A 230,686-nucleotide genomic window follows, 5' to 3' on the forward strand; every position below is an offset into this window, starting at 1 on the left:
TTGAGGAAGAAATGCGGTAATCCTCCCTCGGTATCAGCCGCCCGTTTTCATCAAGGGTGGGCTTCATGGTAAACTCGTCATGCTCAAATGTGAGATAGGCTTCCGCTGCGCCATAGTCGGCATTTTTAGAGCTGATATGTTTGAATGTTGCCAACAGCGTCACCCACTTTCTGCAAGACTTCAAACTTTAGGGCAGCAAGGTCGGAAACCGCTGCCCGTACCTCCCCGACAAGCTGCGGGTAGGGGCTGTGCCACTCGTTCAGCGTTCGGGCTATCTGGTTTAAGTTGCCGCCGATCCTGCCGTATTCGGCGGTCAGCTTCCCGACAGCGGCAAGCAGCTCGTCGTTGACGGGGGAAACGGTTATGATGGGGCGTATGGCTGCCCCGGTTATGGCTTGCCGAATAAACTCGGCTTGGCTCATGTTGTAAGCAGAAAGCCTTTCCGCAAACTCGGCGTATTCTTCCTCGGTCATGCGTGTCTTGACTACCCGGCTGCGGTGCGGTGTGTTGTATCGTTTCATGGTCGGCAGACCTCCTTTCTGTGTATGGTGTCCTCTCACTAATAGGAGAAAAACAGGGTGTGAAGCGGAACTGTTTTTGAAAAAATCCCCTCATAAGTCAGTACAAAAATCAGCAAAAAGTTGCCGTTGCTTTATGCTGTTTTTTTGTTTCCCCGCAGGGGATAGCAGGGTTTGGGGAAGGCACTCCCCAACAAGATTCCCGCAGGGGCAAAATGAGTGAAAAGCGAATTTTGGCACCTCGGTAGAATCTTGCTCTAAAAAACTGCCGCTTTCCTCGGCGGCTCTGGTTTGCGGATATACTGGCTTGCTCCACCAATATAGCGATTGCGGCGGCGTGTTCTGCCCGCTGTTCACCACTACAACGGTGAAAAAGGTGCGTTTTGGCAAATGCAGCGGAAATTTTTTTGATTTCCCCGTCCTGCTCCCTACAACAATCCGGCGGTGTGGTTTGCCAAAGATTTTTGAAAATAGGCGCAAAAAAAGCAGCAAACCTTTTTCAAGATTTACTGCTTATATGCCGCTGTGATGGGCGGCGGTATTAAATTGTCAGCCGTTTTTCAAATGGAATTTATCTGCAATCGCTTTCTTTTCGCTTTCCAATCCCTTTTCTGTAATCTTCCATAATCCTAACGCAATGATCTGCTATCTTTTGCATTCCGAGTTCTTCAAAAAAAGCAATTTGTATTTTCATCAGTTCTTCGCAAACAGCCAACTTCTGCTCATCCATATTGCTAATAGCAAGCCATGGGAACGCTTTATATTTCTTAGTGTCACCAATGAGAAAATTGTACCCTATCAACTCATTTTCACGGAAAACGAAATAGAATTGTGGACCTGAACCCGGAACTGACTTTTCCATAATTTGTTGCATGGTTTTCACACCGCCGTATGCAGGAAAAAAACCTATTCGCTCAAGAGCATTTAATATGTCAAGCCTTTTATCTGTGGGTATGTCTCTATAATTGATAATCTGTTCCATTTGCTCCACCCCCATTAAAGTTTAATTTGTCAGGCTCTAATTATACAACTTTTCTGCTTAGCGGTCAAAGCGGAACTTCAACAGGCTTTCTATCAGCCGCCCGACGATATGTTCCTGCATATCTGTGTTGATCTGTCCGTCCATTTTCGCACAAGAGCGGATATATCCGGCATAATGGGATAGGACGGCGGCAACAGCTTCCGGGTCGCCCTCGCTTGCCTTAACGATTGTTTCATAGGGAAGTAGCTGGTTCATAGGACAAGCCCTCCAACTCTGCCCGTAGCCGCCGTAAAATCATCTGAATACGCCGCCCGGTTGTGTTGCCAGCCCGTCCATATCTCCGTCCAATCTCCCTATGCGTCAATCGTTGGAAGTAGTACAAGAAAATGATTTCCTGTTCCATCTGTGATAGTGCGGACAGGGCTGCGGCAAGCTCTGGACTTTCCAAAAGCACCATCTGACCACAGACGAAAAGCGGATAGCTGGTCATGCCGGATTGCTCCGCAAAGTATTTATCTGTGGTACTGAATGGATAGTGTTTTTCTTCTATCAGATATTCAAGCGAGATTTCCCGCTTGCGGCGGCTCCGTATGCTCCGGGCTGCGTCTATGGCAGCGTGGCGAATAACAGTCTTGCAAAAGGCATCGTGTGTATGCCGGATATGTTCTTGATACTTTTCGTGTTCGGTCATGGAAAATCCCCCTTTCTGAATAATGGCAGAGGGCGGCAGCATCTTGTGCTGTCGCCCTCTTGATTACCGAACAGCAAAGACGGGCGGGGCTGTCAACGGCGGCGCATTTGCGCCGTTCATCTTGACCGTTGACAGGCTCGGCTGGGTTTGCTATCTGCTCACGGCAATTCACTCTCATTGATAGGAATTGCTTCAAGGTCCGTATTCAAATTGTTCCAATAAGAGCCAATATCCGCACTTGTGAAATACTTAAAACCGCCTGCTTCTGACTTCAATTCGCCGTTTTTAACTCCATAGCAGGCGTAAATCAAATCGTAGCTTGTTCCATCTGAGAGGTTAAATCTAAAGCTGGTCACATCTGCTCCGGCAGTTTCCTCAGTTGTTTTGTCTTTTAAGGATAAGTCCTTGAACTTATCATACAGGGTCTTTATATCATTTTCAGCAACAACTACTTTCTTTTCTGCTGATGCAGGCACTCCGTCATAGTGGTACATTTCAACGCTTTCGACATCTTCAACCTCAAATGGGAAGTCGATTTTGACAGGCTCATAAGCAATGTTTATAGGTAACAGAAAGAGAGCTGTAAAAATTGCAATGGTACAAAGAGCGATGGAAACGAGAACAGCAATCGTTATCTTTTTCCTGCCCCTCTGCTTTTCTTTTGCCTCATGGCGCATAATAACGCTTTCGCTTTCTTCGTGAAGAACATCTTCGCTCGTGTGAGAAAGCAATTTCTGATAAATTGCGTTACAATCAGCACAGGCGTTCAAATGCTCTTTTACCATCTCTGCGCTTGCTTCGCTGCAAGCACCGTCAACATACAGCGGAAGAATATCTCGAACAATATCGCATTGTTTACTCATGCTTTTCATCCATCCTTTCTTGAATTTTTAGCTTTGCACGATGATAAGTAACTCTCGCCCATGATTCTGTTTTTCCAAAAATTGCAGCGATTTGTGAAAAAGATAGTTCCCCGAATACGCGAAGCTGAAAGACTTCTTTGTATGGTTCTTCCAAACGGTGAAGAACGAGGTGTATGCGGAACGCCATGTCAGAATCTGCAACTGAGTTCTCAACATTTTCATTTGATGGCAAGTCATTGATTTCACTCACATCAGCTACTCGCTGACGGCTTCGCATTTCATCATGGTAAAGATTTTTTGCTATGGAGCAGAGCCATGTCAATTCATCTGACTTACCTTTGAATTGTGATGTTGTAGAAACAGCCTTATAGAATGTGTTCTGCGTGATTTCCTCTGCTATCTCACGATTTTTGGCAAGAGAAATAGTATACGAGTATACCTGTAAATAGTAGGCTTTATAGAGCTTTTCATAGTCCATACTTGTCATCACCTCCTTCAGCTTCATAGGTTAGACGGAGAAATCGGAATTTCGTTACAAAGAAGTTTGAAATTTTTATACCTTTACGCTACTCTTGCTTTCTGCGGACTGTTGGTAGACGCACATTAACGGCAAGCAAAGAGATTGCTGTGTCAGCTTGATATGTTCAAATGCTAATTAAGTATAGCATACAGCTATGAATTTTTCTATTGCGTTCCCCTGACTTCGGAATAGTGGCAGGGCTGGCTATCCATGTCTTGTGCTTCTCTACCGTACATGAGCATTGGCTCCGGGATTGTCGTTGCCGTAACCCTCCATTAAGTTAATGGCACCCCAAATGCCAAGACCTGCGCCAAGCGCGATAACCAAAGTCTGCAATACACCAACTGCGCTGTTAAAGAAATCCATATAAACCTCGCTTTCTGCCGTTGTGCGGCTCAAAAAATGTTGTTGAAAATGAAAATGCCGCCGTTATTCCTCGGCGGCTGCGTCCTCGTCGGACAAATCTATTTCGTATATGTCAAAGGCTTCATCGGGCTTTACGATTGCCGGACGGGTAGACATATACCGTTCAACGTCAAAAGCGTTTTTCTTGTCGAAGTCGGAAAGGTATTTGTAGTTCGGGTGTTTCGTTATATCGTATTTGTCGCTTAAAAAGGGACGTACACCGCGTAGCTGCAAAATACATTTCCCACCGTCCATAACTGCTATTTCGTCCTGTGTCATCAACTCCTTTCCTAATTTTTGATAAGTAAGTCCATGAGAAACCTGCGTGCCGCGATTTTCGGAAGTGTTGAAACTGTCGATTGTTTCCCGTCCCAAGTTATCCGAAATATCCTTTGCATTTTTCCCACGTCCTCCCAAAAACAAGGTGCTGTCGGCATTATCAAGTATGATTTCTGCCGCGTCCTTGTAAATGGCTTTTAGCTGGCTCTGCGATTGCAGAATGATAGAAGCGGACATTTCCCGGCTGCGAATGGTCGCAATTAGTTTATCAAAGCGGGGTATCTGCCCGATGTTGGCAAACTCGTCAAGCAAAAAGCGGACGTGAACAGGCAATTTGCCGTTATATTCGTCGTCCGCTTTATCACAAAGTAAATTGAAAAGTTGCGATTGCAAAATAGCGATAACAAAATTAAAGGTGTCGTCGGTATCGCTCATTATGAGGAAAAGCGCGGTTTTCCTGTCGCCCAATGTATCAAGTTCCAATTCATCATAGGACATGAGTTCCCGGAGTTCCTCTATATCAAAAGGGGCAAGACGCGCACCGCAAGAAATAAGGATTGACTTTGCCGTTTTGCCCGCCGCCAATTTGTATTTTTTATATTGCTTCACCGCGAAATGGTCGGGGCTGCGTTCTTCCAAATCGGCAAAGAGCAGATCAACGGGGCTTTGGTATTCCTCGTCGTCCTCGCGTGCTTCGCTTGCGTTGATAAGTTCCAACAGGGTAATAAAGTTCATTTCCTCGGCGGGGGCTTCATACCAAATGTAGCCGATCAACGCGCAATATAGTAACCTCTCGGCTTTCACCCAAAAATCTTCCGCGCTCTTTTCTCCCTCGCCTTTGGTATTCACGATAAGGGTATTGACAACCTTTAACACGTCCTTTTCGCTGCGGATATAGACAAAGGGGTTATAGTGCATACTTTTCCGAAAGTTTATCGTGTTCAGTACCTTAATGCGGTAGCCTGCCCGTTGCAGCAGCTTTCCGCACTCGATTAGGACGGTGCCTTTCGGGTCGGTCAAGACGTAGGAAGAATGAAGCTGCATTAAATTAGGCTTTACAAAAAACCTTGTTTTTCCGCTGCCGCTGCCGCCGATCACCACGACGTTTTTATTTCTCGCGTATTTCGGTGATTTAGGGCGGCTGTTCATGGTAAGCCGTTCGGTCTGCGTCAAAATGATGTTGTTCTGAAAATCTGGGTCGATGTAGGGCTTTATATCTTCGGCGTTGCCCCAACGTGCGCTGCCGTATTCTGCGCCCTTGCGGTATTTCTTCGCGTTTTTCCCTTTGACATAGACAATCAGACGGATAACCACCGCGCCGACAATGCCAATAAGCAAATCCAACGGGTGAACGCTCGGCAAGGCATTTGAAAACGCTTCGGAAAATCCCTGTGTGATATTGAGTATCTTTTCGGAAATATCCGCGCCGGGGGCAAGCCGCACCGCCTGTCCCACCTTATCAAAGAGATAGACAAAGAACACATACGGGATATTCGGGATTATCAGCTTTTTGTAGTTTATCTGCTTCATATCTCGCGCCCCCTGTCTATTTTCTTTACCTTGTCGCGGGCGGCGTTAAGCTGCTTCGCCTTGTCCTTTGCTGCGGCAAGGGCTTTGCGGATAGAGGGCTTTTTATCCCTGTTCAGCTTCTTTGCGGAAAACTCTTGAAACGCTGCGGTCATAACGTCCGCGTCCCTGCCTTTGAAAAACACAAGGTAACGGGTCTGTTCGCCCTTAACCTTTTTCAGCGAAAAATCTATGTTGTATTTCTTCGCGGTACTCTCAAAGGCTTTGATATTGCTGTCGGTGATCTCGATGTTGGAAACCCCCGCATTTTGCTTCATAAGCTGCCGCATGGTCTGTTTCCCATGCGGTGCTTTGCTTTTCTGCTCCAAAAACTTCTTGATTGCTTTCTGTAACGCCTGTTCGGTAAGCCTTGCCGCGCCTTTTCCCACGTTGACGGATAGGGCAATCGTTTTTTGGGTTACTTCCTCCTGCAAGGTATCAACTCCTTTCCCGGTAAACTGCGGCTATGCTCATTTGCTGCCGTAAAAGTCGTGATTGACAAGGGCGGTATAGTAGCTGTCAATGGTACTCGGCGCGTTGAACAGCACCGCTTTTAGATACTGCTTGATGTTGCGCACTTTGGTTGTGTTCTCCCTCATGCAATCCAAAACAAACTCAATATGGCTGCTGTTCAGCTTCATAAACTTTGATTTCACCAGTTCGGCGGGGTAGTCGTCCCCGGCAATACGGATTGTCTTTCGCGCTGTGCAGACGGTTTCCAGCATGATTTCTACAATCTCGTCCAAACGGTCTTTATCCATTTTGGGGTCTTGAATGAGAATGTCATAGTCGATGTTTTCTTTGATGATTTCCCGATAAATCTCTATTGCACTGTTTGTTTTCGCTTCCGTTCTTTTCCTTTCCGGCGGCGTAGCCGCTTCGTCCTGCTCATAAGGCAAGGGATTTAGGGAATGGAAAGGAATGGAATGGGTACTTGATAGATCAGTAATTGATTGTTCTTTACTTGATATATCTTTATTTAATTGCGTTGGATTTTCCAACGTAGGTTTTTCCTGCGTAGGTTTTTCCAACGTTGGATTATCCAATGTTGGATTTTCCAATGTAGGTAAATCCAATATAGGCGGCTGTCCGCCGCTGGTAGCTGCTTCCGGCTCTCGCGGCTGCGGCTGCTCGTATATGACGTAATCTGCGCCCCGCAAGCGTCCCTTTTCGTCGCGCTCCCGGCTGCGCACGATATATCCGGCTTTTTCGAGTTCCTTTACCGCTTCGCGGATTGCGTCGATCTTCTCCCGGTTGATATGGGATAAGCCCGCAAGGGTATAATCCCAATCTTCGGGCAAAGACAGCATTTGCGAAAGCAAGCCTTTTGCCTTTAAGGTGAGTTCCTTATTGCGCAAGTGGTGGTTGCTCATAACGGTATAGCCCGTATTTCTCTCAACTCGGAAAACTGCCATTTTTTATCACTTCCTTTCTCGGTCTGCGTGGAATAATAGAAAGCCGTTTTCGGCGGTTTTGGTATTGCAGTATGCCTTTGCCGTTTTTGCGTCTGAAAAGCCTTGTATTATAAGGGCTTTTTCGCGCCTAACGTTCCACGTTACCGCCTGTTTTCGGGCATAAAAAAACCGCAACTCTTTTCAAGCTGCGGCGACATATCCTACTCACTTAAAAACGCCATATCAAGGCTTGTCCAACCTTGCTACGGCGTTTTAGGTGTAATTATAGGGGTTGTTTAATTGTCTGTAATGTGCTGAAAGCCGCATGGTTACGGCATTTTCCTTGTTGTGCATATATTGACGGGGCAGTAGCGCCAGTAGGGCCAATAAGGCCAGTAGCGCCAGTAGCACCAGTGGGTCCGGTAGGGCCAATAAGGCCAGTAGCGCCAGTGGATCCGGTAGCACCAATAGGACCGGTAAGACCGGTAGCTCCAGTAGGTCCGGTAGCACCAGTAGGACCGGTAAGACCGGTAGGCCCAGTAACTCCAGTCGGTCCAGGATCCCCGGTAAGTCCAGTTGGGCCAGTAGATCCAGTAGACCCAGTAGGACCAGTAGCTCCAGTAGGACCAACAAGGCCGGTAGCGCCGGTAGGTCCTGTAGGTCCTGTAGATCCGGGATCACCAGTAAGTCCTGTTGGGCCAGTAGGACCAGTAGCGCCAGCGGGCCCAGTAGGCCCAGGATCACCAGTAAGTCCTGTAGGTCCAGTGGGTCCTAAAGCGCCAGTGGCCCCAGTGGCGCCAGTAGGACCGGGATTACCGGTAAGCCCTGTTGGGCCAGTAGCCCCAGTAGGCCCAGTAGGCCCAGTAGGCCCAGTAGCCCCGGCAAGTCCTGTAGGTCCAGTGGGTCCCGCAGCCCCGGTCGCCCCAGTAACTCCAGTAGCCCCAGGATCACCAGTAAGTCCGGTAGGGCCAGTCGCTCCAGTAGGGCCAGTCGCTCCAGTAGGGCCAGTCGCTCCAGTAGCACCAGTCGCTCCAGTAGCACCAGTGACCCCAGTAGGCCCAGTAGCTCCAGTAAGTCCAGTAATTCCAGTGGAACCGGTAGGCCCCGTAGCTCCTGTCAGCCCCGTGGCTCCGGTCGCCCCAGTAACTCCGGTAGGCCCGGTCGCCCCAGTAACTCCCTGAGGGCCTGTCACCCCAGTGGGCCCAATTGGTCCAGCAGGTCCAGTATCCCCCATACCCCCCGTAGGCCCTGTCGGACCAGCAGCCCCGGTAGCTCCGGTCGGTCCAGTAGCCCCAGTCGGTCCGACCCGGCAAGGGCATGGCTCCGGAGCGGGGCCGTGGCAGCAGCCGGGACAGCGGCATTGACATTGTTTATTATATGAATTCATGATCATTATCCTTTCAAATAAAATACAGTTACACTATCATTATATACACAGGAGGGGATTGTTGTTTTTATATGTTACAAAACAATAAGAATATCCGGTGAAATTTGTAATAAAAGCTTAATAGTATGAATGTTGACATTTCAGGCCTTCACGACTTACACTTATGTAAGAGAAAATGGGGGGCGAGGTGAGCCGGTACAAATGAATCGGGATAATGAAAGATACGAAGATCTTGAGATGCGGAGACGTTCCAGGATAAGAAGACAAAAAAGAATGAAACGGCAGCGCCGGAGAGCGAGGATTTTATTTGGCCTCTTTTCCGCATTTTTGGCTCTTTTGACCGGAGCCGTTCTGGGAGCGCTGAGTCTGTATATGGAAGGCCGGATAGAACGCAGAGCTATCGATTTGAGCGCCCTTGTCGCTCCTGACTGGATTACGCAGGATTTCTTCGAAGTGAATCCGTATTCCAGGCCGGGAACAAAGATGAACCGGGTTAATGAGATCATCATTCATTACGTGGCGAATCCGGGAACGACTGCAAAGCAGAACTGGAATTATTTCAATAATTTAAAAGATCAGAAGGGAGATAAGGCGACCTCGGCCAGCAGCCATTTTATCATAGGGCTTGACGGGGAGATTCTTCAGGGAATTCCACTGGATGAAATCGCCTATTCCACATCGAAGGAAAAGAATCTGGACTCGGTTTCGATTGAGAACTGCCATCCCGGCGAGGATGGAAAGTTTACCGATGATACATATGCTTCCCTGGTGAAGCTGACTTCCTGGCTTTGCTGGGAACTGGATCTGACAGAAAAAGATGTGATCCGCCATTACGATGCCACCGGAAAAGACTGCCCGCGTTATTATGTGGCCCACGAAGACGAGTGGAACGCATTTTTAAAAGATGTAAAGGCGGCGTTAAAGGAACTGAATAAGAATGGCAGGCCCGACAGCCAAAAGACCGGAACTGATAATTCCGAAAGTGAAAATTTAAAAAGTGATAATTCGGATAACAGCAAGAAAAGTACCGGCCAGAATGAAAACGCCGGTAATCTGGAAACAATGAAAGCGGAGTAAGGGAGATGCAGTTTAAGCAAATCACAGTGCTTTCGGCAGCAGAAGATTTTAGATAACAAATCATTATAAAAGGAGTGGACCCATTTTTATGCGTTCCACTCCTTTTTCCTGCTTAAAAATAACGGTGTCTCTCATTTACAGCAGCGCCGGAAATGTAATAAATACCGTTGTGCCGATATACGGCCGGCTCGTGTAGCGAAGGCCGTACTGCGTTCCGTAAGAAAGCTGGATTCTTTCATGAATATTCCATACACCATAGCCGGAATTCTTTTCCCCGCGGGTAAGGAGTGTCCCCAGCTTCTCCTCTGGAATTCCGATCCCGTCGTCTTCAATAGAAATGGTAATCACGCCGTCTTCCAGCCCAGCCCTGATGGTAATTTCTCCAGATTCCGAACTTTTTTCGCGGATTCCATGAAGGATTGCATTTTCAACCAGCGGCTGGAGAATAATTTTGATAATCTTATAGTCGTATAGCTCTTCCGGCACATCGATGGTCAGCTTAAAATGATCTTCAAACCGCATATTCTGAACGTTGACGTAGGCCGCCACGTGGTCCAGCTCATTTTTCAGGGAGACGATGGTCTCCCCATGTCCAAGGCTCAGCATGTAGAAACGTCCCAGTTCTTTTGCTGCCTCCGCCACATCGGGCGCCTCATTATCGATTCCCAGCCAGTAGATCATGTCCAGCGTGTTGTAGAGAAAATGGGGATTAATCTGTGACTGGAGAACCTGAAATTCCAGATCCTTGATTTCATAACCCAGCTTATACTGTTCCTTCAGGAGACCGGAGATCTGCCGGACCATGTCATTGAAGCTGTCGGTCAGAACACCGATTTCATCCGTACCGTTGCAGAGCGGTTCGATCTCAAAGTTAGAGCTGACGGCCCTGGAGATGTACTCCTTCAACACGTAGATGCGGGAACTTAACTGCTTCGAGGTCCGGTACAGGACCGGAATCAGGAGAACGATCAACAGGATGACCAGGATGATGGTCTGCTGCTGATAACGTCTCGTCGCTCTTAAGATATCGGAGGAAGGAGTCAGAATAGCCAGAGTCCAGTCACAGCCGCTGATCGGCTGGATTCCAATAAAGTGATTTTTGCCATTAAATTTAATCTGCTGCAGCTCCGAATCCGTGTCCGAAGCGGCCTGCAAATGTAGCGCTTCGACATCCGCCGGCGTAAAAAAGTCCTCCTTTCCGTGATACATAATTGTCTCACCATATGAATTGTAGAGGAGGACAGAGGTACCCAGCGTAGTAGCCGCCTGGGCAATTACGTCTTTAAACGCAGAATTATTGATCGTGGCGGTCAGGGTTCCCAAATACTGATTTAAATTTTTGGAATCGGGGATTTTCTTCACGTAGGTAATGGCCCCGAGCTTATCGGAGGAGCTGAAAAACGAAGCGGGAAGCCACAGGGAACTGATATTTTCTTTTTCGGAGGAGCGTTCATACCAGCGCTCTTTTTCTTCCTCCGTGAGCTGGCCGAATTCCTTGCTGTTTTCGAAGGAAATGGAGCCGTCGAGCGCAAAGAGGCGGATGTTATGGATATCTTTAGACGTATTGGCATTGTACATGATGCTCTTTGCCGTCGTGCTTAATATAATCCAGTTGTTCTGACTCTCTCTGTTAAATTCATCGCTGGAGGCAATCAGGGTCTGGATTGTCTCATCTGCACTGATCACATTGATGATGTTCTTGATGGAGGTTACCTTATAGCCGAGAAATTCCGTGGTCTGGAGCAGCATGTTCTTAGCCGTATACAGTGCCTGCTTCGTCTCCGATTTTGATGAATAGTAGGAGCTGGCCGAGGAGAAGATCACAAGAATCAGGCAAATAATCAGGAAATAGGAGAAAAACAGCTTCTTCATATAATTCATAGAAGAAAAACAGCGTTTGATGTTATGAATCACCTTCATGGATTTTCTCCCTTCTCGGAAATTTTGCCGTAGTCCTGCGGTACTGTGTCGGTGTGACACCGTACTGCCTCTTAAAGACAGTACTTAAGTAATTGGCGTCCAAAAGACCTATCCTTTCCGCGATTTCATAAAGCTTTAAGTCCGTATCACTTAAAAGGCGGCATGCTTTTTCCGCACGGATATTCAGAAGAAAGTCATTGATGGTTACCCCGGTCTGTTTTTTGAACAGCGTACTTAAGTAATTCTGCGATAAATTTACGTGATCCGCGATGACCTTGATAGACAAGTCGGGATTGGAGTAATTCCACAGAATGTAATGTACCGCATTTTTAATTTTAATATCGTAGATGTCGCCGCCTAAAAGCTGGATGGTATTGACCTCATAATAGATAAGCTCCCTGTATTCCGCCAGCGAAAGCGTCTCAAACGCATCCCAGGACACCACCCTTTCATCCCAGCTTTTTTCTATGGTCATCATGTAAATCTTGTAGAGTTCACCGCGAATATAGGGAATGTCCGTATACTTTTCCCGGGCAAGAGTGTCAAACAGTGTTTCCGCACCGGATAAGGTCAGTTCCTTCAGACGAAAGATATTTTTGGGAACCTCTTTTAAAGGCAGCGGTTCCGCAAAAGTAATCGTCCCATAATTCTCATAGTAAAAGCTTTCATATTCGGTCATCCGTGATACCGCAGCATAGAGTTCGGGAATCTCCGTCAGGGAGAGACAGGGCCAGCTGATTCCGATCGCTGTCTCCGGAAGCTGGGATTTTGATGCGGAAGCCTGAAGGTCTCCCAGGATGCGCGTCATAACAGAGGAGGGGAGATTCCTGTAAATGAGTACGGCCTCTCTCGAAGAACGAAGGCTTAATAGGTAATCGTCCGGAGCAAGACCGTGCGCCTGCTCGAGTTCTCGGGCGACCGAAGAGAGAAAGGCTCTGGCTCCGGCATCACCGGCCAGCTTTTTGACGGGCCGGATACAGGACAGAGAGTAATTCCCTATTTTAGTCCACTCAAAATAGAGCGGGATAAAGTCCTGGCTGAATCTCTGCCAGTCCAGGCCGGGGGAAACGAGGGCGGAGACGATCTCCTCATGGATAATCGGAAGGGCCTTCTGAAATCCGTCGTGAATCAATTCCTCTTTCTGCTCGGATTCCAGCTGCATGACCGCTTTTGATACCGCTTTCCGTATCTCAACCACGTCGATCGGTTTTTCTATGTAATTAACCACCTTCAGCTCGATTGCTGACATCAGATACTCCTTGTCCGCATAACCGCTCAGGAAAATGATCTTGCATCTGGGAAATTTCTTGCGGATAATGGTCGCCAGCTCAATTCCCGTCATATGAGGCATCCGGATATCGGACAGCAGGATATCAGGCTTGATATCATCCACGGCAAGCAGCGCCTCCATCCCGCCTGCGACGGCGGTTACGGGATCGACACCGATTCCGTTCCAGTCGATATGGCGGCACAGCCCCTCCCGTGTCCGTTTTTCATCTTCGACAATTAATAAATGAAACACAGATTTTCCCCCTTTTTTGCGTCTTTCGCACAGAATACAGAAATAAATCGTAGGATTTTAAAGAATATAGTAATATTAGCATATGTTCAGAAAATTGTAAATCCAATATAATAGGGGTACAAATCACGATAGAAAGGACATGAGTTATGAAAAGGAGAAGAATTGCGGCATTGGCTTTAAGCTTTATGATGGTGGGAACTATGCTTGCAGGTTGTGGGACAGGAAGTGAGGCTCCTGCCGGAGGAGAAACCACGGCACAGGCCCAGGCGGGGGAGAAGAAGGAGACGACAGAGGGCGCGGCTTCGGGGGAAAAGACGACTCTCTCCATGATGGTATTTCCTTCTACGGAAAATTACGAGACGATCAATGAGAAATTTCTGGAACAGAATCCCGATCTGGCAGAAAAGGTGGATTTTGAGGTTCAGCTGGGAGGAAGCGGAGACGGCGATGTGGCGGACAAGCTGAGACTGGCTTTAACCTCCGGTGAAAATGTTCCCGATATTGTCCGTCTCAATTACACGCAGCTCCCGGAATTTGCCAAGGCCGGCGTGCTCTATCCGCTGGGGGACTACATTGCGGAATATGAGGACAAGATCATTGACGCAGCGAAAAGTATTATGAAGTACGACGGCACGTATTATGCACTGCCGAGGGAGGTAAAGCCAAAGGTATGGTTTTACCGTGCAGACATCTTCGAGGAATGTGGCATTGACGTGCGTCAGGTAAAGACAATCGACGAATTTATCGCAGCGGGTGAGACGATCCGGGAAAAATATCCCAACGCCTGCATGGAAAATTACAATGTACCGACCACAAGCTATGATTTTATGATGATGTTAAGCGGCACGGGAGCAGGCTTCTGTGATGAAAACGGCAATTATAATCTGGCTTCCAACGAGGACGTAAAGCTGACCTTTGAACGGATGAAGAAGCTGAACGATTCCGGCGTCATGTCCAGCGCGGCTGAATGGTCGGCGGACTGGACTCCTGCCTTTGACAACGGTGAAATTGTATCTCAGCTCATCGGAGGCTGGTTTAAGACCGATTTTAAGAATTTCAACCTTGAGAGCCAGAAGGGAAAATGGGCTATGGCACCGTGGCCGGAAGAGATCAGAGAAGGTTCTGATGCCGGCGGAGCAATCTGGGTAATTCCGGCGGCGGCCAGGAATAAGGAGCTGGCGGCAGAAGTGATGACAAAGATGTGCTTTGACGAAGATGCGGCCAAGATTATTTTCGATGTAACCGGCGTACTTCCTGCATTAAAATCCGCGGCTGACGATGCGTATTATAATGGCGGCAACGAGTATTATGCGTGCAGCTTAGGCGAGGTGAACAGCGAAGCCATGGAATATTTAAAGATATTCCCGTATAATCCGGCTTCCTCCCAGGAGCAGAAGATTATTCTCCAGTATCTTGACGAGTATTTACAGGATAATATGACACTTGATGAAGCGCTGAAGGCCGCGCAGGATGACATGATCAATCAGATCGGCAATCCGTTTGAATAAATAGCGGGAGCATTTATCAGGTACATGTGTATGAAGAGAGGCGATGATGCATTTCGTCGCCTTTCTTGTTGGAAAAATGCCAGTGATACGAAACTATCCGCCTGGCTCGTCACTTGCGAAAACAAAGGAGGCATCGACAATTTGAACCGGTATAAATTAAAAAAATCTGCCGTCCCCTATCTGTTTCTGCTGCCGTTTATGGTAATTTACCTGCTGTTTTTTCTCTGGCCCGCTCTGTATTCTCTGGGCTTAAGCTTTTTCAAATACAGCGGTTACGGTGCGGCAAAGTGGGTGGGACTGCAGAACTATAAAAATCTTTTTAACTATGATACGATGTGGAAATGTCTGGGGAATACAGTCTTTTACTTTATTTTCAGCTTCATTCCAACCATGGCCTTCTCATTTTTACTGGCTCTGGCTGTCAAGTCAAAGTTTGTGGGACGGATGCGTTCCGTCTATAAACCACTTATTTTTCTTCCGCAGATCTGTGCGGTGGTTGCCAGCTCCCTCTGCTTTAAGATTATTTTTGGAGAGAGAGTTGGTGTCATCAATCAGATCCTCGGAAAGACGATTCCATTTTTGACCGATCCGGCCTGGATGCGCTGGACTGTGGTCACTCTGCTGTCCTGGAGGGGAATCGGCTGGTATTTTATCATCTATCTGTCCGGCCTGACGACCATTGGCGAGGACATCACGGAAGCCGCATCCATCGACGGAGCCAGCGGCCTGCAGAATTTATGGCACATTATTCTTCCGATGATGAAGCCGACCTTTATGGTGGCGTTTATCACCAATGCCATCGGTTCCTTTAAAATCTATACGGAGCCGAACCTTCTGCTGGCGCAGAACTACGATCCTTCCATGAAGGTAGCGCCCTATATTAACTTAATTATCAACAGCATGTCCGGCGGCCAGTTCGGAATGGCAGCGGCGGCCGGATGGATTCTGGTAGCTGTGATTCTGGTGCTGACGCTGATTCAGCTTAAAGTTTTGGGAGGTGACGAGGAATGACGAAAAGACAGGGGAAAATAATCCTGCTGAACGCGATTGTCATGATGGCCTGCTTCGCAGCCGTATTTCCGGTATTTATCATGATTTCCGGCTCCTTAAAGACAGCCCAGGAGCTGTATGGCAATTCGGCCGGATTTCCGGTTCATCCGACACTGGCGAATTTTAAGCGCCTGCTGAACTTCAATTCCGGCCTGATTCTGCGGACCTTTGGAAACTCCATCTTCGTGGCGGCCAGCTACACGGCGCTTTCCTGCCTTCTGGCTTCCATGGCAGGCTATGCCTTTGCCAAATTTAAATTCCGCGGAAGAAATGTTCTGTTTCTCATGCTTCTCATCACAATGATGATTCCGGCAGAGCTGAACATCACGCCGCTGTACCTGATCTTTTCCAAGATGAAATGGCTGAATACTTACCGGGTTCAGATCATTCCGGGGGCGGCCAATGTATTTGCCATGTTCCTGATGCGCCAGTATATGATGTCGATTCCCGATTCCCTGATTGAGGCCGCCAGGATCGACGGGGCCGGAGAGTGGAAAATCTTCTCGAAGATCGTCCTTCCAATTTCCTCCCCCTCCATTGGAGCGCTGGCGATTCTGCAGTTTTTAAGCAAATGGAATGAGCTTCTCTACCCTAAGATCATGCTGACGAAACAGAAGCTGATGCCGATCATGGTTATTCTCCCGACGTTGAACGAGACGGATTCCGCCCGTTCGGTGCCGTGGGAGCTGGTGCTTTCCGGCTGTACGCTGGTCACAATCCCTTTAATTATCGTATTCCTCATGTTCCAGGATAAATTCTTATCGAGTGTGACACTTGGGGCAGTAAAGGGATAAGGCAGCCCATATTTTATATTAAATGAAATGTCCGCAGGATTCGGACGGAAATGGAGACAAAGAATGAATAAGGTTGACAGAATAAGAGAGAAGATAGCCGCAGGAAAGCTGGTAAAGGGATTTTTCCTAAATATGGCCGACCCCATGGTGAGCGAGATGGCCGGATATATTGGATATGACTATGTTTGGATAGACGCGGAGCACGGGCCTCTGGACAGACAGGAGATATTTCATCACATCGTAGCGGCGCAGGGAGCAGGCTGTGCGGCATTTGTCAGGGTGCCGGGAGTCGATGTGAAGGCGATGAAAGCGATCCTCGATATGGGACCGGACGGAATTATATTCCCGTTTACCAATAACGCGGAGGTGGCGAAGGAGGCAGTCCGTTCCTGTTCCTACCCGGATCATGGCGGCGTGCGGGGCCAGGGACCGATCAGAGCGATCCGCTACGGTCTGATTGACGAAGATGAGTATATTCAGACGGCTTACGAGCGGGTATATAAGGTTATGCAGATCGAGACTCTGGAGGGATACGAGAACCTGGATGAAATCATGGAAGTAAATGGAATCGATTCTCTCTTCATCGGTGCGGCGGACCTGGGACGATCGATCAAAGGCCAGACCGGCGAGAAGAAGTATGAGCTTCCAGAGGTATACGATGACATCTGCCGGCGTGTCAGAGCCAAAGGCTTAACGCTGGGGGCAGCTATCGGAGCGACGAAGGAAGAAGCCGCGAAAGCCATGGGAAAAGGAATTCAGTGGGTGGTATTCGGACAGGATGCCAGGGTGCTGGCCGATGGTTTGAAGCGCAATTTTGATGAACTGGCGGAATTCTAGACCAGGGCCTGTTTGAAAGTGATTTTCAAATACGCCCTGGAGGTTCAGGAATGGAGGGAAAATATGAATTACATTGCGAAAACGGAACGATATGAGACAATGAAATACAACCGATGCGGGAAGAGCGGCCTGTTTCTTCCGGCCATGTCCCTTGGCTTGTGGCATAATTTTGGAAATACATCGGATTTTACCAACTGCCGGGAAATGCTGCTGGAATCATTTGACCGGGGCATTACACATTTTGATCTGGCCAATAATTACGGGCCGGAGGCCGGAAGCGCGGAGGAGACATTCGGGCGCGTGATCCATCAGGAATTAAAGGCTTACCGGGATGAGATGATTATCTCGACGAAGGCCGGATACTACATGTGGCCCGGACCATACGGGGAGTGGGGGTCCAAGAAGAACCTGGTGGCTTCTCTGGATCAGAGCCTGAAGCGCATGAACTTAGATTATGTGGATATTTATTACCACCACAGGCCGGACCCGGATACGCCGATGGAAGAGACGATGGATGCGCTGGCCGGGATCGTAAAGAGCGGAAAGGCGCTTTATGTGGGAATCTCCAACTATAACGCGGAACAGACGGCGGAGGCGGTGAGAATTCTGGAAGGCATGGGTATCCACTGTCTGATTCATCAGATGCAGCTGTCGATGATTCACCGTGAAAATGAGGCGGTTCTTGATGTGCTCAATGAAAATGGCGTCGGAGCAATCGCCTTTTCACCGCTTGCCCAGGGAATTCTGACTGGCAAATACATCGATGGCATTCCAGACGGTTCCAGAGCCGCCGGCGCCAGCGTGTTTCTGAATGCCAACCATGTGACCGGTTCTGTCCCGGTGATCACGAAACATTTAAAAGAGATATCCGACAGCCGCGGTCAGAGCCTGGCTCAGATGGCGCTGGCATGGGTTCTTCAGAAAAAGGGAATGACTTCGGTTGTAATCGGAGCCAGCCGTGCGGAACAGATCGTGGAGAATTTAAAGGCGATGGAGAAGCTGACGTTTTGCGGGGAAGAGTTGAGACGGATTGATGAAATTCTGTATGAGAGAGTTTAGGGAAGAGAGCGGATTCTATGGGAATCCGTTTTTTTTCGTTGACAGCAGGTAAAGAAAAGACTATAATATGTATATGCACGGTGTATATACATACATCTAAAGCACATCACACTAAACAAGGAGGAAAAGACATGCTATACCAAAGCGATTACATGGAAGAAAAAGCAATTCTCCAGACGGCTGCCCGAATGTGTGCGGCTGCGAGAACGGCGCCCAAAGCCCATGGCAGGGACACCCTGCATACGCTGGTGCTGACTGGAGAGGAGAAAGAGAATCTGGCGAAGAAGATGGAAGAAGTCGGCAGACGTGAGATGGGAGACGGAATGAACACATGGTATGGCCGCGACGCCGGCAATGTCCGCGCAGCCCAGGCCGTTGTTTTAATCGGAACAGACAGAAAGCAGCGCGGCGTCCCTCACTGTGGTTACTGCGGGTTTGGAGACTGCGGCGGCTGTAAAGATTCCGGCGGAAACTGTGCTTATACCTATGTCGATCTCGGTATAGCAGTCTCATCGGCGGTTTCGGCCGCCGCATCGGATAAGACGGACTGCCGCATCATGTACTCCGTGGGAAAGACAGCCGCCGAGATGGAGTACGGACACGACGCGGTGTGGCTGGGAATTCCGATATCCATTTCCGGGAAAAATATTTTCTTTGACCGCGGAGTTGTTCACGCGTAAAATAAAAGACAGAAGGAGAGATTGCTTATGTCTAAATTGTATAACAGTACCTGCTACTGTACAAATCTGAGAAGAAGTGCCAACGCGATGTCCGAGTTCTATGATTCGGCCCTAAAAGAGGCGGAGCTGACCATCTCGCAGTACTATCTTCTGGTCAATTTATCGAGACTCGGAAAGGCCAACATCACGCACTGGTCCGAGCAGGTGGGGCTGGATCGGAGTACGATGGTCAGGAATATCAAACCGCTCCAGTCCCGCGGTCTGATCGAAGGGACAGAAGGCCATGGAAAGACCTTCGCCCTGTCGGAGAAAGGCCGGCACGCCCTGGATACAGCGACGGTCATCTGGCAGCAGATGCAGGAAAAGATGGAACAATTCCTGGGAAAAGAGGACGCCGATGCCATCCTGCGGATCGGCAGCAGGCTGCAGGATCTGAAGGATTAAATGATTCTAAAAGTTTTGTTTTTTCACCATATTCCTTGCCATTCCGGCCGCCAGGAATTCGGCGATCGGGAAGCATACCCAGATACCGACCGGCCCCCAGATACGTGACAGGATAAATCCCAAAGGTATAATGATGACAATTTGCCGTATCAATGAGATGAGCAGGGATTTCTTCCCGCATCCCAACGCTTCAAACAGTCCGGCGTAGACGACGCTGACCGTCGATACAATAAATCCGAGGCTGATGATACGCAGAGCCGTGCTTCCCGGGCCAATGAGTGCCGGATCATCAATAAAGACAGCGAAGATCTGCTGGGGGAAGACAAGGGCTGCCAGAGTTCCGGCTGTCATAATGGCGACAACCAGCAGCATACTGCATCGGATAATTTTATGAAGCCTTTCCTTTTCCCCGGCTCCGTAATTATAGCCCGCGATAGGCCTGAGCGCCTGCACGATGCCGGAAGCAGGCGTGTATAAGAACGTCTGCAGCTTTAAGTAAATACCGAGGATAGCCACATAAATATCAGAAAATCCCGCAAGCATGAAATTTAAGATTCCCGACATGAGGGAAGGCGCGGCCAGCATTAAGGAAGACGGTATTCCAACGCTGTATATCTGTAAAATGGTACTCTTATCAAAAGAAAAGTATTTCGGGCTGATCTTAATTCCGATATCCTTTCTGCCGTAGATGATCAGATAAACAAGCAGAGAACAGAACTGCCCGGTCACGGTTGCCACCGCGGCGCCCGTGACGCCCATTGCAGGAAGGCCGAACAGCCCGAAAATCAGGATCGGATCGAGAATAATATTGGTGATGCATCCCACCAGCAGTGAAATCATGGTCAGGAACATGGCTCCCACAGACTGGAAGATCTTCTCAAAGCAAATATGAATCAGGCTTCCCGCAGAGAAACACAGGACGATATAAGAGTAGCGGCAGGCCCATGCAAGCGTCTGCGGATCGGAGGTGAATATGGAAAGGAATGGCTTCGTCACCAGTAAACCGAAGATAATGATCAGGATACAGTGAATAAAGGTAAGCCCCATTCCGATGGAGGCGGCTTTATTGGCTTCCTCCGGCTTCTGTTCCCCCAGTTTTCTGGCGATGACGGAGTTAATTCCCACGCCGACGCCGACGGAAAGAGACAGGACAATATTCTGGAGCGGGTATACGAGAGAGACCGCGGTCAGGGCCTCCGTTCCCAGCCGGGCCACGAAAATACTGTCTACAATGTTGTAAAGTGACTGGATTAGCATGGACAGCACCATAGGCGCCGCCATGGAAAGTAAAAGCGGAAATACCGGCTTTGTCTTCATAAAATCCTGTTTGTTCTGCATAAAATAACCTCCCTGAATCATCAATGACTGAAAACTGCTGAAAAATGGCAACAAAAAAACCATATGGTGGGCTGTTTAGTTCCAGAAACAGTAAACCATATGGTTCATTAAAATGGGGACGACAATCTATGCTCTGAGTCCATAAGTCCATAATCCAAACTCAACATAGCCTTGACATCTTATTCAATTTTATCTTCTTAAGGCATAATAACACATGAAAAATCAGGTGTCAATCGTTTTTTCACGATTTATTCGGCGTCTTCCCCGTAGAGCTCCGTCTCAATGATTCGAACTGCATCGGCAATACAGTCATTGCAGGAGCGGAGTACGCTGCCGGTATCCACGCCCTTTAATTCGCGGCAGATAACACTTCCGTTCTGATCCTTGAACTCATTTAAGCACTGTCTGGCGGCTTTGTAGGAGACCGCCTTGGAATCCGGATGATCGAGATGGACCGTACTGTTTTTCATACCGGCCAGAACGGCTGCGGCACCGATAGCCCCGCAGGTTCCATCCATGCTGCCCATACCCAGCCCCATACCTTCTGTTATACGGAACATGGTTTCCTCATCAAATCCCAGCTCGTCACAGAATGTACATGCAACAGACTGAGAGCAGTTATAACCGCGGTCATGTCTGCCCAGCGCTTCCTGTACTTTTTTTTCTATTTTATCTGACATAATAGTTCCTCCTGTAATCAGCAATAATTAAACTGTAACCAATATGATAACACTTACGAAAGAAAATGTCAATTCCTTTGAAATACATGATTCATCATCGGACGAACCAGGCCATAAACCAGGAGAGCCACCGGGGCATCTGCGGATTATGGGAGAGAAGGAAGTCCTGTACCATTGATATACTCCTGTTTTCGTGGCCAAGCAGCATCTGGTAGAGTCCTTTTGCTTCCTCCGTTCCGACTGCGGTCCTTGCAGAAACGGAAATCCCCACAGCAGCGTGTATCCCCATGGCAGCACAGCCGATGGCATAGATACCGATTGAGGAAAATCCCAATGCGAGTCCCCCAACAGCCACTATTCCGACAGAGAGCAGTCCTATGGCAGCGCCGCCCAGAGAAATAATACCGAAGCTCGCGGCGCCGAAACTCACGACTCCGACAGCCAGATCACCGGCAGCAAAGATCCCCTTTGCCACACAGGCGTTGTTGTATGGAAAAACACCAACATGAAAAAGCTTGCCAAAATGGATATGTACCAGCGGAATGCCGAAGATCGAAACACGGCTTTTATATTCGAACCCGGCGGGGGCATTGACGCTTTTCGATATCTGTTGAATAGTATCCTTCATTTCCAGAATATTTTTACGTATTTCTTCCTCGGAAGCCACGTTTTCCATCTTCAGAACAGGCTCCTGACTGTATGTCGGTTTTACAAAAGCAATATCCTGTCCTGATTCACGGACAAGTTCCCTTTCATCACGCACCAGATCATCTACTGGTACAGAAAACAAATTAGAAATCTGTATGATTTTCCCTAATTCCGGCATGGCCTGTCCTGATTCCCATTTACTGACAGACTGTCTTGAAATCCCAAGCAGATCAGCAAGCTGTTCCTGGGAATACCTCTTCATTTTTCTCAGAGACAGTAGTTTATCACAAAATCTCATATATTCGTCCTCCTGATTCCATCGTTTCTGGTCTGACTATATCAGTTTTTTTTCTTTTTTCAAGAACCTGAGAATTTGCAGATTGTCAACTCCTGGTTGCATGCCTGAAAAGCCGGGCAAATATCATATGGAATAAGAGGCCGCCTACGCAGATGGAAAGGAGATAAATGATGTTTCCAGGCAGAACCCCCAGCTTTTGTGAAATGGTGTAAAATACAGCCTGATTATTGGGATAGTAGGGGGAGATGTAGAACATATCCGCCTGACCGAGAGGTTTGGCCGTCACATTAATCAGTGTAGCGATTCCACAGCAGATCAGAAACAGCGGCAGTGTGCTGACGTAACCGGTAAAACTGGAATCGGATTCATGGGAAAATCCGATCAAAAGACCGATAAAGATCAGCAGGATATGCCACAGCAATCCGTGCAGCGTCAAAAACCAGTAAGGATGAAGCAGGCCGGAAGGCTCCGCCAGAGCCATAATACCTCCCAAAAGGTTAAAATCCTGCATAAAGGTCAGGATAATCAGCTGCAGCCTCCTGTTTTTTACGAGAGGCAGGAGCAGGCAGAAATACATGGGAAGGCTGCACAGCTGAAACGGGAAATACCACCAGTCGTATTGCTCCTGATTTACCACGTAATACAGGAACAGCTGCTTGTAAATCTCGCTTGCGGCCAGGATTACGCCGCAGAAAAACAGCAGCCGTATAAAAAATTTCCTCTCTGTTTTTCTGGAAAGAAAGTAAGCCGCCAGCACAGCCGCCAGGAAGCCCGCGGCCATAATACAGATATGAAAAGCAGAATACGGCCTGGGCGGAACCATGGGCCATGCTGTTTTTATAATAAATTCTTTCATTGTGATTACCTCAGTTGAATGCTCATCCAGTCTTTTTTGTGTCTTTCTAAAGTGTAATTCCAGTGGTGGGATAAGTCAATGGGAATCTTGCGGGAAGGATACACTGAACGGCTGGAGCGGCAGTTATCTGTTTTATGGCAAAAAATAACGCCCTGCTTTCTTGCAGAACGCTATTTTGCATTAACTTTCGGATTCCTGTCCATGAACCGAACTATGAAACAATTCTTCTAATATCAGATCCCTGTTTTTCAATGGAATCGATTCTTTCGTCAACAGGTTCCTGTAGAATTTTTCGACGTATTCTGTGGTTTCGCTGATTCCCATGCTGTAATTTGCGTAATTTGCACGGACCAGAGCATTTCGGAAGTAAAGGCTGTATTCTTTAAACAAGGTGTTATCAATTTGAAACCCCATGCTGTTTAAATAACATTCCATAAAAACTGCCGTTGACCTCGTATTTCCTTCCATAAATGGATGCGCCTGCCAGATCGAAGAAGTAAAGCGGGAAATCCGCTTAATTACCTGGTCCATATTCAGACCAGCGTAGCTCCGGCTTTTTTCTGTCTCAAAATCATACTCCAGCGTATCGATAAGTGCAGTATAGTTCGTGTACTTTACAGTTTCCCCGTTTAATACGGGTTCCTTTTTATAGATGTTCACATGTCGGAATTGTCCGGCATGATCGTAAAGATCTTTAAAAAGCTCCCGATGAATCGTCTTCAAAGAGTTTATTTGTACAGGGAATCCGGGACTGTCCAGAATCTGTGCGATTCTGGCTGATACGATATCCGCTTCTTTATTCCTCTGCATGATGTCTTCAGGCGATTCATTTTCATAGCGTTCATAGAGAAGCTCTTCTATATCTTCATAAGTAAGTTCCCCTTTGATATTCGATTCTGCAAGTTCAAATAAGTACCTGGTTGGAGTCAGGCCGTCTACCTTTTGCAGCCCTGTCGCAGCTTCCCAATAACTTCGTTTCTGCACAGTATCCTTTGTCTCTTTATAAACCTCATAATCCCGATTCGGCACGCTGTCCTCCTCCTTCCTGATTTCTTTTTTATAGAGAAATTATAGCATGCGGCTTAATCTTTCACAAGGGGATGTGCGGCGGCTGTGTTTGACAGTCGAATTCAACTTATGCTAAACTATCAATAACTTTCAGAATAATTAAAAGGAGACAGATACTATGACGAAACCCTGGCGCCGGAGAAAGCCGGTCCTTATACGGAACGGGTGATTGGAGAGCTGTCGGGCGAGTATTATCGAATTATGGCTGGTGAGGAGATGAAGGCTGAAGACCAGCCGGGAAATCTTAAAAGATATTACAGGAGAAGATTTTAATCCCCGGTACTATACTTAATAGCTGAAAGAAAAATACAGCCACCTGTATGATTTATAAAAAATCGTCCCGGATTGCTGTTATAAAGGGATAAGTCATTGAGAATCAAGATAAAATAAGACTTGAATAATTTCAAAAATGCTATATAATGTATAACTGATACTTATTTCTATATTTATGCAAAAAAAGTGCATATAATGAGGAGGATTCATTATGAAAAAGAACGTGTTAGTACTTGCGGCGGCCGTATGCATGGCAGCAGCACTTACCGCCTGCGGAAGCTCAAAATCCGCTACAGAGACAACAACTGCAGGAGCAGCAGATACCACAACGGCAGCGGCCGAGAAGACAGAAAGCACCGGCGGCAAGATCGTTATGGTAACGAATGCCGAGTTCCCGCCATATGAGTACCATGAGAATGACACCATTGTTGGTATCGATGCCGACATTGCAAGAGCAGTTGCTGAGCAGATGGGAATGGAACTGGAGATCCAGGATATGGCATTCGATTCTCTGATTCCGGCGATCCAGTCCGGAAAGGCTGATTTTGCGGCAGCTGGTATGACTGTAAACGAAGACCGTTTAAAGAATGTGGACTTTACTGATACCTACGCACAGGCTGCACAGGTAATCATTGTTACGAAAGACAGCCCGATCGCTTCTCCGGATGATTTAACAGGCAAGAAGATCGGCGTTCAGACCGGTACGACCGGCGATATCTACGCGGACGACGTCGAGAACGCGGAAGTGCAGAGATTTAACAAGGGCATGGAAGCCGTTATGGCGTTAAACCAGGGCAAGATCGACGCGGTTATCATCGACCGTGAGCCTGCGAAGGTGTTCGTGAAAGAGAACGAAGGCTTAAAGATCTTAGACGAAGCATTTACAGAGGAAGAGTATGCAATCGCTGTAAAGAAGGGCAACACCGAACTGCTTGATAAGATGAATGCCGCGATCAAGGAATTAAAGGAATCCGGCGAGTTACAGAAGATCGTAGATAAGTATATTACCGCAGAATAATATAAAGGAAGAGTGCCATGTGGGAAAAATTAGTCGCTGACTTTTATCAGAATTTTATAGAGGACAACCGCTGGAAATACATTACGGATGGGCTGCAGAATACCCTGAAAATTACATTTTTTGCCGTTCTCATCGGAATCGTGCTGGGATTTCTGGTTGCAATTATCCGTTCTACTTACGAGAACACTCACAGGCTGAAGATACTGAATGCAGTCTGCAGCGTATATCTGACGGTAATCCGCGGAACGCCGGTGGTTGTTCAGCTGATGATCGTATACTTTGTTGTCTTTGTCACGGTTAATCCGGGTATGGTTCCGACGGCGATTTTGGCCTTCGGTATCAACTCCGGCGCCTACGTGGCCGAAATCTTCCGAAGCGGCATCAGCTCCATCGAGAGAGGCCAGTTTGAGGCAGGGCGAAGCTTAGGCTTCAACTACGCGCAGACCATGTGGTATATCATCATGCCGCAGGCGTTTAAAAACGTGGTTCCGACGCTGGCCAACGAGTTTATCGTGCTGCTGAAGGAGACTTCCGTAGCCGGTTACATCGGTCTGCAGGATCTGACCAAGGGCGGCGATATCATTAAGAGCCGTACGTATTCCGCGTTCATGCCGCTGATCGCGGTGGCTCTGATTTATCTTTGCATGGTTATGATCTTTTCTTACCTTGTAAAATTACTGGAGAGGAGGCTGCGCAGAAGTGAGCACTAGAGAAAAACGTATAGAAGAGCCTCTGATTCAGGTACAGAACTTAGGCAAGAAATTCGGAAGCATGGAGGTCTTAAAGGACATCACGGTTGACATCTACAAAGGTGACGTCGTGTGTGTAATCGGACCCTCCGGATCTGGAAAGAGTACCTTTCTCCGCTGTTTAAACAGACTGGAGGAGCCGACATCGGGCCATATCCTGTTTGAGGGAACCGATATTACCGATAAGAAGACGGATATCGACCGCCACCGCCAGAAGATGGGGATGGTGTTCCAGCAGTTCAACCTGTTTCCGCACATGACGATCTTAAAGAATCTGACCCTGGCGCCGGTTAAGCTTCAGGGACGGAGCGAGGAGGAGGCAAAGAACCAGGCCATGGCGCTCCTCGACAAGGTCGGCTTAGCGGACCGGTGCAATGCATATCCGAACCAGTTATCCGGCGGACAGAAGCAGCGAATTGCCATTGTCCGCGCCCTGTGTATGAACCCGGACGTTATGCTCTTTGACGAACCGACGTCTGCGCTCGATCCTGAGATGGTAGGCGAGGTGTTAAACGTTATGAGGGATTTGGCGAACGAGAAGATGACCATGGTGGTGGTTACCCATGAGATGGGCTTCGCCAGAGAAGTTGCCACCCGCGTCATGTTCATGGACGGCGGATATTTTCTGGAGGAGAATGAACCGAAGGAATTCTTCGAGCATCCGGAGAATGAGAGGCTTAAGGGCTTTTTAGGCAAGGTTCTGTAGTGTACAGGAATGTAGGAATCTGTTAAAATATAATATAGAAAAGACGTTGTTTCCGATCGGCTTCACCGGTCTGGAAACAACGTCTTTTTTAATACTGAAAGCGGGACTCCGAATTAATCAGTTCCTGCAGCGCATCTTCCTGTTCAATCGCGATTCCCGACGGCGTCTTCGTCACAAATCCCTGCTGTTTCAGCTTCGCCATGATCCGCGACACGGTTACGGAGTGGCAGCCCAGATACTTGGCCATCTCAGCGTATGTAAAAAAGCGGGGGACGACCCGCGTCCCGCCTCTGAGCTGCGATACTTCAAAAAGCAGATGACACAGCCGGACCACGACCGATTCCTCCTGCATTAAGTGGAAATGGATCAGGGCGTCATTATAATTGTCCGCCAGCGTCTCCATGAGAAACGCGTTAAACTCCCGGTTGCTTAAGATCAGCTCCTGAAAGGTGCAGTAGGGGATCTGGTACAGGGTGCAGGTGGTTTTGGTAACCACCGAAAATTCCGGCGCGCTGGCATTGAGCCGTTCGGCGCTGACGACAAACTGGTTAAAGCCGATGAGGCGGTACGGGCGGAAGTATAGGTATACTTTTTCCTCTCCCTGCTTCGTGATGCTGTTGAGTGCACAGATGCCTTCTTCCAATAGATACACGTAGTTTGATATATACTTGTCATACTTTTTATTGAGAACAATGTCTTTCGGCATTGTGATACGCGTTCCGCTGTCTGTGATGATTTTTAAGAGCGACTCCTTCATGTTTTCTCCGTTCCTTGCGATAGTAATAAAAGATCGGATTTAGTATATCATAATTTTGTCAAAATAACCAGATTTATAACCTGTGTTATTTTTCTATGAGCAGATATATGATAAAATTAGATCAACAATGCAGGGGAGTAAATGAGCCGGAAAAGTAAAAAAGATATGCTTTCGGGTCTTATTGTGCCCTTATTGTTATATTTTTCACAATATGGTAGAAAAGGGGTTTCAAGACATGGCGAATCAAAATGAGCGTAAGAGAGAAAAAATGTTTTTAATTCATTCTCTGATCGGTGTAGGAATTATGGTATTTTTCCGTTTCCTCCCGCTGAATCTCCCGGAAGTTACTTCGGTTGGTATGGAAGTATTGGGAATCTTTATCGGAACACTTTATCTTTGGACATTCGTAGATCCGCTTTGGGGGAGCCTGATGTCCATCGCTATGGTTGGCTTATCCAATTATATGCCGATGGCGGGCCTGCTTAAGGAAGCATTCGGAGCACCGGTTGTGGCTCAGGTATTTTTCCTGCTGATCATGGCAGGCGGTCTTGTATATTATAAGATCACACTTTACATAGGCCGTTTCTTTTTAACGAGAAAATTCACGAATGGCAAGCCCTGGCTGCTTACCTTCGTCATCTGTCTGGGCTGCTACTTCCTCGGTGGTTTTATCAGCCCGTTTACTGCGATCTTCTTATTCTGGCCTGTCCTCTACGATGTATTTGAGGAAGTTGGCTATAAGAAGGGCGATGCGCTGCCTCGTGTCATGCTGACCCTGGTGGTTGTCGCAGCTCTGATCGGTTTCCCGATGGCACCGTTCGCCCAGAATGGTCTGGCGCTGCTCACAAACTTTACCAACATTACGGCAAACCTTCCGGGAGGTCCGGTTGTTGTCAATAATGCGGCTTACATGGCCGTGGCCATTATACTTGGTCTCATTATGATCGTGGCTAATATTCTGTTTGCAAAGTTTGTTATTCGCCCGGATGTGACAAAGTTAAAGAATTACGATGTCGATATGCTGAATAAGAATCCGCTTCCGCCTATGGAACCGAGACAGAAGGTCATCGGCATAAGCTTTGTGATTCTGATTCTGGGTATGCTTCTTCCGAGCCTTTTCCCAACTTTACCGGGAATGGCATTTCTTTCCTCCAACAGCCTCGGTCTGGCTCTTCTGATGGTAGCCATTCTGGGAGCAATCCGTATCAAGGGAAAGAGCGTTTTAGAGATTCCGCAGGTTATGGCCACCAACTTTAACTGGGGCGCATACTTTATCATCGTTGCCGCGATCCTGCTGGGCAGCGTGCTGACCAGTGACAATACCGGTGTTTCCGCTTTCTTAAGCGTCGTACTTTCCCCGATTTTCCAGGGAATGTCACCGATGGTCTTCACCGTTCTTTTAATGGCGATGGCGGTTCTTTTAACCAACCTCTGCAACAGCCTGGTAATCGGTATGATTCTGCAGCCGGTTATCGTTACATATTGTACACAGACCGGAGCCAACCCGGCACCGATCGTTACGCTGTTAATTATCTTTGTACTGTTATCGGCGGCTATTACACCGGCAGCTTCCCCGTTTGCGGCGATCCTGCACAGCAACAAGGAATGGGTTCCGACCAAGTACGTTTACCAGTATACGATTCCATTCGTCATTCTGGAACTGATTATCGTTCTTGTGATCGGTGTCCCGTTAGCAAATCTGTTAATGTAAGTTTAGAAAGGAGTTATGTATCATGGCACAGTATGATGTAATTATTGTTGGCGCGGGTCCTGCCGGTATGACGGCGGCAATCTACGCGGCGAGAGCGGATATGAATGTTCTGCTTCTCGACAAGCTGGCCCCGGGCGGACAGATTATCAATACAAATGAAATTCAGAACTATCCGGGGGTCGGAACGATCAACGGAGCAGAGCTTGCGTATCAGATGTTTGAGCATACACAGCAGTTTGACAATATCGCGTTCGACTACGGCACGGTAAAGAGCATCACGGACGAAGGAAAAGTAAAGAGAGTCCTCTGTGAGGAGGATGACAAGGAATTCACGGCGAAGGCCATTATCCTTGCTACCGGAACGAGACCGAGATGCCTCGATATCCCGGGAGAAGATAAGTTCCGCGGCAACGGAATCAGCTGGTGCGCTATCTGTGACGGAGCCCAGTACCGCGACCGTGACGTTGTGGTAATCGGCGGAGGCAATTCCGCGGTGGAGGAATCCATATTCCTTGCCGGCATCGTAAAATCACTGACGATTGTAACCATGTTTGATTTGACGGCTGATCCGATGGCCTGCGACAAGCTTCGCGCCATGGACCACGTAACCGTTTATCCATACCAGGATATCCTGGAATTTACCGGAGACACGAAGCTGACCGGCGTTCATTTCAAGTCCACGAAGACCGGCGAGGAGAACACGGTTTCCTGTGACGGCGTATTCGAATATATCGGACTCACACCAACCACAGAATTTTTAAAGGATTTAGGCGTGTTAAACCAGTTCGGCTATGTGGAAGTAGACGAGAAGATGCACACAAAGGCAGCCGGTATCTACGGAGCCGGAGACTGTGTGACCAAGAACCTGCGCCAGGTAATCACTGCCTGTGCGGATGGCGCGATCGCAGCTCAGGAAGCTTCCCACTACGTTCAGAATTTAGAAGATTAAACAACGATTCATGCCCGCCTGTTTTCCTGTGACGAACGATAACGGAATTTTATTGTAAGATAAAAATTTAGAATTTTACTTTATTGTTATTTTGCAATAGAATAGAGTTAGTATGTTTAGAATGGGAAAACAGTGTGGAGTTCATACAAAAGGAAAGGAAGAAAGATTATGTTAAAGGAAGTAAACAGCGAAGAATTTAAGGAACTGGCCGGAAAAGGCCTGGTACTGGCGGACTTTTTTTCAACCACCTGTGGACCCTGTAAGATGTTGGGATTTGTATTGAAAGATGTAGAGAAGGAATTCGGCGACGACTTAACCATTTTAAAGGTTGATTTCGACCAGAACAAAGATTTGACAGCAGAATATGGCGTGACAGGATACCCAACCCTGGTTCTTTTAAAGGAAGGCGAGGAAGTAGGACGTCTTCAGGGCTTACAGCAGAAACCGGTTATCATCAAGCTGGTAGAGGAACACAAATAAGAACCTAACGAATAAGAACAGATACGGGGAGGTATCATCATGTCAGTAAAATATTCATTTGAAGATCATATTGTAAACAGACAGTACGAAGCAGAGCAGGAGATGTTAAAGGAATTCGAAGCAGGCAATTACACAATTGCCAATCCGCTCGTAAAATATAACGCTTATCTTGTCAATCCGTTATCCGCGGTTGTATGTTTCCATACAGAAAAGGAAACAGCCATCACCGTTACCGTGCTTGGCAAGACACCACAGGGCAATATCAGCCACACATTCCCGAAGGCAAAGAAGCACGTGCTTCCGATCGTAGGTCTGTATTCTGATTATCAGAACAGAGTTGAGATCAGAGCTTACCGCGGCGAGTCCAACATCATCACCATCGATGTACCGGATGTGTTTGACGGCAAGGAAGTAATCTATTCCATGGATACGACTCCTGAGTATTTACAGGACAACATCATCTTAGTATCTCCGGCAGGCGAGGATCTGGCAGTTGGATTCGACTACGCAGGCGATGCAAGATGGCATATGACGATTCCATGTGTATTCGATGTAAAGAGACTGAAAAACGGCAACTTAATCATGGGTTCCCACCGGGTAATCCAGATGCCTTACTATATGTCCGGTTTATACGAGATCAGCCCATGCGGAAAGATCTACAAGGAATTCCGTCTTCCGGGCGGCTACCATCACGATGAGTTCGAGATGGAGGACGGCAATCTCTTAAGCCTGACAGACGATTTAACCAGCGAGACAGTAGAAGATATGTGCGTTCTGATCGACCGCAATACAGGCGAGATCTTAAAGACCTGGGACTACAAGAAGTTCCTCGATCCAAAGAAGGTAAGCAAGTCCGGCAGCTGGTCTGACCATGACTGGTTCCACAACAACGCCGTATGGTACGACAAGAATACCAATTCCTTAACCTTCTCAGGACGTCATATCGATTCCATGGTAAACATCGATTATGAGACCGGAGAACTGAACTGGATCATCGGCGATCCGGAAGGATGGCCGGAAGAGATGCAGAAGTACTTCTTCAAGCCAGTCGGCAATAACTTCGGATGGCAGTATGAGCAGCATGCCTGCGTCATCACACCTGACGGCGATGTTATGTGCTTTGACAACCATCACTACGGTTCCAAGAACCCGGAGAAATATCTGGCAGCTAAGGATAACTATTCCAGAGGCGTTCGTTACAAAATCAACACCGATGACATGACCATCGAGCAGGTATGGCAGTACGGCAAGGACAGAGGAGCAGAATTCTTCTCCCCATACATCTGTAACGTAGAGTACTACAACGAAGGACACTACATGGTTCATTCCGGCGGTATCGCATACGACACAGAAGGCAATCCTTCCGAGGCGCTGGGCGCATTTGCAAAGGATCAGGGCGGCCGTCTGGAGAGTATCACGGTTGAGATCTGTGACAACAAGAAGATGCTTGATTTACACGTACCGGGCAACTATTACCGCGGCGAGAAGCTGAAATTATACAGCGACGGCATCAACTTAGAGCTTGGCAAGGGCCAGATTTTAGGCGAGATGGGCGTTACGAAGGAATTCGATACCGAGATCCCGTTAGATCCGTCAGGCGAGATGCTTCCGGAGAGCTGCAACGCGAGAATCGAAGACGAGATCGACCGTTTCACATTCTTCTCCCGTTTCGAGAAAGGCCAGCTGGTTATGCTTCTGTTAGAGCAGGGCGAAGAGGTTCACCGCTACTTCATCTCCACAACGGCGGTTCCGTTCCTGGCGATGTGCTGCGGTACATTCCTCGATTCCGACGACAGAAATACGAGAACCAACATCAATAAGACAGGATTAAAAGGTACCTATGATCTTCGCGTTATTATCGATGACAAGAAGTATGAGACAGGCGTTACGATCAGCTGTTAATCATCAGGATCTGACACTGTTACAGGATGCAAGAAGACACATATAGACTGCAGGAGGGGGCCGCGATTTAAAGACGTCCCCCCTTCGCAGGTTTTCAGGAGGGTTTATGGGAGTTTTATACAAAGAAGTAAAACATATCATTGACCAGCAGTATGAGGCGGAATCAAAATTTCTGGAGGAGTACGGAAAGGAATGCCATACCATCGCCAATCCTTTCGTTGTGCTCAATCCATATCTGATTGCGCCTCTTACCGCGCTTGTCATGTTTGAGAGTGAAAAACCGGCTTTCGCCAAGGTTACGGTGAAAGGGAAAGAGGCGGCGGGAGATTATATGTACCGCCCGAAATCAGACGCAAGAAAGATGGTTCTTCCGATATACGGCCTTTATGAGGACTATGAGAATACCGTAGTCATCGAGCTGAGCACAGGGGAGACCGCGACTCTTAAGATCGTGACAGAGAAGGCTTCCGAACAGTTAAAGAAGCCAACCTCCATCGAAACCACGCCGGAGTACATGGAAGACAACGTCATGATGGTAAGTCCGACTTCACCGGCTTATACGGCGGCTTACGACTATGCGGGGGACGCGCGCTGGTATAACACGCTGAATCTGGCCTTTGATTTAAAGCGTGTCCGCAACGGACGCCTTTTTGTGGGAACCGACCGTCTGGTGGCTCCGCCTTACCATACCACCGGCATCTACGAGATGGGAATGATCGGAAAGATCTATAAGGAATTCCGTATTCCGGGCGGCTATCACCATGATGAGTGGGAGATGGAAAATGGAGATATTTTGATCTTGACCCAGTATCTGGCCCGTGGTACCGTAGAAGATGCATGTGTCATGGTAGACAGAAATACCGGCGAGATCTTAAAGGAATGGGATCATCAGGACGTGCTTCCTGTTTACCCGGTCGGCGGCTCCGGAAGCCAGGATGCACACGACTGGTTCCATAACAATGCGGTATGGTACGACAAGAAGACGAATTCTCTCACCTTCTCCGGACGCCATCAGGATATCATCATCAACCGTGATTTTGAGACCGGGAAGCTGAACTGGATCATCGGTGATCCGACCGGCTGGCCGGAAGACATGCAGAAGTATTTCTTCAAACCGGTCGGCGGGGATTTCGACTGGCAGTATGAGCAGCACGCCTGCATGGTGCTTCCAAACGGCGATATCATGTGCTTCGACAACGGCCACTGGCGCTCCAAGGAGAAGGAACACTACGTGGACGCGAAGGATAACTTCTCCCGCGGTGTGATCTATCACATCGACACGGACAACATGACGATCGAGCAGGTATGGCAGTACGGAAAAGAGAGAGGCGCCGAGTTCTTCTCCTGCTACATATGCAACTGTGAGTACTATGAGAGAGGCCATTATCTCGTTCATTCCGGCGGTATCGGCAAGCTGAACGGAGAATGGATGAACATGCCTGGCGCAGGTATGACGGCGGCCATCGACGATGGATCGGCTGAACTCAGTTCCATCACCGTAGAGGTGAAGGACGATGTCGTTCTGTATGAGATGCATCTGCCGGCCAACTACTACCGTGCGGAGAAGCTCCACTTATACGACGAGGGCGATGCAGTGTCCTTCGGACGCGGGGAGATTCTTGGAAGTATCGGTATGACTGAGGAATTCCTGACAGAAGTACCTGCAGAAGACGGCGGCATGGTTCCGGATTCCTATAAGACGAAGATCGCAAAGGAAGCGGACCGCCTTGTATTTAAGGCAAGCTTTGAAAAGGGCACGCTGGTCATGCTGAATTTAGAGGGCGAAAACGGAAGCCCGACACGTCACTACTTTGTTCCAACCACAAAGCGCCCGTTCCTGGCCATGTGCGTAGGCACATTCCTGGAACACGATGAGAGAGCCGTGGAATTCCCTGTCAGCGGTGAGGGAATAGAAGGAACATATAAAGTTACCGTTACCATCGATGAAAAGAAATATGATACAGGAGTTACAGTAAACTTCTAAACAATTTCTTTATCATACCAACGAGACTGAAGGAGTCAAAAAAAGGAGGATACACTCAATGGGTTACAAAGTAAGCTTTGAAGAAGCGAACAAGATCTTTGCAGCGCTCCAGGATGAATACGAAATCTGGGCACCGAAAAGATTTGTAGGAAAAGGAAGATATTCCGACACCGATATGATCAAGTATGACAAGATTAACACTGTAGAAGAGATCGAGTACATGGATAAGTCCGATTTCCCTGCAAAAGAAGTGTTAAGCCCGATCACAGAATCCCTGTTCTATTTCACAGAGGACGAGTACATTGAGAGCAAGGCCGCAGGCAAGAAGCTTTTAATCTTCATGAGACCGTGTGATATTCATGCACAGCATCATCAGGAGAAGATCTACTTAAGCAACGGCGGCTTCGAGGACATGTACTATAAGCGCATGAACGAGAAAGTGAAAATCGTCATGATGGAATGTACCACAGGCTGGGATACCTGCTTCTGCGTAAGCATGGGTACCAACAAGTCCGAGGATTATTCCATGGCAGTCCGCTTCGGCGAAGGCGAGTTAAGCCTGGATGTGAAGGATGACGCGTTCGCTCCTTACTTTGAAGGTAAGAACGAGACAGGATTTAAGCCGGAATACGTAGAGAAGAATCAGCTGACCGTTGATGTTCCGGAGATTCCGAACAAGGAAGTATTAACCAAGTTAAAGAACCACCCGATGTGGAATGAATACAATAAGCGCTGTATCTCCTGTGGTGCCTGTACCGTAGCCTGCAGCACCTGTACCTGCTTCACCACCACAGACATCATCTACAATGAAAATGCCAACGTTGGCGAGAGAAAGAGAACAACCGCTTCCTGTCAGGTTAAGGGCTTCTCCGATATGGCCGGCGGCATGAGCTTCCGCAACACAGCCGGAGACAGAATGCGCTTTAAAGTGCTTCACAAATTCCATGATTACAAGGAACGTTTCCAGGATTACCATATGTGCGTAGGCTGCGGCAGATGTATCGACCGATGTCCAGAATACATTTCCATCGCTGCTACTGTAAAGAAGATGGCGAATGCGATCGATGAAATCGTTGCAGAAGAGAATAAATAGGGAGAGGTGGACGAAGAGATGAATAACATAGTAAAACCTGTTGCATGCAAGATTCTTGAAGTTAAGAGAGAAAGCTTACATGAATATACATTTAAAGTTGCAACCGATATTAAACCGGAGCACGGACAGTTCTTACAGCTCTCCATTCCGAAGGTAGGAGAGGCTCCTATCTCCGTCAGCTCTTTCGGCGACGGCTGGATGGATTTCACGATCCGTTCCGTTGGTAAAGTAACCGATGAGATTTTCGAGAAGCAGGCCGGCGATACCTTATTCCTTCGCGGCGCTTACGGAAAAGGCTGGCCGGTAGAGAAATTCCAGGGCAAGCATGTGGTAGTTATCACAGGCGGTACTGGTCTGGCTCCTGTAAAGAGCATGTTAAACATGTTCTATGACAATCCTGATTACGTAAAGAGCGTAACCTTAATCAGCGGATTCAAGAACGAGGAAGGCATCATCTTCAAGAACGACCTTGATAAGTGGCACGACAGATTTACCACATTCTATACACTGGACAGAGATCAGAAGGAAGGCTGGAACACAGGTTTCGTAACCGAGTTCGTTTCCAAGGTTCCATTTTCCGAGTTTGACGGCGATTACGAAGTAGTAATCGTAGGACCGCCGCCAATGATGAAGTTCACAGGCCTGGAAGCTGTTAAATGCGGCGTTCCGGAAGAGAAGATCTGGGTATCCTTCGAGCGTAAGATGTCCTGTGCTGTCGGCAAATGCGGCCACTGCCGTATCGATGAGGTTTATGTTTGCTTAGACGGCCCGGTATTCAACTATACACAGGCCAAATATCTGGTTGACTAAGGAAAGGAGCGAATAGAGAATGAATCACGATATTGATATTAAAAAAGTACGTATCAACTGTTTCAGACAGTCAAAAGTAGCGGGAGAGTTCATGCTTCAGCTCCGTGTTCCGGGCGCTTTAATCGAAGCGAAACACTTAACCATGGTTCAGGAAATCTGTGAGAAATGGGGCAACGGCACCTTCCACATGGGTACAAGACAGACCTTAAACATTCCTGGAATTAAATTTGAGAATATCGAAGAAGTAAACAAATACATCAAGAAATACATCTCCGATGTTGATATCGAGATGTGTAACGTGGAGATGGAATCCGATGACTACGGCTACCCGACAATCGGCGCCCGTAACATCATGTCCTGTATCGGCAACGCACACTGTATCAAAGGCAACATCAACACCTATGAGCTGGCCCGCAAGATCGAGAAACTGATCTTCCCGTCCCACTACCACATCAAAGTAGCTGTCGCAGGATGTCCAAATGACTGTGTTAAGGCAAACTTTAACGATTTCGGTGTTATGGGTGTCAACAAGCAGGTTTATGATATCGACCGCTGTATCGGATGCGGCTCCTGTGTGGAGGCGTGTGAGCACCATGCAACAGGCGTATTAAGCCTGAATGCCAACGGAAAGATTGACAAGGACGCATGCTGCTGCGTAGGCTGCGGCGAATGTTCCCTGATCTGCCCGACAGGCGCATGGACCAGAGGCACCAAGAAGCTTTACCGCGTAACCTTAGGCGGCCGTACCGGCAAGCAGAATCCGCGTGCAGGCAAGCTGTTCTTAAACTGGGTAACCGAGGATGTTGTTTTAGGCATGTTCGGAAACTGGCAGAAGTTCTCCGCATGGGCGTTAGACTACAAGCCGGAGTACTTACATGGCGGTCACTTAATCGACCGTGTCGGATACAAAGAGTTCGTAAAACATATCTTCGAGGGTGTTGAATTCAATCCGGAAGCAAAGATGGCAGACGATATTTACTGGGCTGAGAACGAGCAGAGAGGCAATATGCACGTTATGCCGATCTCCCAGCACAAGCATGCCGGCCCGGCTGAAACAGCAAACTATACATTTACACAGAAATAAATAATGGAAAGGGAGGGCGCGCCATCTACATCAGACCACCGCGCCCTCCCTGTTTCATTGAAACACCGGGGTACGCAGAGCTGCTGCACATGATGCACGCTGCAAAGATACCCGGCGCGATTTGTTACGATAAAAAAGCAGGAAAATTGAGCGTACTGTGCCTCCTCAGAGACATCCCCATGGACTTCTCCCAGGCACGCACCCCGAAAATTGGTATAAAATTCCCCCTCACATCCCTTAACCAAAAAGTGAGTCCAATTTTCCCTCAATCATTCCCGCTTTTTTTATGGTTATATTTTCCCGTTTCAATATATCTGTTACAAAACCCCTGTTTTATACATCTGTTCTAAATGAGAATTTTATGATAAAATAGACAGGTCTTAAAACACAGAAAGAAGAGGAAAACAATGGCATATTTCCCATTTTTTATGGATATAGAAGGGCAGCGATGCTTAATCGTCGGAGGCGGAATCGTTGCCTGCCGGAAAGTAGAGGTTCTTTTGGACTACGGACCGGAGATCGTCGTCGTGTCCCCTGAGATGACGGACCGTATGGTACGGTACGGCGAAACTGCGGACGATAAGGTAACGCTTCTTTGCCGGGAGTATCAGGAGGAAGACTTAGACGGCGTGGATTTTGTGGTCGCGGCCACGGCGGATGAAGAACTGAACCGGCGGATTTCCCTGGTCTGCAGAGAGCGGCGGATTCCGGTGAATGTGGTGGATGTCAGGGAAGAATGCAGCTTCATTTTCCCGGCTCTGATCAAGGACGAGGATATTACCGTGGGAATCTCCACCGGAGGAAGCAGCCCTACCATCGCACAGTATTTAAAGGCAAAGTTCCGTGCAGCGATTCCGGAGGGCTTCGGGAGACTGGCTGCAGAGCTGGGGACGTACCGGGAGCTGGTGAAGGAGCGGGTGCCCATCCTTTCTGTCAGAACCGCGGTCTTTAAAGAGATGGTTGAGGAAGGAATCCGTCAGGGCGGAACATTTACCAGGGAACAGGCGGAGCAGTTGATTGACAGAAAGTTAGAGGAATTGGAGAAAGACCATGAATAAGATGATTCGTATCGGGACGAGAAAGAGCGCTCTGGCGATGGTACAGACAGAACTGGTGGCGGAAGCGCTGAAACGCGTTCAGCCGGGACTTTTGGTCGAGACAGTGACGAAAGTGACGGAAGGGGACCGCATCTTAAATAAGCCCCTGCTGGAGTTTGGCGGAAAGGGCGTCTTTGTGACGGAATTCGAGCAGGCTCTGTTAAAGGGCGAGATTGACTTTGCGGTACACAGCGCCAAGGATCTTCCCATGGATTTGGAGGACGGACTGGGGATCGTGGCCGTGCCCCCGAGAGAGGACCCGAGAGACGTGCTGATGACGCCTGCAGGAACCGACTTAAGCGCGAAAAAGGAGATTGTTATCGGTACCTCCAGCTTACGGCGGAGGCTCCAGATCGAGGCGCTGGGAAAGACGCTGTGGCCCGGTTCAGCTGTGCGGTGTGAGGATATCCGGGGAAATATCCAGACGAGGATCAGAAAGATGGATGAAGGCCTCTATGACGCGATTATTCTGGCCGCTGCGGGCCTGAAACGCATGAAGATGGTAAATCCTCCGCCTGACGGCCTGGAGGAGTATTTTGAGACAAATGGGACGTATGATTTTCATTACTTTGACTGTGAGACGTTTATTCCGGCCGGAGGACAGGGAATTCTGGCCGTGGAGGGGCGGATCGAGGACAGGACCTGCGAGCTGGCAGTGCGCATTCAGGACGAGGAGGCGAAGACGTGCCTCATACTGGAGCGGAAGATCTTAAAGCTGCTGGATGCGGGCTGTCACGAACCGATCGGCGTGTACTCCAGAATCAGGGACGAACAGATCGAAGTATTTGGAATCAACAGACGGGACGGAGAAACGAAGCGTGTGTATCTGACAGGCGGAACCGGGGAGCTGGATCTTCTTGCGGAACGCGCGGCGAAAGGACTGAGATAGAGATGAAGGAAACGGGTAAAGTATTTCTGGTCGGAGCAGGCCCTGGAGATCCGGGACTGATTACGGAAAAAGGGTTAAAGAGGCTGCGGGAATGTGATGTGGTGGTCTACGACCATCTGGCATCTGAGCGCTTTTTAGACGAGGTTCCGGAGGAGAGCCAAAGGATATATGTGGGAAAAAAAGCGGGCTGCCACTACATGAAGCAGGAGGAGATCAACCAGCTCTTGGTGGATCTGGCAAAGGAGGGAAAGAATGTGGTCCGGTTAAAGGGCGGCGATCCCTTCGTCTTTGGACGCGGCGGGGAAGAGGTGATGGCTGTTTCCCGGGAAGGCATTCCTTTTGAGGTGGTATCCGGAGTCACATCGGCGGTGGCCGCGCTGGCATCGGCGGGGATTCCGGTGACGCACCGGGCCGTCAGCAGAAGCTTTCATATCATGACCGGCCATACCATGACGGAGGCGGGGAAGCTGCCTCTCGATTTCTCGGAGTTTGCAAAGCTTTCAGGTACCCTGATCTTTCTCATGGGGCTGACTCATCTTCCGCTGATCGTAAAAGGGCTTCTGGAGAACGGAAAGCCGGGAAGCACGCCAGCGGCGGTCATCGAAAAGGGCACGCTGCCAGGACAGCGCGTCGTGCGCGGAACGCTTGACACCATGGAACAGCGGGTGACGGAGGAAGGGATTGGAACTCCGGCCATCATCGTTGTGGGGGAAGTGACTGCGCTGGACTTCGCTTCCACGTACCACGAGCCTCTGGAAGGCGTCAGAGTGGCGGTGACCGGAACGGATCTGCTGGCAGCCAAGCTGAGAAAGAGTCTGGAGGAGGCGGGAGCCTATACGGAGTGTGTCCTCAGCATGGAACTGGAATCCCACCGGTCCGGTGAGGCGATGAAGACCGCCTATGAGAGACTGGCGGATTACGGATGGATCGTATTTACCAGTGCCAATGCGGTGCGTGAGTTCTTTCTCGGCCTTCTGGAGAGCGGAGGGGATAACCGCAGGCTCGGCCATGTGAAGTTTGCTGCCGTGGGTAAGGGAACGGCAAAGGAACTGCTCCGGTACGGATTTACAACGGATTACACGCCGGAGGAATACTGCGCGGCCGCTCTTGCCGAGGGTCTTAAGAGCGTTGTGAAGGAGGGGGAACGCCTCCTGATCCCGAGGTCCTTCAAAGGCTCGCCGGAACTGGTTGAGATTCTGGACAGCGCCGGAATCGTGTATAATGATATCGTCCTTTACGACGTGGCAGAGCGGAGAAAGGGAGCGAAGGAAATGGCGGAATCCCTCAAAAAAGCGGATTACTTAACGTTTGCCAGCGGTTCCGGAGTGGACGCCTTCTTTGAAAATGCAGGGGAAGACGTGACCGCGCTTCTGGACGGGATTCGTGTGGTGTGTATCGGCGATATTACGGCCAGAAAGCTGGAGGAGCACGGAAGAAAGGCAGATGTGACAGCTGCCAGATTCACGGTGGAAGGCATGACGGAGGCTATCTCCCGGGACTGGAACCGGGGAAGCGAAAACTGATTCTCACGCCTTCTGGAGTAACGATGGAAAAAGGAACCTGTCTATAGTGCGCAAATTCACAGAAAAATTCTGAAAAGATATAAAATAAAAACAATAAAATCTTAAAAAAACATAAAGTAGATAAACATTTCCGATTTGATCTTGATATATGTGAATTTTAGGTATATTTTATTACTATAGGAATGTGAGTGTTCGTGGCGAGCCACTCCACCAGATTCGTGAGGGACCTCATCAGGTGGAGATGACATGCATCGCACGTAAGCGGTCAAAGGACGCCCGCCAGGTGCTCATAGCGAGGAGGCAGGATCATGGATTATTTGGTTGTTTATACAAGCAATACAGGCAATACAGAAAAAGTAGCGATGAAAATATTCGATTCATTACCGGGCCGTTCGAAGGATATCCAGAGGCTGGAGGAGCTGCGTGACGAGGAGGCGGATACCTACTTCGTGGGCTTCTGGAATGACAGAGGCACCTGCGGGAGCCGTGTGATGGAATTCCTTTCCGGTCTGCACGGCAAGAAGGTGGCTCTCTTCGGGACCTGCGGGATGGGCGGAAGCAGTGAGTATTTTAAACAGGTGGAGAACCGGGTGTCCGTCTTTGTGCCGGAGGATAATGAGTATCTGGGCTGTTTCCTATGCGGCGGCAAGATGATGCCGCAGGTACTGGACCGTTACAAACAGATGCAGGCCATCAACGATTCCCCCCAGATCCGGACGATGATAGCCGCGTACGAGGAGGGAATGCTTCATCCCGATGAACAGGATTTTCGGGATGCGGAAGCATTTGTGGAAGAGGCTCTTAATAAGTAACTGGCGGATAAAGGAGAAAAAGCATGGGTATCAAAAATGAGGATGACAATAAAAGCCCAAAAAAACCATTTATATACTACTATTTAATCGTCATGATCGTCATGATTCTGTTCAACGCGCTGATGGTGCCGTGGATACAGTCCAGAACCGTGATCGAGGTGCCGTACAGTACGTTCCTTGAGAAGGTGGACGCCGGGCAGGTGACGGATGTCGCCAGAACGGACTCGGAAATTCAGTTTATTGCGAACACGGGCGAGAAGGACAGGAACGGAAAAGAGATATACGCGACGTATAAGACAGGCCCGTGGCCGGATGAACAGCTGACCGAACGGCTTCTGGCTCATAAAGAAATCAATTTCCAGAAGACAATTGTGGAGCCGGTGAATCCGCTGCTGTCATTTTTCTTAACCTGGATTCTTCCGATTCTGATTTTCGTATTCCTTGGGAATATGATGGCGAAGCAGATGCAGAAGCGCATGGGCGGCGGCAATGCCATGACCTTTGGAAAATCCAATGCCAAGATTTACGCGGAGTCGGAGACCGGCAAGACCTTTGCCGATGTGGCGGGCCAGGAAGAGGCGAAGGATGCCCTGAAGGAAATCGTGGATTTCCTCCATAACCCGCAGAAGTACGCGGATATCGGCGCCAGCCTTCCGAAGGGCGCGCTGCTGGTTGGCCCTCCTGGTACCGGCAAGACACTTCTCGCCAGAGCCGTGGCGGGTGAGGCACACGTGCCGTTCTTCTCCATCTCCGGTTCGGAATTCGTAGAGATGTTTGTCGGCATGGGCGCTTCCAAGGTAAGGGATCTGTTTAAGCAGGCTAATGAGAAGGCCCCCTGTATCGTCTTCATCGATGAGATCGACACCATCGGTAAGAAACGTGACGGCGGCGGCTTCAGCGGCAACGATGAGCGGGAGCAGACGTTGAATCAGCTTCTGGCCGAGATGGACGGATTCGACGGAAAGAAGGGAGTCGTTATCTTAGCGGCCACCAACCGTCCCGACTCACTGGATAAGGCGCTGCTTCGTCCGGGCCGTTTTGACCGGAGAATTCCGGTGGAACTTCCTGACCTTGGCGGACGCGAGGCGATCCTGAAGGTACACGGAAAGAATGTGAAGCTGTCCGATGATGTGAATTTCCATGATGTGGCGCTGGCAACAGCGGGCGCCAGCGGCGCAGAGCTTGCCAATATCGTCAACGAGGCGGCCTTACGGGCGGTCCGCATGGGAAGAAAGCTCGTATCTCAGGAAGATTTAGAGGAGAGCGTGGAGGTGGTCATCGCCGGATACCAGAAGAAGGATTCCGGTGTCAGCGTCAACGAGCGGAAGATCATCGCCTACCACGAGGTGGGACACGCACTGGTTGCGGCATGCCAGAGCAATTCCGCGCCGGTACACAAGATTACGATTATCCCGAGAACATCGGGTGCGCTGGGCTACACCATGCAGGTGGATGAGGAGCAGCGGTATCTGCTCACAAAGGATGAGGCGCTTAATAAGATCGCCACCTTCACCGGCGGCCGTGCGGCGGAAGAGCTGATCTTCCGTTCCGTGACCAGCGGAGCTTCCAATGATATCGAGCAGGCAACAAGGATCGCACGGGCCATGGTGACCCGGTACGGCATGAGTGAGACGTTTGATATGGTGGCCTTAGAGACGGTGACGAACCAGTATCTGGGCGGTGATACGTCGCTGGCCTGTGCACCGGACACGGCGAAGCTGATCGATGAGGAAGTGATAAAGATTGTCAGAGAGCAGCACCAGAAGGCCCTTCAGATCTTAAAAGAGAACGAAGGAAAGCTGCATGAGATAGCAGAGTATTTACTGGATAAGGAAACGATTACCGGCGAAGAATTTATGGATATCTTCCATAAAACAAGCGAAAATTCCGTTGAAATCTAACCCCTGATTCATACGGTGGACTGACATCCTTAGTACAGCATTGCATAAATAACTGAGTAACAGTGCCTGATATCTGCGTCAGGTGTGCGTCTGCGAAGCGACGGCGTAGCGGACCCTACGACTAGCTTCGCAGGCGTGCTCCTGGCGTAGATAGCGGGTGCTGTTACTTAGGAATTTATGCAATGCTGTACTAAAGTTTCGGGAACCAGGAAGCCGCGGTATTTCATGACGGACTGGTCTTTCAGGATCGACATGCGGCGGCGCCACTCCCGTGGTGTCTGCCCCATGGTGTCGTGAAACTGCCGGTTGAAGCTGGACACGGAATGATAGCCCACCTCCTCTGAGATGGAGAGGACAGAGGCCTCCGTCGTGCGAAGCAGGGAGGCGGCCTGGCGGATCCGGGTGTCTGTCAGATACTTAAGCGGACTGGTCTCCATGACAGATGAGAAGATTCTTCTGAAATGAGCCGGGCTTAAGCTGCAGAGTTCAGCCAGATACTCCATAGAAAAATCGTCCATGTAGTGACTGCGGATATATTCCAGTGCAGGAGCGATGACCAGCGCATTTTCAGGCGGCTGGTCATCTTTTTTTTCTGCCGATGCAGCAATCTGCCGGTATGCCCTGGCAAGATCGGTCAGAAGCGTAAGGAAGAGACCGCGCACTGAGATCTCATAATAGTCTTCTTTTCGTTCAAGCTCTCTCATAATCTTCGCTGCCAGAGCGTGGATCTCCGGGTAATCCCGTTCGTTTAAAATCAGGCTGGTCCGGTGCTCCAGAATCGTTAAAAGGTTGAAAATGCGAAGATCCGATCCCGAAAACAATGGCGTTAAGAGCCCCGTGAGATCGACAAACAGGTACGACCATTTGCTTGCCGTACCAGGGGAACTGTAAGTGGTGTGGGGAACATCGCAGGAGATCACGGTCAGATCACCGGCCCCAAACGGCCGTTTCGTGTCCTCGAAGATCATGGTGCCGCTGTCCGATTCACAGAGCCCAATCTCCAGGCAGTTGTGGATATGAAGCCGGGGAGAGGCCACGTCGGAGATCCGCCATTCCTCCCCGGATAAGAGGAGAACCGGAAAACGGGAGGACAGGTTGTAATCACGGAATTCAATGTATGGTCTTTTGTGTCTGGGCATGGGCGCTTCCTCCTTTTTTCTATGATCCCATTATATCCGTAAATGATTGAAAATGCAAAGTTTTTGCCGCACTCTAACTGGAATGAGTGCGGCTGTTTTTATATAATTAAGAAAGACATCTATAAAGTGAACCATCGCAGGCAGAGAATACTGCACTGAGGATAATTTGGAAGGAGAAGATTTATCATGGAGAAGACAAAGGGAAGTTTTACACTGCCGGGGGAAGCCGGCTATGAGGAGCTGACGCTCAGGCTGGCGGAACGCTGGGGCGCCGATGTGATCAGAGACAGTGACGGCACGGAGCTGTCGGCGGAGATCACGGGCGCGGGATATGGAATCTATTCCACCATCTGCCTCATACGCGATCACAATGAGTGGGCGGAGGCCCATCCGGACCAGCTTCAGCAGACGTTTCTCGTGACAGAGCCAAAGACGGCGTTTGGCGGGGAACTGACGTTTGACCTGATGGAGGATTTTTTTACCGAACAGTTTACTATAAACGGCAGTCCGGAAGCGCTCGCTTACTGGCAGGTCTTTGACCGCACGGAGGAGACCGAGGTATCCCGCGCCAGCTGGCATTATGATAGAAACAGCGGATCGGTGGTACTTGAGGGAGCGCATCCATTTCATGACTATACGGTGAATTTCCTGGCATACCGGATCTGGGAAGAAATCTCGATGTACAACCATGTGACAAATAACTGGGAGAAAGAGCATCTGATGCCGGTAGATCCAATCCACGAGGAGACCAGAGAATATCTCTATGGCTGGATGAAGAATTGGTGCGATACCCATCCGGTGACGACGGTAGTCCGGTTTACCTCCCTGTTTTATAATTTTGTGTGGATGTGGGGCAGCAGCGAAAAGAAGAGAAATTTATTTACAGACTGGGGCTCCTATGATTTTACGGTCAGCCCCGCGATGCTGAAGGCGTTTGAGGCGGAATACGGCTATGGCCTGACGGCGGAGGATTTCATCAACCAGGGAAAATTTCATGTCACCCATATGCCGCCTACCAGGCACCAGCTGGATTATATGGCCTTTGTAAACCGTTTCGTTGTGGACTTCGGGAAACGTCTGGTGGAACTGGTGCACAGCTACGGAAAGAAGGCGTATGTGTTCTACGACGACAGCTGGGTGGGAGTGGAGCCGTATAACGACCATTTTAAGGAATTTGGCTTTGACGGCCTGATCAAATGCGTCTTTTCCGGCTATGAGGTCCGGCTCTGCGCCGGGGCAGAGGTGGAGACGCATGAACTGAGGCTTCATCCTTACTTATTCCCGGTTGGGCTGGGAGGAGCCCCCACGTTCTGCGAGGGAGGAGACCCGGTCCGCGATGCGAAAGAGTACTGGATCCACGTGCGCCGCGCACTGCTCAGGGAAAAGATTGACCGGATCGGTCTTGGCGGATATCTGCATCTGGTGGAAGACTTCCCCGACTTTTGCAGCTATATGGAGACGATCGCGGATGATTTCCGGCGGATTAAGTCCTTCCATGAAGAGGGCGCTGTGTATACACTGCCGATTCGGGCTGCGGTGCTCCATTCCTGGGGAAAGCTTCGTTCCTGGACACTGTCCGGTCATTTTCACGAAACGTATATGCACGACCTGATCCATATCAACGAGGCTCTCTCAGGGCTTCCGGTTTCGGTGGAATTCATAAATTTTGAAGATGTAAAGGCAGGATGCCTGAAAGGCGTCGATGTCCTGATCAATGCCGGGGCGGCCGGAAGTGCCTGGAGCGGCGGGATGGCCTGGAATGACAGTGGTGTCACGGAAGCGGTCTCACGCTGGGTCTATGAGGGCGGCGTGCTTATCGGAGTAGGCGAACCGTCGGCAGCACCCGGGGCATCCGCGTATTTCCGTCTGGCTTCTGTGTTGGGAGTGGACGAGGATACGGGGGCAAAGGTGTGTCATGGACGCTGGGAGTATGAACTGGCGGAGAAACCCGGTCTGATACCGGCGGGAGCTTCCGTGCGCGGCAGAAAAGGCATCTGCCTTACAGGCCCCGACACGGAGGTGATTGGGGAAAAGGATGGCCTGCCCGCCATCACGTCTCACCGTTTTGGCGGCGGCACCGCGTTCTATCTCAGCAGCTTCCAGGTGACGCCGGAAAATACCAGGATGCTCTTAAACCTGATGGTAAGCGGAATGGGTATGGATTTAAACCAGAAATATCTGACGGACAGCCCCGATACGGAATGCGCCTGGTATCCGGCCTCCGGTAAGCTGGTGGCGATTAATAACAGCGGCGAGGAACGGGAAACCGTGATTCGGATGGAAGCCGGCCGGCAGACAGTGAGACTGGAACCGTACGGCATGGCAGTGCTGGATGGGGCCGTGAACGGTAACCGACCGGAATAAAGGCTGGTATAAAAATGAATTTTCCATTGAAAATCGCCTGAGAGTAGTAGTATAATCTATCCTTGTATGGAAAAGTGAGGAAAGAGGTAGAACAATGGTAAAGGATTTAACGGTAGGGAAACCATCGTCAGTGCTCTGGCGTTTCTCCATCCCCATGTTTGTCAGCGTAATTTTTCAACAGATGTATAATATCGCGGACAGCGTGGTGGCTGGTAAATTTGCAGGTGAGGCGGCTCTGGCAGCCGTTGGGGCGTCTTATCCCATCACCATGATCTTTATGGCGGTGGCGGTAGGCAGCAACATCGGCTGTGCGGTCGTCATTTCCCAGCTCTTCGGGGCAAAACGGTGGAAGGAGATGAAGACGGCCATCTACACGACGCTGATAGCCTGTATCGCGCTGAGTCTCGGCCTGATGGCTCTGGGCTTTCTCTTCTGCCGCCCGGTGATGAACCTGATTCAGACGCCGGCCGATATCTTCTCGGACGGAGCGCTGTATTTACGAATTTATATCGGCGGATTTCTGTTTCTGTATCTCTATAATGTGTGTACAGGCATCTTTACATCTCTGGGAGATTCCAGGACGCCGCTCTATTTCCTGATTGGTTCCTCTCTGGGAAATATTCTGCTGGATATGATCTTCGTCATCGTCTTTCACTGGGGTGTGGCGGGCGTGGCGTGGGCGACCTTTATCGCCCAGGGAGCGGCCTGTGTGCTGGCGCTTCTGACTGTACATAAAAGAATTGCGGAGGTAAAGACGGAGGGCAGCTTTCCGCTGTTCTCCTGGAATATGCTGAAAAAGATCAGTGTGGTTGCGGTCCCCAGCATTCTCCAGCAAAGCTTCATCTCGGTAGGCAACATGTTTATTCAGGGACTGGTCAACAGCTTTGGTTCCTCGGTGATTGCCGGCTACAGCGCGGCGGTGAAGCTCAATACCTTCACGATTACCTCATTTACGACGCTGGCAAACGGACTCTCCAGCTTTACGGCACAGAACATCGGCGCAGGGCAGGAGGAACGGGTAAAGAGCGGATTCAAGGCCGGATGGTTCATGGCATTCTGCGTCGCTGTGCCATTTACAATCCTGTTCTTTTTCTTCGGCGGTCCGGCGGTGACCATCTTTATGGAGCAGACAGGCGGAGAGGCTATGAATACTGGCGTTACATTTTTAAAGATCGTCTCTCCGTTTTATGTGGTGGTTGCCACGAAACTGATGGCGGACGGCGTGCTGCGGGGATCCGGCGCCATGGGCTGTTTCATGATCGCTACATTTGCTGATCTGATTCTCCGCGTGCTGATCTCCTTCGTGCTTGCCGGACCGTTTGGTGCGGACGGGATCTGGATGTCGTGGCCCATTGGCTGGACGATCGCTACGGCGCTGTCACTCAGCTTTTATTTGAGAGGGAAATGGAAATTCAGCAGAGATTTGTGATCAGCCGCATCGCTGCAGGAGAGCAGTACTTGGTTTTGCATTGACTGGATTCTGCTATACCGGTTTAATAAGATGATGCTCATATAACGTTTCAAAGGTATTTACTGCGCCTCCGTGCTCGACGATCTTCCCGTCTATGACCTTGTCGATATCAACACCGGTGAAGGAGAGTCTCTTGTGTGTCGGCTTTATTCCAATCCATTCGCCTTCGTGGGTCCCTTCCATGATGAATTCTGAAATCACATAGTCCCCATCCGCGTATTGCTTGATGATTTTCATCGTATAGTCGGGATAGGTCTTTTTTACATCAATAAGATGCTGCTTCATGCCGTCGACACCCACGTGAATGATGGTTTCTCCGGCTTTTACAACACAGCTTTCAGATACGTACTGCGAAACCTGATCAAGCAGGTTTTCTGAGACTACGGTCTCGTAGAAATAGGTTACAATATCTTTATTCTCCATTCTCACACCTCCGGAATGATTCTGGTTGGATCTGCTGTAATTATTTTAGAAGCATTATAACAGGCGGCAGACAATCCGTCTATAGCTGTCTGTAATTAAATTTGGTGAAATTTTAGGAAAGGAACAGCGCGATCAATGTATTTTTTCAGCATTGAAAAAGGAAGAAGAGAAGAAATAATCAGAAAATTAAGGAAGATATCTGGAATAAACGGCGAATGACGTGTATAAAAATAGAAACAATTGAAATAATTACATACAATATGAAAATTAACAAATAACATATAAAAAATAAAGAAAAAGTATTGACAAATCAAAACGCATCCGCTATAATAAAGCCAAGATAAGAGATAAGAAAACAAAAACTCCTAAAGAAAAAGGAGAAGAAACAAACTCTTAAGTATCAAAAATATAGAAGAAGGAGGTACAGTCCACCAGAAGCAGTAATTTAGCTTAATTTATAATAAAAATTATAAATTAGGCAAAAGGAAAAACCGATCTGCCGATGCTAAAAAACCAATCTTATAAGATAAAAGCAAAAGAGGAACATCAAAGAGCTGATATCAAAAAAATAAGATAAAATCTATGGAATGTTTAAAGAACTATGATTGTTTCAAGAAGTAGAACAAAAGAATAATCATCTTTGTTATATGACGAGAAAGTATAATGAGGAATGAAAGAAAATTTTGAAATACGAAAAGATGAACAGATAGTAAGAATGAAAAGTAAGAGAATAAACGAAAAACATAGATGAGGAAGAAGAGCAACGGAGAGAGGGAAAATTTCATATAGATCATGTTAGAGAAAGTACCAGGTACAAAAAAACATGAGAGAAAAGAGGTATCAAGTCCAATGGATGAGATAGTGTAGAAACGGGTATCGGATGAATGTCAAATCAATCGGTACCCGTTTCTATCTGTCTTTTTGTGTAAAAGAAAATGAATAAAGATCCTTATAATGATTTATTCTGCCATTGCACCATCTGCTCCCAGATGGTAAACGACGTTTTTCCATGTCACGGAGGTGTTTGCCGCCATTTCGCCGTTGCGGTTTAAATAGTACCACCGGTCCTTGTAAAAAATCCATTCATCGGCGGCCATGCTGCCGTCGGGCTTCAGATAGTACCAGAGGTTCTGATCCAGAATCCAGCCGGTCTGCATGTAGCCGGATTCGTTGAAACGGTACCAGCAGCCCTTGATCCATTTCCACTGAGACGACGGCCAGGTGCCGTTGTATTGTTTGAACCACCAGCCGTTTATATCCAGAATCCATGTACCGTCGGATACATGAGAAGTAGAAGTATTCCGGTCATTTGATGGTTTGGAATCAGGAGCAGGATCCGGTTGCGGATCTGGATCTGGTTCCGGTTCAGGAGCCGTCTCTTTGTACAGCGCAAATCCATAGATGGCATCACGGTTTATTTCAAAAGTAATCGTGCCGTCATGGTTTGCGGTATAGGTGACCTCCTCCGGAGCGGCCTCAGCCCGTGCTTTTGCGGCTGGAACGAATCGGTACAGTTTCAGGGTCCCTTTCTGACCGGATTCTATGGCGGGGGCTTTTGCGGTGACGCGCACCGGATGGTCATTCAGACTTAAGTTTTTGCCTTTTAAAAGGAGTTCCGGTCTGAATAAGGTCAGGAGCACCGCGGTCCCGGACAGTGATTCCTGGAAACTTCCGATGGAATCGGATTCGTCGGTCAGGAGGAAGGCGGTACGCACATCCATTGTGCCGTTTGCGGCCTTTACCGTTATACCGTCAGCCGTTGTGTGAATCTCTTCCTTCTGGAAGCCTGCCAGGAGTTCCCTGATTTTTGCCTGATCGGATTCGCTTAAGACGGATTTTTCTTCTTCGGTCAGATTCTCGTATTTTTTCAGAAGTTCTTCGACCGCGTCGGCATTTTCATAAGTCACTTCGTCAATACCAGTGATTGGAGCCATAATTTCAGCGGCAGAATCCATCAGCGCCAGCTTTTCTTTTGCAGCTTCGATGACTGCGGTGATGAGCAGAGTCTGTTCCTCGTTAAAGTGTGCGGTGTCGAGAGCCTGTACTTCCTTTAATATCATTTCTACATTTGACTTTTCTGCCCTAGTGGCATTTTCAATCTCATTTTGCCAGCGGGCCAGTTTCTCGTCCAGACTTTCCAGAACGATGGTATACGTTTTTCCAAAATCTTTTGTGCCTTCTACGGTGATAATGGTTTTACCGTTTTGCAGGGCTGCGGTCACGCCTTCTTCTGCCTCAACCGCTTCATAGAGACTGTTCAGGACGATGATGGTATCTTTGCCGTTCTGGGTCGGATTGGAGATTCCGGCGGTGATGAGGCCATTTTCTTCTGCGAGAGTAACAGAGGCGGGCGTCTTCGCGGAAACCGGAAGGTCTTCCGGGTCACAGGCGGTCCAGAAATTATAGCCGCTGACTCCGTATTTCGTATTCTTGACAGCCTGTACCTCCGGGGTGTTGGCGAGAATTATTACTTCCGGATTTTCGGAAAACTCCGCCATATCGTCCGGAGTTCTGCCGGGCAGAAGGACGTAGCTGTACGTATCGTTCTGCGGATCGGTTCCGTGGTCCACGGCAAAACTGATGTAGCTTCTGATGATTTCTTTATCATTTGCACTCCCTGCGGCTACGGCTGTGTTGATATCCCTCCAGTTCCCGGTTCTGGTTTCTTTTAAAACGGTTACTTCAGTTTCTTCCGGGAAATAGTATCCGATATTCTGCGATTCGCCGTTATTTCCTTCCAGAAGCGCCCAGTTCATGGAGGCAGATGCAGGCTCGCCTGTCGTCAGATCCGCTTCCAGGCCGTCTATCCATACGGTATTTTCTGCATTTTCCATGGCTTTGCGGTTGTCCACGATCGTTTCTGTGGACTTCCCTTCACTGGAGCTGATTCCGGTGCCCAGTGCGGCGACTGCGTCAGGGAAGGTGAACCAGGATTTCTTTGCTTTCAGGGAAGAGATGGCGCCGCTCTTTGTTTCCCCTTCAAAATCCATGCCTACGGTTCCGTACTGGCTTAAGACGGAAGAACCGCCTACCCAGTCTTTGGAGCTGACGTGGGGATTCCAGGTGCCGTCAGTCGGTATAAAGCCCTCGGTATGGTCGGTGGTGATGCCGGCCAGCCGGTGGGGGTCTACCGTAGGCCAGTAAACATCTGCATATTGGGACTGATCCCCGTTGTATAAATAGAGGGCGCCGTCGCTCATATGCCAGCCTTTCCGGTTCTCGTTGTTGCCGTATTCGAAATTGCCGGTTCGCCTGGAGTACATACTGATTCCCAGATCGAAATTTTCTCCGTGGTAGACGGCTTTATCCATAACACCAAAATTTTTGTGGTAGACTTCATGGTCTTCGTCTAAAGAACTGTCTGCCAGCAGGTTTTTCATCGCGGTCATATCGGCCACGGTCATACCTAAAAAGAAGTCTTCATTATATTCGAGCCCTGCCTGGATTTCCGTTTTTGCAAAAGCGCGGAAGGCTTCCCTTTCATCCGCCGGAGCCATATCTGCCAGATGGGAGACAGGCTTTAGCAGTCCGCGGCCGACGGTCTGGTCATTGGTCGATGGCCTTGCAATGCCTCGCCCGGTGGTCATATCCATCATGGCGCCGTCTGCATAGAGAGGGCGGATTCCTGTCCAGATCCACTGGAAGATGCTGGTCAGCTTATCGTCTGCCACTTCCCATGGGCTGCCGTCGACGATAAAAAGAAGTTTCTCAATTCCGCCTAACAGCGTGGAGCCGTAGCCTCCGGTGTAAGCCAGATTGCCGTGATCGATATAGGAACCGTCTTCATAATAGCCGTTGCCGTCGGATACAAAACCGATGGATTTATCCAGAGCCTCTTTTGCCATGTTGAGCGGCCTGGAGGTCTCGCCGATCGAGGAACGGAGTGCAGATACGAGGGAGGCGTCGATTAAATTGGCCGCAGTATTTTTGATCTCGCTGCCGCTGGTGGTATGATACCGTTTATTGGGATCTTCGTTAAAGTTCTCCAGTGTCCGGGCTTCCCGTTCTATTAATTCCGGGGGCAGATCGTCGTACATCAGGATCACGGTATTGCATAAGCTCTGCGGCATTCCGATAAACCAGTGCCACCAGTTCCCGTACAGATCTTTTTTTACATTCATTGTATCGTTGTACATGTTCGCGTATACCCACTCAAGAGCACCGATGATGTCTTCCTTCAGTTCCTCCTTTTGGTATAAACTGCTTCCTTTGGCACTGTAGGCTGTGGCCATCTGCTCTATCCTGGAAAAACCGGTTCCGAGACCTTCTGTTACATTGGCAGTGGTGTCCTGTTTTTGATACGTGAAATCAATATCATCCCATAATATGCGTCTGTCGCTGCCGCCTTTTTTCATGGTTTCCCAGTATTTGGCCGCAGTCTCTGTCAGGTCTTCCATCATGGCCGCGTAGACTTCATCGGATGGATCTTCGATGTTGTTGCCGGTCAGACGGTTTTTCCAGTTTTCACGGATTGTCTGATAGTATGGGCGCAGATTGCCATCTTCTACGGATATTCTGCATACGGCCTCATGATAATCATCGGTTTTAGCGGTGATCTCTGCAGCGCCCATGGAATAGGCGGTAACGATACCGTTTTCATCGACATCTGCAATCTCTGGATTTTTGGAATACCATTCGATTTGACTCTCGTATCCGTCGCTGCAGGCTGCTTTTAATTCAAGCGTATCTCCGGTGAACATACTGGCTTCTGTTTTGTTTAAACGCAGAGAGTAGGTTGGTAAAATCTGAACGTCATCCAGACATACTTCTCCAGCCATTTGATCCGCATAAAATTCGATTTGAATGCCTGTCGCGCTGGCAGGAGGATTTTGAGATAGAAAACCGTACTGGGTCCAGCCGTCGGTGGTGCCTGTGATTCTTTCAGTCTCAATGTATTCTCCGGATCCGCCTGGCAGCAGCCATGTTAATCTGGCGTAAAAACCGGTGCCCAGCACATTCTCGGTTTTTACATAAAAGGTACAGAGATAGGTTGATTTAGTGTCAGCAATGCCTTTTATGGGATAGCTGATACCGAGCCGGGAAGATTTCGTTTCCGAGCGAATACGTAAATAGTTGCTGCCTTCCGGGGCCTCAGCTGGGTCTTCTGCAATTTCAAATGACATTTTTTCTGACCCGGTTGGCTTTGGCCACATGCCCCAGCCGGTTGGCATTATTTCGTTTACCCATACTTTTTGATACTCTGCATTTGTTGTTTTTGATGTGGTCTCAAAGCTGCCGTTGGGATGAATGTTTGTGGCTTCCCTGTGCAGCGCATTGCTGAGCGTGGCCTTCTCCGATGCCTCCGGCTTATGCGGATTCGAAGGTGTTGCGTTTGACGGCGTTGATTTTCCCGAGCCGCGTCCCGTGTCTGCGTCCGACGGACTTGCAGCTCTGCCGGAATATCTGGTGGATGCGGCGGATACCATTTTCCCGTACTGCAGCGACGCCATAGCCGGTGCAGTGGGCTGTACAGCCATAACTGCCGCCAAAACTACCGCGGCGGCTCTGGCCGTATGCCGGTTGACTTTTGTGTTCTTTCTCATAAACAGCCTCCCTTTGATCGTGTAATTTGATTTCCTCTGGTCCGGTATTTGGCGGAATTGGAGGAGTGATATCTTTGCTTAATCAGTATAAGGGAAAATGTACCAGGGGGATATATTTGGAATTTTGCTTTTATAGTCAATATTTATCCTTTGTGTTTGATTTGTATCGTGAATTTGTGAGGTATTACAAAAAAATATGGCTGGTGAATGGTTTTGACGGTTTTGAAACCACAGGTTCAGAGGCAATTTGACAAGAAATACATTCTGGCTTAAACTGATAAACATAGAATGAACATACCTTTGGCAAAGAAGCTGTCACAGGCACCGTTTTAACAGGAGGATACCAGATGATTAATATTTCTGCTATGAAAGAAGAAAATCTTTCCGATGCGGTTGCATTATGGATATGTCAATTTAACAGACATTGTTACTGTAATGTGTTTCCCAATTTTATTGACGGTGGTCAGGGAACGGTTAAATCTTATATCAAGGAACAAATTGATAAGGGTAACGCGATAATAGCAACAAAGAATAATACGATTGTTGGTTTTATTGCCTGGCTGTATTTCGATTTTCATGGTGAGAGAACTGCGTTTCTGCCTGTTGCCGGTCATGCCGCTTTATTGAGCGATGAACTAAATATCTACAGAGAAATGTATTGCTATGCTTCTCAAAAATGGGTATCTGACAATAGATTTAATCATTTATGGATGACTTATTTCGATGATGATAATCTTAAAAACAGTCTGTATGACTTGGGCTTCGGTTCCTATGTCATAGATGCATGCCAGTTGACGAGCGCAACTGGACATGTGATAAACCAGGATTATAAGATAGTGTTTGCATCAGCTGCGGATGCTGAGGCCTTAACTGAGGTTGCCAACTCTTCCAATGAATATTACATCAATAGTCCTATATTTTTACAAAGAAATAAATATACAAAAGATGAGATAATGCAATTGATTGATAAAAATTATGTTTTACTGGCTTGGGATAAAGATAAGATTGCAGGTGTGCTGAGTTTTTCAATAAATCAGAGTTACAACTTTGAACGTTTAACTACCGTTGACAGCGCGCGCATAGAAGGCATAGGTGCCTATATACTGCCCGATTATCGTGGAAAGGGCATGGGAACGGCGTTGTTGGACAAAGCATTCGCTTTTTGCAAAGAGAAAGGAAAAACATATATGCATGTAAGCTATGAGTCTGCTAATCCCAATGCCATACAATTCTGGCCGAAATACTTTAAACCGGCAATTCGCTCTGTGAGAAGGACAATAAACAAGGATGCCAACACCAACAGATGAGCACTTGCCATTCCGTGCTTTCTTATGGCATTAACACATACCTTTTTGATGCGAAATGCCGATACAAATACAAGCAAAACAATCCCTGCAAACAGAACAATCCCTGCAAGCAGGGCCTGCCTGCTTACTGCTTTAGCCAAATAAAAAACAAAGGGTAAAATCATTGCTTTTTACTCTTTGTTTTTTATTTTCTATATTCGTTACTCTATCTTTCACATTTCGCCGGTCTGCGATTTCCTCCAACTCTCCATAGAGAAACAATAATTTCACACAATATTCTGCAGCATCCGCCACAACGTGGTTCTGCTGATTCCCAGCCGTTTGGCGGCCTGGCTCTGGTTGCCTTTTTCTTCGGAGAGAACGTGGCGCACGATATCCAGATTTATTTCTTCCAGGGTCCGGTTTAAATCGAGAGGAATGCCGTCGCCGGAGAGGATGGTGGGCTGTTCTCTGAGCAGAAGTCTGGAAACGGAGGCAGCTCTGATATAGGACGTATCTGTTATGGCAAACAGCTCCGTCATGATTCGTTTGAACTGATTATAATTGCCGGGCCAGCCGTATTCTTTCAAAAGGGAGACGGCTTCCGGTTCCAGACCGACGATTTCCCGGGCCAGCTGCATATTTAAATTACTGATATATAAGTTGGCAAGATCCGGGATCTCGTCCTTGTTAGCCCGGAGCGGCCGGAGGGTGAAGGACAGGCAGTTAAAGTGATTCATGAGAAGCTGGGAATTCTGATTCAGCTCCTCACCTTCCCGTGTGGTACAGGAAAAGATCATGTGGTTCTGCCGGTGCAGATTCAGATCCCGAATAATGGAAAACAGCTCTTTAAACTGCTGGTCAGACAGAAACTCCAGCTCGCGGATATAGATGGTGGTATCCGTATCGCTGAATGGAGAGTTGGTGTGCCCGGTGAGAAACTGCCAGCTCTTATCCGTAATACGGGAACAGTCGATAATCGCCATTGGCTTATTTTGAAATTTGCTCTGGGAATAGATAAAGGCAGCCATCTCTTCTTTCCCCGTACCGTCTTCCCCGAGAATCATGACGGGAGCACCGGTCTGATTCATCTGGTCCAGAGAAGGCGTATAGGTTCCGGACGGGTTGGTGAGGCCGTAGAAGCTGGAATAAAACTGTTCCAGAGCCTGGCTCCTGTCGATATAGCGAACTCCATTTTTGATGAGAGACAGAGGGACTTTCCGGGTGTTGACGTAATAGACAACGTAAGTCTGCTTGTAAATCAGTTTTCTGACTCCCTTGATGGCAACCAGCAGATCGCCTTCATCTCTGTAAAATTTCTTGCTGTTCTCGGAAAGAATCTCCGACACATAGTTTTTCATGGCGGTCATCACGGCCGGTGAAAAATTATGTTCTTTTGAGGTATAGATCAGCTCCTCCTTTTCACTGTAGACAAACACATAATACGGATAATCCTCCAGAAGCGTCCGGAAAAATTCAGCCTTGGAAATCAGGGCCTGGTACGTACCGGCTGTCTTGACGGCCTGATCGAATGCCGCCTCGATACTTTCCGAACCGGAAGTAAAGAGGATCGAGCGCATCCCCAGTCTCTGGGCATGGGAATTCGTCACAACATCACATAAAACCATACGGTATCCGGCTGTGGTCAGGCGGGTGAGTGTATCCTGGACTTCTTCCGGATTATGGATGGTGTAGATGTCAATGGTATACTGCAATAAATCACATAGAAAACGGGCATTTTTGGTGATTCCGGGGAAGCCGACGATTGCATAGCGGTCGTTGTTGTTTTCCGCCAGTTTGATGGCGCGGAGGATATCGTATACAGAAAGCTGAATCTCCACTACGGGAATTGGGGAAATGGAAGAAATCATTTCGGCGGTGCCGCCTCGGGATAAGATAACATCGTAATCCTGAAAGGTGTGCCTGGAAGCAATCTCGGCCCCGGCCTCCAGATCGCCGACGTACACAGTCAGATCAATATCATCCCGCTGTCCGGCCAGACGCATCATCAGCGCTTTCATACCCTCATACGGTGCGATTCCCAGTATCTTTGTTTTTTTATCCATTAAAAACTCCTGCCTTTCCCCAAAATGAAGCGTTTTTCTTTGAAGTGTTTCTATTTAAAACAAATATAGCATAGTAAATGATAAAAAACAATACATAACCACAATGTTTCAAAATAAAACGATATTTCTTGAAAAAATAGCGGCAGAATTCTTGAATATTCCGGATTTAATTGGTATTATTAAACAAACAGAGGGAAAGAAAGAAACTGTAAAATATGAAATGTTCAAAAATGAAACAATAATAGGTGGGTAGACAAAATGATAAAACTTCTTGTAATTGCAGACGATTTTACAGGAGCCCTTGATACCGGAGTGCAGTTTGCCGGGAAAGGAATGACGACGAAAGTCCTGAATTATTTTCCTGAGGACGAGGAGACACTGAAACGGCTACAGGCGGAAGTGCTGGTGATCGATGCACAGACAAGACATCTGGAGGGCCAGGAAGCGTACCGGAAGGTTTTCGATGTGGTAAAGAGGGCGGGAGATGCGGGAGTTCCTTATATTTATAAGAAAACGGATTCCGGACTCAGAGGAAACATCGGAAAAGAGCTGGAAGCAGCACTCCTGGCCAGCGGAGAACAGTATCTTACGTTTATCCCGGCGCTGCCGGCCATGGATCGGATTACAGTCGGCGGAGTCCATTATGTGGAAGGGGTTCCTATTCACGAGAGCGTATTCGGACGCGATCCTTTTGAACCGGTGGTATCGCCCAGCGTGGAAGCGTTGTTTTGCGGTGTATCAGTAAAAACCGTATTGTATCAGGAAAGCGAACACTACGAGAGAGGCAGGGGTAAGGAGATTGGAATCTTTGACGCGTCGAGTGAAGCGCAGATAAAAAAGATTACAGAGGATTTGATGAAACAGAAGTGTCTGGGCGTCATGGCTGGCTGCGCTGGTTTTGCATCGGTGCTGGGAGATTTCCTGAAATTGGAAATACGTAAGGTGGAAATTCCTGTTATAACAGATAGGATGATCATTATCTGCGGAAGCATAAATGAAATTACAAAGAGGCAGATTGAGTATGCGGAACAGAACGGAATGAAGCGGATTACCATGACGCCGGACCAGCAGTTTACTCCAGGATACTTAAGCTCTGAGGAAGGAAAGAGATGGCTGTACGGTCTGAAGCGGGATTGTGAAGCAGGAATCACCTGTGTGATCGAAACGGGGATTTCCGACACGAAAAAGGTGACGGAATACCGGAGGGAGAACCACATTCCGCTGGAGGAAGCGCGGGTGACCATCTCGAAGACACTGGGAGAGATCTTGAAGCAGCTTCTGGAAATGGGGCTGGACGCCACCTTCATGATTATTGGCGGAGACACGCTGGCAGGATTTATCACCGAGATGCGCTGCGGCGAGATCACCATTTACCAGGAGCTGGAGCAGGGAACGGTCCTGTCCTCAATACGGACGGAAGGAAAAGAGCAGTGGATCATCTCGAAGTCGGGTGGCTTTGGGGATCGGAAGCTTTTAATGGAAGTGGAACAGCTGGTGAAACTTAGTGCTGCGTTGCGCAATGAATCGTGATACAGCACAAGTTTTTAGGGGGGAGGAAGAAAATGCCGGATCAATATTCAATTACAATGCCGGGAGCTGTCTACAGCGGCCGGGGAGCGCTCCGTAAGATCAGAGAAATTACGGAAGGAAGATTTAAGAAAGCAGCCCTGTTTACAGATCAGGGAGTGGAACAGGCCGGTCTGTTAAAGATTCCGCTGGAAATTTTAAATGAGGCCGGGGTAGAGACGGTGGTGATCACAGATCTGCCCGCCGAACCGAATTGTGACGAGGCGGAGCAGGTAATGGAACGCTTTCGCCGGACTGGCGCCGATTTAATCGTGGCCGCAGGCGGAGGAAGCGTCATGGATGTGGCAAAACTGGCTTCCATTACGGCTGACGGTTCTCTGACAGTCAGACAGCTGCTGGAAGATCCGGGGCTTGGAAGAAAGTGTGTTCCAACGCTCATGATTCCAACGACAGCGGGAACCGGTTCTGAGGCTACGATGAACAGCATTGTGGCGGTGCCGGAAAAGCAGTTGAAGGTCGGTATCGTGAACCCGGAGATGATCCCGGATTACGTGATTCTGGATGGCAGCCTTTTAAAGAATCTTCCCAGGAAGATCGCGGCAGCTACGGGAGTCGACGCAATGGCGCACGCGGTGGAATGCTTTACTTCGAATAAAGCGAACCCTTTCAGCAACCTGTTTGCGAAGGCGGCTGCAAAACTGATTTTTGATAATATCGAGGCGGCGTGTGATGATCCGGAGGCGGAAGAAGCGAAGACAAATATGTTAATTGCCGCATTTTACGCGGGCGCTGCGATTTCCTCCTCAGGGACCACCGCGGTACATGCCCTGTCCTATCCACTGGGAGGAAAGTATCATATCCCCCACGGTGTTTCCAATGCCATGCTGCTGCTCCCGGTTATGCGGTTTAACAAACCGGCTTGTCTGAAGGAATTGGCAGAACTGTATGATACGGTTGTTGGAAAAGAGCTGCAGATAACAGACGAGGAAAAGGCGGACAGGCTCCTGGAACGCATGGAGGAGATTATCCGGCGGCTGGAAATACCGTCCTCTCTGTCGGCATTCGGGATTGGGACGGATGCGTTGGAAGAGCTGGTGAATGCCGGAATGGATGTAAAACGGCTGCTGAATAATAATAAGAGAGAGATAACACACGAGGATGCCCGCAGACTGTATTTAGAAGTAATGCATGGATAGAATGGGGCGCGGCAGACTTGATACGAGAGAGGGGAAATTTGATGACTGTCCTGAAAGGTATTATTCCTCCCATCATCACTCCGATGAATGAGGATGAATCCATCAATGAACCGGAACTGAGACGGCAGGTGAACCGCCTGATCGAGGCGGGGGTACACGGACTGTTTCCGTTCGGAACAAACGGAGAAGGCTACATATTGACTGAAAAGGAAAAAGAGCGGATTCTGTCCGTTGTAATAGAGGAAACGGACGGACGGGTTCCTGTCTATGCGGGAAGCGGATGCATCGGAACGAAGGATACCATCCGGATGTGCCGGATGGCGGAGTCGCTGGGGGCGGATGTCCTGTCTGTGATCACGCCGTGGTTTGCCAAAGCGTCCGATGAAGAGCTGTATGAACATTACTGCGCGGTGGCAAAGGCTGTAAAAATCCCGGTGGTCCTCTATAACATTCCGGCAAGAACGGGCAACAGCCTTTCTCCGGCGCTGGTAGAGCGGCTGTCCGAGGTCGACAGCATTGCAGGAGCCAAGGATTCCAGCGGCAGCTTTGACAATATGCTCCAGTATCTGGAGCGAACGAGGGGGAAGGACTTCACGGTGCTTTCCGGCAACGATTCCCTGATATACTGGAACCTGCTTGCAGGAGGCGGCGGAGGCATCGCAGGCTGTGCCAATGTCTATCCGGGGACGATGACGGCAATCTATGAGCGGTTCATGCAGGGAGATTTAGAGGGAGCGAGAGAGGCTCAGGACTCCATTCGTTCCTTCCGGGATTGCTTCAAATACGGAAATCCCAATACAATTGTAAAAACCGCGGTTGCAATGCTGGGGTATCCCGTCGGTAAATGCCGCGCACCGTTTGACCGAATCTCCCCGGAGGGACTGGAGGCCATAAGACGTGTAATCGATGAAAACCGGGAAGCTGGGATGGAGTAGAAAGGAACGAAACTATGAGACCATTAATTGGCATAACACTCGGTGATCCGGCTGGAATCGGTCCGGAGATAACAGTGAAAGCACTGGCGGATCACCCGGTCAGTGAAAAATGCCGCCCTTTGGTGATTGGAGATGTCCGTGTCTTGAAGAATGCGGCACAGATAGTCGGCAGACGGTCGATCCGGATCAATGGAATTGAAAATCCGTCTGAAGGAGAGTACCGTCCCGGCTGTATCGATGTCATAGACATGAAGAACGTGGATCCGGAGACGCTGGCCATCGGCAAGGTGTCCGCCGTAGCGGGGGAAGCTGCCTTTCAGTATGTAAAAAAGGCTATCGGGCTGGCTATGGCCGGGGAGGTGGATGCGACAGTAACAAATGCCCTGAATAAGGAAGCGCTTAATCTGGCGGGACGTCACTATTCCGGACATACGGAAATCTATGCGGAGTTCACCGGAACCGAAAAATATACGATGATGCTTGCACATAAGAATCTGCGGGTGGTACATGTGTCCACCCATGTAGCCTTGAGAGAGGCGTGTGACCGCGTGAAAAAAGACCGGATTATAGAGGTGATCCGGATTGCGGAACAGGCGTGTAAGGACATGGGAATCGGGAATCCGCGCATTGGGGTCGCGGGCCTCAATCCCCACTGCGGTGAGAATGGACTGTTTGGAAGGGAAGAAATCGAAGAGATTATTCCGGCTGTTGAGGAAGCGAGAGCGGAAGGCATCAATACAGAGGGCCCGATACCGGCCGACACCATATTTTCAAAAGCCCGGGGGGGCTGGTACGATGTGGTAGTTGCCATGTATCACGATCAGGGCCACATTCCACTCAAGGTCGTCGGATTTGTATACAATCAGGAAGAACAGAAATGGGACGCGGTGGAAGGGGTGAATATCACTCTGGGACTTCCGATTATAAGGACCAGCGTGGACCATGGAACGGCCTTTGATCAGGCCGGGACCGGAACTGCAAATGAACTTAGCCTGCTGAATGCGATCGATTATGCAGTGAGATTTGCGGAAGGCAGGATAAAAAAATAATAAAAGAATAGTGGAGGAGGAAATTAATTATGAAGGTGAAACGAATTATTTCTACAGTATTATGTACAGGAATGCTTCTCGGCTCTCTGACCGGATGTGGTTCAAAGACAGAACAGCCCGCGAACAGCACGGGAGGAAACAGCGGCACGGAGAGTACGACAGCGCAGGAGTCAGGGGATAAGGCGGAAAGTGGTTCGGCAAGTTTCAGTTATAATATGCCAAACCGGTATAAGGTGTGGCTGGAAGATTTGAATTACTGGAAAGATATGCAGGAATTGTCGGGTGTGAAGGTGGAACTGGTTGACAGCGGTGAAAGTGATGACAGCTATTATCAGAGTATTGACTTGGCAGTAGGGTCTGGAACGCTGGGCGATGCAGCTATTGTACGACAGTCCCAGGCTGCTGTCTATGGAGCACAGGGGGCGTTTATGGATTTGAGGCCCTTGATCGATGAAAAAGCTCCTAATATCAAGGCGTATATTGAAGCTAATCCGGATTATGCGGCGATGGTGACTTCAGAGGGCGGGGCCATATATGGACTTGCAGTAGAGAATCCGCTGTATACGAATCTGACATTCTACAGAAGCGACCACTTTGAGAAAGCCGGCATTACGGAGCTGCCTGCGACTATCGATGAATTTACAGAAGTTTTAAGAACCTTAAAGAGTCAATATGGTTCAGGAACCGGATACTATCCATGGGTTGGAAGAGAAGGCTATCTCCATTTTGCAGAATGCTTTGAGTGCAACGATACGATCGATGAGAGCGGAAAGGTCCATGGTGTCTATAATGGCGGTAATGGTTACGATATCTATGCCGACGGATTTAAAGACCTGGTAGCATGGTATCATACGCTTTATAGTGAAAAACTGATCGATCCTGAATGGGTAGCGGGAACCGGTACGGAAGAAGAGTGGCAGACTAAATTCCTTACTGGTAAGGGCAGTGTCTCCGATGATTTCTTCTCAAGACCTACCTGGTTTATCAGTAATGGCGGGCCGGATAATGACCCTGATTATAATATTGAAGTGATGGATTTATTCAAAACCAACTCGGGAGACACAGCGCATCGTTTTCAGAACTATGTAAATCTGGATCGTTACCTTGTTATCTCAGAAGCTTCTAAAAATGCAGATTCGGTTATGCAGTTTTTGGACTGGCTGTTTTCTGAAGATGGGCAGCAGGTCATGCATTATGGTATAGATGGAATTAACACGGAAAAGCAGGCAGATGGAAGCTATAAATGGATTGCAGATTTCGCAGTGGAAGCTATCAGACCGGTTGGTGAACCGAATATCGGAGTATATCAGGATCGTTTGACATTCCCATACCCGGTAGACAATAAGTCCTATTATGAATCACTGGACAGCAGAGTACAGGCTTACTGTACCGACTATTTTGATCAATACGCCTCCTATTCCAAACAGCTGATTTATACAGAAGCACAGCAGGAAGAGAGAAGCAATTTAATGGCGAAGTACAATACGGAATTTACAGCCGGCGTACTGAGCTTTGTAAAAGGCGATACGGAACTGAATGATGAAAACTGGAAGGTATTTCTGGATAAGATGGAGACAGCCGGATTCTCACAGATTAATCGTATTGACCAGGAAGCATGCGATAGCATGCAGTAGAGAAAACTGAGCGGATCGCCGCCTGGATAACAACGGGCGGCGAAAAGCTTCATATCAGCGGAGGGATAGATTATGAACAAAGGAAAGAGCGGAACGTCAGCCCCTCATATAGCCATTCGACAGGAAATAAAAAACTGCGGCATGCTGTGGGCAATCCTGATACCGGGACTGCTGGTTCTCGTGCTGTTTAAGATAGCGCCCTTATTTGGCCTTGTCATAGCATTTGAAAAATACAGCACATTTAAAGGTGTGTTTGAAAGCGAGTGGGTAGGATTTGCTAATTTCAAACAGATTTTAAGCGATCCTTATACCTGGAAGGTGGTAAAAAATACTATTTTGCTGGCTTTCTGGACTCTGGTGGTTTCCTTTCCCATTCCTATTATATTTGCCCTGCTGTTAAACGAAATGAAGGGGCATCGTCTGAAGAAGATGGTACAGTCAATCAGTTTTTTTCCATATTTTATTTCGGTAGCTGTGGCGGTCAGCATACTGACCAGCTTTACCTCTCCGTCTGATGGGATTCTGAATCTTCTGCTGAATAAATTCGGCATTGATTCCATTCATTTTATGGCAGAATCAGGCTGGTTTCGTCCCTTGTATGTATTCTTACACGTATGGCAGAACTTTGGATATGCTGCGATTGTCTATATCTCGGCCATGACAAGTATTGATCCGGGGCTCTATGAGGCGGCTTCCATTGATGGAGCAGGCCGTTTTAATAGGATCCTGCATATTACCATGCCGGCTCTGATTCCCATTATTGTTACAATGTTCATCGTAAATCTGGGTTCTATTCTATCTGTGGATATCAATAAAGTACTTTTGATGCAGAATCCGAGTACATATGAGACTTCCGATGTACTGCAGACCTACGTTTACCGTATGGCTTTTGGAAGCACAGGTTTTCCCCAGTACAGTCTGGGAACAGCGCTCAGCCTGATTCAGTCTCTGATTGCATTTGCACTTGTCATGACGACAAACTGGATTTCCAATAAGGTGGCCGATACAGGCGCGTTTTAAGGAGGCATGTATGAAGAAAAAGAGAATAACCTTATTTGACTGTATCAATTATATCATCATGGCTGCCGTACTGGTGGTGTGCGTGTATCCTTTTCTGTATGAGCTGGCAGTATCCTTATCCGACGGAAAAGCAGTGGCGGCGGGCAAGGTTACCATTGTTCCCAATGGTTTTAACTTCCATTCCTTTAAATATGTTTTGACGGCTTCCAGACTTGGCGTTTTAAGCGGTCTGATTAATTCCGTTCTGTATTCTGCGATTGGTACTCTGGTAGCAGTAGTCGTCACGTTCATGACAGCCTATGTTCTGACAAGAAAGAAATTTCGTGCCAGAAAGGTGATTATGATGATGTTTATGGTTACGTATGTGTTTGAAGCAGGACTGATTCCTACCTATATCATCCTAAATGGACTTGGTTTTGTCAATAATCCGCTGGTCATGATCATTCCGGCAGCTATCAGCACTTATTTGCTGATTATTATGAGAACATTCTTAAGCCAGGTGCCCTCCTCTTTGGAGGAAGCAGCACTGATGGATGGCGCGAATGACTGGCAGATTATGATGCGGATCTACTTTCCGATATCCAAACCGGCTATTGCAACGATCGCACTGTTTTATCTGGTACAGAAGTGGAATGATTTCCTGACACCTCTTATCTATTTGAAGAAGGAAATTTTAAGACCTTTGCAGCTGGTGCTCTATAATTTTACTGTTACGACAAACGGACTCGGATCTCCGCTGGAAAATGTGTATGTAGACGGCATTATGCTTTCCTATAGGACTCTTACCGCGGCGATTGTTATTATTACAATTGTCCCCATATTATGCGCCTATCCGTTCGCACAGAAATATTTTACGAGCGGCCTTATGGTCGGTTCGGTGAAGGAGTGACAGAGCATGAAATACCAGTACGAAAATCTGCGGTATGAAGGCAGGGCGCTTCGGACGAGGAGCGGCAAGCTGCTTCTTGGGCCGGCAGGCCGCAGGCTGTTTGTGGATTATTTAGATCGAGTGCCGGGCTTTTCAGGAAGAATTGACTTTATTCATAAGGTTAATTTAACGGAAGCGTTTCATATGGAAACCGTTCCGGAAATTTGTTTTGACGGCGCGGAGTCTGTCTGGTATCCGTCCCATCTTCATATGGCATATGAGACGGATTTGATTCGCTTTCAAGAAGAAAAGTTTGTAACGGAAGACGACATGGCTGTTTCATGCCAGACCTGGGAAAACAGGGGGAATGAAAACCTCACACTCTGTCTGGCTGTTAATCCGGAACAGTGTGAAGCCGTATATGGAGAGGTGAAAATTTCGGAAGAGGACGGTTCCGGATACGTGGCGGAGGAAATCGAGATAACGACTCCGGTGACACCTCATGGTTACCGGGTATTCTGTCTCGTAAGAGCAGCGGGGATCACTCCGGGCCGGCCGCTCATTCTGACTCCGGGTGAACGTGTGTCATTTACTGTCTGTGCTGCCTTTGGAAATGCGGAAACGGAAAGGCCGGAGGATGTCAGAAAACGATTGATGTGTTATTTCGCCGGAAACAAACAATTGACAGGAAATATATATCTGGAACGTCAGATAGAGGAATACAGCCATTTTTACGATACGGTTCCTGAATTTGAATGCAGCGATGCAGTGCTGAATAAAACATGGGAGTATCGCTGGTATATCCTGAAGAATTCCTGGGCGGAGCCAAACTATGAAAATATTCATCACGGTGTTATGTATGAAGGCCGGTCTCATAAGATGGGAAAGACACCATTCCGGTGTGAAGGCTGGGAATTTACCAGGCTGATTCCGCTTTCCACACCCCTTCATATCATGGACTTAAGATGGAAGAACGATACTGCAATGGTCATGGAAATGATTCAGAGTCTTTTAGACAGTCAGGAAGAAAACGGGGAAGATGATCTCTTCCGGGTGCTGGCAGTAGATGAAATCGGTCCGGCATACAGTAATTTTGCTGCATGGGCTATTTATCAGTTTTATCTTCTTCATGGGGAGACGAGGCCAGATGGTAGGCTGACGGATAGTCTGGAACGCTATATTGAAGCACACGACAGACTCTATGGGGCAGAAGAGGATGGTCTTCAGATAGAGAGAATTCATCAGAGGACCGGAAAAGAGTATCAGCCTAGCTATTGGTATTTCTCTGGTTATCCGGCGGATTATAAGAATCCGGATACATATACGTGGCTGAAACGGGTGGACAGAAGTGTCTATCACTACCTGAATATTAAAGGACTGGCTGGCTTATACCGCTTGCGCGGTGAAGAAGCAAAGGCAAATTTACTGGAAGAAAAGGCGGAGAAGCTGTGTTGTGAAATTAATAAAAAGATGTGGGATGAAGAGACATCATTTTATTATGATCTCCATTATCTGACCGATGAAAAGGCACTGGTTAAGAATATTGTTGGATTCTATCCACTGTGGGCAGGGATGGAGGGCGCTGGAAAAGAAGGTATCTTTACATCGCTGTACCGGAAAGACGAATTTGGACAGGAGGCAGGACTGCCTTCGGTATCCGCGGACTGTCCGGCATATGCTCCTGCCGGGGGCTGGATGGGGCAGTATATCAAGGGACGTGACGGCTGTGTCTGGTGTGGTCCCAGCTGGCCTTATACCACGGGAATTATTCTTGATATGCTGGGAAAACAAAGCAAAAAAAGAAACCATCTTCTGGACAGGCTGTTTAAAGACCAGCTTCACTTATATGCATTACAGCATTTCCGCGATCAGGACATCAGAAGACCATGTCTTGTGGAACATTATAATCCGGAGACAGGAGAGCCTCTCAGTGATGAGATCGATTATAACCATTCTTTTTTTATTCAGCTTATTATGGAACATGTTCTGGGAATTGGCGTATCGGAGCATGAAATTACGATCGATCCGGTAGATATTGGTCTTACTTACTTTAAAGGAGGACCTGTTTCTGTCCGTGGTCATGAATTGATTGTAGAGTATAGGAAAAATGAGTATTTCCGTGTGGAATTCGATTCCCGCAGTGTGGCAGAGAAAGAGAAGCTGGAACGGGTTTTAATTCCTTTATAGTGTGATACAGCAGAGAAAGGGAAATTACTATGAGAGAGTATTTGCGTTTAAATACACTTACGGAAGATGGTTATTTATATTGGAATCCGGCGAGAGAAATGGCAGAAGCGCTGATCTCCAATGAGCCATACAGAAGCTGTCATGCCGCTGATTTACTGGAACTGAATAATGGGGATCTGCTTTGCTGCTGGTTTGCCGGAAGCAGGGAAGGAAATGCAGATATAAGTATCGTAATGTCACGATTGAGTGCGGGAGAAAACAAATGGACAGATCCGGTTAAGGTGACGGATGATGTTGTGAAATCAGAGCAGAATCCATCTCTGTTCCTTACGCCTTCTGGGGAAATCTGGCTGGTTTATACGGCACAGGACGCAAAAAGAACGGAAATGAAAAGTAACTTCAATCTTCAGTACACTGCTGAAATTCGATGTAAAATATCAAAGGATGGCGGGTACTCATGGGGAAAAGAAGAAGTATTGTTTTCCAGAAAGGGTTCCTTCTGCCGGCAAAAAATACAGATCTTGTCGGATGGCAGGTGGATTTTTGGAAACTGGCTGTGTTTTGACGATGATACGCGCAATGGAAGCGATGTGACGGTTATGCAGATTTCCGATGATCAGGGAAAATCCTGGAGAGAGATTCCGGTAGCAGGAAGCAGAGGACGTGTTCATGCCAATATCGTGGAATTGTCACCAGGGCATTTAGCTGCATTTTTCCGAAGCCGGTCAGCTGATTTTATCTACCGTTCTGTTTCGAATGATCATGGTGAAAGCTGGACGGAACCGGTAAGAACATCGCTTCCCAACAATAATTCCAGTATATCGGTGATCCGGCTTAAGAATGGACATCTGGCCGCTGCGTTTAATCCGGTGCATTTTAACAACGATCCTGAAAAGACTGTCTGGCCGGCGGTTCGGTGTCCGGTGGCATTTGCCGTATCAGAGGATGGGGGTGAGACATGGCCGTATGAGCGGATTGCAGAACCGGGAGAAGGATTCATTGGTGCTCAAAATGAGATATATAACCGCAGATATGAATATCCGGTGATTATGCAGGGCAGAGACGAAATGATTCATGCAGCGTGGAGCTGGGGGGACAGAGCTTGTATAAAATACGTATGCGTGGACGAAAAATGGATTTTGTGTCGCTAAAATAAAGCGTGGAAATACCGACTCCAAACGGTATTCCCACGCTTTTCCCACTATAAATTACTCTTCGTAGACATCATCGGCACATTCACCCGCATCGCATTCTCATTATAAAAGGTCTTATAATCGGACGGCGACATGCTGCAGAATCGGTGGAAGACGCGGTTGAACTGGGAAAAGCTGGAGAAGCCGATCTTTTCCGCGATGTCAGTGATCTTTAAGCTGGTGTTTAGCAGCAGGTACTGGGCGTTTTTGACGCGGGTCTGCTGGATGTACTGCACGACGGTGAAGCCGGTCACCAGCTTGAACTGGTGGGACAGGTAGAAGGAGCTGATAAAGAATTTGTCGGCCAGGTACGCCAGTGAGAGATCCTCGTTATAGTGCGTCTGTATGTAGTTGGTGATGGTATATATTTTCTCTTTGATGCTTCTCTCGGAATTGTATTCATAGAGATTTTCGTTCCGCATCTGGTAGAGCGTGAACAAAAATTCTGTGAATTTGTTGTTAATCATCATATTTCTGATGGCGGGATCTTCTACGGTGTGGCTTAGTTCCGTAAGCTGGTTGATGAGCTGGAACAGCGTTTTCTGGCGCTCTAAGTCAAAACGGAAAATCGGGACCGGATCATTGAAGATAGACAGAATTCTGTCATATCCTTCCGGGTGGAGCAGCAGATGCTTGGGAACCATGAAATTGATGATGATGCGGTCGCTGGGAGGACCCGGTAAGTACTCCGTCTGATGCAGGATGGCCGGAGCCAGCAGGACGATATCATTGTTTATGATGGAGTAAGGTTTTCCTGCGATAAAATGATACGCCTTCGGACTTAAGAGAATCATGATCTCGTAAAACATGTGCATATGCGGGAAAGACATGTTCACAGAGTAGGAACGCGCATCGTAATCAAAATAGTAGCAGATGGAATTTTCCACCGGGGTTTTCAGTTCATTGATGATGATTGAAAACCCCTTTTCGTAGTTTAAGACGGAATCAGGGTATGGTTTCATCATAAAGTTTCTCCTTTACTTTAGTGCTGCATTTTAATCGCGCAATTCAAAACTAACTCTATTTTACTATAAATCGGGAAAAAAAGCAAAATACGTAATATAAAAATGATAAAAAGAGCAAGAAGGGAATAGATATTGCCCTGTATTTTCTATATACTCTACTATGAAATAGAGAATAAGACAGATCGAAAAGCGGGAGGATATGGATAAATAAATGAAGACGTGGAAAAAAGCAGTTCCATTTTTGTGTTTTGCGGTTCTGATGTTCGGGCTGGGTTCCAGCGATTCGCTCAGAGGCATATTTGCCCCTGTGTTTCAGAACCGGTATGCGCTCAGCGATACCCAGCTGTCCCTGATTGTTACCATCAGCTATGTGGGAAACCTGTTGTTTCTGAGTCTGGGCGGAAAGCTTCTGGATACGTTCGGGCGGAAAACGGTGGTACTGTCGGTGACGGCAATCTGGGTGCTGTCCATGCTGTTAAACGTGGTGTCCGACAGCTATATCTGCATTCTGATCTCCATGTTTTTTGCGCTGGGAGCATCGACACTGTTAAATACCACAGTAAATATTTTAACGCCGGTGGTTTTCAGCGGATATGCGGGTCTGATGGTAAATATTTTCTTCTTTATCCAGGGAATAGGAACCAGCGGCAGCCAGTTTGTGCTGGGACGGTATGGGCTCAGCTATCCCGGGTTTAAGGGCGTGAGCTTCCTTCTGCTTCTGATCGGAGCGGCCGCAGGCTTCCTTCTTATTTTAATACCGTTGGGTGGAGAGAAGCAGCCGGAACACCTGCAGTCCAAAGGTAAAACGGAAGCCCCCGTCACGCAGGCAAATCCCAAACCGGCAGTATTCATTCTCCTGTGCACCATGATAGGCTTTTACTTCATCGGAGAGCACGGAATCATGAACTGGCTCTTTTCGTACTGTATTCAGGCGTTCCAGCTTCCAAGCGGCAAAGCCTCGGTTTACCTATCCCTGTTCTGGGGCGGCATGACGGCTGGGCGGCTGATCTTTGCGCCTGTGGTCCAAAGACAAGGAACGGTGAAAAGTATCCGGATCTTTGGAACGGTGGGAACACTGCTGTTCTGTGCGGGCATTTTGATCGGGGAAAATGGAATTCTGCTTCTAAGCATATCCGGTCTGGCAATTTCCGTGCTCTACCCGACCATGGTGCTGCTGATTCAGCAGATCTATCCGGCCGAGGTAGTGGCGACCAGAACAGGCGCGATTATCAGCGTGGCGACGGTTGCGGATATTGTGTTCAACCTGTTCTTCGGGGTGATCACGGGGGCGATCGGATACCGGTTAAGCTTTATGATACTGCCGGCCTGTATGGTTGGATTTAATATCTGTTACATGGCACTGCAAAAATATATTTGGAGGAATGTGGAATGAAACGTTATATAAAACACCTGATGAAGGGCGCTGAGATCAGAACCGATAACTTTTTAAGAAGCCAGGATAAGAATCCGGAGAGCATCCAGTATGGTGGGATGCACGGTGATGTGGCGGAGGCGAAGACGACCATCTACCATATGGCCACGGCGCTGTCTGTCTATTTTAAGGAGGACAGCAGATTTTACCAAAACGAAGCACTGTTTGACGCGATCAATCTGGCCTGCGGCTTTGTCCGGAGAATGCAGCGGGAAAATGGATCGTTCGATTATCCTACCTGCAACTTCCAGTCCGCCGCCGATACTTCCTTCTGCTTTAAGAGGCTGATCCTGGGGTACCGTCTGTTAGACAAATACGGAACCGGCGGAGATAAGACAGAGGTCCTGAAGAGAAAATATCTGGTTATCATGCAGGAGGCGTTAAAGGCAATCCGTGACGGCGGATTCCACACGCCGAATCACAGATGGGGCATAACCGCGGCGCTTTTGCAGGGAGCTAACTTATTCGCAGAGGACGAGGCGTTCGCAGACAGCCTGAGAAAACGGGCGGCCCAGTATCTGGCCGAGGGAGTCGATGAGGATGAGGACGGCGAGTATGCCGAGCGTTCCACCGGTAATTACAATGCCGTTGTCAATAACGCCATGTTTGCCATTGGACAGGAGACCGGCGAGGAGCTTTATTACGACTACGCAAGAAAAAATCTGAAGATGATGCTTCTCTATATCGACCCGGACGATACCATTTTCACACAGAACTCGTCCCGTCAGGATAAGGGAAGGGCCGAATATGCGGACAAGTACTTTTACCAGTACTTATACGCGGCGTGCCTGGGGGACGACGGAGTCTTCGATGGTGCGGCGCATAAGATCGTGAAGGATAATATGGAACGCGGGGATATCGCGCCGGACTGCTTCCCGGTGATTATGACACACGATGAGATGATGAAGCATGAATTTACGGAATACGGATTTGCGGAATCCTACCGGAAATACTTCAGACACTCGGGCGTTCTCCGGGTGAAAAAAGAGGAGTATACCTACACGGTTCTGAATGGAAAGAGTTCCTTCCTGTTTTTCAAGACGGGAAGTACGGCTGTTTGTGTGAAGATTGGCGAGAGCTGCTGCGAGAAGCGGAATTTCGTCCCGAAGACGATGGAAGTGAACGAGCAGGGCTGCGTGCTGAGCGAGACGTTTGACTCCTGGTACTATCTTCCCTTTGACGAGCCTCAGAACACCTCCGACTGGTGGGAGACGGACCAGACGAAGAGGAAGAAGCTGCTTCCGGAAAGGCTGAACACGAGGCTGGAGATCCGGGAGCTTCCCGAGGGGCTGGAACTTCATTTAAAGGCAGATGGCTTAAAGGGGCTTCCTCTCCGGTTGGAGATCTGCATACCCGCGGGGACAACGGTTGAAAATGAACATTTTTATATGAAGGCAGAGGCCGGAAGCGGCATGATTCTGCGGGATGGCTGTTTACAGGTGAAGGACAGCGACAGAGAGCTTGTCATGGGACCGGGATTTGGAAGCCATGAGTTTAAAGGACATTATTCCGGGGAAGAGGTCAACGATTCCGGATTTACGGTGTACTGCAATGAGTATACACCACTGGAGAAAGTATTTAAAATTTGTGTAAAACATTCATAATAGCCGTTTTGAGCAAGATATGCAATACTTTTACTCTATTTCTAACAATAATTGCATAGCTTGCCAGAATGATTGGCTATATAATATAGATAGTTTAAGGAGACAGCGAGATGATGATGAAAAATAATCTGGAAGAAAAGAAAGACATGCTTTTGGAGGAAATTACAGAAAAACTGGAATGTCTCATCAATGGATTTGAAAAAGTTCTTTACGATGATGATGATATTTTCCTTCAGAACATGAAAACCGATAACCTGGCAGGAGATGACGTACAGAAATACCGTTTCTGGGAATGGACTCAGGGAGTCGGGCTGTTCGGGCTCTGGAAGCAGTTCGAGGAAAACCGGGACGAAAAGGCGCTTGCCATGCTGAAACGGTATTACGATGAGCGGATTGCCGACGGCCTTCCATCCTGCAACATCAACACCACGGCACCCATGCTGACACTTACATATCTGTATGAATACACAAAGAATGAGACTTACGGGGAGACTTGCAGGGAATGGCTTAAAAAGGTTTTGACCGAGCTTCCGAGAACGAAGGAAGGCGGATTCCAGCATCTCACCTCCGATACGCTGAATGAACAGGAGCTTTGGGACGACACTCTGTTTATGACCATTCTCTTTATTGCCAGAATGGGGAAACTGATGAATGACAGGGCGTGCATCGAGGAGGCCCAGTATCAGTTTGAACTCCACAAAAAGTATCTGGAGGACCGGAAGACAGGGCTGTGGTTCCATGGATGGACCTTCAACGGCAGGCATAATTTCGCCGGAGGGCTCTGGGGAAGAGGCAACAGCTGGGTTACAATCGCGATTCCGGAGCTGATCGGGATCCTGGGAGACGACTGCGAGCCGGTGATCAGGAGGCTTCTGACCGAGACTCTCTTAAACCAGGTGGAAGCCTTAAAGACCTACCAGGCGGATAACGGAATGTGGCATACGCTGATCGACGACAGTGATTCCTATCTGGAGACCAGCGCAACGACCGGCTTTGCATACGGTATGCTGAAGGCGGCCCACATGGGACTGATCGATGAATCCTTTGCAGAATGCGGAATGAAGCCGCTGGGAGCTGTGATGGATTACATCAGCGAGGACGGCGTGGTAGGACAGGTATCCTACGGAACCCCGATGGGAAGGGAAGAGAAGCAGTTTTACAAGGACATTGAGATCCGTCCGATGCCTTACGGGCAGGCGATGGCGATTCTGTATCTGATTGAAGCGAGAAAAGAGCTGACAAGGGAGGTAAAATAATGGCAAATACGAACACGGCGGGGGCTGTGCCTGCCAGAAGAAAGAAGAGGGACACGCGCCAGCTTTGGGCATTTGGTTTCTGTCTGCCCAATATCCTGTTCTTTCTGGTATTCTTCGTAGCGCCTGCGATAGTAGGTGTCTGGTACTCATTAACCAATTACAATGGGTTTAAGCAGATGGATTTCGTCGGGCTGAGCAATTACATCAAGCTGTTTCGGGATCCGGAATTCTATAAGACCCTGTGGCAGACGATCCTTTATTCCATCGTTTCCGTGCCTCTGGGCTACGCGGTGGCGCTGGGACTGGGACTTTTACTCTCCTCAGAGAAAATCAAAGGCATCACGATCTTAAGAATCCTGATTTACTGGCCGATCCTGCTTTCGACCATCATGGTCGGCCTTACCTGGAGATGGATCTTCGGCGAGAGCTTCGGCCTCATCAACTACCTGCTTCAGTGTATCGGGCTGGACGGAATCAAATGGGCGACAAATCCGACGGCTGCCTTCATTACCACGATCATTGCGGGCATCTGGTCCGGATGCGGAACGAATATGCTGATCTTCATCGGGGCGCTCAAACAGGTTCCGGGAGAGCTGCTGGAAGCGGCAAATTTAGACGGGGCAAACAAATGGCAGTCATTCAAGCATATTATTCTGCCCCATTTAAAACCGGTTTCCTTCATGGTCATCATTCTCTCCGTGATCTCCTCTTTCAAGGTGTTCGCCATGGTGCAGACCCTTACGAACGGAGGTCCGGGTACGGCCACGACATACATGATCCAGTATATCTATACAACCGGCTTTACCAAGAACAAGGTCGGATACGCGAGTGCCGTTTCCATGGTGCTGTTTGTAATCCTGCTGATCCTTTCTTTCGTACAGACGAAGGTCAGCGACAAGAGCAATGATTAGGGAGGTGGAGAAAAGTGAAAACTGCAAATAAAGTTTTAAAATATGTGTTCGCATTTGGTTTCGCCATTCTCTGGATTTTCCCGGTCATATGGCTGATTATCAGTTCCTTTAAGGATGGATCGGAATTATTTAATTATCCACTGACCATACTGCCGGAGCATTTTACACTGGAGAATTACACGACTGCGCTTCAGCAGTTTGATTTAATCCGATACACCAGCAATACCGCATTTATCACAGTGGTTGCCACGGTTATCACCGTTTTAATGAGCTGTATGTGCGGCTACGCGCTGGCAAAATATAAGTACAAATGGCTGAATGTCCTGTTTATGTGTCTGCTTGCGACGACCATGCTGCCGACCGAGGTCATTATGAGCCCAAGCTTTACCGTATTGAATACCCTTGGCCTTTACAACAGCCTCTGGGGCTGCATCATACCGACCGTAGGAACCATGACCGGCGTATTCTTAATGAGGCAGTTCTTTATCACGGTACCGACAGAGCTCATGGAATCGGCGCGGATCGATGGCGCTAATGAAGGATCCATCTTTGTGAGAATCATGCTCCCGATTTGTAAACCGCAGATAGCGATTCTGGCGATCTTCAGTTTCCAGTGGAGATGGAACGACTATATCTGGCCGCTGCTCGCACTCAGTGATCCGAAGAAATATACGCTTCAGCTTGCACTCAGGACGCTGTCCGGTGCGGAGGCGGTCAACTGGACGGTTCTGCTCTCTACAGCGGTTCTCTCCATGATTCCGATTCTGATCGTATTTATCGTCTTCAATAAACAGATTATGAACGCCAACATGTCGTCCGGTGTAAAGGGATAACCGGGAAACGGCGGCAGAAATTAAGGAACAATGTGAAAAACAACAAATTTTATAATGAAAATCAGGAGGAAATGATTCATGAAAAAAAGATTACTGACAGGCGCAGTGTGTTTATCACTGGCAGGAATGACAATGCTGACAGCGTGCTCCGGTAAGGAGTCCGCAAAGAAAGGAAACGTGGAACTGGAGATTCTGCTTGCCGACGATACGCTGGAAGGCGGTGCGATGAAGGCTGTCGTAGAAAAGTTCAACGAGGAGCACAAGGACCAGGGCGTAACCGCATTTGTCAATGAGATTGCATACGCCGATATGGAGACGCAGATCAAGAACCGTGCAAAGGCAGGCAATCTGCCGGCGATCTGCAAGATGTCAAACTTCGATACGTATATCGATTACGTACTTCCGCTGGACGACACCTCCCTCGATCCGGACAACTTTAACCGAAGCGGCGTCAGGAACGGCAAGCTTTACGGTACAGATGTAAATGATACGGCAGTAGGTATGGTCATCAATAAGACAGCCTTTGATGCGGCGGGAGTTTCCTATCCGACCACATCAGAGGAACGCTGGACATGGGACGAGTTTTCCGCGGCAGTAAAAGAGGTAGCGGAAAAGAATGAGAAGATCACGACTCCTTTCGTGATTGACCACTCTCAGCAGCGTTCCGGAACCGTGCTCTATCAGTTCGGCATGAAGTATTTCGATCCGGACGACTCGACAAAGGTCACCTTCAGAAGTGAAGATACGAAAAAGGGTGTGGAATTCTTCCTCGATATGTTTAAGGAGGGCGGCATTTCCAAGGCATCCATCGGTACCGGTGCAGAGAATGCACAGGACGTATTTAAGACAGGTACGGTAGCGGCCCATATGGCTGGCAACTGGGTTATCTCAGATTATACACAGAATATTAAGGATTTCGAGTGGACACCTGTTCTCATGCCGTATGAGAAGGAAAAGGCAACCTGTCTGGGCGGCAACTGGCTGTATGCATTCGATGGCTCAGGCATGGAGGACCAGGCGAAGAAGTTTCTGGAATGGTTCTATCAGCCTGAGAATTACTCCCTCTACTGCCAGACCGGCAACTATCTGCCGGGAACGAAGGACGTAGAAGTAGACTATGAGATCGAAGGAATCAACATTTTCAACATGGAAATCGCAGAGTCGATCAATCAGCCTCAGTATGACCAGTCCATCACAGAGCAGGAGCACAGCGGTGAAAATACGGGAAACGCACTGCGCGATGCACTCGACCGGGCGATCGCAGGCGAGCTTGACGCGGACGGCGTCATGGATTACGTAGTGACTCAGTTCCTGGAGAACCTTTCAGGAGTTCACGAGTAAGCGAAAGTTCAATGCAATTTGAATACTTATCATCAGGCACATGGGATATGAAAGCTTCTTTCATATCCCAGTACTGCATTCAGGGAGAAAAATCATGGAATTAACGTATCAGATCGGATATGACGAGACAATCAGCAGATGGAATGTGACAGCCATGGGGAAGGAACCATTCAATTCCCCGAAGAAATCCTTTGAGGCCGAGGTGAACATGGAGGAATCCTATGTTCAGGTGGTGTATCCGGTCAGAGAGGCATTTTTAAAGGAAGAAAGGATCCAAAAGGCGGCCCGGTATGACGGCCCGTACGAGAATCTTTATTTCCCGTTTGAGAATAACAGAATTGACTTATCCACGTTTCTCCACACGCCCCATTACATATACGTCCATGCGAAGGCGGGCGTGCGCGCGGCGGAGGAGGGAAGCTATCCGTTCGATCTCTATACCTGCGGCGGAGTCAGAGTGTGGGTGAACGGCGGGGAACAGGCCTGCTATACGCCTTACACCAGAAATATCGCGGGCCACACCCGGGTGAACCTTTTCCTGAAAAAAGGCCTTAATGAAATCAAGGTTTACGCGGATGAATTGGCGGAACGGGATGTCTTCTTCTATTTTGAACTGCGGTATAAGGGCGTTACACCGGTGGAAGGCAGTGTGGAAGTGACCGAACAGCCGGAGGAGATAAAAAAGGCGGAGGAAATCTTAAAGAGCTGCTATTTTCAGCAGGACATGTATACAGAGGGAGAGGTTCGGCTCTGCTATGACCGGACGCTTTTGGACGGCGACACCAGGGTATACTTAACTTCAAGTCCCTGCGGAACCGGAATGCAGCTTTCCGATATAGAACATTCGGAAATGACGCTGAAAAAGGATGAGGATTACCTGGTATTTGCTGAGACAGAGGAAAGCAGCATCCGGCTTTCAAGAATCTCCGTCTGCTTAACGGTGGGGAACTACGTGGTACCGAGAAATTTATTCGTCGGGATCATTCCGAAAAGCCGGATCGTGCTGGAACCGGCGGCGGCGATCGGGGAGAGGAAGCAGCAGGCCCTGGAATTCCTGGTGAAGAACGGCGAGATCGGTTTCCAGTCCGTAATCACCTCCCTGGAGCTGTTAAAGGGCTGGAATGACAATGCGGAGAAGGGCTTTGATCTGGCCTGCAAAAAAGTCGAGCGCCACGACGACTGCGCGGACTTCAGCCTCGCGCCATTTACCCTCTTGATGACCCGCTACCGGAATCTTCTGACGCCGGAAAAGGCGGAGCGGATCAAAGCGATGGTGCTGAATTTCCGGTACTGGATCGACGAACCGGGAAATGACGTGATGTGGTATTTCAGCGAAAATCACGCATTCCTGTTCCACGTTTCCCAGTATCTCTGGGGCTGTATTTTCGGGAAAGAGACATTTACCGTCAGCGGCAGAACGGGAGCGGAGCAGTCTGAAATCGGGAAGAAACGGGTGCTTGCATGGTTCGACAACTTTTTTGCCTACGGTTACGCGGAGTGGAATTCGGCAACCTATATTCCCATCGATCTAATCGGATTTTTCAGCCTGTATTTGAACGCTCCCGATGAGGACATCCGGCAGAAGGCTAAAAGGGCGCTGGATTTCACCATGCAGGTCATCGGATTTAACTCCTTTGAGGGTGTGATGAATACTACCTACGGAAGAATTTACGAGGAGACCATCAAGACGCGGCTCCAGGTCGAACCGAATTTTGTGAGCTGGGTGTCTACGGGGAGAGGCTACTGCACCTATTACGGCAATGCCACCTGTTTATACGCCATCAGCGATTACGAACCGGAGGACTACGAAATGGAATGCCGTCCCCAGCCAGGACAGGGGGTGGCCATGGAAAACGACCAGGGAATCGCAGGGGTGAAGATCAACATTTACCGGACCGGAGAGTACTTAACGGCGGGAGTCAGACGGTTTAAGCCATTCCGTCACGGCCATCAGCAGCATCTGATGAATGTAGTATTCGGAAAGGAACGTCCGGCGATCTTCTATGTCAATCATCCGGGTGAGCGGGTCTTCAGCGGGGAAAACCGTCCCAGCTACTGGGCGGGCAATGGAACCATGCCGTGGATCGAGCGGTACCGGAATTTAACGGTCATGGTGTTTGCCATCGATCCGAACGAACTCGTACATTACATCCATGCCTACACGCCGGTCTATGAGTATGAAGCGTATGCCTGCGACGGCAGCTGGTTCTTTGCAAAATCCGGTGACGGATATCTGGGAAGCTGGTTTTCCAACGGGTACGAGATGACGGCCTATGGAGCCAACACGGAGAAAGAACTGGTATCACGGGGATTAAACCATGCCGTGATTGTAAAATGCGGGTCGAAGGAGGAGTTTGGCAGTTTCGAGGCATTTCAGAAGAGCTTAAAAGAGATGGAAATCGAATGGAACGGGGATCGCAGCGCTGCGTTTACAGACAGCCAGTATGGGGAAATCCGGGTGAGAGACGCGGAAGAATTCCTGGTTGACGGCACGGCAGTATCGGTGGAACCGGCAAAGGGATTCCGGTTCCTGCGGACGAAACTGTAGTGGGGGGATGCGGCTGCGGTGCGGAAAGCCTTTCGGCTCCTCCATACTCACGCATCACTGACTGAATCGAGTCCTTCCAGGTTAAAAGGCGGCGTATATTCTTCTTTTGCGCTGCTTTTTTCCTGCATAAAACCATGGACAAGTCCCAGCTCAATGGCGGTATCGACTACCTTGTAGTACTCATACGATGTAATGCGGCGGTTGATCTCCGGAAAACTGCCGCTTTTATAAAATGGGGTGTACTGGCTCATCAGGCTCACATCGAATTTCCCTTCCGGAAGATGTTCCTTCATCCAGTGCAGCAGCAACATGGAATCGTCCTTCGCCCCGGGCAGCACCATGTGGCGTATGATGACTCCCTTTTTCATTAGTGTGCATGCGGGGGCATCGGGGGTTTCCGGATCCTGAAAGGAAGTGAATTCGGGCGTCCCGGTCTGCCGGATCATCTGCAGAATGGCGGCCGATGCCTTTTCAAAGTAGTCAGGCGCCTTGCTGTAGCGGGCGGACAGCCGGGAACTGTAGTATTTCAAATCGGGCAGCCAGATGTCCACGTAGCCCTTAAGGGCTTTTACCACCTCTGTCCGTTCATAGCCGCCGCAGTTATAGACCACGGGGATGGAAAGCCTGGGCTTTACGAGATCCAGGGCGGAGATGACGGAGGGGAGATACTGGGTGGCGGTGACGAGATTGATATTGTGAGCGCCTTCATCCTGAAGGCGAAGAAAGATATCGCCAAGCTGCCGGACCGTGATCTCCTTTCCCAGTCCCTCCTGACTGATGGGGTAATTCTGGCAGAAGCAGCAGCGAAGGGTACAACCGGTGAAAAATACTGTGCCGCTTCCGTGGATTCCGCTGATCCACGGCTCCTCCCACTGGTGAAGGGCCGCCCGGGCCGCCATGACGGTATCGCCGCAGCCGCAGAAGCCCTTCGCTCCAGCGGTGCGGCGGTCGGCCATACAGCTCCTGGGACAGAGCGTGCAGGAATCATATTGGGAAATCAAATCCATCGTGAACCTCCTGTATTTGACAAAATCACTTTTCTACATTAATATAGTAAACAATATACATAAAAAAAGCAAGTGAACAGGTGATAACACATGGAAAATCAAGAGAGAATAAGAGCATTGAAGTACGCATTTCCCAGGACGGTGCCGGTGATGGCGGGATATCTTGTGCTGGGAACCGCCTATGGAATTTTAATGAACATCAACGGTTTCGGTATCTGGTGGGCCCTCGCCATCAGCGTGTTTGTCTACGCGGGGAGCCTGCAGTATCTGGGAATTACATTTCTGACGGCGATGGTGAATCCCATTTACGCATTTTTAATGTCCCTGATGCTGAATGCCAGACATCTCTTTTATGGCCTTTCCATGCTGGACAAGTACCGTGACGCGGGGAAATTAAAGCCGTATCTGATCTTTGCACTGACGGATGAGACATTTTCCATCGTATGCCATGAGGAGCCGCCGAAGAGCATTCCGAGATACTGGGTCTGCTTCTGGATCTCCATCCTGGACCAGTGCTACTGGGTGGCGGGAACCGTCATCGGTGTGCTGCTGGGGAGTCTGATTACATTTGATACGACAGGACTGGATTTTGCGCTGACTGCGCTGTTTGTCGTTATATTTACAGACCAGTGGAAGTCGGGCAACGGCCATAAGGCCGCATTGACCGGTGTGGCGGCATCGGCGCTCTGCGTACTGATCTTTGGCCAGAGCGCATTTATCATACCGGCCATGATTCTGATTCTGGCTGCGATCACATGGGATTATAAGAAGAACGGAAAGGAGATGGAGGCATGAGCGGACATACTGTACAGGGAATCGTGATTATCGCTGTGATGGCGGCGGCCACACTGTTCACAAGATTCCTTCCCTTTATTCTGTTTCCGGCAGGAAAGAAGACTCCTAAATATATCAGTTTTCTGGGAACAACACTTCCCTATGCTACAATCGGGCTTTTGGTGGTATACTGTTTAAAAGACGTTAATTTTATTTCCTGGCCGCATGCGCTGCCGGAGATAATATCGGTCGCGGCGATCGTGCTTCTCCATGTCTGGAAGGGCAATTCACTTCTGAGCATCGGAGCGGGAACCGTGATCTACATGGTGCTTATACAGGGAGTGTTCGGATGAACAAAAAATCAAAGGTTGTGAAAACGTACGGGGCCGTTCATAAGAGGCGGCTTCCGGTTATACTGGCGGTCGCGGCGATCCTGGTGGCGGCAGGTATCATCATAGGCATGAATATCTATGATGAGTACCACACGTACCGCAGCAGCGAGGCGACGGAATTTGAGATGACGGCAGAGGAGAAAAACGGACTTCTGCTGACCTCAGAGACGAAGACGCTGCTGGGAAAGGTCTACGCGGGCTTTACAGTCTGGGATGCGGAAAGCGGCGAGCCCATCTACCAGTGTCCCGATCTGTATCTGGTCAGGGATCTGGCTTCCATCAGCTGGGGGGCGGAGGAGGAATCTGTCGTTCTGACACAAAAGGATGGAAGCAGCGTGATCTATGTCCGGGCTGGAGACAGGTGGGAGAAAGAGAGCCGGTAGCCAATGGAAAAAGTGAGCCGGCAGCCGGGCTTCCCGGCGACCGCTCAATAACCCTCCGGAAGGGACTTCTGCTCCCTGAATTCCTTCGGCGATAGGCCGAATTCCTTTTTAAACGCACGGTAAAAACTGGTATAATCTGAAAAACCGTACTGATGGTACAGCTCACCAAATGGAATCCCTGACAGGATTCCATTTTTGCTTGCCTGAAGACGCTTCTTCAAGATGTACTGATGCAGAGAGATTCCCATGTTGTCCTTGAACACGTGGGAAATATGGTATTTGCTTGCATAGAAAAATGACGCCAGGTGGTCAAGGGACAGATCCTCATCTAAATGGTTGTTGATATAATCGCAGACATTTAAATAGAGCACATTTTCATAGACAGCGGGAACCTGGTGTAAGGAGTCGTAGGTAATCCGGTTTAAATGGAGCAGGAAGGAACAGACCATTAAATGGGCGGAGGTCTCACGAAACGGTTTGTTCCCCCTCATCTCCTCAATCATGTCCAGAAGTCGTCCCTGGAGATCCTGAAAGATGATAAAGTCTGTCCGGAAATGGTACTGCTTTTTTTCCTCCACCTGACGGAAGCTGTAGGCAAAATCCTCAGATCTGGCCACCAGCGCCTCGTAATAGGGGCGGCTGATCCAGAGCACGAATCTTCGGTAGTCCTGTCCGGTGGAATGGAAGATGGGATGGTGCCTCGTCTCCGGCGGGATCATTAAATAGTCGCCGTACTGCAGCTCGTACCGGTTCCCGTCCACCTCATAGGTCACGTCTCCGTTCAGGAAAAAATAGATCTCATAATAGGGATGGGTATGATCCACCACATGATCGAGATCGATGTCATTGTAAAAAAATACCTCAAATTCCCCGGAATTCATGTATTGTCTGGTATTAAAACCGGTAGATAATTCTTTTTTCATGTGAAAACCTCCAAAGACAGTGTGTGTAGCATCCTGTTCCTTAGCTATAGTATAGTAGAGAACCGCAACTTTTGCAATGTGAACGGCAACTAAATCCATGGTATTCAAAACAGAATTTGTTATACTAAGGACATGAGGCAGCGAGATGACGGGCTGCAGACAAATTTCTAATATTCAAGGAGGTTTATCATGAAATTATCATTCAGATGGTACGGAGACGATGACAAGGTAACGCTGGAGCAGATTCGCCAGATCCCGGGCATGCATTCCATCGTAACGGCCGTATATGACGTTCCGGTCGGCGAGGTATGGAGTAATGAAAGCATTGCAAAGCTTAAAAAAGAAACCGAGGATGCAGGCCTTGCGTTTGAGGTGATCGAGAGCATTCCGGTTCATGAGGACATCAAGCTGGGCAAATCGACGAGAGACCAGTACATTGCGAACTACTGTGAAAATATCCGCCGCGTTGCCAGGGCGGGAATCAAATGCATCTGTTATAATTTCATGCCTGTCTTTGACTGGACAAGAACCCAGCTGGACCATGTGCTGGAGGACGGTTCTACATCACTGGTCTATTATCAGGATCAGGTAGACAAGGTAAACCCACTTGAGAGCGACAGCGATTTAACACTTCCCGGATGGGATTCCAGCTACACAAGAGACGAATTAAAAAAAGTGGTATCCCAGTACAATGCCATGTCGGAGGACGACTTATGGAACAACTTAAAATACTTCCTGGAAGCCATCATTCCGGTAGCTGCGGAGTGTGACGTAAATATGGCGATCCACGAGGATGATCCCTGCTGGAGCATCTTTGGACTTCCGAGAATCATCACCTGCGAAGAGAACTTGGACCGTTTCTTAAAGCTGGTTGACGATAAGCACAACGGCATCACCCTCTGTACCGGTTCCCTGGGCTGCTCCAATAAGAACGACGTGGTAAAGATGGCGGCTAAATATGCGGCCATGGGAAGAATCCATTTCGTTCATGCGAGAAATGTGGCAGTTCTGGATAACAATCAGGGCTTCGAGGAGAGAGCGCATTTATCCAGCTGCGGTTCCCTTGATATGTTTGCCATTTTAAAGGCGCTTTATGACAATGGATTTGACGGCTATATGCGTCCGGATCACGGCCGCATGATCTGGGGCGAGACAGGGCGCGCAGGATACGGCCTCTACGACAGAGCGCTGGGCGCCACCTATTTAAACGGACTCTGGGAAGCCATCGACAAAATGAGCCGGTAGGATTGAGACAAAAATCAAAGATTTGTAAATCAACGATTATTAAAATAGAAAGAGGGAAATGACTTATGGGATTATCATTTGGAACGGATTTAACAGGAAAAGTTGCAGTTGTTACAGGCGCAGGCGGAGTTTTATGCGGTATGTTTGCAAAGACGCTGGCTGAGGCAGGCGCAAAGGTTGCAGTTCTCGATTTGAACGAAGAGGCGGCCGGCAGGGTTGCAGAGGACATCGTGGCAGCTGGCCATACCGCAAAGGCATACAAGGCAAACGTTCTGGAGCGTGAGAGCCTGGAAGAGGTTCACGCAAAGGTGCTGGCTGAGTTAGGTCCGTGTGACGTTCTGGTAAACGGCGCAGGCGGCAACAATCCGAAGGCGCAGACCACGAAGGAATACTTTGAGATGGGCGACATCGAGGCGGATACCATATCCTTCTTCGACTTAGACCCGAAGGGCGTGGAGTTCGTATTCAACTTAAACTTCCTGGGAACCCTGCTTCCGACACAGATCTTCGCAAAAGACATGATCGGCAGAGAAGGCTGCAACATCTTAAACGTTTCCTCCATGAACGCCTTCACCCCACTGACGAAGATTCCGGCCTACAGCGGCGCGAAGGCAGCTGTGAGTAACTTTACACAGTGGCTGGCTGTTCATTTCTCCAAGGCCGGCATCCGTGTAAATGCCATGGCGCCTGGCTTCTTTGTGACAAAGCAGAATGAAAAGCTTCTGTTCAACGAGGACGGAACAGCTACTGCGAGAACTGCTAAGATTCTGGCAGCGACTCCAATGGGACGTTTCGGCGAGGCAGAAGAATTAAACGGAACACTTCTGTTCCTGTTAAACAATGAGGCAGCCGGCTTCATCACAGGCGTGGTCATTCCGGTAGACGGCGGTTTCTCTGCTTATTCAGGCGTATAGGAGATCCCTTTCAAACAGAATATAAGAATCAAAACCCCCGAAAAGGTGCACAACGCCTTCCGGGGGTTTTCGTTATTTCGGATATTTATGACAGAACCTATTTGTCTTCTGCGATATTCTTCGCGCGCGTGATGTAAGGGTATAAGTCCTCGTAGGCTTCCTGCTCCGCCTCGGTTTCAGGTAGGGCGGGGATGAGGCCGGTGCAGTCCATGGTGGAACACGCCTGGATATCAACATCAAAATCATCGGGCTGGCTGATTGCATTTTTATCGTCTTCCATTAGTATCTCCTTTCGCAAAGCTGTACTGTTATTAGTTTGGGGAGTTTTGTCGGATTTATGCGCAACTTGCAGAATATCTTGTTTTGTACGTCACAGTCAGAAGAAAAATACGTTATATACTATGAGATCTCAAAATTATATGATATCAGGAAATTACGGAGGTAGCGTGCATGAGGATAGCAGTGTACGCAGGCAATACGTCACAGCTGGATAATGCGAGAGAATACTTTGAAAAATGGAAAAAAAGAGGGGTTCTGTTTAAAGAAGATTATTTCTTATCCACGGAGGAGCTATGCAGGGCCGTGGAGGAAAAGAATTATAGTGCCATCATTGTCTATGTGGATTCTGACTGGGCAGCAAAGGAATCTGTATTTAATCAGTTGAAGCAGAAGGAGCAGGACAGCATAATTATTTATATTTGCGGACGAAAGGATCAGTGGAAGAAATTGTCCCGTGCTAAATATACGGCAGTATTTAATGGACAGCCCATAGTCTACAACATGGAGGATATCTGTTTTCTGGAATCCTACGACAGAAAGACCAGCGTAGTGCTCGGAAAGAAAAAGATACGGGTCAAGGCCAGGCTCGATGTGGAGGAACAGAGACTTTCCAATTACCACTTCGCACGCATTAATCAGTACACTCTGATTAATATGCTGCATATACGCAGTATGGAGGGGGATGAGATCCGTATGGCTAACGGCGAGAAGCTGTATATCAGCAGCAGCCGCAGAAAGCTGTTTATGGAAAAGTACATGCAGTTTGCTCAGGAAAATTTTAGCGTCGTATGACAGATCAGGTATGACAGATGAGATACGACATATAAGAAAACCGGAATAATTCGGAGAAGCCACTGTGAAAAAAGGCTGCTTCTTCCAAATTATTCCGGCTTTTTTATTCCAATCAGATAATCCTCATGGTAAGACCGTAAGTTTTGCTTTTCCCTGTTTCCAGCTTCTGTACATGATTCTTATGTACGAATTCATCATCTTCCGTTGCGTAAATACCGGAACCGTTCCATGGCTCCACGCACAGGAATGGGGCTTCTGCCGGGTAAGGGGTCCAGAATGCGACTGTTTCAAAGCCAGGGAATCCCACCTCAATACCGTGTCCCGTATTCTTATTGATAATGGATACTTTCCTTGAGTTTAAATCGTCAAAGTATACAGCATCATCCTTGAACAGCTCCCTTGTGAGCGGCAGCCTGCGGCTGTGATCGAGACGGGGAACTCTGTGGGATGGGTCAAACTGTAAATGTTCCAGATCGTAAACCATGCTGGATGCGGTCTCGTCCTCTTCGAATTCCAGTTCGTAATCGGTGAAGGAAGCGCCTTCCTCCATCGGACAGTTAAATCCGGGATGAGCGCCGAGGCAGTAGTAGATGGTTCTGTCATCGGTGTTGGCTACGCAGTATTCCATGGAAAGCATGCCGTTCTCAATGACATAAGTTAAGGAGAGGCGGAAGGAGTATGGATAAATGGCTTTCGTCTCTTCCGTATCGTGAATCTCAAAGGTAACCATGGTATCGGACTGTCTGGTGACCTGGAAATCGACATCGCGGCAGAAGCCGTGTTTTTCGATGCAGCAGGTCTCCCCCTCGATGATGGTCTTGTTGTTCCGGCAGTTTCCTACGATGGGAAACAACAGCGGAGAGCAGCGGTTCCAGAATTTCGGGTCTCTCTGCCAGATGTATTCTTTTCCGGTGCTGTCCTTATAGGAGATTAACTGAGCGCCGATGCTGTCGATGACAGCGGATCCGTTGGAATCAAAGATCGTTACGAGCATAAAATTTACCTCTTTTCTTCTATATTAATTATTTTGATTTTGCCAGGCTTCTGGAAGGATGGTACTGACCGCAGCTTTCGCGGCTGGCCAGGTAGTACGGCAGATTCATGCGGATCGGAAGGCGGTGGCCGCCCTCGATGCGGTCAATCAGGATTTTCGCCGTCATCTGTCCCATCTCCTCCACCGGCATGTGAATGGTGGTCAGCATGGGGGAGAGATACTGGGCCGTATCGATATCATCGATGCTGATGATGGAGACATCCTCCGGAATCCGGCATCCCGTTTCCTGAATGGCTCTCATGGCTCCGATGGCCGTCACATCATTGCTGCAGAAGAGGGCGGATACATCGACACCCCGGTCAATCAGCTGTCTGGCGCCGCGGTAGCCGCCCTCCGATGACAGAGGGACATCTGCTACGTATTCCTTCTTCAAGGGAATGCCGCCTGTGTTCAGCGCGGTACAGTATCCGGTGTAACGGTCCTCATCCCTGGTCTCACCGATATATCCGATTCGCGTGTGGCCGAGGCTCATAAGGTGGTTCATAGCGGTCAGCGAGGCCTGGTAGCCGTCGCTGATAACCTGGTCGTACTTTGCATCCAGAATATTCAAACCGGTATAGGCGACGCAGTTGAAATACTTCTTTAAAAAGCTGAGCGTCTGTTTGTCGCACCGTCCCAGCACTACAACGCCGTCCACATGGTTGTCCGTAATGAGACGGAAGGTGTTGGGATGATGGATGTCAATGGCGGTAAAGGAGTACTTGAGCACATAATTATGCTTAAACGCCTCCTGTTCAATACTGCGTGCCAGCGTGGAGAAGAAAAGATCCGATTTGGAATCCTCCGTCCGGGCAAAGAGACAGGCAATCGAGCGGGAGAGCGGTTCGGGAGAATCGGTGCCTCCCATCTTCAAATCGCGGGCCGTGCTGTTGGGCGTATATCCCGTGCGCCTCACAATCTCCCAGATCCGGTCCTGCACCTCTTTGCTGGCCGCATTTGTGCTGTTTTTATTGATGACCCGGGAAACCGTGGAGATGGATACGCCGGCTTCTTTGGCGATTTCTTTCAGTGTCATAAACCAGCCCCCTTTACTTAAGTTTAACATCCTTATTATTCATGCCAGTTTATCATAAGTATACACGAAAAATGGTCAAAATGCCATAGGTGAATGGTCAAACGTTTGCGTGAAGTTTTATCTTTACGGTTACGCAAACGTTTGACTAAATAAGAGATGCTAATTTTATACAATGTGTTATAATATACACATAAAATAGAGATGTGTATTGGGGAAAATCACAAAGAAAGGGGATTTACAAATGTCTTTTGGGAATTCTGAAAACAAAAAGAAGAAGGACATCGTTGCCGCAATACCGAACTGGGGTTGGCTGCTGATATCATTTTTGGTTGCCATTGTGCTCTGGTTCTGGCTTTCGGTCAATCCGTCTACCGCAAGAAGTTTTCCATTTTTACCGGAGGTAGTCAAATCACTGAAAACTATGATTGAGAGAGGGGTTCTGTGGAACGACTTCTCCAGCAGTATGATTTCCGTCATTCTGGGATTCGTCCTTGGCTTTATCACAGCAGTGCCTATCGCGTTTATGATGGCATGGTACCGTCCGGTGCGCTACATAGTAGAACCGTGGATTCAGTTTATTCGTAATATTCCGCCTCTGGCTTACGTACCGCTTGTTGTTATCGCGGCAGGCGTCGGCAGAAAGCCACAGGTTATCGTTATCTGGCTTGCAACTTTCTTAATTATGTGCGTTACCATTTATCAGGGCGTCCGCAACGTGGATGAGACACTGATCAAGGCCGCCCGGGTTCTGGGAGCAAAAGACAGAGATATTTTTGTGAAGGTTATTTTCCCGGCAACCACCCCATTTATCATCACGGCAGTCCGTCTCGGCGTATCCGTTGCACTGACAACCTTAATCGCCGCAGAATCGACAGGTGCCGTAGCAGGACTCGGTATGAGAATCCGTTCTTTAAACAACAGCTTCGATGTTCCGCCGATGCTTCTCTACATCATTATCATCGGTATCATCGGAATTACGAGTGAAAAGATCATCAAATATCTGGAAAGGAAGTTCACGGGATGGCAGGAAACGAGAGAAATATAAAGGTTAAGATCGATCATGTGGAGAAGATCTATGAAGGCCGCAAGGGCCGTATGGTGGCGTTAAACGGCATTGACCTGGATATTATGGAGAATGAATTTATCTGCGTGGTCGGCCCTTCCGGATGCGGAAAGTCTACCCTGCTGAATATTATCGCAGGCCTTCTCCCGGCCACCTCCGGCGCCGTTTACGTAGACGGCAAGAAGGTGGAAGGCACAGGCACGGAACGAGGCGTGGTTTTCCAGCAGTATGCCTTATTCCCATGGCTGACCGTATTAAAGAATGTTATGTTTGGCCTTAAATTAAAAGGTATGAACGACGCACAGGCCAGGGAAATCGCCATGAAGTATATCAAGATGGTGGAGCTGGAGGAGTTCGTGGACGCATACCCGAAGGAACTGTCGGGCGGTATGAAGCAGAGGGTGGCGATCGCCAGAGCCTATGCGGTACAGCCGGAAGTGCTTCTCATGGATGAGCCCTTCGGAGCGCTGGATGCGCAGACGAGAACCCAGCTTCAGTCAGAGCTGACAAAGACGTGGCAGGAAGAGAAGAAGACCTGTTTCTTTATCACCCATGATGTGGAGGAGGCCGTCATTCTGGCCACCAAGGTCATTATCATGAGCGCGAGACCGGGCCGCATCAAAAAGATTGTGGACATCAATCTTCCGTATCCGCGTACGCAGGAGATGAAGATGGAGCTTCCATTCCTGGATTTAAAGACGTATATCTGGGGCGAGGTTTATCAGGAATATCTGGAAGTGCGTAAATAGGGAGTGTTTATTGAAATGCTTTATAAAAACCAATGTTTTATAAAAACCATTTAAGGAGGAAAACATTATGAAGAAGGCATTACCATTAATTATGGCGGCTCTGGTAGCTGCATCACTGGCAGGCTGCGGAAGCACCAAGACAGAGGCAACAACAGCGGCACCTGCGGAGACGACAACGGCCGCGGCGGCGGAGACGACAAAGGAAGAGGCGAAGGCTGAGGAGACAACAGAGGCTCCTACAGAAGCCAAGGCAGAGCCGATCACCATGAATGTGGCATATATGCCTAACTACGGAAGCTTATGGTCCGTGATGACGGCAAAAGAAAAAGGCTTTTTCGACGAGGAAGGCATCACCGTTAATCTCGTAGAATTCGCAGACGGTCCTACCATCATCGCAGCCATGGAGTCCGGCAGCATCGATGTCGGCTACATCGGACAGGGCGCTCATAAGCTTTGTGTCAACGGCCAGGCGAAGATCTTTGCTCTGTCCCATATCTCCAACGGCGACGCTTTAATCGGCGGCCCCGGATTCACAAAGGTTGAGGATTTAAAGGGAAAGAAAGTTGCTTATTCTTCCGGTACCTCCAGTGAAGACATTCTGGTCAACAGCCTGACAAAGGCCGGCATGACCATGGATGACATCACAGCCGTAGATATGGACGCATCCGGTATCGTAACCGCTATGATTTCCGGCGGTGTTGACGCATGTGCCACATGGTCACCAAACAGCTTGAAGATTTTAGAGGAAGTAAAAGATTCCACAAAGATCTGTGACAACTTAACCTTCTCTGATACGACAGTATCCCTTGCAAGCTGGATTGCAACACCAAAGTATGCAGACGCAAACCAGGATAAGATCCTGCGCTTCACAAGGGCTTTATTCAAAGCCATGGACTATGCTGCAGACGATCATTACGATGAAGTTGCCAAGTACGTTTCCACGCAGACAGCAACCGATTACGACAGCGTTTACGCACAGCGCGGCGACGCAGACTGGCTGACAGGAAAAGAAGTAGCGGAAGGCGCCAAAGACGGCACCGTTGAGAATTACTACAAGATTCAGCAGGATAACTTTATCAAGGCCGGCGCAGTAGAGAAAGAAGTTCCGGTAGCCGATTACGTTATGCTGGATAACATGATTGAAGCAGGCAAGTAAGAGTAAACAGTAACACACAGGTGAAGAGAGTGTCCCGGAGATTCTATTTCCAATTCAGAGACACTCTCTTTTCTAAGGCGGGATGGCGAAATGCATATCTGAACGCATTTTCAGTCCCTCCGACAGTAGACAGGAGGAAAATGATGAGTCACGCATATTACCAGTACAACAAAGAGCAGCTTTTAAAGGAACCCAGGCTCCCGCTGATCTGCATGCCGGATAACGCCACGGTTTTCCAGGCGATGGCAAAGGAGATGTTTGAAGAGATCGAGGCGAACAATCAGGCGGGAAAGAAGACTGTTTTTATCTGCCCGGTCGGCCCGGTTGGCCAGTACCCCTATTTCGTAGACATGGTCAATGAAAGGAATTTAAGTCTCAAGGATACCTGGTTTATCAACATGGACGAGTATCTGGACGACGATAAAAAATGGATTCCCGTGGATCACCCCTTAAGCTTCCATGGCTTCATGGAACGGACTGTCTATACGAAGATCAAGCCGGAACTCATCATGCCGGTAGAGCAGAGAGTATTCCCGGACCCTGAAAATGTAGGCTACATACCGGAACTGATCGAGAAGCTGGGCGGCGTCGATATTGCCTTCGGCGGCATCGGCATCAACGGCCATGTGGCATTTAACGAGGCAGATCCGTCTCTTTCACCGGAGGAATTTCTGGCACAGAAGACGCGGGTTCTCACCATCACACCGGAGACGCGAACGGCTAACGCCATCGGCGATTTCGGCGGAGCGCTGGAGGATATGCCGCATTACTGTGTGACGATTGGAATCTACGAGATCGCCCACGCGAGAAAGATCCGTCTGGGAGTGTTCCGCAACTGGCACAGAGCGGTAGTGCGCCGCACGGCCTACGGGGAACCGTCCACCGATTTCCCGGTGAGCTTATTGCAGAACCATCCGGATATTACGCTGACACTGACGGATTACGTGGCGGCGCTGACGGACTGAGAGATACAAAGACGGACTGAGAAAACAAAGTTATTGATACAGACTGGCGACAGAAAAGAAAGTGAGGATATAGACAATGCCATTGATTCCCTTAAGACCTCTGATGGAGGCAACGATAAAATACGGATTCGGCCAGGGGGCGTTTAATGTAAACGCGGTAGCCCAGGCAAAAGCAGCCATTGAAGTGCACGAGATGTTCCGTTCCCCGGCCATTTTACAGGGGGCAGACTTAGCGAACGGCTTTATGGGCGGCCGTACCGACTTTATGAATGCGACACTGGAAGACAAGAAGATCGGCGCAAAGAATATCGCGGACGCCGTAAAGAAATATGGGGCAGATTCAGATATTCCCATCGTCCTGCACCTGGATCACGGCCGTGATTTTGATTCCTGTGTGGCGGCGATCGAGGGCGGCTATACCTCTGTTATGATCGACGGTTCCTCCCTGCCATTTGACGAGAACGTGGATCTGACGAGAGAAGTGGTAAAATATGCACATGCGAGAGGCGTCAGCGTAGAGGGAGAGCTGGGCGTTCTGGCCGGCGTGGAAGATCATGTATTCTCCGCGTCCTCCACCTACACAAACCCATTAAAGGCAGTGGAATTCTTCCGTAAGACCGGCGTGGATGCACTTGCCATCTCTTACGGAACCATGCACGGCGCTTCCAAGGGAAAAGATGTAAAGCTGAGAAAAGAGATCGCCACGGCGATCAGAGAGTGCTTAAGCCATGAAGGCATCTTCGGCGCACTCGTATCTCATGGTTCCTCCACGGTGCCGAAATACATAGTAGATGAGATCAACGCTTTGGGCGGAGAACTGACGAATGCCTACGGTATTTCCATCGAGGAGCTGCAGGCAGCCATTCCGTGCGGCATCAATAAGATCAACGTGGATACGGATATCCGTCTGGCAGTCACAAGAAACATGAAGGAACTGTTTGTAAAATATCCGGAGCTTCGTACCAGCGCTTCGATCGGAGAAATCTATGAGCTGCTGGAGGCAAAGAAGAGCCAGTTTGACCCGCGTGTCTTCCTTCCGCCGATCATGGATACGGTTATGAAGGGAACAATTCCGGACGATGATGTGGCGGCGATTGTAAACTGCGTCGAGCGCGGCGTTAAGGAAGTAGTAGGAACGCTGATCGTACAGTTCGGTTCCTTCGGCAAGGCGCCGTTAGTGGAGCAGGTGACGCTGGAAGAGATGATTGAACGGTATAAGAAGAATTAAACAGAGTGTTATATGGCCCGGCAGAAGGTCCTGAGAGGGAGCGATGCCGGGCTTTTTCTGTGGGTTGCTTTTTCCATATAGATTGTTTATAGGAAAGGCCTTTTTTGCTATTTCATGAAAGATAAAAGAAAAGATTGGTATCCCCGATTGACAAAAGTCCATAAACAGTATAATATTTAATTAAATTAATTAAATAAATCAAACGATCAAAATAAACTAGGAGAAGGAGGCAGATTAAGTGGTTGATTTAAGGGGAAATCCGTTTTATCTGGATGAAGCAGGGGAGCGGTGGGTAAAGGAAACCGAGGCCGCCATGACGCCGCATGAAAAGGTATGCCAGCTTTTTGCAGACCCGCTCATGGGAAAAAGCAGGGAGGAGCTGATTCAGTTTCTGGAAGAGTATCCGCTTGCGGCCATTCCGTTCAGGGCCGCACTCTATGGCAACGAGGAGGCTCAGGATATCATGGCAGAGCTTCAGGAGCGTGCAAAAATTCCTTATCTCTACGCGGGAAACTGTGAGTCCGGTCCTAACGGCGCGTTGAAAGGGGGAACCCTGGTGGCTTCCGGGGCGCAGGTCCGGGCGACGAGAGACGCCCGTTATGCCTATGAGGTGGGACGGATTACAGGCAGTGAGACATCTGCAGTGGGGTATAACTGGACGTTTGGTCCGGTGGGGGACATCTATGGCAACTGGAGAAACAGTCTGATTAATACGAGGGCATACGGCAGTGACCCGCAGTTTGTCAGCGACTGCGTGGAGGCATATAATAAGGGGTGTATGGAATACGGCGTAGTGCCGTGCCTGAAGCATTTCCCGGGGGATGGCTGGGAAGAGAGGGACCAGCATCTGGCCATATCAAACAATGGCCTGACTTGTGAAGAGTGGGATGAGACGTATGGGAAAATCTATCAGACGGCGATTGATCATGGTGTGTTAAGCATCATGGCGGCCCATTTTACGCTTCCCGCCTATCAGAAGAAGCTGAATCCGCAGCTGGAGGAACGGGATATGCAGCCAGCCTGCCTTTCCAGAGAGCTAATCGGGGGGCTTCTGCGCGGCCGGCTTGGGTTTCATGGTCTTGTGGTAACAGACCAGACGAAGATGATGGGATATTACGGAATGAGCCGTTTCGATGCAATACCTCTGTCGATTGCCTGCGGCTGCGATATGATATTGGGAATCAATGATATAGAAGAGGACGTGGAGGCGATGAAAGCGGGCCTTAAGTCGGGAATCGTGACAGAGGAGCGGCTTATGGAGGCAATTTACCGGATCCTGGCCTGCAAAGCGGCGATCGGGCTTCACAGAAGGAAGGAGAGCGGCAGTTTTCATCCGGGGAAAGAGGCACTGGCGCGAATCGGATGCAGAGAGCATCTGGAGACGGCGAGAGAGGCATCGCAGAAGGCTGTCACACTGGTCAAGAATACGAAGGGACAGCTTCCTCTGTCTCCGGAGGTCTATAAAAAGATCGGGGTGTTTGTCCTGTCCGGCAATGTGGGAAGTCTGAATTCTTCCTACGGCCAGGGAGTCCAGTCGGGAGGAAGCGATCAGATTACGGAGCGGATTCTGGCGGTGTTAAAGAAATACGGCTATGAGCCGGAGCTCATGGTATCTTCCGTCAATAAAGGGAAAATAGCGGATTTTAAGGCCAGGTATGACGCGGTGATGATCTTTGCGGATATTACCAGCTTCGCACAGACTAATTCAGTTAGGCTGCTTTGGCCGCATCCCATGTCGAGCTGTTATCCCTGGTACATACATGACGTTCCCACTGTATTTACATCCTTTAATTATACGAACCATCTCGTCGATGTGGCGAGAGTACCGGCCTTCATAAACGCATACAATGATACGCCGGAAACAGTGGATGAGACGGTAAAGCGCATTGCGGGGCTGGCTCCGTTCGAGGGGAAATACGACGAGGATGTCTGGTGCGGCATGTGGGACACACATTTTTAGACTGCCCGTCAGGGGAAAGGGGGTCATGAATTGGAATTAATTATTGAAAACTCGTATCAAAATCATGAGGTATTTCAGTTTGCGGAAAAGGAACTGAAGGATTATTGGAAAAAGATGCAGGAGAAGAGCGATGCGCTTCAAGTGCCGGGAAGCTATCGGCTGAGGCTGGAACTGGCAGCAGGAGGGGGAAGCTGTCATGAAACGGAACAATCCGCGATGGCTCCGGATGGATATGTAATTGATACCGGAGAACAGGGCGGCGTGATCGCCGGAAATAATCCGTGCAGTGTGCTGATCGGTGTATACGCCTGGCTCCAGTCCGCCGGCTGCCATTTCCTGCGGCCGGGGAGGAAGTATGAGATCATCGAGCCGCTATCCGGGCTGGCAGCACTTTCGATGACCGAGAAAAAGACGGCTTCCCTGCGCCATCGGGGAGTCTGTATCGAGGGTGCCGATTCGCTGGAAAACATCCTGGACTTCATTGACTGGCTGCCCAAAATGGGATACAACTCATTTTTCCTCCAGTTTAAGCTTCCCTATACCTTTATGGCCAGGTGGTACCATCATGAAAACAATCCGCTGCTTCCGGAGGAGGAATTTGATACGGATCGGGCGGAAGCGTATACGGAGACCGAACGCAGGGAGATGAAACGGAGGGGACTGAAGCTTCATCAGGTGGGGCACGGATGGACCGGTGACGTAATCGGATTTCCGGCAGTGGAGTGGAAGCCAGCATCTCGGAAGCCAACCGGAGAAGAGACCGGCATGATGGCACAGCTGAATGGAACACGGGAGCTGTTTCATGGAATTCCAATGAATACAAATCTTTGCTATTCCGATGAAACGGTAATGAAGGCATTTACCGATCAGATTGTCCGGTATGCGGTTCAGAATCCGGATATCGATTATCTACACGTATGGCTGGCCGATGAATACAACAACGTCTGCGAGTGTGATTCCTGTAAGAAGGAGCTTCCTTCCGACCAGTACGTCAGAATATTAAATCTGGCCGACCAAAAGCTTACGGAGGCAGGGAGCACCATGCGAATCGTTTTTCTGCTGTATCAGGAGCTTTTATGGCCGCCCCAAAAGGAGCGCTTTCAGAACCCGGACCGTTTTGTGCTGATGTTTGCGCCGATCAGCCGTACTTTTGAGGAGTCATACCAAATCCGTCCGGAGTATGGAGCCGTTATGCCATACCGGAGAAATGAGATCCGGCTTCCGGTGGATTTGAACGAGAATATGGCTTTTCTGCGTGCGTGGCAGGAGATATTTCACGGGGACAGCTTTGTCTATGATTATCCGCTGGGCAGGGCTCATTACGGAGATTTCGGCTACGTCAGACTGGCGGAAGTCATCGGCCATGATATAGAGCGGCTGGGGGATATGGGGCTGAACGGATATATCAGCTGCCAGGAGCTTCGGGCCGCGCTTCCGAATGCACTGCCGAACTACGTTATGGGAAAGAAGCTGTTTGATCCGTCCCTTTCAGAGGAGCGGCTGGAAGAAACGTATTTCTCGGCGGCATATGGGAGTGAGGGCGAACGGGTACGGGAGTACTTAAAGGCGGTGTCTGCCTTATGCAGCTGTGATTATTTCAATGGAAAGGGGCCGCGGGAGAACCGTGTTGTGGCAGACCGCATGGCTTCGCTTGAAAAAATGGCGCATGAGTTTCTGCCGTTTATCCGGGAACACGTGAAAAGCTGCAGAGACGAGAACCGGAGCTATTGGATTCATCTGGAATATCACTCCGAATACATCAGGCGTCTGGGGAAGGCGTTGTTTTATCTGGCAGCAGGAGAGCGGGAAGAGGCGGGAAAATACTGGTCGGAGTTTTGCACCTTTCTGCAGCAGCATGAAATAGAGTTCCAGGAGTGTGTGGATGTATACCGTGTGATCGAGGTAGGACAGCACTATACAGGATTTTAGCAGTGAAATTTAATTTGGAAAGGGCCGAAATTGCTTATGAAACAGGACTTCATAAGCAGTTTTGGCCCTTTCTTTGTGAGAAATAGATAAAAAATAAAAAATATATTGACAAGTAATAGGCACAATGATATTATTTAATTAAATTAAAAAACTAATTCAAACCGTAAGAAATTTTATCTGTGAGGTGGATTATGAAAGCAAAGACGGAGAATATGGGAGTGGAAGCTGTCACAAAACGGAATAAACGCCGGGAGAAGCTGATCTTAAACGGCTGGTGCTGGCTGTTTATGTCAATGTCACTTATTTTTTATATCCTGTTTCAGGGGTATCCCATCATCTGCAGTATCCAGTACTCGTTTCTGGACTGGTCGGGTCTGACGAGCCATGCGGCTTTTATCGGACTTCAGAATTACGTGGAACTGATTCATGACGAGCTGTTCTGGAATGCCTTTTTCAACAGCTTCAAATATACAATCATGATCGTTCCCTTAGAGCTGGCGGTATCGCTGTTCCTGGCATATATGCTGAACAACGAGGCGCTGAAGGGGAGAACTGTTTACCGGACCATGTACTTTATACCGGTTGTCACCACCGCGTCGGTCGTCGGTATCATCATGATCTTCCTGCTGGGTGTCCAGGGGCCGATTAACCATTTACTGGTCACGCTTCATCTGATCAAGGCGCCGATCAATTTCCTGGGAAATGCAAAATACGCCATGCCGACACTGGTTCTCATCTCTCTCTGGAAAGACTGCGGAACTTACATGATCTACTGGCTGGCAGGACTTCAGGGCGTTTCCAAGGACGTGTACGAGGCGGCCACCGTGGACGGAGCTACCCGGTTCCAGACATTTATCCATATCGTCCTTCCGCTTATCGCACCGGTCGGCGGAATCATCGCAATCCTGTGCGCGATCAATTCCCTGAAGGTATTTGATATCGTCAAGACGATGACCGAAGGCGGTCCCTTCTATGCGACCGATGTCATTGCCACTTACGTTTATCGTTCAGCGTTCTCCAGTGAGATCGGAATGCCGAGACTGGGATATGCCAGTGCGGCGGCAATTCTGTTTGGAATCGCGGTGATTGTGATCGGTGTCGTGTTAAATATCATCAAGGCGCGTTTGAACAGCAGGCGCGTATAGATGTCAGGAAATCAGGAGGTAAAGATGAACAGAGATAAGGCAAAGAGACAGGTGAAGACCCTGCTGAATCATGGGCTGCTGCTGATAATCGGTCTGGCATGGATCTATCCGTTTTTGTGGATGATATCCGCTTCCTTCAAGGACCAGAACGAATTCTTCAAAAATAAACTGGGACTGATTCCCCAGAATCCCACCTTTGACAATGTCACCAGAATCTGGGAGAAGGCACATTTCGATACATACTTCATTAACACGGTAATTGTAACATTTTTCGCGGTATTCCTCGTGCTGATCATGACGATGCTCGCGGGATATGCGATGGGAAGATATAACTTCGTGGGTAAGAAAGTGGTGATGATGGTTTTCATGAGCAGCATTGCGATACCGTTAGTCAGTACGATCATACCGACCTACGAGGTGATCAAGAGCATGAAGCTGGTCGGTACGAAACTGGGGCTGATCCTGGCTCAGGCCGGCGGCGCTCACGTGATTTTCCTTCTTCTGTTCTCCAGCTTTTTCGAGCAGATCCCCGGAGAGCTGGAAGAGGCGGCAAAGGTGGACGGCTGTAATTTCTTTCGGACTTTCTTTAATATCATGATGCCGCTGACGAAGCCGATTGCAACGACCGTAGTCATCATGGAGACCATCTGGGCATGGAACGCATTTATGCTTCCACTGGTACTGACGCTTAATAACCCGTCTTCCCGTACACTGGCTGTCGGACTGTACGCGTTTAAAGGTGAAAATACCGTTGACTGGACCGGCATTGCGGCCGGCGGCGTGATCGCGGTTATTCCGATTATTCTGTTGTTTATCTGTCTGCAGAAATACTTCGTGGAAGGCATCGCGGGAGCGGTTAAGAGTTAATGAGTGCTCATTATAAGGAGGGATAAGATGAGACTTGGTTTTATGACGAACATCCTTGTGAAAAAAGGGATGGTGCATCTGGACGAAATTGCGGAATGGGCGGCGGCCCAGGGCTTTGAAGACCTGGAAGTGGGACCTACCGTTCCGATGGAGAGAGAGCTGTTTGAGCAGGTTTTGGAGAAGGGGAAGGTGGCGATAACATCTCTTACCTACTGCAGGAATTTTCTCAGCACAGACAGCGGGGAAGCAGAAGCGCATATTGCGGAACTGAAAAAGAGGATTGCATTTGCAGGCGATCTTGGAATAGAAAAGATAGTGACTTCCACGGGCATTAATAAGACCCTGGAGGAGGGAATCTATGACAAGGCGGATTCGATCCGCAGGACACCGGCCCGAAGCCTGGATCAGTTTGTGGAGACCTTTGCTCCCATTGTGGAATACGCAGAGAAGAAAAATGTAAAGCTGGCCTTTGAGAACTGCCCTCTGATGGGAAATATCGCCATATCTCCGGTGATGTGGAGAGAGATCTTGAAGCGGCTGGACAGCAAAATGGTGGGGCTGGCCTATGATCCCTCCCATCTGGTATGGCAGTTTATCGATCCGTATGCTCCGGTGGCGGAGTTCGGGGACCGGATATTCCATGTCCATGCCAAGGATACGGAGATAAAAGAAGAGCGGTTGAAGGAGTGCGGGATTCTGACAGATTTCAGCTGGTGGAGCTACCGGATTCCGGGCCATGGACTTCTGGACTGGAGAAAGCTGACCGGAGAACTGGAAAAAGCGGGGTATCAGGGAACGGTCAGCATCGAACACGAGGATCCGGATTATGAGGATTCGCTGGAACTGGTGGAGAATGGTCTGATACTTGGAAAAGAATATTTAAAGGCATTTATTGGAAAGCGCTGAGAGGAGAAAAACAATGGTAAGAGTAGGAATTGTAGGAGTTGGAAATACGATCGGAATCGCAGGCAACCACATTGACGGGTATTTGAGAGTGCCGGAGGCGAAGATTACGGCCGTTTACGATATTATCAGGGAGAGGGCCGCCGGTTACATAGAGAAATTCGGACTGGAGGGGGCAAAGGCCTGCGAAAGCTATGAGGAACTTCTGGATCTGGTGGATGCAGTCAGCATCTGTACCCCCAATGCCTCACATATTGAATTAACGGTTCAGGCATTGAAGGCGGGAAAACACGTCCTGTGTGAGAAGCCGTTTGGAGTCGATGCGCTGGAATGCCAGAAGGCATTAAATTATGCGGAAATGTCCGGCAGGGTCTGCATGATCGGGCTCTGCTACCGCGGAATTCCCGGGTATATGTATTTGAAGAAGCTGATCGATGACGGCTCCCTCGGAAAGATATTTTATATTCGCCAGTCTCTTGGCGGAAACAGAATCGCCAATCCACAGGTAAAGCTGGAATGGAGGATGCAGAAGGAGTTATCGGGACCGGGAGCCATGGCGGACTTTGGAAGCCATATGCTGGACATCGGCGATATGCTGATCCGCGACACGGCGGGACCGATCACCGAGGTACAATGCATGAGCGGTATTATGGTGGAGGAACGTGACCGGGTACATGGGAACGGCAGGGGCAGTGTGGATAACGACGATGTGGCGATGTTCTCTGCCAGGACGAGGGATGGCGTCCTGCTCTCCTACACGGCCAGCAGAATCGGCAGCAGACATACGGTGGAAGTATACGGCAGCGGCGGAAACGCGGTATTTGACGGCGCCGACCATTTCTCACTGCAGATCCAGAAGAAAGATCCGGAGGGCGGATATTTAGGCGCGCCGGAGTGCGTCAAGGTTCCGGAGGAGATGTATCTGATTAATGAAAATGTTCCGAGAACACCGTTTGCGATCAATTTCTATTTTGAGATAAAACAGTTTATTGATGCAATTGAAAAAGGAACGCCGGTGGATACAGACTTCCAGAGAGGCATTTATATTCAGAAGCTGATCGACGCGCTGCAGGAGTCTTCAGACTGTGGATGCAGTGTTCCCATAGATTTTGAGTAACAGTTCAGACGGCTGAATATCCGATGCTTCTTGACCGGTTTTTTCGGTCAAGAAGATGAGCCGTCTGAACTGTAACGATTTTGAATAGACCAGGAGGATTTTTAAAATGAAAATAGGCTGTCATGCCGTCCTGTTTACCGACAGGATTGCAAAGGAAACGGAAGAAGTATTAAAGGAATTTGAGAAGACCGGATGCCAGGGCGTGGAGATCGGCGCGCGTTTCTTCGGAGTCGAAAAGAGCAGTTATTTAAAGGAATTGCTGGATCAGTATCATTTGCAGCTGTCAGGACTTCATGTATCTGCACTGTGGACCGATTTGCTGGATGATCCGCAGAAGGTGGAGGATGCGGTTGGGAAGGCAGTGGAATTTCTGCAGATTATGCCGAATAAGAATATTATTTTTACGGGTGCGGCTCAAAAGGATCCGTCCCATCACCCGGAGGAGCCCGTAGATCCCAGATTGAGCGATACGGAGTCAGCTGAAAAAATGGCTGAAAAGCTGAATGAGATTGCAGGGAAGGCCGGAGAAAAGGGGGTATTTATTAATTACCATAATCATTGCTGGGAGTTTGACCATGACGGCCTGTTGTTTATGGCATTGATTCATAAAGCACCCCGGGTGCATTTTGCACTGGATACTGGCTGGGCGGCAGGAAGCGGCTGGGACCCGGCAGATTTGATCGAGAAGTATCCGGACCGGATCAGCTACGTACATTTACGCGATTTTAAAAAGGAAATAATGGAGAAATGCCATACGTTTGATCAGAAGCAGGAGAGTTACGTGGACTTAGGTACCGGTGATATGGATTATGATCATCTGATGTCTGTGATTAAAAAGAATTTCGGAGACAATGGCTGGGCGGTCATTGAATATGAAAAAGGAAAGGTAGACTTTGAACGGTATACGAAGGCAGTTTCGTATGTTCGGGAAATTCTTGGGTAGGTGATCGGTATGGTACATTTGGAATTCTATGACGGAAGCGGGCAGGCGTCTTGTGAAGAGCTGAACGAGTACATGAGACAGAAGAAAGAAATCCTGACCCGGGTACAAGCCGGAGAAGAGCAGTATCGTGACAGTATTGGATGGCTCAGCGTGGATGAGTGGGCCGGAGAAGAGCGGATTGCTGAGATCGAGACTTTCGCAAAAAGGGTCCGGGACGATGGGGATATCCTCGTGGTAATCGGAATCGGGGGTTCCAATCAGGCGGCCAGGGCAGTGACCTGTGCGCTGCCTAACCAGAGTAAGGTAAAGGTTCTGTACGCCGGAAACAATATATCTTCCGCGTATATGAAGCAGATTTTAGCGCAGTTGGACGGGAAATCCGTATATATAAATGTCATTGCCAAGAACTTTGAGACCATGGAACCGGGAATCGGTTTCCGGATTCTCAGGCAGTATCTGAGAAAACGCTATGGGGCAGACTACAACAGCAGGGTATTCGCAACCGGGACGAGAGGAAGTGAGCTGGAGGAGCTGTGCGTGGCTCACGGTTATACATTTCTAGACTTCCCGGAAGACATAGGGGGACGGTATTCCGCCCTGTGCAATGTCGGGCTGTTCCCGGCCGCGGCGGCGGGAATTGATATTCGTGCCATGGTATCCGGCGCCAGGGATATGGAGCAGAATTTAAAGACGGCAGTGGGGGCAGAAAACAGTGCCTTTCAGTATGCCGCAATCCGTAATGTTCTGTATCAAAAAGGTTTCCGCATGGAGATGCTGGCTTCCTTTGAACCGAGGTATCAGTATTTCAATGGCTGGTGGACCCAGCTGTTTGCGGAGAGCGAGGGGAAAGACGGAAAAGGGCTGTATCCGGTAGCTGTAAAATACTCGGAAGATCTGCATTCGATCGGCCAGTTTGTGCAGGAGGGGACTCCGGTACTGTTTGAGACATTTCTGGATATCGAAAATCCGGACGAGGAACTGATTCTTGAGGCAGACGATGTGGATGACGGCTTTGATTACTTAAACGGGGCGGATTTGCGGGAGGTCAACAGAGCCGCATTTTTAGCTACCTTTCAGGCGCACAGCGAGCGGCTTCCATGTGTCAGGCTGAAGATCAGCGAGTTGAACGAATACAGTTTTGGCCAGCTGTTTTACTTTTTTGAATTTGCATGCTACCTTTCCGGAAGCATGCTGGGGGTAAATCCATTTAACCAGCCGGGAGTGGAGAATTACAAGGGCTATATGTTTCAAGCGCTTGGAAAACATAAATAAAAGGAGGAAGTATTTTATGAAACTGAAGAAAATGGGGGCATTATCACTGGCACTGGCAATGACGGTAACAGCCATGACGGGCTGTGCGATGCCGAGTACTGGGGGAAGCGACACGACAGCAGCACCCACACAGGAGAAGACGGAAGCTTCGTCTAAGGACAGCAGTTCTGATACAACGGCGGCTGAATCGGATGAAAAGATTACCCTGCGGATTGTGGACTGGAGTGACAGTTCTCTGGTAAGGAGAGAAGAGTTTAACAAGAAGTATATGGAAGACCATCCCAATATCACGATTGAATATACAATGCTGACAATTGACCAGTTTAAAAATACGATCGTGACAATGATAAAATCAGGTGATGGGCCGGATTTGTTCCCGATACCGACTGGTATGACACTGAGCACAGCTTTAAAAGAAGAGTGGTATCAGCCAATGAATGATTACGTGACAGATGAGTTCCTGGAGACTCTGGATCCTTCCGTATTTGAGGAAGGTGTTACGATGAAAGGCGAAGACCTGTATACGATTACAGAAGGAATTCCGGTTGTAAACTGCTTATTCTTTTATAACCAGGATGTACTTGATCAAGCCGGAGTCACCAAGATTCCGGAGACATATTCTGAATTTGTAGAAGCGTGTAAACAAATTACAGAATCAGGGAATGGTGAAGTTTATGGTTTGATCGAAGGCGGAAAGCAGTTAAATCGTCTGGATACTCTGGCACGTTCCTTTGCGGCAGTAGGTGGCGGAAAGATTGCGCCAACCTCGAAAGTCCTGACTGTAGATGGCAAGGCCCCGTATGACAGTGCTGCGATGAACGAAGCAATGGCATTGATGGCACAGTTGGTTTCTGACGGCAGTGTGCATCCGGATACAGTCAATATCAGCGCGCCTGAGGCGAGAGAGATGTTCGCTCAGGGACAGGCCGGTTTCCTTTGCCAGGGAATGTGGTGTATTCCTCCGTGGTCCCAGAGTTATCCTGACTTAAACTATGGCGTTATGGCGGTTCCGGTTCCAGATGATGGCGCCAAAGGCTGCATCCAGCAGGTAGAAAGCAGTCCATGGATGGGAATTTATAAGCAGAGCAAACATCCGAAAGAGGCAGGAGAGTATTTGATGGCTTTATTCAGCGAAGATTACGGTTATCAGTCAGGCTGCGTATCAGACGGAAATTACGTTTCGATTGTACCGAGTGTAAACGAAAAGTATATGACGAATGAGGTTATGAAACAGTACTATGAAATTGCCAGCGAAACTGCAAAAGTTGTGCCTGTAGCTACGACAAGAGATGAGAAAGCATACGATTTCTATGCAGAAGTAAAAGATGTACAGCCAAGTCTGGGAGCTATTTTACAGGGAGTACTGTCCCAGAGTATTACTGATTACTCAAGTGAACTGACAAAGCTGGCTGAGGCATCGACTACAGAGTGGAAGCGCGCATCCGAAGCTGTCGGCCTCGATTACGCAACATTTGATTTCCCGAACTGGGATCCGCTTAAGGATTATACAGAGGCAGATTATGCAGCATTAAAATAATACGCCGGACAGAGGATACGTAAGGCTTTTGCGTATCCTCTGCTTGTAATATGTCCTGAAATTCACTATAATGAAAGGGATAGAATACGGAGTTGGAGGGAAAAAGATGACTGCACGCGGAACGAATCTGCCCAGAGTTAAGAAACAGAATGAGGCTCTGATCAAGGAGATAATCTATAAGTACGGCCCCATATCAAGGAGCAAGATCGCAGAGATGCTGTCGCTGACTCCGCCGACGATCACGACGAATGTATCGTCCCTGATCGAGAGGGGGCTGGTCTATGAGTTTGCGGCAGAGGATTCTGACGTGGAGGAGCGTTCCCTGGGACGTAAACCGATTAAGATCAATTTTATTCAGGACGCCAGATATGCTGTCGGAGTGGAGATGAATCCATACCAGACGGCGATCTGCATGCTGGATCTGCGCGGGAATGAAAAAATCAGCATGAAGTATCCGCCCATGAACGGAGTATACGTGGAAGAGATGGATATGCTCGCCCGCAATATTGACAAGCTGATTTCGGAAAGCGGTGTGGATCCGGAGAAGATACTCGGAGTAGGCATGGGCCTGCCGGGGTTCGTGGAATCCAAGGTGGGAATTTTAAGAGAAAGCTTTAAAACAGGCTGGAATAATAAAAACATAGCGAGAGATTTGTCACGGAGACTGGATATTCCGGTCCTGATTGAGAACAATGCGAGAGCGCGCGCCATAGGAGAGGAGATGTTTGGAAAGACTCTGAGGCCGGATTCCTTCGCATACTACCTGATTTCCTATGGAATCGCCTGTCCTCTGTTTGTGAAGAACCGGATGATTACCGGAGAAAATGCCAGCGCAGGAGAGGCGGGGCACATGGTAGTGGACATCAACGGCCCCAAATGTGAGACCTGCGGCCACAACGGCTGCCTGGAGGAGATGGCCAGCGAAAGAGCCATTCTTAAGAAGTGCAAAGCCGCAGTCAATGACGGCGTTGCCACAATGCTGACGGAACTCTGTCCGGACACAGAGGAACTGACCATGAAGGACGTGCTGATGGCGGAAGAGTGCAACGACGCATATGTGGTGAAGGTCATGGAGGAGGCAGTCATGTATCTGGGCGTAACACTGGCCAACATCATCAATCTCATCAGCCCGCCGTTAGTGATTGTGGACGGCTATATTATGAAGGTGAAAAGGAACCGGAGACAGTTGTTGGAGGAGACTAAGGAGCATATCTTTGGCCTGAACGATCAGGAGATTGAGATTGAGTTTATCGATTTCAATCCTCTCACCGGAGCCAGAGGCGGTGCGGCTCTGGCAATTAAACAATTCTTTATTAAGGAGTAAGAAGCAAGTGGAAAAGATAAAAGCTGGCATTATTGGATGCGGAAGGATTTCTTCTGTATACCAGGCCGCGTTTGAGAATATGAAGGATGAGGTGGAACTTGCCTTTGTGGTGGATAAGGAAGTATGCAGGGCCAGGAAGCTGGCTGCTGCATTTCCAGGCTGTGGCTATTCGGATAAGCTGGAAGATTTACTGAAGCAGCCGCTGTCCGTGGTTCACGTTCTGACACCGCATTATTTACATAAGGAGCATGCGGCCGCATGTCTCGATGCAGGATTTCACGTTCTGACAGAGAAGCCGGTAGCCCTTACGACGGAAGATGCCGACGCCATGATCCGGGCGGCAGACAGAAACGGAAGGCAGCTGGGCGTTATCTTCCAGAACCGCTATATCGAGGGAATTCAGGAAGTTAAAAAGCTGATTGAGCAGGGGAAATTCGGCCGAATTACCGGAGCATTTTCTACATTAAACTGGTGGCGTCCCCCTTCGTACTATGAGTGTGACTGGAAAGGAAGCTGGGAAAAGGAAGGCGGCGGTGTGGTCATTGACCAGGCCATTCACAGCCTGGATCTGGTCCGCTATCTGATGGGCTGTGAACCGGTAAAGGTGAAAGGACATATTGACCGCAGAATCCTGACCAATATTGAAGTGGAGGATGTGGCAGACGCGGCCATTACGTTTGAAAACGGAGCGGTCTATTCCTTTTTTGCATGTAATTATTATACAAGCAACAGCCCGATTCGGGTGGAAATCAGCGGGGAAAATGGAACCGCGCTCTTAACGCAGAATGAAGTACTGATTCAGCTAAAGGGTCAGGAGCCGAGAACCATATATCCATCTGTTGGACCGGATGTCAAGGGCGAGGCATACTGGGGAAATTATCACGAGATTCAGCTTCGGGATTTTTACCGCTGTTTAAGGGAAGGAAGACCGGTACCAACAGATCCGGAGGATGCGAAACGTACACTGGGGCTTGTTCTGGATATTTACCGTTCTTCCCGGGAGAACAGGGAGATTATAACGGAAAGACAGGCATCGGAAATAATGTGATTTTTATATTGGAATGGCATGACTGTAAAGGTTATGCCATTCTTTTTTGTCACAGTAAACATATATCTTGTGTTCTGTTGGTATTGAGGCTGCAGGAGTGTGACAGCAATGAGAAAACAAAGCAATCAAAAAGGCGGTGGTCTTGAAATAGTTAGTTTCAAAACCACCGTCTGGCTTTTGAGACGCATAATTACGTTAAGTCAGTTCCGCTCAAGTATTATTTTCTCAATGGGTCACGCTTTATAATACTTTCCAGGTATGGCGGCAAGCTGGACTGGGATTTGCTTTTTTGGCTTTGCTTCCAGAAGAAATGGCACGATGCCATCCTCTGGCAGACGGTTTCCGGGCAGGAGCGTCTGTTTTTCAAACTTGTAGGTCACACACCAGGCATCCGCGCCACTGCTCAGGGAAGCGCCCAGAGGGAAACAGAACTCACTTTGGGAGTCCCGAAGGATGCCGATAAACTCCTGGCAGTCGGCTGGAACGTGGGCACTTTCTTTCATGCTGCTGATTTTTTCAGCCGTGGCCGTCAGCCATTCCACATCATAAATATGAGTGCTGTCCAGGGCAAACACAAAAACGGCGGGTAGAAAGGTCTCTGTGCCGGGGAGCCAAAGGGCGGTATTGGCTTGTACCACCGCACCATAGATCATGGGAGCGCTGGCAAACTTCTCGCGCCATTTCTCTTTGCCAAAGAGAGGGGCTTTTCCAGCTACATCCTTGAAAAACTCACTTTCGGTGCTCCGTGGCGTGGCGCGATAGGAAATCAGTTGATTCAAATTGGTAGCGACAGCAGTTGCTTTGCGTTGTTCCATAAAAGCGGCCTCATCAGTTTCCTCCTGTGCGGCAATCTCCTCTTGTTTGCCGCGGACAGAGGACATATCATAGCCTTTTTTCTCCATCTCGGCAATCTCTTCCTCGGTCATAGCGGATTCCCAGCCACCAGCCTCTTTTAACGGGTCAAATCCAAACAGTCCCATACTTTAAACTCCTTTTTCTTTTTATATTTTAGCGGCGCTGAACCCGCGTCACCTTCGTCACAGCCCCTTTTTGAAAAACGCCTTAAACTCTTTGATTTCCTCTTGGGTTTGCCGTAGGGAAAGGGTGTACTTACTGCCCCTGTTTACACCCGGCTGGTAATCAAATGGAACCAGCGTGAACCCATATTGGGTATTGCTTACCGAACAATAGCCCATCATGCTGGCATTCGATATACCGCCGTTCTCCTTGGTAAATATGTAAGGCTCTCCCACAGCTGTGAGATCTGCGTCAATGGGCACCACCGCAATGGTGCGGGGAGCAGACTCCTTGCAGCCCACAATATAGCTGGAATGCATCGTTACCTTGACAAGCACGGCATCCGTGTAGTTTTCCGCTTTGCAATACAGAAGCTTGTATGCCGATCCATCCGCGACTGCTCCATCGAAAATTTCGCGCATCTTCTCCCGGTTTTTTCGGTTTTCCTCGTCGGTAGCCCCGGTAGCCGCCTTTTTTACAATATCCATAATTCCCATAATAGAACACTCCTTTAGAATTTAATTAGACATACCTTATTCCAATAAAATGAATGAGCCGTCCTTTTTAACCATTCAGATCCTTTCACGAACCACCAAGCTGCATCAAAAAAGGAAGAGCAGAAATGCGCCGCACAGGATAATAACGGCTCCGGAAATGCCGGTGATGACACGATAGCCCTTTTCTCCAAAATTGCGGTATACAAAGGCAAGAAAGCCCTGTGTATTGTCTCCCTGGGGATCGCAGATCCATTTCCAGCGAAAAATCGCCCCCAGCAGGAACAGCGCCCCGACCACAATTAGAAAGAGCTGCCAGTTGGCCTGGAGGAATGGCATGACCCGCTCCATCAGCTTTGTATATAAATCGCTCATTCTGTCGCTCCTCACTCGGCCGCCTTTTTATGCCGACGGTTTGAGCCGTATCAAAAAACATGGCATCCGAGTGCCTCTTTATTTTGTTTTGAAATGATTCAGGAAAAAGTCGGTGAAGGCCTTTACCTCTGCTTCTTGAGAAACATAGATGTACAGTTTTTCGTCCTCCAGCCAGTCGCAGACATTGATGCCGATGTAACCCTTCCGATCCGGATAAATGATAAATGCATCGGTCGGGTACTTATTCTGATAGGCTTTGAGAATTTCGCTCCGGCGGTAGAACACCGGTTCGCCGCCTCCGGATAGATCGGGAACGGTAGGCACCACAACGATGGTTTGGCTGGTTTCGTTCCAGCCCACAATGAGATTGCCGATTTTTGTTTTGCTGCCGTGAACCAGTCCGTAATTAAAACGTCCCACATCCTCTGTATAGCCGAAAATAATGTTATAGTCTTCTCCGTGTTCCACTAACTGGTTGAACAGGGAGCGCATCCTTTTGCGGTTAGCATCGCTTTTTTCCATATCAACTTCAGGCCCTTTGAATAATTTTCCAAACAATCCCATAATCATGTCCCTTTCACTTAATTACTTTTTGATTTAAATAGTATTTAAATCAAATTATACCTGAATATCTGAAAAATGGCAAGTCAATAAACAGGAAAACAGCGCACCGTATGAAACGATGCGCTGTTTTCCTGATTTATTGACTTGCTTTACACAAGAGAGGATAGATACCTGGAAAGGGCTGCCGCCTGGGCCTGGGCGGTCCGTTCCAATTCCTCCGGGAAGAAGAACGGGAGCGATCTGACCGCCGAATTATAAATCAATACCACGGTAAGCAGCAGGTTACCAAGCTCTTTCGGCGTACATTTTTCTTCTGGAATATGCCAGAGGGAAAGGAGCTGCTCATAAAACTGCACTTGCCCCTGCTGGTAAATATCAAAGTCTTCCGGGCTTAAATGCTTGTGTACCCACAGCTCTTCTTCTTGCGTCATCACAAAGAAATGGTGCTGGCGGCTGTGAACAGCCATTTGAATAAGGCGATTGATTTTTTCTTCTAATGATATATCCTGCCGCGCCGCGTCGTCTTTCGCCGCCTGGAGTAAAAGTGCCATTTCATAGTCGATAATATGGATCACCAGTTCCGCCAATGAAGTATAGTAGTTTCCATAAAAGAACGGTTTCGAGATGCCGACTGCCTGGAGTATGTCCTGCAGTCTGGTATTTTTCAGTCCCCGTTGGGACAGCATTTCCAATCCCACAGACAGCAAATCGCGCCCGACCTGTTCCCGTTCCTGTTCCGTATATGCTTTCTTTGACATGGCTTCCCCCTCATTTCCGCTGATATGCCAATAGTTTACCACAGTTATTATGGGAAGTCATGCGTTCTTTGCAGAAAGGCGAGGGAGCAGGGAGGCCAGCGGTTCCCACTACGTAAAACAGATCAAAGCGGCCACACGGCTGAGCAGGTTTTACCTCACAGGCACTTTTATATTTGAGCGATCCTGCAGCAGAAGAGAAACAAACTTAGTCTTTCATGAAAAAATGGGTTGGAGGCTGTCTGATAGGGCATAAAGGGCTGGTTTTATTGACGATTAAAGAAGACAGTTGGAGAACTTTTATATAAATAATGTATTGGTAATACAAAATAACGCTGAGGAGAATATACAATAATGCTGATAAAATAAAGATATTGCGATTTAAAAATGTATTAATAATACAAAACACTATTGACAAACACAAAATAGGATGCTAATATTTATTTAAATTAAAAAACTAATAACACTTAATGAAACAAACAAGTAATTACCGGCACAAAAGTGAAAAAATACTTGAAAGGTGATTGATACGATGCGGTTAGAATTCTATGACGCGGAGAGACGGTTTACGCTCTGCAGGCTGAAACAGTATATTAAACAGGAAGAAGATATTTTGACGAGGGCACAGGCTGGGGAAGAGAGATATTCAGGTAATCTGGGATGGCTTCATGTGGACGAATGGGCCGGAGAGGAGAAACTTCGGGAAATAGAGACCTGTGCAGGAAGAGTCAGAGAAGATGGTGAGATCCTGGTGGTGATTGGAATCGGCGGTTCCAATCAGGCGGCGAGAGCCGTGGTCGAGGCACTTTCCTGCGGCGGCCCTATGAAGATTTTATATGCAGGCAACAACGTATCGTCCCAGTATATGAAACAGCTTCTAAAGCAGCTGGAAGGCAAATCTGTCTATGTGAATGTCATAGCGAAAAACTTCGAGACGCTGGAACCGGGAATCGGTTTTCGGATTCTTCGCCAGTATCTGAAAGAGAGATACGGAACTGGATACGAAAGACGGGTCTTTGCTACTGGAACGAGGGGAAGCCGCCTGCATGAGCTTTGCAGAATTTACGGTTATACCTTTCTGGATTTTCCCGAGAACATCGGGGGACGGTATTCGGGCCTTTGCAATGTAGGTCTGTTCCCGGCGGCAGTGGCCGGAATGGATATCCGCGCCATGGCTGCCGGAGCCGGAGACATGGAACGGGAGCTGAGGAACACAAAGGGAGAGGAAAATACGGCATTTCAGTATGCAGCCATCCGCAGCCTCTTGTACCAGGAGGGTTTCCGTGTGGAGATGCTGGCTTCCTTTGAACCGAGGCTTCAGTACTTTTACGGCTGGTGGACGCAGCTGTTTGCGGAAAGCGAGGGGAAGCAGGGAAAAGGCCTTTATCCTACGGCAGTGAAATACTCGGAGGACTTACACTCCATCGGGCAGTTTGTGCAGGAGGGAACGCCGATTCTGTTTGAGACATTTCTGGACATTGAGGAACAGGGAGAAGCGGTGTCCGTGGAAGCGGATGAAGTGGAGGACGGTTTTGATTACTTGAACGGCTCCAGTCTGGCGGACATCAGCCGGGCGGCCTTTGAGGCGACCGTAAAGGCACACAGTGAGCGTCTGCCCTGTATCAGAATCAGAATCGACGAATTGAGTGAATACAGCTTTGGCCAATTATTTTATTTCTTTGAATTTGCGTGTTACCTTTCAGGAAAGCTGCTGGGGGTCAACCCTTTTGACCAGCCAGGTGTGGAGAACTACAAGGGCTATATGTTTGAAGCCCTTGGAAAATATAAATACAGGAGTGAAAGCAATGGAGAAAATTAGAGTAGGTATTGTTGGAACGGGCTATACGGTGGGGATTGCAGGCAATCATGCGAAAGGCTACTTACAGAATCCAGGCTGTGTCCTTACTGCTGTCTGCGACATTGTCCCGGGACGTGCCGCACAGTGGGCAAAGGAAAAAAATCTGGAGGTGGAAATCTGTTCTGACTACGATGAGCTGCTTGAGAAGGTAGATGCCGTAAGCATCTGTACTCCCAATTATGCTCACGGAGAGCTGGCTGTGCGGGCTATGGAAAAAGGAAAGCACCTGCTGTGTGAAAAGCCTTTAAGCATTGATTCCGAAAGCTCTGTCCGGGCGGTAAGCATTGCCAGATGCTGTTCCACGGTCGCCATGATCGGATTCAGCTATCGCGGGATACCGGCGGTCCGTTACATGCGCCAGGTTCTGCAGTCCGGTAAGATGGGAAAGATTTTTACATACCGTGAGACACTGGGCGGATGCAGGATTGCCAATCCCGGAGTGAAGCTGGAATGGCGTATGCAGAAGCAGCTATCCGGCACAGGGGCGCTGGCTGATTTCGGCTGCCATATGCTGGATCTGTGCGACTGGATGTTTGATGGGTCTCAGGGAGCGGTTTCCGAGGTGAATGGCTTCGTCTCCTGCTCCATTCCGGAGCGGGATGAGATATTTGACCCGGGACAGGGCCAGGTAAGCAACGACGATTCCGCCGCATTTAACCTCCGGTTTGAGGGTGGAACACTGGCTTCCTTTGTAGCGAGCAGGCTGGGTGTGGCGAGACATACCATTGAGATATACGGAGAAGGCGGCATGATGCTTTTCCGGGACGACAGGCCTGCGGAAGTGGAGGTCTGGTTTATGGAAAAGGACGGGGGATATGCAGGCAAGCCCGAGGTCATCTCCGTAGACGCAGATTTGGTGACAGATCCATGGTTTTTTGCCGAAATCAATGATTTTATCCATTGTATTCAGACCGGGGAACGGCCAGACCGCAATTTTGACCGGGCGCTCTATATTCAGGATCTGCTGGATAAGATATTACTGGCCTGTGAAACCGGAAAAACTATTCATATATAAGGAGGAAAGAGATTATGAGAATGAGCCTTTTAACAAACAGCCTGACCGGTGTCGGGATCAGGGATTTGAAGACCATTGCCGACTGGGCCTGGGAAAACGGAATCTGCGAGTTAGATGTGGGGCCGGCGATTCCTCTCGACAAGGAACAGTTCGACGCGGTTCTGGGGGAAGGAAAGGTATCGGTCGGGACCATGATTTACTGCCGTAATTTCCTCAGCAGGGACAAGGAGGAGGCGGAGTTTCACTGCAGCGCTCTTCGGGACCGGATCCGGTTTGCCGGTGAGATGGGAATCGAAAAGATTGTGTGCTCCACCGGTGTTACGGCGGAATCCTTTGGAGGTATGGGATTTGCTCCGGAGAAGAGTCTGCCAGCTGTGGTGGAACTGGCGAAGCAGTTTGTGGAACTGGCGGAGAAATATGGGGTTAAGCTCTGCTACGAGAACTGCCCCATGATGGGCAACATCGCCACCTCACCAGATCTGTGGAAAGCTGTTTTTGATGCGGTGGGCAGTGAACAGCTGGGGCTTTGCTACGATCCGTCTCATCTCGTCTGGCAGTTCATTGATCCATATAAAAACATCTATCAGTTTGCCGACAGGATTTTCCATGTCCATGCCAAGGACACCGTCGTGGATCGGGAGGCACTGGCACAAACCGGCGTTTTACAGAATGGGAAATGGTGGAGACACCGCCTGCCGGGGCTGGGAGAACTGGATTGGGGCCGGATTGTGGATGCTCTTTACGAGATCAGGTATGAGGGGGCCATCTGCATCGAGCACGAGGATCCGGTCTGGGAAGGCACGGAGGATAAGGTGAAACGGGGAATCTTAAAGACAAGAGATCATGTCAGTTCATTCTTTATGTAAAATATAGAAGGTAAATAAGGAGGTATTTCATATGAAAAACAAAAGTTTACTCGCCGCATGCATGGCCGCATTACTTGCAGCCTCATCCCTGACGGCCTGCGCCGGAGGAAAGACAGCATCCAGCGGAGATAATTCCGGAAAAACAGAGTCTACGAAGGCTTTAGCAGGAGAGACGACAACCGGAGCGGCAAAGGATACGGAGGGAGAGAGTCCGAAAGGGGAGAGTCCAAAGGGGGAAAAGACAGTTCTGACCGTGTGGCATACCTGGGGCGCCGGTCCGGGAACGGATGCGATGGAAAAGGTTGTCGATATGTACAACCAGACGAATGACAAGAATGTGGAGATTAATCTTCAGTTTGTAGCCAATAAGGCCAGCGGCAACACTCAGACCATGGATAAGCTGATGGCTTCCATAGCCGCAGGAAGCCCGCCGGAGATGGCGCTGCTGGATAATTTCCAGGTTGCGACCTGGGCCCAGCAGGATGCGCTTGTAAAGCTGGACGACTTAATGGCGGCTTCCGGCACCTCCTTTGACGGCATTTACGACTGGGCCAGGTCTGGTTCCCAGTACAAGGGCAGCACCTATTCGATTCCCTACAATGGAGATACCCGTGCGCTTTTCTATAACAAGGACTTATTTGCTGCTGCGGGATTGGATCCTGAGAATCCGCCTTCCACAATTGAGGAATTAAATGCAGCAGCGGAAAAGCTGACAATTATGGATGGCAATACCTATAAGCAGGTTGGTATCATTCCGTGGTTATTTGCGGGTAAACCGATTTATACCTGGGGCTGGAACTTTGGCGGGGACTTCTACGATGCCGACGCCAATGTGCTGACAATCGCAAAGGAGGAGAATATCGAAGCACTTCAGTGGGAAGTGGATATCGCTGACAAATTTGGCGGAAAGAGCTTTGTGGAATTTGCGGCGGGGCTCGGTACCGGAGCGCAGGATCCGTTTGTGACCGGACAGGTGGCCATGGCGGTCAAAGGAAACTTCGATATTGCCAACATGGCGCAGTATAACCCGGATTTGAACTATGGAATCTGCCCGATACCAAGTAAGGAAGAGGGAAAACATATGACATGGGCAGGCGGCTGGGCGTTCGTAATCCCACGCGGAGCAGGCAATCAGGAGCTTTCCATGGATTTTATGAAATACATACTGAGCGACGAAGCGCAGACCGTCATGGCGGAAGACAGCGCCAGCCTGTCTCCCTGTAAGAGTGTGTCGGAGAAGGTATTCGGCTCCAAAGATAATTATAAGGCATTTATGGACTACCTGTCTACTGCGAAAATTCGCCCGCCGGTACCTGTCGGACAGATGCTGTGGGATAACTTAAACCAGGTACTGGATTCGGCGCTGAATAAAAAGGATACGCCTGAGAACCTGATGAAAGCCCTGGATGTCTCCATCAATGAAGAACTGAAGAAACTTGAATGAGAAGAGGTGATTACCATTGAAGAGTGGCAGCAATGTACGGCATGTGCAGGGAAGGTTTGTTAAGAAAAGTGGTATTGAGGCCCATAAATCGAGGATGGGGTTATTGTTTACGGCACCGTGGATTCTTGGCCTGCTTCTGTTTTATGCTTACCCGCTTCTTTCCTCTATCTACTACAGCTTTACATCCTATAGTGTGTTAAACAGAGGAACCTTTGTCGGGCTGGCAAATTACAAAGAACTTGTGAAGGATAACCTGTTCTGGAAGAGTATCTGGAACACCCTGTATTTCACGGCACTCAGTGTTCCCGTCAATATTATTCTTGGAATTGTCATTGCGCTTTTGCTGAATTCCAGGATCCGGTTAATTGGTCTCTACCGCACCGTTTTCTTTATCCCTACGCTGGTGCCGGTCGTTGCTACCGCCACGGTGTGGCGCTGGCTGCTGGATTCCAATTATGGCATCATTAACAGTCTGCTTAATAAGATTGGAATTGCATCGATTCCCTGGCTGGCCAGCGAAACCTGGTCAAAGCCGGCACTCGTGCTGATCGCTTCCTGGGGAATCGGGCAGGCCATTATCATTAATCTGGCTGGCCTTCAGGATATATCCCCTGAGTATTACGAGGCGGCGCAGATCGATGGTGCGAACCTGTTTCAGCGGGTTCGCAACATCACCCTGCCGCTGCTGACACCTGTTATTTTCTACAATGTGGTCATGGGCGTTATAAACGCCCTGCAGACCTTTACACTGCCCTATACCCTTACGGGCGGCGAAGGCAATCCGGTTAATTCCCTTACCTTTTATGTCATGCATTTGTACAACAATGCATTTGGCTACATGCACATGGGGTATGCATCGGCGATGGCCTGGATACTGTTTCTGATCATTCTGGTTCTCACCATTGTGATCTTCGGTACTTCCAAAAAATGGGTGCATTATCAAGAATAGAAGTATCGATTCAGCCGTGCGGCAGTTTGTATGGAAAAGTGTGTTACAAGCTCGCTTGTATAAGCACTTTTTTGTACAAACTGACATAGGGCGGAACGCCCGGGCTTCTTGTTTTCGTGTTGTTCGAAAACAAGAAGATGCACGGCTGAATCGTTACGAATAGGAGGGATTTTATGATGAAACGGTTAAAAAAGCTTCCAATCCATCTGATTCTGATTGGGCTGGGGTTTTTCTTCCTGCTTCCTTTTATCTGGATGCTTTCCACTGCACTCAAATCGGATCAGCAGGTACTTGTGAATCCGCCGATCTGGATTCCGAATCCGGTCATGTGGGAGAATTTTGCCAGGGCAATAAACTATATTCCGTTTTTCCGCTATATGGGCAATACAGCCGTGATCGCGGTTTTAGATGTGCTGGGAACGGTGGTCGCCTGCCCCTTAGTGGCATATGGGCTGTCCCGGCTGGAGTGGAAGGGGCGTGAACTGCTGTTCTTTATCACCATAGCGGTTATGATGATTCCCCAGGAGGTCACGATGGTTCCGACCTTTATCCTGTTTAATAAAATTGGTCTGACCGGAACGTATGTGCCTCTGTTTATCCAGTCCTTCTTCGGAAGGCCATTCATGATCTTTTTACTGCGCCAGTTTTTTATGAATCTTCCCCATGATCTGGAAGATGCGGCGCGGGTGGACGGAGCCTCGGAATTCTATATTTACGCGAAAATTATGCTGCCCCTGGTCGTGCCGGGCGTGTTGACGGTAGCTCTGTTCCGGTTTATGAACTCCTGGAACGACTTTTTAGGACCGCTGCTTTACTTAAGCGATGAGAAGCGGTATACGCTCAGCATCGGGCTGCAGATGTTTACCACGCAGTATAAGACAGAGTGGTCGCTTCTTATGGCTACGGCGCTGATGATTACCCTGCCGGTTATTATCATTTACTTTATTGTCCAGAAGCGGTTTATCGAAGGAATTACTTTCTCCGGGATCAAAGGCTGAGACAGGGAGGAGGAGAAGATGACTGCACGTGGCACAAATCTGCCAAGAGTCAAGAAGCAGAACGAGGCTCTGATTAAAGAAATTATCTATAAATACGGCCCTATATCGCGAGGGAAGATTGCAGAGATGCTGTCGCTGACTCCGCCTACGATTACGACGAATGTGACATCCCTGATCGAGAGAGGGCTGGTGTATGAGTTCCCGGCGGACGCTTCCGATGTGGAAGAGCGTTCCCTGGGGCGCAGACCGGTAAAAATTGATTTTGTTCAAGATGCCAGATATGCCATCGGAGTGGAGTTAAATCCCTATCAGACGGCAATCTGTATGCTGGATCTCCATGGAAATGAGAAAATCAGCGTGAAATATCCTCCCATGAATGGGGAGTATGTGGAGGAAATGGACGCGCTTGCGCAGAGTATTGATAAGCTGATCGCCGGGAGCGGAGTGGATATGGAAAAGATTCTGGGCGTAGGTGTGGGCCTGCCGGGCTTTGTGGAAGCGAAGGCGGGTGTCCTGAGGGAAAGCTTCAAGACAAACTGGAATAATAAAAATATAGCCAGAGACTTGACGAGAAGGCTGGAGGTCCCGGTACTTATTGAAAATAACGCCAGAATAAGGGCGGCCGGAGAAGAGATGTTTGGAAAGACGCTGAGGCCGGATTCCTTTGCTTACTATCTGATTTCCTATGGTATTGCATGCCCGCTGCTGGTAAAGAACCGGATGATTACAGGGGAAAATGCCAGCACCGGCGAGGCCGGCCACATGGTAGTGGAAATCAACGGTCCGAAATGCGAGACCTGCGGCCACAACGGCTGTCTGGAGGAGATGGCCAGTGAACGGGCGATTCTCAAGCGGTGTAAAGCGGCCGTATCCGCAGGCGCCTCCACGATGCTGACAGAGCTGTGCCCCGACCCGGCGGAAATGACCATGAAGGACGTCATCATGGCAGAGGAATGCAATGATACACTGGTAGTGAAAATCATGGAGGAAGCTGTCATGTACCTTGGCGTGGCGCTGGCGAATATTATCAACCTGATCAGCCCGCCGCTGGTCATTGTGGACGGCTATATCATGAAGGTGAAGAGAAACCGAAGGAGGCTTCTGGAAGAGACGAAGAAACACATCTTTGGTCTGAATGACCAGGAGATCGAGATTGAATTTATCGATTTCAATCCCTTCACAGGTGCCAGGGGCGGGGCTGCTCTGGCAATCAAACAGTTCTTTATCAAGGAGTAAGTATTGAATAAAATAAGTGAGGATTCGTAATCAAGTGGAAAAGATAAAAGCAGGTATCATTGGATGTGGCAGGATTTCATCGATTTACAGGGCCGTGTTTGAGAATATGAAGGAAGAAGCAGAGCTCGTCTTTGCAGTGGATAAGGAATTAAGCAGAGCGGAGCAGCTGGCCGCAGCGTTTCCCGGTTGTGGTTATTCCGACAGGCTGGAGGATCTGCTGAGGCAGCCGCTGTCTGTGGTTCACGTCCTGACTCCCCATTTTTTACATAAGGAGCATGTAATTGCATGTCTGGAAGCAGGATTTCATGTGCTGACAGAGAAGCCGATCGCGCTGTCACTGGAAGATGCTGACTTGATGATCGCGGCAGCGAAGAAAAATAAAAGGCAGCTGGGCGTCATATTCCAGAACCGTTATATTGAAGGCGTTCAGGAAGTGAAGCGAATGATAGAGAATGGGGAATTTGGACGGATCACAGGTGCGTTCTCCACGCTGAACTGGTGGCGGCCGCCTTCTTATTATGAATGTGACTGGAAGGGAAGCTGGGAGAAGGAGGGCGGCGGTGTGGTCATCGACCAGGCCATCCACAGTCTGGACCTGGTTCGTTATCTGATGGGCTGCGAACCGGTAAAGGTGAAAGGTCATATTGACCGGAGAATCCTGACCAATATTGAGGTGGAGGACGTGGCAGACGCAGCCATTACGTTCGAAAACGGTGCGGTTTATTCGTTTTTTGCATGCAATTACTACACCAGCAACAGCCCCATCCGGGTAGAGATAAGCGGGGAACATGGAACGGCACTTTTAACAGAGAATGAAGTAGTCATTCGGTTGAAGGGCCGGGAGCCAAGAACCGTGTCTCCATCCGTCGGGCCGGAGGTAAAAGGAGAGGCGTACTGGGGAAATTATCACGAGGTTCAGATCCGGGATTTTTACCGCTGTCTAAGGGAAGGAACCCCGGTACAGACAGACCCTGAGGATGCGAAACGTACACTGGGGCTTGTTCTGGATATTTACCGTTCTTCGAAAGAAAATCGGGAGATTGAGAGAAAATACTCCGCAGAAGAGTAAAAATATAAAAGCATCCTTGAAATATTGATGGGAATATGATATATTGTAGATACAAAGAGGAACAACCGCCCACAAGGTGGGTTGACCTTATGAGAGTTTAGAAAATGCCACCTCGTCGCTCGGCCAAAGTTCAGGGGTGGTTTTTCTATGTAGGTCAGTGACAGATCAAATACATAAATGTCAGCAACGCTAGAATAAACATTCCAAAGGCCATCAGGTCTTTAAAATCGAATTTCACAGACATCACCTCCATTCTAAAGAATGAAGGCCAACGCCACCCTGTAACACGGTTTTTCCTTTTTGTAGTATAGCATATCTATAGAAAAACAACAATGATAAGTATAAAAAACAAAGATTAAAAGTATTTATAACTCATATCATAGATCCTCTGCTCACAAATAAATCCCATGATCCTCTTTTTTACATCATCATACAAACTCCATTTCTGCACGCAAACGTTTGAGTAAAAACTTCGCAAATCCCCTCTGAAATGTGTTAATATAAAGTCATTGAAGTACGCAAAAACATAAAAAGAAACAAAAAGAAGAAAGGTGGAAAAGCATGGCGGAAAATGTTTTGATTGTCCATGGAGGCGGGCCAACAGCGGTTATCAATTCTTCCCTTTACGGAGTAATAGAGGAAGCAAAGAAAATCGGAACAATTGATAAGGTTTATGCAGCGATCGGGGGAAGCGAAGGGATCTTGAAGGAGCGTTTTTTAGATCTTCTGGAATTCCCGGAGGAGAAACTGAAGCTGCTTCTGGAAACTCCGGCCACGGCGATCGGATCGTCCCGGTATGCGCTGGAGCAGGAAGATTACGAGGCCATGGTCGCCATTTTTAAGAAGTATGAGATTAAGTATGTGCTGTTAAATGGCGGAAATGGAACCATGGATACATGCGGACGTGTTTACGAGGTTTGTAAGAATGAGGATATCCGCGTCGTTGGAATTCCCAAAACCATTGACAATGATATTGCAATTACGGATCACACGCCGGGCTATGGAAGTGCAGCAAGATACATAGCGGCCACGACCGCCGAGGTAGGCGTAGACGTGAAATCCCTTCCGATTCACGTATGCATCATTGAGGCCATGGGACGGAATGCCGGCTGGATCACTGCGGCATCGGCACTGGCCAGGAAAAAGCCTGGGGATGCCCCGCATCTGATCTATTTGCCGGAACGGCCTTTTCATGAGGCGGAATTTTTAGAGGATGTAAAACGCATCCATGAAGAAAAGGGCGGAGTTGTAGTAGTCGTCAGCGAGGGCCTGAAAAATGAAGCGGGAGAGCCCATTGTTCCTCCGATCTTCAAGACGGAAAGAGCCACGTATTATGGAGATGTCAGCGCCTATTTAGCCGAACTGGTCATTAAGAAGCTGGGAATTAAGGCGAGAAGTGAAAAGCCGGGTATCTGCGGAAGGGCGTCGATTGCATGGCAGTCTCCCGTGGACCGGGAAGAAGCGGTTCTGGCAGGAAGCGAGGCGTTAAAGGCGGCAGTAGCGGGCCAGAGCGGCGTCATGGTCGGATTTATCCGTGATGAAGAGGCGGAGAAGGCTGACGGTGTATACCGTATGCACACAGAGATGATACCGATTAAGGAAGTCATGATGTACGAACGGACCATTCCGGAGTCCTGCATGAACGAACGAGGCAATGATGTGACAGAGGAATTTATCCGCTGGTGCAGACCTCTGATCGGACCGGAACTGAGAGACTTTATTGATTTTAGGGAATTATATGAGCAGCATGCTCAGTACTGATTAAAAGGAGGGGATTCGATGAAACACATTTTTTTGAATTTGAAACGATTTGATATTCCGAAGGAATACGGCGGAGTAAACAGCATTGCTCCCATTGGAGAGTGGGGAAGCTTTATTGTATCCAATACCCAGGAGCAGTTAAAAAAATATGACGGTGAGGACGTGGAATTTGCCATGTATTTTCCGGAGGCCCACTTGATTTCGGCCGCAGGCGCACTGTGTGAGAACAGCCCGGTTAAGGTTGGATGCCAGAGCGTATACCGCGACGATACGGCGGTTGGCGGCAATTTCGGAGCATTTACCACCAACAGGACGGCTAACGCGGCGAAAGCCATCGGCTGCACCACGACAATTATCGGCCACTGTGAAGAGAGAAAAGACAAGGCGGGAATCCTTGCGGAAGCCGGTGTGACGGATACAAAAGCGGTGAACCGCCTGCTGAATCAGGAGATAAAAAAGGCTGTTTCTTCCGGTCTGTCTGTGTTATACTGTATCGGAGAGACCTCTGAAGAGCAGGAGAGATGGAAAGAGGTATTAAAGGAGCAGATTGCTGTCGGTCTGGAAGGCGTGGATAAGAGCCTGGTGACTATTGCGTATGAACCGATCTGGGCCATTGGACCTGGAAAGATTCCGCCGGATAAGGACTATATCACCATGATCGGCACCTATATTAAGGAAATCACCGATGGATGCGATGTTGTGTACGGCGGTGGATTAAAGGTGGATAATGCAGAGATGCTGGCTTCCGTTCCGGTAATGGACGGCGGGCTGATCGCACTGACCAGATTCCAGGGAGAGATTGGATTTTACCCGGAAGAGTATCTGGAAATCATTAAAACCTACATGGGACATTAATTGAAATAAAAGCAGGAGGAAATTTATATGAAATTATCATTTGAATACGGCGCCGGCCTTATGGCGGCAGAACTTCCCGATACAACTGACATCTTTATTCCGGGTGAGACCGTGCCGGATCCGGCATGCATTCCGGAGGACCGTCTGGTAGAGGAGACTTTAAAGTCCATCAGGAACCCTATGGGTATGGAACCTCTCTCTGAACTGGCGCATAAGGGTTCCAAGGTTACCATTATTTTCCCGGACCGTGTAAAAGGCGGAGAGCAGCCAACGTCCCACCGCAAGATTTCCATTAAACTGATTCTGGACGAACTGTATGCGGCTGGTGTGGAGAAAAAAGATATTTTACTGATCTGTTCCAACGGCCTTCACCGGAAGAATACAGAGCAGGAGATTCATAATATTCTGGGCGACGAGCTGTTCCATGAGTTCTGGCATACCCATCAGATCATCAATCACGACAGCGAGGATTACGATCATCTGGTAGATTTGGGAACCACGGACAGAGGCGACCCTGTTCTGATGAATAAGTACGTTTACGACAGTGATGTCGCTATTCTGATCGGCCATACACAGGGCAATCCTTATGGCGGATATTCAGGCGGCTACAAGCACTGCGCGACAGGAATTACGCACTGGCGTTCCATCGCCTCCCACCATGTGCCGGAGGTTATGCACCGGAAGGACTTCACTCCGGTCAGCGGTACGTCACTGATGAGAACAAAGTTTGACGAGATCGGACAGCACATGGAGAAATGCATGGGCAAGAAGTTCTTCTGCTGTGACGCGGTTCTCGATACGAAATCCAGACAGATTGAGATCAACAGCGGATACGCAAAGGTAATGCAGCCTCACTCCTGGATCATGGCAGACAAGAGAACGTATGTGCCGTGGGCAGAGAAGAAGTACGATGTCATGGTATTTGGTATGCCTCAGTTCTTCCACTACGGAGAAGGCATGGGAACCAATCCGATCATGCTGCTTCAGGCTATTTCCGCCCAGGTCATCAGACATAAGAGAATTATGAGCGATAACTGTGTAATTATCTGCGCTTCTCTCTGCAACGGATATTTCCATGATGAACTGTGGCCGTATCTTAGAGAGATGTACGATATGTTCCAGCACGACTATATGAATACACTTCCGGATATGAACCGCTATGGCGAGTACTTTGCAACCAATGAGGAGTATATCAGAAAGTATCGTTACTGCAACGCGTTCCATCCATTCCACGGCTTCTCCATGATCAGCTGCGGCCACATTGCGGAGATGAACACTTCCGCAATCTACCTCTGCGGCGCTCAGGATCCGGGATATGCAAGAGGAATGGGACTTAAGACGAGAGCAACCATCGAAGAGGCGCTGGAGGATGCAAAGAAGAAATTTGTAGGACCGAATCCGAACATTCTTGCTCTTCCGCAGACATTTAAGCTGGGAGCCGTTCATCTGATGATGAAGGACGACGTATATGAGGGAAAGGGCGCGGAAGACTGTGCCTGTGCAGCTCATATGCACCACTAAAGGGTGTTTGATGATTTCTGGTTAAAACAATGACGGAACGGCCTTACAGCGGCAGAACCTTGTGGCTGACGGGCCGTTCTAAGCAATGCCCGGGGTATTGCTTTATACAGTTAACCCAGTGCTGACTGGCGTATTTACGCCGGAGGGTACTAGTTTATGGAGGGAGGTTTTTCAGTGAAAACATTGATTAAAAATGCATCTGCCTATCACAACCACCGTTTTGAGACGCTGGATCTTCTGCTGGAAGACGGCCGGATTGCCCGTATGGGCGGCTGTGGAGATGAGTCCTGTGACAAGGTGATTGATGCCGGCGGCAGCCGTGTGGTTCCCGGCTTCCTTGATATTCACACCCACGGAGCGGTCGGCGTGGATGTCAATGGGGCGGACGCGGAAGGCTTTGAGAAAATCTGCCGTTTCTTCGCTTCGCAGGGAACGACCAGCTGGCTCTGTTCTGTCCTTACGGATACGAAGGAGCAGACGATGCAGGCCATCGATATGTATAAAGAATGGAAGAAGACGGAGCATCATGGTGCGAATCTGATGGGAATCCATCTGGAGGGACCATTCTTATGTCCGGATTACAAAGGAGCCATGCCGGAGCACCTCTTAAAGAAGCCTGACATGGAGCTTTTAAAGGCTTACCAGGAAGAGGCGGAAGGGGAGGTCCGATATATTACGGTTTCGCCTGAGGTGGAAGGCATCGTAGATTTCATCCCCTACATCAAGAGCCTGGGTATCCAGGTTGCCATCGGCCATTCAGGCGCGGATTATGATACGGCGCGAAAAGCCATACAAAACGGTGCGTTAGGGGCAACTCATACCGGCAACGCCATGAAGCTGCTGCATCAGCATTTCCCGGCGATCTGGGGAGCTGTACTGGAAGATGACGATGTGTACTGTGAAATGATTTGTGACGGCAGACACCTTCATCCGGGCACGGTCCGTTTTATCATTAAGATTAAGGGGCTGGACCGTGTGGTTGCGATCACGGATTCCATCATGGCCGCCGGACTTCCGGATGGCAATTATAAGCTGGGAGTCAATGACGTGGTGGTAGTGGACGGCGATGCGAAGCTGGCTACCGACGGAACCCGCGCAGGCAGCACGCTGACAACCGGAAAGGCGCTTAAGAATCTTCTGGAATTTACGGGACGTTCTCTGACGGATATCATTCCGATGCTGACAGAGAATCCGGCCAGACTGATCGGCGTCTATGACCGGGTAGGCTCCATCGAGCCAGGCAAGGATGCGGATCTCGTATTTTTGGATGAGGAATGTAATGTTGTGCGTACCTTAGTTAAGGGGAAAGAGTGTTACTAAATATATAAAAATGAGTGAGAAAGAGACGGTTAGATAATGAGTGGATATCTTTATATTTTATTCTGGATTGTCAGCTTCGGGGCATCTATAGCAGGAGCGATCTGTGGAATTGGCGGAGGTGTTATCATAAAGCCTACGCTTGACGCATTTGGAGTCTTAAGCGTTTCAACCATCAGTTTCCTGTCAGGCTGCACGGTGCTGGCCATGACCTGCTATTCCGTAATCAAGGGAAAGATGAGCGGGGAATCATTGATTGACATGAAGACAGGGACACCTTTAGCGATTGGTGCCGCGATCGGGGGCGTAGTCGGAAAATCCATGTTCCAGGCGCTTTCCGACATGTTTGTGAATAAAGATATGGTGGGAGCAGTTCAGGCAGGATGTCTGCTCATTATCACACTGGGAACTCTGATTTATACGCTAAAAAAGGATAAGATAAAAACGCTCCATGTGACGAATGCGGCATTATGTATCGTCATAGGTATCGTGCTGGGAATTTTCTCCTCCTTCCTGGGAATCGGAGGAGGCCCGATCAATCTGGTTGTCCTGTTCTATTTCTTCTCCATGGAGACAAAAACAGCGGCCCAGAATTCCCTATACATCATTCTCTTCTCCCAAATCACCAGCCTGATAAATTCCCTGGTCACCAGAACCGTACCAGAGTTCACCATCTGGCTTTTAGTGCTCATGGTAATCGGCGGCATCCTGGGCGGAATGAGCGGCCGGATCATCAATAAAAAAATCGATTCCAAAGTGGTCGACAAGTTATTCATCATTTTAATGATTGTGATTATATTTATCAATATTTACAATATTTATCAATTTGCACGTTAGCAATGAGCAGTGCGAAAAAAGCCAAAGGAAAATTTGTGTTGTGCTCGCACATAAACAAATTTTCCTTTGGCTTTTTTCATAGGGCGAAGCCCGTGACCGAAGTGGAGCGGAGCGGAACTGAGGTGCACTGCGGCCCAGCGGGCAGCGGAACTGAGGTACCCAATGGCCCAGCGGGCAGCGGAACTGAGGTACCCAATGGCCCAGCGGGCAGCGGAACTGAGGTACCCAATGGCCCAGCGGGCAGCGGAACTGAGGTACCCAGCGGCCCAGCAACCAGCAAGGGAGATGCGATGGAACAGGTACTAATAGTAATTTTCTCCTCCTTCTGCGGAGGACTTGTGCAGGCAGTTACAGGATTTGGCGGTGCAGTAATTATCATGATTTTTCTTCCGCTTATACTAAATATGACGGCGGCCCCGGCACTCAGCGATGTCATAACCATGACACTGTCATTTTCCATGTTTTGGAGATACCGTAAGGCGGTGCATTATAAAAGCATCCTAATACCGGCCGCCGTTTATCTGGTTACCAGCACACTGGCGATCCATGGTTCCGCCTATGTGGACGCGGGAAAGCTGAAAGGATTTTTCGGTGTATTTCTGATTTTACTGTCGGTATACTTCTTTGCCTTTTCAGGCAAGCTTTCGGTGAAACCGACATTCTTTATGAAGTTTGGATGCGGCGCCCTGGCTGGCATCTGCGGCGGTTTATTTGGAATCAGCGGGCCGCCGGCCAGTCTGTTTTATCTGGCAGCGACGGATACAAAAGAAGAGTATTTAGGAACCCTGAATGCATTTTTTTCCTTCACGGTAATTTTCAACCTGATATCCAGGACCTGCAATGGTTTTCTGACTGTATCACTGATCCCTCTAATGGGGTTCGGGATTGCCGCCATCTTAACCGGATGTGTCCTTGGAAGCAGGATTGTCAAGAAGATCAATATTGATGTTATGAGAAAGTGTGTGTATGGGTTTATGGCATTTGCGGGAGTGGTGATTGTGGTGCAGGGCGGGCTTCGGTGATACATATTCAATATTGCGAACAGCATGAAAGGAGTGAATGCAAAGATGATATATCATACAAATTCCGCCGCATATGGGCGTGTACGTACGGCATCCGGCTTTTCGGAGGATAAAAAAGGAGTGCTGGATACCGTGATCAACTGTGGCTGGCATGATGTCAACGACCTGTATCGTATAAGCCGGCCGGAAGGTACCACTAACTTTCTGCTCCTCTTCACCCTGTCAGGCACAGGGGCTGGCCGTATTGGAGAAAATTTATATGAACTGACCCAGGATACAATGCTCATAATACCTCCGTTTGTTTTTTCCGAGTACTATACACAGGCACAAAAGCACTGGAGTTTTTACTGGATACATTTTGACGGTAAGAATGTTTCTTTGATTTTAAATGATTTAATTCAGCAATATGGCAATCTCCTTTCACTTCCGGTAGTAAAGGTTTCAAGATATCTTACAGAATTGATGGATGATAAAAAGTCCTTTCAGGATGAGGCGCTGGATGTAGCACAAACGGTTTCTCAACTGTTATTTGGCATATCTTATGCCGCTAAAGAGCATCAGATGAAAGGGCAGGCGCCTGATGTTGTGAATGAAATTATCAATACGATACGCAGCGCATATACGGAACCATTTTCTCTGTCAGTAATCAGCAAAAAATACTATTTGTCGGTAGAGCATATTATTCGGATATTCAAACAGGCCACTGGAGAAACACCTTACCATTACTACAGGAAGTACAAGCTTGTTCAAGCGGAGCAAATGCTGATCTATTCCGATACAGCCATAAAAGAAATTGCATTGACGCTGGGTTATACCCATACAGCCAGCTTTTGTTCCCAGTTCAAAAAAATGTTTGGCGTATCGCCATCAGAGTATCGCCGCAGCAATAAAGTTTATCAAAATTGATCAACACTTCATCAAAAATGACCACTGCTTTTCCGCCTGTTGATTAAAAAAAAGCGTCTGATATAATGACCTTAAGGAGCCAAAAAAGGTCGGAAGGCATAGAGCCGGGACCCTCAACAACACAGGAGGTTATATTATGAATGCACAGATCATCACAAAAGTTAAGGTAGTTGTCACAGTCAAAGAGCCAGGAACTCCTTGCTGGCCATGCATCAATTTTGATTATGAGAAGGAAACGGCGCGTATATTAAAAATCATGGAAGCAGCTGAGCCATTTATCAAATTTGATGTTTTTTATTACAAATCATTAGAGGAAGCAGCGGCTGTTTATGAGCAGGATCAGCAGAAGTATGATGGTATTCTTGTTTTGATGATGGCAAACTGGCAGGATATTGAATTATTTTATGCCCGAAAAGCCAAAGAAGGCGGTCTGCCTGTCGTTCTTGCAGATGTACCCTACTGCGGTTCAGGTTCCATGTTAAATCGCGTAAGCTTTGCGGTTCGAAGCGAGGGGCTGCCGGTTCCCATGATTGCATCAATGGATTACGAGGATATTGCCAAAGGTGTGAAGCTGTTTGAAGTTATTAAAAAAATGCAGAATACAAAAATTCTTGTTATCGCAGATAAGATCAAGGAGGCCGAACAGAGTGCAGCCTCCGAGGTATGGGGCTGTCAATTCGTGAACCGCACAGCAGAAGACTTAAATCGGTTCTTTGAGACAGTCGATGCGGCCGAAGCAGCTGATATAGTACAAAAATGGAAGACAGAAGCGGCGGACGTACTGGAGCCAAGTGACGCAGATATTCTGGAAAGTGCCAAATTGTATCTGGCCCTGCGTCAAATGCGGGACGAGCTGAATGCAGATGCACTTACGGTGGACTGCCTTACATTATCTTATGGTGACAAATATACCAATAATACTCATATGTATCCTTGTCTGTCCCATGCGGAAATGAGCAGACGAGGCGAGGTGGCTGTCTGTGAGGCGGATATCAATGCAACGCTGGCGTCTTTGGTTACATTGTATCTTACCAGCCGGCCAGGTTATGTATCCGATCCTGTTATTGATACATCGTCTGATCAAATTATATATGCACACTGCGTTGCCTGTGCAAAAATCTATGGAAAGGATGACCCGCGCACATGCAAATATTATATAAGGAGTCATGCGGAAGATCAGCGAGGTGCGTCGGTACAGGTCATTTTCCCAGCCAATGAAAAGCTGACCACCACGATGTTCCATTTTCCGGAACGTGAGGTGTGTATCCATTCCTCTACCTCTGTAGGTAATGTAGGAGGGGATGAGGGCTGCCGCTCTAAGCTGGCAGCTACGACTAAGGCTGAAAATTTACTGTATAACTGGATGCCGCTTTGGCACCGTGTGACAGTATTTGGTGAATACAGAAAACAGTTTATGAACTTATTTAAAATGAAACAGATAAATGTCATTGAGGAAGATAAGGAATTGATGGGTTAAGAGAAGTTATCAGATATGCTCCGGCCGGGCGGTTAAATTCAACAGTTCCCGGCTGGGGCATTTTTATTATAAATAATAAAAAAATAAAATACACCATAAAGCATATTGACAAAAGCAAAAGAATATGTTAAATATGTATTATACACACGAGTTTATAAAATGACTCATTGTGCACTATTTCTTCAGTCAAGAGGAGGTATGTATGAAGCAAAAACTGAATATTGGATTTGTAGTTACATATTCCGGGAGGTGGCCTAAGGAACTTCCGGAGAAACGAAACAGGGAATATGGAGACTGGCTGGAAGCGAATCTGAAGGAAGCTTCCGTAATACGTGCATCAGTCATGGGCTGCAGCCGGGAAACGGTAGAGCAGGTGACAAAGGAATTCAAGGAACAGGAAGTTGATGTAATTGTCATGGTTTACGGAGCGTTTACGGGGGATGATGTGGCTTCTTACCTGACGGAGATGCTGAAAGTACCGATCATTCTGTGGGCGCCCTACGAGGTACCATTTGAGAAGGATGACAGACTTTATTCCAATGCCCTCTGTTCTATGACCATGAACGCAGCAGCGGTGCGCAGGCTTGGGGCTGTCTGTCATACGGCGTACGGGAGTCTGGACGATGAGAGAGCAGCTTCAAAAGTGAAGAATCTCCTGAGGGCTTACCATACGATTAAGGCGATGAGGCATACTAATCTGGGTCTGCTTGGATATCGTCCAACCGCATTTTATAACTGCAGCTTCGATGAAAGCCTGATACGAAGAACGTTTGGTGTAAAGATTGAAGAGACGGATTTAAAGGTAGTATTTGACAAAATGGATGCTCTTCCTGCAGAGGCCTGGGAGGCCGATATGAAGAAGATGGAAGAGTCATACAGCACAGAGAAATTGCCGGAAGGACATCTGGAAAATCATTCAAAGCTTTACCTGGCACTGAAAGAGGTTATGAGAGACCAGCAGTATGATTTCGGAACGCTGAAGTGCTGGCCTGAGATGGGAAACTTACATACAACACCATGCGCGGTTCTGGGACGCCTGGCAGATGACGGAATCAATATCGGATGTGAAGGTGATGTCGATGCAGAACTGACTCAGATGGCAGAGTACTATCTGACGGGAGAACCAAGCTTTATAACGGATCTGATTAATATCAATGAGGAGAAGAATGTTATCACATTCTGGCACTGCGGCAACGCTGCCCCGTCCTTATGCAATCCGAAATATGAAATCGAGATGCGTAATCACCCGTTGGCGGGACAGGGAACCGCATTTTATGGAGCGCTGAAGCCGGGCAAGGTTACAGCGGCCAGATTCAGTAATATTGATGGCCAGTATAAGCTGTTTTTACTGAAAGGCGAAGCGGTTGACATGGACCGGTACACGAAGGGAATCATGGCAAACGTGAAGGTGGAACGGCCGGTCAGAGAAGTGATAGAACGAATTATCGATGAAGGAATTCCACATCATTACAGCCTTGTATGGGAAGATGTGGTAGAGGCCATGAAGCAAGTGTGCAGCCTGCTTAATATACCGGTAGTCGAGGTATAAAGATATTGGCGGACAGCAGAATACGTGAATACATGGTTGACAACTCCTGGTACAGTATTGTATAATGTTATATATACACACGAGTTTATATCGAGGAGAGTTGTGCAGATGAACCAAAACGGGGAACGCGTAACAAGGGCAGACGTAGCGAAAGAGGCTGGCGTCAGCGAAACCATCGTATCATATGTAGTGAATAATAACCGCTATGTAGCGAAAGATAAACGCACCAGAGTGGAAGAAGCGATTGCGAAGCTACATTATCGGCCGAACAACGTGGCAAGAGCGCTGAAGGGGAAAAGAAGTAACCAGCTGCTTTTCATCGCGGATCAGATTACGAATGAGTATTTCAGCCGTATTGTCAGCGAAATGGATAAATATGCATATGAAGCCGGATTCCTGATTTCACTCTGCGCGAACCGCAATACTCCGGAATTTGTGTCCCAGGTTATCAGCCGTCAGTATGACGGAATTATCATCAGTTCTACCAGTATTCCCATGGGATATGTCGAGCACTTCAGTAAGGCCGGGATTCCGGTTCTCTTATTTGAACACCGCAGACACGATAAATTACCTGAGAACGTAGCGACTCTGGCATCGGGACTGTATCCGGGAGCCAGAATGGGAGTTCGCCATCTGATAGAAACCGGAAAAAAGAATATCATCTATATCGACCGTATCAGCCGTCGGGGAAATGTAAGCGGACCAACTGATCTAAGGCTCAGCGGCTATCTCGACGAAATGCATGAGAACGGTCTTGAGGCAGGAAGCCATACAATTATTTCAGGCTGTCATAATGAAGAGGAATTGGCACAGGCGGTGACAGATAAGATTTCCAGCTGCCGTGTAGATGGAATTATTGGAAGAAATGATATGGTGGCTTGCATTGCCATGAAAGCTGCGATTAATGCAGGTCTCATGGTACCGGAGGAGATTGGAGTAGTCGGATTTGACAATTCCAGTTTAAGCCGGTTCTGCAGTCCGACACTGACAACACTTGAGATGCAGAGGGAAGAGATCAGTAAGGCTGCAATTGAAATGATGACAGGAATGATCGGAGGTGAACGGCCGGAAAACGCTCAGTTTGAAACGAAACTGATTGTACGGGACAGCACACGAACTGCGAATAATTTATAAAGACAGCAGTTCTGCTGCGAAGTGTACACACGTGTGTACAAGTATTGAGGGAAAAGTATTTGCAGCGGGGACGAGGGTTTTTATAATATTAGATAAAGAGCTAAAATGGAAAGAAAGAGAGGGTATTTACATGAAAAAAAGGTTAATGGCACTTACAATGGCGGCGGCAATGGTGTTTACAACTGCATGTTCAGGCGGAGGAACTGCAAGTCCGACGGAAGCGGCAAAGACAGAGGCGGCGAAGACGGAAGCAGCGAAAACAGAGGCTGCATCAACAGAAGAACAGACTACAGAAGCAGAGATTACCGAACCGGTTACAATCAAGTTTGCTAACTATGCGCTTCTGGAGCAGGGATATGAGGAGTTCTGGAATGGTGTGAAGACAGATTTCGAAGCCAAGAATCCAAATATCACGATCGAATGGGTAACAGCTCCTTACGGAGAGATTGTAAATCAGGTAATCAACATGGCCGGAGGCGGCGACCGCATCGATATGATATTTGGTGAGATCGGCTGGGTGCCAGGTCTTGCGGATGCAGGGCTGACCATACCGGTGGACGAAGTACTGCCGGCAGATTATCTGGCAGATTTCTATCCGGCGATCCTGGATTCGTTCAATATTGACGGAAAGCCTTACGGACTGCCGATGTATGTTTCTCCATACGTACTCTATTACAATACGGAACTGTTTGAGCAGGCAGGCCTGGATCCGAATTCACCGCCCGCTACCTATGATGAAATGCTTGAATATGCGGAAAAGCTTTCCCAGCTGAAGGATTCCAACGGAAATCCGGTTTATGCATTTGGTCAGACGACAGCTTCTGTACCGGTATCCGGTTCCTCGATCAATGGTATGATCTTTAACTTCGGCGGAACACTTCTTGCCGATGACGGAAGCCTCAGTATCGATAATCAGGGCTTTAAAGACAGCATCACTATGCTGAAGACGTTAGATGAAAAGGGATACAATCCTCAGAATGCCAAGTTAAAAGATTTGAGAAACTTATTTGCTTTAGGACAGCTGGCAATGTATTACGACCAGTCCTGGGGATTCAACGGAATTCAGTCTATCAATCCGGACGCAAAGAAATTCACCGCTTCTGCAAAGCCTTTGGCAGGCGGATCCGGAACAGGAGAAAGCATTCTTCAGGCTCACTGTCTGATGTATGTTGACAACGGTGACGCACAGAAGGCAGCCTGCAGCAAGCTTACCCAGTATCTGGTTACCTCTGAAGTATTAAATGATTATTTAGCAAATATTACTCCGGCGTATCCGGCTAAGAAATCAATGGAAGGCGCAACAGGCACAAATCCTGTCCTTGCAGGTGCAGCTGGTTCAGCTGAGAATGTAAAAGCGCAGGTTTTCGTACCTCAGATCAGTGATTTAAATCTGGAACTCTGTACGCTGGCACAGGCAGTTACAGTATCCGGCAAAGATGTGGACACTGCAATTGAAGACTTTAGAAAAGCAGCAGAGGCTATTCTTGGAAATTAGTAGAATGTAATTGGAGGGACTCGTATGAATCGTGGCAGAGGTCTTACCAGAACGACGAAAGATAAATTATTTTCGCTGCTCCTGGCACTTCCGGCGGTAGTCATGACCGTAGTATTTATCCTGGTACCGGTTGTGGATTCCATTATAAAGAGTTTTACGAAATATCAGATTAAAAATATTATCAGTGGAAAACCAGGAACATGGAATAATTTTGGAAATTATATCAAGTTATTTCAGAATGCAAAACTGCCGCAGGCGATTACGAATACATTTATTTTTGTAATTGTTGTAGTGCTGAGTGCCTTCATATTGGGGATGGCGCTGTCCCTCATTTTAAATGGAGGAGTAAAAGGCGCAAAAATTATTCAGGGTGTCATGATGACACCCTGGGTAATCCCCACAGTCATTTCAGCCCTGATCTGGATGTGGCTGTTTCAGCCCCAGTATGGCCTGATCAAATACCTGGCGTCACTGGTAACCGGCGGAGCTGTCAGTAATCTCGCAGTGTTGAATAACCCAAAGACGGCTTTAATGGGAATCAGTGTTGCGGCTCTCTGGAAACAGGTTCCGCTCATGACGCTTCTTCTTTTAGCAGGTCTTCAGAATGTGTCGGAAGAACTGCTGGAGGCAGCTACAGTCGATGGCGCAAACCGCGTACAAAAATTCTTTCATATCACCCTTCCCAGCATGAAGAGTGTAATCAGCATTGCGGTTTCCATGTCGATTATTGAGAATTTTAAACAGTTCCCATTGTTCTGGACGATGACTGGCGGAGGCCCGGATGGGGCTACAACAACCCTGGCGATCTTGAGCTACCGGGAGGCGTTCGTTAGTCAGGATCTGGGATCAGGCGCAGCCGTTACGACAGTATGGATGCTTTTGATGATCGGTGTTATCTTTATTTACAATAAAGTCTTAAACACAAAAGCAGATGAATAGGAGGGGAAAAAGATGAAGAAAAAGCAAACCGCGTTAAACTGTCTGCGGTATTTTATCCTGGTCCTGATTCTCATATTCCTGTTGTTTCCAATTTACTGGATGGTAGTGACCGCGTTAAAGACCAATATGGAGGCGTATCTATTCCCTCCGACCTTTGTACCTCAGAGTCCGACTATGGCTAGCTTTAAGAGCTTGCTGACCGTTAACAATCAGTTTTTTGTTTACTATAAGAACAATTTCATTGTATCCGGTTTTTCTGCATTGATTTCTACGTTCATTGCGCTGATCTCCGGATATGCACTTTCCAGATTTCATTTTAAATGGAACCGGTGGATCATGGCGGCATTAATGTCTTCCCAGATGTTTCCGGTTGTCAGCCGAATGATTTCACTCTATGGACTTCTCGGAAAGGCTCATTTGATTAATACGAGAGCGGGCCTTATTATGGCAGTAGTTGCAGCACAGATCCCATTCTGTGTTATGCTGATGGCCAGCTTCTACGATGGAGTGCCTCATGAGATTGAAGAGGCGGCAACGGTTGATGGTTCCAAACGTTTTCAGACATTATTCGGGGTGGTGATTCCACTTGTGAAACCTGGTATCGTTGCAGTTGGAATTTATTCATTTCTTATGACATGGGATGATTATCTCCATGCGGCAACCTTGATTCAAACAGATTCCTTAAGAACCCTGTCTGTAGGAATAGCTCTTCGCTATCTGGGAGAACTTTCCTATGACTGGTCTTTAGTCAATGCAATTTCAGTGGTAGGTGCACTGCCTATGATTCTGCTTTTTGTCTTCTTCCAAAAATACATGGTAAAGGGGCTTGTGGCAGGTGCTGTAAAGGGATAATAGAAAAAGGAGAAATCAGACTATGATAGTAACAAACAAAGAAAATCTAATCAGAGCATCAAAAGGAGGATATGCAATACCGGCCATCAACACACAGGGAGGCAATTTCGACATTATCTGGGCTGTCTGCCAGGCAGCAGAGGAACTGAAGTCCCCGATTATGCTTGCCCATTATGTTTCGACCGGGGCGTACTCCGGTAATGACTGGTTTGTAGAGGTGTGCAAGTGGTGCGGCAGCCGTGTATCGGTACCGGTTTCCATCCATCTCGATCACGGTGACAGCTTTGAACGCTGTATGGAGGCACTGAAGCTGGGATTTACGTCGGTCATGATAGACGGCTCGACGAAGTCCGTCGAGGAGAACGCTGCGATTACCAATGAAGTGATCAAAGTGGCCAAATGCTTCGAGGTTCCGGTTGAGGCGGAAATAGGAGAACTGCTTCGACTCGACAATTTGGGAACGGTAATGGAGAATAAGAACATTGTTGATCCGGAGGAGGTCAGACATTTCCTTGACTTATGCCAACCGGATTCGCTGGCAATCGGTATCGGAAATGCGCACGGATATTACAAAGGGGAGCCGGAAATTCATCTGGATGTTCTGGAGGCTGTCCGCAAGTTTACAGATATACCGCTTGTACTGCATGGCTGCACGGGAATGAAGGAGGATGTGATTCGGGAAGCAATTAAGCTTGGCGTTGCGAAGATCAATTTTGGAACAGAGATCAGATATAAATACGTAGAGCACTACGAGGATGGACTTAAGAATCTCGATCACCAGGGACATTCCTGGAAATTGTCCCAGTATGCAAATGAAAAATTGATGGAAGATGTAAAGAAAATTATACTTTTGGCGGGTTCTGACGGAAAGGCGTAATGGCAGTATGAAAAAACCTAATATCATATTTTACTTTACGGATCAGCAGAGATGGGATACCATTGGCTGTTATGGCCAAAAGCTGCCGATTACTCCCAATCTTGACCGTTTGGCGCAGGAGGGTGTCGTATTTGAGGAAGCATATACGGCACAGCCTGTGTGCGGTCCCTGCCGGGCTCTTTTTCAGTCGGGGAAGTACCCGACTGAATTGGAGTGTTGGCGTAATAATCAGGCTCTTCCTCCGGATGTGAAGACGGTAGCAGACTATCTTACGGAGGCCGGCTACCAGACCGCCTATGTTGGGAAATGGCATTTGGCGAGCGGAGGAAATCGGTTTGGAGAAGGAGAGGATGACTACAAAACAAAGCCTGTTCCGTTAGAAAGGCGCGGAGGCTACAGGGGATTCTGGAGGGCTTCCGATGTATTGGAGTTTACTTCCCACGGATACGGCGGTTATGTATACGATGAAAATAACAAGCGCCATGATTTTGATGGTTACCGTGTAGACTGTATCACAGACTATGCGCTTGAATTCTTAGACCAGTATGACAACAAGGAACCGTTCTTTATGACAATATCCCATATTGAACCCCATCATCAAAATGACAGGGAGCATTATGAGGGGCCGGAAGGTTCGAAACAGCGGTTTGCGGATTTTGAATTGCCGGAAGATTTAAAACTGCCTGGCAGCAATGCCGCGGAAGAGTATGCCGATTATCTCGGGTGCTGTAAAAGCCTTGATGACAATCTGGGCCGTCTGGTAGAAAAGTGCAGGGAACTGGGAATATACGAAAATACTATTTTTGTTTATGCATCTGACCATGGATCTCATTTCAAGACGAGAAACCGAGATTCCCATTTAAATGGATACGATGACTATAAGCGTTCCTGCCACTCGGCATGTCTGCACGTTCCTCTGATCATTGCAGGTCCCGGATGGCGCGGCGGAAAGCGGATAGAAGATTTGGTAAGCACGGCAAGTCTTCCGAAGACCTGGCTGGCTATGGCCGGAATTGATGTGGGGACGAGTATGACAGGTGAGAACCTGGCGGAGATCGCCGGTGGTACCGCAAAAACGCGCAGCAATGAAATCTTTGCGCAGATTAGCGAGAGCCGGGTCGGAAGATGCATACGGACGCCGGAATACCTGTACTCCGTATATGCGCCGGGAAAAGACGGAAAGACGTATCCGGGCAGCGATATTTACCAGGATGACTTCCTGTATGATTTGAAGGCGGATCCCTTTGAACTGAATAATCTGGCGGGAGATGCCCGATATGCGGTGGTCAGAGAGGATCTGGCGGCTCGTCTGAAGAAGGCAATGGTTCAGGCTGGAGAAATGGAACCGGTAATTTTGGAAGCCGGAGAAAAAATTAAAAGTTAGAACATCTAGGAAAGGACTATTTATTTAATATGGATAAGAGAAACAGTGAGATTACGTACAATGAGATCTATAAACAGCCGGAGTCATTCGAGGCAATCAACAACACGCTTGAGGACATCTATGGTGTTCTTGACAAGGCATTCGCAGAAGATTACGATGAGCTGATCTTTACCGGCTGCGGCACCAGCCTCTATCTGGCCCAGGCAGCGGCCCACGCGTTTTCAAGCTACAACGCGATACCGTCAAAAGCGGTGTGCTGTTCGGAGCTCTATTATTTCCCGGAGACCTTTGTGAAGAACCGGAAGGTGCTTGTTCTTCCGATTACGAGAAAGAGCTATACGACAGAAGTGCGCATGGCCATCGATAAAGTGAGAAGCTATCCAGGAGTAAAATCGCTGGCGATTACTTGTGATCAGGACAGCGCGCTCTACAATGACTTTATGATCCTTTCCCCGGATACGGCGGAGGACAGTGTAATTATGACCCGTTCTTTCACCAGCATGGTGTATTTGGCAGCTGTCATGGCAATGTATGCAGGCGGTAAGAAGGACGAGATCGCAGCCATGGCCGGTTACGGCGACAGCGCCCGGGACGCGTTAAAAAAGATGGATGATCTGGCAAAGAGTATCATCACAGAGCATGAGGAGCTGAATCTGTTTATCACGCTTGGCCAGGGCATCAACTACGGCGTCGCCAACGAGTGCATGAACAAGATGAAGGAGATGGGACTCTCCAATTCGGAGGCTTACTTCTCACTGGAATACCGCCACGGCCCGATGAGCCTGGTAGACGAGAACACCCTGATTATCTTTTTAAGCCATTCTGAAACCGTAAAAGAGGATGCGAAGCTCCTCGCGCAGATGAAGGAATACGGAGCAGTGACAGTGGCAATCGGAAACACAGCTTCCACAGATCTGAAAGACGCGGACTACTGCCTCGACCTGCCATATGGCTATAACGATACGCAGAATGCGGCAATTATTGGATTCATCGGTCAGTTTATAGGCTATTATATTGCAGAAAAGAAGGGGATTGATGCAGATACACCAAGGCATTTATCCCAGGCGATTGTGATATCCGCGTAGGCAATGAGCCATGCGAAAAACGGTATGCAGAAAATTGCGTTGTGCTCGCACATAAGCAATTTTTTGTGTGCCGTTTTTCATAGGGCGAAGCCCGCGACCGAATGACCGCAGGTCATGAGGTGCATGGCGGACTTAGCCCCCCAAAACCCCGCCTCCCTCCACCTCCAGTCCCTAAATTCCCCATCACTTACTATGACGATATTCATTTGGTGTCATCCCAGTACACTTCTTAAAGGTTCTGATAAAATACTTTTCATCATTATACCCAATCTGAATCGCAATATCTGTAATCTTAGCGCTGCTGGAGCGCAGCAGCTTCTTTGCATGCTCGATCCGTATTTCATTCAAACGGGTTACCATGCTCACACCGTAAGCCTCCTTAAATTTTCTGCACAGATAATCCTTATTCATGTGAAACAGCTCTGCGTATTCCGTCTGATCGAAGGGCTGGTTGTAGTTGATTTCCAGATAGCTGCCGATCTGTCGGAAAACATCGCCGGATCGACAGACGTCATGAAGATTCGCAGCCAGCTCTATCAAAATCTCCCTGCACCGGCTGGCTGCATGTTCTGCCTGAAAATGGTAAGCTTCGTCGAAGAGACTGCAGGGAGTCAGGGCTGAGGCGTTACCAGGTGTAAAACCGGGATAGCGTTCTGTAAAGTACCCGCACCAGTGGGAATACATAGTTTCAAAATCGGTACTGATTCTTTTTATGGCACCATAAGTGACCGGCGCAGAAAGAAGCATACCGGAGAGCCACTGCTGTACACTGGCTGTAATCGTCTTTTCCTCATTCAGCATGATGGATGACAGAAGCTGCGCCTCATTTCTGTCATCTGCAGGCGGTGTGGTGTGAAAGAATCCCGGCAGCACGGCGATGAGAGGAGTTCTGCCATTCTGATTGACTTCCATACTGTAGAAGGCTCTGCGGGCGGAATCGTAGGCTGACAGAATATCTTCCGGCCTGTTGCTGCCGGAACAGCATCCAAAGTGGAAGGGATAGCCGGACTGGCGCCGGAAATGAGAGACGGCCGTCTGAACGGAGTTAAGCCCCCGGTCTGTTCGTCCATAGAGGATCACTGCGGCATCATGGGGATTCCAATGGCGCAGAATTGCAGCGCCCAGCCCGCGGCTCTCCAAATCTGTTTTCATCATATCAAAAAATGCTGTGAAGCTGCGCTGAAAGGCGGCATCCTCCTCTGAAGGATAAAATGTTAAATCACTGTAAAAGATGAGGCAGGTATCGGCTTTGGAAAAACTGTCGCTTAAGGAGGACAGCTCCTGATAAGCCGCCTGGCTGGCCGCGGGAGAGAGCAGCTGGGAAAGAAGCGTGTGTCTTCGTTCGGAACTTAAGTAATTGATCTGATGAAGCAGCGACCGGGCGTCATCGTTTTTCCTGCGGTCCTCCTTCCAGGTATTGACTGCCTTTTCAACTGCCGCCAGCAGGGCGGTCCGTTCCAGGGGTTTCAGCAGATAATCAACGCAGCCTAAGACCAGCATGCTTCTGACGTATTCAAAATCACTGTAACCGGATATGGCAATGACTTTGGAGGAAATCTTCTGTTCGACGACGTAATTCATAAGATCGGTTCCGCGCTCGTCTCCGATCATAATATCAAAGAAAGCCAGCTGCGGCTGCTCACGGCTTAACAGTTCCCGGGCCTCCGCGGCTGTGGTGGCAGAGAGAACCTTATCAATGTCATATTCCTGCCAGGGAACCAGAGCCTTGATCGCATGGATCAGATGAGGCTCATCGTCCACAATCAGTACCTTCATAAATCATGCCTCCTCTATATGAGCTAAAAATAAATTGTGTCGGGTGCGGAGACCTGCGGCTGGCCGGGGAGCTTAAGCCGAACGGTGGTACCGCCATAGTCGTTAGCGAGGATCTCGATGGTGCAGTCTGCCCCAAAGTGAAAAAGCAGGCGCATAAAAACATTGTTGATGCCAATATGTTCTCTGGGAATTCCGTCCGCGTAATAACCGAGCGCCAGGGAACGGTAGTTGGAGGCAGTCTCAAGCTGGGCATATCGTTCCACAAACCAGTCCTTCTGCATAGAAAAGCTTTTTTGCATCTCCAGCGCCCGTTCTGCCGCAATCGGCTGCCCGTTGTCGCAAATAGAGAGAACGAAAAAATCCCCTTCTGTTTCTGCCGTAAACTCGATAAAGCCATCCGTTTTTTTCATGACGCCGCCATGGTAAATGCAGTTTTCAATCAGTGGCTGCAGTGTCATCTTCGGGAGAAGAAACAGCCTGGGATAGACGGGGCATATCTTAAATTCCGCAAAAGAGCAGAACCGCATTTTCTGCAGTGTAAAATAACGGTATACATAGTCAAGCTCTTCCCCCAGCGATGAGACTGTCTGGGAGATTTCCATGGCATAGCGCATCATCTGGCCCAATGCTGTGATATAGTCGTACTGGGCAAGATCGTTGTTAGCCAGAGCGTTATTGGCCAGGCACTGGAGCGTGTTATGGATAAAGTGTGGATTGATCTGAGCCTGCAGCATCTTAAGCTCTGTATCCTGCTGCAGTAATTCCATTTTGTACTGGCGGATGGTATAGTGCTGGATAGAGTCCATCATTTCCTGCATGGAATCAAACAGCATTTTTAACTCATCATTCTGGCGGTATCCCAAATAGTCCGAGAGCTGGAACTTCGAAAAGTCACCGGACTTCCCCTTCGCCTTTGTCAAATACCGGGTGGCCTTTTTGAGCGGTCCGGTAAGTCTGGTCAGCGTAAGTGAATTGAGCACAGTAGCAAGCAGCACGCCCAGCAGGAAGGTAGTGGTCAGAAAACGCAGCTGTAAATCGGTACTGCTGTAGATACTGGAATCCGGCGCAGCTTTCATCATATGCCAGTCCAAGTAGGAGGCAGGGAAACTGGATTTCAGATATAGAACGCCATCCTCTGTGAAAGAATGAAACGTATCGTGGCCGGGAGCCAGAAGTTTTTTTACTACGGGATCGGAAAGCAGGATATCCCCGGATTGCGGTGCTCCGGAAAGTATCATTTCTCCATCGGAATTAACGATACAGACAAATTCCCCTTCTTTATAGGCAAGACAGCAGTTATCGTAGATAAACGTAGCAGGCATGTCAATGGAAAGGACGCCGAGCAGCTGTTTCTCTGCTGAGATGCTGTAAATGGGGAGCCATATCGTAAAGACCTCCTCCGTATCGAGACTTCCGGATGAATAGTAGGTCCTGTGACCGTACGTCGACATGGGATGGACCGGTTCGATGGTAACGTCGGTATATTCAGAGAATGTGGGCCTTTCCGCTTCCGCCGCATTTAAGGATATCATGGATTTCTGCAGTGTGTTTGTGATAAGCAGAAAACTTTTATTTAAACGGAAGGAGAGGAGACGGATCTGCCTGGCGTTCGGGGCAACGGTATAAATGCCCTGCATATAGCTGAAGATCCGGCCCGGCTCCGTGAATTCCTGGGAGACAAAGTCCTGCGGGCTGCCTTTCAAAAGAATATTATGCAGGTCAGGATTGGAATAAACTGTTCTGGCAGAGGAGACGCAGGTGGAGATATAGTATTCAATATTTTTTATGGCTACGGACATATTGATCTCAGACTCCCGTCTGTACTGCTCCAGTGCCCGGGATCTCTCGTAGGAATAGAAATAAAAGGAGAAAATCAGCATGGGGGCGATTGTGCACAGGGCGAGCAGCGTAATAAACCGGGTATTGATGCTGATAAAATGTTTTTTCATACTCAGATCCTCTTTCGAAATGTTTAAACTTATTATAATGAATAGTCTGAATCATTGCAAGACGATGTCAAAATAGTGCACCAAAAGGTAAATATTGACAGTGCATGAAAATGTTAGCAGGAAGTATAATGCGATTAAAGAGACCGGAAAAAATAAAGAAAAGTTAGAGGTGAGCTTATGGAAGAAGCAAAAATACAGCCGGCAGCGGTCACCAGCAGAAAGCTGCCAAAAGAGTTCAAGTATTATTTTATCTTTATGGGGCCGGCAATCCTGCTGTTTTCATCGCTGTTCGTCATTCCGTTTTTTGGAGAAATCTATTACTCCTTTACCAACTGGAATGGAATTGATCAGACGTATGGGATGGTGGGGATCAACAATTACTTCCGGACATTTCAGGACAAGGGATATTGGAAATCAGTATGGTTTACCATCCGGTTCTCCGCTCTTTCGGTATTGTTTTCCAACCTGATTGCATTTTGCTGGGCCTATATTCTGTCGAAGCCCATCCCATTCAGAAATTTCTGGAGGGCTGTCATTTTCCTCCCGCGTATCATCGGAGGTGTGGTATTGGGATATTTATGGAGATTCATCTTTCAGAATGCATTTGTGCAGTTCGGACAGGCCACCGGGCTTTCCTGGTTTTCCCAAAACTGGTTTACGACTCCGGAGTCCTCCTTTACCGCTCTGGTCATCGTATTTACCTGGACGCTCTCCGGCTATCTGATGCTGATCTACAGTGCGGGCTTTGCCTCAATACCAGGAGATTTACAGGAGGCGGCGATCGTAGACGGGGCGTCACCGCTGCAGGTGCTTAAAAATGTGATCATTCCCATGATTATGCCTTCCATTACCCAGTGCCTGTTTATTGCCATCAACTGGACAATGCTTTTGTATGATACTAATATATCGCTGACCGACGGCAATCCTTACCGTTCGTCCGAAGGCGTTACCATGAATATTTACGCGACGGCTTACCGGTCGAACCAGATTGGCTACGGTGCGGCCAAGTCCTGTATCTTTATTGTCATCATTGTTGCAATTACCATGATCCAGATTTATGCAACCTCAAAGAGGGAGGTGGAGCTGTAATGAAGCGTTCGGAAAAGATAAGAATCGGAGTATCGTTACTCATTCTGGCTGTCAGTGTGACGATCGTCATCGTCCCGCTGTACCTGGTAGTGCTGAACTCCTTTAAGCCATACTCGGAGATTGCGAAAAATATCAGCGCTCTGCCAAAGGAGATTACGCTTATCAACTACCAGCAGGCATGGAAAAGGCTGAATTTCTCCACTGTATTTAAAAATACCATGATCATAGCAGTTTTCTCCAATATCGGCAGTATTGTGTTTGCCGGAATGATGGGATACTGGATCGTGAGGCATCCATGCAGATTCACAAAGGCATGGTATCTGATCATCATAGCGGGCATGTCGGTGCCGTTTCAGGGGATTATGATTACGTTTGCGAAGATGGCGGGATTTTTGAAGCTCACCAACCATCTTTACGGCGTGGTGATCAGCAACTGGGTCTTCTCCATGCCTATGAGCATGTTTCTGACTGCAGGGGCGGTGAAATCAGTCCCGTATGAAATTGAGGAATCGGCCAGGATCGATGGCTGCGGCCCGCTTAAGACGTACTGGACCATTGTATTCCCGCTGATTAAAGGAACGGTTTTTACGGTAGCTTCACTCAATGTCATCACGTACTGGAATGATTACTTAATGACGCAGTTCCTGTTGACGAAAAAGGGGCTCAGGACTCTTCAGATAGCCATGCAGTCTCTGTTTAATGAAGCATTTTTTGCCTGGGACACGGCTTTGGGAGCAATATCCCTTTCAATCCTGCCTTTGTTCATTTTCTTCATTTTTTCGCAGAAACAGGTGCTTGATGGTGTGGCCGCAGGAGCGGTGAAAGGTTAGCGCGTCCGTATGAGAAAACGAAGGGAAAATCCCTTGTTGGTTAAATTATTATTTAGAAGGAGGTATTACTTATGAAGAAAAGAGTGAGTTCTCTGATGTTGGCGGCGGTGCTGGCGGCGATGTCTGTCACGGCGTGCTCCGGGGGAAAAGAAGCGGGGACGACGCCTGTCACGACGGCTGCTGCGGAGAAGGCGGCAGAAGAGACGAAGTCGGAGCAGCAGACAGCTGAGACACCTGCGCCCACAGAAGAAAAGGCGGCGGATGGCTCTGTCGATTTGACGGTAACCATGCCGCTGGGACAGTGGACCGACAACTTTGATATTCTGATCGAGGCGTATAAGGCGGAGCATCCGGAGATCGGTACGATTGAAGCAACATTTCCGTCCACCTCGGATTATAATGACCTGCTGAAAGCCGCAGCTGCAGCAGGTGAGCTTCCGGATATCATCGGAACAAATTACGGGGAACCATTTAAGGAATGGAACAACTATATGGCAGATTTAAGTACGGACTTCCCTGCGTATGAACTGTTTACAGAGGATCAGAAGACTCTCGGCACTGTGAACGGCAAGGTTGTGGTGGCGCCGATCTATCTGGAGGGGACGGGAATTCTTTACAACATGGCGCTGCTTGAAAAAGCAGGCTGGAAAGAGGTTCCGAAAACCAGAGATGAACTGAAAAAACTGTGCGAGGACTTGACAGCCGCGGGAATTCAGCCTTTTATGCACCAATGGGCGGAGACAAATCTGAACCTGTTTAACTGGGTAGGACCGACATGGCTCGGCAATAAAGAGAACGGCGGACTCGATTTTATCCAGAAGATGCTGGCCGGAGAGGATATGGATCTGGCAAACGATCCGGAGATGAATGAATTCCTGGATTACTATGACATTGCCATTCAGTATGCCCAGCCAAACGCCACAGCGACTGACAAATGGACGGCCAGAAATGCGTTCTTCTTAGAAGAGGCGGCCATGCTGACCGGCGAGGGTAGCTGGGAGTATCCCAATATCATGAATGTGAATCCGGATTTGATGAACCATATTAAGCAGGATGTGATTCCGTGCTCCAACGATGCGGACAAGAATCATTTACAGATCCAGACCATGTGTGCAGGGGTCAGCAGCCAGTCGAAGAATGTGAAGGCGGCTAAGGATTTCCTTTCCTATATTATATCATCGGAGGCGGCCCGTGTATGGCATCAGGAGACAATGGGAAGTCCGACATCCATCGTGTCTCTGGAAATTTCAGATAAACTTCCGTGTATCGCGGTCGATGTGCTGGATCATGTGGCGGCTGGAAAGGCCAGTGAATCCATGTGGGAGTTCACACCGGCAGTTCTTGCGACTGACCTGGAAGAAATCTGGTCCAGATACGTAAATCAGCAGATATCCAGGGAAGATTTTACGGCCAGATATGCGGAGATATTCAAGGATTATGCCGCTGGAAAATATAACTAAACAGCCATTGGCGCAGGAAAGGATGGAAGACATGGCAATTATGAATTTTGAGGACGCCGCTTTCGAAAAGGCGTACGGCAGTGACGGAACGGAGTGTGTGGAACTTCTGCCGGGCACAGTGGAAGGAATACAGAATTACAAGTATTATCTGAGAGCGGGAGCAAGGGTAACTCCGCCTCGATATGCGGACAAGGCAGTGGTATTGATCTTCGGAAAGGGGAGGGGATACGTAGCCGGAACAGATGGAGGATTTAAGATTGAAGAGCTTAGCTTCTACGCTCCGGACTTTGAAAACGCGGAGTATTATGTTTATGCTGTAGAAGACATGGAATTTATTATGTGCGCGGCAGATATGAATGACTACGACCGTGTGAGAGCGGGAGAGTGCAGGGTACATACCCCATTTTTCAGAACTGTCAGGCAGTGCTATGGATATGACCAGAGCTGCAAGACAGCCGGAACGTGGTCAAAATCCGTTCTGTTCGGGGATTTTGGGAGACTGGGTAAGCTTACGATCGGTGTGGTTCATGGCGGCGGCTCCGCGGAGGGAGGAACCATAGAAAAGGGCCATGGCGAGGTTCATCAATGGAACTATTGTGTGGGAAATTCCGATTTTACCCTGACCGTGGAGGACGAGAAGGTTCACCAGAAAGCAGGGGACTGGAGCTTTGTTCCGGCGGGACTCGATCATAGTCTGTGTGCGGAGGAAGGCAAAGAAGTGTATTATGTCTGGGTGGAACTCTATACCAGTGAACACGGAATATATCAGACGGAGGGATTTTGATGATGGATAATTTTGTATGCAGGGCGGAGAAGGCCAGGCGCGAATATAACGGGTTTGGTTACGCGCAGGAAGAACTTCTGCCGGGAGCTGATGCGGTCAATGCAAAATTTTACCGCTGTTCCCTGCGGGCAGGCTGCAGTGTAACGCCTGAACTGGATCGGGAGAAGATTACCATTCTTATTTTTAATGGAAAAACAGGATATATAACGACACCGTATGATTTATATAACGTAACAGAACCTTCCTTTTTTATTCCGGATTTCGACCGTGTTCCATATACGGTTCACGCGGTAGAAGATAGCGAGTTCATCAGGGCTGTCTTTTCTATGAATCAGTGGGACAGGGAATTCTATGAAAAATGGAATCTGCATCTTCCGTTTTTCAGCAAATATTCGGATGGAGTGCAGTACGATCAGGACTGCAAGGGGCCAAATACAAGGTCTTACAGCATTCTTCAGCCGTTCCAGTTAGGGCACGTATCCATTGGAGTAGTAAAGGCAATCGGGGAAGGGACGGATGAGAAGGGACACGGCCTTCTTCATCAGTGGAATTACTGCCTGGGCAATTCGGACTTTGATTTAACGGTGGAGGAAGAGACAGAGCCGCAGAAGCCAGGTGACTGGAGCTTTATCTATGCTGGAAAGGACCATAAGCTTCTGGCGAAGCCCGGTAAGGAAGTCTTTTATGTCTGGGTGGAGTATTTTACGGATGAGGATCTGCAGAAATACTATCTATGCCAGATTCATAATGGAAGCCTGACCGAGGTACAGGACTGACAGGAGGAAGAAAAATGAACATTATTTCCTACGTGAAGAGAGAAGATATCCTGTTTCATCGCGTTTCTGAAGGCTATTACCGGGGAGAGATGCTGCCGGGGGCGATGGAAGGAATCTTTACGAATAAATGCAGGATTGAGGCCGGCGCAAGAGTATGGCCTGCCTGTTACGCAGACCGTGTCACCGCGCTTTTCATCTTTAAGGGAACAGGCCGGATCAGAAGCGGAAGCCAGGTATTTGAAATTACGGAGAGGTGCCTGTTCTGCCCGGATTTTGACCATGAGGAGTATTCGATCGAGGCAGATACGGAGATGGAATATCTGGAGCTTAGCCAGAGGATGAGCGAGGAAGACTGGAAGCATCATGAAATGTACCACATTGTACTGCCGTGGTTTCATACGCATTCCAACTGGCATCTGTACATCGAGGGGTTCCGGGCATCGGAATTAAAATCCTATGCGGTTCTTCACCAGTATTATGTGAGCCGGATGAGCCTTGGAGAAGTGACCGGGCCTGGGGAGGCGAGGCTGGAACCGCACACGCATCCGGAATTGTACCAGTGGTTTTATGGACTTCCAGGGACGGATCCATTCCTGTTTAAGGCTCAGGATGAGGAAGTGGAGGTCAGAGAAGGTGACTGGATCTGCATTCCCAATGAGGTGGCTCACATCGTATCTCCGATGAAGAGCGGGGATTATATCGATTACGTATGGTTTGAGGTTGTGGTACCAGGAAAAGAAATGTGTCCGTATTTTTATTAAACAGACAGGGCAGGCGCGATCTGCCGCACAGAGAAGGAGGGTGCGGCAGAACGGCGCCTGTTTTCCTGTTGTAAACAGGGGAGAATGTTGTTTTTCGTAATAATTGTTCAGATTCTCGTCAGTATTTGCCAGAATCTGTCAGATTATTATAAGGGTTTATTAAAGTCTTCCGTTTGAAAATCTGTTACAATAGAACCAGTAAAACGAAAAAAGTCTGAAACCGAAAAGAAAGGAGCAGATGCAATGAAAAAAATAAAGGTTACGAAACTAATTAAATGGTTTATCGTTCTGACAATGGTACTCTGTATCTGTTCCGGTTTCGTTGTTGCCGGTAAGGGATACTCCATGTACCGGAACGCGCTGGATCAGATGAGTCTGGCAGATAAAGTAGAGTCCATTCAGGATAAGGAACATTATACGACATTTGAAGAGCTGCCGGAGGTGTATGTGAACGCGGTGGTTTCTGTGGAAGACCACAGATTTTACAATCACTCGGGAATCGATCTCATCGCCATCGGAAGAGCCGTGTTTAATGACTTGCGTGCAGGCAGGTTCGTGGAGGGCGGAAGCACCATCACCCAGCAGCTGGCAAAGAATCTTTACTTCAGCCAGGAAAAGGAGATGACGAGGAAAGCCGCCGAGGTCTTCATGGCTTTTGACCTGGAACGTAATTACAGCAAGGAAGAGATCCTGGAGCTGTATGTAAATACGATCTATTACGGAGACGGATATTACACCGTGGCCGATGCCAGCGAAGGCTATTTTGGCAAGGCGCCGGAAGAGATGAGTAAGTATGAGAGCACGCTTCTGGCGGGAATCCCGAATGCACCTTCCAGATATGCGCCGACAAAAAATCCCGTTTTGGCGGAAAAACGCCAGATGCAGGTGTTAAGACGCATGGAAGACTGTGGCTACTTCTCTACGGAAGAAGCGGAAACAGTGGCGGCACAGATGGTTGCAATCAATTAATCTGATTAACTAAATATTGAAATCACCGGTGTTACTCCAGACTGAGAAAGAGTTTGAGCGGAGCGGCCCCGGTGTTTTTTATGTGCAGTGACAAGCATTGAAAATGGGGAAGAGGAAAAATGACTGGAAGTACTCTGGGAAAACAAGTATAATTGTAGGAGCGTTAAGCAAGGGGGCGTCAAGCGGATCAGGGACAGTCTTCTCTTGTACGAAAATAAAAACATGATAAAATTGTAAACTTTACTATAAAATGCTATAATCGGACATGAGGCTGGAAATGGATTCGTATGGGGCGTGGAGTCTTAAGAAAGCGAGGCCTGAAGTGTGAAAGATGTGCCAGAAGAAAGTAATGCAAGAGAGTGTAATACAAGAGAAAGAAGTGCAAACGCTGTAGAGGAACCGCTTGCCGAGCGGATTGATGGCCGGATTTATATTATGAGGAAACCGAAACGGTGGCATCAGCGGATTGTCAGAATTTTAAAGGAAATGATTGAAGAGTACCGGAAAAAGAATCCGGGACTCTGCGAAGTGCGTACGGCTCCATTTGGCCTTACTCTGGCCGGTGGGGGGACGACCTATCTGATCCCTGATCTCTGCGTGATTCTTGACCGGGGAAAGCTGACGGACCATGGCTGCAACGGGGCGCCGGAGATTGTGATCGAGGTGGTAGCGCCGGAGTCCCAGTATATGGATTACCGGATCAAACTGACCAGATACCGGAATGCCGGTGTGAAAGAGTACTGGATCGTGGATCGGGACTGGGATCACGGTTACGTCTATTACTTCGATGACGGTGATATGGATCTGGCCTCTTTTTCCGGTGCGCTGGGGTCCAGGGTGTGCAGGGGACTGGTGTTTGATTTCTCCAGATTAAAACACCAGAAGTAAAGTTTCTGGTGGAAATCCTGCGGGAAATCCGGTATAATTACGGAAAACGAGGAAGCTGATATACGGAAAGGAAGAAACGATTATGGCAGCAGCGGAAAACAAAGGAAAAAGGCTCAGCAAATATGTGGACAATTATGTGGTGTTTGATCTGGAAACTACGGGAATCAGCTCGGTAAAGGATGATATCATCGAGATATCCGCCCTGAAGGTGAAGAATCATGAACGGGTGGAGACCTTTTCAAGGCTGGTGAATCCGGGACGTCCCATTCCGGCAGGGGCCACGAAGGTGAACGGGATTACCGATGAGATGGTTCAGAATGAGCCTGGGCTCGCTCATATCCTGCCGGAGTTTTTAAACTTTATCGGCGGAGAGATTTTGATCGGCCATAATATTCAGTCTTTCGATCTTCTGTTTCTGAACCGCGTGGCCGGCGAGGTGTGTGGGACGGCAGTGCTCAACGATTTTATAGATACGTTATATATGGCCAGAGCATGCCTTCCGGGGCTTTCCCATTACCGGCTTACGGATCTGGCGGAGTATTTTAAGATCAGTTCGGAGGGGGCTCACCGGGCGCTTAACGACTGCGTGATGAACCAGATCTGCTATGAGCATATGGGAAAACTTTTGAAGGACGCGGACATTCCGGTCTGCCCCAGATGCGGGGGAGAGCTTACAAAACGAAATGGCAAATTCGGACCATTCTATGGCTGCTCCAACTACCCGGTCTGCAGGTATACGAAAAATATTGTTGTATAAGATGTAAGAAAACGGAAAGAGACATGGCGCCTGTTTTGTGATACACTGAAAGAAAAGAGTGAAGCGTGCCGGAAGGCAGGAAAGGACAGGGAGATGGAGGATAAGAATCTGTATAACAAAGTCATGCTGATTGCATTTTGTATTATTCTTGTACTGCTGGGAGCGGGAATGTACAGCCGCAGCACAGCCGCACAGCGGGCCTCAGAGAATTACGTTCCCAGAGGAAACGTCCAGGAAGTACAATTGGAAACAGAGCGTACCGCTGTATGAACACTGTTTTGATATACATAAGGAATATGGCGCCTTACATGGCGTATGCGGTACCGGTCATATGGATCGTCCGTTTAATCGCTGTGCGGAGGCTGCGTAAGAGTCACAGGAGCACCACAGTATGTCATGAGGCAGGACTGTGGTGCTTTCTGCTCTTTATGGCGGGGCTGGCATCCATTACTGTCATTCCGCGCAGCGCGGATGGCGGGTTTACCGGTTTTGTGGGGATGAAGGGATTTTCGAGGATCAATCTGATTCCGTTCCGCATTATTGTGGATTCGTGGAAAGCCCTGTCAGACGGAAACTGGATTTATCCCATGATTAATATAGCAGGCAATATCGTGATGTTCATGCCGGCGGGCTTTTTCACAGCGCTTCTCTGGAAAGGGGAGTCCTTAAAGAAAGCGGCCCTTGCGGGCTTCTTTTTTTCGCTTACGGTGGAGATCTGTCAGCTGCCCCAGGCGAGGGGGACGGATATCGATGATTTGTGGCTCAACACGCTGGGCGCTGTTCTGGGCTATGGTGTATTTTGGTTGATGAAAAGATACAGACCACTGTGGATCCCGGGATTTCGGGTCAGAGAGACATCTGGTCAGCAGGTTAAAGGAGAGACGAAATGACATTTGAGATTGTGAAAGCGGAGGAGAAGGATTATGAGCTTTTTGCCTCCATTATTCAGGAAGTATATGAGGCGATGGAGGAGAAGGAGTGGTTTGCGGCCGATAATGCAGAGTACACATACGAAATGCTGAAATACAGCAACGGAGTCGGTTATAAGGCGATTCATCAGCCCTCGGGCGCGGTGGCTGGAATTTTACTTACGACATTTCCAGGGGATTCCGAGGAAAATCTGGGGCGCGATATTGGCCTTCCGGAATCGGAGCTTTTGCTGGTGGCTCATATGGATTCCGTGGCAATTCTTCCGGAGTACCGTGGTGCAGGCCTCCAGAAAAGGCTGATGCAGCACGCGGAGCAGGAACTGACAGAACAGGGATACCGTTATTTTATGTGCACGGTGCACCCGGAAAACCGGTACAGCAGGCAGAATATCATCAAACAGGGCTTTAAACCGGTAAAAACTGCGCTGAAGTATGGAGGTTATCGGAGGGAGATATTTTTACGCGACAGGAGCGAAGGTCTGGATTGACGGATCATCATTTGATGGATGATCATTTGACGGATGATAATAATAAATAGAAAGGGAAGTTCGGGTATGGGTGATAAATGGTCGGAAGCCTTTATAAAGGCGTTAAAGGATGGGGATACAGAGCGGGTGAAGCAGATTCCGAAAGCGGACTTACATAATCATTTTGTGCTGGGAGGCAGCAGGGCCTTTATTCGTGAAAGAAAGGGGCTCGTGATTCCTGCGCTGGAAGGCATTCTGGAATCGATGCAGGAGATGGACCGCTGGAATCAGGAGTATATTGGAAAGTATTTTGAAAGCGGGGAAGGACGGCGTTTCCTCATTGAGGCGGCGTTTGTTCAGGCCAGGGAAGACGGCGTCACAGTCCTGGAGATTGGAGAGGACGTATGGGGGCTGGGGCAGTACTTTGGCCATGATGTGAATGGATTGACAGAGGCATTTTTATCGGCACGGGACCAGTATGCGCCTGATCTTGAACTGCGGCTTGTAATCGGGCTTTCGAGGCACTGTCCGGTGAAATGGCTGCTGGAACAGCTGGAACCGTTCTGGGGACGGCCGGAGTTCTATTCAATCGATTTGTATGGCGATGAGATGGCCCAGCCGATTGAAAATTTTGTGCCTGTTTACCGGAAGGCGGAAGAAAATCATCTTGTACGGAAGGCGCATATCGGAGAGTGGGGAACGGCGGAAGATATCAGGACTGGTGTGGAACTCCTTCATCTTGACGAGGTTCAGCATGGAATCGCAGCTGTGAACTCGAAAGAGGTGATGCAGTATCTCGCAGAGCGCCGGATCAGGCTGAATATAACGCCAACCAGCAACCGGAAGCTGGGGCGGGTGTCTTCCTACGAGGAGCATCCGATTAAGACTCTCTACCGGGAGGGGATCGAAGTGACAATTAATTCCGACGATGTGCTGATGTTTGACAGCGATGTATCGAAGGAGTACCAGCGGCTCTATGATCACGGTACCCTTCTGGCAGAAGAATTAGATGAGATCAGGGTGTGCGGGCTGCAGCCGGTGGGCTGAATGAGGAACTATTATACACGGAGGGAGAACACAAATTTTCATCAAACGTTTGCGTGAAATATGATTGACGTTTTCCCTCTTTTTTCGTATACTTTCTATAACGGCTGACTGAAGTCACCACCCTGAAACAGAATGGTTGCAGGCATAAGAAATGCATGGCATTGGATGAAAGCAAATATAGATAAAATATGACAATACTACGTTACGGATGAAATATGACAATTTCTGTTTTTTGCACTCTGGACTCAGAATGTGGGAAATAATAGTATGATTGCGTAACGGTACAATAGCGGAAGTTTATAACAATACAACCGATATAGGAATCGCAGTAACCGGGGTACCGGTCAGCAGAGCAGAAGTGAATAGAATGATGATCAGATACCAGGAAGGTATGAGTATTCCCAAGGAGTACGCCTGAACCTGGTATTTTTATTTTGCAGATCATTCCTTTAGGATAGTACGCGAAAACGTCTGCGCCAAAGGCCTTACGCCGTATCTAAAACCGCTGCTGCATCTCCTGTTATGCTTGGTCTGTTATATTTTATGAGCCTTTGCCGGCAGAAAACAGGAAGGGAAAGAAAGATGAAAAAAAGAGGATGGAAACTGAAAACAGCGGTTTTATTGGCTGCGGCAGCGATTGTGATCACTGGATGCAGTGCCGGTAAGAGTCAGGAAGCAACGGGGACGGAAGGAAAGGAAGAGCGCACGGAGCAGAGTGCGGCGGGCGGTACTGAGAGTACGACTGAAGGAACAGGCGCGGGTAAAGACAGCGTAATCGTGGTGATGGGGCCCAGCTCGGAGCCGGAGGCGGGATTTGACCCGGCCTATGGATGGGGCGCGGGAGAACACGTGCATGAGCCGCTGATTCAGAGCACGCTGACCGTGACGACAGCGGATTTAAAGATTGATTACGACCTTGCTACAGATATGAGCGTCAGCAATGACGGACTAACCTGGACCGTGAAGATTCGGGATGGCGTCTCCTTTACCGACGGAGAGAAGCTGACTGCGAAGGATGTGGCATTTACATATAATACGCTGAAGAGTACGAGCTCAGTCAATGATTTTACCATGCTGGACTCCGCTGAGGCGGTGGACGACATGACCGTGGTTTTTCACATGAAACGGGCCTATTCGATCTGGCCGTATACCATGGCAATCGTGGGAATCGTTCCGGAGCACGCGTATGGCGCTGATTACGGAGAGCACCCGATCGGTTCCGGCCGCTATATTATGAAGCAGTGGGACAGAGGGCAGCAGGTGATATTTGAGGCAAATCCCGACTATTACGGGGAAGCGCCGAAGATGAAGAAGGTGACTGTGCTGTTTATGGAAGAGGACGCGGCGTTTGCGGCGGTGCAGTCCGGACAGGTGGATCTTGCCTATACGGCGGCTTCTTATTCAGATCAGACCATTTCCGGCTATGATCTGCTTTCCTTCGAGACAGTGGACAACCGCGGTTTCAATCTTCCGGCCATAGCAGCGGGAGGCAGCGATGCCAACGGAAATCCCATTGGTAACGATTTTACCGCAGATGTGCGTGTGAGACGGGCCATCAATATCGCCATCAACAGAGACGAAATGATTGAAAATGTGTTGAGCGGTTACGGAAGCCCGGCCTACAGTGTCTGCGACAAGATGCCGTGGTACAATAACGCGGCAGAAACAAAGTATGACGCGGAAGGCGCGAAGGCGCTCTTAGAGGAAGCCGGATGGACAGAAGGAAATGACGGAATCAGGGAAAAGGACGGCAAAAAGGCTGGCTTTACGCTGATGTATCCGGCCGGTGATTCTGTGAGACAGGCTCTTGCCGCAGATACGGCAAACCAGCTGAAGGAGATCGGCATCGACGTGAAGACTGAAGGCGTGGGCTGGGATACCGCCTATGACCGTGCGCAGGCAGAACCGCTGATGTGGGGCTGGGGAGCACATACGCCGATGGAGCTTTATAATATTTACCACACCATGAAGGACACAGGGCTGGCGGAATACTCTCCATACACCAATGAATCCGTGGACCGCTATATGGATGAAGCACTGGCAAGCAGCAGCCTCGAGGAGTCTTATGAACTGTGGAAGAAAGCGCAGTGGGACGGAGAGACCGGTATTACGGAACAGGGCGATATTCCGTGGATCTGGCTCGTCAATATTGACCACCTTTACTGGGCGAAATCTGATCTGGCTGTGGCACAGCAGAAGCTGCATCCTCACGGTCACGGCTGGTCTATTGTAAATAACGTGGATCAGTGGAGCTGGAAGTAAGCAGTAAGAGTAAAAGAAAATATGAGTAAAAGAAAATAAAAGTAAAAGGAAATTCAGGAGGCGTACGGCATTGGAAAAAAGCATGCCATGGTTTATTCTTAAAAATTTAATACGGATGGCAGTACTTCTGCTGTTGGTGAGTGCGGCGGCCTTTTTCCTGGTGTCGGCGTCTCCTCTTGATCCGCTTAAGACGAATGTAGGGCAGACTGCGCTGGGATCCATGAGCCAGGAACAGATTGCGAAGCTGGAGGAATACTGGGGGATGAATACCCCGCCGGTGGAGCGGTTTGTCTCCTGGGCAAAGGATTTCTTCCGGGGAGATATGGGGACTTCCCTGCTTTACCGCCAGCCGGTGTCCCATGTGATCTCAGTGAAGCTGAAGGATTCCTTATGGCTCATGGGAACTGCCTGGCTGATATCCGGTGCGGCAGGATTGCTGCTCGGAGTGGTGGCGGGAGCGAACCGCGGAAAGACGGCGGATAAGGTTATAACCGGGTACGCGCTGGTGACCGCCAGCACGCCGGCATTCTGGCTGGCGCTGGTTCTGCTCATGATCTTCGCCGTATGGCTGAAGGTGCTTCCGATCGGCTTAAGTGTTCCGATCGGAGTGGAGGCCGCCGGAGTTACTGTTTCCGACAGAATCGCTCATGGTATTCTGCCGGCTTTGACGCTTTCCATTACCGGGCTGTCTAACATCATACTGCATACCAGGGAGAAGATGGCCGAGGCCATGGAAAGCGATTACGTGCTGTTTGCAAAGGCAAGAGGCGAGTCCGAAGGGCAGATTATTCTGCGCCACGGTCTCCGCAATATCATACTGCCTGCCATGACTTTGCAGTTTGCCTCGATCAGTGAAATTTTCGGAGGCTCTGTTCTGGTAGAGCAGGTATTCTCTTATCCGGGAATCGGACAGGCGGCTGTGACGGCCGGACTGGGCGGAGATGTTCCGCTGCTTCTGGGAATTACCGTGATCAGCGCGGCGATTGTATTTGCAGGGAATTTCACCGCCAATGTGCTTTACGGCGTCGTGGATCCAAGAATCAGAAGAGGGAGGGCAAAGGCATGAACAGGAGGAAGATGACGATTCTTCTCGCGGGCCTGTCGATTCTGATGCTGGCGGCAATTACGGTGGCAGGACAGCTCCTTTCGGAGGCTGCCATGGTGACGGATTTTTCCAGAAAGAATCTGGCGCCCTGTCTCTCTTATCCATTTGGAACGGACTGGATGGGGAGAGACATGTTTGTCCGTACCATAACGGGACTTTCCATGAGCATCCGGATCGGGCTTTTGACGGCGGCTATCAGCGCAGTGATTGCATTTCTCATGGGAATTCTGGCCGCGACCATGGGGAAAATCGCGGATGGCCTGATCATTGGGCTCATCGATCTGGTCATGGGAATTCCTCATATCCTTTTGCTGGTGCTCATATCCTTTGCACTGGGAAAGGGATTTTGGGGTGTTGTGACCGGAATTGCGCTGACGCACTGGACTTCCCTTGCACGCCTGATCCGCGGAGAGGTTCTGCAGCTGAAGCAGAGCCAGTACATAAAGATAGCGGAAAAACTGGGACAGGGAAAGCTTACCATTGCGTTGAAACATATGACGCCTCATCTGATTCCACAGCTGTTCGTTGGGCTGGTTCTGATGTTTCCCCATGCGATCCTGCACGAAGCCAGCATCACATTTCTGGGCTTTGGACTGTCGCCGGAACAGCCGGCCATCGGTGTCATTTTGTCGGAAAGCATGAAATATCTCGCCATGGGAAAATGGTGGCTCGCCCTTTTCCCGGGATTGTTTCTGGTCTTTGTGGTGCTGCTGTTTCATTTTATGGGAAGCACCATCAGCCAGCTTTTGGATCCGGCACACGCACATCAGTGAAATATCCCGCGAGAGTCAGATGGACCCGTAAGCGCGCCCAGCTGATTCCCGCGGGAATAAATTGAAAGGATGGAAGAGGTTCGATGGAAGAGAGAAAAACAGTTCTGTCCGTGGAACATTTATCGGTGAAATTTACCCAGTATGAAAGGGGCTTTCGCCAGATCGAGCTTCCCGCAATTCGTGATTTGAGTCTTACGGTGAAGGAAGGGGAAATGGTGGCGGTGGTAGGCTCCAGCGGTTCGGGCAAGAGCCTCCTGGCCCACGCCGTGCTGGGAATCCTTCCGTATAACGCCGTGACCGGAGGCCGCATTGATTATGATGGGATGGAGCTGACGGGGAAGAGAATAAGAGCCCTGCGCGGCAGGGAGATCGTTCTTGTCCCTCAGAGTGTTTCCTATCTGGATCCGCTCATGAAGGCGGGAGCATCTGTGAGGAAAGGCAAAAAGGATTCGGAAACCAGAAGGAAATGCAGGGAGGTTCTGGCACGCTATGGACTTGGAAAGGAGACGGAGGAACTGTATCCGTTTGAACTATCCGGGGGCATGACGAGGCGTGTGCTGATTTCCACGGCGGTGATGGAAAAACCGAGACTGGTCATTGCAGACGAGCCTACGCCGGGACTTCATATGGAAGCGGCCAAACGGGTGCTTTCTCATTTTCGGGAGATTGCAGATGAGGGGGCGGGAGTTCTCCTGATCACCCACGATCTGGAACTGGCTTTAGAGGCGGCCGATCGGATTGTTGTCTTCTATGCGGGAACCAATGTGGAGGAGGCTCCGGTATCTGATTTTGAGGAGGAAGAAAGACTTCGCCATCCCTATACGAAGGCATTGTTCCGCGCTATGCCGCAGCACGGCTTCGTCCCGGTTTCGGGCAGTCAGCCTTACGGAAAGGAATTTTTGTCCGGATGTCCGTATGCGTCCCGGTGTGAACTGGCAGATGGAACCTGCGGCAAAGAGGTGGAATATACGAGTCTTCGCGGAGGCATGGTGAGATGCCGGAAAGCCGCGGAAGGAGGGAACGGAAGATATGAAGCTGGAGGCGAGAGCGCTCTCTTTTCGATATGACAACGGAAACAGACAGATTTTAAACAATTTGAGTATGACGCTTACAAGCACGGATCGCCTGGGGCTCATTGCACCCAGCGGGTTCGGAAAAACGACATTCTGCAAGATTTTGGCGGGATATGAGAAGCCGGACAGCGGTGAAGTGCTTTTGGACGGAAAGCCGCTTTCAGACTGGAAGGGGTACTGCCCGGTGCAGATGATATGGCAGCATCCGGAGCTGTCGGTCAATCCCAGGTGGAAGATGGGTGAGGTTTTAAAAGAGGGGGACCAGGTGGAACAGAGGATCATGGACGGCCTGGGAATTGAGCCGGACTGGCTTAACCGGTACCCTTCGGAGTTGTCCGGCGGTGAGCTCCAGCGTTTCTGCATTGCCAGGGCGCTGGGACAGAGAACGCGGTTCCTTCTGGCGGATGAGATCAGCACGATGCTGGATTTGATTACCCAGAGCCAGCTGTGGAATTTCCTTCTGGAGGAAGTGAAAAACAGAGAAATCGGCCTTCTGGCGGTGAGTCATTCGGATTCGCTGCTGGAACGGATCTGTACGAAAATGCTGAGACTGTAGTGCCGGGCGGCACTGGGGGCGGCGGCACTAGGTTCGGCGGCACCAGGTTCGGCAGTACAAGAATAATGCTGCACAGCGGAAACGATAAAAGGAGAAAGGATACAATTGCGATGGATGTAAAAAAGGTGTTGGAGCGTGTGAGCAGTGGAGTGATGGATGTGGCAGAGGCAGAGGCACTTTTAAAGGATCTTCCCTATGAGGATCTGGGATATGCCAAACTGGATCATCACAGGAAGCTGCGTTCCGGGTTTGGAGAGACCGTGTTCTGTCAGGGAAAGCCGGATCCGTATCTGGTGGAGATTATGAAGCGGTTTTATGAGCGGGACGGTGAGGTCCTGGGAACGCGGGCGTCTGCGGAACAGTTTCTTCTGGTGAAAGAGGTGGTACCGGAGATCGAGTACGATGCGGTGTCCAGAATTCTGAAGGTGGAGAAAAAGGATAAGGAAAGAACGGGCTGTGTGGCGGTGTGTACCGGTGGGACCGCGGATATTCCAGTGGCGGAGGAAGCAGCCCAGACGGCGGAATATTTTGGCTGCGCGGTGGACCGGATCTATGATGTGGGCGTGGCGGGAATCCACCGCCTGTTGTCACAGAGGGATCGACTCATGAAGGCAAACTGCATCATTGCGGTGGCCGGAATGGAGGGGGCTCTGGGAACGGTAGTGGCCGGCCTGGTGGACTGCCCTGTGATTGCGGTTCCGACATCAGTCGGTTACGGTGCCAGCTTCCACGGAGTTTCAGCCCTCCTGACCATGTTGAATTCCTGCGCGAACGGGATTTCCGTAGTAAATATCGATAATGGATACGGCGCAGGTTATCTGGCAACACAAATAAACAGACTGGCGGTGAAATAAATGGGGAAAATACTGTATTTGGAATGTAATTCGGGAATTAGCGGAGATATGACGGTCGGAGCGCTTCTGGATCTTGGCGCCGACAGAGAAGTTCTGGAGCGGGCACTCGGCAGCCTGGGAGTGGAGGGATACCACCTCCATTTTGGCAGGGCGGTGAAATGCGGGCTGGATGCGTATGATTTCGATGTGCATTTGGAGGAAGAGGGGCATGAACATGGGCATGACCATACTCATGAACATGAGGAGGCGGAACATGGTGAGGCATGCCACAGGCATTCGGAGGTGCACGTGGATAATCATGGGCATGGCCATGAGTGTGGAGAGAGCCATGGGCATGATCATGAGCACGAGCACGGGGAAGGCCATGGACATGATCATGAGCATACGCACTCTCACAGCCATGGACATTCCCATTCACACATCCACCGGAATCTTTCGGATATTTACAGGATTATTGAACGCCTGGATTCCAAGGAAGAAGTAAAGGAACTGGCCAGGAACATGTTTCTTATTGTGGCGGAGGCGGAAGCGAAAGCGCATGGCCTTCCCATCGATGAAGTCCATTTCCATGAGGTTGGGGCGATTGATTCTATCGTCGATATCATCAGTGTGGCAGTCTGCCTCGACAACCTGGGAGTGAAGGACGTAGTGGTATCTCCGCTGGCGGAGGGACATGGCCAGATCCGGTGTCAGCACGGAGTGATACCGGTACCGGTGCCTGCTACGGCTAATATAGCAGCGGCTCACGGCCTTGCACTGCGGCTGACGGATCAGGAGGGGGAGATGGTGACGCCTACGGGAGCAGCCATCGCGGCGGCGGTCCGGACGAGAGAAAAACTGCCTGCTTCCTGCAGAATCGTAAAGACTGGCATGGGGGCTGGTAAAAAGGATTTCGATCATGCCAATGTACTGCGCGCCATGCTTCTTGAGACGAATGAAGAGGAGAATGACCAGGCCTGGGTGCTGGAGACCAATGTAGACGACTGCAGCGGTGAGATGCTGGGATTTGTGATGGAAGAACTGTTCGCCGCAGGAGCACTGGATGTGTGGAATACGCCCATTTACATGAAGAAAAACCGTCCAGCCTATCTGCTCTCCACACTCTGCATGGAAAATGACATCGAAAAGATGGAAGATCTGATCTTTGTACATACGACGACAATCGGTGTACGCCGCTACCCGGTTTCCAGAACTATTTTGGAGAGAAGGAAGGCGGAAGTCGAGACCCGATTTGGTAATGCCTCGGTCAAAATCTGTACCAGAAACGAGAAAACGTTCTGTTATCCGGAATATGAGAGTGTGCGTGCCATCTGCAGAGAGACAGGCGCGGATTTCCAAAGTGTATACTGCGAGATCAGAAAAGCTGCAGAAGATTTGTTCTGCCGACAGTAAGCAAATTGACAGGAAAGACGGGAGATTACAATGACACGGACAGAAGAAAAGAAAAGACAGCTGGAAAGCGCAATGGCGCAGTATGGAAAAGAAGACATCTGCCTTGCATTTTCCGGTGGTGTGGATTCAAGCCTCCTTTTAAAGGCGGCGTCGGATGCGGCCAGGGAAAATGGGACAAAAGTCTACGCGGTGACCTTCGACAGCAGGCTTCATCCTTCCTGTGATTTAGAGATTGCGAGCCGTGTGGCGAAGGAGCTGGGCGGAATTCATGAGGTTATTACGGTAGATGAACTGGAACAGGAGGAAATCCGCCATAATCCGGTAAACCGCTGTTATCTGTGTAAACGCCATTTGTTTCAGGGACTCAGGGATTTTGCAGTACAGAGGGGTGTCCGGATTATCCTTGACGGGACGAATGAAGACGATCTGCACGTTTACCGCCCAGGAATCCAGGCCTTAAAGGAACTGGAGATTATCAGCCCGCTGGCCGAACTGCATATGACGAAGGCGGAGGTAAAGGAGCTGGCGGCAGAATATGGAATCTCTGTGGCTTCCCGGCCGTCTACACCGTGTATGGCAACCAGAATACCTTATGATACGGATATTGATTATGGGGTGCTGGAAAGAATTGCGCAAGGTGAGGCATGCTTGAGAGCACAGATTGACGGCAATGTACGTCTGCGTCTGCACGGTGACATTGTGCGGATTGAGGTAGACGGCAATGCCTTCTTAAGGGTACTGGAAATAAAGGATGAGATAATCAGAGGCCTAAAGGAACTGGGATTTCTATATATCACTCTGGATCTGGAGGGCTTTCGGTCTGGAAGTATGGATATAAAAATCGAAAAGTAATGTAAGTCAAAAGACCGTGTATCTGCTGGCCAATCAATACCAGCCGGGATACACGGTCTTATTGCTTCATTTTTTACAAACATCAGGAGTACTGCGCTTCCATTTCTTTAATTCTTTCATACAGCCGGTCGTTGACAGGTGTAGAGAGGCCATGTTTTTTAGCCATACGGCCTACGGTTCCGGCAAACATTTCCACCTCCGATGGGCGGTGCGAAATCCCATCCTGCCGCATGGACGGCATGCCGTCGGGGGAAAGTGTCTCCAGCAGTCTGATGTAATCCTCTAAATCCTGTTCTGTCAGATTGACATGCTCCGCTTTAGCAAGGGCAATGACCTCACGCATGGCGCCTACCATGGTATCGTGTGCTTCGCCTGGCGTCAGGGTGCCGGAGTAGGTGGTTTCGTACGCCATGCATGTCTGGTTTACACCGACATTCAGCATGAATTTCCCCCACAGGCGGTGCAGGATATCGTCTTCAGCCACATAGGCGATCTTCGCCCTGTCCAGGAAGTCAGTCATGGCTTTTAAGCGGTCAGCCTGGTCCGGTGTCCGGACACCAATTCTCAGTTCCCCGAATTTTGTGTAGGTCAGGGCGGCTCCGAATTTCATGGCATCCATGCCCTGGGCGATGGAGTAGAGTACTTTTTCGTGACCGTATCGTTCTCCGATTATCTGCTCGCTGCTGATCCCATTCATGACAGAGATGATGGTGGTATCCGGCCCTACACAGTGTTTCATGGTATCCAAAGCAGCGGGAAGCGCGTTGTATTTGACTGCAACGATTATAAAATCAGCAGGGGCAGCCGTTTCACAGTCCTCAACCGGAAAGGAACGGCGCTCCCCGTTGACAGTAAAATTCATTTCTCTGTATTTTTTAATCCGGTCTTTGTCTGCAATGAAACGGACGGCAGATGTCCCGAGCTCTGCTGCTATCTGATTTCCGTATAATAAGCCTAGCGCGCCCATGCCGACGATGGCGGTGGTCTGTATTTCTTTCATGATTTGCCTCCCTTACAGCGATTTTATTTATCATACCACTGGAGGTATCATAAGTAAAACAGAAACGGTAAAAATATGGATAAAATCCAAAAAGGTACTTGTAAAATACAAGTACCTCGGGTATAATGTACTTAGAAGTGATCAAAAGATTTGTGGTGTCTGATGATCAAAACTTCGGATAACTGTGTAATTTATAGTTACAAGCTATCCTCTACTGGTAATAGAGGATAGCTATTTTCTATTCTGACGATTATCTATGTAGGTCAGTGCTGTGAAGATAACCAGCACCAGTGTCAACACTTCAAGTGTATTCATACCACATATCCTCCTTCGCATATTTCCGAAGGAAACCATCAGACTATCCTCTGACCATTGTACAATTATACAAAGTTATTTTAACATAAAAACAAGGTAAAATCAATGGCGGTTTTTATTGCAGCCCCTTTTGATTTTGACAAATCACTCTCTCTTTTTATCTTACTATATTTCCCTTACAATACTCCCGTATCATATCCAGGTAAAACCTCGCATACTGGGGCAGATACCGGTTTTTCTGATAAGCTGCGATCAGGGTGTTTTCGATTTTTTCATTTCCTATAGAAAAGCATGCGCAGGGAGAACTGGACTGTTTCTTTAAATAATGGTAATAGCTCTCTGGTGCGAAGGCCGCGCCCATGCCTTCCATGGCCAGGCGGATGGACATCTCGCTGTTGCGGGTGTGCATCAGGATATGAGGTTCCATTCCATATTCGGAAAACAGTTTCAGGGCAATGCCTCCGGTATTCTGATCGGGATAGAGGAGGATGAAGTCTTCTTCCGCAAGCAGCCGTAAATCCAGCCATGGGTATTTGAAGCCTTCTCTCTCCACAGCCTTTGAGGCCGCGGGGCTGGAAGCGGAGAGTACCAGGACCATCTCTTCCTTTCCAAGAATCTGATAATCTAAATCCCTGGGATATTCGTGAACATTATAGAAGGTTAAATCCACGGTATGGTCGTTAAGGGTGTGCTCCGCGACGAAATTGACTTCTTCCATCATATTTACCGTTACGTGGGGAAATTGTTTGTGAAAACGCGGCAGAGTGGGGCCGATTATGCTGTTGCCAAGCATGATCGGAATCGCAATGTTTAAACGGCCGTGGTTTTGGTGCATAATATCATCAAGCTCTGTATCCCATTCCAGGCCGTATTCTACGATTTTTTCCGCGTAATGGAGATAGCGCTCGCCCACATAGGTAGGGAAGTAGCCGTTTCCAATCCGGTCAAACAGGCGGGTTCCAAGCTGCTGCTCTAAATTTTTTAAATATTTACTTAAGGAAGGCTGGGAGATGAACAGGGCCTCGGCCGCCTTGCTGATGCTCTTGTGGCGGGCGATGGCGAGAATGTAGCGGGCTTCTTTTAATTCCATGGCGGACTCCTCCTGGGTGAAAGAAAATGGATCAACGGGGGATTATAGCTTTACTGCATAAAAATTATAGATTATATGTATTTGACGTACAGTATATCACATTTTATAATAAATGTACATCGTTGGATTAACTAAACTAATAAATAAAAATGAATTTGGAGAGGTCGAGATGAAGAAAAGTAGTGCATTTGTTATGGTGGTGCCCGGACTTGTCATCCTGGTGGTGTGTCTGTTTCTTCCGCTTTTGAAGGTTCTGGTCCCCACGCTCTTTGCCGGTGAGTATCCGTTAAGCTCTTACGTGGACTTTTTCCTGGACGAGTATTATCTGAAGATATTCGCAAGGACCGTGAAGGTGGCGGTTATTACGACGGCGGCATGTATGGCGGCAGGTGTTCCGACCGCGTATTTTATCAGCCGGTGCGGCAGAAAATGGCGGGGAATCCTTCTTGCAGTTTCCATTTTCCCGATGATGACAAATTCTGTCATCCGAAGCTTCGCATGGATCAATATCCTGGGAAGCAATGGGATTATGAACCGATTTCTGATGGCCGCGGGATTTGCGGATAAACCGGTGAAATTATTATATACCGATTTCGCCATTATCATCGGTTCTGTTTACTTATTCCTTCCGCTGATGATCGTTACGGTGGCTGGTGTCATGGAGAACATTGGGGACGATATGATGGAAGCCGCTCAGAGCCTGGGCGCCAACCGGTTTACCGCGTTTCTGAAGGTTGTTTTCCCCATGAGCCTTCCGGGAATTATTGTGGGCGGTATCCTCGTGTTTACCGGAACGCTGACAGCCTATACTACACCGCAGCTGCTGGGCGGCAATAAAAATATGGTGCTGTCGACCTTTATTTACCAGCGCGCCATGACTGTGGGTGACTGGAATGGAGCGGCGGTCATATCCCTGATTATGATTATTGTGACGTTGATTGTCATCAAAGGATTTAACGCTCTGGCAAACAGGCTGGACAGAAGAGGAGGAAGCCATGCGTAAGAATAAACTGCTCACGATTTTTGCGGTGCTGGTATTTGCATTTCTGATTATACCGCTCATCATCATCACCGTGACGGCGTTTGGCGGGGGAAATGCCATAACTTTTCCGATTGAGTCATTTTCCATGAAATGGTTTCTCAATGTCTTCTCTCTAAAATCCTTCCGGAAATCGTTTTTAACGAGCCTGGAGATTGCGTTTCTGGCTACCTTTATCGCTCTTCTGGTGGGAATTCCGGCGGCCTACGCGCTGGCCAGATCCGGGATGAAGGGAAAAGGGATCTTAAAGTCGGTGTTCCTGTCGCCTACCATTGTTCCGGGTATTGTCATCGGTTTTGTGCTTTACCAGTTTCTTGTGCTGTCGTTGAGAATTCCGGTGTATGCGGGACTTCTGGCAGGCCATTTCATGGTGACGCTTCCATATGTGATCCGGGTGGTAGGATCGAGTCTGGACCAGTTTGATTTCTCGGTGGAGGAAGCAGCGTGGAGCCTGGGCTGCGGCAAGATTTCCGCATTTTTCAAGGTGGTGCTTCCGAATATCACGTCGGGAATTTCTGCGGCCTTTATGCTTGCGTTTATCAATTCCTTCAATAATATTCCGGTATCCATGTTTCTTTCCGGTCCGGGGGTATCCACGTTCCCGGCAACCCTGATGAATTATATCGAATATAATTATGACCCGACCGTATCGGCGGTATCTGTGCTTTTAATGGCGGCCACGGTCATCATTATGGTAATTGTAGATAAGACGCTGGGAATCGCTGCGCTGACAAAGTAGCAGGGCAGCAGGAAAGCGGGGCACGCGGAGTGCTTATAATGAGGAGGAAAAAACGATGGCATTTATGACACTTAAGGATATTGATGTCTGTTATGATAAGAAAAAACAGGTTTTAAAGGGATTGAATCTGGAGGTAGAGGAGGGCGAGCTGGTATCTCTCTTAGGCCCCAGCGGCTGCGGCAAGACGACGACGCTCCGGGTGGTGGCCGGATTTATTGAACCGCAGGGCGGAATCTTCTCTCTGGATGGAGCGGATTTAACAAAGGTGCCGGTGCATAAGAGAAATTTCGGTATCGTATTTCAGAGTTATGCGCTGTTTCCTCATTTGTCAGTCTATGATAATGTTGCGTTCGGTTTGAAAATCAGGAAGCTGGACAAGGCGGAAATGGACAAAAAGGTGAAGAATATCCTTGAAGTGTGCGGACTCACGGAATTCGCGAACCGTTTTCCGCAGCAGATGTCCGGCGGACAGCGGCAGAGAGTCGCTCTTGCCAGGGCGCTGGTGATCGAGCCAAAGCTTTTGCTGCTCGATGAGCCGCTCAGCAACTTAGATGCCAAGCTGCGCATCAATATGAGAATGGAGATCAAACGGATTCAGAAGCAGTTGGGAATCACCACTCTGTTCGTCACCCATGACCAGGAGGAGTGCTTCTCCATCTCAGATAAGGTAGCTGTTATGAACCGCGGTGTGATCGAACAGTATGACACACCGGAGCACATTTACAGCAGGCCGGAGACGGAGTTTGTGGCGAGGTTTATCGGTTTTGAGAATTTCCTTACGCTTCATAAGGGCGGGGATATTTACCGGACAGACGGCGGGGAGGCATTTTCCGTGAAGACGGCTCATGGGACGGTTCCGTCCGAAGAAACGGTTATCGGAACGATCAGACCGGAAGATATTCTGGTGGATACAGAAGACAGGACCGTAAATGTGCTGGCAGGAACTGTGGGAGTGCGTACCTTTTTGGGGAAGAGCTATCAGTATGAGGTTAATACCGCAGCCGGAAAATTTCTGGTGAACAGAACAGCGGATGAATCGTATGAAGAGGGCCAGGTGGTTCGCCTGTACCTGCCGGAAGAAAAACTGATTTTAGTAAACGGTAACAGTTCAGACGGCTCATCTTCTTGATCGAAAAATCCGGTCAAGAAGCATCGGATATTTATCCGATGTGAAAATTGGGGCATAAAGCTGCTTACAAGCGAGCTTGACGCTGCTTCCTGCGCCAATTTTCCCGCCGTCTGAGCTGTTACAGTAAATAAATAATTGAGAAAAGTGAGGTACTATTATTATGAAGAAAATCATTGCATTGTCTCTTTGCGCAGCGCTGGCGCTGACCGGTTGTGGAAGCTCCAACTCTGCAGAGGGCGGAAAAAATGACGAGGGTACGAAGAAACTGATTCTTTCCACTTATGGACTCAGCGAGGATATATCCGAGGAGGAAGTCTATAAGCCGTTCGAGGACGAATTTGGCTGCAAAATTGTAACGGAGACAGGAAGTACCAATGAACGTTATACAAAATTGTCGGCAGACTCGGAAACAGTCATTGATGTGATCGAGCTGTCTCAGGCCATGACGGCGAAGGGAATCGAGGAAGGCTTATTCGAGCCGATCGACTTAAGTAAAATTGAAAACAGCAAGTATTTGATCGGTGCTGCGAAGAAGATGGCGGAAGCGGGACAGGGTGTCGCTTATACCATCAACAGCATCGGTATCATGTACAATCCGGAGGATGTGGGATTTGAGATTAAGAGCTTTGATGACCTTTGGGATGCGAGACTCGAGGGACGGATCGCCATTCCGGATATCACTACAACCTTTGGACCGGCTATGGTGTATATGGCGAGTGATTACAAAGGGGCGGACGTGACAGCAGATCAGGGAGCCGCGGCATTTGAAGCGCTTAAGGAACTGAAACCGAATATTGTCAAGACGTATGCGAAGTCTTCGGACCTGATTAATATGTTTACATCCGGAGAGATCTCTGCGGCTATTGTTGGTGATTTCGGCGTGCCGACGATTCAGGCGGCGGATCAGAGCCTCGTCTACGTGACTCCTGATGTGACATACGCGAACTTTAATACGATCAGCATTACGAAGAACTCGAAAAATAAGGAACTGGCTTATGAGTACATCAATTACAGACTGAGCCAGGAACTCCAGACCAAGACAGGAAAAGCGCTGAATGAGGCGCCTACAAATAATCAGGTGGCATTTACAGAGGAAGAGTCCGCGAATATGACGTATGGCGATGCGGCGGAGAACGCGAAGGTGATTGATTATTCGTTTGTGAATCCGATATTGGGAGAGTGGATTGATCAGTGGAATCGGATTATTAATTCTTAGTTCGAAAATTTTTGGGTGATGGCGAAGGGACGCGGACTTTGCAAAGTGGATTGAGGAAAGCGGGCGCGGGAGACGCGGGCAGGGCACGGGCTAAGCTCCTGTGGGGGATGTGTCTAAGTCTGGAGAAGTACCTCCGCAGGGGTACCGCGTCTCCCACGCCCGCTTTCCGGCGAGGTTGTGAAAAGTCCGCTGGGGCAGGCGGCATTAGAAATTTGTGAACGAAGGGGAGCTGTGGGAGATGGCGGACGGCGGAGATACTGATGAGAAAAAGGATTGGAAAGATGATGAGGCTGTAAGAAAGCCGGATAAACAGAGAGAAGGAAAGTAAAAAGTGGGCTGAGGGGTAAAATCGGAATAATTGGAGAACTTTGGCTAACGGGAATGACGGAGGTGTTGTGGTTGTGAAAGTGGATCTGGTGATAGAGAATGCCTGGGTTTATCGGACTTTCAGGCAGTGCTTTGAACGGATGGATATTGCAGTGACAGGAGGAAAGTTTTTTGACGTTTCTCCTGTTTCTGATTTTGTGGAAGATTCAGAGCAGCGGGTAGGAGCACGGCGCGGGGAATGGGAAGCGGAGTCGGTCTTTGATGGGACCGGAAAGTTTGTGATTCCCGGGTTGGTGGACATTCATATGCATGTGGAAAGCTCGATGACGTATCCGGAGGAATTTTCGCGGGCCGTGGTGCCGTTTGGAGTCACAACTGTGGTGGCGGATCCCCATGAGATTGCCAATGTGTTTGGACTCGAAGGGATTTTAAGTTTTATGGAACAGGTGACGGAGCTGGATATTTTTTATGGTATTCCGTCCAGTGTTCCGGCTACCAGAACAGAGATGGAGACATCAGGGGCGGAGTTTGGGGAAAAGGAACTTCGGGAGCTTCTGCGGGATGAGCGGGTGGTTTGTCTCGGGGAAGTGATGAACTTTAAAGATCTGGTGGCGGAAGGGGATACAAAGAGTAAAAGATTTCTGGAAGTCTGCGGGGAATGCGGCAGAAAAGTCAGAATTGAAGGGCATTGTCCGGGGCTGTCAGGCGGAGATTTAGCGGCGTTTATCAGAGCGGGCGTGGATGCGGATCATACGGAACAGACGGCGGAATCGGTCCTGGAGAAGACAGATATGGGGATGTTTCTGGAATTGCAGGAGAAATCTTTAAAAGAGGAAGTCGTGGAAGTGGTAAAACGGAAGCAGCTCTATGAAAATATTGCACTGGTAACCGATGACACGATGCCTGACCGGTTGATGGAAGGACACTTGAATCGGATTGTCAGGCTGGCGGTGGCGAAGGGGATGCCGGCAGAGAAAGCAATTTATCTGGCTACATTTACTCCGGCCAGGAGAATGCATCTCGACGACAGGGGAATCATCGCGCCGGGGAAGAAGGCGGATTTCGTCGTTCTTCCCGACCTGGAAAGCTTTGTGCCGGAAGCGGTTTTTAAAGACGGAAAGCGCTGTGTGGACGCGGCGGCGGAGGGCCTGGAAAACAGTTTGAAAAAAAGGTTTCCTGACCATTTTTACAGTTCGGTGAAGTGCAGGCTGGCCCTGGCATCGGATTTTATATTGCCAGTTGATGATTTCTGGAAGGAAGAGTACCGGAAGGAAGAGTGCCGAAAGGAAGCGTGTCGGAATGAGTGCGGGGAAGAGGCTTTGTCCGGGAAGCCAAGCGGGAGTGAGGCACAAAAACTGTCTGGAACCGCTGTGGTGAATGTGATGCAGATCCAGACCTTTGGAACCAGGGCGAAGCATGTTCAGAGAGAAATTCCTGTACAGGACGGAAACCTTTGCTGGCAGGAGGCGGGGCTGTGCCTGGCTGCTGTTTTTGAGAGATATGGAAAAAATGGAGACGTCTCGTGGGGATTCGTGGAACACGCGCTGGAGCAGAAAGGGGCTGTGGCGACTACGTGGTCCCATGACAGCCATAATCTGCTGGTGCTGGGGAATTCTGTGGAAGATATGGTTCTGGCACAGAATGAGGTGGTGCATATGCAGGGCGGCTATGTGACGGCGAGCGGCGGCAGGGTGACAGCGGCGGCAGAACTGCCGGTGGGCGGAATTATATCCGATAAGAGCCTTCCGGAGCTGGCGGCAGAGATCAGGGCTGTGAGGGGAGAGATCGAGCGAATGGGTTATGTGAACAATAATGTCATTATGTCCATTTCCACACTGTCTCTTCTGGTGTCTCCGGAACTCAAGCTAAGCGATCAGGGTATGTTCGATGTGAAGAGCCAGAGAAAAATTCCTCTGGTAGAAGTATTTCAGATACAGGAAGAAAAGGTAGTGGAACAGTGAGTACAATTATTACGAATGTAGCTGTGGTGACGATGAATGAAACGCATGAAGTGATACAACACGGGTTTGCCGCATGGAAAGGCGGAGAGATCACCGCGGTTGGAACGATGGATATGCTGGAGGCGCTGATTGCGGAGGAAACGGACGAGGAAACGGACGATGAAAGGGACGATGAAACGGATGATGAAACAGGGGAAAGTCTCCGTCTGATCGACGGGAAGGGCGGAATCCTCATGCCGGGTATGGTAAACCTTCATGCGCATATGGGGATGATACCGTTTCGGGGTCTGGGCGACGACTGCAAGGACCGTCTGAGAGTATTTCTGCTGCCTATGGAACAGAGGGCCATGGATGCCGAGCTCGTCTATCTTTCCACGAAATATGCCGCGGCGGAAATGCTGCTGGCCGGGGTCACCACAGTTTTTGATATGTATTATTTCGAGGCGGAGGCTGCACGTGCCATGGATGAGATGGGGATTCGTGGTATTGCGGGAGAAACCATAATGGAAGAGGAAGCCTGTGATTTTAAAGACCCGTATGAGGCGCTTTCCTATGGGGAGAGCCTCATGAAGAAGTACCAGGGCCATCCCAGGATTTCCGCCTGTGTGGCGCCGCATGGGACGACTACCTGCTCTGCCGGCCTCCTTAAGGCGGCGTGGAAGCTGGACGATGCGTTTGGGGCTCCCTTCAGCCTTCATACGGCGGAAATGGATTATGAGATGGATTATTTCCGGGAGACTTCTGAACAGACTCCGGCGGGATATCTGGATTCCCTGGGGGTCCTGGGAAAACATACGCTGGCTGCACACTGCATCCAGATGACGGAAGCGGATTTGCGGCTGTTTGCAAAGAGGGGGGCCTCGGTAGCTCACTGTATCGGTTCCAACACGAAGGCGGCCAAGGGCGTCGCTCCGGTCAGCCGTATGCGGGAACTGGGGATTTTTGTGGGGCTCGGCACCGATGGGCCGGCCAGCGGCAATACGCTGGACCTTTTTACGCAGATGAAGCTGTTTGCCAACTTCCATAAGAATGAGACGAGGAACCGGAGCGCATTTCCGGCACGGCAGGTGGTGGAGATGGCTACGATCGGTGGCGCGAAGGCCCTTCATATGGAGCAGAAGATCGGCTCCATTGAAGTGGGAAAGCGGGCGGATCTGGTTCTGGTGGAGACCCGCTCAGCCAATATGTTCCCCATCTACGATCCTTATTCGGCTCTGGTCTACAGCGCCGGCCCCTCCAATGTGGACATGGTGTTTGTGGAAGGGACGTGCGTTGTAAAGGATGGGAAGCTGGCTGAAAAGAGCGTGGAGGTTTTACGAGGAGAACTGGCAGGAAAGATGGCGAAGACTGCGTTTGCGGAGGAAGTACTGTTTTCTCTGTAAAGATGTCGTTAAGCTTCCTTAAGTTCGCTTGACGAAAGGGCTTTCTGTTTCTATAATGGCGTCAGATGGTTATTGATCACTGGCAGTATCCTGCGAGGCGTTTTTTGTGAGTGCAGCGCAGCGAAAGTCACAGAAAACCCGAGGACAGCAGCGCGAAACGGTGTTTTTGCCGTTTCTGTGCATCGCGAAGCGTGTTGCTGGTCACGGAGTGAACAGTAACGTCAGATGCAGGCTTCGGTCCGGCATACCCCATCAAGCGGTGGACATGCAGACGCCTGCTCAAATTATGACGATAAGAGGAAACAATGAACCACGCCGACAGCGACGCAGAGATAAAAATGATAAGAAAAGGCATGGCCTGCATTTTTTATGGCAGGTTGTGCCTTTTTGTGCATGAATTGGACAAAATCATAATAAGATGCATGAGGAAGGGAAGGATATCCAAATATGGAAGAGAGTAAGGAAAGTGCAGTACAGAAACGCAGGATGGAAGGCAGGAAACGGTTTATAACGAATTTTATCTACTTTATCATTTTAGGAGGGATTTTTCTCTTTGTAATGAAGCGGTTTGTTCCTATGTTTTTCCCGTTTATTTTAGGACTTGCGGTGGCGGCCGTGCTGTCGCCGCTGATCGGAAAGCTGTGTGAGAAGACAGGAGGAAAGCGTGCGCTGGTGTCGATCGTGGTACTTCTGGTATTTTATGGGCTTCTGGTGCTGGCGGCCCTGTTTTCCGCAAGCCATGTCGTTACCTTTATTCAGAACCTGGCCGGGAAGCTGCCTCAGTTTTATGTGGAGGTGATAGAGCCGGAACTGGGAATTCTGTTTGAACGGATCGTGGTCAGCTTCCCGGAATATCAGGATTGGGTGAGTCAGATGTCCGCCAGCCTGGAAAATGCCCTGCAGAGCGGGATTATGACCGTGTCAGGTACTCTGATCGGCTGGGGGGCTTCCTGGATCGTGGGATTTCCTGCGATTCTGGTACAGACGATATTTACGATTATTTCGTCCTTTTTCTTCACAATCGATTATGACCGGATCTGGGACTTTGTTTTGCGGCAGTTTAAAGAGGAGCAGAGGAAGATGATTGCGGAGACTGCGGCGGGGGCGAGAACGACGATCTGGAAGATTCTCCGGGTCTATGCCCTTATGATGACGATTACCTTTGCTGAGCTGTATCTGGGATTTGTGCTGCTGAAGATTCCGATGCCGCTGCTGCTGGCATTTCTGGTGGCTGTGGTCGATATCCTCCCGGTACTGGGAACCGGAACGGTCCTGATTCCGTGGGCGCTTATTCTCTGCATTATCGGGAAGACCGGACTTGGAGTGGGGATTTTTGTTCTGTATGTGATTATCACTATAGTCAGACAGACTCTGGAACCGAAGGTGATCGGACAGCAGGTGGGGCTTCATCCGATTGTCACCCTGCTGTGTATTTTTGCGGGGGCGCAGCTGATCGGGGTGCTGGGGATCTTTACATTTCCGGTTATCGCTACCATTGTGAAGAAAATGAATGATGAGGGGACGATTCATTTGATTAAATAGGGATCAGCCGTATATTAAAATTTAATACGGCTGACCACTTGATACATTTAGCTATGAATGATATATTTCACACTCTGCCTATTCCATCTGGCTGCCGCCGCTGACGCAGATCGTTTCCCCTGTAATGAACGAGCTTTCTTCTGTGGAGAGGAAGAGGGCGGCGTTTTCCATGTCGGAAACCTGGGCGATTCGTTTCATCGGATACTGGTTCTCGTAGCTGGCGCGTAAGGCGGCCGGATCTTCTGCGGTCTCGAAACGGCAGGTGATCATAGGAGTCTCTGTAATGCCAGGGCAGATGATATTGCAGCGGACATCGGGCGCATATTCCATGGCGATGCAGCGGCTTAACTGGATCACAGCGGCTTTTGAGGGGCCGTAGCCGATCCAGCCCTTCATGGTCTTAAATGCGCAGTCCGAGGCGATGTTGACGATGGTAGCGCCCTTCTGTTCCTTTAAGTATGGGATAGCGGCCTTGCAGATGTGGAACATGCCGAAGACGTTGACAGCAAATTCTTTCTGCATATCTTCCACGGATAAGTCCTCCAGACCGCCAAGGAGGGCGATCCCCGCACAGTTCACCATGGAATCAATCTTTCCAAACGTTTTTACGGCGGTGTCGATCACGTTTTTGGCATCCTCATACCTGCTTAAATCTCCCTTCACGTAGACGGCGCGCTCGTGTTCTATAGGCATGGAGTCTTTGATATCACAGCCAACTACGCAGGCCCCTTCTTCCAGCCAGCGTCTCACCATGCCGGCTCCGATTCCTGATGCTGCTCCTGTAATGACTGCGACTCTTCCTTCTAAACGACTCATAATTTTAATTCTCCTTTTCTTTTTTATGAATTCTGATTACTTCCATAATCAATGCGATAATGGTACCAACAATAAGGCCATTGCTTAAAAATGTGGACAGGAACGCCGGAAGTGCCATGGTAAATCCGGTTCCGGGTACGTTCATGATTCCGATGCCGATCAGCACCGAAAGTCCTACGGTCTGATACATGCTCTTCTTGTCCTCCGCACCCTCCAGGCATTCAATGGAGAAGCCGCACAGGCTTACGAATGGAACGAAGAGGGCCGCATAGCCAACCGATTCCGGTATCATGGAGAGCAGGCTGGTGATCGGCGGGAAGAAGCTGATCGCCGCGATGATGATTCCGCCGATGATCAGGGGCTTCGTCCTTGTCATGCCGGTGCTTACGACGAAGCCGCCGCCCTCCGACGTGGGGATCAGTCCGGTGACACCGAAACAGCCCAGCAGGATATAGATAAAGGAAAAACAGTTGCCTGCCTGTTTTGTGCGCCCGGTGGCCACCTCATCATACTGGGAGACCATCTGCTGGGCGATCTTCATGCTGCTGAGTAAATTAGTGACCAGCAGCAGGGTGCATAAGAACGAGGTGATAATCATGGACAGCTCAATCCGTGGTGGTCCGAAGGGGAAAATTCTTGGCATGCGCACCAGCTGTGACGGCATCTCATAGGGGGTGGACAGTCCCAGCAGCGTGTAGAGGCCCCAGCCCACCACGATGCTGATCAGGACGGAATAGGCCTTTAACCGGGTGTTCATCAGGAAAAAGGTCAGTACGATGATGACAACGGAGCAGAGCACCACCTTCAAATTCATTCCGTAACCGTCGCCGTAGACGGATGTCATGGCCTGGAAGAAGAATTTCGAACACAGGGCCACTAAAAGAAGCAGGTTTGTTCCGACGACGGTGGGTGTAAAATACTTTTCCAGCTTCTCAATGACGCCCAGCATATTCAGAATAAATCCGAATACACCGCACAGGATCAGAGAGAATTCCAGAACGCGAAGCGTTTCCGATTCTGAGCCGAATAACGTGACTCCGATGGTGGCATACATGGTGAAGATGCCGAACCAGAGGCCGCAGGGCGTTTCGTTGATGGGGAGGCGGTGGCCGAAGACCGCCTGCGTGATCGTGGCGAGGCCGATGCACAGCAGCGTAACCTGGATGTACATGCTGGCATCCGACGGGCTTAAGTGATAGCTCTGCCCGATGACCACGGGCATGACGATACCCGTGGAAATCATATAAAGGGCCCACTGGAGTCCGCCCAGAAGGTTTTTAACGGTTGACTGATTTTTCATGGTTTCCTTTTCTCCTTTTTTGCAGTTCGCTCTATTCCCTTCCCTTTACACCGTGGATGACCGCTTCACGGAAGCAGAACCAGTGGTCAGGCGAAGCCTTTGCGTTGACAATGCTCAGCATCTTTGTATGCGGATGGTCCGTTGAGGTGCATGATTTTGAGTGAAGACCGATGGACATGGCGCCGCCCCCCACGTAAATGCAGGCATAGTTTAAGAACAATTCATCCATCAGGCCGTTCATCATCAGATGGTGGGTATATACCGGTGTCTCAATCAAGAGACGCTCGATTCCCATATGGCGAAGGATTCGAAACAGGATGTTGGAATCGGTCTGGGCACCCTCTCCGGTGACAACGACGGGAATCTTTCCTTTGTTCTCTTCCAGCAGCCGGTCAAGCTTAACAAAGTCCACGTCCTCCATGGTGTGGTAGGGACCGACCAGGAAGATCGGGTTCTGGCATTTTTCACGGACGACTTCCCAGCCGACAGGGGAGGTGTTGATCATCTTCGGAACTTCGTCCTTTTTGAAGATGGTGTGGTCGAACAGAAGATCGGTGCCATCCAGCGTGGAAATGATGTTGAGCGGAACCGGCGGCAGACCGTTGTCAATTCTCGCCTGCTCTAAATCCACATCGTATAAGTGAACCGTCATATTCGGCTCCTCCCTCATGGTTCCGGCGCCGCAGATTACCGCGTCGGCTGCGGCCCGCTGGAGCATGAAGACGAAAAACGGGGCGTTGCCGCCGGTCTTGTCGAGAAAGTTGTTCGTCTGAAGAAGGGCGCTGTCTCTGGCATCCTGAAACGCGATCTTTCCGTCTATGGTGGTGATAAAGGACGCGTAGACGTAAGGGCGGTCTGCCGGCGCCTTCGGAAATTTCAAGTGGCCGTAAACTTCTTCGATTTTCGGCGATTTCACCGGTTCCTCCGTAAATTCCTTAAGGGCCTCCGATTCATAGACCGTGTTGCACAATACTTCCTCCGCCTTCATTGGAATGCGGAATAAATCCTTTGTTAACTGGTACATGGTAAATCCTCCTTATAAATATATTTGATACAGGCTGGGCCTGTAAAACTCACACGGGTTTCAGCTGGTTCCTGTCTCCGGGAAGCAGCAGGTTCAGAAAAATACCGGTAAAGGTGGCGACGGCGATGGAAGGCATTTCAAAATACAGGCCGCCTGTATGGAAACTGATGGAAGCCCCTCCCAGTCCCAGAACGATGACACACAAGGCGATAACGGCGTTCCGGTTGCTGCTGAAATCGATATGGGCATCCATATAGATGCGGATTCCGGTTATGGCGATGATTCCAAACAGCAGGATGCTGATTCCTCCCAGCACGGGAGTGGGTATCCCTGTGATAACGGCGTTCACCGGGGCGAAAAAGGAAATCACGATGGCTATGCAGGCAGCCAGAAAGACCACGGATACGGAGCAGACCTTGGTCAGAGCCATGATCCCGATGTTCTCACTGTAGGTGGTAACGGGAGCACCGCCGAAGAAGGCGGCGATCACAGAGGCCACCCCATCTCCAAACAGGGAGCGGTGGAGACCCGGATCATGAATGAAATCCCGGCGGCATACGTTTCCGGCCGCCGTCACATCGGCTATGTGCTCCCCGACGGTAACCAGTGCCAGCGGAGCTGTCATGAAGGCCGCTTCCATATTGGCCCGGGGCAGGCAGAGCTTTGGCAGCGCCAATACCGGACCGGAGATGGCTTCCGCGATGGCGGAAGGGGAGACGACGCCCAGTACGAGAGAGGCCGCATAGCCGGCGATCAGGGCCAGCATCACGGGGATTACCGAAAAAATGCCGCGGAAACAGGTGGTTCCCAGAATTCCGACCAGCAGTGTGATTGTGGATACGGCAATCCATTTTAAGCGCACGGACGGTTCCAGTGCCGCGGCAGCCCCGGACGAGGCGTTGTATCCCGCCCAGCCGACTGCAGTAAGTGCGGACGAGAGGCCGATGACAATCATGACAGAGGCCGTGACCACCGGAGGCATCAGCCTGCGGATCCATCCGGTTCCGCAGAGCCTCACGAGGAGGGAGAGGAGCACGTACATGAGGCCTGCCGTCAGGACTCCGAACATCATGCCCTCAACTCCGTATTTTTCCCGCACAATCAGAAGCGGAGCGGTATATGCAAAGGAAGTGCACAGAAATATGGGCATTTTCTTTTTGGTGATGAAGAGATAGAAAAGTGTTCCGGCACCACTGCAGAACATCGTGGCGGAAGGATTAATTCCGATGATCAGCGGCGCTACCACAAGGCCGCCGAGCATGGAAAATAAATGTTGAAAACTGAGGGACACCCATCTTTTAAAAGGAAGGCGCCCTTCTGTACCGATCAATTCGTCCATGATTTACCTCCGTAAATGCTGTTGATGCCTGGAGTATAGCAGTGGCACAAGACTGTGTCAATAAATTAACAAAGTTAAGGGGAATCGAATTTTACACATAAAACAGACTCGTCTGCGAAAACAGGGATGCTAATAATTAACTAAAATACTGTGTTGTAAATTACTTAAAAATATCCTATAATTAAGCTAATTTAAGGAGAAGGGGATACGGATGTGAGTAAAAAAGGAATTAAGATGAAGGATATCGCCAATATGCTTGGGGTCAGCACGGTGACGGTGTCTAAGGCGCTGGCCGATAAAGACGGTGTCAGCGAGGAACTGAAAAAGAAGATCAAGGAGACGGCCAGGGAACTGGGATACCGAAACAGGGACAGCATGCGCAGCGGAAGCGCGACGAACACGGTTGGTATCCTGGTGGCCGACCATTTTGTGGCTTCGGGGCAGTCCTTTTACTGGGATATCTATCAGAGCATTGTCAAATCTCTGCGGCAGAGGGGCTACTATGCCATGCTGGAGATGATTTCCGTGAAGGACGAGCAGGAGGGCAATATTCCAGCCTTTGTAAGAGAGGAGAAGGTAGACATTATCTTTGTCCTGGGATGGCTGGGGCGGACGTATCTGCGCGCCCTTGACGCCGCGGGGCTGCCCCTTTTGTATGTGGACTTTTACAGCAAGGCAAACAGAGCCACGGCGGTGATTGCGGACATGCTGTACGATACGTACCAGATGACAGAGTATTTATACAGCATCGGACACCGCAGGATTGGATTTGTGGGAAGCATCCATGCGACCAGCGATATTGAGGATCGGTATCTGGGATATTATAAATCCGTGATTCGGAGGCGTCTTCCCTATCAGGAGGACTGGGTGCTTGAGGATCGGGACGAGGTCTCCGGTACCGTGCCGAAACGAGTCTTCCAACTCCCGGAGAACATGCCCACGGCCTTTGTCTGCAACAATGATGAGACCGCATACTATTTTATCCATTACCTGGAGTCTCAGGGATTTCGTGTCCCCGAGGATGTCTCCGTGACGGGTTTTTATGATAACAAATTTGCCACGGCAGGAACTCCGGCCATAACCACGATCCGCGTGGATGCCCACCGAATCGCGGAGAGCGCGGTGAATGCCGGCCTCCGCCTGATGTGGGGGTCGGAAAGCCTTCCGGATATGGTGCTGGTCCGGGGAGAGATGGTGATGAGGGATTCTGTTCAGAGTCTGGAAACCGGGGAAGGTAATTAATTACTTAATGAACCGATGGAAATTTACTTATTTAGCTTCCCCATTTGGTATTTGAAGAGAAAATTAGGAGACGGGCTTACAAAAATTTTTATTTTTCGTCATAATGCACAAGGAAAAGAATGGCTTTTAGGGCAAAACAGAGCAGCCGCGGCGTGAATCATCTGCCGCGGCTGCTTCCTGTATTACAGCGGTGCTTCTAATATTCCTTCATATACTCCCCATGCGCTGCGATCAGCTCATCGCACATGGCGATAATGTCCGGGATATTCAACTCGGCGGCGGTATGAGGATCCATCATGGCCGCCTGGTAAATGGTGCGTCGGTCTCTGTTTCTGGCCGCTTCGATGGTGAGAAGCTGGACGGAAATATTGCTGGAGTTCATGGCGGCCAGCTGCGTGGGGAGAGCGCCTACGTGGCATGGCGTGATTCCGCTGCCGTCCACGAGACAGGGAACTTCCACACAGGCGTCGGCCGGGAGGTTGTCGATCAGGCCGTGGTTGAGCACATTTCCTCCGATCTTATACGGTTTATTGGTGACGATTGCTTCCATAATATAGGAAGCGTATTCCAGGGAACGGGTGTGCGTGATGGCGCCATCCTTCAGGATGCTTTCCTTTTCCTGATTCCATCCTTCGATCTGTTTGATGCAGCGGCGCGGATATTCGTCTAACGGAATCTGATAGTCCTCTATCATGTCCGGATACTTACTTTTGATGAACAGGGGATTGTATTCGGCGTTGTGTTCGCTGGATTCAGTGCAGTAGTAGCCGAGATGGCGGATATACTCGAAGCGTACCATGTCTTTGTGCTTCTCCTCCCTGTTTTTCTGATCAGCGAGGCGGCGGATCTCGGGATAGAGGTCATGGCCGTCTTTATCGTGAAGCTTTAAGAGCCATGCCATGTGGTTGATTCCCGCGATCAGCTCGGTGCGGCCCTCCAGCTTATCCTCCATACCCAGCTCCGTTAAAAGCGCCTTTGAGCACGTCTGAACGCTGTGGCATAATCCGATGGTCTTCACCTTCGTATAGCGCTGCATATATCCGGTCAGCATGGCCATGGGATTGGTATAATTCAGGAAGTAAGCGTCAGGGCAGACTTCCTCCATGTCGCGTGCGAAATCTTCCAGCACAGGGATGGTGCGCAGCGCCCGCATGATTCCGCCGATTCCCAGTGTGTCGGCGATGGTCTGATCCAGACCGTATTTTTTCGGAACCTCGAAATCTGTGATGGTACAGGGATCGTAGCCGCCGACCTGGATGGCATTTACGACGAAGTCGGCGTCACGAAGCGCGTCTTTTCGGTTCGGCACGCCTAAATAGGTGTGAATGGAGGCGCGGCCTTCGTTGACATTTTTGTTGATTGCGGACAGGATGACGTAAGAGTCATTCAAACGATCCCCGTCAATGTCGTACAGCGCAATCTCTGCGTCGCACAGAGCCGGGGTGCACATGCAGTCACCCAGGACGTTTCTTGCAAATACGGTGCTGCCGGCGCCCATAAACGTAATTTTTACCATGATGATTCTCCTCTTTTTCTTCATTTTTCTGTTGTGCTGCTTATGAAGAAAGTATATAATGAGACGGGAAAACAAGATAGAAAAATTGTTTCGGATTTATTGTCATTTTGTTGCATCCGGAAAGGGAGAGGGAGAGAAGCGTGAAGGTATACTATTGCGGCAGGGAGGACTGTGAGAAGGGGCATTTCTTCGGACCGGCGGTGAGGTCCCATCAGCTGATTCATTTCGTCCTGAAGGGAAAGGGGATTTACAGGACGGAATATGGAGAGTATGAGATAAAGGAAGGGGAAGCATTTTTAATCAGGCCGGGAGAGGTGACGTATTACCGGGCGGATCTGGAGGAACCGTGGAGTTACGCGTGGATTGCATTTGACGGTGACGAGGCGGAAGCGCTGCTGGAACGGTACTATCCGGACCGCCGCCTGCCCGTATGTGCCATGGGCGAGACCGCCGCCGTCTCCGGCTGGTTTGAAGGGCTGCTTGGCTCCTTTGGAAGCGCGGAGGAAAACCGGGAGAGGGTTCTGGGATACTTCTATTTAATTATGGCCTGCCTTTTAAGGACGGGAAAGGGCGGTGTCCCGGTGGATGAGGAAGGCTATTTTAAGAGGGCCGTCGCGTTTATCCGCCATAATTACAGTTATCCGATCCAGGTAAGCGAGATTGCCGATTACGTAGGGATCGACCGGACGTATCTTTACCGTATCTTTATGCATCAGGCGGGAGTGTCTCCGAAGCAGTATTTGAGCCGGTACCGTTTAGAGGAAGCGAAGGAGATGCTGGTGCAGACGGAATACCGGATCACCGAGATCGCCTACTCCTGCGGGTACCACGATTCGTCCTCCTTTTGCAGACATTTTCAAAAGGAAACGAAAACCGCGCCGGCCAGGTACCGACGCCTGAACGGTTATAAAAAAATAGAAAAGAAGGCGGAAATCTGCGGAAAAAATCATTGACAACAGAGGACAGCTTATGATAAACTAGATCGGTATGAAAACGCGCCAATGCTCAGCGCTTTGGAAACTCCAACCAGCGCCTGGTATTTGGTGAGACTGAAAATTAAGGAGGAAATCATCATGATTTCAAAGGAAAAGAAAGCAGCAATTATCGAAGAATTCGGCAGAAAGGCCGGCGATACAGGTTCACCGGAAGTACAGATCGCAATCTTAACAGAGAGAATCACAGAATTAACCGATCACCTTCAGAAGAACCCGAAAGACCATCACTCCAGAAGAGGACTTTTAATGATGGTTGGACAGAGAAGAGGACTTCTTGACTACTTAAAGAAGACTGACTTAGACGGCTACCGTGCATTAATCGAGAAGTTAGGAATCAGAAAATAAAACCATTTAGGGTGGAGAAACTTCTCCACCCTATCTGTCTATTATCAGAGAAATGAAACGTGCGTATTAAAAGCGGAGGGAAAATCCGAGACCGCTGATGTACGCGTAATAAGCAGCATCGTTTCTTATTGCGCGCAGATCAGTAGTTTCGGCCCTCCTCTGCTTATAATATATATATTAATTATAATCAAAAGGAGATTCAAACATGTTCAAGAGTTACAGCATGGAACTTGCCGGCCGTACCTTAACGGTAGAGGTTGGCAGAGTTGCGAAGCAGGCCAGCGGCGCTGCATTTATGCATTACGGAGATACTGTTGTATTATCGACTGCGACAGCATCTGACAAGCCAAGAGAGGGCATCGATTTCTTCCCGTTAAGTGTAGAATACGAAGAGAAATTATACGCAGTAGGTAAGATTCCTGGCGGTTTCAATAAGAGAGAGGGAAAGGCTTCTGAGAATTCCGTTCTGACTTCCCGTGTTATCGATCGTCCGATGAGACCGTTATTCCCGAAGGATTACCGCAACGACGTGACACTGGACAACATCGTTATGTCCGTAGACCAGGACTGCAGCCCAGAGCTTACCGCTATGTTAGGCTCCGCGATTGCGACCTGTATATCCGATATCCCGTTTGACGGTCCATGTGCGACGACCCAGATCGGTATGGTTGACGGTGAACTGGTTGTGAACCCGACTCAGGCGCAGAAACAGGCGTCCGATATGGCGCTCACAGTCGCTTCTACCAGAGAAAAAGTAATCATGATCGAAGCAGGAGCCAATGAGGTTGCAGAAGATATCATGATCGAAGCGATATTTAAGGCTCATTCCGTAAACCAGGAAGTGATCAAATTTATCGATACCATCGTGGCAGAGTGCGGAAAACCGAAGCATACCTACATCAGCTGTGCGGTTCCGGAAGAATTATTCGCAGCCATCCGGGAGATCGTTCCGCAGGAAGAGATGGAAGTAGCGGTCTTCACAGATGACAAGCAGACAAGAGAAGACAATATCAGAAGCATTACCGCTAAATTGGAAGAGGCATTTGCTGATAAGGAAGAATGGCTGGCAGTATTGGGAGAGGCCATCTATCAGTATCAGAAGAAGACTGTCCGCAAGATGATCTTAAAAGACCACAAGCGTCCGGATGGCCGTGCTGTCGATCAGATCCGTCCTCTGGCGGCTGAGATCGATATGCTCCCGAGAGTACACGGTTCCGCCATGTTTACACGTGGACAGACTCAGATTTTAAATATCTGTACACTTGCTCCGTTATCCGAGAGCCAGAGATTAGACGGCATCGACGATATGGAGACATCCAAGAGATATATGCACCATTACAATTTCCCGTCATTCTCCGTAGGCGAGACAAAGCCATCCAGAGGACCGGGACGCCGTGAGATCGGCCATGGCGCGCTGGCAGAGAGAGCCCTTGTTCCGGTGCTTCCATCAGAAGAAGAGTTCCCATATGCAATCCGTACCGTATCCGAGACCATGGAATCCAATGGTTCCACCTCTCAGGCGAGCATCTGTTCCTCCTCCATGTCCTTAATGGCGGCTGGTGTTCCGATCAAATCCGCGGTAGCAGGTATTTCCTGCGGCCTGGTGACCGGCGATACCGATGATGACTATATCGTATTAACCGATATCCAGGGTCTGGAAGATTTCTTCGGCGACATGGATTTCAAGGTTGGCGGTACTCACAAGGGTATCACCGCGATTCAGATGGATATCAAGATTCACGGCCTGACAAGACCGATCATCGAAGAGGCCATCAGAAGAACGAGAGAAGCAAGAATCTACATCCTTGACGAGGTTATGGCAAAGGCAATCGCAGAGCCGCGAACAGAGGTTGGCAAGTACGCTCCGAAGATCGAGCAGATCTCCATCGATCCTCAGAAGATCGGCGATGTTGTCGGCAAGCAGGGTAAGGTAATCAATAAGATTATCGAGGAGACCGGCGTTAAGATCGACATTTCCGACGACGGAAGCGTATCCGTATGCGGAACCGATAAGGAGATGATTGCACGCGCTATTGAGATTATCAAGAGCATCGTGACAGACATCGAAGCGGGCACCATCATGAAGGGCAAGGTTGTCAGAATTATGAACTTCGGCGCATTTGTGGAGCTGGCACCGAACAAGGATGGTATGGTTCACATCTCCAAATTATCCGACAAGCGCGTAGAGAAAGTGGAAGACGCGGTAAATATCGGCGATGAAGTGACTGTAAGGGTTATGGAAGTCGATAAGATGGGAAGAATCAACTTAAGCATGAAGCCAGGCGATATGGATCCCAACGTGGATGTATCGACTCTGGACAGCGGCAGAAGAGACTCTGACAGAAGAGACTCCGGAAGAAGAGATTCCGGCAGACGCGACGGCGGCAGAAGAGATTCTGACAGACGTGATTCTGATCGTAGAGATTCTGACAGAAGAGATTCCGACAGAAGAAATTCCTAAAAAAATCTGACAGGCGGCAGAAACGGAGAATATCCGGTTTTGCTGCCTGTTTTTTCAGAGAGGTATATAAAAAATGAGGGAAATCTATTATAATGGAGTTATCTATACGGGAACCGGGAGGGAAGCAGAGGCGATGGCCGTCGAGGACGGACGGATTGCCGGTGTGGGGAACCTTACTGATCTGGAGACTTGTTCCGATGTGGTGTACCATAATCTGGACGGCCATTTTGTCGTTCCGGGATTTAACGATTCCCATATGCATCTGCTGAATTATGGCCACACGCTGAAGCTTGTGGATTTAACGGCGGCAACCTCGTCCCTGGAAGCGATGTGCTCCGCCCTTTCCCATTTTATTTCAAAGGAAAAGCCTGCACCGGGTACATGGGTAGTAGGGCGGGGCTGGAATCACGATTACTTTCAGGATGAGAAACGTTTTCCCAACCGGTACGATTTGGACCGGGTGTCCACGGAGCATCCCATTCTGGTGATCCGCGCCTGCGGCCACATTGCCTGTGCCAATACGAAAGCCATGGAGGCGGCCGGCATTACGAGGATGACACCGCAGCCGGAAGGCGGCTGTTTCGACATGGATGAGGAGGGAGAACCTGTCGGGATTTTCCGGGAATTCGGCGTGGATCTGATCCATGGGAGCATCCCGAAGCCGGCGAAGAAGGAGCTGAAACAGTATCTCCGTCTGGCCATGAGGGATTTGAACAGCCGCGGCGTCACATCGAGCCAGACCGATGATCTGGCGGCATTTCCCGGTGTACCCTTTGAGACGGTGCTGGAGGCATATCGGGAACTGGAACGGGAGGGCGCGATGACGGTACGGGTCTACGAACAGTGCCTGCTTCCGACCATGAAGCAGCTGGAGGATTTTCTGGCGCGCGGCTACCGCACGGGCCAGGGAAGCGCATATTTTAAAATCGGGCCTCTGAAGCTTCTGTCGGACGGATCCCTGGGGGCCAGAACTGCTTTTCTCAGTCAGCCTTACGAGGATGGGGAGAACCCGGATGAGAGAGGGATCGCCATCTACAGCCAGGAAGAGCTGGAGAAGCTGATTACCCTGGCCGATGGGTCGGGGATGCAGATCGCCGTACACGCTATCGGAGACGGCGCCATGGAGATGGCAGTGAGGGCGTATGAACGGGCTATGGAAGCCAATCCGGACCGCACGGACAGGCGGCACGGAATTGTACACTGCCAGATTACGACGGGCAGGCTTCTGGAGGCATTTCGAAGGTTAAGGCTGCACGCCTACATTCAGTCCATTTTTCTCGATTACGACAATCATATCGTGGAGGCCCGGATCGGAGCAGAGCGGGCTGGAGAGACGTATCAGTTTAAGACGCTGCTATCCATGGGAGTCTCAGTCTCTAACGGGTCGGACTGCCCGGTGGAGAGGCCGGATGTCATGGCGGGAATTCAGTGCGCGGTGACCCGCACCACACTGGATGGGACGAAGACATTTCTGAAGGAGCAGGCGCTTACAGTGGAAGAGGCAATATCCACTTATACCGCCATGGGTGCGGAGGCCAGTTTTGAGGAACAGGAAAAGGGGACGCTGTCAGTGGGAAAGCTAGCGGACTTTGCCGTGCTGGAACGGGACATCAGGGCGTGCGCACCCGACAGAATAAAGGACACGGCCGTGCTGGAAACGTATGTGGGCGGTGTCTGTGTATACAAAAAAGAGAACAGCTGAGAGGCGGAGAGGGGAAGAACGATGAAGTTTACAGTAGAAAATCCGGATGAGAAACGGAGTCCCTATACGGGAATGACAAGAGAACACTGGATTGGTATCAGCCATTTTTTCCTGGAGGGAATTTTTGAGCATGTGGAGAAGCTGGAGGATCCGATCGTGGTTTTGCGCCATGAAACAAAGGTCAGCTATCCGCAGCCGGACGGGCCGAAATGGAGAATTGCTGCGGAACGGTTCGAGGGACTTGCCAGGAGCTTTTTGATCGCTGCTCCGCTGCTTCATAACGAGCCGGAGGCAGCGGCGGGAGGCTACTCTCTGAAGGAGTATTACTCGAAACAGATTCTTCTCTCCGTCACGCCCGGAACGCCCAATTATCTGCTTCGGGTGGAGGAGATATTTCCGGAGGCGCAGGAGGGGGAGATGGCGTTCCAGCACACGTGCGAGTGCGCATCCCTCGTGATCGGCCTGTCCATATGCCGGGAAGTAATCTGGGAGAATTATACGAAGGCAGAGAAGGACCGCATTGCGGATTATCTGTCGAATTTCGGCCACTCGTATACGGGCCACCACAACTGGCGTCTGTTCAACATGCTGATTCTGGCATTTCTGGACAGGGAGGGATATCCGATCGATCATGGGATGATGCGGGATCACGCGGCCGCCATTCTCTCTTATTACGCGGGGGACGGCTGGTACCGCGACGGCCATTTATTTGATTATTACTGTCCGTGGGCCTTTCATGTGTACGGACCGCTGTGGAACCAGTGGTACGGCTATGAAAAGGAGCCGTACATAGCGGCGAAGATTGAGGAATATTCCAACCGCCTGGTGGAGACCTTCCATCGCATGTTCGATGAGGAGGGGCATGTGACCATGTGGGGGAGAAGCGGCATCTACAGAAGTGCGGCATCGGCCCCGCTGGCGGCCAATTTCCTCCTGAAGAATCCGGCTGCGGAGCCGGGGCTGGCCAGAAGGATCGCCTCTGGCGCCGTGCTGCAGTTTGCTTCCAGGGAGGAGTGTTTCTATGAGGGTGTTCCATGCCTCGGCTTCTACGGGCCGTTCCAGCCATTGATTCAGACATACAGCTGCGCAGCCAGCCCCTTCTGGATCGCCAATGCGTTCGTCTGCCTGGCGCTTCCGGAGGACCATCCGTTCTGGACCGATACGGAGACAAACGGAGTCTGGGAGGAGATGAAGGACAGAGAAGTGAGGACCACAGTGCTGGACGGTCCGGGAATCGTGGTGGACAACCACAAGGACACCGGAATTACGGAATTCAGGACGGCGAAGGTCCTGATGAAGAAAGAGAATCCGTCCCTCAATACGTATTCCCGACTGTCCTTTAACAGCCAGTTTTTATGGGAAGACTTTGATTTCAAGGGAATCGAGGCCATGCAGTACAGCGTGACCTACGACGGCAGGGTGAAGAGCCTGATCCCGAATATCCTGATGTACGGCGGTGTGAAGGATGGAGTGCTCTACCGGAAAGAATATTTTGAATTCGAATTTACCTTCCAGAACAAGGCGTCGATCGATCTGGCCGATTTTCCTGTGGCGGACGGCATCGTGCGCGTGGACAGGACCAGGATCCCGGATAAGCCGTATACCCTGACACTGGGCTCCTATGGAATGCCGGATGTGGACCGTTCGGGCGTCGATGTGAGAATCCGCACGGATCAGAAGACGGGGGCCAAGGCCATTCTTTTGAAGTCCTCGGAAGGGCAGATGGCGATGGTCATCTATGGCGGATTCGATGACATTGAAATCATGTCGAGACAGGGCGTAAGCGCCGTGACGAAACAGAGCTGCATCATGTATGGCGTCAGCCGCAGGAAGAGATACTATGAATATCTTCCGTATGCGATGATCAGCGTAATTCTGACAAAGAAGAGCCAGGAAGAATGGCGGGATGAAGACCTCTTCCCGATCCGCAGCATCACCTATACCGATAAAGAGAAATGCGGGGCTTACGGTCCTGTTGTTCTGGAGATGAAGGATGGAAGGACGGTTACGGTCGATTATGAGGGACTGGAAGGGCGGCTCCATATATAATCAGATTGGCAGGAATTTTTTAGGGCGTGCAGCTGTAAGGAATCTAAATGTGGATTGAAATAAACAGGCCCTGGTGTGGATAAATAATTCCCTTTGGAAGGGAAATGGAAACGGAGACGGCAAATGGATGTATTGATCAGAAACGAGAGACCCGGGGATTACCGCGAGACAGAGGAAGTGACGAGAGAGGCGTTCTGGAACGTCCACGAGCCGGGATGCTGTGAGCATTATCTGGCACATCTTATGAGGGAGAGGCCGGAATTTATCCGGGAGCTGGATTTCGTGGCAGTGCGGGACGGGCGGATTGTCGGAAATATCATGTATGCCCGCACGGAGATTCAGTGTGACGATGGAACGACTCATCCGGCAGTGACCTTTGGGCCGATCAGCGTCCTGCCGGCTTATCAGGGGCAGGGGATTGGAAAACGGCTCATTGAAACCTCGAAGAAGCTGGCGGCAGACATGGGAGCTGACGTTATTATTATCTACGGAGACCCGGATTACTATTCAAAGACCGGTTTTGTGCCTGCGGAAACGTACGGCGTCAGAAACGGGGAGAATCAGTGTGCGGCGGCGCTTCTGGCCTGTTTGCTGAAACCGGAGGCCGCGGCATCGATAAAAGGCCGATATTCGGAAGGACCGGCCTACGAGCTTCCGCCGGTGACAGATCCGGCGTTCCTGGAATTTGAGGAGACATTTCCTCCCAAAATCAAGGGGAAAGCGCCGTCCCAGGAGCGTTTTGCAGAACTGGTGAACAGCACGGTTCCATGGGAAGAGAGGGCAAAGGGGCAGGATTAAGAATCTGTGAAGATCGCCTCAGATGAGAAAAAATGTCAAATATGCCTTGACACCCCTTACGAAAACGGATATACTACTAATCACAAATCGAATACGAAACATCTGCTGAATCAGATTCATTAAGAGGGAGTAGTTTTAGTGCATCATCAACATCCTGGCTGTGAAAACAGTCTGGTGATGCATACCAACAGTTGGTTACCAGACTTTTAATGTATTTATTTTGAGAAATGGGTTATTTCTTAATAATAGGTACATTAAAAGTCTTTTTTATTTCATAGGAAAGTCCGTCCTATGAAATAAAAACCCTCCGGGAGGATGCGCACTCCGCGCTAAGGAAGTATGGCCGCTGAAGTGACCGCGCTCCGGCGCGAGAGTCCGGCTCGCCGGACTCTTTCTTGTGTAATAGAAAAGTACTCCTATTACATAAAAAGCCCTCCGCGCTAAGGAAATTTGGCTGCTGAAGCAGCCTCGCTCCGGCGCGAGAGGCTGATGAACCGGACGTTTTGTGGATTCTGCTTATGTTTGATGCAGAGCCGTTTTTTTGGAAACGGCAGAATGGAGGAAAATTTGAAGGATTGGTATCAGAAAGACGAACAGGAAATATTAAAGGAACTGCATGTGACGAAGGAGGGGCTTACGGCCGGTCAGGCGGAAACGCTTCTCCTTGAAAAGGGCGAAAATGTGTTAATGGAAGGAAAGAAGAAGAGCGTGCTTGCAGTATTTGCAGAGCAGTTCTGTGATCTTCTGGTGGTGATCCTGATTGTGGCAGCCGTCATTTCCATGTTTTCGGGAAACGTGGAGAGCACCATCGTCATCGTGGCGGTTATTATTTTGAATGCGATCTTAGGAACCGTACAGCATGAAAAAGCGAAGAAGTCCCTGGAGAGCTTAAAGAGCCTTTCATCACCCAATGCAAAGGTGATCCGCGGCGGCCAGAAGATCGAGGTCCCGTCTGCCAAGGTGGTTCCCGGCGACATTCTCCTATTGGAAGCGGGAGACATGGTGGTGGCCGATGGAAGAATCTTAAACAACTATTCGCTTCAGGTCAATGAGAGCTCCCTGACAGGAGAATCGACCAACGTGGATAAGGAGGAAGGGACGATCGACGGCGAGATGCCTCTGGCGGACCGGACCAATATGGTATATTCCGGAAGCCTTGTCACTTACGGAAGGGCCATGGTGGTGGTGACAGGAACGGGAATGGATACGGAGATCGGTAAGATCGCCAGTCTGATGAACGCGACAAAGGAAAAGAAGACACCTCTTCAGGTGAGTCTGGACCAGTTCTCCGGACGTCTGGCGGCGGTGATCATGGTCATCTGTGCCATTGTATTCGCCTTAAGCTTATACCGGAAGATGCCGATTCTCGACTCTCTGATGTTTGCCGTGGCGCTGGCCGTGGCGGCGATTCCGGAGGCACTCAGTTCCATCGTAACCATCGTGCAGGCCATGGGAACGCAGAAGATGGCAAAGGAAAACGCTATCATTAAGGAGCTGAAGGCGGTAGAGAGTCTGGGGTGCGTCTCTGTTATCTGTTCCGATAAGACAGGAACCCTGACCCAGAATAAGATGACGGTCCAGGAGATTTACATTGACGGAAATACGTTCCGTCCGGAAGAATTGGATCTGCACGAACAGCTTCACCGTTATATCTTATACGACTCGATTCTGACCAATGATTCCACCCTCGTTGACGGTAAGGGAATCGGAGATCCCACCGAGTACGCCCTTCTGGAAATGGCCAGAAAAGTAAGTGTCAATGACGATGTCCTGCGGACGATGATGCTCCGTCTGGAAGAGATTCCCTTTGATTCAGACCGAAAGCTGATGAGTACCAAATATGAACTGCACGGTGTGCCTACTATTTTGACGAAGGGCGCTGTCGATGTCCTGTTAGACCGGACAACCCATATCCGCACCGCAGAAGGAATCCGGGACTTTACGGAGGCAGACCGGGAGGAGATCAACCGCCAGAATATGGAATTCTCCCAGAATGGTCTGCGTGTGCTTGCATTTGCCTATAAAGAGGTGGAAGACGACCACGTTCTCTCCTTAAAAACGGAGAACGGCTTTACATTCCTCGGACTGGTAGCCATGGTGGACCCGCCGAGGGAGGAATCAAAAGAGGCCGTGTCCGACGCCAAACGGGCCGGAATTCGCCCGGTTATGATCACTGGTGACCATAAGATCACGGCGACGGCCATTGCGAAGCAGATCGGTATCTTTGAAGAAGGCGATCTGGCGGTTACAGGAACGGAACTGGACGCCATGAGCGATCAGGAGCTGGATGGGAAGATTACGAAGATATCCGTTTACGCCAGGGTGTCTCCGGAAAATAAGATCCGGATTGTCGATGCATGGCAGAGACGAGGCAATATCGTATCCATGACGGGAGACGGTGTCAATGACGCGCCGGCCCTTAAGAAAGCAGACATCGGTGTAGCCATGGGAATTACGGGAACCGAGGTGTCCAAGGATGCGGCTTCCATGATTCTGGCGGACGATAATTTCGCAACCATCATCAAGGCTGTGGCCAACGGCCGTAACGTATACCGGAACATCAAAAATGCAATACAGTTTTTATTATCAGGAAATATGGCGGGGATCCTGTCGGTACTGTACACATCCATCATGGCGCTTCCCGTTCCGTTTGCACCGGTACATCTGCTGTTTATCAACCTTCTGACAGACTCGCTTCCGGCCATCGCAATCGGTATGGAGCCGGCGGAAAAGGATTTGCTGTCTCAGAAACCGAGAAATCCGAAAGAGGGAATATTGACAAAGGAATTCATGATGAAGCTGATCCTGCAGGGCGGCCTGATCGCTGTCTGTACCATGACAGCCTTCCATCTGGGACTGAACCAGGGCGGCGCCGCGGTCGGAAGCACCATGGCGTTCTGTACGCTGACACTGGCGCGTCTGTTCCATGGATTTAACTGCCGAAGCAGCCATTCGATCTTCCGAATTGGATTTTCGGGAAACTGGTACAGTCTGGGTGCATTTCTGGCGGGTGTCGCACTCCTGAGCCTGGTGATGTTTGTACCGTTCCTGGAAAGACTGTTTTCTGTCGCGCCTCTGACCGGAAGCCAGATCGGACTGGTCTATCTGCTGGCGGTAATACCGACTGTGGTGATACAGCTTACGAAAATAGTCAGAGAACAGAGACATTAAGGATACCTGTAATATAACGACAGCGGCGGGCGTGGATTGAAAGAAATAACGCTTTTCACCAATAAAATAGTATGATAAAATAATCCGGTACCGATATTACGTAATATGGGAAGGAAACGACATGACAGGACAATTATTACACAAGTTCAGAAATCACGGACCTTTGTCAAGACGGACGAAGTTTCTGATTCTTGCCCTGGTGCCGGTTTATTTTATGGCTGCGGGGCTGTTTCTCCAGCCGTTAAATGAAGTATTAAAGGGAATTATTACGATTATCAGGGAACCGGATTTCCTGATTACGGATTATATTGCGATCGGAGGAATTGGGGCCGCGTTTGTCAACGCCGGTGTGATGGCTTTGATTTCCATTGCCATTGTCTATTATCTGGGGATGGAGATGAGCGGCCACACGATTACCTCCTGCTTTCTAATGTTTGGTTTTTCTCTGTTCGGAAAGAATATTTTAAATATCTGGTCGATCATGATGGGCGTCTGTCTTTATGCCTTTTATCATAAGACCTCAGTTACGCGGTACATCTATGTTGGTTTCTATGGAACCAGCCTGTCACCGATTATCACCCAGCTTATGACGGTGGGACATCTGCCGCTGGCCGTAAGGCTGCCGCTCAGTATACTTGTGGGTATGATCATCGGGTTCGTACTGCCGCCGCTTTCCACACATACTCATTACTCCCATAAGGGCTACTCCCTTTATAATGTGGGCTTTGCATCTGGAATTATAGCGACGGTTATCGTCTCTCTGATGAGATCCTTTGGGCTTCAGACGGAGGCTCGTCTGATCTGGTCCACGGGAAATGACGTGCTTTTTGCCAGACTGCTTCTCGGGCTGTTTGGCGGTATGATCCTGTTTTCCTGCCTCATCGCGGAGTCGGTCTGGAAGCGGTATATGGAAATCTGGAAGACGTATGGCTTAAGCGGCACCGATTACGTGAAAAGTGAGGGCTTTGCGCCGACGCTGTTTAACATGGGTGTCAATGGAATCGCTTCCACGCTGATTGTGCTGCTGGTTGGGGGAGATTTGAACGGTCCGACCATCGGAGGTATCTTTACCATCGTCGGATTCAGTGCCACGGGAAAGCATCTGAGGAACATACTTCCGGTTATGGCAGGAGTGATTCTGGGAAGTTTTGTGAAGACGTGGAATATCTCCGATCCCAGCGCCATGCTGGCCCTTTTACTCTCCACGACTCTGGCGCCGATCGCCGGTGAGTTCGGCGTGGTAGCGGGTGTGCTGGCCGGATTCCTGCACGCATCTGTGGCGCTGAATGTGGGAATCGTCTACGGAGGAATGAATCTTTATAACAATGGATTTGCCGGCGGTATTATCGCCATGTTCCTGGTGCCGGTGATTCAGTCGGTTCGGGACAGAAGAGCGAGAGCGCGCACGCATGATTCCCTGTAAAAAAAGTCGAAAACTGCTGAGAAATATTTCGGCAGTTTTCGACTTTTTATGTGGGTATTGTTGTGAGGAAAAACTGGTTTTTATGCGGGGAAAACCTGCGTACAGTTTTCCAGGTCTTCTGTTTCATTTTCTGAAATATATAGTTCTGCTGACAGGGATAAGTCGTTGTCTAAAAATTTCTCTTCGCGGAACAGCTTGTCGATGACAGGCCAGCTCTGGGCGGCGTTCTCTGTCTCGAGCCATATTCCCAGCAGCGGGCCGGCGCCTTCGCAGTCAATATAATCGTAACCGTTATCACGTACGGCGCCTTCTGTGATCTCGCTGACGCGGTCTGGTATGAGATAGCGTAAGTCCAGATCGGGATTTGTAAGTTTACCGGGGTTTAATACTATGATGATAGTTTGCATATTGTTTTCTCCTTATGGTTTGATTTTTTGATTGTTTTTTGAGGGGAAGACTGGAATATGGGGGGAAGCATAAAGGTTGAAACTTAAAGCATAAAACTTAAAGCCATTCCAGATAACTGTTATCTTTAAATGGGCGTTTCCAATTAACGGGATTCTGCTGGGCCTGCAATAGCAAATCTTTTTTCTTTTTTAGGATTGCTTTATCAAATTTAGAGAGGTAAAATGCCGCTCCTATTTGTGATTCGGAACCATCATACTCCTCATTCAACAGGAAGTCAAAGAGTAATTCCGCCAAGGCCTCATCATTTTGGTAGGAACTGAAAAAGTCATTAAGCGGCTGCTCAAAATTTTTATAACAACTGGATACCAGATATTCATACAAGAGTTCCTGATCCCATTTTCCGTCTTTGACAGGATTAAATTTTTTTAACTCAGACCAGTTTTGGTAATACATATTTTTCGTCTCCATTCAGGGGAATGTGCCGCATTAGGAATCGGGTGAGATCGCTCTTTCATACTGAACATTTTCCATATACTCTTCGATCGTTTCAGCATCAAACCACATTCCGGCCTTATCCATCTCGAAAAGCTTTTCATACCCATATAATTGAATTAGAAAATCCCAGCCTTCTTTGGTGATCAGGCCTTCTAAAATACCGCAGTAGCCGAATAACTCGATAACTTTATCCGGCTGTTCGAGATCGGCCGCTGTGTATTCGGTTCCTTTGGGCGGCGGATAAATATATAAGCCTAACATGTTTGGTACCCCCTTAATTTCTGTTGTGATATGGCAGTTCTGGCTGTATTTGGCAAGGGATTCTTTTGGGGCAGGATCGGAGGTGTGTGAGCCGGGAACTTATGAGTCAGGGAAGCGAATTCGGAGTGTTCCTAATTAGAGTACGAGCATTCAGAGTGTTCCTGAACAGAGTACCTCGTCACGGAGTATTCCTAATTAGAGTGTTCTGCCCCGGAGCGTTCCTAATTAGAGTGTCCCGCCCCAGAGTGTTCCTAATTAGAGTGTCCCACCCCCAGAGTGTTCCTAATTAGAGTGTCCCACCCCAGAGTGTTTCTAAATAGAGTGTTTCGAATCAGAGTGCCCCATCCCGGAGCGTTCCGAATCTGATTGTTCCGAATCTGATTGTTCCGAATTTGATTATTCCGAATTTGATTATTCCGAATTTGATTGTTCCGAACCCGAATGCCTCGAACTCGAATGCTTCGAACCTGAGTGTTCCGAATCTGCGTGTTCTGAATCCAAGTGTTCCGAATCCGAGTGTTCCAAATCCGAGTGCTCCAAATCCGAGCGTTCCGAATCTGCGTGTTCCGAATCCGAGTGCTCCGATTCCGAATGCCTCGAATCTGTGTGTTCGGACCCGGAATATTTCGATCTGGATCCCGCCTTCCCGGATCCCTCGTAATCCGTTTGGTGCCGGCTTTCACAGTTGGAAATGTGTTCCTTGATTTCATCGATAGAGCAATGGCTGTACTGGGTAATATCAGTTTCAGGTGCCGCCTCCTCCAGCTTCTGCAGGTAAATATATTTGCCTGCAGTCACTCCGCAGGAATGGGCGGCTTCCACCTCCTCGGAGGTCACAGCCCGGTATTCCGTATTTCCGTCTGGGTGCAGCGTGGTTACGGTAGTATCCGCCGTCTCTCGGATTTCCTCCAGGAGCCGGGACTGTCTGGCCTCATTGGCTGAGTAGACGGTGACTACCACGTTCTTATTTCCGGACAGATACGGTTCTCCGCTTTCGGATTGCAGCAATTCTTTTACCGCTTCCCCGCACTCCATGCCGGTCAGCCGGATGCCCGAGAGCAGAGCTTCTCCATCTTCGTTGAGCGCCGAGGAAGAGGTTACACGATCCAGGCGGTTGACGGTCAGTTCAATGGAAGGATTGACATCCACACTGATTAAAGCCGCCTGTGCATAATAATAGTGGTAACCGCCTCCGGTTACTACGAAGCACAGGCAGGCGGCGATGGCAGCGGCGGCTGTGAGAAAACGGCGGGATCGCGGTTTCGTCTTTACAGGGACGATATCCCCCTTTTTCCAGCCCTCTTTTGCCGGGAGTGAGACGAAATCTCCGCCATTTTTCATTATGACAGCTTCTTTTCCTGTTATTTCAATGATAATTCCCGTCTTCAATCGGTATCACCTCCCTGTATTGTGGAAGAAATGCTCTGATTCCGGGATAATCTCCGGATAAGAGGATGATCAGAGTTACAATGTATTTCCTGTGCTTTTCTATGGTTTTCGGAGAAATAAAGAGAGCCGAGGCAAGCTGTGCCTGCGGGAGCTTTTTTTGTTCAAAAAACATGGTGTGAAATTCCGGATTCAAAAGTACGGCCGTAGCTAACTGGCGGCATGTGGCTTTTGCACGCGCCTGTTTGGGGCAAATACGGGGCAGATCTTTCCAGACGACGCCGTATACGCCGATCGCCTCAGAAAGGCGGTCAATCTCTTCGCAGAGGGAGAGACGTTCCTGTTCCCTGTCGTAGGCCTCTAAGGAGGCTTTCCCTGCCGCGGCTTCCAGCTCGGCCGCATCGGAACCAGGCGGCTGAATACTCTTCAAATACCGGTTCTGCCTGCGAATCTCATCATTGATCCGGTTATGAAAGCAGACCGAGAAAAATGAGATAAAGCTGCCCCTGTTCTCCGTGTACTGGCGGACGCAGCTGACAAAAGTCAGCATGGCGAGACTGAGCCGGTCTTCATAATCCAGAAGCGGAGATGCGGCCGCGCCGGCCTGCTTTTTTAAGAGAGGCAGATAGTCGCTTAAAAGCTGCTCAAGCTCTGCGGAATCGGACTGAGCTTTTTTTATGCGGTTTTCAATGTCGTTCACGGTTCCACCTCCTGTTCCATGCCATTGTACAGCTTTTTCCAGGTTATGTAAATCAATAAAAATTTTTTCAGACCCTACATTTTGGAAGAGAGCCGTCGTATTCTTTAAACGAGAATAAAAAATGAAATGAGGAAATGAATTTATGAAGAAAATAGTAACCGGCATTCTTGCATCTGCTGTTGTATTGAGTATGGCGTTTCCGGCGCTGGCATCGACACGTGTCTGCGACCGGTATGAGTCGTGTGCTGTGGAAGGCTGTGAGACAGAGGCCTGCCATGAGCATGATGGAGTGATCTATCGTGGAACGTGCCAGGATGGAACCTGCTCGTATCACAGTGAGAACTGCGGACCGGGTAGCGGAAGCCAGCGAGGACACCACAGAAGCCATGGGAACCATGGAAGTCACGGCTGCCATTGAAAGCCGGAGAAGTTAGTGAAAGGTAACAGGCTGTAAAAGAAATGGGCTGAAAAAAGAAGCTGGCTGGAAAAGGAACTCAGGCGGAATCATTGATTCTTCCGGGTTTCTTTTTTATTACAGGAAAGTTCTTCCTAAGAAACAAAAAAACTTTGGACAGCACGTTACGGAGGTATCGGTATAAAATCCCGCGTCATCGGTGTAAAATAGGGATAGCGCCGGCGGAAATGGTGTGATAAGATTAAGAGGCAGAAATAAAATAAAACAGAAAAAAGGGATTGTTATGTTATACCAGATAATGGATGGGACGGTGAGCGCCGGCGGAGTGCCGATACTGTCCCATATTGATTTTGAAATAAAGGGAACGGAAAAGATTGCAGTTGCCGGGAAGAACGGGGCAGGAAAGACGACTCTTTTAAGACTCTTAGCGGGCGAGATTTCTCTGGACCGGGACGATAAACGGAATGGGCCGGGAATCATGGCTTCCAGAAGACTTACCGTGGGTATGATGAGGCAGCAGCCTTTCGGTGATACGTCATGCACGGTGGAGGAGGAACTCCTTAAGGGCTGCCCTGGAAGAGAGGTCGCGGGTAAAAATGGAACAGGCCTAAGCAGCTCCGCAATTTTTTCGGAATGGGACCGGGAACGGTTCGACTATGAGCGGGAGTATGATATCCTGTTTACCGGTTTCGGATTCTCAAAAGAGGATAAAAAAAAGAAGCTGTCGGAATTTTCCGGAGGAGAGCAGACGAAGATTGCACTGATCCGGCTTTTGCTGGAAAAACCGGATATTCTGCTGCTCGATGAGCCGACGAATCATCTGGACTTAGAGACGGTGCAGTGGCTGGAGGAGTATTTAAGGCAGTATGACAAGGCAGTGGTGATGGTATCCCATGACCGCTTTTTTTTAGACCGGACGGCTGATGTAGTCTATGAAGTGGCGGGAGGGAAGCTTACCCGCTATGTGGGGAATTACTCCGCATACAGGGAGCAGAAACGAAAGCAGCTTAGCTTGCAGAAAAAGGCGTATGAGAGCCAGCAGGAGGAACTGGAGCGGCTGAATTCCGTGGTGGAACGGTTTAAACACAAACCGACCAAGGCGTCGTTTGCCAGAGCGAAGAAGAAGGCCATGGAACGGATGAACCGGGTGGAGAAGCCGGAGGAAGACGATATCCATATCTTTACCGGGGAACTGACGCCGCTCATAATCGGCAGCAAATGGGTCTTTGAATCGGAACATTTAAAGATCGGTTATGACCGAGCCCTGCTGGAGATCACCTTGAGAATCCGGCGGGGACAGAAGATCGGCATCCTGGGGCCAAACGGCTCCGGAAAGACGACCTTTTTAAAGACGGTTGCAGGTTTCCTGCCGCCGCTGGACGGAGAAATGTCTGTCGGAGTCAATATTACCATGGGATATTTTGACCAGCTTTCGGCCCAGGTGACGTCTGAAAAAACAGTGGCAGATCATTTTCACGACTTATTTCCCGCTCTGACGGAAAAGGAGGCGCGCACCATCCTGGGGGCCTATCTGTTTGGAGGGCGCGTGGCACAGAGATCTGTATCTTCTCTCTCGGGAGGGGAGAAGGCCAGGCTGGTGCTTGCAGAGCTTTTGCAGAGCAGACCTAATTTCCTCGTTCTGGACGAACCGACGAACCACATGGATATTCAGGCGAAGGAAACACTGGAATCCGCGTTCCGCGCCTATACCGGAACGCTGTTGTTCGTCTCCCATGACCGGTACTTTTTGAGCGAGGTGGCCGATTCACTCCTGATTTTTGAAAATCAGTCGGTGATGTATTACCCGTTTGGCTATGCGCATTACCTGGAAAGAAAGCGAAAATCGGAGGGAGAAGGCGGTCTGGCGGCCCAGATGAAGGCAGAGGAACAGGCATTGATCGCCGGTATGAGGGCGGTTCCGAAGGCGGAGCGTCACAGACTTAGGGAAATATCCGCGGAGGATGCGTATATCGACTGGCGGCTTCGTCTGGTATCCGAAAAAATGATTCCGGCCGGTGCGCAGGCAGGAGAACTGTACGCGGCGAAGGAAGCAATGAAACAGGAGTGGATGGTGTCGGAAGACTTCTGGTCTGGAAAGAGGTGGGACAAGGAACCGGAATATGCGGAGCTCTGCCGCCGGTATGAGGAAACGGCCGCTGTCTGGCATGAGCTCTGTCTGGAGTGGTACGCCGTCTGGTCCGGAGAGGAAAACGAGTAACAGTTCCGCCTTCGCTTTCGGCAGCAGCCAGTCGGCCTGGCGCTTTCGTATCCCGGAGCTTTCCAGTTCCGGTTTCGGGCATAAGTATTTCTAAATGTGCAGGATTTTTCTAAAAACCAGTGAAAATCCCCAAACTCGCTTCGCTCAGACAGGTGGGGAGTTTCACTGAACGAAAAATTCTGCGCATTAAGAACTGCTAATGCCCTGCAAAGTCACAGGAAAGCTCCGGGATACGAAAGCGCCAGGCCGACTGGCTGCTGCCGGAAGCGAAGGCGGAACTGTTACGAAAGCGAAGAGAATTCTTAGCGAACCCTTATTTTTTTCTAAAAGCTGTTGTCCAGGGATTGCACAGCGTGCGGCGGGATGGTACAGTGTAGTGGAATAAATAGAAATGAGGGATAATATGGGTTGTCTTGGTAATTTACTTTGGTTTATATTCGGCGGTTTCATCAGCGGCCTGAGCTGGACGCTTACGGGCTGCCTCTGGTGTATTACGATTATCGGCATTCCGGTGGGGATGCAGTGCTTTAAATTTGCCGCGCTCAGCTTCTTTCCGTTTGGAAAAGAGGTCCGGTATGGCGGCGGCGCGGGATCCTTTCTCTTAAATTTAATCTGGCTCATTGTGTCGGGGCTGCCCTTAGCGATCGAGTCGGCCCTGATCGGAGTGGTGCTGTGCATCACGGTGATTGGAATTCCTTTTGGGCTTCAGCAGTTCAAACTGGCGAAGCTGGCTCTGATGCCGTTTGGAAGTGAGGTGTATTAAACATGGAGTTTCCGGGAAAGCGTCTGGGGAAAAAGAGTACGGCGCTGGAAAAGGAATGGGCCGCGCTTAAGAAGAGCGAGGCGCGTTTCGTGGAACGGCAGAAGGAAAAGGGGCCGTCGATCATCAATCAGAAGCTGGACCGGGTAGTCCCGGAGAAGTTAAAGGGAACGCTGGATGCCGCGTTTTACAAGGCGTTTCAGCTGGTTTTCGAAAAAGGCGGAACGGTGATCAATAAGACGTACCGGAAGGAAGACGGGGAGTACAGGCAGAAACTGAACGCTTATGCCGCCGGTCTGAAGGAAAACAGGAAGAATTTGAAGGCATTTTCGAAGCAGGCGGGGGTGTCTAAGACGAAGAATCTGCTGATTTCCGGAGTGGAGGGAATCGGCACAGGGGTCTTCGGAATCGGGATACCGGATATCCCCCTGTTTACAGGCGTGATTCTGAAGAGCCTTTATGAGATTGCCGTCAGTTACGGGTACGCCTACGAGTCCGAGCGGGAGCAGGAGTTTTTGCTGGAGATTATCAAGACTGCTTTGGAACGGGGCGGGGAACTGGCTGAGGATAACGAGCGGATTAACCGCTGGATCGAAGGAACCGGCGGACTGGAAGAGAAGAAGGTTCTGATGCGCAAGACGGCGGACCGGCTCTCGGAGGAACTTCTGTATATGAAGTTTGTACAGGGACTGCCTGTTGTGGGTGTCGCGGGAGGTTTGTCGGACTGCGTTTATCTAAAGAAAATTACGGATTATGCGGAACTTAAGTATCGAAGAAGATTTCTGTGGGAGCGGAATGCTGCCGGAGAAGGAGCCCGGAGCAGGTGATGAACCTGCCAGGCTCCTTTTTTGTTGTCCTGATTACAGTTCAACCGGTCCCGCTGTCTTCCCCTGCTTTTGTCCATCCTCAATCATCTGGAAAGAAAGCTGCTGAATTCCGTCGATCTTCCGGAACTGCTGGGGCGTGAAGCCTAAGTATTTTTTGAAGCAGATGGAGAAAAGGGAGGTGTCGGTAAAACCGCAGGCGTAGCTGATCTCCTTTATGGACTGGTTTGTCGTGGACAGCATGACCGTGGCCATACGGATTCTGTACTGGGTTAAGTATTCTTTGGGGCATATACCCACTTCTTTCTTAAACAGGCGGTAAAGATAAGTCCGGTCAACCCGGACCTGGTCAGCCAGCCACTGGATAGTGAGCTTCTCAAAATAGTTGCTCCGGATCACGCCTACCGTGCGGCGGACAATCTCATTCTTATAGGCATTCTGTGTGTTGATGACCGGTCTGGAGAGATGGTAAAAAATGTTGTACAGCCGGGAGAGAAGGTAGTAATCGTTTTCATCACCGGACTGCATGTGGCGGATGATGTCGTCAATGGATTCAATCAGTTCCGGGGAATCGGGATAGGTCGCCACGGGACTATAGGCAAAACCGCAGCTTTCCGTAATCTGCGCCGCGTCGCTTCCAACAAATGCGACCCACGCATATTCCCAGGGATCCTCCTCGTCCGCATAGTAAAATGTTGTCTCTCCGGGCCGGATTAAAAACATGTCCCTCTGTTTTAATACGTATTTTTTCTCATCAGCAAAGAAGACACCCTTGCCTTTTATAATGAAATGAATCAGATAATGGGCCCTCTTGGCGGGACCAAAGGAGTGGCTGCCCATACATTGTTCCCGGCCGGCAAAACCAAAGGAAAGGGATGAAGATTCCCCGGAAATATTCTTTCGAAAGATTTCTATCATATTTCTCTGCATAAGTCCCTCCTGAAAGACAACATTTTTTATATAAAATACAACAAAACATATTGTTTTTGATGAATCTTTATTATATTATAATATTAACAAAAATAAGTTTGCAAATCAATAAAAAATAAACAGAGTGCACTATAAACCGCGGTTTCTTTGTTTTAAAAGGCTACAGATGAGGTTGAAACTATTCATGAACCATATTAAAAATGTTGATTACAGGAGGAGAAGGAAATGAAGAAAAAGACACTGGCACTCGTAATGACAGCAGCAATGGCATTTTCTGCCCTGACCGGATGCGGATCGACCGGATCAGCGCCTGCCACGAAGGAAGAGACGACTACGGCTGCGGAGAAAAAGGAGACAGAGGCTGTGACGGAGGCGGCTTCAGAGAGTGAGAAGCCGGCGGAAAGGCCGGAGGTAAGAGTCCTCATTAAATGGTCGGAGAGCCAGATTTCCAACTGGCCCGTTCTTGTGGACGAGTACAACGCAGATGACAGTAATCCGGTAAAGATTAATCTGGAGTTTTACGGCTCAGAGGGCTATGACGACAAGGTGAAGGCGGAGCTGATGGGGGATAATCCGCCGGAGATTGTACAGCTGATGAAGACGACCTTCAACGAATATTCCGCCAATGGACAGCTCATGGAACTGACCGGTTTCCTTGGAAAAGAGGGCTGGAATTACAACAAAGGCGCGCTTGCATGGGCAGGCCCGCTCAATAATCCGGAAAATGGCGTGTACGGAATCCCGGATTTTGCAAATACAAGCTGTATCTTCTATAACACGAAGCTGTTTGCGGAGCTGGGAATTGAAGAGCCTACAAATCTTGAGGAACTTACAAATGCCGCGAAGACTTTAAATGACAATGGGTACAAAGCGATTGTGACCGGCGGCGGGAACTGGTGTGCACCAGATCTTCTGGCTAAGGTACAGGCTCAGCTTGTGGGTACGGACCTGCTGATCAAAGCCTATAATAACGAGGCGAAATACAACGATCCTTCCATGGTGGAAGCAATGACGATTGTCGATGAGATGGTTAAGAGCGGCGTAATTGATAAGTCCAGCGCCGACTATATTTCCGACGATGACGCGATTGCCGAGTTCGTTATGGGGAAGGCCGGCATGTACACGGCTCACACGGGCATGGCATCGGCTATCGATTCTTCGAAGGAAGACGATTTCGAGTACAATATCATTGAAAAGATGGATTTTGTTGAGAATCCAAAGACGAGTGTGTCGGTTACCTGGGGCAGCATGTGGTGTATTCCGGCAAACGTGAAGAATCAGGAGGCAGCCGAGGACGCACTGGCATTCTTATTTGGTGAAAAGGTTCAGAAGAGTGACGTAACAGAATTAGGAAAGATAGTCAATGTGGATGAATGGAACGCAGGTCTTACCCAGCCGGCTCTCCTTACAGCGGCAGAGCAGTTAAAGGGCGCGGGAACCGCAGATTCCTTCTACCTTCTGGACATGGTGTCCTCCAAGGTACTGGATAATATGATCAAGGGCATCCAGGAGATGATTCAGGGAAATCAGACTCCGGCCGGTGTGCTGGATCATGTCCAGAAGATCTGGGAAGAGGAGCAGGCTCAGAAATAGCGTTTGTTTGTTTCAATCCACGTTCGGTAATTTCACAGAGTGCGGCCACACCTTTTAGAGATGTGTAGTTTGACCTCATGTCAGTGGGGGATACCGATTTCTCTCCGCCCGCCACTACCGTTAAACTTGTTTTGGCGATTTACCCTTCCGCCTATAGATGTGGGGGAATCTTCACTTTCTAGTTAAATTGAGGGGCCGGATTAATACATCCGGCTCCTCTCTTAAAACCAGTACAACATATATTGCACTGGAAGGGGCGAGATAAATGCCTTCGTAATCAGGTGTTTCTCTGCGATTACATAACGGTTTTCTTTCTCACTTAACTTTAAATATGGGTATATTATACATAATAATAGAGTGAAATGCAAGCGGATGTTTGAGCAATTGAAAATTATTAAAAAGGAGAAGGAGCTCACAAAGGAGTCAAGAGGGGCATAATTCCTCTCATGTCTAAAGCTGAGTCTTCAAGTACATTTTATGAAAGAGAGAAGGAACCGAAAATATTTTCTAATGTTTTCCCTTCCTGCGCTGGCCGTGTACACTGTGTTCTGGATATTTCCCGTATTTTTGGGATTCTATATCAGCTTTACCAACTGGAACGGCATCGTGAATCTGGCGGACGCGCAGTTTACGGGATTTAAGAATTATGTGAATCTGTTGTATGACAGTATCTTAAGAGTATCGGTTCTCAACAACATTAAATATGGAATCATCACCCTGATCGTCGTTCCGGTGGCCGCATTTGCCGTCGCCTATCTGGTTGAGAATTTCACGAGGAAAAAGTCCTTCTGGAGGACTGTAACATACCTGCCGGCTATGATACCGACGATTGTAACCGTGTTTCTCTGGAAGTGGATCTATAATCCGCAGTACGGTATTTTAAACGAGATATTAAAGGCGGTGGGACTGGGAGGGCTGGCCACAGGCTGGATTACCAATACGAAGACGGCCCTGTATGCGGTGACCTTTACCTCTCTCTGGAAGATGGTTCCGGTCTATTTCGTTCTGTTTCTTGCGGGTCTCCAGTCCGTGTCCATCGATCTGATCGAAGCCGCGGTGCTGGACGGAGCAGGCAGGTGGCAGGTGATCAGAAATGTCACCATCCCGTGTATGAAACGAATTATCACAATTGTCTATGTTTTAGTATTTATAGATATATTCAGAGTTTTTGACCTGATATACACAATGACAAAAGGAGGACCGGGGTATTATACCACGGAGATGATTCTTACGTATTCGTATAAAACTGTATTTACGAATTCCAACGCCGGATACGGGATGGCAATCATCTCAGCACTGACCCTGTTTGTGATCATCTGTTCCTTTATCCAGATGAAAATACAGAACAGGACTGCGGATTGAGAAGGGAGACGGACAGCATGAAGACAGTAAAAAAGTTATTTTTAGGTTTCGTACTTGCGATGGTATTCAGCGTCACGATGATCCCGATTATCTGGGTCTTCTTTTCTTCCTTTAAATCTAAAAAGGAATTGATGACTAAGCCCTGGAGCCTTCCGGAAAAGTTCCTGTTTTCCAATTACAGTAATGCGTGGCAGAAAGCGGATTTTGCCGTTCTCACGAAAAACAGTGTGACGATTACCGCTTTCTCTCTGTTATTGATGCTGGTTTTTGCGACGATGCTGGCTTTTGCCATTTCCCGGTATAAGGGAAATTTAAGTCAGGTGACCTTGATTTATCTTCTGGCAGGACAAACGATTTCGGCTGGAATGATCATATTTCCCATCGTTATTGTCTTAAGAAAGCTGGGATTCGGCAGCTCCCACGCGGGACTGATTTTGACCTATGCGGCGGGCGGCCTGCCCTTCGCAGTCTTTGTCCTTCAGGGATTTTTTGCGGGAATCCCGTATGAACTTTACGAGGCGGGGGAGATAGACGGAGCAGGGGAATTTAAAATTTTCGCCAACATCGCCATTCCTCTGGCGAAACCGGCTCTGGCCACCGTGCTTCTCTATCAGTTTATGTGGGTGTGGAACGAGTTTGTGCTGGCATTTACCATTGTGAGCAGGCCGGAGAAGAGGACAATTATCGCAGGGCTCTACTCTGTGGTAAACGGATATTTAAATACGGATTATGTGACGGCGTTTGCCGGAGCCATGATCGTATGTATTCCAATCATTATTATTTATCTGATTTTCCAGAAATATTTGATTCAGGGACTGATCGCGGGAGCGGTGAAAGGATGAGTGAGGCATGAAGGAGATTAGAATCGGAGCAGCTGCGTGGGGCTTTCGGGAACTTACACTGCCGCAGCAGCTTGACTTGGTAAGGCGCCTGGGGCTCGTTTCCCTGGAGCTGGGAATCGCCAATTCGCCTGCGGATGTGCAGACAGACGCAGATGTACGTCTTCTCGAGCAGGTAAAGAAGGAGTATGAAGCATTTGGGATTTCTCTGGATACCGCGGCGACAGGCAATGACTTTACGCTTAAAGACGGGAACGCGGCAGCGGAGGATATCGGGAAGCTTAAGAGGGTAATCGATATCTGTTCCTTTTTAGGAGTGGAAACGCTGCGGATATTTGCTGGTTTTACGCCTTACAGGGAAGTGGATGAGACGCGCTTTTCTCGTATGATAGATGCGTTAAACACGGTAGCCCGGTATGGAAAGGAGCATGGAGTGGTGACAGCCATGGAGACCCATGGGGGAGTGACGGCGTATCCGGATGGGGTGGTTCATTTCCATTCGGCAGCCACGGAGACCGGGTGTTTAAAGAGAATTCTCCGGGAAACGGATGACAGCTTGAAATTCGTCTACGATCCGGCCAATCTCTATGCCATTGCGGGATGCGACGTGGAAGAGACGGCGGAGCTTGTCGGCAGCCGCATCGCCTATGCCCATATCAAGGATTTTGTGAAGCTGCCGGGCGGTCGCTTAAAACCTGGAGCCATCGGAGATGAGAAGAGAGACTGGAAGCGCACCATAGAAACGGTCCTGAAATGGACGGATACCCTGATGATCGAATATGAGGAACCACAGGACATAGAAGAAGGGACCAGGCGCAGCAAACAGTACCTGGAGACTATTTTGAAGGAGGTCTGGCTATGAGTACTATTTACGATTATAAGAAGACAAGGGCCGTCGTGATCGAGAGACCATATGAAGTCCGCTTAAGGGAGATTACTCTGACGGAGCCAAAAAAGGATGCCTATATCGCGCGGACGTATTACAGCAGTATTTCCAGCGGAACGGATATGAAGACCTATAAGGGACTTCAGCATCCGGAACAGTGCTACTATCCGCTGGTGCCTGGTTATGAAACCGCCGGTGAGGTAGTCGCGGCAGGGGAAGAGAGCGATGGAAGCCTGAAACCGGGAGACCGGGTTATGATTAACGAATGCCGGAAATACGGTGATGTCTGTGCCGCATGGGGCGGCGGCTCCGAATACACGGTAAAGGATTCCGATACCACGAATGACACATTTGACTATATGGTTAAGATTCCAGAAAACCTCTCCTATATTGACGGTGTGCTGGCTTATCTTCCATGTGTGGCCCTAAAGGGAATCCGGATGCTGAATCTGGAGGGCAGACAGACGATTGTGGTGAGCGGCGCAGGCATGGTGGGAATCAGCGCCATGCAGATTTTAAAGATCGTAAATCCGAATTTGAGAGTCATTGCCATTGAGCCGAATAAATTCAGGCGTGACATTGCGAAGAAGTATGTGGATATTGTGACCGATCCGTTTGAAGCGGAACTGGTAATCAGGAAGGCCACCGGAGGCGCCATGGCGGATCAGATCATCGAGTGCTCCGGCAATGCGGAGGTGCCAGGTATTCTCCATAAATATTTGAAGGACGGCGGCTGGGGAACCGACGATGCGCCGGGCCATATTCACTGGCAGGGGGATTATCCGGAGAAAATTATCATGGACAGCTATCACCGCTGGTTTACAAAGAACTGCACAATTTCCATGTCCTGTGCGCTGGCGCCCGGCTGTAAGGAGCAGATTCTTACCTGGATCAGCGAGGGGAAATTCGATACGAACGGCCTTCCGGTGGAGATCTGGCCGGTGTCGAAGTGTGCGGAGGCATTTGAATACAAGATGGCGAAGGGCGAGGATGTATTTAAAATAATCTTTGATTGGAGCAAATAATTATGAGGCCTAAAGTTATTTTTCTTCCACATGCGAACATCCAGTATTCCCAGCTGAAAATGGAACGGCGGGAATGGGTCGTGAAAAACTGCTATGAAAAGCTGTTTGACCTGGTTCGAGACAATCAGTATAAAATAGGATTTGAGGCCAGCGGCAAGACGCTGGATGAAATAGAGAGGCTGGCTCCCGAGGTCATGGAAAAGCTGAAGGCGCTGATTCTGGACGGTCAGGTGGAGCCGGTGGCATCCCCGTATACACATCTGATGATGGGAAATGTGCCGCGTGAGGTGGCGGTACATACCTTGCTAAGGAGCCTGGATACATGGGAGCGTTATACGGGAATCCGCCCGAAGGTTGGATGGAATCCGGAATGCAGCTGGAACGCACAGATTCCGGGCATCTATAAGGAGGTGGGAATCGAGACACTCATTATGGACGCCGATTCCTTCTTCCTCTCATTTCCTGAGATAAGAAAGGCCACCGGACTGTGCTATGACGTGCAGGGGCACAGCAATAAAAACCAGCTGTTTCTTATTGAGGAATATATAAAGGATAAGCCGGAGTATTTAAAGTATCTGACAAATCCCTCTATCTGTGATAACGGGCTGAAGCTGATCTTCCGTTCCGATTGTATGGCAAATCTGCTGCTCTGGTATCTGATGGGGGCGACGGAGGGCGTGAGAAACGAGGCGGTCCGCTATGAGGAGATTCAGTCCATGTTCTGCCGCTGGAACACGCGTGCACAGGAGACAGGCTCCTTTATCATGCCGTATGCCGAGGATGCGGAATACATAGGAAGTTCGGCATACTTCTATGTCAAACAGTTTAATCAGGCCAGGTTCTTTGAGGAAGAAGGCGACAGCTTGAAACGCTTTAAGGAAATCATGGACCTGTCCATAGAAAGCGGATTTGTTCCGGCGACACCTTCGGAGGTGGTGGAATCCGCAGAACTTCTGGAGAACCTGTCCATTTTGAAAATTGAAAATGGGGCTGCGTGGCACGGGGGAACGGCAAAGGCATGGCTGAATACGGATCAGGCGCTGCAGCTGGATCCGGCCTGCCGCATGATTCTGGAGGGGATCGAGGGGATCGCCGCCTATAAGCAGATCGACTGGCATGAGAATGAAGCGCTGGCTGCGGCCTTTCGGGCGGTTACCGAAGGGTGGGTGTCGGATGCGAGATGGCCGCCTGCTCCGACTTCTCCCGGCAGATTTAATGTGAGAGAGGCGCTGGAGGCATTGTACCGGGCAAATGACCGGGTGGCGGGGGCGATGGAGGAACTGGGAATCGCCGGGCTCCGTTCCCTGTATTCACCCGATATTATGAGCTCCCAGCTTGGTTTGATCGAGGAGAGGCTGATGGAGATGCGATATTTTGAGGAAGAGTGAGATGGAACGACGACTGGAGATGATTCATTTACAGCTGACCAGGCAGTGTAATTTAAACTGCTGGTTTTGCGGACAGAGGAAAAACAGCGCGCTGCGTGACGGCAAGGAGAGCATGGCCCTGAAAACGGAAGAGTGGCTTGGGATCGTAAATGAGCTGGATGCGGCCGCCGGAAAGAAGCCATCGGTCATGCTCTGGGGCGGGGAACCCCTCATGAGCCCGTGCTTTGATGAGATCGCCTCCACACTTCATGAACGGGGGTACCGGGTCGGAATCGTTACAAACGGGACTCTGCTGGACCGGCATGCGGAGACTGTCCCGGACTGCCTGGACAAGATTTACGTGTCTGTTGACGGACCGGAGCAGCTCCATGACAGCATCCGCGGCGCGGGAACATTCCGGAAGATCCGGGAGAATCTGCTTGCAGTAAAGAGGGCGGCGCCTTTACTGCCGGTGGTCTGTATGGCCGTTTTGACGGAGGAGCTGAAAGGGCAGCTGAAGGAGTTTTTTGCTGAATTGTCGGATTTTCCCGTGGATGAGGTGCTGCTTCAGGATATGATCGTTTTAAACGGCCGGGAGATTGGAGAATATAAAGCCGTGATGGAACGGGAATTTTCCATCGAAGCGGAGGCGGTTGAATCGTGGAGGCAGAGTGGTGAGGGGGATTCGGAGATGGAGAAGGCCGGATTCCGCCTGGAGGAGCCCGGGACGCATGCTTTTAAAGTCCGGTATCTGCCGCATGTTCGTTCCGGAGAAATCGTGAGGCCCTGTCTTTCCCCATGGCGTCATCTCCATATTATGTGGAACGGGGAGACATCGTTTTGTACTGATTTTACCGACTTTTCCATGGGGAATGTGCGGGAACAGCCGCTTGAGGCACTGTTTCGGGGAGAACAAGCCGAAAAGTTCCGGAAGCTGGTGGAAAATGGGAGAAATCCGGCGTGCAGACACTGCTCCTGGGGGGATAAGGAGTGTTTTTATGAGCTGTAAAAGAGAAAAACCGCTTTCAACGGTTTGATTTACCGGAAGTGGAATGGAAAAACATCTTTCGCTTTTTCCATGTGAATGTTATAATACTCATAAACAGCAGGCTGTCTGTGTTTTTTGCAGGCAGCTTGCTTTCGGTATTGAGGCGGAAACGACAAAACCATGAGAGTTTCTGCTGCACATAGAAGGAGAACGATACAAAGATGAAGAAACTGGCAGTCGGTATTTTGGCCCACGTAGACGCGGGAAAGACGACATTGTCGGAGGCGATGCTCTATATGGGCGGAAGCATCCGGAAAATGGGCCGGGTGGACCGGGGGGACGCGTTTCTCGATACGTATGAGCTGGAGAAGAAGCGGGGGATTACGATCTTCTCGAAACAGGCCATTTTGAAGTGGAAGGATATGGAGATGACGCTTCTCGACACTCCGGGGCACGTGGATTTTTCGGCGGAGATGGAACGGACCCTGCAGGTGTTGGATTACGCCATTCTGGTGATCAGCGGAACGGACGGAGTGCAGGAGCATACGAGGACGCTGTGGCGTCTTCTTGCCAGATATCGGGTTCCCACATTTCTCTTTATCAATAAGATGGACCTGGCGGGGCTGGGAAAAGGGGCTATCCTGGATGACTTAAGAAAAATCTTAAAGGAAACCTTTGTGGACTTCGGAGAGGCCGGAACGGATCATTTTTACGAGCAGATTGCCATGACCAGTGAGGAGTTGCTGGATGAATATCTGGAGACCGGCCATGTGGAGACGGCCGGAATACGGGAGCAGATTATAAGCAGGCGCCTTTTTCCATGCTTTTTCGGTTCTGCGCTTAAGTTTACGGGCGTGGAGGAATTCATGAAGGGGCTTGAGGAGTACACGGAAACGCCTGAATATCCGCCGGAATTCGGAGCGAAGATTTTCAAGATATCGAGAGATGCTCAGGGAAACCGTATGAGCCATATGAAGATCACGGGCGGCAGCTTATCGACGAGGGAGATTATCGACGAGGAGAAGGTAAACCAGATACGCCTCTATTCCGGGGAGAAATTCGAGACGGTGCGGGAGGCATCGGCCGGCACCGTCTGCGCCGTGCTGGGACTCTCTAAAGCGGTTCCGGGACAGGGGCTGGGGATCGAAGCGGCCTCGGCCATGCCGCTCTTAGAGCCGGTGATGACATACCGGATCGGGCTGCCGGAGGGCGTCGATGCGGCGGCCGTACTTCCGAAGTTCCGGGAGCTGGAGGAAGAAGATCCGGAGCTGCATCTGACATGGGAGGAGAGCAAGAAGGAGATCCATGTCCAGATTATGGGCGAGATTCAGATGGAGATTTTAAAAAGCGTAATTGAGGAACGTTTCGGTCTCTCTGTGGAATTCGGAGACCGGAGCATCGTCTACCGGGAGACAATCACGAACACGGTGGAGGGCGTGGGGCATTTCGAACCGCTCCGTCATTACGCGGAGGTCCATCTTCTTTTGGAACCCGGGGAGCCGGGGAGCGGTATGCAGTTTGCTTCCGCCTGCAGCGAGGATATTCTGGGAAGAAACTGGCAGCGGCTGGTTCTGACCCATCTGGCGGAGAAGGAGCACAAGGGGGTGCTGACGGGTTCTTCGGTCACGGATATGAAGATCACGCTGATGTCGGGGCGTGCCCATTTAAAGCATACGGAGGGCGGCGATTTCCGCCAGGCTGTCTACCGGGCAGTCCGCCAGGGACTGATGCAGGCGGAATCCATGCTGCTGGAGCCATTTTACGATTTCCGCCTTGAACTTCCGGACCGTTACGTGGGACGGGCGATGAGCGATGTGGAACGCATGGCAGGGAAAGTGATGCCTCCTGTCATGGAGGGAGACCGGGCGGTTCTCACCGGAAGCGCCCCAGCGGCCTGTATGGGGGGATATCAGAAAGAGGTAACCGCCTATACGGGCGGCGCGGGACGGCTGTCATTTACATTTTCCGGCTACGGGCCGTGCCACAATACAGAGGAAGTGGTGGCCGCAATCGGCTATGATGCGGACGGAGACACGGCGAACCCGGCTGGGTCCGTATTCTGTGCCCACGGGGCGGGATTCTTAGTGGAATGGGACCAGGTCCCGGGGTATATGCATCTGGAAAGCTGTCTGGAACCACAGAAAGACATGGGGCCGGATGGAATAGCCGGGCTTGCCGGTGCTGCCGCCAGAAAAGGTCAGGCGCCGAACGGCCGGAACGATGAGCCGGAGAGTGACAGGGAATGGATCGGCACGGAGGAAGTGGATGCCATTCTGGAACGCACCTTTTACGCCAACCGGCGGGGTAATTCTTCCGGGGTTAAATCCGGGTGGAAGAACAGGGAGAAATACAGGGAGAACTCTCACAGCGCTCCTGCGGTGAGGACCTATAAAAAGGAGGCCCCCAGGGAAGAGTATCTTCTGGTTGACGGGTATAACATTATTTTCGCATGGGATGAACTGAAGGAGCTGGCGGAGCAAACCATCGACGGCGCCCGAGGAAAACTCCTCGATATTCTCTGCAATTACCAGGGCATGAAGAAATGCCGGCTGATTGCCGTGTTCGACGCCTACCGGGTCCAGGGCCATGTGACCGAGTGCCTGGACTACCACAACATCCAGGTGGTCTTTACAAAGGAGGCGGAGACGGCAGACCAGTATATTGAGAAGTTCGCTCACGAAAATGGCAGAAAATACGATGTGACAGTGGCCACTTCGGACCATTTGGAACAGATTATCATACACGGCCAGGGCTGCCGGCTGATATCGGCCAGGGAGCTGAAGGAAGAGATCCGCCGTTTGAGCGAGACGGTTCATCAGGAGTATCAGGAGAGAAAGACAGGGGAAAAGCATAAAAATTATCTGCTGGATTCGGTGTCCGAGGAGATGATGAAACAGATAAAGGAACTTCCGGAAGAATGATGGAAGTTCCTTTATCTGTGAACGGTGTCCTGTTTTTTATGGTTCGGCTATATACATGTCCTTATATTTCTTCGGATCGAAGCTGTGGTTGTAAACGAGATACTCGTAATCCCTTATGGTATCCCGGTATGGAAAACTGTCGAGACCAGTCTCTTCCCAGGAGTAGTAGGTTCCCGAGGCATCATAGCAGCCAAGCGGATGTATGACGGGCAGTGTTTCCTCCATGGAAAGCAGAAAACGCTGGTACGGCGTCATATCCAGGCCGGCCTGATCCAGCAGCTCGGAAGCGAGATAGATGGCGCTCATCTTCCCTTTCTGCTCCGATCTGGATTCATAGTTTGTCCAGATAAGAAATGGTGTCTCATACCACATTAAGTGGTCTCCGGCGGGAACGTCGGCGCTGGGCATGCCTGCAATCTCATCGAAAAATTCATCCTCCACGCTGGGCTGATGGTCTCCGAACATCACGATCATGGTGGGCTCGTCGCTGGCCTCAAAGTATCGGATCAGGTATTCCAGGGCCTCATCGGAACGCTTCATCAGTGATAAATACTGATCGGTCTTCGGATACTTGTCCTTTAGGGAGCCGGTCAGCCACACCTCCTGCGGAAAGTTGTCGTAGATTCCCTCATAGCCGCCGTGGTTCTGCATGGTCACATTGAACAGAAAAAGGCGGTCGGCAGGATTCTCCTTATTCTCCACCTGTTTGATCAGGTTCTCGTAATTGGACTGGTCGCTCACGTAATTTCTCAGAAAATCCCGTTCCTCATAGCGGGTTTCATCAATGAAATCGTCGAATCCCATATTCTTGTAACACGTATCGCGGTTCCAGTTTTCACCCGGATAAGGATGCATGGCGACGGTCCGGTAGCCCTGGTCCTTTAAGGTGCTGACAAGGCTGTACGTTCCGGGCTTTATGTAGAACTGGTAGGCGCTGCAGTTGGAAGGCAGGAAGGCGATGGAATCACCTGTCAGAAATTCGAATTCCGAATTGCACGTCATGGAGCCGAAGACGGGAACACACAGGCTTCCGCTTATCGTGTTCTCTTTCAGGCTGTACAGGAATGGGAAATACGCCTGATTCGTCTGAAAGGAACCTCCTGTGCGTAAGTCGGACAGGCTCTCATTCATGATGCAGATAATATTGACCGGGGTGGTGATATCTTCACCCAGGGCCACCTCCTCGGCAGAGGCCAGGAGGACATCTTCCGCCTTGTAATCGTTATAGATCCGTTTTATCTGTGATGTGCCGTACCCCGCAGGCTTCTGCTTCACCGCATAGCGGAAGGAGACCGCCGTGGAGAGGACGTAACCGTATTCCTTATAGGTCTCGTTGACCTCCCACATGTTGATTCCCAGGCCCCAGGAGGGCATGAGAAATGTAAAAAACCATACGCCGTAGGCGGCGGTGACACCGGCCGCGGTGCCTGCGAAGGCGAGCCTGTATTTGCGGCCGGAGATCCGTCTTGGAAATGCGGCTGCGGCTATATTGATGACGAGGAGAATCACTCCGGCTTCTTTCATGGCCTTCGTTATGGTAAATACGTAGTTCTGGGAAACCGTCATGGCTGTTCCAAAGGCCAGAATATCCCAGAACATGATGGGGCGGCTCCGGAAAGACACCACGAAGGCCTCGGCCAGGGAGAGGATGAACAGGAGAATGGACACGACGGGTATGGCGATTCTGGTCCGCCCGCTCGCCGCAAACACCAGGAGATAGAGGATATAAATCCAGCCGATGTTCAGGGCGGCCATATAGGAAGGGATCGTCGCCAGATTGCCGGTTACATACTCAAATAAAAAATAGGAAATACATGGAACCGTCATAAGAAATACGGTAAAAAGTATGTGGGCCGCTTTGCGGGCCAGTGGAAGTATAGTTTCTTTTGTCATTGGTAAGCCTCACTGTTCATGGGAATGAGGTTATCGTACCACAAAGATTTTTTGGGTTCAAGAGAGAAAATAAAAAATATAAAATGCAGCAGAAACTGAGCTGATCAGGAGATTTTCAGCCTTCCGTTACCGCTTGCATTTCCATGCATGATGGATTAAAATGGAGTTTAAATGATCCGGATCAGGAGGTAATGATACAGTATGCCGGCAAATACAGGATTGTCAGAAAAAACAGAAATCAGGCTGAAACAGCCAAAACAGTATAAAGTGGTCATGTACAACGATGATTTTACGCCCATGGATGTGGTGGTGGAGATTCTCATTGACGTGTTCCGCAAAAATTATGAGGAAGCGGTAGCCATCATGATGACGGTCCATAAGGGACAGAAAGCCGTGGTGGGCGTTTATTCCTACGATATTGCAAAGACGAAGGCGGCCAGGGCGGTGAAGATTGCCCGGGAGCAGGGATATCCATTCCGGGTAGAAGTGGAGTCATAGTACGACGCTGTGCAGATTACGGTGAAGACAGGACGCGGATAAAGGCTGCCGATTATGACTGGAGGATGAAGAAATTTGAAGATAGCAAAAGAAGTGGAAGAGCTGCTGAGTGACGCAGTTTTAAATGCGGGGAGGCGGGGAAATGAGTATGTGACCCCGGAGCACGTGTGGTTTGTGCTTGCAGACCGGCCAGCCTTCCAGGCTGCGTTTAAAAGCTGCGGAGGCGACGTGAAAAAGTTAAAGTCACGGCTGGAGGACTACCTGGGGCAGATGGACACTGTGGAGAAGGATGAAGGCGGTATCGAGGTCAGCTACGGCTTGAGCCAGACCATAGAGGAGGCGGCAAGGAAGGCGATTTCCTCGGACCGCGATACGATTGAACTGCCGCATCTGCTGTACAGCATGATGGAGCTGGAGGAGAGCTACGGCGCGTATTTTGTTCAGATGCAGGGCGTGGAATGCGTGGACCTTCTGGTGGAACTGGGCACCGATGGTTCCGGGAGAAAGATGGGGGCTGGAGCGGGCAGAACAGGCGGAACCGACAGTCATGCAGGAACAGGCGGAACCTCTGATATGGATAATGAGGAAGATGCAAAAGAGGAGCGGGAGAGCGTTCTGCTTCAGTACGCGGTCTGTATCAATGATGAGGTGAAAAACAGCTGCCCTTTAATAGGAAGGGAGGCGGAGCTGGAACGCACCATGCAGGTATTGTGCCGGCGTCAGAAGAACAATCCGCTCCATGTGGGGGAACCCGGTGTGGGAAAGACGGCCATCACGTATGGGCTGGCGGCCAGAATCAACGAGGGCCGCGTACCGGAGAAGCTGAAAAATGCCAGAATCTACGGGATTGATTTGGGATCCATGCTGGCGGGCACCCAGTTTCGGGGCGATTTCGAGAAGCGGCTCAAGGCAGTGATGGAAGAGCTGAAGGAGGAAGAAAATCCCATCCTCTATATCGACGAGATTCATAATCTGGTAGGGGCCGGCGCAGTAAACGGCGGATCCATGGATGCCTCCAATCTGCTAAAGCCGTATTTAACCGACGGAAAGCTTAAATTTATCGGGGCTACAACTTATGAGGAATATAAGAAGTATTTTTCAAAGGATAAGAGCCTGGTAAGGCGTTTTCAGAATATTGATATCAAGGAACCGACGGTGGAAGAGACGGTAGAGATTTTAAATGGCCTAAAACCATACTATGAAAAATTCCACCATGTCCGCTACCAGAAGGGGACCATGGAGCACGCGGCCAGTCTCTCGGAACAGTATATCAATGAGCGGTATCTGCCTGACAAGGCCATTGACTTAATTGACGAGGCGGGGGCCTATCTGGAGCTGCATCCCAAAAACAAAAAGATCCAGGTGGTGGATAAGAAGCTGGTGGAAGAGGTGCTGGCGAAGATCTGCAGGATTCCGAAGCAGACGGTGGAGACGGAGGAACGGCAGAAGCTGGCACGCCTGGAGCGGGAGCTGAAGGGCAGAGTCTTCGGTCAGGAGGCGGCGGTGGATCAGCTGACCAATGCCATCAAGCTGTCGAAGGCAGGCCTGAGCGAGGAGAATAAACCGGTGGGGAGTCTCTTGTTTGTCGGACCGACCGGAGTGGGAAAGACAGAGCTTGCAAAGTCGGTGGCTGAGGTGCTTGGAATCCGCCTTGTGCGGTTTGATATGAGCGAGTACGCGGAAAAACATACGGTGGCAAAGCTGATCGGCTCGCCGGCGGGCTACGTGGGATATGAGGAAGGCGGCCTTCTGACGGAAGCGATCAGGAAGAACCCGCACTGTGTCCTCCTGCTCGATGAAATCGAGAAAGCGCATTCGGACATCTATAACATTCTGCTTCAGATTATGGATTATGCGACGCTGACCGACAACCAGGGCAGGAAGGCGGATTTTCGCAGCGTTATTTTAATCATGACCTCCAACGCGGGGGCGGAAAAGGCTGACCGCGCCTCCATCGGATTCGGGGGACGGCAGTTGAATGAGGAAGGAATCACCGATGAGGTGAAGCGCGTGTTCCGGCCGGAGTTCAGAAACCGCCTCGACCGGATCATTATATTCCGTCCGCTGGATGCGGCCATGGCGGACCGGATTGTGGGAAAAGAATTCGGTAATCTGGCCCGGAAGGCGGCGGAGAAAAACGTGGAGCTGACCCTGTCAAGAGCGTGCCGGAAATACCTGGCGGCGAAAGGCGTGAGCCGCGAATACGGAGCCAGGGAGATTAAGCGGATCATCGGTCAGGAGATTAAGCCGCTCCTGGTGGATGAGATGCTGTTCGGGCGGCTGAAGAAGGGCGGAAGCTGTGAGATTGATTATGATGGGAAAAGAGTGATACTGCTTTAGCATGAGGGTGTAAAGAGAATGTGAAAGGCCAGTACAGAGAGAGACGCAGAAAGAACGGAAGAGAGAGAGCCGCCTGATCACCATCACCGGGTGATCAGGCAGTTCTCTTCTATTCTGTTCTTTCTTTATAAACAACCATTTACATCATTCACAGACAGATCCAGTCTTTTGCCGGACAGCGCAAGCTCATATCTTTTCTCCATGACAGAGAATGACACCAGGAAGCGCCCATCTGCTGTGAACTCTTTTTTGATGCCGGAGACTGTGGGAACTGTCTGACCTGCGGGAGCCGGGCAGGCAATGGAGACAAAACCGTGGCGGCCCGCGGAGAGATGTTCGGACTCAAAACGGGCAATTATGGTATCGTGCCATACATCGCATCGGTTTGAGCACTTGGCGGGGACCAGGGCCGGTTTTAAGCCATCGTCAGTAAATACGCCGATATTGGCATCAGCCGAGAGCGAGCAGACACAGGATTTTGCGGAATCGGCAGCCACTGTTGGTGAATTAATATGAAAATTGATCTGTACACTGGAGTCCTCCTCTGTCTGCTCCAGAAGGTCCAGAATGACCAGAAAGTGCTTGTCAACCAGGGCGGCTGCCCGCTTGTGTACGGCGGGCTGATAATTCCTGTGCTCGGCCACCGCATACATGAGACGGCCATTCTCCTCCGCGTGAAGAATTTCTCCCGGCTGCTGTTCCCCGTAGGACCAGGAGGAAATATATCTCCACGGATCCTGATGATTGAGCGTCAGACAGTTATGCCAATGCACGGATTTGAATTTTCTGCGGTTCTCATCGTCTCTGTAGCAGTAGATTCCGGGATCAACCAGCAGTGGTTTTCCGTAGGCGGTGAAGTCGAAGCCGGCGGGATCCATGTGGGCGTGCTGATTCTGAATCGGAGTTCTGCATGCAAACATTAGAGAAAGCGCATTCTGCGACCAGTCGGTACGCAGGAAGACCTGTTTTAACTCCTTTTGCCAGGAAAATACGGGAATGGAAGGAAGCGTCCCGGCCTCTCTGCTCTTTTCCAGGGCCCGCTGCAGATCATCCAGATCGGAAATCTCCCATATGTATTTGGAGGCTGCCCGGGTCAGATCCTCATAGCTGTAAAAGCAGCGGGCGTATTGCATATAGCGGGTGTCGTCAAAAGCGATATAGTGGCAGAGAGCTCCCCAGGACAGGGTGCCGGTATACGTATTGCTGTCGCCCCATGGGCAGTTGCTGCCGGTGGGGCGGGTCATGAACAGGGAATACTCCGCCATCAGCTTCAGGCGCTCTTTATAGCTGTCGGAAATGTCAAACCCATACTTTTTCGACAGCAGAAGCGGGAGGACAAACCAGTAAATACAGCCATTGTGATAAGAAGCACAGCCTTCGATCTGGCCGCCGCCGGAGGTCACCTGGGCGTTGATGCTGCGTTCCATTTCATGCAGGGCATGACATCTCCAGAGCTGGGCGTCTTTAAACTCCGGGAACATGCAGGATAAGTAGAGCAGCCCGTTGTTTTCCATTAAATAGTGGTTGTGGTCAGCCTTAGGCCAGAAGATCGGAGCCACCAGATACAGGACCTGTGCATGCTGATAGACACTGGTCAAGTATGTTTCCAGAAACGCCTCGTCTATATAATCGCTGTCAATCAGATGATGGATGATGTGAGGCCAGGTACGGTACATGCGGATTCCAATCTCCAGTGAGCGCCAGATGCCCTGATTGCAGCCGCAGCCCCCAAAGTTGTCTTTTAACAGCTCCCCGCCGGAATTATAGAGCGGCTGTCTGGGACAATCCTCTATCCAGTGATAGAATTCCTCCATAACTTTGTTGGCAAATCTTTTATCCCCGGTCAGGGAATAGGCTTCCAGCATCACGCGCCAGTGGTCCATGCGGTTGAGCTGATACGTATATTCTGCGTCATTGAATAGGTTCTCGTGCCATTTGACCGGATTACCGATGAAATGAAGTGTGGGACAGCCGGGGAGAAGCGTCATTCCTTTCAGACAGTTTTCCGCATTTTCCACCTGGGCCGCATAAATATCGGGAAACTGGCGGCGGATTTTCTCTCCCCGCTGCCGGAATGTCATTCCCTGCTGAAACTCTTTTTCCCGTAACTTAAGATTTGCGAGAACATCCGCTACGGTTACCCCATCCTTTAAAACCTCTGTAATATGCTGCATGTGTACTCTCCTTTTGATTTTTAACTAAAATGAAGCAGTTACTGTTAAGGACACAATAATTTAAGCGCCGCCCTTTATCAATGACAGATTTTAGGGATATGACAATTTTTTGTGGAGTGACGGTACAGAATCGAATGAAAGCAGCAAAAAAGAGCGTGTATTTTCCGGGAAAGCTGATGAGAAATGCTGATAAATACGGGGGTAAGGCACGTACAAAAAAGTGTTATTCCCCAATTTTTTGATGATTGTACCTGTAAAATACGTGTGCTATGCTTCCTTTCAGAACAGGCAAAGGGGTTCACAAATTAAAAATAAGGAGAATGGCAGTATGAAGAAAAAAGTACAAAGAATGATTGCCGGTGCAATGGCGGTTACGATGGCGGCGGCACTGGTATCCGGATGCAGCATCTCTTCCACAGAGACAACGGGGACAGCCGGGACCGGCACAGAGACATCACAGACACCGCAGATTGAGGAACCGGTGCAGTTGTCCTGGCTGATGGGGCGCAACAGTGCCGAAGTCGATGATGACTCACCGGTAGTTAAGAAGATTGAGGAGCGGTTTAACATCGATCTGAAGGGATTTTATGTGGACGCTACGAATTTCCAGGAAAATCTGAATGTAAAATTTGCAGGTGGTGAAATGCCTGACATCATGGTGATTGACACTCCGGCCATGCTGGCTACTTATGTGGAAGGCGGCATTGTCGGGGAACTGCCGATTGAGGTGATTCGTGAGAAGGCGCCGAATTTTACGAAGATTGCCGATCAGTACGATGATGGATCCCTCTGGGGGACCATGATTTATGAGGGGAAAAACTACGGCGTATCCAATCCCATGCAGGTGGTCCCCATGGCGATGTTCTGGAGGAAGGACTGGCTGGACAAGCTGAATCTGGAAGTTCCAGAGACATTGGAGGAGTATGAAAAGGTCCTGACTGCATTTGTGGAAAATGATCCGGATGGGAACGGAAAGAAAGATACTGCGGGAATGGCGGAGCGGTCATTTAATGCCGTATTCGGAGCGTTTGGGCTTCGGTGCACATCGGGACTCAGCACGACCTCCGGGTTTGTAGTGGAGGAAATGCAGCTGGGTGAAGATAATGTCCCATTTTTCCCATACATACGCCCAGAGGCGAAAGAGGCGCTCACCGTGCTGCATGACTGGTATACAAAGGGAATTATAGATAAAGAGTTTATTACAGGGGAGAATCACGGCGGTTACACGGCTCTTTCCCATTCCTTCATGAACGGGCAGATTGGCTTGACCTCCGCTCAGACGTATCATTATTTTGGCCACAGCCAGGATATGAGCGATGTCAGAAACAGGGGAACCTGCCTGAAAGAACTGCTGGCGGTGAATCCGGAGGCGGAGGTGGTAATTGGTCCGGCTCCTGCAGGACCGGATGGAAAATCCGGTACGGAGGGCTGGGGAAAGGTGGGAACCCTGACTTGCCTGACGACCAACGCGGCCAACGATCCAAGAAAAGTAGATGCATTTCTGGCTATGCTGGATGCGTACTACTCGGACCCGGAGTATATGGAGCTGGTAAGCTACGGAATTGAGGGGATCACATTTACGAAGGACGGTGATGAAAGAAAACGGCTGGGCGAGATGAGCGATCTGGATCTGAGAAAAGAAGGAATCTATCAGGTGGATTTCGGTGATACGGTAACCTTTATGCAGAACATCAAACCGGCGCAGACCAAATTTGCCGAGGAGGTGACCGGAAACGGATACTATCGCTTCAATGTTCCGGCTGTGGCTGAATTCAGCAATGTTATAGCAAATCTGGATACCCTCACCGAGCAGGCATACTTTGCCATAATTACAGGCGAAAAACCTATCGATTACTTTGACACGTATGTGGAGGAGTTTAAGGCTGCCGGAGGAGAAGCCGCGGAGAAGGCCGTTCAGGAGGCGTATGCGGAGAAGCTGGCAGCAGTAAAAATAGACAGATAAGACAAGTAAATTTCTATAAAACGAAGGAGGGCACCGTAAGAAATGAATACGGTACCCTCTTTTTCTTGATCTGCCTACTTCTTTTCCCCCGAAATACACAGTCCAAAGAAATCGGTCGTTACCATAGCTCCTTTTAAATCGGAGTTGCGCAGAAGCTCTGTAATTTCGCCCACCGTATAAGCTGCGTTTAAGGAGGAAATAAATCCTGGACGGATTGCCCGGGGTTTTGCGGTTGCCAGCCCCAGGTATCTGGCCAGCAGATTTACGTTCCTTCTGAGATCGGTGATACAGTACCGTCCGCCGGGACGGAGCACCCTGTAAATTTCGTTGAAGACGCGAACCGGGGTTTCCCATTCGTGCAGGGAACCGTTGGAGATGACGCTGTCGAAGCTTTCATCTTCAAATGGCATCTCCATGCAGTTGCCCTGGACATACCGGGCATCGATCCCGTAATTCTTCGCATTTTTGCGGGCGAATTGGAGCATGGCGGGACTGATCTCACATCCGGTGAGGGAATCGGGAGTCAGCTTCTTCGCAATTTCCAGACCGACGTATCCAGGGCCGGGGCCGATTTCCAGCATGTCTCCGCCGCGGAGGCCGGAGGCAATCATGGAGTCCACTCCATTCCAGCCGCGGTCACGCATGGTGCGGGCAAAGGAATCAAACATTTCTACGGTTACTTCATTCTGAATTCCCACATTGGTTTCAATGACTCTCATTTTCATCTTGATCTGCCTCCTCAAACTTACGGATCGATTGTTCTGCCCACTCAAGCTCCGCCTGGAAATGGAGAATATGGTGTTCAAATATAATGCCGGCCGGTATCCTTAACTGCTCCGGAATGGCAGCCATGGTCTCCTCCCGGTGGTGTCTGATGGTTTCCAGCGCTTTTTTTAAGTGCGCCGCATGGCTGGAAAGGCTGTTTAAAAGTGTGGTGCTGTCCAAATGATCGGAAAAATAGAATGCGGCGTCGCTGTCGAACGTAGGGCGGTACTGCATATTCAGTGTCTCGGCCAGCAGCTCATTGAAACGGCCGGTTCCCGCGTCACTGACCCGGTATACGGTTTTTTCGGGTCTGGCTCCCTGCCGGTCCCTGTGGGCTTCGATCAGGCCGGCGGCCTCCATCTTCTCTAAATGGTAATAGACGGTTGGCAGCTTGATCTGGGTGAAGTCCTCTAACTGTTCTTCCAACAGTTTCTTAATCTGATAGCCGTGCTGCGGACCAAATCGAAGCAGCAGGCCGAGGATGTAAAGCGGGATCATGAGAAGTTCCTCCTCTCTTATACAAAATAGTCAGTACTGAGTAATTACAGTATACTCAGTACTGACTATTTTGTCAAGACTCTTTTTATCACTGAAATGAATCTGTTCTGTACTCAAACCAGTCAAAATCCGCATAGACTCCGCCCCCAGTCAGATCCTGGCAGCAGATTCCGACCATGGCTCCGGTAAACCAGCCCTCTTCGCAAGCCTCGTCGGAGAGAAAGCTGCAGTCCATGGGAGCGCCGATGGGGACGAAATGCTGCTCGTCCGACAGGCTGTAGAAGAAACGGATGGTGTCATGATCCACCGCAGCCTTAAAGAGCAGAGGGGCATCGGCGGGAACGGGCAGAATGCCGGCCGGATAGGAGTAGCTTCTGTTTTCTGCTCTCAGGAGGGTCAGGCAGGTTCCTGAATCTTCGTCAAAGGTCAGATGCAGATAGAAGTAATTATCCGTATCGTACATACAGATGAGCCCGGCCATCTGCTTAAACACCTCGGGATGAAATTCCATCCGGGCCGATGCCTCAAAGGTGAATTCCGTCCATCTTCTGGCGATGAGCGTCTGCGTAAAGCGTGAGGCCAGTCCCTCCCTTCCATACATGCGAAGCCATCCCGGGCGTGCAGTCAGGGAAATGTGCGTGTGATTCATGGGAACCCTCAGCGACTGCCATACAGGAGCGAGGCTGGGGAGATCGAAGTCGTCCCTCGCCGGTATTTCCGGACAGGGACAGGGGGGAAGCTCCGGCGCGGGCACCTTAGTATCTGGCAGCGTCGTCCCGTTATCCAGCACGAGCCAGTCATCCACGGTCCAGCGCATCTTCTGTACCGCTGTTTCACGCCCCAGGGGATAGCGGCGGCAGCCGGGAAAGCGCCTGCGGTCCGCTTCGTTCCGGTTGGAGAGGGGACGGCCGCAGAGATGGACCGCGTACCACTCGCCGTTCTGCGTTTCCACGAGATCGGCATGGCCTGCTTTTTGAAGGGGATAGTCCTCGTGATGGCGTGTGGTGAGGATGGAAAATGCCTCGTTGTCGCCGGTTCTCTCCATGACGGGAGACTGATACATTTCATACGGTCCCCAGACACTCCGGGAACGCAGAATGGTCTGACCGTGCAGCTCCCCGGTGCCGGTATCCGCGGAAAACAGATAATACCAGCCGTTTCTTTTAAAGATGTGCGGACCTTCCAGAAAGATTTTATCTCCCTGATAGATTTCCTTTACCGGTCCGACCATCCGCTGTTCGGAAGGGGAGTACTCCTGCAAAATGATTCTGCCTGCATATTTCTGTGGAATTCGATGATCCGTTACCATGCTGACCATGTATTTGCGGCCGTCTGTGTCGTGAAACAGAGAGGGATCGAATCCGAAGTCATTTAATGGAACAGGCGCGGACCAGGGGCCCATGACCTGTTTGGAGGTCACCAGATAATTGTGGGTGTCGTACATGTTGCAGTAGAAGGAGCGGACAATGGTGAATACGAGATAGAAGGTCCCCTGATCCCAGGTCAGGCACGGGGCCCAGACGCCCTGGGAGGGTCCGACCCCTTTCAGATCCAGAATGGCCGGGTCATTCAGCGTGCCGCCCAGAGACTCCCAGTGAATGAAATCCCTGGAATGGCTGATCTGTACGCCGGGAAACCATTCGAAGGTGGAGGTGGCGATATAATAGTCATCCCCCACCCGGACAATGGAGGGATCGGGATGGAATCCCCTCAGAATTGGATTGGTAATTGTGTTTGCGTTCATGTGTTTTGCAGTCCTTTCTTTAGAAACTTCCTGTGCTGAGTATCATTATAGTGACTGCAACATGGAAACGTAAGTCCATATTTTAACAATAGAGTTCAAATTTTAAAGAAAAAGCCCGTCTGTGGTTAATACAATTCCGCTGTCAGTTTTCTGTGAAGCTGCCAGACATCATCTCCATAATTGCTGACCAGAGTGACCACAGTCTCTGTCTCTTTCTTATAAGAAGAGATAAAACTGACTCCGGGGTCGCTGCCCTGAAAATAGGGGAAATAAATTCCGTTTTGCTCCCGCAGCCAGATCCCGTAGCCGTAGCACCGCGCATCGCCGCTGTGATTTTCGGTCATATCCGCAGTCATGTCAGGGGAAATCACTTTGCCGGACATGAGGTGCTCCCAGAAGCGTCTGATATCGCCGACCGTCGTAAATGCGCCGCCCGCTCCCGTGCCTTTTGCGTCAACGCTGAATATGTTGGTGCGGTACGTCTGCGTTTCTGCATCATAGATATAGTTTGACGCGCATTTGGCAGGAAGCCGGTCCAGCTCATAGTATCCCGTGGAGGTCATGCCGCAGGGGATAAACAGGCAGTCTCTCAAGTATTCATCAAACGCGGCCCCTGTCACGGATTCCAGGATCATGGCCAGCACGACAAAACCGGTATTGTTGTATTGAAACCGGCTTCCGCGGGGATACATCATGGGTTTATCAAGGAACAGCGGCAGCAAGTCCCTGTTGGAGCGTATCTTATAATTGGGGTAATCTCTCCATAAGTCCTCGTACTCCTCCATGATACTCTCGTCGAAGTAGTCCGGTATGCCGGAGGTATGGGACAGCAGCTCCTCCACGGTGATATCCCGGTCGATGGCTCTTAAATCAAAGCCGAGCAAATCACCGATGCAGTCGCTGAAATTCAGCCGTCCCCGCTCGATCAGCTGTAATATTCCCGCCGCCACAAACACCTTTCCGGCCGAAGCGGTTGCAAACTTTGTATCCGGTTCATTTGGGACCCGGTTGGCCAGGTCGGCGAATCCATATGCCTTTTCCAATATCGTCTCGCCGTGTCGGACTGCCTGGATGCAGCCTCTGAAATCGGCATTTATGAGTGTTTCTATGTTCATGGAAGAAGGTTTCCTTTCTGTAAGCGTATTGGCAGCTGGTGCTCTGTCCGGCAATGGGCTTTAGCCCCAGCCCTGGTATCGTGTATCCTGTCAGCCTTTATTGTATCGTTATTGGGTTACGCTGTCTATCGAATTTGGCCAACGATCTTTAAAAATTGCATGAATACCTTAAAAAACAGAGTTTTTTCGGAATGTATTTCCTGATATAGTTATGACAGAAAGAAAAAACAAGTATTGCACGTGAGCGGCCATAAGGCGTCCGCTAAGTGCTCATAGCAAGGAGGATACAACATGAAAAAGAGATTACTGGCTTCTGTATTATGTGCAGCCATGGCAGGAACACTTCTGGCCGGCTGTGGTTCCAAGGATTCTTCAGGCGGTGCGTCACAGGCCCCTGCTGCGGGAACGGAGGCAAAGACCGAGGCGGCAAAAACGGAGGCTGCAAAGACCGAATCAGATACGGCGGCAGCAGGGACAGACGCTTCCGTCGTGACGGAGCCGACAGAGCTGATCTTCATATTCGCGGATGGTGACGAGGGGGCCAAGGCGTCTATGAATGAAATTGTCAACCGTTTTAATGAAACGTATCAGGATATCACGGTGAAGATTCAGCCGGGCAACGGCGGGGCGTACAGCGAGTTCTTAAAGACAAAGGAGAGCGTTGGCGAATTTCCGGATGTGATGGAAATGCGGGATACCCCGATGTATGTACGCGCAGGCATGCTGGAACCACTGCCGGAGGATATTATTTCCTTATTTAAGACGACGGTTGCATTTGACGGAAAGACTTATACCGCTCCATTAAGCGGAGAGAATACGCAGGGAATCATCTATAATAAGAAGTATTTTGATGATAACGGATTCACAGAGCCGAAGACATACGATGAATTCATGGAGCTTTGCCAGAAAATAAAAGATAAGGGTGATATGGCGCCTCTGGTTATTGGCGGACAGGATATCTGGCATATGGGTTTCTGGTTTTATAAGGCATATAATGACCAGGTGATGAGCCAGGATACTGATTTTATCAAGCATTGCTATGAGGGAACAAAGGATTTTTCTGATCCCGCTATAACTGCAACATTTGAAGAAATGAAGGACATCTTCCAGTACGCTCAGGATGGCTGGGTATCAACCCCGGATGCGCAGATTACGACATTCCTGGTCAGCGACATGGCGGCCATGATGTACTCCGGTACTCATATGTTTTCTCAGATCACAGATGCAGACCCTGATTTTGAATTAGGATGGTTTGCAGTGCCAAGTCCAGACGGAAAGACCCGCCTTGTAGGCGGCGGCGCTGGCGGTCTGGCGATTTCAGCAGAATCCGCAAAGGATCCGAACAAAAAAGCCGCGGCAGAGGAATTCATCCGTTTCTTCTATAAAATGGATAATTATAAGGTTTACTGTGATAAGTTAAATGCCATCCCTTCTACCGCAGAGACCCCGGATCTGGCTGCCGCTCCGGTTATGCTGAAGGTAATCGAGGCTACGAATACGGCGGATGATTTAAGTCTGATGTGGAACGGACGAGTAGGTGAAAATGAGCTTCCTCCGGATTTCAGAAATTTCATGTATAAGACAACGATTGAAATAATCCAGGGACAGAGGGATATTCCGTCCGCATGTGAGGAATTAAACAAGACGTGGCAGGTTGCCATGCAGAGCTTTAACCCGTTAAAGAACGCGGAATAGAGTGATGCTCTGCGAAAATGATGCTTTGCGGAACATAACAGGAAACTGATGGAAAAGGGGTTGTTACAGAGCCGGAATGGTTCTCTAACAGCCCCTTAGATAAGAAAAGGAAAGGAGATGGGGGACAGATGGGAAAGAAAAAAGCAAAGTTTGATTTCGTATCAATGGGATTTATCGCACCGGCTTTCCTGTTTTTTACGCTGTTTATTATCGTGCCGACGATTGCCAGCGTCTATTACAGCTTTACCTCATGGGACGGACTGAATCCGGTCGTCAAGTTTGTCGGGCTGGCAAACTACAAAGAGATTTTTACCAGCGCCCGTTTTGGAAATGCACTGAAGAATACGGTGATTCTTACTGCGTTCATATCGATTCTGGAAAACAGCATGGCGTTAATCCTGGCGCTGATCGTGGATAATGTGAGATGGGGAAAGAATTTCTTCCGGAGCGCTTTCTACGTTCCCGTACTGATCAGCGGCATCGTGTCGGGCTTTATCTGGAAGATTATGTACAACTACAATTTCGGTGCAGTCAATACGATATTCCGTTCGCTGGGAATGGGCGAGTATTGCCAGGACTGGCTGGGGAATCCGAAGCTGGCTCTGATCATGGTCGGTGTCGTGCTGGTGTGGAAAGGCGCTGGTTACTACATGATTATCTACCTGGCCTCGCTGCAGAGTGTACCCACCGATGTGGTGGAGGCGGCGGCTATCGACGGCGCGTCACCGCTTCAGCGTTTCAAGGCAATCACACTGCCTCTGATCTCCGGTGCATTTACCATCAATCTGACACTTTCCCTGATTAA

197 protein-coding genes and 2 pseudogenes (1 of these 199 cut by a window edge) are annotated in these 230,686 nt (G+C 49.4%); 143 read left to right on the top strand and 56 right to left on the bottom strand.

The genetic code is table 11. The features are described 5' to 3' along the window. From H8S80_RS00005 to H8S80_RS34070, 12 genes and pseudogenes are all read right to left on the bottom strand, one after another. Positions 1 to 154: pseudogene (locus H8S80_RS00005) on the bottom strand (relaxase/mobilization nuclease domain-containing protein); the annotation flags it as partial. Beyond that, complete coding sequence (locus H8S80_RS00010; RefSeq protein WP_118090899.1) at positions 126 to 521, bottom strand: plasmid mobilization protein; 396 nt, start codon at positions 519 to 521, stop codon at positions 126 to 128. The pseudogene H8S80_RS00005 and the gene H8S80_RS00010, both read right to left, overlap by 29 nt. Before the next feature lie 568 nt (positions 522 to 1,089). After that, a complete protein-coding gene (locus tag H8S80_RS00015) occupies positions 1,090 to 1,500 on the bottom strand; it encodes a hypothetical protein (protein WP_023921374.1) in 411 nt (136 codons plus the stop codon). Positions 1,501 to 1,557: 57 nt separating this feature from the next. Further along, positions 1,558 to 1,755: a helix-turn-helix domain-containing protein gene (locus tag H8S80_RS00020; RefSeq protein WP_004853580.1), complete on the bottom strand. Its 198-nt coding sequence runs from the start codon at positions 1,753 to 1,755 to the stop codon at positions 1,558 to 1,560. Beyond that, positions 1,733 to 2,191 carry an RNA polymerase sigma factor gene (locus H8S80_RS00025; RefSeq protein WP_023921375.1) on the bottom strand — a complete coding sequence of 153 codons (459 nt, stop codon included), beginning with the start codon at positions 2,189 to 2,191 and terminating at the stop codon, positions 1,733 to 1,735. Before H8S80_RS00025 ends, H8S80_RS00020 begins: the two co-directional genes overlap by 23 nt. A 158-nt stretch (positions 2,192 to 2,349) precedes the next feature. Continuing rightward, complete coding sequence (locus tag H8S80_RS00030) at positions 2,350 to 3,054, bottom strand: zf-HC2 domain-containing protein (protein WP_009259848.1); 705 nt, start codon at positions 3,052 to 3,054, stop codon at positions 2,350 to 2,352. Next, positions 3,047 to 3,532 (bottom strand): RNA polymerase sigma factor, encoded by a 486-nt coding sequence (locus tag H8S80_RS00035; RefSeq protein WP_008818014.1) that lies wholly within the window; start codon positions 3,530 to 3,532, stop codon positions 3,047 to 3,049. The genes H8S80_RS00030 and H8S80_RS00035 overlap by 8 nt, the downstream gene beginning before the upstream one ends. 267 nt (positions 3,533 to 3,799) lie before the next feature. Then, positions 3,800 to 3,940 (bottom strand): Maff2 family mobile element protein, encoded by a 141-nt coding sequence (locus H8S80_RS00040; RefSeq protein ID WP_083490986.1) that lies wholly within the window; start codon positions 3,938 to 3,940, stop codon positions 3,800 to 3,802. A gap of 63 nt (positions 3,941 to 4,003) precedes the next feature. After that, positions 4,004 to 5,788 carry a VirD4-like conjugal transfer protein, CD1115 family gene (locus tag H8S80_RS00045; protein ID WP_007709590.1) on the bottom strand — a complete coding sequence of 595 codons (1,785 nt, stop codon included), beginning with the start codon at positions 5,786 to 5,788 and terminating at the stop codon, positions 4,004 to 4,006. After that, the gene (locus H8S80_RS00050; protein ID WP_006775667.1) at positions 5,785 to 6,258 is read right to left on the bottom strand and encodes a PcfB family protein; all 474 of its coding nucleotides are present in this window, start codon (positions 6,256 to 6,258) and stop codon (positions 5,785 to 5,787) included. Before H8S80_RS00050 ends, H8S80_RS00045 begins: the two co-directional genes overlap by 4 nt. 36 nt (positions 6,259 to 6,294) lie before the next feature. Continuing rightward, complete coding sequence (locus H8S80_RS00055) at positions 6,295 to 7,239, bottom strand: DUF6017 domain-containing protein (protein WP_007709596.1); 945 nt, start codon at positions 7,237 to 7,239, stop codon at positions 6,295 to 6,297. 346 nt (positions 7,240 to 7,585) lie between these two features. After that, positions 7,586 to 8,605 (bottom strand): annotated as a pseudogene (locus H8S80_RS34070) (collagen-like protein); the annotation flags it as partial. A gap of 273 nt (positions 8,606 to 8,878) precedes the next feature. Here H8S80_RS34070 and H8S80_RS00065 point away from each other — a divergent pair. Further along, positions 8,879 to 9,682, top strand: a complete 804-nt coding sequence (locus tag H8S80_RS00065; RefSeq protein WP_242840503.1) for a peptidoglycan recognition protein family protein — start codon at positions 8,879 to 8,881, stop codon at positions 9,680 to 9,682. Positions 9,683 to 9,817: 135 nt separating this feature from the next. Here the strand turns inward: H8S80_RS00065 and H8S80_RS00070 are convergent, their stop codons facing one another. Continuing rightward, on the bottom strand, positions 9,818 to 11,602 hold the full coding sequence (locus H8S80_RS00070) for a sensor histidine kinase (protein ID WP_002600936.1): 1,785 nt from the start codon (positions 11,600 to 11,602) through the stop codon (positions 9,818 to 9,820). After that, positions 11,586 to 13,124, bottom strand: coding sequence for a response regulator transcription factor (locus tag H8S80_RS00075; protein ID WP_002600935.1), 1,539 nt, complete (start codon positions 13,122 to 13,124; stop codon positions 11,586 to 11,588). The genes H8S80_RS00070 and H8S80_RS00075 overlap by 17 nt, the downstream gene beginning before the upstream one ends. A 146-nt stretch (positions 13,125 to 13,270) precedes the next feature. Here H8S80_RS00075 and H8S80_RS00080 point away from each other — a divergent pair, with 146 nt between their 5' ends. From H8S80_RS00080 to H8S80_RS00110, 7 genes are all read left to right on the top strand, one after another. Then, the gene (locus H8S80_RS00080) at positions 13,271 to 14,632 is read left to right on the top strand and encodes an ABC transporter substrate-binding protein (protein ID WP_117631329.1); all 1,362 of its coding nucleotides are present in this window, start codon (positions 13,271 to 13,273) and stop codon (positions 14,630 to 14,632) included. 141 nt (positions 14,633 to 14,773) lie between these two features. After that, a complete protein-coding gene (locus tag H8S80_RS00085) occupies positions 14,774 to 15,643 on the top strand; it encodes a carbohydrate ABC transporter permease (protein WP_002600933.1) in 870 nt (289 codons plus the stop codon). Continuing rightward, positions 15,640 to 16,476 (top strand): carbohydrate ABC transporter permease, encoded by an 837-nt coding sequence (locus H8S80_RS00090; protein ID WP_117620935.1) that lies wholly within the window; start codon positions 15,640 to 15,642, stop codon positions 16,474 to 16,476. Before H8S80_RS00085 ends, H8S80_RS00090 begins: the two co-directional genes overlap by 4 nt. Positions 16,477 to 16,539: 63 nt before the next feature. Then, positions 16,540 to 17,313 carry an HpcH/HpaI aldolase family protein gene (locus H8S80_RS00095; RefSeq protein ID WP_025532287.1) on the top strand — a complete coding sequence of 258 codons (774 nt, stop codon included), beginning with the start codon at positions 16,540 to 16,542 and terminating at the stop codon, positions 17,311 to 17,313. 63 nt (positions 17,314 to 17,376) lie between these two features. After that, complete coding sequence (locus H8S80_RS00100; RefSeq protein ID WP_117631331.1) at positions 17,377 to 18,372, top strand: aldo/keto reductase; 996 nt, start codon at positions 17,377 to 17,379, stop codon at positions 18,370 to 18,372. Positions 18,373 to 18,503: 131 nt separating this feature from the next. After that, positions 18,504 to 19,052 carry a ferredoxin domain-containing protein gene (locus H8S80_RS00105; protein ID WP_117631333.1) on the top strand — a complete coding sequence of 183 codons (549 nt, stop codon included), beginning with the start codon at positions 18,504 to 18,506 and terminating at the stop codon, positions 19,050 to 19,052. A gap of 27 nt (positions 19,053 to 19,079) precedes the next feature. Then, positions 19,080 to 19,496 carry a MarR family winged helix-turn-helix transcriptional regulator gene (locus tag H8S80_RS00110; RefSeq protein WP_117631335.1) on the top strand — a complete coding sequence of 139 codons (417 nt, stop codon included), beginning with the start codon at positions 19,080 to 19,082 and terminating at the stop codon, positions 19,494 to 19,496. A gap of 6 nt (positions 19,497 to 19,502) precedes the next feature. On the opposite strand, the gene H8S80_RS00115 is transcribed toward H8S80_RS00110, so the two are convergent. The 5 genes from H8S80_RS00115 to H8S80_RS00135 form a co-directional block, all read right to left on the bottom strand. After that, positions 19,503 to 20,834, bottom strand: coding sequence for an MATE family efflux transporter (locus H8S80_RS00115; RefSeq protein WP_117631337.1), 1,332 nt, complete (start codon positions 20,832 to 20,834; stop codon positions 19,503 to 19,505). Between the two features lie 248 nt (positions 20,835 to 21,082). Beyond that, complete coding sequence (locus tag H8S80_RS00120) at positions 21,083 to 21,514, bottom strand: C-GCAxxG-C-C family protein (protein ID WP_117620928.1); 432 nt, start codon at positions 21,512 to 21,514, stop codon at positions 21,083 to 21,085. Between the two features lie 94 nt (positions 21,515 to 21,608). Then, positions 21,609 to 22,460 carry a helix-turn-helix domain-containing protein gene (locus H8S80_RS00125; protein ID WP_117631339.1) on the bottom strand — a complete coding sequence of 284 codons (852 nt, stop codon included), beginning with the start codon at positions 22,458 to 22,460 and terminating at the stop codon, positions 21,609 to 21,611. A gap of 85 nt (positions 22,461 to 22,545) precedes the next feature. Next, positions 22,546 to 23,316: a TMEM164 family acyltransferase gene (locus H8S80_RS00130; protein ID WP_117631341.1), complete on the bottom strand. Its 771-nt coding sequence runs from the start codon at positions 23,314 to 23,316 to the stop codon at positions 22,546 to 22,548. Between the two features lie 180 nt (positions 23,317 to 23,496). Continuing rightward, a complete protein-coding gene (locus tag H8S80_RS00135) occupies positions 23,497 to 24,345 on the bottom strand; it encodes a Fic family protein (protein ID WP_117631343.1) in 849 nt (282 codons plus the stop codon). Between the two features lie 523 nt (positions 24,346 to 24,868). On the opposite strand from H8S80_RS00135, the gene H8S80_RS00140 reads away from it, so the two are divergent. From H8S80_RS00140 to H8S80_RS00150, 3 genes are all read left to right on the top strand, one after another. After that, positions 24,869 to 25,675 carry a basic amino acid ABC transporter substrate-binding protein gene (locus H8S80_RS00140; RefSeq protein WP_117631345.1) on the top strand — a complete coding sequence of 269 codons (807 nt, stop codon included), beginning with the start codon at positions 24,869 to 24,871 and terminating at the stop codon, positions 25,673 to 25,675. 17 nt (positions 25,676 to 25,692) lie between these two features. Continuing rightward, positions 25,693 to 26,385, top strand: a complete 693-nt coding sequence (locus H8S80_RS00145; protein WP_002600914.1) for an amino acid ABC transporter permease — start codon at positions 25,693 to 25,695, stop codon at positions 26,383 to 26,385. 61 nt (positions 26,386 to 26,446) lie between these two features. After that, positions 26,447 to 27,130, top strand: coding sequence for an amino acid ABC transporter ATP-binding protein (locus H8S80_RS00150; protein ID WP_278245164.1), 684 nt, complete (start codon positions 26,447 to 26,449; stop codon positions 27,128 to 27,130). Positions 27,131 to 27,218: 88 nt separating this feature from the next. Here H8S80_RS00150 and H8S80_RS00155 read toward each other — a convergent pair whose 3' ends face one another. Next, positions 27,219 to 27,887, bottom strand: a complete 669-nt coding sequence (locus tag H8S80_RS00155) for a Crp/Fnr family transcriptional regulator (RefSeq protein ID WP_002600912.1) — start codon at positions 27,885 to 27,887, stop codon at positions 27,219 to 27,221. Positions 27,888 to 28,122: 235 nt separating this feature from the next. Here H8S80_RS00155 and H8S80_RS00160 point away from each other — a divergent pair, with 235 nt between their 5' ends. From H8S80_RS00160 to ftsH, 13 genes are all read left to right on the top strand, one after another. After that, a complete protein-coding gene (locus H8S80_RS00160) occupies positions 28,123 to 29,598 on the top strand; it encodes an SLC13 family permease (protein ID WP_002600911.1) in 1,476 nt (491 codons plus the stop codon). Between the two features lie 19 nt (positions 29,599 to 29,617). Then, entirely contained in the window at positions 29,618 to 30,547 is a 930-nt protein-coding gene (locus H8S80_RS00165; RefSeq protein ID WP_278245163.1) for an NAD(P)/FAD-dependent oxidoreductase, read from the top strand. Between the two features lie 168 nt (positions 30,548 to 30,715). Further along, positions 30,716 to 31,027 carry a thioredoxin family protein gene (locus H8S80_RS00170; RefSeq protein WP_002600909.1) on the top strand — a complete coding sequence of 104 codons (312 nt, stop codon included), beginning with the start codon at positions 30,716 to 30,718 and terminating at the stop codon, positions 31,025 to 31,027. Positions 31,028 to 31,066: 39 nt separating this feature from the next. Beyond that, positions 31,067 to 32,929 carry an aryl-sulfate sulfotransferase gene (locus H8S80_RS00175; RefSeq protein ID WP_117631347.1) on the top strand — a complete coding sequence of 621 codons (1,863 nt, stop codon included), beginning with the start codon at positions 31,067 to 31,069 and terminating at the stop codon, positions 32,927 to 32,929. Between the two features lie 106 nt (positions 32,930 to 33,035). After that, entirely contained in the window at positions 33,036 to 34,913 is a 1,878-nt protein-coding gene (locus H8S80_RS00180; RefSeq protein ID WP_117631349.1) for an aryl-sulfate sulfotransferase, read from the top strand. 58 nt (positions 34,914 to 34,971) lie between these two features. After that, the gene (gene asrA / locus H8S80_RS00185; protein ID WP_002600906.1) at positions 34,972 to 36,006 is read left to right on the top strand and encodes an anaerobic sulfite reductase subunit AsrA; all 1,035 of its coding nucleotides are present in this window, start codon (positions 34,972 to 34,974) and stop codon (positions 36,004 to 36,006) included. A gap of 18 nt (positions 36,007 to 36,024) precedes the next feature. After that, entirely contained in the window at positions 36,025 to 36,816 is a 792-nt protein-coding gene (asrB, locus tag H8S80_RS00190; RefSeq protein WP_002600905.1) for an anaerobic sulfite reductase subunit AsrB, read from the top strand. Positions 36,817 to 36,835: 19 nt separating this feature from the next. Next, positions 36,836 to 37,900, top strand: coding sequence for a sulfite reductase subunit C (gene asrC / locus H8S80_RS00195; RefSeq protein WP_002600904.1), 1,065 nt, complete (start codon positions 36,836 to 36,838; stop codon positions 37,898 to 37,900). A gap of 407 nt (positions 37,901 to 38,307) precedes the next feature. After that, a complete protein-coding gene (locus H8S80_RS00200) occupies positions 38,308 to 38,958 on the top strand; it encodes a precorrin-2 dehydrogenase/sirohydrochlorin ferrochelatase family protein (protein ID WP_117631351.1) in 651 nt (216 codons plus the stop codon). Next, complete coding sequence (gene hemC / locus H8S80_RS00205) at positions 38,951 to 39,886, top strand: hydroxymethylbilane synthase (RefSeq protein WP_117631353.1); 936 nt, start codon at positions 38,951 to 38,953, stop codon at positions 39,884 to 39,886. Before H8S80_RS00200 ends, hemC begins: the two co-directional genes overlap by 8 nt. A 2-nt stretch (positions 39,887 to 39,888) precedes the next feature. Beyond that, positions 39,889 to 41,409: a uroporphyrinogen-III C-methyltransferase gene (gene cobA / locus H8S80_RS00210; protein ID WP_117631355.1), complete on the top strand. Its 1,521-nt coding sequence runs from the start codon at positions 39,889 to 39,891 to the stop codon at positions 41,407 to 41,409. 308 nt (positions 41,410 to 41,717) lie between these two features. After that, entirely contained in the window at positions 41,718 to 42,221 is a 504-nt protein-coding gene (gene bilS / locus H8S80_RS00215) for a flavodoxin family protein BilS (protein ID WP_002600900.1), read from the top strand. 23 nt (positions 42,222 to 42,244) lie between these two features. Then, entirely contained in the window at positions 42,245 to 44,122 is a 1,878-nt protein-coding gene (gene ftsH / locus H8S80_RS00220; protein ID WP_117631357.1) for an ATP-dependent zinc metalloprotease FtsH, read from the top strand. Positions 44,123 to 44,289: 167 nt separating this feature from the next. On the opposite strand, the gene H8S80_RS00225 is transcribed toward ftsH, so the two are convergent. Continuing rightward, positions 44,290 to 45,261 carry an AraC family transcriptional regulator gene (locus H8S80_RS00225; protein ID WP_117631359.1) on the bottom strand — a complete coding sequence of 324 codons (972 nt, stop codon included), beginning with the start codon at positions 45,259 to 45,261 and terminating at the stop codon, positions 44,290 to 44,292. Between the two features lie 186 nt (positions 45,262 to 45,447). Here H8S80_RS00225 and gnpA point away from each other — a divergent pair, with 186 nt between their 5' ends. After that, complete coding sequence (gene gnpA, locus H8S80_RS00230; RefSeq protein WP_117631361.1) at positions 45,448 to 47,625, top strand: 1,3-beta-galactosyl-N-acetylhexosamine phosphorylase; 2,178 nt, start codon at positions 45,448 to 45,450, stop codon at positions 47,623 to 47,625. A 94-nt stretch (positions 47,626 to 47,719) separates the two neighbouring features. After that, positions 47,720 to 49,054, top strand: coding sequence for an MATE family efflux transporter (locus H8S80_RS00235; RefSeq protein ID WP_002600896.1), 1,335 nt, complete (start codon positions 47,720 to 47,722; stop codon positions 49,052 to 49,054). 54 nt (positions 49,055 to 49,108) lie between these two features. Here the strand turns inward: H8S80_RS00235 and H8S80_RS00240 are convergent, their stop codons facing one another. Continuing rightward, complete coding sequence (locus H8S80_RS00240) at positions 49,109 to 49,519, bottom strand: ester cyclase (RefSeq protein WP_002600895.1); 411 nt, start codon at positions 49,517 to 49,519, stop codon at positions 49,109 to 49,111. 959 nt (positions 49,520 to 50,478) lie between these two features. After that, the gene (locus H8S80_RS00245) at positions 50,479 to 55,062 is read right to left on the bottom strand and encodes a polysaccharide lyase family 8 super-sandwich domain-containing protein (protein WP_117631363.1); all 4,584 of its coding nucleotides are present in this window, start codon (positions 55,060 to 55,062) and stop codon (positions 50,479 to 50,481) included. A gap of 347 nt (positions 55,063 to 55,409) precedes the next feature. On the opposite strand from H8S80_RS00245, the gene H8S80_RS00250 reads away from it, so the two are divergent. Further along, the gene (locus tag H8S80_RS00250) at positions 55,410 to 56,369 is read left to right on the top strand and encodes a GNAT family N-acetyltransferase (protein ID WP_117631365.1); all 960 of its coding nucleotides are present in this window, start codon (positions 55,410 to 55,412) and stop codon (positions 56,367 to 56,369) included. 266 nt (positions 56,370 to 56,635) lie between these two features. On the opposite strand, the gene H8S80_RS00255 is transcribed toward H8S80_RS00250, so the two are convergent. Then, positions 56,636 to 58,414, bottom strand: coding sequence for a sigma-54-dependent transcriptional regulator (locus H8S80_RS00255; protein WP_117631367.1), 1,779 nt, complete (start codon positions 58,412 to 58,414; stop codon positions 56,636 to 56,638). A 258-nt stretch (positions 58,415 to 58,672) separates the two neighbouring features. On the opposite strand from H8S80_RS00255, the gene H8S80_RS00260 reads away from it, so the two are divergent. The 9 genes from H8S80_RS00260 (at position 58,673) to H8S80_RS00300 (ending at position 69,981) form a co-directional block, all read left to right on the top strand. Then, positions 58,673 to 59,944, top strand: a complete 1,272-nt coding sequence (locus tag H8S80_RS00260; RefSeq protein ID WP_117631369.1) for a four-carbon acid sugar kinase family protein — start codon at positions 58,673 to 58,675, stop codon at positions 59,942 to 59,944. A gap of 32 nt (positions 59,945 to 59,976) precedes the next feature. Next, on the top strand, positions 59,977 to 61,137 hold the full coding sequence (locus H8S80_RS00265; RefSeq protein WP_117631371.1) for an iron-containing alcohol dehydrogenase: 1,161 nt from the start codon (positions 59,977 to 59,979) through the stop codon (positions 61,135 to 61,137). 41 nt (positions 61,138 to 61,178) lie between these two features. Then, a complete protein-coding gene (gene dapA / locus H8S80_RS00270; RefSeq protein ID WP_117631373.1) occupies positions 61,179 to 62,072 on the top strand; it encodes a 4-hydroxy-tetrahydrodipicolinate synthase in 894 nt (297 codons plus the stop codon). Positions 62,073 to 62,086: 14 nt separating this feature from the next. Beyond that, positions 62,087 to 63,121, top strand: coding sequence for a 4-hydroxythreonine-4-phosphate dehydrogenase PdxA (pdxA, locus tag H8S80_RS00275; RefSeq protein WP_117631374.1), 1,035 nt, complete (start codon positions 62,087 to 62,089; stop codon positions 63,119 to 63,121). Between the two features lie 29 nt (positions 63,122 to 63,150). Next, positions 63,151 to 64,755: an extracellular solute-binding protein gene (locus tag H8S80_RS00280; protein ID WP_117631376.1), complete on the top strand. Its 1,605-nt coding sequence runs from the start codon at positions 63,151 to 63,153 to the stop codon at positions 64,753 to 64,755. A 72-nt stretch (positions 64,756 to 64,827) separates the two neighbouring features. After that, on the top strand, positions 64,828 to 65,775 hold the full coding sequence (locus H8S80_RS00285; protein WP_117631378.1) for an ABC transporter permease: 948 nt from the start codon (positions 64,828 to 64,830) through the stop codon (positions 65,773 to 65,775). Positions 65,776 to 65,785: 10 nt separating this feature from the next. Next, positions 65,786 to 66,664, top strand: a complete 879-nt coding sequence (locus H8S80_RS00290) for a carbohydrate ABC transporter permease (RefSeq protein WP_117631381.1) — start codon at positions 65,786 to 65,788, stop codon at positions 66,662 to 66,664. Positions 66,665 to 66,670: 6 nt separating this feature from the next. Continuing rightward, entirely contained in the window at positions 66,671 to 68,830 is a 2,160-nt protein-coding gene (locus H8S80_RS00295; RefSeq protein ID WP_117631383.1) for an MGH1-like glycoside hydrolase domain-containing protein, read from the top strand. 29 nt (positions 68,831 to 68,859) lie between these two features. After that, positions 68,860 to 69,981: a sialidase family protein gene (locus tag H8S80_RS00300; RefSeq protein ID WP_117631385.1), complete on the top strand. Its 1,122-nt coding sequence runs from the start codon at positions 68,860 to 68,862 to the stop codon at positions 69,979 to 69,981. A gap of 50 nt (positions 69,982 to 70,031) precedes the next feature. On the opposite strand, the gene H8S80_RS00305 is transcribed toward H8S80_RS00300, so the two are convergent. Beyond that, complete coding sequence (locus tag H8S80_RS00305; protein WP_002600883.1) at positions 70,032 to 70,988, bottom strand: helix-turn-helix domain-containing protein; 957 nt, start codon at positions 70,986 to 70,988, stop codon at positions 70,032 to 70,034. Positions 70,989 to 71,199: 211 nt separating this feature from the next. Between H8S80_RS00305 and H8S80_RS00310 the strand changes: the two genes are divergently transcribed. From H8S80_RS00310 to H8S80_RS00340, 7 genes are all read left to right on the top strand, one after another. After that, the gene (locus tag H8S80_RS00310; protein ID WP_002600882.1) at positions 71,200 to 72,381 is read left to right on the top strand and encodes an MFS transporter; all 1,182 of its coding nucleotides are present in this window, start codon (positions 71,200 to 71,202) and stop codon (positions 72,379 to 72,381) included. After that, the gene (locus H8S80_RS00315) at positions 72,378 to 74,024 is read left to right on the top strand and encodes a prenyltransferase/squalene oxidase repeat-containing protein (protein WP_117631387.1); all 1,647 of its coding nucleotides are present in this window, start codon (positions 72,378 to 72,380) and stop codon (positions 74,022 to 74,024) included. Before H8S80_RS00310 ends, H8S80_RS00315 begins: the two co-directional genes overlap by 4 nt. Before the next feature lie 110 nt (positions 74,025 to 74,134). Beyond that, entirely contained in the window at positions 74,135 to 75,280 is a 1,146-nt protein-coding gene (bglB, locus tag H8S80_RS00320; protein WP_117631389.1) for a beta-galactosidase BglB, read from the top strand. After that, positions 75,280 to 76,191, top strand: coding sequence for a carbohydrate ABC transporter permease (locus H8S80_RS00325; protein WP_117631391.1), 912 nt, complete (start codon positions 75,280 to 75,282; stop codon positions 76,189 to 76,191). The genes bglB and H8S80_RS00325 overlap by 1 nt, the downstream gene beginning before the upstream one ends. Before the next feature lie 14 nt (positions 76,192 to 76,205). Next, positions 76,206 to 77,024 (top strand): carbohydrate ABC transporter permease, encoded by an 819-nt coding sequence (locus H8S80_RS34075; protein WP_002600878.1) that lies wholly within the window; start codon positions 76,206 to 76,208, stop codon positions 77,022 to 77,024. 78 nt (positions 77,025 to 77,102) lie between these two features. Beyond that, positions 77,103 to 78,365, top strand: a complete 1,263-nt coding sequence (locus H8S80_RS00335) for an ABC transporter substrate-binding protein (RefSeq protein WP_029465621.1) — start codon at positions 77,103 to 77,105, stop codon at positions 78,363 to 78,365. Positions 78,366 to 78,459: 94 nt separating this feature from the next. Beyond that, positions 78,460 to 80,913: a hypothetical protein gene (locus tag H8S80_RS00340; RefSeq protein ID WP_117631393.1), complete on the top strand. Its 2,454-nt coding sequence runs from the start codon at positions 78,460 to 78,462 to the stop codon at positions 80,911 to 80,913. A gap of 47 nt (positions 80,914 to 80,960) precedes the next feature. Here H8S80_RS00340 and H8S80_RS00345 read toward each other — a convergent pair whose 3' ends face one another. Next, positions 80,961 to 81,920, bottom strand: a complete 960-nt coding sequence (locus H8S80_RS00345; RefSeq protein ID WP_117631395.1) for a radical SAM protein — start codon at positions 81,918 to 81,920, stop codon at positions 80,961 to 80,963. 90 nt (positions 81,921 to 82,010) lie between these two features. Here H8S80_RS00345 and H8S80_RS00350 point away from each other — a divergent pair, with 90 nt between their 5' ends. Genes H8S80_RS00350 through H8S80_RS00360 form a run of 3 tightly spaced genes read left to right on the top strand, consistent with a single transcriptional unit; the run spans position 82,011 to position 83,469 of the window. Then, entirely contained in the window at positions 82,011 to 82,715 is a 705-nt protein-coding gene (locus H8S80_RS00350; RefSeq protein ID WP_002600874.1) for an AzlC family ABC transporter permease, read from the top strand. Next, positions 82,712 to 83,047 (top strand): branched-chain amino acid transporter permease, encoded by a 336-nt coding sequence (locus H8S80_RS00355; RefSeq protein ID WP_025530351.1) that lies wholly within the window; start codon positions 82,712 to 82,714, stop codon positions 83,045 to 83,047. The genes H8S80_RS00350 and H8S80_RS00355 overlap by 4 nt, the downstream gene beginning before the upstream one ends. Further along, the gene (locus H8S80_RS00360) at positions 83,044 to 83,469 is read left to right on the top strand and encodes a hypothetical protein (RefSeq protein ID WP_117631397.1); all 426 of its coding nucleotides are present in this window, start codon (positions 83,044 to 83,046) and stop codon (positions 83,467 to 83,469) included. Before H8S80_RS00355 ends, H8S80_RS00360 begins: the two co-directional genes overlap by 4 nt. A 44-nt stretch (positions 83,470 to 83,513) precedes the next feature. Here the strand turns inward: H8S80_RS00360 and H8S80_RS00365 are convergent, their stop codons facing one another. After that, on the bottom strand, positions 83,514 to 84,392 hold the full coding sequence (locus H8S80_RS00365) for an AraC family transcriptional regulator (RefSeq protein WP_002600871.1): 879 nt from the start codon (positions 84,390 to 84,392) through the stop codon (positions 83,514 to 83,516). Between the two features lie 189 nt (positions 84,393 to 84,581). Between H8S80_RS00365 and uxuA the strand changes: the two genes are divergently transcribed. Both uxuA and H8S80_RS00375 read left to right on the top strand, forming a co-directional pair. Then, positions 84,582 to 85,637 (top strand): mannonate dehydratase, encoded by a 1,056-nt coding sequence (gene uxuA, locus H8S80_RS00370; RefSeq protein ID WP_002600870.1) that lies wholly within the window; start codon positions 84,582 to 84,584, stop codon positions 85,635 to 85,637. Positions 85,638 to 85,702: 65 nt separating this feature from the next. Next, entirely contained in the window at positions 85,703 to 86,551 is an 849-nt protein-coding gene (locus H8S80_RS00375; RefSeq protein ID WP_002600869.1) for an SDR family oxidoreductase, read from the top strand. A gap of 97 nt (positions 86,552 to 86,648) precedes the next feature. On the opposite strand, the gene H8S80_RS00380 is transcribed toward H8S80_RS00375, so the two are convergent. Further along, complete coding sequence (locus H8S80_RS00380) at positions 86,649 to 86,831, bottom strand: hypothetical protein (protein WP_002600868.1); 183 nt, start codon at positions 86,829 to 86,831, stop codon at positions 86,649 to 86,651. Positions 86,832 to 87,001: 170 nt separating this feature from the next. Here H8S80_RS00380 and H8S80_RS00385 point away from each other — a divergent pair, with 170 nt between their 5' ends. Beyond that, the gene (locus H8S80_RS00385) at positions 87,002 to 87,622 is read left to right on the top strand and encodes a LytR/AlgR family response regulator transcription factor (protein ID WP_117631399.1); all 621 of its coding nucleotides are present in this window, start codon (positions 87,002 to 87,004) and stop codon (positions 87,620 to 87,622) included. A gap of 112 nt (positions 87,623 to 87,734) precedes the next feature. Here the strand turns inward: H8S80_RS00385 and H8S80_RS00390 are convergent, their stop codons facing one another. Beyond that, positions 87,735 to 88,616 (bottom strand): aldose 1-epimerase family protein, encoded by an 882-nt coding sequence (locus H8S80_RS00390; protein ID WP_025530354.1) that lies wholly within the window; start codon positions 88,614 to 88,616, stop codon positions 87,735 to 87,737. A gap of 28 nt (positions 88,617 to 88,644) precedes the next feature. Next, the gene (locus H8S80_RS00395; protein WP_002600865.1) at positions 88,645 to 89,691 is read right to left on the bottom strand and encodes a LacI family DNA-binding transcriptional regulator; all 1,047 of its coding nucleotides are present in this window, start codon (positions 89,689 to 89,691) and stop codon (positions 88,645 to 88,647) included. A gap of 241 nt (positions 89,692 to 89,932) precedes the next feature. Between H8S80_RS00395 and H8S80_RS00400 the strand changes: the two genes are divergently transcribed. From H8S80_RS00400 to H8S80_RS00475, 16 genes are all read left to right on the top strand, one after another. Continuing rightward, a complete protein-coding gene (locus H8S80_RS00400; protein WP_002600864.1) occupies positions 89,933 to 90,736 on the top strand; it encodes an ABC transporter permease in 804 nt (267 codons plus the stop codon). After that, positions 90,712 to 91,503, top strand: coding sequence for an ABC transporter ATP-binding protein (locus tag H8S80_RS00405; protein ID WP_002600863.1), 792 nt, complete (start codon positions 90,712 to 90,714; stop codon positions 91,501 to 91,503). Before H8S80_RS00400 ends, H8S80_RS00405 begins: the two co-directional genes overlap by 25 nt. A 67-nt stretch (positions 91,504 to 91,570) precedes the next feature. Further along, a complete protein-coding gene (locus tag H8S80_RS00410; protein WP_002600862.1) occupies positions 91,571 to 92,659 on the top strand; it encodes an ABC transporter substrate-binding protein in 1,089 nt (362 codons plus the stop codon). Positions 92,660 to 92,802: 143 nt separating this feature from the next. After that, the gene (locus H8S80_RS00415; protein WP_002600861.1) at positions 92,803 to 93,624 is read left to right on the top strand and encodes a sugar phosphate isomerase family; all 822 of its coding nucleotides are present in this window, start codon (positions 92,803 to 92,805) and stop codon (positions 93,622 to 93,624) included. A 76-nt stretch (positions 93,625 to 93,700) separates the two neighbouring features. After that, a complete protein-coding gene (locus tag H8S80_RS00420; protein WP_002600860.1) occupies positions 93,701 to 94,852 on the top strand; it encodes a class II fructose-bisphosphate aldolase in 1,152 nt (383 codons plus the stop codon). Between the two features lie 238 nt (positions 94,853 to 95,090). Then, positions 95,091 to 96,812, top strand: coding sequence for a glycoside hydrolase family 3 protein (locus tag H8S80_RS00425; protein ID WP_117631401.1), 1,722 nt, complete (start codon positions 95,091 to 95,093; stop codon positions 96,810 to 96,812). A 30-nt stretch (positions 96,813 to 96,842) separates the two neighbouring features. Continuing rightward, positions 96,843 to 98,741: a DUF4838 domain-containing protein gene (locus tag H8S80_RS00430; RefSeq protein WP_117631403.1), complete on the top strand. Its 1,899-nt coding sequence runs from the start codon at positions 96,843 to 96,845 to the stop codon at positions 98,739 to 98,741. A 191-nt stretch (positions 98,742 to 98,932) separates the two neighbouring features. Continuing rightward, on the top strand, positions 98,933 to 99,886 hold the full coding sequence (locus H8S80_RS00435; RefSeq protein WP_025530068.1) for a carbohydrate ABC transporter permease: 954 nt from the start codon (positions 98,933 to 98,935) through the stop codon (positions 99,884 to 99,886). Between the two features lie 24 nt (positions 99,887 to 99,910). After that, positions 99,911 to 100,753, top strand: a complete 843-nt coding sequence (locus tag H8S80_RS00440) for a carbohydrate ABC transporter permease (protein WP_002600856.1) — start codon at positions 99,911 to 99,913, stop codon at positions 100,751 to 100,753. Positions 100,754 to 100,780: 27 nt separating this feature from the next. Further along, on the top strand, positions 100,781 to 101,659 hold the full coding sequence (locus H8S80_RS00445; protein ID WP_002600855.1) for a sugar phosphate isomerase/epimerase family protein: 879 nt from the start codon (positions 100,781 to 100,783) through the stop codon (positions 101,657 to 101,659). A 13-nt stretch (positions 101,660 to 101,672) separates the two neighbouring features. Continuing rightward, a complete protein-coding gene (locus H8S80_RS00450; RefSeq protein ID WP_117631405.1) occupies positions 101,673 to 102,773 on the top strand; it encodes a Gfo/Idh/MocA family protein in 1,101 nt (366 codons plus the stop codon). Positions 102,774 to 102,879: 106 nt separating this feature from the next. Next, a complete protein-coding gene (locus H8S80_RS00455; protein ID WP_117631407.1) occupies positions 102,880 to 103,716 on the top strand; it encodes a sugar phosphate isomerase/epimerase family protein in 837 nt (278 codons plus the stop codon). 9 nt (positions 103,717 to 103,725) lie between these two features. Further along, positions 103,726 to 104,988, top strand: coding sequence for a glucose-6-phosphate isomerase (locus H8S80_RS00460; protein ID WP_002600852.1), 1,263 nt, complete (start codon positions 103,726 to 103,728; stop codon positions 104,986 to 104,988). Between the two features lie 16 nt (positions 104,989 to 105,004). Beyond that, complete coding sequence (locus H8S80_RS00465) at positions 105,005 to 106,525, top strand: ABC transporter substrate-binding protein (protein WP_025530072.1); 1,521 nt, start codon at positions 105,005 to 105,007, stop codon at positions 106,523 to 106,525. Positions 106,526 to 106,631: 106 nt separating this feature from the next. Further along, the gene (locus tag H8S80_RS00470) at positions 106,632 to 107,849 is read left to right on the top strand and encodes an ROK family transcriptional regulator (RefSeq protein ID WP_117631409.1); all 1,218 of its coding nucleotides are present in this window, start codon (positions 106,632 to 106,634) and stop codon (positions 107,847 to 107,849) included. A gap of 7 nt (positions 107,850 to 107,856) precedes the next feature. Then, a complete protein-coding gene (locus H8S80_RS00475) occupies positions 107,857 to 108,897 on the top strand; it encodes a Gfo/Idh/MocA family protein (protein ID WP_117631411.1) in 1,041 nt (346 codons plus the stop codon). A gap of 233 nt (positions 108,898 to 109,130) precedes the next feature. On the opposite strand, the gene H8S80_RS00480 is transcribed toward H8S80_RS00475, so the two are convergent. The 5 genes from H8S80_RS00480 to H8S80_RS00500 form a co-directional block, all read right to left on the bottom strand. Further along, positions 109,131 to 109,877, bottom strand: coding sequence for a hypothetical protein (locus H8S80_RS00480; RefSeq protein ID WP_117631413.1), 747 nt, complete (start codon positions 109,875 to 109,877; stop codon positions 109,131 to 109,133). A 57-nt stretch (positions 109,878 to 109,934) separates the two neighbouring features. Continuing rightward, entirely contained in the window at positions 109,935 to 110,411 is a 477-nt protein-coding gene (locus H8S80_RS00485; RefSeq protein ID WP_117631415.1) for a hypothetical protein, read from the bottom strand. Positions 110,412 to 110,516: 105 nt separating this feature from the next. Continuing rightward, positions 110,517 to 110,783, bottom strand: coding sequence for an immunity 17 family protein (locus H8S80_RS00490; RefSeq protein ID WP_117631417.1), 267 nt, complete (start codon positions 110,781 to 110,783; stop codon positions 110,517 to 110,519). A 78-nt stretch (positions 110,784 to 110,861) separates the two neighbouring features. Continuing rightward, on the bottom strand, positions 110,862 to 111,305 hold the full coding sequence (locus tag H8S80_RS00495; protein WP_243007887.1) for a hypothetical protein: 444 nt from the start codon (positions 111,303 to 111,305) through the stop codon (positions 110,862 to 110,864). Between the two features lie 191 nt (positions 111,306 to 111,496). Further along, positions 111,497 to 112,105, bottom strand: a complete 609-nt coding sequence (locus H8S80_RS00500; protein WP_117631421.1) for a TetR/AcrR family transcriptional regulator — start codon at positions 112,103 to 112,105, stop codon at positions 111,497 to 111,499. Positions 112,106 to 112,634: 529 nt separating this feature from the next. On the opposite strand from H8S80_RS00500, the gene H8S80_RS00505 reads away from it, so the two are divergent. From H8S80_RS00505 to H8S80_RS00620, 24 genes are all read left to right on the top strand, one after another. Continuing rightward, positions 112,635 to 113,921 carry a phosphoglucose isomerase-related protein gene (locus tag H8S80_RS00505; RefSeq protein ID WP_117631423.1) on the top strand — a complete coding sequence of 429 codons (1,287 nt, stop codon included), beginning with the start codon at positions 112,635 to 112,637 and terminating at the stop codon, positions 113,919 to 113,921. After that, complete coding sequence (locus tag H8S80_RS00510; protein ID WP_117631425.1) at positions 113,908 to 114,975, top strand: Gfo/Idh/MocA family protein; 1,068 nt, start codon at positions 113,908 to 113,910, stop codon at positions 114,973 to 114,975. Before H8S80_RS00505 ends, H8S80_RS00510 begins: the two co-directional genes overlap by 14 nt. Before the next feature lie 14 nt (positions 114,976 to 114,989). Beyond that, on the top strand, positions 114,990 to 115,841 hold the full coding sequence (locus H8S80_RS00515; protein WP_117631427.1) for a sugar phosphate isomerase/epimerase family protein: 852 nt from the start codon (positions 114,990 to 114,992) through the stop codon (positions 115,839 to 115,841). A gap of 31 nt (positions 115,842 to 115,872) precedes the next feature. Next, positions 115,873 to 117,285 carry an ABC transporter substrate-binding protein gene (locus H8S80_RS00520; protein WP_117631429.1) on the top strand — a complete coding sequence of 471 codons (1,413 nt, stop codon included), beginning with the start codon at positions 115,873 to 115,875 and terminating at the stop codon, positions 117,283 to 117,285. 16 nt (positions 117,286 to 117,301) lie between these two features. After that, entirely contained in the window at positions 117,302 to 118,234 is a 933-nt protein-coding gene (locus tag H8S80_RS00525; protein ID WP_002600844.1) for a carbohydrate ABC transporter permease, read from the top strand. Positions 118,235 to 118,407: 173 nt separating this feature from the next. Next, positions 118,408 to 119,232 (top strand): carbohydrate ABC transporter permease, encoded by an 825-nt coding sequence (locus tag H8S80_RS00530; RefSeq protein ID WP_002600843.1) that lies wholly within the window; start codon positions 118,408 to 118,410, stop codon positions 119,230 to 119,232. Positions 119,233 to 119,250: 18 nt separating this feature from the next. Further along, entirely contained in the window at positions 119,251 to 120,468 is a 1,218-nt protein-coding gene (locus H8S80_RS00535; RefSeq protein ID WP_110321260.1) for an ROK family transcriptional regulator, read from the top strand. Between the two features lie 34 nt (positions 120,469 to 120,502). Continuing rightward, positions 120,503 to 121,537, top strand: coding sequence for a Gfo/Idh/MocA family protein (locus tag H8S80_RS34725; protein ID WP_117631431.1), 1,035 nt, complete (start codon positions 120,503 to 120,505; stop codon positions 121,535 to 121,537). Positions 121,538 to 122,098: 561 nt separating this feature from the next. Further along, complete coding sequence (locus H8S80_RS00545; protein WP_117631433.1) at positions 122,099 to 123,298, top strand: diphosphate--fructose-6-phosphate 1-phosphotransferase; 1,200 nt, start codon at positions 122,099 to 122,101, stop codon at positions 123,296 to 123,298. A gap of 18 nt (positions 123,299 to 123,316) precedes the next feature. Then, positions 123,317 to 124,153 carry a triose-phosphate isomerase gene (locus tag H8S80_RS00550; RefSeq protein WP_025530078.1) on the top strand — a complete coding sequence of 279 codons (837 nt, stop codon included), beginning with the start codon at positions 123,317 to 123,319 and terminating at the stop codon, positions 124,151 to 124,153. Positions 124,154 to 124,180: 27 nt separating this feature from the next. After that, positions 124,181 to 125,674 (top strand): lactate racemase domain-containing protein, encoded by a 1,494-nt coding sequence (locus tag H8S80_RS00555; RefSeq protein ID WP_002600838.1) that lies wholly within the window; start codon positions 124,181 to 124,183, stop codon positions 125,672 to 125,674. Positions 125,675 to 125,848: 174 nt separating this feature from the next. Continuing rightward, positions 125,849 to 126,994 (top strand): N-acetylglucosamine-6-phosphate deacetylase, encoded by a 1,146-nt coding sequence (nagA, locus tag H8S80_RS00560; RefSeq protein WP_117631554.1) that lies wholly within the window; start codon positions 125,849 to 125,851, stop codon positions 126,992 to 126,994. Positions 126,995 to 127,030: 36 nt separating this feature from the next. Continuing rightward, positions 127,031 to 127,828 carry a sulfite exporter TauE/SafE family protein gene (locus tag H8S80_RS00565; protein ID WP_025530079.1) on the top strand — a complete coding sequence of 266 codons (798 nt, stop codon included), beginning with the start codon at positions 127,031 to 127,033 and terminating at the stop codon, positions 127,826 to 127,828. Between the two features lie 290 nt (positions 127,829 to 128,118). Beyond that, positions 128,119 to 128,850 (top strand): sulfite exporter TauE/SafE family protein, encoded by a 732-nt coding sequence (locus H8S80_RS00570; protein WP_117631556.1) that lies wholly within the window; start codon positions 128,119 to 128,121, stop codon positions 128,848 to 128,850. A 45-nt stretch (positions 128,851 to 128,895) separates the two neighbouring features. Then, on the top strand, positions 128,896 to 129,756 hold the full coding sequence (locus H8S80_RS00575) for an AraC family transcriptional regulator (protein ID WP_002600834.1): 861 nt from the start codon (positions 128,896 to 128,898) through the stop codon (positions 129,754 to 129,756). Positions 129,757 to 129,892: 136 nt separating this feature from the next. Beyond that, a complete protein-coding gene (locus H8S80_RS00580) occupies positions 129,893 to 131,233 on the top strand; it encodes a hypothetical protein (RefSeq protein ID WP_002600833.1) in 1,341 nt (446 codons plus the stop codon). A 202-nt stretch (positions 131,234 to 131,435) separates the two neighbouring features. Then, entirely contained in the window at positions 131,436 to 132,782 is a 1,347-nt protein-coding gene (locus tag H8S80_RS00585) for an L-fucose/L-arabinose isomerase family protein (RefSeq protein ID WP_117631434.1), read from the top strand. 108 nt (positions 132,783 to 132,890) lie between these two features. Further along, complete coding sequence (locus tag H8S80_RS00590; RefSeq protein WP_025530082.1) at positions 132,891 to 133,916, top strand: LacI family DNA-binding transcriptional regulator; 1,026 nt, start codon at positions 132,891 to 132,893, stop codon at positions 133,914 to 133,916. A gap of 130 nt (positions 133,917 to 134,046) precedes the next feature. Next, the gene (locus tag H8S80_RS00595) at positions 134,047 to 135,411 is read left to right on the top strand and encodes an ABC transporter substrate-binding protein (protein ID WP_002600830.1); all 1,365 of its coding nucleotides are present in this window, start codon (positions 134,047 to 134,049) and stop codon (positions 135,409 to 135,411) included. Between the two features lie 24 nt (positions 135,412 to 135,435). Then, a complete protein-coding gene (locus H8S80_RS00600) occupies positions 135,436 to 136,350 on the top strand; it encodes a carbohydrate ABC transporter permease (RefSeq protein ID WP_002600829.1) in 915 nt (304 codons plus the stop codon). 12 nt (positions 136,351 to 136,362) lie between these two features. Beyond that, a complete protein-coding gene (locus H8S80_RS00605) occupies positions 136,363 to 137,202 on the top strand; it encodes a carbohydrate ABC transporter permease (protein WP_002600828.1) in 840 nt (279 codons plus the stop codon). Between the two features lie 22 nt (positions 137,203 to 137,224). Next, on the top strand, positions 137,225 to 138,079 hold the full coding sequence (locus H8S80_RS00610) for a class II fructose-bisphosphate aldolase (protein ID WP_002600827.1): 855 nt from the start codon (positions 137,225 to 137,227) through the stop codon (positions 138,077 to 138,079). A gap of 7 nt (positions 138,080 to 138,086) precedes the next feature. After that, positions 138,087 to 139,463, top strand: coding sequence for a sulfatase family protein (locus H8S80_RS00615; protein ID WP_117631436.1), 1,377 nt, complete (start codon positions 138,087 to 138,089; stop codon positions 139,461 to 139,463). 29 nt (positions 139,464 to 139,492) lie between these two features. Beyond that, complete coding sequence (locus H8S80_RS00620) at positions 139,493 to 140,548, top strand: SIS domain-containing protein (RefSeq protein WP_117631438.1); 1,056 nt, start codon at positions 139,493 to 139,495, stop codon at positions 140,546 to 140,548. 183 nt (positions 140,549 to 140,731) lie between these two features. On the opposite strand, the gene H8S80_RS00625 is transcribed toward H8S80_RS00620, so the two are convergent. Together H8S80_RS00625 and H8S80_RS00630 are read right to left on the bottom strand one after the other, a co-directional pair. Beyond that, the gene (locus H8S80_RS00625) at positions 140,732 to 142,324 is read right to left on the bottom strand and encodes a response regulator transcription factor (protein WP_117631441.1); all 1,593 of its coding nucleotides are present in this window, start codon (positions 142,322 to 142,324) and stop codon (positions 140,732 to 140,734) included. A 23-nt stretch (positions 142,325 to 142,347) separates the two neighbouring features. Beyond that, positions 142,348 to 144,273, bottom strand: a complete 1,926-nt coding sequence (locus H8S80_RS00630) for a cache domain-containing sensor histidine kinase (protein WP_117631443.1) — start codon at positions 144,271 to 144,273, stop codon at positions 142,348 to 142,350. A gap of 177 nt (positions 144,274 to 144,450) precedes the next feature. Here H8S80_RS00630 and H8S80_RS00635 point away from each other — a divergent pair, with 177 nt between their 5' ends. The 21 genes from H8S80_RS00635 to larE all read left to right on the top strand — a co-directional run bounded on the left by H8S80_RS00635 (position 144,451) and on the right by larE (position 163,897). After that, the gene (locus H8S80_RS00635) at positions 144,451 to 145,362 is read left to right on the top strand and encodes a carbohydrate ABC transporter permease (protein ID WP_110321241.1); all 912 of its coding nucleotides are present in this window, start codon (positions 144,451 to 144,453) and stop codon (positions 145,360 to 145,362) included. Beyond that, entirely contained in the window at positions 145,362 to 146,192 is an 831-nt protein-coding gene (locus H8S80_RS00640) for a carbohydrate ABC transporter permease (RefSeq protein ID WP_055656124.1), read from the top strand. The genes H8S80_RS00635 and H8S80_RS00640 overlap by 1 nt, the downstream gene beginning before the upstream one ends. Before the next feature lie 71 nt (positions 146,193 to 146,263). Next, a complete protein-coding gene (locus tag H8S80_RS00645; RefSeq protein WP_117631444.1) occupies positions 146,264 to 147,652 on the top strand; it encodes an ABC transporter substrate-binding protein in 1,389 nt (462 codons plus the stop codon). 31 nt (positions 147,653 to 147,683) lie between these two features. Beyond that, positions 147,684 to 148,436 (top strand): cupin domain-containing protein, encoded by a 753-nt coding sequence (locus H8S80_RS00650; protein ID WP_118090696.1) that lies wholly within the window; start codon positions 147,684 to 147,686, stop codon positions 148,434 to 148,436. After that, a complete protein-coding gene (locus H8S80_RS00655; RefSeq protein ID WP_181987921.1) occupies positions 148,436 to 149,212 on the top strand; it encodes a hypothetical protein in 777 nt (258 codons plus the stop codon). The genes H8S80_RS00650 and H8S80_RS00655 overlap by 1 nt, the downstream gene beginning before the upstream one ends. Positions 149,213 to 149,226: 14 nt before the next feature. Continuing rightward, complete coding sequence (locus H8S80_RS00660) at positions 149,227 to 149,973, top strand: hypothetical protein (RefSeq protein WP_117631448.1); 747 nt, start codon at positions 149,227 to 149,229, stop codon at positions 149,971 to 149,973. Between the two features lie 243 nt (positions 149,974 to 150,216). Next, positions 150,217 to 150,942, top strand: a complete 726-nt coding sequence (locus tag H8S80_RS00665) for a transglycosylase domain-containing protein (RefSeq protein ID WP_002600824.1) — start codon at positions 150,217 to 150,219, stop codon at positions 150,940 to 150,942. A 324-nt stretch (positions 150,943 to 151,266) separates the two neighbouring features. Continuing rightward, positions 151,267 to 151,830: a Uma2 family endonuclease gene (locus H8S80_RS00670; RefSeq protein ID WP_002600823.1), complete on the top strand. Its 564-nt coding sequence runs from the start codon at positions 151,267 to 151,269 to the stop codon at positions 151,828 to 151,830. Between the two features lie 82 nt (positions 151,831 to 151,912). Next, on the top strand, positions 151,913 to 152,587 hold the full coding sequence (locus tag H8S80_RS00675) for a 3'-5' exonuclease (RefSeq protein WP_002600822.1): 675 nt from the start codon (positions 151,913 to 151,915) through the stop codon (positions 152,585 to 152,587). A gap of 93 nt (positions 152,588 to 152,680) precedes the next feature. Continuing rightward, positions 152,681 to 152,857: a hypothetical protein gene (locus tag H8S80_RS00680; RefSeq protein WP_002600821.1), complete on the top strand. Its 177-nt coding sequence runs from the start codon at positions 152,681 to 152,683 to the stop codon at positions 152,855 to 152,857. 38 nt (positions 152,858 to 152,895) lie between these two features. Further along, on the top strand, positions 152,896 to 153,477 hold the full coding sequence (locus tag H8S80_RS00685; protein WP_181987922.1) for a VanZ family protein: 582 nt from the start codon (positions 152,896 to 152,898) through the stop codon (positions 153,475 to 153,477). Continuing rightward, positions 153,474 to 154,004: a GNAT family N-acetyltransferase gene (locus H8S80_RS00690; protein ID WP_117631452.1), complete on the top strand. Its 531-nt coding sequence runs from the start codon at positions 153,474 to 153,476 to the stop codon at positions 154,002 to 154,004. The genes H8S80_RS00685 and H8S80_RS00690 overlap by 4 nt, the downstream gene beginning before the upstream one ends. Positions 154,005 to 154,070: 66 nt before the next feature. Further along, positions 154,071 to 155,030, top strand: a complete 960-nt coding sequence (locus H8S80_RS00695) for an adenosine deaminase family protein (RefSeq protein WP_002600818.1) — start codon at positions 154,071 to 154,073, stop codon at positions 155,028 to 155,030. A gap of 582 nt (positions 155,031 to 155,612) precedes the next feature. After that, entirely contained in the window at positions 155,613 to 157,292 is a 1,680-nt protein-coding gene (locus H8S80_RS00700) for an ABC transporter substrate-binding protein (protein ID WP_117631454.1), read from the top strand. 82 nt (positions 157,293 to 157,374) lie between these two features. Further along, positions 157,375 to 158,358: an ABC transporter permease gene (locus H8S80_RS00705; RefSeq protein ID WP_029465660.1), complete on the top strand. Its 984-nt coding sequence runs from the start codon at positions 157,375 to 157,377 to the stop codon at positions 158,356 to 158,358. After that, the gene (locus H8S80_RS00710; RefSeq protein ID WP_117631456.1) at positions 158,355 to 159,170 is read left to right on the top strand and encodes an ABC transporter permease; all 816 of its coding nucleotides are present in this window, start codon (positions 158,355 to 158,357) and stop codon (positions 159,168 to 159,170) included. Before H8S80_RS00705 ends, H8S80_RS00710 begins: the two co-directional genes overlap by 4 nt. Positions 159,171 to 159,253: 83 nt before the next feature. After that, positions 159,254 to 160,237, top strand: a complete 984-nt coding sequence (locus H8S80_RS00715) for an ABC transporter ATP-binding protein (protein ID WP_002600814.1) — start codon at positions 159,254 to 159,256, stop codon at positions 160,235 to 160,237. Continuing rightward, positions 160,200 to 160,799 carry an ABC transporter ATP-binding protein gene (locus H8S80_RS00720; protein ID WP_117631458.1) on the top strand — a complete coding sequence of 200 codons (600 nt, stop codon included), beginning with the start codon at positions 160,200 to 160,202 and terminating at the stop codon, positions 160,797 to 160,799. Before H8S80_RS00715 ends, H8S80_RS00720 begins: the two co-directional genes overlap by 38 nt. 110 nt (positions 160,800 to 160,909) lie before the next feature. Beyond that, on the top strand, positions 160,910 to 161,653 hold the full coding sequence (gene larB, locus H8S80_RS00725; protein ID WP_117631558.1) for a nickel pincer cofactor biosynthesis protein LarB: 744 nt from the start codon (positions 160,910 to 160,912) through the stop codon (positions 161,651 to 161,653). Beyond that, positions 161,654 to 163,045, top strand: coding sequence for a nickel pincer cofactor biosynthesis protein LarC (larC, locus tag H8S80_RS00730; RefSeq protein ID WP_117631460.1), 1,392 nt, complete (start codon positions 161,654 to 161,656; stop codon positions 163,043 to 163,045). It abuts the gene before it with no gap. 30 nt (positions 163,046 to 163,075) lie between these two features. Continuing rightward, positions 163,076 to 163,897, top strand: coding sequence for an ATP-dependent sacrificial sulfur transferase LarE (gene larE / locus H8S80_RS00735; protein WP_117631462.1), 822 nt, complete (start codon positions 163,076 to 163,078; stop codon positions 163,895 to 163,897). Between the two features lie 82 nt (positions 163,898 to 163,979). Here the strand turns inward: larE and H8S80_RS00740 are convergent, their stop codons facing one another. Further along, positions 163,980 to 164,897: a ketopantoate reductase family protein gene (locus H8S80_RS00740; RefSeq protein WP_025530092.1), complete on the bottom strand. Its 918-nt coding sequence runs from the start codon at positions 164,895 to 164,897 to the stop codon at positions 163,980 to 163,982. Between the two features lie 472 nt (positions 164,898 to 165,369). Then, entirely contained in the window at positions 165,370 to 166,302 is a 933-nt protein-coding gene (locus tag H8S80_RS00745; RefSeq protein WP_117631464.1) for a LysR family transcriptional regulator, read from the bottom strand. 169 nt (positions 166,303 to 166,471) lie between these two features. On the opposite strand from H8S80_RS00745, the gene H8S80_RS00750 reads away from it, so the two are divergent. From H8S80_RS00750 to ytvI, 7 genes are all read left to right on the top strand, one after another. Next, a complete protein-coding gene (locus H8S80_RS00750; RefSeq protein WP_002600806.1) occupies positions 166,472 to 167,305 on the top strand; it encodes an ABC transporter permease in 834 nt (277 codons plus the stop codon). Then, the gene (locus tag H8S80_RS00755; RefSeq protein ID WP_002600805.1) at positions 167,298 to 168,080 is read left to right on the top strand and encodes an ABC transporter permease; all 783 of its coding nucleotides are present in this window, start codon (positions 167,298 to 167,300) and stop codon (positions 168,078 to 168,080) included. The genes H8S80_RS00750 and H8S80_RS00755 overlap by 8 nt, the downstream gene beginning before the upstream one ends. Before the next feature lie 55 nt (positions 168,081 to 168,135). Further along, entirely contained in the window at positions 168,136 to 169,209 is a 1,074-nt protein-coding gene (locus tag H8S80_RS00760; protein ID WP_002600804.1) for an ABC transporter ATP-binding protein, read from the top strand. A 160-nt stretch (positions 169,210 to 169,369) separates the two neighbouring features. Then, positions 169,370 to 170,425: an ABC transporter substrate-binding protein gene (locus H8S80_RS00765; protein ID WP_002600803.1), complete on the top strand. Its 1,056-nt coding sequence runs from the start codon at positions 169,370 to 169,372 to the stop codon at positions 170,423 to 170,425. Between the two features lie 368 nt (positions 170,426 to 170,793). Continuing rightward, entirely contained in the window at positions 170,794 to 172,713 is a 1,920-nt protein-coding gene (locus H8S80_RS00770) for an adenine deaminase C-terminal domain-containing protein (RefSeq protein WP_207729761.1), read from the top strand. Beyond that, positions 172,710 to 174,095, top strand: coding sequence for an amidohydrolase (locus tag H8S80_RS00775; RefSeq protein ID WP_117631468.1), 1,386 nt, complete (start codon positions 172,710 to 172,712; stop codon positions 174,093 to 174,095). Before H8S80_RS00770 ends, H8S80_RS00775 begins: the two co-directional genes overlap by 4 nt. A 447-nt stretch (positions 174,096 to 174,542) precedes the next feature. Continuing rightward, complete coding sequence (ytvI, locus tag H8S80_RS00780; RefSeq protein ID WP_117631470.1) at positions 174,543 to 175,637, top strand: sporulation integral membrane protein YtvI; 1,095 nt, start codon at positions 174,543 to 174,545, stop codon at positions 175,635 to 175,637. Between the two features lie 78 nt (positions 175,638 to 175,715). On the opposite strand, the gene H8S80_RS00785 is transcribed toward ytvI, so the two are convergent. From H8S80_RS00785 to H8S80_RS00800, 4 genes are read right to left on the bottom strand one after another with little or no spacing between them, the layout of a single operon-like run. Continuing rightward, positions 175,716 to 176,453: an SDR family NAD(P)-dependent oxidoreductase gene (locus tag H8S80_RS00785; protein WP_025530099.1), complete on the bottom strand. Its 738-nt coding sequence runs from the start codon at positions 176,451 to 176,453 to the stop codon at positions 175,716 to 175,718. A gap of 4 nt (positions 176,454 to 176,457) precedes the next feature. Next, entirely contained in the window at positions 176,458 to 177,753 is a 1,296-nt protein-coding gene (locus tag H8S80_RS00790) for a purine/pyrimidine permease (RefSeq protein WP_025530101.1), read from the bottom strand. A gap of 31 nt (positions 177,754 to 177,784) precedes the next feature. Then, positions 177,785 to 178,777: a RibD family protein gene (locus tag H8S80_RS00795; protein ID WP_117631472.1), complete on the bottom strand. Its 993-nt coding sequence runs from the start codon at positions 178,775 to 178,777 to the stop codon at positions 177,785 to 177,787. A 49-nt stretch (positions 178,778 to 178,826) separates the two neighbouring features. Next, on the bottom strand, positions 178,827 to 180,116 hold the full coding sequence (locus tag H8S80_RS00800; protein ID WP_117631474.1) for a uracil-xanthine permease family protein: 1,290 nt from the start codon (positions 180,114 to 180,116) through the stop codon (positions 178,827 to 178,829). Between the two features lie 213 nt (positions 180,117 to 180,329). On the opposite strand from H8S80_RS00800, the gene H8S80_RS00805 reads away from it, so the two are divergent. Further along, positions 180,330 to 181,358: a substrate-binding domain-containing protein gene (locus tag H8S80_RS00805; protein WP_025530104.1), complete on the top strand. Its 1,029-nt coding sequence runs from the start codon at positions 180,330 to 180,332 to the stop codon at positions 181,356 to 181,358. A 196-nt stretch (positions 181,359 to 181,554) separates the two neighbouring features. On the opposite strand, the gene H8S80_RS00810 is transcribed toward H8S80_RS00805, so the two are convergent. Next, positions 181,555 to 182,874 carry an alpha-glucosidase/alpha-galactosidase gene (locus H8S80_RS00810; RefSeq protein ID WP_117631478.1) on the bottom strand — a complete coding sequence of 440 codons (1,320 nt, stop codon included), beginning with the start codon at positions 182,872 to 182,874 and terminating at the stop codon, positions 181,555 to 181,557. Between the two features lie 140 nt (positions 182,875 to 183,014). Here H8S80_RS00810 and H8S80_RS00815 point away from each other — a divergent pair, with 140 nt between their 5' ends. The 8 genes from H8S80_RS00815 (at position 183,015) to H8S80_RS00850 (ending at position 195,818) form a co-directional block, all read left to right on the top strand. Continuing rightward, positions 183,015 to 183,827 (top strand): AraC family transcriptional regulator, encoded by an 813-nt coding sequence (locus tag H8S80_RS00815; RefSeq protein ID WP_002600793.1) that lies wholly within the window; start codon positions 183,015 to 183,017, stop codon positions 183,825 to 183,827. A gap of 120 nt (positions 183,828 to 183,947) precedes the next feature. Further along, entirely contained in the window at positions 183,948 to 184,214 is a 267-nt protein-coding gene (gene rpsO / locus H8S80_RS00820; protein WP_002600792.1) for a 30S ribosomal protein S15, read from the top strand. Between the two features lie 205 nt (positions 184,215 to 184,419). Beyond that, a complete protein-coding gene (locus H8S80_RS00825; protein WP_002600791.1) occupies positions 184,420 to 186,675 on the top strand; it encodes a polyribonucleotide nucleotidyltransferase in 2,256 nt (751 codons plus the stop codon). Between the two features lie 73 nt (positions 186,676 to 186,748). After that, positions 186,749 to 188,377 (top strand): amidohydrolase, encoded by a 1,629-nt coding sequence (locus tag H8S80_RS00830; protein ID WP_117631482.1) that lies wholly within the window; start codon positions 186,749 to 186,751, stop codon positions 188,375 to 188,377. Positions 188,378 to 188,398: 21 nt separating this feature from the next. Continuing rightward, entirely contained in the window at positions 188,399 to 190,426 is a 2,028-nt protein-coding gene (locus H8S80_RS00835; RefSeq protein ID WP_002600789.1) for a DUF2264 domain-containing protein, read from the top strand. A 123-nt stretch (positions 190,427 to 190,549) separates the two neighbouring features. Next, positions 190,550 to 191,224, top strand: coding sequence for a GNAT family N-acetyltransferase (locus tag H8S80_RS00840; protein WP_117631484.1), 675 nt, complete (start codon positions 190,550 to 190,552; stop codon positions 191,222 to 191,224). A 567-nt stretch (positions 191,225 to 191,791) separates the two neighbouring features. Next, positions 191,792 to 194,395, top strand: a complete 2,604-nt coding sequence (locus H8S80_RS00845; RefSeq protein WP_117631560.1) for a cation-translocating P-type ATPase — start codon at positions 191,792 to 191,794, stop codon at positions 194,393 to 194,395. 121 nt (positions 194,396 to 194,516) lie between these two features. Continuing rightward, positions 194,517 to 195,818 carry a DUF1576 domain-containing protein gene (locus H8S80_RS00850; protein WP_002600786.1) on the top strand — a complete coding sequence of 434 codons (1,302 nt, stop codon included), beginning with the start codon at positions 194,517 to 194,519 and terminating at the stop codon, positions 195,816 to 195,818. 80 nt (positions 195,819 to 195,898) lie between these two features. Here the strand turns inward: H8S80_RS00850 and H8S80_RS00855 are convergent, their stop codons facing one another. The 5 genes from H8S80_RS00855 to H8S80_RS00875 form a co-directional block, all read right to left on the bottom strand. Beyond that, entirely contained in the window at positions 195,899 to 196,225 is a 327-nt protein-coding gene (locus tag H8S80_RS00855) for a hypothetical protein (RefSeq protein ID WP_117631486.1), read from the bottom strand. A 97-nt stretch (positions 196,226 to 196,322) separates the two neighbouring features. Then, positions 196,323 to 196,679 carry a hypothetical protein gene (locus H8S80_RS00860; protein ID WP_117631488.1) on the bottom strand — a complete coding sequence of 119 codons (357 nt, stop codon included), beginning with the start codon at positions 196,677 to 196,679 and terminating at the stop codon, positions 196,323 to 196,325. A gap of 33 nt (positions 196,680 to 196,712) precedes the next feature. After that, positions 196,713 to 196,982: a hypothetical protein gene (locus H8S80_RS00865; RefSeq protein ID WP_002600783.1), complete on the bottom strand. Its 270-nt coding sequence runs from the start codon at positions 196,980 to 196,982 to the stop codon at positions 196,713 to 196,715. A 411-nt stretch (positions 196,983 to 197,393) separates the two neighbouring features. Further along, positions 197,394 to 198,371 (bottom strand): anti-sigma-I factor RsgI family protein, encoded by a 978-nt coding sequence (locus H8S80_RS00870; RefSeq protein ID WP_117631490.1) that lies wholly within the window; start codon positions 198,369 to 198,371, stop codon positions 197,394 to 197,396. Next, positions 198,349 to 199,068, bottom strand: a complete 720-nt coding sequence (locus H8S80_RS00875) for a sigma factor (protein WP_117631562.1) — start codon at positions 199,066 to 199,068, stop codon at positions 198,349 to 198,351. Before H8S80_RS00875 ends, H8S80_RS00870 begins: the two co-directional genes overlap by 23 nt. A 142-nt stretch (positions 199,069 to 199,210) precedes the next feature. Here H8S80_RS00875 and H8S80_RS00880 point away from each other — a divergent pair, with 142 nt between their 5' ends. From H8S80_RS00880 to H8S80_RS00895, 4 genes are all read left to right on the top strand, one after another. Then, on the top strand, positions 199,211 to 199,486 hold the full coding sequence (locus H8S80_RS00880; protein ID WP_002600778.1) for a hypothetical protein: 276 nt from the start codon (positions 199,211 to 199,213) through the stop codon (positions 199,484 to 199,486). Positions 199,487 to 199,766: 280 nt separating this feature from the next. Continuing rightward, entirely contained in the window at positions 199,767 to 201,701 is a 1,935-nt protein-coding gene (gene abc-f / locus H8S80_RS00885) for a ribosomal protection-like ABC-F family protein (protein WP_117631564.1), read from the top strand. Between the two features lie 403 nt (positions 201,702 to 202,104). Further along, positions 202,105 to 202,464, top strand: a complete 360-nt coding sequence (locus H8S80_RS00890) for a YccF domain-containing protein (RefSeq protein ID WP_002600776.1) — start codon at positions 202,105 to 202,107, stop codon at positions 202,462 to 202,464. 2 nt (positions 202,465 to 202,466) lie between these two features. After that, a complete protein-coding gene (locus tag H8S80_RS00895; RefSeq protein WP_117631492.1) occupies positions 202,467 to 203,288 on the top strand; it encodes an EcsC family protein in 822 nt (273 codons plus the stop codon). A 33-nt stretch (positions 203,289 to 203,321) separates the two neighbouring features. Here the strand turns inward: H8S80_RS00895 and H8S80_RS00900 are convergent, their stop codons facing one another. Then, positions 203,322 to 204,215: an AraC family transcriptional regulator gene (locus tag H8S80_RS00900; RefSeq protein WP_002600774.1), complete on the bottom strand. Its 894-nt coding sequence runs from the start codon at positions 204,213 to 204,215 to the stop codon at positions 203,322 to 203,324. A 225-nt stretch (positions 204,216 to 204,440) separates the two neighbouring features. Here H8S80_RS00900 and H8S80_RS00905 point away from each other — a divergent pair, with 225 nt between their 5' ends. The 8 genes from H8S80_RS00905 to H8S80_RS00940 all read left to right on the top strand — a co-directional run bounded on the left by H8S80_RS00905 (position 204,441) and on the right by H8S80_RS00940 (position 215,196). Beyond that, a complete protein-coding gene (locus H8S80_RS00905) occupies positions 204,441 to 205,808 on the top strand; it encodes an ABC transporter substrate-binding protein (protein ID WP_117631494.1) in 1,368 nt (455 codons plus the stop codon). A gap of 543 nt (positions 205,809 to 206,351) precedes the next feature. After that, positions 206,352 to 207,170 carry a carbohydrate ABC transporter permease gene (locus H8S80_RS00910; protein WP_243010376.1) on the top strand — a complete coding sequence of 273 codons (819 nt, stop codon included), beginning with the start codon at positions 206,352 to 206,354 and terminating at the stop codon, positions 207,168 to 207,170. A 17-nt stretch (positions 207,171 to 207,187) separates the two neighbouring features. Next, positions 207,188 to 208,012: a carbohydrate ABC transporter permease gene (locus tag H8S80_RS00915; RefSeq protein WP_055657287.1), complete on the top strand. Its 825-nt coding sequence runs from the start codon at positions 207,188 to 207,190 to the stop codon at positions 208,010 to 208,012. 7 nt (positions 208,013 to 208,019) lie between these two features. Next, a complete protein-coding gene (locus H8S80_RS00920; RefSeq protein WP_117631496.1) occupies positions 208,020 to 208,871 on the top strand; it encodes a sugar phosphate isomerase/epimerase family protein in 852 nt (283 codons plus the stop codon). Beyond that, positions 208,868 to 209,920, top strand: coding sequence for a zinc-dependent alcohol dehydrogenase (locus H8S80_RS00925; RefSeq protein WP_117631498.1), 1,053 nt, complete (start codon positions 208,868 to 208,870; stop codon positions 209,918 to 209,920). The genes H8S80_RS00920 and H8S80_RS00925 overlap by 4 nt, the downstream gene beginning before the upstream one ends. A 2-nt stretch (positions 209,921 to 209,922) precedes the next feature. Then, positions 209,923 to 211,308, top strand: a complete 1,386-nt coding sequence (locus H8S80_RS00930; protein WP_117631500.1) for a polysaccharide deacetylase family protein — start codon at positions 209,923 to 209,925, stop codon at positions 211,306 to 211,308. A 1-nt stretch (position 211,309) separates the two neighbouring features. Further along, positions 211,310 to 212,296, top strand: a complete 987-nt coding sequence (locus H8S80_RS00935) for a radical SAM protein (RefSeq protein ID WP_117631502.1) — start codon at positions 211,310 to 211,312, stop codon at positions 212,294 to 212,296. Positions 212,297 to 212,496: 200 nt separating this feature from the next. Continuing rightward, positions 212,497 to 215,196, top strand: a complete 2,700-nt coding sequence (locus tag H8S80_RS00940; RefSeq protein WP_117631504.1) for a translation factor GTPase family protein — start codon at positions 212,497 to 212,499, stop codon at positions 215,194 to 215,196. Between the two features lie 36 nt (positions 215,197 to 215,232). On the opposite strand, the gene H8S80_RS00945 is transcribed toward H8S80_RS00940, so the two are convergent. Further along, positions 215,233 to 217,089 carry an LTA synthase family protein gene (locus H8S80_RS00945; protein ID WP_118033248.1) on the bottom strand — a complete coding sequence of 619 codons (1,857 nt, stop codon included), beginning with the start codon at positions 217,087 to 217,089 and terminating at the stop codon, positions 215,233 to 215,235. 201 nt (positions 217,090 to 217,290) lie between these two features. Between H8S80_RS00945 and H8S80_RS00950 the strand changes: the two genes are divergently transcribed. Together H8S80_RS00950 and clpA are read left to right on the top strand one after the other, a co-directional pair. Continuing rightward, entirely contained in the window at positions 217,291 to 217,587 is a 297-nt protein-coding gene (locus H8S80_RS00950; protein ID WP_002600764.1) for an ATP-dependent Clp protease adaptor ClpS, read from the top strand. A gap of 75 nt (positions 217,588 to 217,662) precedes the next feature. Further along, positions 217,663 to 219,927 carry an ATP-dependent Clp protease ATP-binding subunit ClpA gene (gene clpA / locus H8S80_RS00955; RefSeq protein ID WP_117631508.1) on the top strand — a complete coding sequence of 755 codons (2,265 nt, stop codon included), beginning with the start codon at positions 217,663 to 217,665 and terminating at the stop codon, positions 219,925 to 219,927. 125 nt (positions 219,928 to 220,052) lie between these two features. Here clpA and H8S80_RS00960 read toward each other — a convergent pair whose 3' ends face one another. Beyond that, positions 220,053 to 222,101, bottom strand: coding sequence for an alginate lyase family protein (locus H8S80_RS00960; protein ID WP_117631510.1), 2,049 nt, complete (start codon positions 222,099 to 222,101; stop codon positions 220,053 to 220,055). Positions 222,102 to 222,429: 328 nt separating this feature from the next. On the opposite strand from H8S80_RS00960, the gene H8S80_RS00965 reads away from it, so the two are divergent. Continuing rightward, positions 222,430 to 224,064 carry an extracellular solute-binding protein gene (locus H8S80_RS00965; RefSeq protein ID WP_181987923.1) on the top strand — a complete coding sequence of 545 codons (1,635 nt, stop codon included), beginning with the start codon at positions 222,430 to 222,432 and terminating at the stop codon, positions 224,062 to 224,064. Between the two features lie 74 nt (positions 224,065 to 224,138). Here the strand turns inward: H8S80_RS00965 and H8S80_RS00970 are convergent, their stop codons facing one another. The 4 genes from H8S80_RS00970 to H8S80_RS00985 all read right to left on the bottom strand — a co-directional run bounded on the left by H8S80_RS00970 (position 224,139) and on the right by H8S80_RS00985 (position 228,186). Next, a complete protein-coding gene (locus tag H8S80_RS00970; RefSeq protein ID WP_117631514.1) occupies positions 224,139 to 224,789 on the bottom strand; it encodes a class I SAM-dependent methyltransferase in 651 nt (216 codons plus the stop codon). Then, positions 224,770 to 225,327, bottom strand: a complete 558-nt coding sequence (locus H8S80_RS00975; RefSeq protein WP_002600761.1) for a PadR family transcriptional regulator — start codon at positions 225,325 to 225,327, stop codon at positions 224,770 to 224,772. The genes H8S80_RS00970 and H8S80_RS00975 overlap by 20 nt, the downstream gene beginning before the upstream one ends. A gap of 88 nt (positions 225,328 to 225,415) precedes the next feature. Further along, the gene (locus H8S80_RS00980; RefSeq protein WP_117631516.1) at positions 225,416 to 227,071 is read right to left on the bottom strand and encodes a glycoside hydrolase family 43 protein; all 1,656 of its coding nucleotides are present in this window, start codon (positions 227,069 to 227,071) and stop codon (positions 225,416 to 225,418) included. Between the two features lie 125 nt (positions 227,072 to 227,196). Beyond that, a complete protein-coding gene (locus H8S80_RS00985) occupies positions 227,197 to 228,186 on the bottom strand; it encodes a serine hydrolase domain-containing protein (RefSeq protein WP_117631518.1) in 990 nt (329 codons plus the stop codon). 291 nt (positions 228,187 to 228,477) lie between these two features. On the opposite strand from H8S80_RS00985, the gene H8S80_RS00990 reads away from it, so the two are divergent. After that, complete coding sequence (locus H8S80_RS00990) at positions 228,478 to 229,881, top strand: ABC transporter substrate-binding protein (RefSeq protein ID WP_054356725.1); 1,404 nt, start codon at positions 228,478 to 228,480, stop codon at positions 229,879 to 229,881. A 128-nt stretch (positions 229,882 to 230,009) separates the two neighbouring features. After that, positions 230,010 to 230,686: the 5' portion of a carbohydrate ABC transporter permease gene (locus tag H8S80_RS00995; RefSeq protein ID WP_002600757.1), read on the top strand. 211 nt of this gene lie beyond the right edge of the window; only the first 677 of its 888 coding nucleotides appear in the window; it begins with the start codon at positions 230,010 to 230,012; the stop codon falls past the right edge of the window.

The sequence above is a fragment of the Hungatella sp. L36 genome, from assembly GCF_014288035.1.

Coding starts and splice junctions, on each gene's coding strand:
- H8S80_RS00010 (WP_118090899.1), bottom strand. CDS start 521: ATGAAACGATACAACACACCGCACCGCAGCCGGGTAGTCAAGACACGC.
- H8S80_RS00015 (WP_023921374.1), bottom strand. CDS start 1,500: ATGGAACAGATTATCAATTATAGAGACATACCCACAGATAAAAGGCTT.
- H8S80_RS00020 (WP_004853580.1), bottom strand. CDS start 1,755: ATGAACCAGCTACTTCCCTATGAAACAATCGTTAAGGCAAGCGAGGGC.
- H8S80_RS00025 (WP_023921375.1), bottom strand. CDS start 2,191: ATGACCGAACACGAAAAGTATCAAGAACATATCCGGCATACACACGAT.
- H8S80_RS00030 (WP_009259848.1), bottom strand. CDS start 3,054: ATGAGTAAACAATGCGATATTGTTCGAGATATTCTTCCGCTGTATGTT.
- H8S80_RS00035 (WP_008818014.1), bottom strand. CDS start 3,532: ATGGACTATGAAAAGCTCTATAAAGCCTACTATTTACAGGTATACTCG.
- H8S80_RS00040 (WP_083490986.1), bottom strand. CDS start 3,940: ATGGATTTCTTTAACAGCGCAGTTGGTGTATTGCAGACTTTGGTTATC.
- H8S80_RS00045 (WP_007709590.1), bottom strand. CDS start 5,788: ATGAAGCAGATAAACTACAAAAAGCTGATAATCCCGAATATCCCGTAT.
- H8S80_RS00055 (WP_007709596.1), bottom strand. CDS start 7,239: ATGGCAGTTTTCCGAGTTGAGAGAAATACGGGCTATACCGTTATGAGC.
- H8S80_RS00065 (WP_242840503.1), top strand. CDS start 8,879: ATGAAACGGCAGCGCCGGAGAGCGAGGATTTTATTTGGCCTCTTTTCC.
- H8S80_RS00070 (WP_002600936.1), bottom strand. CDS start 11,602: ATGAAGGTGATTCATAACATCAAACGCTGTTTTTCTTCTATGAATTAT.
- H8S80_RS00080 (WP_117631329.1), top strand. CDS start 13,271: ATGAAAAGGAGAAGAATTGCGGCATTGGCTTTAAGCTTTATGATGGTG.
- H8S80_RS00090 (WP_117620935.1), top strand. CDS start 15,640: ATGACGAAAAGACAGGGGAAAATAATCCTGCTGAACGCGATTGTCATG.
- H8S80_RS00095 (WP_025532287.1), top strand. CDS start 16,540: ATGAATAAGGTTGACAGAATAAGAGAGAAGATAGCCGCAGGAAAGCTG.
- H8S80_RS00100 (WP_117631331.1), top strand. CDS start 17,377: ATGAATTACATTGCGAAAACGGAACGATATGAGACAATGAAATACAAC.
- H8S80_RS00105 (WP_117631333.1), top strand. CDS start 18,504: ATGCTATACCAAAGCGATTACATGGAAGAAAAAGCAATTCTCCAGACG.
- H8S80_RS00110 (WP_117631335.1), top strand. CDS start 19,080: ATGTCTAAATTGTATAACAGTACCTGCTACTGTACAAATCTGAGAAGA.
- H8S80_RS00115 (WP_117631337.1), bottom strand. CDS start 20,834: ATGCAGAACAAACAGGATTTTATGAAGACAAAGCCGGTATTTCCGCTT.
- H8S80_RS00120 (WP_117620928.1), bottom strand. CDS start 21,514: ATGTCAGATAAAATAGAAAAAAAAGTACAGGAAGCGCTGGGCAGACAT.
- H8S80_RS00125 (WP_117631339.1), bottom strand. CDS start 22,460: ATGAGATTTTGTGATAAACTACTGTCTCTGAGAAAAATGAAGAGGTAT.
- H8S80_RS00130 (WP_117631341.1), bottom strand. CDS start 23,316: ATGAAAGAATTTATTATAAAAACAGCATGGCCCATGGTTCCGCCCAGG.
- H8S80_RS00140 (WP_117631345.1), top strand. CDS start 24,869: ATGAAAAAGAACGTGTTAGTACTTGCGGCGGCCGTATGCATGGCAGCA.
- H8S80_RS00145 (WP_002600914.1), top strand. CDS start 25,693: ATGTGGGAAAAATTAGTCGCTGACTTTTATCAGAATTTTATAGAGGAC.
- H8S80_RS00150 (WP_278245164.1), top strand. CDS start 26,447: ATGGAGGTCTTAAAGGACATCACGGTTGACATCTACAAAGGTGACGTC.
- H8S80_RS00155 (WP_002600912.1), bottom strand. CDS start 27,887: ATGAAGGAGTCGCTCTTAAAAATCATCACAGACAGCGGAACGCGTATC.
- H8S80_RS00160 (WP_002600911.1), top strand. CDS start 28,123: ATGGCGAATCAAAATGAGCGTAAGAGAGAAAAAATGTTTTTAATTCAT.
- H8S80_RS00170 (WP_002600909.1), top strand. CDS start 30,716: ATGTTAAAGGAAGTAAACAGCGAAGAATTTAAGGAACTGGCCGGAAAA.
- H8S80_RS00175 (WP_117631347.1), top strand. CDS start 31,067: ATGTCAGTAAAATATTCATTTGAAGATCATATTGTAAACAGACAGTAC.
- H8S80_RS00180 (WP_117631349.1), top strand. CDS start 33,036: ATGGGAGTTTTATACAAAGAAGTAAAACATATCATTGACCAGCAGTAT.
- asrA (WP_002600906.1), top strand. CDS start 34,972: ATGGGTTACAAAGTAAGCTTTGAAGAAGCGAACAAGATCTTTGCAGCG.
- asrB (WP_002600905.1), top strand. CDS start 36,025: ATGAATAACATAGTAAAACCTGTTGCATGCAAGATTCTTGAAGTTAAG.
- asrC (WP_002600904.1), top strand. CDS start 36,836: ATGAATCACGATATTGATATTAAAAAAGTACGTATCAACTGTTTCAGA.
- H8S80_RS00200 (WP_117631351.1), top strand. CDS start 38,308: ATGGCATATTTCCCATTTTTTATGGATATAGAAGGGCAGCGATGCTTA.
- hemC (WP_117631353.1), top strand. CDS start 38,951: ATGAATAAGATGATTCGTATCGGGACGAGAAAGAGCGCTCTGGCGATG.
- cobA (WP_117631355.1), top strand. CDS start 39,889: ATGAAGGAAACGGGTAAAGTATTTCTGGTCGGAGCAGGCCCTGGAGAT.
- bilS (WP_002600900.1), top strand. CDS start 41,718: ATGGATTATTTGGTTGTTTATACAAGCAATACAGGCAATACAGAAAAA.
- ftsH (WP_117631357.1), top strand. CDS start 42,245: ATGGGTATCAAAAATGAGGATGACAATAAAAGCCCAAAAAAACCATTT.
- H8S80_RS00225 (WP_117631359.1), bottom strand. CDS start 45,261: ATGCCCAGACACAAAAGACCATACATTGAATTCCGTGATTACAACCTG.
- gnpA (WP_117631361.1), top strand. CDS start 45,448: ATGGAGAAGACAAAGGGAAGTTTTACACTGCCGGGGGAAGCCGGCTAT.
- H8S80_RS00235 (WP_002600896.1), top strand. CDS start 47,720: ATGGTAAAGGATTTAACGGTAGGGAAACCATCGTCAGTGCTCTGGCGT.
- H8S80_RS00240 (WP_002600895.1), bottom strand. CDS start 49,519: ATGGAGAATAAAGATATTGTAACCTATTTCTACGAGACCGTAGTCTCA.
- H8S80_RS00245 (WP_117631363.1), bottom strand. CDS start 55,062: ATGAGAAAGAACACAAAAGTCAACCGGCATACGGCCAGAGCCGCCGCG.
- H8S80_RS00250 (WP_117631365.1), top strand. CDS start 55,410: ATGATTAATATTTCTGCTATGAAAGAAGAAAATCTTTCCGATGCGGTT.
- H8S80_RS00255 (WP_117631367.1), bottom strand. CDS start 58,414: ATGGATAAAAAAACAAAGATACTGGGAATCGCACCGTATGAGGGTATG.
- H8S80_RS00260 (WP_117631369.1), top strand. CDS start 58,673: ATGATAAAACTTCTTGTAATTGCAGACGATTTTACAGGAGCCCTTGAT.
- H8S80_RS00265 (WP_117631371.1), top strand. CDS start 59,977: ATGCCGGATCAATATTCAATTACAATGCCGGGAGCTGTCTACAGCGGC.
- dapA (WP_117631373.1), top strand. CDS start 61,179: ATGACTGTCCTGAAAGGTATTATTCCTCCCATCATCACTCCGATGAAT.
- pdxA (WP_117631374.1), top strand. CDS start 62,087: ATGAGACCATTAATTGGCATAACACTCGGTGATCCGGCTGGAATCGGT.
- H8S80_RS00280 (WP_117631376.1), top strand. CDS start 63,151: ATGAAGGTGAAACGAATTATTTCTACAGTATTATGTACAGGAATGCTT.
- H8S80_RS00285 (WP_117631378.1), top strand. CDS start 64,828: ATGAACAAAGGAAAGAGCGGAACGTCAGCCCCTCATATAGCCATTCGA.
- H8S80_RS00290 (WP_117631381.1), top strand. CDS start 65,786: ATGAAGAAAAAGAGAATAACCTTATTTGACTGTATCAATTATATCATC.
- H8S80_RS00295 (WP_117631383.1), top strand. CDS start 66,671: ATGAAATACCAGTACGAAAATCTGCGGTATGAAGGCAGGGCGCTTCGG.
- H8S80_RS00300 (WP_117631385.1), top strand. CDS start 68,860: ATGAGAGAGTATTTGCGTTTAAATACACTTACGGAAGATGGTTATTTA.
- H8S80_RS00305 (WP_002600883.1), bottom strand. CDS start 70,988: ATGATGAAACCATACCCTGATTCCGTCTTAAACTACGAAAAGGGGTTT.
- H8S80_RS00310 (WP_002600882.1), top strand. CDS start 71,200: ATGAAGACGTGGAAAAAAGCAGTTCCATTTTTGTGTTTTGCGGTTCTG.
- H8S80_RS00315 (WP_117631387.1), top strand. CDS start 72,378: ATGAAACGTTATATAAAACACCTGATGAAGGGCGCTGAGATCAGAACC.
- bglB (WP_117631389.1), top strand. CDS start 74,135: ATGATGATGAAAAATAATCTGGAAGAAAAGAAAGACATGCTTTTGGAG.
- H8S80_RS00325 (WP_117631391.1), top strand. CDS start 75,280: ATGGCAAATACGAACACGGCGGGGGCTGTGCCTGCCAGAAGAAAGAAG.
- H8S80_RS00335 (WP_029465621.1), top strand. CDS start 77,103: ATGAAAAAAAGATTACTGACAGGCGCAGTGTGTTTATCACTGGCAGGA.
- H8S80_RS00340 (WP_117631393.1), top strand. CDS start 78,460: ATGGAATTAACGTATCAGATCGGATATGACGAGACAATCAGCAGATGG.
- H8S80_RS00345 (WP_117631395.1), bottom strand. CDS start 81,920: ATGGATTTGATTTCCCAATATGATTCCTGCACGCTCTGTCCCAGGAGC.
- H8S80_RS00350 (WP_002600874.1), top strand. CDS start 82,011: ATGGAAAATCAAGAGAGAATAAGAGCATTGAAGTACGCATTTCCCAGG.
- H8S80_RS00355 (WP_025530351.1), top strand. CDS start 82,712: ATGAGCGGACATACTGTACAGGGAATCGTGATTATCGCTGTGATGGCG.
- H8S80_RS00360 (WP_117631397.1), top strand. CDS start 83,044: ATGAACAAAAAATCAAAGGTTGTGAAAACGTACGGGGCCGTTCATAAG.
- H8S80_RS00365 (WP_002600871.1), bottom strand. CDS start 84,392: ATGAAAAAAGAATTATCTACCGGTTTTAATACCAGACAATACATGAAT.
- uxuA (WP_002600870.1), top strand. CDS start 84,582: ATGAAATTATCATTCAGATGGTACGGAGACGATGACAAGGTAACGCTG.
- H8S80_RS00375 (WP_002600869.1), top strand. CDS start 85,703: ATGGGATTATCATTTGGAACGGATTTAACAGGAAAAGTTGCAGTTGTT.
- H8S80_RS00380 (WP_002600868.1), bottom strand. CDS start 86,831: ATGGAAGACGATAAAAATGCAATCAGCCAGCCCGATGATTTTGATGTT.
- H8S80_RS00385 (WP_117631399.1), top strand. CDS start 87,002: ATGAGGATAGCAGTGTACGCAGGCAATACGTCACAGCTGGATAATGCG.
- H8S80_RS00390 (WP_025530354.1), bottom strand. CDS start 88,616: ATGCTCGTAACGATCTTTGATTCCAACGGATCCGCTGTCATCGACAGC.
- H8S80_RS00395 (WP_002600865.1), bottom strand. CDS start 89,691: ATGACACTGAAAGAAATCGCCAAAGAAGCCGGCGTATCCATCTCCACG.
- H8S80_RS00400 (WP_002600864.1), top strand. CDS start 89,933: ATGTCTTTTGGGAATTCTGAAAACAAAAAGAAGAAGGACATCGTTGCC.
- H8S80_RS00405 (WP_002600863.1), top strand. CDS start 90,712: ATGGCAGGAAACGAGAGAAATATAAAGGTTAAGATCGATCATGTGGAG.
- H8S80_RS00410 (WP_002600862.1), top strand. CDS start 91,571: ATGAAGAAGGCATTACCATTAATTATGGCGGCTCTGGTAGCTGCATCA.
- H8S80_RS00415 (WP_002600861.1), top strand. CDS start 92,803: ATGAGTCACGCATATTACCAGTACAACAAAGAGCAGCTTTTAAAGGAA.
- H8S80_RS00420 (WP_002600860.1), top strand. CDS start 93,701: ATGCCATTGATTCCCTTAAGACCTCTGATGGAGGCAACGATAAAATAC.
- H8S80_RS00435 (WP_025530068.1), top strand. CDS start 98,933: ATGAAAGCAAAGACGGAGAATATGGGAGTGGAAGCTGTCACAAAACGG.
- H8S80_RS00440 (WP_002600856.1), top strand. CDS start 99,911: ATGAACAGAGATAAGGCAAAGAGACAGGTGAAGACCCTGCTGAATCAT.
- H8S80_RS00445 (WP_002600855.1), top strand. CDS start 100,781: ATGAGACTTGGTTTTATGACGAACATCCTTGTGAAAAAAGGGATGGTG.
- H8S80_RS00450 (WP_117631405.1), top strand. CDS start 101,673: ATGGTAAGAGTAGGAATTGTAGGAGTTGGAAATACGATCGGAATCGCA.
- H8S80_RS00455 (WP_117631407.1), top strand. CDS start 102,880: ATGAAAATAGGCTGTCATGCCGTCCTGTTTACCGACAGGATTGCAAAG.
- H8S80_RS00460 (WP_002600852.1), top strand. CDS start 103,726: ATGGTACATTTGGAATTCTATGACGGAAGCGGGCAGGCGTCTTGTGAA.
- H8S80_RS00465 (WP_025530072.1), top strand. CDS start 105,005: ATGAAACTGAAGAAAATGGGGGCATTATCACTGGCACTGGCAATGACG.
- H8S80_RS00470 (WP_117631409.1), top strand. CDS start 106,632: ATGACTGCACGCGGAACGAATCTGCCCAGAGTTAAGAAACAGAATGAG.
- H8S80_RS00480 (WP_117631413.1), bottom strand. CDS start 109,877: ATGGGACTGTTTGGATTTGACCCGTTAAAAGAGGCTGGTGGCTGGGAA.
- H8S80_RS00485 (WP_117631415.1), bottom strand. CDS start 110,411: ATGGGAATTATGGATATTGTAAAAAAGGCGGCTACCGGGGCTACCGAC.
- H8S80_RS00490 (WP_117631417.1), bottom strand. CDS start 110,783: ATGAGCGATTTATATACAAAGCTGATGGAGCGGGTCATGCCATTCCTC.
- H8S80_RS00495 (WP_243007887.1), bottom strand. CDS start 111,305: ATGGAAAAAAGCGATGCTAACCGCAAAAGGATGCGCTCCCTGTTCAAC.
- H8S80_RS00500 (WP_117631421.1), bottom strand. CDS start 112,105: ATGTCAAAGAAAGCATATACGGAACAGGAACGGGAACAGGTCGGGCGC.
- H8S80_RS00505 (WP_117631423.1), top strand. CDS start 112,635: ATGCGGTTAGAATTCTATGACGCGGAGAGACGGTTTACGCTCTGCAGG.
- H8S80_RS00510 (WP_117631425.1), top strand. CDS start 113,908: ATGGAGAAAATTAGAGTAGGTATTGTTGGAACGGGCTATACGGTGGGG.
- H8S80_RS00515 (WP_117631427.1), top strand. CDS start 114,990: ATGAGAATGAGCCTTTTAACAAACAGCCTGACCGGTGTCGGGATCAGG.
- H8S80_RS00520 (WP_117631429.1), top strand. CDS start 115,873: ATGAAAAACAAAAGTTTACTCGCCGCATGCATGGCCGCATTACTTGCA.
- H8S80_RS00530 (WP_002600843.1), top strand. CDS start 118,408: ATGATGAAACGGTTAAAAAAGCTTCCAATCCATCTGATTCTGATTGGG.
- H8S80_RS00535 (WP_110321260.1), top strand. CDS start 119,251: ATGACTGCACGTGGCACAAATCTGCCAAGAGTCAAGAAGCAGAACGAG.
- H8S80_RS00545 (WP_117631433.1), top strand. CDS start 122,099: ATGGCGGAAAATGTTTTGATTGTCCATGGAGGCGGGCCAACAGCGGTT.
- H8S80_RS00550 (WP_025530078.1), top strand. CDS start 123,317: ATGAAACACATTTTTTTGAATTTGAAACGATTTGATATTCCGAAGGAA.
- H8S80_RS00555 (WP_002600838.1), top strand. CDS start 124,181: ATGAAATTATCATTTGAATACGGCGCCGGCCTTATGGCGGCAGAACTT.
- H8S80_RS00565 (WP_025530079.1), top strand. CDS start 127,031: ATGAGTGGATATCTTTATATTTTATTCTGGATTGTCAGCTTCGGGGCA.
- H8S80_RS00570 (WP_117631556.1), top strand. CDS start 128,119: ATGGAACAGGTACTAATAGTAATTTTCTCCTCCTTCTGCGGAGGACTT.
- H8S80_RS00575 (WP_002600834.1), top strand. CDS start 128,896: ATGATATATCATACAAATTCCGCCGCATATGGGCGTGTACGTACGGCA.
- H8S80_RS00580 (WP_002600833.1), top strand. CDS start 129,893: ATGAATGCACAGATCATCACAAAAGTTAAGGTAGTTGTCACAGTCAAA.
- H8S80_RS00585 (WP_117631434.1), top strand. CDS start 131,436: ATGAAGCAAAAACTGAATATTGGATTTGTAGTTACATATTCCGGGAGG.
- H8S80_RS00590 (WP_025530082.1), top strand. CDS start 132,891: ATGAACCAAAACGGGGAACGCGTAACAAGGGCAGACGTAGCGAAAGAG.
- H8S80_RS00595 (WP_002600830.1), top strand. CDS start 134,047: ATGAAAAAAAGGTTAATGGCACTTACAATGGCGGCGGCAATGGTGTTT.
- H8S80_RS00600 (WP_002600829.1), top strand. CDS start 135,436: ATGAATCGTGGCAGAGGTCTTACCAGAACGACGAAAGATAAATTATTT.
- H8S80_RS00605 (WP_002600828.1), top strand. CDS start 136,363: ATGAAGAAAAAGCAAACCGCGTTAAACTGTCTGCGGTATTTTATCCTG.
- H8S80_RS00610 (WP_002600827.1), top strand. CDS start 137,225: ATGATAGTAACAAACAAAGAAAATCTAATCAGAGCATCAAAAGGAGGA.
- H8S80_RS00615 (WP_117631436.1), top strand. CDS start 138,087: ATGAAAAAACCTAATATCATATTTTACTTTACGGATCAGCAGAGATGG.
- H8S80_RS00620 (WP_117631438.1), top strand. CDS start 139,493: ATGGATAAGAGAAACAGTGAGATTACGTACAATGAGATCTATAAACAG.
- H8S80_RS00625 (WP_117631441.1), bottom strand. CDS start 142,324: ATGAAGGTACTGATTGTGGACGATGAGCCTCATCTGATCCATGCGATC.
- H8S80_RS00630 (WP_117631443.1), bottom strand. CDS start 144,273: ATGAAAAAACATTTTATCAGCATCAATACCCGGTTTATTACGCTGCTC.
- H8S80_RS00635 (WP_110321241.1), top strand. CDS start 144,451: ATGGAAGAAGCAAAAATACAGCCGGCAGCGGTCACCAGCAGAAAGCTG.
- H8S80_RS00640 (WP_055656124.1), top strand. CDS start 145,362: ATGAAGCGTTCGGAAAAGATAAGAATCGGAGTATCGTTACTCATTCTG.
- H8S80_RS00645 (WP_117631444.1), top strand. CDS start 146,264: ATGAAGAAAAGAGTGAGTTCTCTGATGTTGGCGGCGGTGCTGGCGGCG.
- H8S80_RS00650 (WP_118090696.1), top strand. CDS start 147,684: ATGGCAATTATGAATTTTGAGGACGCCGCTTTCGAAAAGGCGTACGGC.
- H8S80_RS00655 (WP_181987921.1), top strand. CDS start 148,436: ATGATGGATAATTTTGTATGCAGGGCGGAGAAGGCCAGGCGCGAATAT.
- H8S80_RS00660 (WP_117631448.1), top strand. CDS start 149,227: ATGAACATTATTTCCTACGTGAAGAGAGAAGATATCCTGTTTCATCGC.
- H8S80_RS00665 (WP_002600824.1), top strand. CDS start 150,217: ATGAAAAAAATAAAGGTTACGAAACTAATTAAATGGTTTATCGTTCTG.
- H8S80_RS00675 (WP_002600822.1), top strand. CDS start 151,913: ATGGCAGCAGCGGAAAACAAAGGAAAAAGGCTCAGCAAATATGTGGAC.
- H8S80_RS00680 (WP_002600821.1), top strand. CDS start 152,681: ATGGAGGATAAGAATCTGTATAACAAAGTCATGCTGATTGCATTTTGT.
- H8S80_RS00685 (WP_181987922.1), top strand. CDS start 152,896: ATGGCGTATGCGGTACCGGTCATATGGATCGTCCGTTTAATCGCTGTG.
- H8S80_RS00690 (WP_117631452.1), top strand. CDS start 153,474: ATGACATTTGAGATTGTGAAAGCGGAGGAGAAGGATTATGAGCTTTTT.
- H8S80_RS00695 (WP_002600818.1), top strand. CDS start 154,071: ATGGGTGATAAATGGTCGGAAGCCTTTATAAAGGCGTTAAAGGATGGG.
- H8S80_RS00700 (WP_117631454.1), top strand. CDS start 155,613: ATGAAAAAAAGAGGATGGAAACTGAAAACAGCGGTTTTATTGGCTGCG.
- H8S80_RS00705 (WP_029465660.1), top strand. CDS start 157,375: ATGCCATGGTTTATTCTTAAAAATTTAATACGGATGGCAGTACTTCTG.
- H8S80_RS00710 (WP_117631456.1), top strand. CDS start 158,355: ATGAACAGGAGGAAGATGACGATTCTTCTCGCGGGCCTGTCGATTCTG.
- H8S80_RS00715 (WP_002600814.1), top strand. CDS start 159,254: ATGGAAGAGAGAAAAACAGTTCTGTCCGTGGAACATTTATCGGTGAAA.
- H8S80_RS00720 (WP_117631458.1), top strand. CDS start 160,200: ATGAAGCTGGAGGCGAGAGCGCTCTCTTTTCGATATGACAACGGAAAC.
- larB (WP_117631558.1), top strand. CDS start 160,910: ATGGATGTAAAAAAGGTGTTGGAGCGTGTGAGCAGTGGAGTGATGGAT.
- larC (WP_117631460.1), top strand. CDS start 161,654: ATGGGGAAAATACTGTATTTGGAATGTAATTCGGGAATTAGCGGAGAT.
- larE (WP_117631462.1), top strand. CDS start 163,076: ATGACACGGACAGAAGAAAAGAAAAGACAGCTGGAAAGCGCAATGGCG.
- H8S80_RS00740 (WP_025530092.1), bottom strand. CDS start 164,897: ATGAAAGAAATACAGACCACCGCCATCGTCGGCATGGGCGCGCTAGGC.
- H8S80_RS00745 (WP_117631464.1), bottom strand. CDS start 166,302: ATGGAATTAAAAGAAGCCCGCTACATTCTCGCCATCGCCCGCCACAAG.
- H8S80_RS00750 (WP_002600806.1), top strand. CDS start 166,472: ATGAAGAAAAGTAGTGCATTTGTTATGGTGGTGCCCGGACTTGTCATC.
- H8S80_RS00755 (WP_002600805.1), top strand. CDS start 167,298: ATGCGTAAGAATAAACTGCTCACGATTTTTGCGGTGCTGGTATTTGCA.
- H8S80_RS00760 (WP_002600804.1), top strand. CDS start 168,136: ATGGCATTTATGACACTTAAGGATATTGATGTCTGTTATGATAAGAAA.
- H8S80_RS00765 (WP_002600803.1), top strand. CDS start 169,370: ATGAAGAAAATCATTGCATTGTCTCTTTGCGCAGCGCTGGCGCTGACC.
- ytvI (WP_117631470.1), top strand. CDS start 174,543: ATGGAAGAGAGTAAGGAAAGTGCAGTACAGAAACGCAGGATGGAAGGC.
- H8S80_RS00785 (WP_025530099.1), bottom strand. CDS start 176,453: ATGAGTCGTTTAGAAGGAAGAGTCGCAGTCATTACAGGAGCAGCATCA.
- H8S80_RS00790 (WP_025530101.1), bottom strand. CDS start 177,753: ATGAAAAATCAGTCAACCGTTAAAAACCTTCTGGGCGGACTCCAGTGG.
- H8S80_RS00795 (WP_117631472.1), bottom strand. CDS start 178,777: ATGTACCAGTTAACAAAGGATTTATTCCGCATTCCAATGAAGGCGGAG.
- H8S80_RS00800 (WP_117631474.1), bottom strand. CDS start 180,116: ATGGACGAATTGATCGGTACAGAAGGGCGCCTTCCTTTTAAAAGATGG.
- H8S80_RS00810 (WP_117631478.1), bottom strand. CDS start 182,874: ATGGTAAAAATTACGTTTATGGGCGCCGGCAGCACCGTATTTGCAAGA.
- rpsO (WP_002600792.1), top strand. CDS start 183,948: ATGATTTCAAAGGAAAAGAAAGCAGCAATTATCGAAGAATTCGGCAGA.
- H8S80_RS00825 (WP_002600791.1), top strand. CDS start 184,420: ATGTTCAAGAGTTACAGCATGGAACTTGCCGGCCGTACCTTAACGGTA.
- H8S80_RS00830 (WP_117631482.1), top strand. CDS start 186,749: ATGAGGGAAATCTATTATAATGGAGTTATCTATACGGGAACCGGGAGG.
- H8S80_RS00835 (WP_002600789.1), top strand. CDS start 188,399: ATGAAGTTTACAGTAGAAAATCCGGATGAGAAACGGAGTCCCTATACG.
- H8S80_RS00840 (WP_117631484.1), top strand. CDS start 190,550: ATGGATGTATTGATCAGAAACGAGAGACCCGGGGATTACCGCGAGACA.
- H8S80_RS00850 (WP_002600786.1), top strand. CDS start 194,517: ATGACAGGACAATTATTACACAAGTTCAGAAATCACGGACCTTTGTCA.
- H8S80_RS00855 (WP_117631486.1), bottom strand. CDS start 196,225: ATGCAAACTATCATCATAGTATTAAACCCCGGTAAACTTACAAATCCC.
- H8S80_RS00860 (WP_117631488.1), bottom strand. CDS start 196,679: ATGTATTACCAAAACTGGTCTGAGTTAAAAAAATTTAATCCTGTCAAA.
- H8S80_RS00865 (WP_002600783.1), bottom strand. CDS start 196,982: ATGTTAGGCTTATATATTTATCCGCCGCCCAAAGGAACCGAATACACA.
- H8S80_RS00880 (WP_002600778.1), top strand. CDS start 199,211: ATGAAGAAAATAGTAACCGGCATTCTTGCATCTGCTGTTGTATTGAGT.
- abc-f (WP_117631564.1), top strand. CDS start 199,767: ATGTTATACCAGATAATGGATGGGACGGTGAGCGCCGGCGGAGTGCCG.
- H8S80_RS00890 (WP_002600776.1), top strand. CDS start 202,105: ATGGGTTGTCTTGGTAATTTACTTTGGTTTATATTCGGCGGTTTCATC.
- H8S80_RS00895 (WP_117631492.1), top strand. CDS start 202,467: ATGGAGTTTCCGGGAAAGCGTCTGGGGAAAAAGAGTACGGCGCTGGAA.
- H8S80_RS00900 (WP_002600774.1), bottom strand. CDS start 204,215: ATGCAGAGAAATATGATAGAAATCTTTCGAAAGAATATTTCCGGGGAA.
- H8S80_RS00905 (WP_117631494.1), top strand. CDS start 204,441: ATGAAGAAAAAGACACTGGCACTCGTAATGACAGCAGCAATGGCATTT.
- H8S80_RS00915 (WP_055657287.1), top strand. CDS start 207,188: ATGAAGACAGTAAAAAAGTTATTTTTAGGTTTCGTACTTGCGATGGTA.
- H8S80_RS00920 (WP_117631496.1), top strand. CDS start 208,020: ATGAAGGAGATTAGAATCGGAGCAGCTGCGTGGGGCTTTCGGGAACTT.
- H8S80_RS00925 (WP_117631498.1), top strand. CDS start 208,868: ATGAGTACTATTTACGATTATAAGAAGACAAGGGCCGTCGTGATCGAG.
- H8S80_RS00930 (WP_117631500.1), top strand. CDS start 209,923: ATGAGGCCTAAAGTTATTTTTCTTCCACATGCGAACATCCAGTATTCC.
- H8S80_RS00935 (WP_117631502.1), top strand. CDS start 211,310: ATGGAACGACGACTGGAGATGATTCATTTACAGCTGACCAGGCAGTGT.
- H8S80_RS00940 (WP_117631504.1), top strand. CDS start 212,497: ATGAAGAAACTGGCAGTCGGTATTTTGGCCCACGTAGACGCGGGAAAG.
- H8S80_RS00945 (WP_118033248.1), bottom strand. CDS start 217,089: ATGACAAAAGAAACTATACTTCCACTGGCCCGCAAAGCGGCCCACATA.
- H8S80_RS00950 (WP_002600764.1), top strand. CDS start 217,291: ATGCCGGCAAATACAGGATTGTCAGAAAAAACAGAAATCAGGCTGAAA.
- H8S80_RS00960 (WP_117631510.1), bottom strand. CDS start 222,101: ATGCAGCATATTACAGAGGTTTTAAAGGATGGGGTAACCGTAGCGGAT.
- H8S80_RS00965 (WP_181987923.1), top strand. CDS start 222,430: ATGAAGAAAAAAGTACAAAGAATGATTGCCGGTGCAATGGCGGTTACG.
- H8S80_RS00970 (WP_117631514.1), bottom strand. CDS start 224,789: ATGAAAATGAGAGTCATTGAAACCAATGTGGGAATTCAGAATGAAGTA.
- H8S80_RS00975 (WP_002600761.1), bottom strand. CDS start 225,327: ATGATCCCGCTTTACATCCTCGGCCTGCTGCTTCGATTTGGTCCGCAG.
- H8S80_RS00980 (WP_117631516.1), bottom strand. CDS start 227,071: ATGAACGCAAACACAATTACCAATCCAATTCTGAGGGGATTCCATCCC.
- H8S80_RS00985 (WP_117631518.1), bottom strand. CDS start 228,186: ATGAACATAGAAACACTCATAAATGCCGATTTCAGAGGCTGCATCCAG.
- H8S80_RS00990 (WP_054356725.1), top strand. CDS start 228,478: ATGAAAAAGAGATTACTGGCTTCTGTATTATGTGCAGCCATGGCAGGA.